The following is a 230,686-nucleotide window of genomic DNA, read 5'->3' on the forward strand; positions in this document are numbered from 1 at the left end:
AAAAAATAGTTCGTAGAAGTCGCCCATACGATAGAACAGCAGAACATCAGGGTTTTCTGCCTTGATCCTCAAGAACTGCTGCATCATGGGGGTGTGCTTTTCTAAACCTTTCACTGTCACGATATTGCCTGCTTATTGGTGCCGGAATTGAAAACGTACCGGGTAAATTTCTGGGAGCTAAGGATACGTGAATCAGCCTAGGGGAGCAAAGCGGCAATTGCTTTCTTGCCGAACTATTTCTTTGCTGAACAAGGCCAGAAGTACAGTTGCTGAAGCTTGGTTTGCAGAGTATGGTTGGGCTGGATGAATCAATGGGAGATAGGGATGGTAGTTATCCAGCAACTGGCACAGGAGCTTGGCGCAGCCTTGAGCAGGCAAGGATGGATGGCAACGACGGCTGAGTCTTGTACCGGCGGTGGCGTTTCAGCTGCAATCACGGATATAGCCGGTAGTTCCGGCTGGTTTGACCGGGCGTTTGTCACCTATAGCAATGACGCTAAACAGCAGATGCTCGGGGTGGAGGCAGTAACGCTAGACAGCTACGGCGCAGTGAGTGAGCACGTCGTTCGGGAAATGGCATCAGGCGCATTAAGCCACTCTGCTGCAACCATCAGTGTGGCGATCAGCGGTATTGCTGGCCCGGGAGGTGGAACAGCGGAAAAGCCGGTCGGGACAGTCTGTTTCGCCTGGGCGGACAACACTGGCTGGATACAGTGCGAAACCTGTTTTTTTGACGGCGATCGCAATGCCGTCAGACAGCAAGCCGTCGAAAAATCATTGTCTGGTATGTTGCAGCGCCTGCAGCAACTGGGCTGAGCGGATAAGAATGCTGGGCTGTGAGTAGCGGCAGGCAAAAAAAATTTCATACAGTGCTAGACACTGTATGAATAGACAGTATACTAATCATCATTATCAGTACTTATTTTAAGCATCCGTTGGAGAGTCGAATGGACGACAACAAACAGAAGGCTCTTGCCGCAGCGTTAGGCCAGATTGAAAAGCAGTTCGGTAAAGGTTCCATCATGAAGTTGGGCGATAACCGCACGATGGACATTGAAACTGTTTCGACTGGCTCCCTGTCGCTTGATATCGCACTTGGCGCAGGTGGTTTGCCAATGGGGCGTATCGTTGAGATCTATGGTCCAGAATCATCAGGTAAAACGACGCTTACGCTTGAAGTTATCGCCGCTGCCCAAAAGCAAGGCAAGACCTGTGCATTCATCGATGCCGAGCATGCTCTTGATCCTGTCTATGCACAAAAGTTGGGTGTTGATATCGACAACCTATTGGTTTCTCAGCCTGATACAGGTGAGCAGGCGCTCGAAATTGCGGATGCGCTAGCCCGCTCTGGTGCGGTTGATATTCTAGTGGTTGACTCCGTGGCAGCACTAACCCCTAAAGCTGAAATTGAAGGCGAAATGGGTGACAGCCACATGGGTCTGCAGGCGCGTATGCTGTCACAGGCGATGCGTAAGATCACCGGTAACCTGAAAGCATCAAACTGTATGTGTATCTTCATCAACCAGATCCGTATGAAGATCGGTGTGATGTTTGGTAATCCAGAAACCACTACGGGTGGTAATGCCCTGAAGTTCTATGCTTCTGTTCGCCTTGATATCCGCCGTACCGGTGCAATCAAAGATGGCGATGAAGTGGTGGGTAACGAAACTCGAATCAAGGTTGTGAAGAACAAAATTGCGGCACCATTTAAGCAAGCTGAGACACAAATCCTTTACGGTCAGGGCTTTAACCGTCTTGGTGAGTTGGTTGATCTTGGTGTAAAGAACAAGCTTGTTGATAAAGCAGGTGCTTGGTACAGCTACCAAGGCGATAAGATTGGTCAAGGTAAGGCCAATGTTTGTAAGTATCTTGGTGAACACTCAGAAATCGCTGAAGAGCTTGATAAGAAGCTGCGCGAGATGTTGCTAACACCGCCGGCAGCGCTGGATGAAGCTGAAGAAGAGCGTGCAGAGGAAGATAAGGCGTTCTAAGCCACTTTCCTGACATCGGACACCCCTATAACTATCTCGTTTCTGTATAGAGGCGTGATAAATAAGACGGGCCCTGTACTTCGGTACTCGGCCCGTTTTGTATATCGAGACAAGGTCAATGAAAAAGCAAGCACCTAAGCAAAGTGCCAAAGAAGTGGCTGTCGGTTATTTATCGCGCCGGGATCATGCTGAGGAAGAGCTGCGCCAGAAGCTAAAAACGCGTGGCTATAGCGAACAGGATATTATCGAGGCTATCGCCTATTGCCAGGACTATCACTGGCTTGATGATGCGCGCTACGTGGCAACGATGATGCAAAATGGTGTTGCCAAGGGCTGGGGGGTACTTCGGATCAAGCAAGAAATGAAAATGAAAGGGGTGCACGATACCATTGTCAGTCAGGTGTTCGAGGAAAGTGATATCGACTGGTATAAGCAAGCCCGTGATGTGGCCCAGCGCAAGTTTGGTGATAGTGAAATTGATACCCCCAAGGAAAAAGCCCGCCGTTTCCGTTTTATGCAGTACCGGGGGTTTGATTTTGAGCAGATCAAGTACGCTCTAGAAGTTGACGACGAGTATTAACAGTTATTGCCCCCTATTTCTTCTTGCTGCCAATTCGCCCGGTTTGGCAGCATCGCTTTTCTTTGCTGCCCATTCCGCTGCGGCGAAAATGTATTAATTGCGCTAATTCTTAACATAACATTTCCCGTAGCACCTGCCGTTGTTTTACAATAGCCGCCAAAGAATTTATCTTAGTTCAATTAAAACCTGCTGACATAAGCTGCAAGCCGAGCTGGCTTGGGATCTTACGGAGATGGGTTACATCATCGCTTAAGTGCGATTTTTTCGGTTTTATAAAAGCATTTATTCAGGATTTGCCAATGTACATGAGCACTGATGAGATTCGCCGTGCGTTTCTTGCGTTTTTTGAGAGCAAAGGTCACCAGATCGTAGAAAGCTCTTCTCTTGTACCTGCTAACGACCCAACACTGTTGTTTACTAACGCAGGTATGAACCAATTTAAAGATACATTTTTAGGTCTGGAAAAGCGCAACTACACTCGAGCGACAACAGCTCAGCGCTGTGTACGAGCTGGTGGTAAGCACAACGATCTAGAAAATGTTGGCTTTACTGCGCGTCACCATACCTTCTTTGAAATGCTGGGTAACTTCAGCTTTGGTGACTACTTCAAGCAAGATGCGATTAAGTATGCGTGGGAGTTCCTGACTGTCACTCTTAAGCTACCTCAAGATCGCCTGTTGGTTACCATTTACGAGACAGATGACGAAGCATTCGAGATCTGGAACAAAGAAATGGGGATCCCTGCTGATCGCATCGTCCGTATTGGCGATAAGAAAGGCGGTAAACCTTATGAGTCAGATAACTTCTGGCAAATGGGCGATACCGGCCCTTGTGGCCCATGTACTGAGATCTTCTACGACCACGGTGAACATATTTGGGGTGGCCGCCCTGGTACGCCAGAAGAAGACGGTGACCGCTTCATTGAGATCTGGAACAACGTATTCATGCAGTTCAACCGTCAGGCCGACGGTACCATGGAGCCGCTACCAAAGCCGTCTGTTGATACCGGTATGGGTATCGAGCGTATCGCTGCGATCATGCAGGGCGTACATTCGAACTACGAGATTGATATTTTCCAGACCTTAATCAAAAAAGCAGCAGAAGTGATTGGTTACGATGACCTGTCAAACCAGTCACTACGTGTTGTTGCCGATCATATTCGTTCATGTGCGTATTTGATCGTTGATGGTGTGATGCCGTCGAATGAAGGTCGTGGCTATGTATTGCGCCGTATTATCCGCCGTGCAGTCCGTCATGGTAACAAGCTCGGTGCTCAAGGCGCCTTCTTCTACAAGCTTGTAGGCCCTCTGGCAGAAATCATGGGTACGGCTGGCGCAGAGCTGAAGAAGCAGCAGGCAATGGTAGAGAAAGTACTGAAGATCGAAGAAGAGAACTTCGGCCGTACTCTTGACCGTGGTATGACAATTTTGAACGACGCGCTCGATAGCCTAGACGGCAAGGTGCTGGACGGCGAGACAGTATTCAAGCTGTATGATACCTACGGCTTCCCAGCTGATTTGACTAACGATGTTGCTCGTGAGCGCGGCTTTTCTATTGATGAAGAAGGCTTCAACAATGCCATGGAAGCCCAGCGCCAGCGTGCGCGTGAGGCGGGCCAGTTCGGTGTTGACTATAACGAAGCTATCAAAGTAGAAGCGAGCACTGAGTTCTGCGGTTACGCAGCTACTGACGGTGACGGCGAAGTGGTTGCCCTGTACCGCGGTGGTGAAGCTGTCGATAGCATCAGTGCTGGCGAAGAAGCTTTAGTGGTACTGAACAACACGCCATTCTATGCAGAATCAGGTGGTCAGTGTGGTGATACGGGTGTAATGGCATCGGCTGGTATTCAGTTTGATGTTGCCGATACCCAGAAGTTCGGTGATGCGATCGGCCACAAAGGTACGCTGGCAGAAGGTACGCTGAAAGTTGGCGATAAGCTAACAGCAACGGTGGATGCCGCGCGCCGCGCAGCAATCAGCCTGAACCACTCAGCGACGCACTTGCTGCATGCGGCACTGCGTAATCTGCTGGGTGAGCACGTTGCACAGAAAGGCTCGTTGGTTAAGCCAGAGGCTCTGCGTTTCGACTTCTCGAATTTAGAAGCGGTGAAGCCAGAGCAGCTCCGTGAAATCGAGCGAGTTGTGAACGAGCAGATCCGCCTGAACCATTCAGTTGATACCAACATCATGGATATCGAGGCGGCGAAAGAAAAAGGTGCCATGGCACTGTTCGGCGAAAAGTATGATGATGAAGTCCGTGTTCTGAGCATGGGCGAATTCTCAACCGAGCTGTGTGGTGGTATCCACGCCAAGAACACCGGTGATATCGGCCTGTTCAAAATTACCTCTGAAGGGGGGATTGCAGCAGGTATCCGCCGTATTGAAGCGGTAACTGGTGAAGCGGCCATTGAAGCTCTTCATGCACAAGAAGCGCTGTTGTCAGAAACGGCAGGCCTGGTGAAGTCTGACGCTGCATCGGTCGCGACGAAAGTAGGCGCGCTAGTTGCTCATAGCAAGCAGCTTGAAAAAGAAATTCAGCAGCTGAAAGATAAGCTGGCAGCGCAAGAAAGTGCCGGCCTTATCAATCAGGCGCAAGAGATCAACGGCGTGAAAGTGCTGATCTCTAAACTAGACGGCGCTGATAACAAGGCACTGCGTGGCATGGTTGATGAGTTGAAGAATCAGCTAGGCAGCGGTGTGGTGGTATTGGGCAACGTCAGTGGCGACAAAGTAGGCTTAATCGCAGGTGTAACCAAAGATCTAATCGGTAAAGTGAAGGCCGGTGAACTTGTCAATATGGTTGCCCAGCAAGTAGGTGGTAAAGGTGGCGGTCGCCCGGACATGGCACAGGCAGGTGGTACGGATGCAAGTGCACTCCCTGCTGCGCTAGAGTCGGCTCAGGCATGGATCGCTGAGCGCCTATAAGGCGCTCTTTATCAAGACGTAAGGTAACGGGGTATTAGCCCCAGGAAGGTGAAGTAAAGTGACGCAGACTGCGCGTAAATCGCTAATAGTGCAAAAGTTTGGTGGTACATCCGTTGGATCGATCGAACGTATCCAGGCGGTAGCCAAACGAGTCATTAAAGCCAAAGAAGAAGGCAAACAACCGGTGGTGGTTGTTTCTGCCATGTCTGGCGAGACTAACCGTCTCCTAGGCCTTGCACAGCAAATAGATGCTGTGCCTGCAGCGCGAGAGCTTGATGTTCTCTTGTCAGCGGGGGAACAAGTCTCTATGGCTTTGCTCGCAATGATGTTGAATAGGATGGGACATGCAGCGGTATCGTTGACCGGTTGGCAGGCGGGGATCAAAACCAGCGGCCAGCACAATGATGCAGCAATTACCCATATTGACCCTAGTCATATCCAACAGTTGCTCGAGCAAGACCAGATAGTGATAGTTGCTGGCTTTCAAGGCATTAGTGATGAAAGGGATATCACAACCCTTGGCCGTGGGGGCTCAGATACCACGGCCGTTGCACTGGCTGGCGCTTTACACGCCGATGAGTGTCAGATCTTTACCGATGTGGATGGCGTATATACCTGCGATCCACGTTTAGTACCGCAAGCACGCCGATTGGATGTCGTGCATTTCGATGATATGACATCCATGGCGCGAAACGGTGCGAAAGTGCTACAATTACAGTCAGTTGAATATGCACGACAGCATAGGGTCCCATTGAGGGTCCTTTCTTCATTCGAAGAGGGGAAGGGGACACTGGTTAGTTTTGATACCTCTGCCGCATCAAATGTTGTGGGGATCGCACTAAAGAATCAGCAAACACTGCTTGATGTCGATATGCCCGTTTCAGCATTACAGGAGCAGCTTAACCTGTTCGGTATGCAGTGCTGGTGTAAGGCAGTTGCTGCAGGTTCAACACAAATCGTTACAGCGAATGAAGATTTGGCACGGTTAAAACTCGTGCTGGATAAAAAGATGCACCAGGTAGCCGCAGTTTCAACCCTATCAGTGATAGGCGATGATGTAGAGAATCTAGCAGACAGTGTCTGTGCGGTACTCGCAGAAGTTGGTATACGGGTGCGTCAGAATAAACGGTCGGCTCATTGTCTTTCTTTGTTGATAAATGAGGATGATCATCAAGCAGCTGTAGATGTAATCCACAAAAGGTTTGTGGTTGAGCCAGAAAGTCTGGATAATCGACCACTTCTCGCTGTTTCTTGAGCAGTGACCATTTACGCATTCGTTAATGGATGCGTAAATATTGTTGGATAATAAACGTTAAACTCTTATAAGACTGAGATTACTCAAGGGGCACACGAATGCTAATTTTGACACGTCGCGTAGGTGAGACACTAATGATTGGTGACGAAGTAACTGTTACCGTACTTGGTGTTAAAGGTAATCAGGTCCGCATTGGTGTTAATGCACCAAAAGAAGTATCTGTTCACCGTGAAGAAATCTATATGCGAATTCAAGCGGAAAAAGAAACCGGTTCTCAAGGTTCTGGTAACTACTAATTCGAAGAAGGTCGGCCATTTGCTGACCTTTTTTGTGCCTGTGATTTACCTGGGCAACAATCGCTCATTGCGCCATTTTATTGAAAATAAGTAAGATACTGTGGAGTTTACGCCGGATTAATTGTCTTGTTGGCTATTAAGTGTGCACCCGTGCAGTGAATGTCGTTTTTTGACGATAAAGTGTTTGACTTATTTTCGGCTGGCAGTAATATGAGCCCCCGCAAGACGGTGAGGTGGCCGAGAGGCTGAAGGCGCTCCCCTGCTAAGGGAGTATACGGTTTATCCCGTATCGAGGGTTCGAATCCCTCCTTCACCGCCATTTCCTTTTTTGGATTTTGCGAATTAGATACATTGCGCGCTCGTAGCTCAGCTGGATAGAGTACCTGGCTACGAACCAGGCGGTCGGAGGTTCGAATCCTCCCGAGCGCGCCATACATCTAAACATGGCTAAATGAAGCTACTTGTTACAAGTGACGTTAGTTAGCGGTGTTGATTAAAAAATATTAGTGTGCGCTCGTAGCTCAGCTGGATAGAGTACCTGGCTACGAACCAGGCGGTCGGAGGTTCGAATCCTCCCGAGCGCGCCATTAATTTGTGTGGTGAGGTGGCCGAGAGGCTGAAGGCGCTCCCCTGCTAAGGGAGTATACGGTTTATCCCGTATCGAGGGTTCGAATCCCTCCTTCACCGCCATTCTTTTGTTGTCTCTGAAATATGCTTTCCAGCGATTATTTTAGATTCTGACAAATTTCTTTCTTCGGAAAGAAGCCTGCGCGTCCGTAGCTCAGCTGGATAGAGTACCTGGCTACGAACCAGGCGGTCGGAGGTTCGAATCCTCCCGGACGCGCCATTATTGATAGGCATGGTATCGTTGAACGATACGGTGCAGTAAAACCGAATTAAGTGTGCGCTCGTAGCTCAGCTGGATAGAGTACCTGGCTACGAACCAGGCGGTCGGAGGTTCGAATCCTCCCGAGCGCGCCATTAATTTGTGTGGTGAGGTGGCCGAGAGGCTGAAGGCGCTCCCCTGCTAAGGGAGTATACGGTTTATCCCGTATCGAGGGTTCGAATCCCTCCTTCACCGCCATTCTTTTGTTGTCTCTGAAATATGCTTTCCAGCGATTATTTCAGATTCTGACAAATTTCTTTCTTCGGAAAGAAGCCTGCGCGTCCGTAGCTCAGCTGGATAGAGTACCTGGCTACGAACCAGGCGGTCGGAGGTTCGAATCCTCCCGGACGCGCCATATTATTCAAGGTATAGCTTCAGGCAATGGCTTGGCTTTGCCTTACAACAAGATTCTGCGCGCTCGTAGCTCAGCTGGATAGAGTACCTGGCTACGAACCAGGCGGTCGGAGGTTCGAATCCTCCCGAGCGCGCCATTCTTCAAAATCTTTAATTGTATCAAGCAATTAAAGTGTATTCTTTCTTTTGAAAGAAGCCTGCGCGTCCGTAGCTCAGCTGGATAGAGTACCTGGCTACGAACCAGGCGGTCGGAGGTTCGAATCCTCCCGGACGCGCCATCATTTCAAAGCAGAAAGCTAAGTACCAACGGATTGATACTTATATGACCAATGATCAGGTTAATTGAACATTGGCGTATAAGCTTTTGCTTTTTTTGGAAAATAAATTCTGCGCGCTCGTAGCTCAGCTGGATAGAGTACCTGGCTACGAACCAGGCGGTCGGAGGTTCGAATCCTCCCGAGCGCGCCATTATTTAAAGTGTTTGATTAAACGACTATCAAGTTTGGTCAGAGACGATTCTTTCTTTATGAAAGAAGCCTGCGCGTCCGTAGCTCAGCTGGATAGAGTACCTGGCTACGAACCAGGCGGTCGGAGGTTCGAATCCTCCCGGACGCGCCATTATTGAAAAGCAGTGAGTGTTCACTGTGTTATAAAAGAAACATCTGCGCGCTCGTAGCTCAGCTGGATAGAGTACCTGGCTACGAACCAGGCGGTCGGAGGTTCGAATCCTCCCGAGCGCGCCATTATTGCTTTGCAGTGAGTGTTCACTGTGTTACAAAAGAAACATCTGCGCGCTCGTAGCTCAGCTGGATAGAGTACCTGGCTACGAACCAGGCGGTCGGAGGTTCGAATCCTCCCGAGCGCGCCATTCTTCAAAATCTTTAATTGTCTAAAGCATTTAAAGTATATTCTTTCTTTTGAAAGAAGCCTGCGCGTCCGTAGCTCAGCTGGATAGAGTACCTGGCTACGAACCAGGCGGTCGGAGGTTCGAATCCTCCCGGACGCGCCATTATTCAAAAGCTCAGCTTCGGCTGGGCTTTTTTTGTTTTGGTCCTTTCTCCTCCCTCTATCCATGGTATTGATCGTGCTCACGTGCGCCTGATTGCGATTTAGAGCGTATATTATCGCTGCTGAGCAGGTTGCCCACTTGCTTAATTTACTCAGCGTCATGAGCACGCTTTCGTCAATTGTAATCGGAACAGCTGTTGTCAACTGCGTCTATTTATAAGACATAACCATAAAATTAGTGAATAAAATTTAATCAATTAATATAATCTATTAACTAACTGATCTGTCATTATTTTTATCTGAAAATAGTCAGCTTGCGGAATATACTTTACGTTGACGTAAGCGTCACCGGTTTGATTGGAAGGCCGTTAAAATCAGTATCCTAGGGCTTAAGTTGGGGCTTGGCTAGGGTATTTAGCTGTTTGTATTTCAGTCATTTGTGATAAATTACCGCGTTAGTTAACATTTCTGTGCCAAAATGGGCAAATAAAAAACTAAAAGCCTGTATTTTGGACTTGCTTGTTAATCAATTTGACATATTTTGGTTTGTCGTGATAATTCTTACCTGCCAATCACAATATGAATGAAAGGAAGCAATAATGGCAGATTTAGGAAGTTTGCTGGGGGAAGCTGCAACGATCATGGCCACGGGCATGGTAGTCGTATTTATGTTTCTCAGCACCCTGATCTATTTAGTCCAACTGTTGGCGAAAATGGCTCCGAAGGATGAAATCCCGGCGTTTAAGCCACAGCCTGCATCAACAGTTGCTTCAAATCACAATGGTGTTCAGCCCGATGTCGTGGCTGCCATTACCGCTGCGGTACGTCAGTATCGTCAGCGTAGTGTTTAACATTGTGGTTTCCAGGACGATTTTTTTTACAAGGAGTTTGTGAGCATGTCCAAGTCTTTAGCGATCACTGACGTTGTGTTACGTGATGCCCATCAGTCTCTTTTTGCTACCCGTTTGCGTATTGAAGATATGCTGCCAATTGCCGAGCAGTTGGATAACGTCGGCTACTGGTCTCTTGAAACCTGGGGTGGCGCGACTTTTGATTCATGTATCCGTTATTTGGGTGAAGATCCATGGGAGCGTTTGCGCGCACTGAAACAGGCAATGCCAAAAACGCCGATGCAGATGTTGTTGCGTGGCCAGAACTTACTAGGCTACCGCCATTATGCCGATGATGTGGTAGAGAAGTTTGTCGAGCGTGCCCATGCCAATGGGATGGACGTTTTCCGTATTTTTGATGCGATGAATGATGTCCGTAACTTTGAGAAAGCGGTAAAAGCAACGGTTGATGTGGGTGCCCATGCACAGGGTACGATTTCCTATACCACCAGCCCGGTACATAACCTAGATACATGGACTGATCTTGCCAAGCGCCTTGAAGATCTGGGCTGCCACTCTATCTGTATCAAAGATATGTCTGGCCTGCTCAAGCCTTATGAAGCCGAGGAGCTGGTTAAACGAATTAAAGCGTCCTGTGATGTGCCATTAGCATTGCACTGTCATGCGACGACTGGCCTGTCAACGGCTACTGCAGTGAAAGCGGTTGAAGCAGGTTTGGATATTTTAGATACCGCGATTTCATCAATGAGCCAGACTTATGGCCACACGCCTACCGAAACCGTGATTGCGATGCTGGAAGGTACTGAGCGCGATACCAATCTGGATTTGCAGCAGTTAGAACCTATTGCAGGTTACTTCCGTAATGTCCGTAAGAAATACGCTAAGTTCGAAGGTAGCCTGAAGGGCGTGGACGCCCGTATTCTTTTGGCTCAGGTCCCGGGCGGTATGCTGACCAATATGGAAAGCCAGCTCAAAGAGCAGGGCGCAGCGGATCGTTTTGATGAAGTACTGGAAGAAATCCCTCGCGTGCGTGAAGACTTAGGTTTTATTCCGCTGGTTACGCCGACCTCGCAGATTGTCGGTACCCAGGCGGTTCTGAACGTATTGACGGGTGAGCGCTATAAGAGCATCAGTAAAGAAACGGCGGGTGTGCTTAAGGGCGAGTATGGTTCAGCCCCGGCTCCGGTGAATGCTGAGCTGCAGGCGCGGGTGCTGGAGGGGGCCGAACCGGTCACTTGCCGTCCAGCTGATCTGCTTGAGGATGAACTGGCAGTCTTGACTGACGATTTGCTGGCTAAAGCTAAAGCCGATGGCATCTCGCTGGCAGATGAGCAAGTTGATGATGTCCTCACTTATGCCCTTTTCCCTCAGGTTGGTTTGAACTTCCTGAAAAACAGAAATAACCCTGATGCCTTTGAGCCGGTACCGGGAGCCGAGGAGGCGCCAGCCCCAGCAGCGGCGGCACCGGTTGTCTCTACTGGTGGTATTGAAGCCTATAGCGTGAAGGTGAACGGCCAGGTCTATAACGTGGAAGTAGGACCTGCAGGCGAAGTGTCATCGGTAGCTCCAGCGGCGGCTTCGGCGCCTGCACCAGCTGCAGTGGCAAACAATGCTGAAGCAGTTCCAGCCCCACTGGCCGGTAACATTTTCAAAATCAATGTACAGCCGGGTAACACTGTTGCTGAAGGTGATGTGTTGGTTGTGCTTGAAGCTATGAAGATGGAAACCGAAATCCGGGCAGCTCGTAGCGGCGTAGTGCAAGACTTGCACGTCAAGGAAGGCGATTCAGTTACTGTGGGATCTCCGATCCTGAGTCTGGCGTAAGAGGGTACCATGGACGGTTTATTGAAACTTTGGCTTGAGACCGGGATTGCGAACTTCGAGTTCGGCCAGCTTGTCATGATCTTGGTAGGCTCAGGCCTCCTGTTTCTGGCGATCCGCAAGGGCTTTGAGCCCTTGCTACTGCTGCCGATGGGTTTTGGCGCGATTCTGGCTAATATCCCCAATGCCGGCTTTACCGAGCCGGGCGGGTTGCTCTATTACATCTACTATGTCGGGATTGAAACAGGGGTATTCCCACTCTTGATCTTCATGGGGGTCGGGGCGATGACGGACTTTGGTGCGTTGATCGCTAACCCGAAAACCCTGTTGCTCGGGGCTGCTGCCCAGTTTGGTATCTTCTTTACCTTGTTCGGGGCGATATTGCTCAACATGGTTCCTGGTATGGAATTTACCCTGGCTGATGCCTCGTCAATCGCCATCATCGGTGGTGCCGATGGACCGACGGCAATTTTCCTCGCGAGCCGGTTGTCACCGGATCTGCTGGGTGCCATTGCCGTGGCGGCCTACAGCTATATGGCACTGGTGCCGATTATCCAGCCGCCAATTATGAAGGCACTGACAACACCGGAAGAACGCGTTATTCAGATGGAGCAGCTCCGCCATGTGAGCAAGGCCGAGAAGGTTTTGTTCCCGCTTGCTGTACTGCTGATGACGATCTTGTTCCTGCCTTCGGCAACCCCGCTGGTCGGGATGTTCTGCCTGGGTAACCTGATGCGTGAATCCGGGGTGGTGGATCGTCTGTCCAACACGGTACAGAATGAGCTGATTAACATTGTGACTATCATGCTGGGCCTTGGTGTTGGTTCGAAGCTGGAGGCCGATAAGTTCCTGCAGTTTGAAACCTTGGGTATTCTGGTTCTGGGTGCCGTGGCATTCAGTGTTGGTACTGGTGGTGGTGTCCTGATGGCGAAACTGCTTAACCGCTACAGCAAAGAAGATATTAACCCATTGATTGGTGCCGCGGGTGTCTCTGCCGTACCGATGGCAGCACGGGTAGTTAACAAGGTTGGCCTAGAGGCAAACCCACATAACTTCCTGCTAATGCATGCGATGGGCCCGAATGTAGCGGGTGTACTTGGTTCGGCGGTTGCAGCTGGTATTTTGTTGGCCCTCGTCGGGTAAATTGTTAGGTAACTAGCTGGTCAGATCATCGGCTAGATCCCTAGCGAACATCGCTGAATTGAAACACATTGAAACGGGTAGCAATATGCTGCCCGTTTTTTTATGGCTACAGTCAGGTAGTATGAAGCTCTTAACGTTAGACTGAACCCGATAGAAAAGGAAAAGGGAATGAAAGCTTGTCAGCAACTTGCAATAACCCAGTTTGGTCAGCCATCGGTATTGGCGATGCAAACAGCTGAAATACCAACCCCAACGGATAACCAGGTGCTCGTCAAAGTCGCCTATGCCGGGGTAAACCCGATAGATGCCAAAACCCGCGCAGGTCTGGGCTGGGCGGCACAGCAAAACAAAGATAACTTGCCTTGGGTGCCGGGCTATGACATTGCCGGTGAAGTCGTGGAAAGCGGTGCCAGCGTGCAGGCGCTAAAAGTTGGGGATAGTGTATCAGGCTTTGTCGGCTTTCCGCTGCAAGGCGGTGGCTACAGTGAATATGTGGTTGTCGAAGCCGATATGCTGAGCCATGTCGCGAAGACCATTCCTTTGATTGAAGCGGCAGCACTGCCCCTCGCTGGACAAACAGCTTGGCAGGCCCTGGATAAGGTGAAAGTTTCGGCGGGCGATCAGGTATTGATTCTGGCAGGTGCTGGCGGTGTCGGCCATATCGCAATCCAGCTGGCGGTAGCTCGTGGTGCTCAGGTGACAGCCAGTTGTTCGGCTGCCAGCATGGCGTTTGTTACCAAGCTGGGTGCAACGGCGGTGGATTACCGTCATGCTCCTTTAGCGGAGCAGGTTGCAAAGGTTGATGTGCTGATTGATTTAATGGGCGGGGAAACGGGCGTTGCCGCCCTGGACTGTGTGAAAGCCGGTGGCCGGGTAGTCACTATCCCGACCATTACGGCAGAAGCGGTTTGTGAGCAAGCTAAACACCGTGGGTTACAGGCTGAAGGAATGCTGGTGTCGCCGTCTGTCGAGCAAAACAATGCCATGATGACCATGCTGGAGGCCGGTTCGCTGCAGTTACATATTGCCGCACAATATCCGTTAGCTGAAGGAAAATTGGCTCACCAGAAAATCGAAACGGGGCATACCCGCGGCAAGGTTGTTCTGGCTGTAGGTGCCGTCGCGTAAAGTCGTTATCGCGCTGCTAAAAAAGTAGAATGCAATCTGCCTGATTATCAATAAGTTGTTTCAATGCTAGAGTTATTTAATGGTGAGTCGGCACTTTGGGTGTTGTTTACCACAGGCTTTTTGAGTGCCACGCTACTGCCGGGCGGCTCAGAAGCGAATCTTATCGCTACCCTCAAACTGGGAGATAACGCCGTATGGCTAGTCGTGTTAGTGGCTACTTTGGGCAATACCCTGGGCGGGATGACCAATTACTGGCTGGGAAGATTACTGCCAGATAAAACTTCTGATGAAAAACATGGTCATAAAGCTTTGCAATGGCTGAAAAAGTATGGCTATTGGTCGTTATTTTTCAGCTGGTTACCCGTTATCGGGGATCCCTTGTGTTTGGCGGCAGGCTGGCTGCGTATGCGTCATTGGCTGAGTTTTCTGATCATTATGATCGGCAAAGCCGTGCGATACGCCGTACTGGCTTCGATCGTACAAGGTTTATTATAAGGAATGCTTACGTGCAAAAGTGGATTCTAGGCGTTGCGCTGTTTTCTCTTGCTGGGTGCAGTGCCCAGCTAGCGCAGAGGGACACGGCTCCTGAGTTGCCTGAAGGGGTAACGTTTATCGAACAGGTGACAGGCGGGCAAGATGAGCCTGTTATTCCGTACACAAAATATACCCTGGCTAATGGCCTGACTGTGTTGTTGCATGAGGACAAGTCTGATCCTCTGGTTCATGTCGATATGACGTATCATGTGGGCTCGGCACGTGAGGAGTTGGGCAAATCGGGTTTTGCGCATTTCTTTGAACATATGATGTTCCAGGGCTCTGAAAATGTTGGTGACCAGGAACATTTCCGCTTGATCACGGAAGCGGGCGGAACCCTAAATGGAACCACCAACCGTGACCGGACAAATTATTTTCAAACCGTGCCATCCAACCAGCTGGAAAAAATGCTGTGGCTGGAATCGGATCGAATGGGCTTCTTGCTTGGTGCCGTTTCGCAGCGCAAGTTTGAAATTCAGCGCTCGACGGTGAAGAACGAACGTGCCCAGCGTTATGAAAACCGCCCATATGGTTTGGTCTATGAGCGAATGGGTGAAGCTCTCTACCCCCGAACCCACCCCTATTCATGGCAGACGATCGGCTACATTGAGGATCTGAACCGGGTTGATGTCAATGATCTAAAAGCGTTCTTCCTGCGCTGGTACGGGCCGAACAATGCGACGCTGACCATTGGTGGTGATCTTGATGTAGAGCAGACGTTGAGCTGGGTTAACCAATATTTTGGTTCGATCCCGCGAGGCCCTGAAGTTGAAAAGGTTGCGAAAAAACCTGTCACTATTGATGCCGACCGTTTTCTGACCTTGGAAGATAAAATTCAGCAACCTATGCTGCTGATGGCCTGGCCGACTTCTTACAATGGCGCCGAGGACGAGGCCTCGCTGGACATGCTGGCGCGGGTGATTGGCGGCGGAAAAAATAGCCTGATGTACCAGAGCCTGGTGAAAACGGGTGAAGTGGTTGATGCCGGCGCCTTCCATGACTGTGCAGAGCTTGCCTGTACCATGTATGTCTATGCGATGGCCCAGAGTGGTGATAAAGGTAGCTTGAAACAACTGCGCGACAAGGTCACGACAGTGCTTGATGGCCTGGAGCAGCGTGGCGTCAATACCAAAGAGCTCAATGAGCTGAAAGGAATGGTTGAGGCGAATGCGATTTTTGGGCTGCAGAGCGTACGCGGCAAAGTTTCCCAGTTGGCGGCCTACCAGACCTTCTTTGATAACCCCAACTACCTTGGTGTCGAGCTTGGCAACCTACGGGCAGTGACAACTGTCAGTATGGAGCAGGCCTATATGCGTTACATCAATGGTAACCCAAGTGTTACCTTGAGCGTCGTTCCTAAGGGCAACACGGCCATTGAGGCAGCAAAGCCTAACTATGCACCGCCTCCCCGGATCATTGCCGAGCATCAGAAAGTGGCTGACAATCAATTGCTGCTACGAGAAGCTGTTGATGATTTTGACCGCTCGGTAATGCCACAGCCGTCTTCTCCGGTGGAATCGGTGATGCCGGAGCTGTACCAGTTCAAACTGGCAAACGGGATCAAGGTGTTGGGAACCAAATACCGGGAAACGCCAACGGTTGAATTGCAGATGGTACTTCCGGCTGGACGGCGCTTTGAGCCTGCGGGAAAAACTGGCTTGGCAGAATTGACGGCCGCAATGATGGCTGAGGCCAGCGAAAAGTCATCAGCCGAAGAGCTATCATCACGTCTCGATATGCTGGGCAGTACAGTCAATTTTAGTGCCGGGTTGTATGGTACGGTGGTTTCCGTGACATCACTGGAAAAGAACCTGCCACAAACCTTGGCCATTATGGAGGAGCGTCTGTTTGCCCCGGCATTTGATCCGGTTGATTTCGAACGGATTAAACAGCAGGCCCAAGAAGGGATTGTCTATGAGCATCAGCGCCCTGCATGGCTAGCTGGCCAGGCGACACGTGAAGTATTGTTCCGTGGTACGAGTTTTAGCCTGCCGCCTGAAGGAACGAAAGCGTCATTGGAAGCTATTTCGCTAGAGGATGTCAAAGCCTTCTACCAGCGCTATTACACACCAAATGGGGCTGATATTGTCGTGGTTGGTGATGTTACTTCTGCGCAGCTGGTATCGCAGCTGGACTTCCTTGCTCAGTGGCAGGGGCTGCCCGAGCCGACATACACACCGCAAGTACTACCTAACCTATCACAGCAGACGTTGTGGATGGTTGATAAACCGGGGGCCCCCCAGACGGTGATTCGCCTGGCGCGCCAGGGGCTACCCTTTGATGCAACCGGTGAACTGTTTGAAACTCAGCTGGCTAATTTCAACCTTGCAGGTAACTTCAATAGCCGTATCAACCTCAATCTACGTGAGGACAAAGGCTACACTTATGGTGCTGGTGGTTATCAAAGTGGTGGCAAAGAGGTGGGTTTGTCGGTCTATTATGCCCAGGTTCGCGCTGATGCCAGTCTGGCTGCACTGAAAGAGTTTCTTGCTGAACTGGAGAAAATGAGCGCCGAAGGCGTCACTGATGAAGAGGTTGCCTTCATGCGCCTGGCTGTGGGGCAGAAAGATGCACTTAACTATGAAACCCCGGGTAAAAAAGCCCAACTGCTTGGGCAAATTCTGACTTACTCACTACCGGAGAACTTTGTTGAGACGCGTAATGATATTGTCGCAACGATCACCAAGGCGCGACTGAATCAGCTAGCGTCGACCTGGTTCAACCCGAAAGACTATCAGATCATTGTGGTCGGAGATGCGAAATCATTGACACCACAGTTTGAAACCCTCGGGATCCCGGTTAAAACATTACAGCCGCAGAAATAGCGATTGTTTCGTCATTTGTTCGGATAAGCCAGCCTGATATATGGCTGGCTTTTTCCCTTGTTTTTATAGGGATATGAATGGCCAGGCAAGGCATTATTGTTTCTGGTCTGTAAAACTGTTTCGCAGTAATAATCGTGGTAATCAGAAAAAATAATGATTACTCTAGCTCACTTATTTAGTTAATGATTGAGAATGGCCTTGATGGATTTTTCACAAAGGTTGCAGCAGATTTCAGCGAATCCTGATGCACTGACTCAGATAGGGCGTGGCCTGGAACGAGAAGCGCTACGTATTACACCGCAAGGAGGCTTGTCTGCACAGCCACATCCTACCGGATTGGGTTCGGCGTTAACCAACAAGTGGGTGACAACCGACTTTGCCGAGTCGCTGTTGGAGTTTATAACTCCGGTGTCGCATGATGTAGACCATTTGTTGACGCAACTAAGTGATATTCATCAGTTTACCTACAGTAAGCTGGGGCAGGAAAATCTTTGGCCAATGTCGATGCCGTGTTTTGTCGGTAGCGAAGACGATATCACCCTGGCTCAATATGGCAGCTCGAACAGTGGCCGTATGAAGACGCTTTACCGTGAAGGCCTAAAGCGCCGCTACGGTAGCGTGATGCAGGTGATCTCCGGCGTCCATTTCAACTTTTCGTTTCCGGATGCTTTCTGGCAACAGTTATTCGGCGATCAGGCAGAACAAGAGCGCCAAGATGCTGTGTCGGATGCGTATTTTGGGCTGATCCGTAACTATTACCGTTTCGGTTGGCTGATCCCGTACTTGTTCGGTGCCTCTCCGGCATTGTGTGGTTCGTTCCTCAATAAAAGTGCTTCCAAGCTCAACTTTGAACAGGTGGGCTGCGGAACTTACTATCTACCTAATGCAACGGCATTGCGCCTGAGCGATCTGGGGTACACTAACCATGAACAGAGCTCGCTGAAGATTGGTTTCAATAGCCTTGACCAGTATTTGGATGGATTGCAGAAAGCGATCCGTACCCCGTCTGATGAGTTTGCCTCTATCGGGGTTAAGGTTGACGGCGAATACCGTCAGCTAAATGCCAATGTACTGCAGATCGAAAACGAGTTATATGCACCTATCCGTCCTAAACGTGTTGCTGCTAGTGGCGAGAAGCCCTCGGAAGCCTTAGGCCGCGCTGGTGTTGAGTACATTGAAGTCCGTTCTTTGGATGTGAACCCGTTCAGCCCTATTGGTATCACTGAAGATCAGGTGCGTTTCCTCGATCTATTCCTGACCTGGGCAGTGCTGTCACCATCGGATCCGATGGATGAGGCTGAGTTAGAGTGCTGGCGTGATAACTGGAACCGTGTGGTGCTTGATGGCCGCAACCCAGAGTTGCTATTGAAGATTGGCTGCAACGGTGAGCGCCTGTCTGTACAAGACTGGGGCCTGCGTGTATTCGCCGAACTAGAGCAGGTCGCTCTGGCGATGGATGCGGCAGCGGGTAATGATCTCTATCAGCAGACAGTCACGCGCTTGAAAGCCTGGGTCATCAACCCGGAATTGACTCTTTCGGCCCAACTGCTTGCTCAGATCAAGCAACATGAAGGTATTGGCCGAGTGGGGATTGATCTGGCTGACTCTCATGCGCGTGCGCTGCAGGACCGCGACTTTATGTTCTATTCCCTGCAGGAGTTTGAGAAGGAGGCCGAGGTATCGCAGAGTCGACAACAGCATATTGAACAAAGTGATAGCCAGTCTTTTGATGAGTTTCTGGATGATTACTTTGCTGATCTGAAATAGTTGACAGGTCTAAATGCAAGATAAAAAAATGGGCAGCTACCTTGCTGCCCGATAAACAATTTCGCAGGGATGACGGCAGCACGGCTGCCAATCATATATTCTGACCGCCAATGCCCCGTTTGGTTCCACGTTTGGATGAAATAATGCGCTTTTCTACCCGATTGATGCTGTGTTCAGGTTTGACGATTATGCTAGTTGGCTGCGCGACGCCCCCTCCAAAAGATCAATCCAACTTATGTAATATCTTCCGTGAGAAGCCTGATTGGTATGACGATGGGATAGAGATGCAGGAGGAGTGGGGGACACCGCTCCATGTTGCAATGGCTTTTATCAAACAGGAAAGCAGCTTTCGTCATGACGCCCGCCCGCCGAAAGACTATATTCTGGGGTTTATTCCCTGGGGGAGGGTGAGCAGTGCCTATGGGTATGCTCAGGCCCAGGATCCGGCATGGGAGGACTATCAGAAAGCGACAGGAAAGGGGGGCTCGCGTACCGATTTTGCTGACGCTATGATGTTTGTGGGTTGGTATACCCATGAAACCCAGCGGCAGCTGGGGATATCTAAGTGGGACGCTTACAATCAGTACCTGGCCTACCATGAAGGGCGTGGCGGCTATAGTCGCGGTAGTTATAAATCCAAACCAACCTTAATGAAAGTGTCACGTAAGGTTGAGAAACAGGCAAAGGATTATGGTTGGCAGCTGAAACAGTGCCGACAGGAATTGGAAGATAATCGTAGCTGGTGGCCGTTCTAGCCAGGGCTTATGGTATAAGCTGCTAAGCTATGTGTAATCTTAGTGAGAGGACTTTGGCAAAGGAGAAGGAAGTAATGCCATTATTAGATAGTTTTACCGTTGATCACACCCGGATGCATGCACCTGCAGTACGTGTCGCGAAGACGATGCAGACCCCTAAAGGGGATACCATCACTGTTTTTGATTTACGTTTCTGCCGTCCGAATGTGGATATTCTGAGTGAGCGTGGTATCCATACCCTTGAGCACCTTTACGCGGGCTTCATGCGCAACCACCTGAACTCAGAGAGTGTTGAGATCATTGATATCTCACCAATGGGTTGCCGGACCGGCTTTTACATGAGCCTTATTGGTACGCCGAGTGAGCAACAGGTTGCATCAAGCTGGACAGCGGCGATGGAAGATGTATTGAAGGTGGAATCTCAAGAGAAGATCCCCGAGCTCAACGAATACCAGTGCGGTACTTTCAGTATGCACTCATTGGAAGAGGCCAAGCAGATCGCCAAAACGATCCTAGAGCAGGGTATTGATGTCAATAAAAATGACGATCTGGCGCTGCCGGATTCTATGCTGCAAGAGCTAAGTGTGAAATAGCACTATATAGTAGCGTTAATACACGAATAAAAAAGCCGGCATAGCGCCGGCTTTGTTGTATCTGGCTGTAGATCTAACCTGTTTTCTGTAATTGGGTCGGTAAGACCTTGACCAGTTTGATCATGTTTTCGGAGACTTCGATAATCTCCATTTGGTGCCCACCAACTTCGATACTGAGCTGGCTATCTGGAATATCTTCAAGGTGCTCCAGGATCAGGCCGTTTAGGGTACGGGGGCCATCGGTCGGCAAGTTCCAGCTAAGGCTCTTGTTCAGATCGCGAATATTGGCGCTGCCTTCAATCATCAGGCTACCATCGGCCTGCGGGGTAATTTCTTCCGCCAGTGTCGGGGTAATAGATGTTGTGAACTCACCAACAATTTCTTCCAGAATATCTTCCAGGGTAATTAGCCCTTGAATGTCACCGTATTCATCAACGATTAGGCCGATACGCTCTTTGTTACGCTGAAATTTTAGCAACTGGATATTAAGCGGTGTACCTTCCGGAATAAAATATACCTCATCGGCGGCACGGAGCAGGTTCGCCTTACTGAAGTCGTTCTTATCCATCATCAGGCGGTATGCCTCGCGTACCCGCAGCATACCAACGACCTCGTCGATATTATCCCGAAACAGGACAATCCGGCCGTGGGCAGAGTGGCTTAGCTGTCGGACAATCGACTTCCAGTCATCATTGACGTTAATGGCAGCGATATCGCTGCGCGGTACCATTAGATCTTCGACCGTGACATTTTCCAAATCGAGGATAGACAGCAGCATGTCCTGGTGACGACGCGGGATCAGTCCCCCGGCCTCGTTCACTACAGTTCGTAATTCATCTGAGCTAAGCTTGGAGTCGTTCATATTATCGACTTTCATACCGATCAGCATCAGGAAACCATTGGTGATCCCATTGACGAACCAGACCAATGGGTACAGCAACTTCATTAAAACCTTGAGAACAATACTGCTGGTGTAAGAGACGCGCTCTGGATAGAGGGCGGCAAGTGTTTTTGGGGTGACTTCGGCAAATACCAGTACCACCAGGGTCAAGGCTCCGGTGGCAATGGCGACCCCCATGTCACCATACAAACGCATCCCCAGGATAGTTGCAATGGCTGAAGCTAAAATATTGACGAGGTTATTGCCGATCAGGATCAGGCCGATCAGGCGATCGGGACGCGAAAGCAGTTTTTCAACCCGCTTGGCTCCACGGTGTCCCTGGTTTGCAAGATGCCTCAGCTTATAGCGATTGAGTGACATCATGCCAGTTTCAGAACCGGAGAAATACCCGGAAATGACGAGTAGTAATATCAGGAGGGAGAACAGGGCTCCCGTGGATATGTCGTCCAAAAAGTTATGTCCTTAACGTTTCTGTTACAAGTACTTTGTACCCTGAGTGGGTGGGTGTCAATGTTAACATTGCAAATAATAAGAGGGGCATCTTCTATGCCCCAATGATGATCTCTTTGACGAAGCGGCTGCCGAAATAGGCCAGGGTAAGCAAGAAGGCACCTACCATGCTGAACCAGACGACTCGGCGACCCCGCCAGCCTTGCTGATAATGTCCCCACAACAGTACGCTGTAAACGCCCCAGGCCAGCAGCGACAGTACGGCTTTGTGGAGCTTCCCTTCGGCCAGCATATCCTGAATAAAAATAAACCCAGTGATCAATGTCACGGTCAGTAGCGAGTTTCCGACCAAAATGATCTTGAAAAGCTGCCTTTCGACCATCATTAAAGGAGGGATATTAGGGTTAATCAGCAGGCTTTTCTTGTTTTTCAGCTTATGATCCAGCCATGCCAGTTGAATGGCGTACAGGGTGGCAATCATCAGGGTGGAATAAGAGAACAGTGCCAGAGAAATATGCAATAGCACTTGCGGGTGTGCTTCAAGGTGGGTAATGAAGGTACCGGGCAGCAAGGTTGCCGCCGTTAAATTAATGGCGGCGAAACTGTATACAACCGGTAACAGGAACCAGATCCTTATCCGTAGCATAGCCAGCGTGGTCAGCAAGGCAATAATCAGGCTGATCAAGGAGGCCACATTCAAAATGCTCAAATTCTGGCCTGGCCCGCCATGAATTAAGTCTTTTAATAGCAGGATATGTAAGGTAATCGCTGCCAGCGCAGCCAGGAATACCGGTTTGGTTTTGATACCATTACTGTTTGTTAGCCCTGGCACGACTAGCCCGAGGGCAAGGAAATATAAGCAAGCAGCCATTAAGGCTATCAACATATCCATAGTAAACTTAACTATTTAAGATGGTTAGAATCGGCAATTATACCCTGCTCAATGTCTCGCCGCCAATGTAATGCCTACCTGAATCTGTGGGGCATGACTCAGTTCGATATAGAACTGGCGTTAAAGTAGCAGCGATAGCATGAAAGCAGGCTAAGGAATGCGGTATACTAGCCAGATCACTCAGATTTTGTTGCGTAACGAGCGAGTAGCACATGTTCGAAAATTTATCGGAGCGTTTATCGCGAACGCTTAAGAATGTCAGCGGCCGTGGTCGCCTGACGGACGACAACATCAAAGATACGTTGCGTGAAGTACGTATGGCGTTACTCGAAGCCGATGTTGCGCTTCCTGTTGTCCGCGACTTTGTTAAGCGTGTTAAAGAACGCGCCGTCGGTACCGAAGTATCGAAAAGCCTGACCCCGGGCCAGGAGTTCATCAAGATTGTTCAGGCCGAGCTTGAAGCAGTGATGGGTGAGTCTAACGAAGACTTGAACCTAGCCTGCCAACCACCTGCTGTCATCTTGATGGCTGGCCTGCAGGGTGCCGGTAAAACCACCAGTGTGGGTAAGTTAGGTAAGTTTCTTAAAGAGCGCCAGAAGAAGAAAGTCTTGGTCGTCTCTGCCGATGTTTACCGCCCGGCGGCGATTAAACAGCTAGAAACCCTGGCGAGCGATATCGGGATCGATTTCTTCCCATCATCGGCAGATCAGAAGCCGGTTGATATCGCCAATGCAGCACTTGATCACGGCAAGCTGAAGTTTTACGACGTAGTGATTGTCGATACCGCAGGTCGCCTGCATGTCGATGAAGAAATGATGGGCGAGATCAAAGACGTTCATCAGGTGCTTAATCCGGTAGAAACCCTGTTTGTGGTTGATGCCATGACGGGTCAGGATGCTGCCAATACGGCGAAAGCGTTTGATGAAGCATTGCCGCTGACCGGTGTGATCCTGACCAAGGTTGATGGTGATGCCCGTGGTGGTGCGGCACTGTCTGTTCGCCACCTTACCGGCAAGCCAATTAAATTTTTGGGTATTGGTGAGAAAACGGATGCGCTAGAACCTTTCCATCCTGATCGTGTTGCCTCCCGTATCCTTGGTATGGGCGACGTGCTGTCTCTGATCGAAGATCTTGAGCGTAACGTTGACAAAGAACAAGCTGAACAACTGGCGAAGAAGTTCAAAGAGAAGAAAGGCTTTGATCTGGAAGATTTCCTCGGTCAGTTGAAGCAGATGAAAAACATGGGCGGCATGATGGGGATGATGGACAAGCTCCCTGGTATGTCTCAGCTACCTGATAATGTCAAAGATCAGGTGGATGACAAGATGTTCGTTCAGATGGAAGCTATTATTAACTCGATGACACCAGGTGAGCGTCAGCGGCCTGAAATCATCAAAGGTTCGCGTAAGAAACGTATCGCAATGGGTTCTGGTACCCAGGTACAGGATGTGAACCGTCTGCTCAAGCAGTTTACCCAAATGCAGAAGATGATGAAAAAAATGCAAAAGGGCGGGATGAAGAACATGATGCGCAACATGAAAGGCATGATGCCGGGTGGCGGCATGTTCCCTGGCCGCTAGGCTATTAATTGCTTGAGCCTCGAGGGTATTTTTCTTTTACTGGTGAAAAATTAGCTAAATTGGTTGCATTCATCAGCCCAAAGAGTAAAATTCCGAGGCTTCAAATTTTGGCACGGGCCCCGCTTTTTTTAGACGGGGCCAATTTATTTACAGTAATGCAAAACTAAAGAGGACGATATGGTTACCATTCGTTTGGCACGTCACGGCGCTAAGAAGCGTCCATTTTACCAAATCGTTGTTGCTGATTCACGTTGCGCACGCGACGGTCGTAACATCGAAAAAATCGGTTTCTTCAACCCGCTAGCTAAGGGTCAGGAAGAGCGTCTACGTCTAGACCTTGACCGTGTTAATCACTGGGTTGGTCTTGGCGCTACTGTGTCTGACCGCACAGCTAAGCTAATCAAAGACGCTGCTAAAGCAGCTGCTTAATTAGTAATATCAGGTAGAGATAGAGAACTATGAGCTCACAAAACCAAGACTTAGTTGTTGTCGGTAAACTGGGTGCCACCTACGGTATCAAGGGTTGGCTCAAGGTTTTTTCCTACACTGAACAGTCTGAAAGTATTTTCGCCTATCAGCCTTGGCTTATTAAAGTTAAGGGTGAATGGAAGCCAATCCAGATTGAATCCTGGAAGAAGCACGGTCAGGGCATGGTGGCTAAGTTAGAGGGTTTGGACATCCGTGAGGATGCACAGATTTTCACTAACGCTGAGGTCGCTGTACATGCAGAACAACTACCCGCACTGTCAGGAGAAGAATTCTACTGGCGTGAATTGTATGGCATGTCTGTTTTCACTACTGATGGTTACGACCTAGGTAAAGTCACAGATATCCTGGAAACAGGGTCAAACGATGTATTAGTTGTGAAAGCTAACCTGAAAGATGCTTTTGGACAGAAGGAACGCTTAATCCCGTTCCTCGATGAGCAGGTCATCAAGTCTATTGATCGCACTGCTCAGCGGATCGAAGTTGACTGGGATCCTGGATTTTAATCCCCGGTAATAGGTGTACAAATGAAGGTAGGCATAATCAGCCTTTTTCCTGATATGTTTAATGCCATTACCAATTTTGGGGTGACAGGCCAGGCGGTAAAAAAAGGCCTCTTGTCGGTAGAAACGTGGAACCCCCGCGATTTTACGCACGACAAACACCGTACGGTTGATGATCGACCTTATGGTGGCGGACCTGGCATGCTGATGATGGTACAGCCTTTGCGCGATGCTATCCATGCTGCCAAACAGTCCGTAGAAGGTCAGGCTAAAGTCATCTACCTTTCGCCTCAAGGTCGTAAGCTTGATCAAGCTGGCGTTGAGGAGCTGGCACAGAACGAGAACCTGGTTCTTATCTGTGGCCGTTATGAAGGGGTGGATGAGCGCATTATCCAACAAGAGGTAGACGAAGAATGGTCTATCGGGGATTTTGTGCTGACTGGGGGCGAATTGCCTGCCATGACGCTAGTTGATGCAGTTGTCCGGTTTGTGCCGGGCGTGCTGGGCGACTTTGCGTCTGCAGAAGAAGATTCTTTTGCAAATGGCTTGCTAGATTGTCCGCATTATACGCGTCCTGAAATGTTGGACGGACAGGAAGTACCAAAAGTCTTACTGTCTGGAAACCATAAGGACATTAGCCGCTGGCGATTGAAACAATCGTTGGGCCGAACCTGGCTGAGAAGACCAGAGCTCCTGGAAAACCTAGCTCTGACTGACGATCAGGAATTCTTGCTCGCGGAATTTATCCGTGAATATAGAGCAAGCAATTAATTAATTTAGTATCAGTTTATTCTAGGGTATACCAATGAGTAACATCATCAAGCAGCTCGAAGACGAGCAACTTAAACAAGACCTACCTACTTTTGCACCGGGCGACACTGTTGTTGTTCAGGTTAAAGTAAAAGAAGGTGACCGTGAGCGTCTACAGGCGTTCGAAGGCGTGGTTATCGCTAAGCGTAACCGTGGTCTACATTCTGCATTCACTGTTCGTAAGATCTCTAACGGTGAAGGCGTTGAGCGTGCGTTCCAAACTCACTCTCCAATCGTTGACAGCATTACTGTTAAGCGTCGTGGTCTAGTACGTCGTGCCAAACTGTACTACCTACGTGAGCGTTCTGGTAAAGCAGCACGTATCAAAGAGAAACTTGCTCGCAAGTAATCTTAAACGTATGACGTTTATTGAAAAAGCCCACCGAAAGGTGGGCTTTTTTTTTGCAAAAACAGAGGCGGGATCCTGGTTCCTGGATAATAGCGAGCGCTTATCGTTATTATTCTTGCCATCCATATACCAAACACTATAAGTAGCAGCTCATCCTTGCGGCTACAAAATCCTTACTATTGCGGTAGAGCTTTCATAGTTAGAATCACTAGAAAGACAGCAGTACCCATCTTCAACAATTAACCAGGTCGCTCTCAACAGTCCGGAAGTCGCCTGATTTGGCTAGGAGGTTGGCACTGCTCACTCACCTATGGACGGGATATAGGGTTGACAAGATGTACTTGATAGGCAACGAGCGGGACACCGTCAGCAGGAAAAAAGAAACCAGCCGGCTGGCTGGTTTCAGGTAGTAAGGGGAAGGGAGGAAACGTTATGCCGTTTCCAGTTTGCCTTTGGCCTCTTCTTCATCGGCAAGGTCAATTTCACCTTTGCCTTTAGAACGCTTGATAACATAGCCTGCGATGCTTAGGGCACCAAGCACACCAGCAATGGTAGATACGGTCATTGGAAGACCGAAGCCAAGCTGGCTGTTGTTCAGGATGAAGGTAATACATACCGTGGTCATGAATACTGCTGGAATCGTAGTTACCCAGTGCAGCTTGTTGTGGCGTAGCAGGTAGGCTGAAGCCGTCCACAGCATCATTACCGCAGTGCTCTGGTTGGCAAAGCCGAAGTAACGCCAGATAATACCGAAGTCAACCTGAGTCAGGATGCCACCGATAATGAACAGTGGAATGGCCATCAATAGGCGGTTACGTAGTGATTTCTGCTCCATGTTGAAGTATTCAGCCAGGATCAGGCGGCTTGAGCGGAATGCAGTATCACCTGAGGTGATTGGCAGGATAACCACGCCTAGGAAAGCGATGATACCACCGAATACGCCTAGTAGGCCGATAGAAGAGCTATATACCACGTTACCCGGGCCGCCGTTGGCAACAGCTTCTTGCAGCGCGTCAACAGAGCCGAAGAAAGACAGGGCCAATGCACACCAGATCAGCGCGATAACACCTTCACCAATCATTGCACCGTAGAAAATAAAGCGGCCGTTCTTTTCGTTCTCCATGCAGCGTGCCATCAGTGGTGACTGGGTGGCGTGGAAGCCTGAGATAGCACCACAAGCGATAGTGATGAACAGCGCAGGCCATAACGGCAGGTCATTCGGGTTCATGTTGGTGAACATCTGGCTCATCTCATAGTCGCCAAGCAGGGTATGCTCACTTGAGAAGGCAATCGCAGTGATCAGGCCGACAGACATGAAGATCAGCAGGGCGCCGAATAGCGGGTAGAAGCGACCGATGATTTTATCAACCGGTACAATCGTCGCGATGATGTAGTAGGCAAAGATGATCACAACCATGGTGGTCATTGACATCCCCATGCCGGTTTGCTCGTTGACCAGGTTAGTGATCATGCCCGCCGGTGCCGATACGAATACCACGCCAACCAGTAGCAGCAGTACGATGGCAAAAATATTCATAAAGTGTTTTGCACCGTTGCCCAGGTAGCGGCCTGTGATGGTCGGTACAGATGCACCACCGTTACGAATCGATAGCATACCCGAGAAATAGTCATGTACTGCACCGGCAAAGATACAGCCCAATACAATCCACAGCATCGCCGCAGGGCCGTACAGCGCACCCATGATCGGGCCGAAGATAGGGCCGACACCGGCAATATTCAGTAGCTGCACCAGGTAAACTTTCTTATTTGACATTGGCACGTAGTCAACGCCGTCTTGCTTGGTATAGGCAGGGGTTTGACGCTTTTCGTTTACGCCGAACACTTTTTCGATAAATGCACCGTAGATGAAGTAACCACCTACCAATGCTGCAACGCACATCAGGAACCAGGTCATACTCTTGTCTCTCTATTCTGATTAGACTTCCAGTTGTATTGCTTTGCGGCTATCGCGCCTTTACACCCTCGGCCAAACACTCGCAAAACTTCTTTTAATTGCTGTCATCTTAAGGGGCTGGTGAACAGATGCACGTGGTAAAGCAGTGAGTGGTTGTATGGCGAGATAAGCGGTCGATAAGTCGGCTGAGCGGTATTTCAGTCAGTAACCATTCAGCTTTAAGAACAGGTAAAACAACATAGGTTGTTATTAAGCTATTGATTTTTATTTAATTGAAGCGCTGGTGAAGTAAAAGAGAGAAGAAGCGGGAAATGAGAGCTAAGGTACAGAGCATACCTTAGCGGTCGAGATTGTGAGGTGAGTGGCTGTGCGGTTAGCTCAGGCCAAACCGATCTTTTAGCTCTTTCAGGTAACGCCGACTAACGGGAACCTGGTGGCCGAACTGGGTGGTGATTTCGGCTAATCCATTTTCAAGTAGTTTGATCTCTCGAATAGCCTGCGGATGGATCAGATACTGGCGATGGCAGCGGATCAGCGGCGTTTTTTCTTCCAGTACCTTTAAGGTCAGCTGGGTGGTGGCCTTGGTGTCTTTGGTGATGATATGGACGCCGGAAAGATCGGTATACGCCGTTTCGATATCGGCCGGGTCGAGCAGCAGGATCCGGTTATGGCCCGTACAAGGGATCAATTCCAGCATTTCTGCCACTAGTGGTGAGTAGTCCTGGCTTTGGCATTCCTTTATTAATCGCTTGATAGTTTTTTCTAAGCGGCAAGTTTCTACGGGCTTAAGGAGGTAGTCAAAGGCATTATCTTCAAAGGCTTTAAGGGCGTATTCATCATAGGCGGTGACGAAGACGACTTTCGGCATGGTATCCGGATCGAGCATGCTGAGCATCTCAATGCCAGTGATCTGCGGCATCTGAATATCAAGAAAGATGGCATCCGGCTTTAATGCATTGATCTTCTTTAGCCCTTCAATCGCATTGCTACATTCGCCGATGACATCAACCTCACCGCTTTCTTGCAATAAGTCGATGAGTTCTTCTCGAGCATAAAGTTCGTCGTCGATGACGAGTGCCTTGATCATGCGGCGGTTTCTCCATTAGTTCCGTTTGCGCTGGTATGCTGCTGTGCGTCTGCGGGTAGGGTGATCGTGGCTCGGGTCCATTCGTGGGGCTGGTAGGTCATTGTTAGCCCGAACTGTCGGCCGAACATGTTTTTCAGGCGCTTATCTACAATCTTCATCCCTAATCCACTTTCCTCGCCGACCGGTGTGTAGTTGCCAGCATTGTCTTCCACTTCAAGAATGATGCGTGTGCTGTCGCTGTATCCGTGGATCGTTATTTTACCATCATCCAGCAGCGAAGAGGTGCCGTGTTTTATCGCATTTTCAACCAACGGCTGAAGGGTAAACGTCGGCAGTTTGATATTAAGCAGCTCTGGTGCCACGTTGATGTCGACATTAAGTCGGTCCGAGAACCGGGCCAGTTCAATTTCCAGGTAAGCGTTGACATGCAGCAACTCTTCTTCGAGCGTAACGGTTTCGATATTTTGTTTTAGGTTACGGCGGAAAAACTGGGAGAGGTGCTGGATCAGCTGGCGGGCTTTATCCGGATCGCGCCGCACCACGGAGTTAATGGTATTTAGGGCATTAAATAAAAAGTGGGGGTTAACCTGAGCCTGCAACAGGCGCAGCTCTGCCTGGGTAAGCAGGGCCTGTTGCTGGGCATAGCGGCCAGTCAGGATCTGGTTGGACAGTAATTTGGCGATCCCTTCACCAAGAGTCAGGTTCACGGTAGAAAAAAGCTTTCGCTTTGGCTCATAGAGTTTGATCGTACCCAGCACTTCGTTGTTACCGCCAACGAGCGGGATCACCAGTGCCGAGCCCAGCTTGCATTTCTGGTGTAGCGAACAACAGTAAGGAATATCGTAGCCATCGGCATACACCAGTTCACACCCGTCGATGGCCCGGCGGGTATAGCCTGAAGATATAGGAGTGCCTGGCAGGTGATGATCGTCGCCGATGCCAATGAAAGCCAGAATTTTCTCGCGGTCAGTGATTGCCACGGCACCAACCCCGGTTTCTTCATAAACGATTTTGGCGATTTCCCTGGTGCTTTCTTCATTGAACCCTTGGCTTAGGATCCCAACTGAGCGCTGAGCAATTTTGAGTGCCCGGCTGGAAAATGCCGCAGAGTATTTTTCATAAATGGTTTTTCGATCCTGAATGATACTCATAAATAGCCCGGCGCCGACGGAGTTGGCAATGACCATCGGCAATGCAATAGCGCTCACCAGGTGCAGTGCTTTGTCAAAGGGCTCAGCCACCATCAGGATAATGAACATCTGCACGATCTCTGCTACCAGGGTAATGGTAAATACAGTAAACGGCTTAAATATCTGGTCGCTTTGCCCGCGGCGGACAAAGTAGCTATGCATCAGGCCGCCAATCAACCCTTCAACGGTGGTTGAGATAGCACAGGCAACGTCGGTAAAGCCTCCCATACTGTAGCGATGCATGCCGCCAGTGAGCCCGACAGCAAAGCCGACAACCGGTCCGCCGAGTAAACCACCCATGACAGCACCAATCGCACGGGTATTTGCAATGGCATCTTCTATGTGAAGTCCGAAGTAAGTGCCTAAAATACAAAAGAGGGTAAACAGAACGTAGCACGAAAAGCGTTGTGATAATCGTCCTGAGACAGTGGTGATCGGCATAAACAGCGGGGTTTTGCTTAGCAGGTAAGCAATAACCAAATATACACTGAGCTGCTGTAGAAGAGAAAATATAAGTTCCATTGCCATAAGGTTGTGCGAGTGGGCATTGCAATTATGGTAACTGGCTTTGATGCCGATAGCCAAAAACACTGTAGTGTAAATAATTATTTACGAGTGGTGTTTTTTCTTTACAGGCTATTGCCAAGGGAGGAAATCCCTTGTTATGGTGATGCCATGTAGCAGGGCAATCCTGTTTTAACCTCATTAAATTAGTTGATTATTGAATAATTACAGGGAAGCCAACATGCAAAAAGACCAGCTGAATAATGTCCATATCCAAGATGAATCCATCCTGATCACGCCAAAAGAACTACGGAGCAAGTTGCCAGTTAGCGACGAAGCCTTGAATTTTGTTCGCCAATCCCGCCAGACGATTGCCGACATCATTCATAAGCGCGACCATCGCTTGCTAGTGGTATGTGGCCCATGTTCGATCCATGATATTGAAGCAGCAAAAAGCTATGCGGTGAAGTTAAAGCAGTTGTCGGAAGAGCTGAGCGATCAGCTGTATATTGTGATGCGGGTGTATTTTGAAAAACCGCGTACAACCGTGGGATGGAAAGGTCTGATTAATGACCCGCATCTTGACGGTTCGTTCGAAGTTGAAGAAGGGCTTCATATTGCCCGTCAGCTATTGATTGATTTAGTTGAAATGGGGATCCCGTTGGCAACTGAAGCGCTGGATCCAATTAGCCCTCAGTACTTGGGGGATCTGTTCAGCTGGGCTGCGATTGGTGCGCGTACCACGGAGTCTCAAACCCACCGTGAAATGGCCAGTGGCCTGTCGATGCCTGTTGGCTTTAAAAATGGCACCGACGGTAGCCTGGGCACTGCGATTAACGCGATGCAAGCAGCGGCATCTGGCCACCGCTTCATGGGGATTAACCGTGAGGGTCAGGTTGCCTTACTCAACACCCAAGGCAACCCGGATGGTCATGTGATCCTACGCGGCGGTAAGCAGACCAATTATGATTCGGTTTCAGTGACCGAATGTGAAAACGAGATGGCAGCATCAGGCCTTTCTCCGTCCTTGATGATAGACTGTAGCCACGCTAACTCGAGAAAAGACTACCGTCGCCAGCCGTTGGTGGCTGAAGATGTGATTCACCAGATCCACGAAGGTAATCAATCGATTATTGGTATGATGTTGGAAAGCCATCTGTACGAAGGTAATCAAAGCGCTGACTTGCCGCGTGGAGAAATGGCTTATGGTGTATCGATTACCGATGCCTGTATCAGCTGGGAAGCAACGGAAACATTACTTCGCCATTCTCATAAAGAACTGAAACCGTTTCTGGCGGGGCGAAACTAACAACACGATTACAGTGTCATTAAGGGTAAGGTAGCTATTCATCAGCACTTTATTGACAAACCGGTACAGTGAGAGCTGTACCGGTTGCCTGTCTCTGGAACGTTGATGGAAATACTGTGGCGAAATAAGTGCAGAATTAATACGGATCGCAAAATCATGGTTGCTGAACTGAGTAAATTGAGAGATCAAATCGATGATGTTGATCAGCAGATGGTGGAGCTGCTTGCTCGCCGTCTGGCATTGGTAGAAGAAGTCGGTCATGTTAAAAGTCAACATGGCTTGCCGATCTATGCCCCAGATCGTGAAGCGGCTATGCTGGCTTCACGCCGTCATGAGGCAGAAAGCAAAGGGGTACCGCCGGATCTTATTGAAGATATCCTACGCCGTACCATGCGTGAATCTTATGCCAGTGAAAACGACTCTGGCTTTAAGTGCCTGAAGCCGGCACTACGCCCAATTGTGGTCGTCGGCGGTTACGGCCAGCTAGGTGGACTCTTCTGTCGCCTGTTTGAATTATCAGGTTATAAAGTCCGTAAACTGGGTAGCCAGGACTGGGAGCGTGCTGACGAGATGCTGGCTGATGCCGGTATGGTGGTCGTCTCGGTACCAATTAACCTGACTGAAGCGGTGATCGCTAAGCTGGGGAATTTGCCTGAGGATTGCATCTTGGCCGATTTAACCTCGGTGAAAAGTGGTCCGCTTCAGGCGATGCTAGAAGTTCACAGCGGGCCGGTGGTTGGCTTGCACCCGATGTTCGGCCCTGACATTGCCAGCCTGGCAAAACAGGTGGTTGCCTATTGTGATGGACGCAACCCGGAAAGCTACCAATGGTTATTGGAACAGCTGCAAATTTGGGGAGCCAGCCTGAACCGGATCAGTGCTATCGAACATGATCAGGGGATGACGTTGATCCAGGCATTGCGTCACTTTACATCGTTTGTGTACGGTGTCCATCTTGCGGAAGAAGATCCGAAGCTGGAACAGTTGCTGTCGCTAAGTTCACCGATATACCGCCTGGAGCTGGCAATGGTGGGCCGTCTGTTTGCTCAGGATGCCCAGTTATACGCTGACATTATTATGTCTTCACCGCAGAACCTGGATATGATCAAACGTTTCCATCAGCGGTTTGGTGAAGCGATTGAGATGCTAGATAGCCAAAACAAAGAAGCCTTCAAGCAGGCCTTTGGCCAGGTAGAGCATTGGTTTGGGGACTATGCGCAGCATTTTTTAATCGAGAGCCAGGGATTGCTTAGACAGGCGAACGATTCAACACACAGAAGCTAGAGGCTGCGCCTCGGAGGCGTATTTACACTGCGTGTAAGATGCGTTTGAGGCTTCGCCTTTGAAGCGAGTTACGCTTCGCTCCGAGAGGCGAGAATAAAGCGAGAGTTGCTGACTCTCGCTTTTTTGATCTTACTGTCAGCGCAAGATTACGCTTCATGCTTTCTCAATTTCGATCTTGATAGTGCGCCTATGTTAAACATGATATAGACGCATTTAAGCCAGTTAGAACTGCAGAAAATTAGTATTTTCCTTCGTTCGGATCGACTGGAATAACATCTTCACTCGGGTAACAACCCAGTACCTTGATAAAGCGTGTTAATCGGGTGAGCTCTTCGAGCGCTTCCTGCATGATGTCTGATTTCAGGTTTTCTTCGACATCCACATAGAACATTTCTTCCCATGGGTTGCCAATGACAGGGCGTGATTCCAACTTAGTCATATTGATATTGAGGTTACGTAGCACGACTAAGCACTCCACCAGTGAACCTGCTTTCTGGGCAGTGGACATGATCAGCGTGGTTTTGGCCGGGATCAGTGAGGTGACCTCCACAGGCTTGCGCGCGACGACAATAAAGCGGGTGAAATTTTCCTGCTGGTTGGCAATGTTGGTTTTCAATGGTGTCAGGCCGTACAGCTCCCCGCTTGAGGCATTGCCGATAGCGGCGATATTTGGCTGTTTCAGCTCTGAAACCATCTTCATGGCTTCGGCCGTACTAGAGCAGTATTCTTGGGTGATTTTTCCCATAGAGTGGAGGTATTCGCTGCACTGTTGGTGTGGCTGAGGGTGAGAGTAGAGGGTATCTATTTGATCAACTGTCGTATCGACAGCGGTTAGCAGACAGTGCTCGATCGGTTGGGTGATCTCTCCCACAATCGACAGGCTGGTGTGTTGCAGCAGATCATACACTTCATTAATGGAGCCAGAGCTGGTGTTCTCAATTGGCAAGACACCATAGTCGGCATTGCCGGTTTCAACCACACTCAATACATCCCGGAAGGTTGAACAGCTGATCTCAACCAGTTTGGTTTGTTTCTTGCTGAAGTAGTTACGGCTGGCCAGGTTGGAGTAGGAGCCTTTGGCGCCAAGAAAAGATACCCGGGCAACAGGCTGCAGGCTCTCTGGATTGGTTAGCTTTTGCAGGTAGGCCTGCTGGAACAAGACAGAATCTTCGATGATGGTATGGAAGATCTGAGTAACATACTGGGCATCGAGTTGTTCGCTCTTACCTGTTTCGATCAGTCGTAACAGCAGCTCTTGCTCTCGGGTTTGATCCCGGACGGGCTTGGCTGTCTGGATTTTGCTTTTCGCGACTTCCAGGCTGAGTTGGCGGCGCTCTGCCAGCAGTTTGATTATCTCATTGTCGATACGGCTGACATTTTTTCTGATGTCGTCCAGTGAATACTGTTGCTCTGTCATTGTTAATCCCTGTCTGTCTGCAACTAATACCCAAGCAACCTCAATATACAGGATTTCAGAGTGATGCCAGCCCCTTCAATTCAAGGAAAATGTGAGAAGGAATGACAGGTCCTTTCGAGCACATTTGACACCGAAGTGAAGGTGCTGGCTCACTCCCGAAGGGCGAGCATTGCTAGGCACGCATTCTACGTTATTGATTTTTGATGTAGAGCAACTATATCTTTAAATCAATGCCTTGCCTGAGTACCTAGGAACGCCCGCTGTAACATGTATCTTGAGGTTGCTTGGGTATAAAAAAGCCTCCCTGGAGAGGAGGCTGTCTGTTCGTCTTTAGCTTGTTTCTTGCGTAACGAATAGCCCCCATTAAGGTGACATAAAAAAGAAGCTAAAGAAAAACAGGTTAAGTAATCGCATTGCCAATAACTGTGTGTTTTGTGATGAATATGACTCAACATTATTCAGCCGCTAAGGCCTTGTCAAGCAGAATGTAAACAGCCCTGCAAGAGCAGGGCTGTCAAGGGGCTGTTTATCTTTCACCGCCTTTCCTGCTAGTGGTCATTTTTTCCGGAAACAAGGCGGAGGTATTCATTGATAGTAATCTATATTGATATACCGACAACGCAGTTAACGGGAAAAATGGCCCTAGCCCTTTGGGTAGAACCTAAAAAAACCTCATGCAGCGTTACTCAGAATTTATTTAGCTGGCTAAATATCATTCTTCGTGCCTTGCCTGAGGTTTCTTTAAGCTCTACAGGTGGGGCGCTGAAAGGTCAACAGCCCCTGTAATCCTCTTAAATAATTATGCTTCAGCTTCTTCTTCTGTTTCTTCAACCCCGGGTTTGCTGCTATGGCTGGCGCGACGTGCTGTTGGTTTATGAGCTTGTTTATTCAGTTGGCGATCCAGTTTCTGGTATACCTCAGTAATGGCACCGTACATATCATCATGCTCTGCTGAGGCGACGAGTTGACCTCCTGGAATGGCAGCAGATGCTTCAACTTTAAATTGCTTGCCTGGTTCTGTACTGATAGCGGCATATTTACTGATTAGTGGAACTTGGTATTTTTCTAACTTCTTGAATTTAAACTCAATACGTTCGCGGATAGCAGGGGTGATATCAAGGTTTTTACCGGTGATGTTTACTGTCATAATTATCTTTCCTCTTTTGCTACCCTTCGTTGGGTTAACTTCAGATTACTAAAATCAGGATTGAATAATGTGATGCAAATCACATTTGCATGCTTGCGACAATGTCCAGAAAAAATCTGTGATCGACCTTTGTTTGTTGCAAAAAAGTTTGACGAAAGTGCTTGTCGAGAGCGAATTAATTAGGGCAGTATGAAGGAATTAGGAACGCTGGTGGCTGGTGCTAACTAGGGAACTAATTCGAGCTATAACAAAGACTTGAGTGAATATTGCCCACTTTTCAATGAACTTACTGAGTGGCTTTTGCACCGAAAGCGTATGAGAAATTGATTTAGAATATAAAAAAACAGCAGCCCTTGGGCTGCTGTTTTACGTTAGGGCTATTACCACGGCTTATTGCGGGTTTAGGGCAATGAGCTGTTGAGTGTGTTCCAGTGGCTCTTGCAGGCCGAGCTTTTCGTAAGCAATAGCCATTAGCTCGAGTGACTGGCGGGCTGCATGGGTGTCCGGATACTGTCTCTGAATAAGCTGCGCACGGTTAATTGCGGCCACCCAGGCTTCTCGGCGTATATAAAAATCGGCGGTAGCCAGCTCATAGTCTGCAAGACGATTTTTTAGGGACGTCATTCGGGCTTTGGCATCAGCGGCATAGTGGCTGTTAGGGTAGCGCTCTAGCAGGCGCTTGAAGTCTCGGAATGCCTTGCGAGAAGGTTCAGGATCCCGATCGTGGCGGTCGATGTTGAACAAGTCGTGCATAAAGCTGCGATCCTGCGCCATGTTGGTCAGGCCGCGCATATACAATACCCAGTCTGCTTTCTCATGGGCCGGGTTCAGGCGGTTAAAGCGATCGATAGTCGCCTCACCGAGGGCTAAATCATCATTTTTGTAATAGGCATAAATCAGATCCAGCTGTACCTGCTCTGAGTAGGCGCCAAATGGGTAGCGTGAGTCCAGTGTTTCCAGTCGCTCGATTGCGGTTACCCAGCTTCCACTCTGTAGCGCTTGTTGAGCCGTCGTATACAGCTCTGATGGTGGAATGTCTGGCACAACTTCTTCAGTGCTTGAGCAGCCTGAAAGAATGGCAACGGCAAGAAAAGTCGTAATTGTCAGGCGTTTCATTGCGGTGTCTGTTTCCTTGATAAAAATTTATTTCTGTGGATCCATTACGGACAGAGCCGTTAACAGATACAATGACACTATTATGTTATTTTACGCAGCGTTTGACGTTTAGTCCCACGCTTTTTGAAAAAGTTCGCTATGGCACAGCAAATTGAGTTAACAAATACAGTAAATGAGAGCCAGTTAGGTCTACGACTTGATCAGGTTCTTGCTGAATTATATCCAGATTATTCGCGTTCGCGGATCAAAGAATGGATTTTGAATGGTATGGTTTCAGTTAACGGCGAAGTCGTTAACAAGCCCCGTGCCAAAATGATGGGTGGTGAAGAGCTATTCGTCCAGGCTGAAGTCGAAGATGAAGTTCGCTGGGAAGCCCAAGATATCCCGCTCGATATTGTTTATGAAGATGAACATATCCTGGTGATCAACAAGCCGCGAGACTTTGTTGTGCACCCAGGAGCGGGTACGCCCGATGGTACCGTATTGAATGCGCTGCTGCATCATTGTCCTGAGCTGGCAGAAGTGCCACGTGCAGGTATTGTCCACCGCCTGGATAAAGACACCACTGGCCTGATGGTAGTGGCTAAAACTATTCAAGCTCAGACTCGCCTGGTTCGTGCGCTGCAAAAGCGTAAAATCACCCGTGAGTATGAAGCGATTGCCATGGGTAAAATGACCGGTGGCGGTACGGTAGAGAAGCCGATTGGCCGTCATTCGACCAAGCGTATCTGCATGGCTGTACATGAACTGGGCAAGCCAGCGGTTACCCATTATCGTGTGGCAGAGCATTTCCGTGAGCACACGCGTATTGTACTTCGCCTTGAAACAGGCCGAACCCACCAGATCCGCGTTCATATGTCTTACCTGGCTCACCCGCTGGTAGGGGATGCGATATATGGTGGTCGTCCGCGCCCACCGCGCCATGCCTCTGATGAGCTGATCCAAGCGCTACGTGCTTTCGATCGCCAGGCTCTGCATGCACGTATGCTGCGCCTGGATCATCCGATTACAGGCGAGCTGATGGAATGGCATGCACCGCTTCCGATTGATATGGTTGCGATGATTAACATTCTGCGCAAAGACAAAGAAGAGCACCACGAGGACGATTACTGATATGTTCATTGTCCCTGACTGGCCAGTACCTGCAAATGTCAAAGCCGTCTCGACCACCCGTTTGGGAGGGGCGAGCCAACAGCCTTATCAGGGGCTGAACTTAGGTTTGCACGTCGGGGATAAGACAGAACATGTCCAACGTAATCGAACCCAGCTACAACAGAAATTGAGGCTGGTGGATTCGCCTGCATGGCTGAACCAAATCCACAGCAACCGGGTTCTTGATCTGAATGCTTCGCTGACGGTGGTTCCTGATGCTGACGGTAGCTATACCCAAGCCTCGGGTATCGCCTGTACCGTGATGACAGCAGATTGTTTGCCGCTATTGCTTTGTGATACTGCCGGTACCCAGGTTGCAGCAGTGCATGCAGGTTGGAGAGGCTTGGCGGATGGCATCATTGAAGTTGCCCTGGAAAAGTTTACTGTACCTGCCGATCAGATCCTGGTTTGGCTCGGGCCGGCTATTGGGCCTGATGCCTTTGAAGTAGGGAGTGAGGTACGGGAACAGTTTATTGCCGAGCAATTACAGGCTGAGCAGGCGTTTAAGCCATACGGTGAAAAATGGCTTGCCGATCTGTACTTGTTGGCGCGCCAACGACTGCAACGGTTCGGTGTTACAAATATCTACGGTGGTGAATACTGCACGTTCGGTGATCCGGAGCGTTTTTATTCATACCGGCGAGAAGGGGTGACAGGCAGACAAGCCTCATTGATTTGGATTGAAAGCTAAAAGCAAAAGCTTACTCCTGTTGTAAAGCCCTCGTAGTGATACGGGGGCTTTTTGTATCTAACAGGCTGCTTGGCTACGGAATCGATTGAGTAGCCGGCGTGGTATTACGGCGGTTATCGATAGGGGCGATAACCGTTATGCAAATTGCTCTTTTACCCTGTGACTTATGCTATTCGAACACTGAGCTATTATGCGGCGTGGAAAGAATGTGATTAAAGATTGGTTGAAAAGTACTTCTTGTACCACCATATCTATCGAGAGAAATGATGAGATATGGAGGACTTATGCGTCTTGACCGATTTACCAGCAAGTTTCAAATGGCGATATCTGATGCACAGTCGCTGGCGTTAGGGCGAGACCATCAGTATATCGAACCGACCCACCTGATGGTGGCGTTGCTCAATCAGGATGGCAGCACGATTCGCCCGTTGTTAACGATGCTGAATGTCGATATTTCCCAATTACGTTCCGGCTTATCTGAGTTATTGGATCGCCTGCCCAAAGTCAGTGGCATTGGTGGTGATGTGCAGTTGTCCCATGGTATGGGCATGATCCTGAATGTGTGCGATAAGCTGGCACAAAAGCGAAAAGATAAATATATCTCTTCAGAACTCTTTATTCTGGCGGCGGTTGACGACAAAGGGCCTTTAGGCAAATTGTTGAAACAAAAAGGACTGACGGCGGATAAGGTCGAAAAAGCCATTGAACAAGTACGTGGTGGCCAGAAAGTCGATGATCCTAATGCGGAAGAAAACCGCCAGGCGCTGGAAAAATTCACCATTGATCTGACAGAGCGGGCAGAGCAGGGCAAGCTCGATCCCGTGATTGGTCGAGATGATGAAATTCGCCGTACTATTCAGGTGCTTCAGCGCCGAACCAAAAATAATCCCGTGATTATTGGTGAGCCTGGAGTGGGTAAAACCGCGATTGTTGAAGGGCTTGCGCAGCGCATTATTAATGGGGAAGTACCGGAAGGTCTTCGTCATAAACGCGTACTATCCCTTGATATGGGCGCGCTGATAGCCGGAGCGAAATACCGTGGCGAGTTCGAAGAACGTCTCAAGTCGGTGTTGAACGAGTTGTCGCAGGAAGAAGGCAGCATCATTTTATTTATTGATGAGCTTCATACCATGGTTGGTGCTGGTAAAGGCGAAGGCTCTATGGATGCCGGCAATATGCTTAAACCTGCACTGGCCCGTGGTGAGCTGCATTGTGTGGGGGCAACAACACTGGATGAGTATCGTAAGTACATTGAGAAAGATGCAGCGTTAGAGCGGCGTTTTCAGAAAGTGCTGGTGGATGAGCCAACTGTCGAAGACACCGTCGCTATCTTACGAGGTTTGAAAGAGCGTTATGAGCTCCACCACCATGTAGAAATTACCGATCCTGCCATTGTTGCTGCGGCCAGTTTATCCCATCGCTATATTTCTGACAGGCAGCTACCGGATAAGGCGATCGATCTGATTGATGAAGCGGCATCCAGTATTCGAATGCAGATTGATTCCAAACCAGAATCATTGGATCGTCTTGACCGCCGTATTATCCAACTCAAGATTGAACAGCAGGCGTTGGTAAAAGAGAGTGACGATGCGAGCCAGAAACGCTTAAAAGATCTGTGTGAAGAGCTAGATAGCAAAGAGCGTGAATACGCCGAACTGGAAGAAGTGTGGAACGCAGAAAAGGCGGCTCTATCTGGTACGCAGTATATTAAAACGGAACTGGAGCAGGCTCGAACCGACATGGAAATCGCCCGCCGTGCCGGTGATCTCAACCGGATGTCCGAGCTTCAGTACGGAAAGATCCCTGAATTAGAAAAGCAATTGGACCTGGCTGCCCAGGCTGAAATGCAGGAGATGAGCTTGTTGAAGAACAAGGTTACCGATGCAGAAATTGCCGAAGTGTTATCACGCCAGACCGGGATCCCAGTTGCCAAGATGCTCGAAGGTGAGCGTGACAAGCTACTGCGAATGGAGCAGGCGCTGCATAAGCGAGTTATCGGGCAGAATGAGGCTGTCGAAGCGGTTGCCAATGCTATCCGCCGAAGTCGTGCGGGGCTCTCTGATCCGAACCGTCCAATCGGTTCATTCTTATTCTTAGGCCCAACCGGGGTGGGTAAAACAGAACTGTGTAAGTCTCTGGCTCACTTTATGTTTGACAGTGAAGATGCCATGGTGCGGATCGATATGTCCGAATTTATGGAAAAACATTCTGTGGCGCGCTTGGTGGGGGCACCTCCAGGCTATGTTGGCTATGAAGAAGGTGGTTACCTGACAGAAGCTATTCGCCGTCGGCCTTATTCTGTGATTTTGCTCGATGAAGTCGAGAAAGCACATCCTGATGTCTTTAACATTTTGCTCCAGGTACTTGATGATGGCCGTTTGACTGATGGTCAGGGGAGAACTGTCGACTTCCGCAACAGTGTCATCATCATGACGTCCAACCTGGGCTCGGATCGTATTCAGGAGCACTTCGGTGAGCTCGATTATGAAGGTATCAAAAATACGGTGATGGAAGTGGTTGGCCATCATTTCCGCCCTGAGTTCATTAACCGTGTCGATGAAACAGTTGTTTTCCATCCTCTGGGCGAAGAGCACATTAAGAATATTGCTGATATTCAAATTGCTCGCCTTATTAAGCGATTGGCAGAGAAAGATTATCTGCTGGTGTTGAAAGACAGTGCATTAGAACTTATCGCTCAAGCCGGGTTTGATCCTGTTTATGGGGCAAGGCCTCTGAAGCGAGCAATCCAGCATTACATCGAGAACCCGCTGGCACAGGATATTTTGTCTGGTAAGTTTGTAACCGGAAAAGCCATTGATATCGTGGCTGAAGATGGGCAAATTGTAGCTCGGCAATAAGCATTTGCTCACATTGGCATCGCCTTTAAACTGATACTTATAACCCCTGTTTCAATTTGAAGCGGGGGTTTTTATATAACAGGGAGTTGTATCCCAGAACCTCATGTCCAGCTCGAAGTCATCTTTGCCTTTATATCGTTTTCCTTACGTTGTTTTACTTAGCTTTACCCAAGGTTCATATTCGATTCATTTTTGTTGGGTTAACCTGCCTATTCATTCAAACCATCGATTTTAATCTGCGCCTACTGAAGCCGATTCGTTGTTTCTATATAAGTTGTGAATGGCGGCTCAGGGAGGCTGGAAGTAAGGAGAGCCAATGAAAAGTCTTATGGATCAGTTATTGAGCCAAGCCAGTAAGTATACAGATACTTCTTCTTTGTCTTCCAATAAGACTGATCTATTGAAAGGGGTTGCCACTGGGGGATTAATGGGGGCAATACTCGGTAATAAGAAAAGCCGTAAGTTGGCAACTAAATACGGTAAGAAAGCTGCCGTTGTTGGAGGCACTGCGGTTGTTGGCACACTAGCTTACCAGGCATATAAAAACTGGAAACAAGATCAAACCAATGAACACGAACCCACCTCGCTTACTCAGCCGTACGATAATGCCGTGCAGCCAGCTTATAGCCAGACTTCCTCAACAGAGTCATTGTTGTTGGTAAAAGCCATGGTGTTTGCGGCCAAAGCAGATGGCCATATTGATAATAATGAAAGGCAAGCAATTGCTGACTGGCTTAATCAGCAAAATATTGGGCAAGATGTAGAGGTATTGATTAGTCGGTGGATCGATGAACCGCTCGAACCACAGGCGATTGCTGCTGAGATCAATAACCTTGAGCAAGCATCTGAAGTTTATCTCGTCTCTTTACTTGCAATCGATGTGGATCACTTTCTTGAAAAGGCGTATTTGGATCAATTAGCCAATGCACTTTCCTTGCCGAGAGAGTTAGCTTTGCGAATTGAAGAACAAGCCAACTTATAAAGCGAGGTTGAAGTGGTTGAATTTTGAACGGGATTGGCATGGTTGTTTAAATATTAATCGGTCGCACACTCTTTGGTGATTTATTTTAAAAATGCTATTGCCAGCAGAATCAAAGTCTCTATAATGCCGCCTCACTGACACGGAGAACGGCAACTTAAGCCGCTAACCAGTCAGTTTGTTCTTTAACAATTTGACCATGCAATCTGTGTGGGCACTCGTGAAAAAGTTAAGTCGAAAGATTTATCAATGAACTGAGTGACCAAAACGATAGAAATATCGGCACAGTCAATTCGAGCTTCTAGGAACTAGCTTCTAGTCACTAGGAACTCAATCAGTATTCATTGAGCCGGTCGAAAGACCAACAAAACTTTAATTGAAGAGTTTGATCATGGCTCAGATTGAACGCTGGCGGCAGGCCTAACACATGCAAGTCGAGCGGCAGCGACTTAACTGAACCTTCGGGGGATGTTAAGGGCGGCGAGCGGCGGACGGGTGAGTAATGCCTGGGAATATGCCTTAGTGTGGGGGATAACTATTGGAAACGATAGCTAATACCGCATAATGCCTACGGGCCAAAGAGGGGGACCTTCGGGCCTCTCGCGCTAAGATTAGCCCAGGTGGGATTAGCTTGTTGGTGGGGTAACGGCTCACCAAGGCAACGATCCCTAGCTGGTCTGAGAGGATGATCAGCCACACTGGAACTGAGACACGGTCCAGACTCCTACGGGAGGCAGCAGTGGGGAATATTGCACAATGGGGGAAACCCTGATGCAGCCATGCCGCGTGTATGAAGAAGGCCTTCGGGTTGTAAAGTACTTTCAGTCGTGAGGAAGGGTGTGTAGTTAATAGCTGCATGCCTTGACGTTAGCGACAGAAGAAGCACCGGCTAACTCCGTGCCAGCAGCCGCGGTAATACGGAGGGTGCGAGCGTTAATCGGAATTACTGGGCGTAAAGCGCATGCAGGCGGTCTGTTAAGCAAGATGTGAAAGCCCGGGGCTCAACCTCGGAACAGCATTTTGAACTGGCAGACTAGAGTCTTGTAGAGGGGGGTAGAATTTCAGGTGTAGCGGTGAAATGCGTAGAGATCTGAAGGAATACCGGTGGCGAAGGCGGCCCCCTGGACAAAGACTGACGCTCAGATGCGAAAGCGTGGGGAGCAAACAGGATTAGATACCCTGGTAGTCCACGCCGTAAACGATGTCTACTTGGAGGTTGTGGCCTTGAGCCGTGGCTTTCGGAGCTAACGCGTTAAGTAGACCGCCTGGGGAGTACGGTCGCAAGATTAAAACTCAAATGAATTGACGGGGGCCCGCACAAGCGGTGGAGCATGTGGTTTAATTCGATGCAACGCGAAGAACCTTACCTACTCTTGACATCCAGAGAAGTTACCAGAGATGGTTTCGTGCCTTCGGGAACTCTGAGACAGGTGCTGCATGGCTGTCGTCAGCTCGTGTTGTGAAATGTTGGGTTAAGTCCCGCAACGAGCGCAACCCCTATCCTTGTTTGCCAGCGCGTAATGGCGGGAACTCCAGGGAGACTGCCGGTGATAAACCGGAGGAAGGTGGGGACGACGTCAAGTCATCATGGCCCTTACGAGTAGGGCTACACACGTGCTACAATGGCGTATACAGAGGGCTGCCAACCAGCGATGGTGAGCGAATCCCACAAAGTACGTCGTAGTCCGGATTGGAGTCTGCAACTCGACTCCATGAAGTCGGAATCGCTAGTAATCGTAGATCAGAATGCTACGGTGAATACGTTCCCGGGCCTTGTACACACCGCCCGTCACACCATGGGAGTGGGCTGCACCAGAAGTAGATAGCTTAACCTTCGGGAGGGCGTTTACCACGGTGTGGTTCATGACTGGGGTGAAGTCGTAACAAGGTAGCCCTAGGGGAACCTGGGGCTGGATCACCTCCTTACCTAAAGACTTGCTGTTTTATGCAGTGTCCACACAGATTGCTTGGTCGAAATGTAAAAGAGCGCTAGCGTTGCCCAGCAACGTTAGCCAGAAATACTTAGTCCCGTTCGTCTAGAGGCCTAGGACACCGCCCTTTCACGGCGGTAACAGGGGTTCGACTCCCCTACGGGACGCCACTTTCTAAACACATTCTGAGAATGTTGTTAGAAAGTGGTTCAATCTCTTCGGAGATCACGAAACACATGCTCTTTAACAATCTGGAAAGCTGACTAGTAAATTCAATTTTTACAATTGAATTAAAATGTTTCATCGAGAGATGAAACGAGTTCTCAAGCAAACACATTCAAGTGTCTTGTGTAGAGTCCGGCGAAAAACCAATGTCTCCCTGCTCTTTCATGTAGAGAAGGAGAGACACAAACCTTGGTTGTTTGAACATACAGACCTCTTGGGGTTGTATGGTTAAGTGACTAAGCGTACACGGTGGATGCCTTGGCAGTCAGAGGCGATGAAGGACGTATTAACTTGCGATAAGCCCAGTTTAGGCAGTAAAAGCCACTTGAGACTGGGATTTCCGAATGGGGAAACCCACTGGCATAAGCCAGTATCGCTACGTGAATACATAGCGTAGCGAGGCGAACCGGGGGAACTGAAACATCTAAGTACCCCGAGGAATAGAAATCAACCGAGATTCCGGCAGTAGCGGCGAGCGAAACCGGATTAGCCCTTAAGCTAGTTGCATGTTAGGCGAATGTGCTGGAAAGCACAGCAGTAAAGGGTGATAGCCCCGTAGCCGACAGCGCGCTTTTAGTGAAATCGAGTAGGACGGGACACGTGATATCCTGTCTGAACATGGGGGGACCATCCTCCAAGGCTAAATACTCCTGACTGACCGATAGTGAACCAGTACCGTGAGGGAAAGGCGAAAAGAACCCCTGTGAGGGGAGTGAAATAGAACCTGAAACCGTGTACGTACAAGCAGTAGGAGCACCTTCGTGGTGTGACTGCGTACCTTTTGTATAATGGGTCAGCGACTTAATTTTAGTAGCAAGGTTAACCGTATAGGGGAGCCGTAGGGAAACCGAGTCTTAACTGGGCGCATAAGTTGCTAGGATTAGACCCGAAACCAGGTGATCTAGCCATGGGCAGGTTGAAGGTGAGGTAACACTTACTGGAGGACCGAACCGACTAATGTTGAAAAATTAGCGGATGACTTGTGGCTAGGGGTGAAAGGCCAATCAAACCTGGAGATAGCTGGTTCTCCCCGAAAGCTATTTAGGTAGCGCCTCGGACGAATACTACTGGGGGTAGAGCACTGTTAAGGCTAGGGGGTCATCCCGACTTACCAACCCTTTGCAAACTCCGAATACCAGTAAGTACTATCCGGGAGACACACGGCGGGTGCTAACGTCCGTCGTGGAGAGGGAAACAACCCAGACCGCCAGCTAAGGTCCCAAAGTTATAGCTAAGTGGGAAACGATGTGGGAAGGCTCAGACAGCCAGGATGTTGGCTTAGAAGCAGCCATCATTTAAAGAAAGCGTAATAGCTCACTGGTCGAGTCGGCCTGCGCGGAAGATTTAACGGGGCTAAGCTATACACCGAAGCTGCGGCAATGCAGTTTACTGCATTGGGTAGGGGAGCGTTCTGTAAGCCGTTGAAGGTGAATCGTAAGGTTTGCTGGAGGTATCAGAAGTGCGAATGCTGACATGAGTAACGATAAAGGGAGTGAAAAACTCCCTCGCCGGAAGATCAAGGGTTCCTGTCCAACGTTAATCGGGGCAGGGTAAGTCGACCCCTAAGGCGAGGCCGAAAGGCGTAGTCGATGGGAAACAGGTTAATATTCCTGTACTGCTTATAACTGCGATGGGGGGACGGAGAAGGCTAGGTGGGCCAGGCGACGGTTGTCCTGGTTCAAGGGTGTAGGCTGTATTCTTAGGTAAATCCGGGAATACTTAAGGCTGAGACCCGATGTCGAGCCGCTACGGCGGTGAAGTCATTGATGCCATGCTTCCGGGAAAAGCCTCTAAGCGATAGGTTGTAAGCAATCGTACCCCAAACCGACACAGGTGATCAGGTAGAGAATACCAAGGCGCTTGAGAGAACTCGGGTGAAGGAACTAGGCAAAATGGTACCGTAACTTCGGGAGAAGGTACGCTCCTGGCGGTGAAGTCCCTTGCGGATGGAGCTACTGGGAGTCGCAGATACCAGGTGGCTGCAACTGTTTATTAAAAACACAGCACTGTGCAAAATCGAAAGATGACGTATACGGTGTGACGCCTGCCCGGTGCCGGAAGGTTAATTGATGGGGTTAGACTTCGGTCGAAGCTCTTGATCGAAGCCCCGGTAAACGGCGGCCGTAACTATAACGGTCCTAAGGTAGCGAAATTCCTTGTCGGGTAAGTTCCGACCTGCACGAATGGCGTAATGATGGCCACGCTGTCTCCACCCGAGACTCAGTGAAATTGAAATCGCAGTGAAGATGCTGTGTACCCGCGGCTAGACGGAAAGACCCCGTGAACCTTTACTACAGCTTGGCACTGAACATTGACCCTACATGTGTAGGATAGGTGGGAGGCTTTGAAACCATGTCGCTAGATATGGTGGAGCCGTCCTTGAAATACCACCCTTGTAGTGTTGATGTTCTAACGTCGCCCCCTTATCGGGGGTGCGGACAGTGCCTGGTGGGTAGTTTGACTGGGGCGGTCTCCTCCCAAAGAGTAACGGAGGAGCACGAAGGTGGGCTAATCACGGTCGGACATCGTGAGGTTAGTGCAATGGCATAAGCCCGCTTGACTGCGAGAATGACAATTCGAGCAGGTGCGAAAGCAGGTCATAGTGATCCGGTGGTTCTGAATGGAAGGGCCATCGCTCAACGGATAAAAGGTACTCCGGGGATAACAGGCTGATACCGCCCAAGAGTTCATATCGACGGCGGTGTTTGGCACCTCGATGTCGGCTCATCACATCCTGGGGCTGAAGTCGGTCCCAAGGGTATGGCTGTTCGCCATTTAAAGTGGTACGCGAGCTGGGTTTAGAACGTCGTGAGACAGTTCGGTCCCTATCTGCCGTGGGCGTTGGATGATTGAAGGGGGCTGCTCCTAGTACGAGAGGACCGGAGTGGACGAACCTCTGGTGTTCGGGTTGTTACGCCAGTAGCATTGCCCGGTAGCTAAGTTCGGAATCGATAAGCGCTGAAAGCATCTAAGCGCGAAGCGAGCCCTGAGATGAGTCATCCCTGATACTATAAGTATCCTAAAGGGTTGTTGGAGACTACGACGTAGATAGGCAGGGTGTGTAAGTGCTGCGAGGCATTGAGCTAACCTGTACTAATTGCCCGTGAGGCTTAACCATACAACACCCAAGGGGTTTTTTGGACTCCACGAACGCTTGAATGTAAGCGCGAGAACACTAGTTAACTTTCCCAGATTATGAAGATATTCCGCCTACCTAAGGTAGCGCCGGGATAAAGTTCGATAGCAAGACAAGTTGTGAGTCGAGCGAAGGAGTTTAGCCTGCTAAATGACTGAGCGAGAGAGCAACTTAACACAGCTAACGGGCTTTATAGCCAGCGGAATGTATTCAAAAGAATTTGCTTGGCGACCATAGCATTATGGACCCACCTGATCCCATGCCGAACTCAGTAGTGAAACGTAATAGCGCCGATGGTAGTGTGGGGTCTCCCCATGTGAGAGTAGGACATCGCCAGGCTTTAACATAGGTTTTCATCTTTTTAAGAAAAAGATGAAAGCAAAAACAAATAAAGCAGCGACCATAAGACTTTATTTGTTGCTCAGAATTGAGTGGAGCGGTAGTTCAGTTGGTTAGAATACCGGCCTGTCACGCCGGGGGTCGCGGGTTCGAGTCCCGTCCGCTCCGCCACTTATACTAAGCCCAAGTCGAAAGACTTGGGCTTTTTTACATCTGTAGGTTTAAGTTTGCCCTTCGGTCGAATGAGTCCCGGTCGTGTGCGATCTCGGACTGGGCGTCACCGCCGAAAGGCGAGGCTTTTTTGCAATTAACGTTCCCGAAGAGCCCTTCGGCCGCTGCCTTTCATCTTGTCATGAATACATTTTCACTTCTATTCGTTGTGCCTCATTGTTGCTTAGTATGTCAATAATGCCCATTTGCTCTAGTTCTTGATATATAAGTTGAAGAATGGCAATAATAAAGCACTAAAATGCTACTTTTTTGTTCATAAGCTATTGTTTTAATAGTAATTGTGATAGTTTCTCGTGCATTTATTTTTATGTGCGCTATTGCACATTTGTATTTATCTTTAGAGCAAGAATAACTATGCATAAAACTAAAAAACAGTGGTTAGGTAGTGCTGTACTTAGCTTACTTCTTATCGGTTGTGGCGAAGGAAGCGATACAACCGATAAAGGCTTGGAGGTTGACAATCAGGTTGTCGTAAATACGGAGTTTGCGGCAACGTATTTGCAGAGTATCGGCACGGAGACTGCTCAAGCTCCTGCCCCTGTGGCCTATTCACAAGTACCTGTCGTTAAAAGTGCCAATACTGATCTTCGTTATAACGGTCAGATGAAAGTGACTAATATCCTAAATGGCGAAGAGCAACAGTTTGACTGGCCTGTGACTCAAAAAGCAGATGGTATTGTTGTTTCTCATCGGGCGTTGACACTGAAGCCGGGTGATTATGACTTTATCCTAATTTTGAGCCGGAATGAGCGTCAGTATGTCGCTAAGGCGTTAGGACAAGAAATTGTAGATGGTGAAACTCCCGAAATTGATTTTGTATTGGAGCCGAACCTGGGTAAAACCATTATTGATTTCGATGAGGTTCAGTATGTATCTACGTTGAAATTTGAGTTGTTACCCGAAGAGATTGCGGGGCTGTCTCAGCCGCAGTTTGGCTTATCAATCAATGGTAAGGCTGAGCAAGTCTTCAGTATTAATAAAGAAACCGGTGTCGCTCAAATTCTGTTAAATGTCGACCCGGGAGAATACCAATTATCAATGCGCCTTTATGACGGTGACTTGATGGTAGGTAAGAACGACGATCACGACACGACCGTCAACTTAGTTGAGGGTGAAGATGCGAAAATGGATCTTATTCCACTTCAGGCAGATGTGAACCTCAACCTGACGCCGCTGAAAGACCAGGGAACATTTACCTTTACGGTTCCTGCCGAAGTTGTACAAGAAGTAGGATCAGCTCAGGAGTTGGCACTGATTGTTCGTCTGGCTGGTGATAATGTCCCAGCACAGGAAAAGGTACTGACAGTACGTGATGAAAACGGTGTCTACAAAGCGAGTGAGCTGTTTGAAACGGGTGGTCAGGACAAGGTTACTGCTTATTTGGCGTTCCATAAAGTGAGCGAGGCATCCGAGCAATTTAACTCGACACCATTCGCCAGCTGTAATACCTCGATTAACGTTGAACTAAACCAGACACTGGGCTGTAAGCTTGAGCTGAAACGCGAAAGTATGGTTACAGGCCGTGTGTTGGGTACTCTGATGCTAAACGTATTTGATCAGAACCTTCAGCCTGCCATTGGTGTGAAGGTGTATGTGGACGACAAACTTATTGGCCTGACAGGCGAGCAATATAATACCGGTTCGATTAAAGCCCACTTAGTTGCAGGTGAATATGATATTAAGGCTGAACACGGGGCATTAACTGAAAACACATCATTGGCGATAGAGGCTCTTTCTATTGTAAATAAAGTGATTTATTTAGAAGAAAGTGATGTCCCTGAAATGGGAAATTACCAAAAAAATCAATTCATCGAAGCATCCGCAGAGGATCATAATTCACTGGCTCTAATTGATATGGACAATGATGGAGATCTGGACGTCGTTTATCCAGGGCCCAGTGCAAATATTTATTACCTTGAAAATGATGGGACAGGTCAACTTTCAAAGCCATCTTTACTGATTGAGTGGGGCGAGGCATGGAAGGTTATTGCGGCTGATATCGATGGTGATGGCGATAATGATTTACTCATTATGGATGGTGCTGATTCAAATAGCTCAGAACCACATTTCCACCAAGTCTATTTCAATAATAATGGCCACTTTTCTCCTGGCCAAAAGTTCAATGTTCCTTACTTACAAGAAGCTGATGCGAAGTTCAGTGATATAGACGGTGACGGTGACTTGGATCTCGTAACGTCTTTAAGCTTTATGAACGCAGACCTTCGTATTTTTACCAATAATGGCAAAGGGGTATTTGAACAAGGTCAGCAAAGACTTACAGCGCAACAATCTAATGCGTTTACAGTTGCTGATGTAAATGGTGACAAGGCACCCGATATTATTACTGGTGGAGCATATCATGCCGCTGGAGAAGTTCTGATCAATAATGGTAAAGGTGATTTTGATAAATTAGTTCAGTCGGTTTCAATTAATGTTGGCCTCAAAGGTAATGCAAATGGCTCACGCCATTTAGACCCTAAAGTTAACCTTTTAGCTGCTGATTTTGATAATGATGGGGATATTGATCTGTTTGCTACCCAAATTCAGTTTGAGTCTGGTGATGGCTCGAAACTTTCGAATCAGCTATATGTCAATGATGGAGAAGGCCACTTTCAAATTGGTCAATCTGTTGGTATTAATGGCTTAACGGGTGTCACTGCAGACTTTAATAACGATGGTTTTCAGGATATTTTAGTCATGCAACCATTGACTGATGTCGGAAGTGAAGAGGTTTATCATACCTATACCAATCAAGGGAATGAGATGTTCTTTGAGCAAACTGTTTTCAGTGATACTCCTTTAAGTGGGAGAAGCCAACAGTTTATGGGAGACTTTAATGGGGATGGCCATATGGATGTTGTCATGATGGGAGATGATGGTTTTGTTACGTACTTGAATACACCAGTTCAATAACAAAGCAGAACCAATGGCAGCTCCGGCTGCCATTTTCATTTCAACACCTTAGCCCAACCTGACACACCCATTTACAACTCTTTGAACTAACCCATTGCGCTCTACTTGTCATCAAGTGGCCAGTTATGAGAGGGTTAGCCACATTAGTTCGATACGATGAGAGTTAACCATGACATTTTTCTTTGAGCGCACGGAGTCTGCCGAGAAGGTGACCATTGTCCTGAAGCCGCATTCCTTATACACCATGTTAGTAATGCTGGCGCTTTGGCTAGTGAATGACTTGGTCGTGCAGTCCGCCCCGATCACCCAAATCATCATGCCGGTGTTTATTGTCTTTATGGTTGTCCGTTTCTTTTCGCTCATTCGAGTTCAGAAGGAAGTACTTGTTGCGATGAAGCAGGGGCGGGTCAGCACCTGCGGTAGTAAGTTTTCTTTCTCTAATCCGTTTACTTATACCATCAATAAGTAATCCCCGTTTTTGCCCTATCGATAGTTAGCTACTCAGGTGATCACTGAGTAGCTATTATACCAATCAGCATAAGTATCTGATCATTCTTGCTGATTTTGCCTGCGCAATTATCTGAACACTTACTTATCCCGATTGGTATTACTATTTCCCCATGGGAAATAATCCCTTAATTCCACGCTGCTTATCGTTTTCAACATAACGTGCATAATAGAAATAGCCCCTGAAAAGTTATTCAGGGGCACGGCGTGGTTTATAAGAGGAGAAGTATGAGTCAATTTAACTGGAAGCCGCTGTTGCTGGCATGTCTGATTGTTAGTATTGGTCAACTTAGCTTAGGGTTGATTTTTCCTTCCCTGCCATGGATCGCACAAGATCTGGGGATCAGTTCAGAGCAGGCACAGTTATTGGTTTCTGGTTATTTGCTTGGTTTTGGCCCTTCCCAGCTTATTTACGGCCCGATGTCTGATGTGTTTGGCCGTCGTCCTGTCTTACTTTCTGGTTTACTTATTGCCTTGTTCGGACTGACACTAGCAGTCACGCATGCGGACTCGTTCGATTGGTTGCTGGCCGGGCGGTTTGTCCAGGGGCTCGGAGCCGGAAGTGTTGCAGTGCTTGCCAGAGCAACGATCCGGGATAGCTACCTAAGTAATCACTTAGTCAAGGCGATGACCTGGGTCGCAATTGTTGCTGCCTTTACGCCAATTGTGGCGCCTGTTATTGGTGGTATCGTGAACCACTATTCGGGGTGGTTAGCGGTCTTTATCCTGCTGTTGGCTTATATCACCTTGATATGGCTGGTATTGCTACTGACATTCAAAGAAACACTCAATACATCATCAAAACCCCAGTCTGTTGGTAAGTTGGTAAGCTCCTATTTTTCTCTGATGCAGGAAAGGCATTTCCTCACCTTTGCTGGCCTCGGTTGGGTCAATTTTTCGCTGGTGGTTATTTCGATCTCCTTGATGCCGTTTATCATGCAGGTGCAGATTGGAATGTCTTCTGATGAGTACGCACTGTGGGCGACGATCCCTGCATTTGGTTTATTGAGTGGTGGCCTGGTGTGTCAGCGCCTGCGGCCTGCCTTGGGGACGCAAAAAATATTGCAGCTCGCACCTGTGCTTCACTTTCTGGCTGGCATTGTATTGATCCTGGCACCGATAGAGCCTGTCTGGATGAGTACTGGTCATTTCTTGCTGGCGATGGCCAATGGGATGGCCTTTCCTTGCGCGCAGTCACTGCTGCTGGTGCCTTATGGCGATAAGGCGGGGACGGTGTCTGCATTGTCAGGAGCCTGCCAGATGGTTTTTGCCTCGCTGATCAGCAGTGCCTTACTCAAGTTAGGAATAAGCCAGGCATGGCACCTGGGTGGGGTGATGCTAATGGCTGCCGGTGTTGGATTGGTATTGGTATATTATGGATCGCGTAGTGAAAGTGGTCGGGAAGCAGTAGCAGCGTTAAATTAAGCCCGATAGTAGTGCCTGAAATTTAGGCCATACTTAAGGCAGCTAATTTAGGGTGGACTACATTATGCCGAAGTTAATTTTTCTGGCTGCCGCTATCGTTTTGGCTGCCTGTACAAGCCAGTATGAAGCCCAGTTGTCACAACAGAAAGAATGGGGACAGCTAGGGACCTATCATGGTGAGCAAGGTTATCGAGAGTGGGATCAAAAGCGCTTGAATAAGCAAGGCGCTATGACTGAAACCGAATATGAAAAATACCGGGCAGGATACCTGCAAGGGCGGTTTGAGTACTGCTCGGGCAAGAAAAATGTCGGAACTGTTATCAATCCCGAGTATCCGGATGAGTGTAACAGCAATCAAGGTAGCTATGGACTGATTGATAGGGGCTACTAGTTTGGGTATAAGGCTGCCAGGAGGCAGCCTTTTTTATGCGGTGCAGTGATGCAAGCTTAGTTGTTGCTGTGTAGCTCGCTGTTTAGTTCTACCGCGGTTTTGTTGGTCAGGCATTCAATCTGGCCCGTTACCGAGTTGCGGCGGAATAGTAGATCAGGTTTACCGGCAAGATCGCGGGCTTTAACCACTTCAACTTCTTTGCCTTCAGAATCTAGCATACGCACTTTAGAGCCTGCAGTAACGTATAGGCCTGACTCAATCGTACAGCGGTCACCAAGAGGGAAACCAAGACCAGCGTTCGCACCCAGCAGGCTGTTTTCGCCGATAGAGACAACCACTTTACCGCCGCCGCTTAGGGTACCCATGATAGAGGCGCCGCCACCAATGTCAGAACCTTCGCCGACCATTACGCCAGCAGAGATGCGGCCTTCAACCATGCTTACACCTGCAGTACCTGCGTTGAAGTTGATGAAGCCTTCGTGCATAACGGTTGTACCTTCACCCACGTGCGCGCCAAGACGGACACGGGAGGTATCAGCAATACGTACACCGGCAGGAACCACGTAGTCGACCATTTTCGGGAACTTGTCTACACAATCTACTGTCAGCACTTCGCCGTTCAGGCGCGCTTCGATTTGGCGATCGGCTAACTCTGGCAGATCAATTGGTCCTTGGCTTGTCCAGGCGATGTTGTGCAGCAGGCCGAAGATACCGTCTAAAACAATACCGTGAGGTTTGACTAGGCGGTTAGAGATCAGTTGCAGCTTTAGGAAGCCTTCAGCAACGGAGGTTGGTGCTTCATCAGTAGCCAGAACCACGATGACCAATGGTTGTGTCGACTGGGTAGCCTTGGTGGCAAACTGGGCACTTTTTTCATCACCTGCAGCGGTGAATGCCGCCGCCAGATCAGCACACTGAGCCGGAGTGACTTCAATGGCCTGGTTGCCTTCTTTGTAGTCAACAACAGTGGCTACCGCTGCGATCAGCTCATCTGATGGAGCCAGAGCAGGTGTTGGGAAGAAAGCTTCAATGATTTTACCGTCACGGTTTTTAGTCGCTGTACCTAGGGCAAGTGAAAAGCTGGCCATTAGTGATCGTTCTCCATGTCAAAATTGTTGAGCTCTGCGCCGCAATGCAGGCAGATTGTATACGATTGAAACTATCATAATGACAGTTGGCATGATATTGAAGGGGGGAGTAGATAATCAGTGAAAAATGACGAAATTATTGCCAAAGCAAGGCGGTTAACAATTAGCTTGTATAGTTTCATGCATAAAAAAACCTCCAGCATGGAGGTTTATTCATGTAGAAGTTGTCGACAGCAAAGATTACGCCGCATCTTCCTGCGGCTGCTCAGCAACAGCTTCAGGTTTCGCCGCTTTCTTTTTTGGTGCCGCTTTCTTTTTGGCACCCAGTGCGATCAGTACTTCTTCACGTTTTTGCGCCAAGAACAGCGATAGCTCTTCTTGCTTGGCTTCATCTTCGAACAGTTCACTTTCGCCTAGCAAAGTAAACATCTCGTCAGCCATATCCAGCATCTTGTCGTATGCGTCGGCTTCGGACTTAGAGGTGAAAGTCATCTTTTCTTCTCCGTTGCGCTCAACCACATATTTGACGATAACAGCCATGGTCACCCTCTCCCGAAATTGATTTACTGGCTGTTTATACAGTAGCATAAAGGGCTATGTCCAGTGATAAGCGTGTTAATGTGATGGTGCAAGAAAAATTTACCCATATTTATGCCCGAGCAGCCGAAAGAAAAGGTGGAGACGCCGAGTTGGAAAGCCTGTTGGCGACTCCTTTAAGCGCTCAGGAAATAAAGGAAATTCCTGATGACCGTTGGCTGGCTGCGTTTACCCAGAAGGTCTTCCAGTCGGGGATGAGCTGGAAAGTTGTCCGTAATAAATGGCCAAACTTCGAAGAGGTTTTTTTCGGTTTTAATATCGAGAAAATGCTGCTGATGCCAACGGAAATGTGGGAACGCAAAGCGACCGATCCGGCGATCATTCGCCATTTAGGCAAGGTGATGACAATTCCTGAAAATGCCCACATGATCCATGATGCAGCATTGGAGCATGGTTCATTTGCGGCGATGGTGGCCGACTGGCCGGCAGACGATATTACCGGCTTATGGCGCTACCTGAAAAAACACGGAAAGCGCCTCGGTGGTAATACCGGGCCGTATACATTGAGGATTATGGGTAAAGATACCTTTATTCTGAGCCACGATGTTGAAGCTTATCTGCGTAATACGGGAGTGATTGATGGCGGCCGTGATACCCAGAAATCTTTGCAGGCCACCCAGCAGGCGTTTAGCGACTGGCAACAGGAAACAGGCCGCCCGCTGTGCCAGATCAGCCAGATCATTGCTTTTAGTCTCGGCGACAATCGTCTTTAGGCAATTGCTAGCTCGATCGGCTTAGCTCAGTGTCCACTGCTGGCAAAAATCCAGAAACAGCTTGAGCAGCGGGCTCTGATACTTTTCCTTGTGGTAGAGCAGCCAGTATTGGCGGTGCATATCCAACGGCAAGTTGAGGATCACCAGTCGATGATCCTTCACGGCATGCTCAACCGCCAGGCGCGACAGGCAGGTGATCCCCAGCCCTGCCGTTGCACAATTGATGATGGCCTCGGTGGTATTGAGCTCAAAGGCTTGTTGCCACTCCTCCAACCTTGGTGCTATTCGGTTGAGGAAAAACTCCCGGGTGCCTGATCCCGGCTCCCGCAAAATCCATTGTGAATGTTCCAGATCCGACAAACTTAGATTGCCTACCTTGGTTAAGGGGTGATCGGGATGGCATGCTACTACCATTTCATCGTTCAGCCAGGGCTGCACAACCAGATCAGGTTGCTGCACTTTACCTTCGACCAAGCCGACATCGAGCTCAAATTCACTTAATTTATGGCAGATCTGGGCGGTATTGGAAATGAACAGGCATTGGTCAACATGCTTGCTGGCGTGGCGAAAGTCACGAAGCAAAAAAGGAGTGACTTGGTTGCCGACGGTATCGCTGGAGCCGATTTTCAGCTTGCCGGTAATCGGGCCCGCCTGATCAAACAGTTGCTCAATGTCATTGCTGCGTGCCAGCAGTTCATCGGCCAAGGGAAGCAAGCGTTTTCCTTGCTCGTTGATGATCAGGCGGTTGTTGTTGCGATCAAACAGCTTGTGTTCTAGATGCTTTTCCAGCTCGGACAGTGCCATGCTGACCGCTGGTTTGGAGAGAAAGAGCTTCTCGGCGGCCGCTGTGATTGTCCGCTCCTGGGCAACGGTAACAAAGACTCTGAGCTGTTTGAGTGCAATATTCATGTCTTTCCTTTGTTCAGTATTATTTAAACTGAATTTAAAAATATTCAAATATTATAAACGATCATGGTTCTATACACTCACCGGGTGTTCAGAAAAAAGTGTTTTTGCCAGCTATCAGGCAGCAGAAAACGGAGTGGATTAGATGATTAAGGCAACTAAGAACAAAATCGCAGGCGCACCGACCCCAATGGCGGGTTTGGCGCTAGGGATCGCCAGCCTTGGCTGGAGTTGGGAAAACGGTGCCGAGCTGAACGGTTACGGTCAACTGACAGGGGCGGCGATTGCCTCGGTTTTGTTATTTGTGTTGCTGCTCAAGTTTCTTTGTCATCCTAAACTGCTGTGGAATGATCTGATGCATCCTGTGGCGGGCAGTGTCGTTCCCACCTTTGCCATGGGGATTATGGTGGTGTCGAAAGCGGTGGGCCAGTTTGCCCCCTATATGGGGCAGGCGATTTGGTTGTTTGCGGTGATCCTGCACCTGATTTTCCTGGTGTTGTTTGCTTACCACCGAGCGATTGATTTTAAGATCCACCACATGGTGCCAAGTTGGTTTGTTCCACCTATCGGTATCATTGTGGCCGATGTCGCTTTCCCTGGTGGCGTCCTGCGTCCATTGGCGGAAGGATTGTTGTATTTTGGCATGGCGGTTTATGCTGTGATGCTGCCTGTGATGATCTATCGCTTGATCTTTAGCCATGAGATTCCTGATGCGGCCAAACCGACGATTGCCATTATGGCGGCACCGGCCAGCCTGTCACTGACCGGTTACCTGACTGTAGTGCAAGAGCCTTCACCGGTTGTGATTGGCCTATTGGCAGGGGTAGCGGTGCTGATGACCTTTGTGATTTATGTGGCTTTTTATCGCCTGCTTCGCTTGCCATTTAGCCCCGGGTACGCGGCTTTTACCTTCCCGATGGTGATCAGCGTGACGGCTTTGTTCAAAGTGGCGACATGGATGGGGGATTTTGGTTTCGCCGCGCATTATGTCGATCAAGTCCATATGCTTGCCACTATTGAGTTGTACATGGCAACAGCGGTGGTGAGCTATGTCGCTTTGCGCTATCTCGCTCATTATCGTCCAATAACCCAATTACTTAACCTACAGCTACAGGGGATGTAAATAGCATTTCTACGCTTTTTGATGTGAGTATCTTGCCCGGAATTTTCGCCCTGTAAAATGACGGATCGCCGGGCCTTTTTGTTTGCAGCAAGTAGCCTATTGGTAGACAATCGTTGTAATTTTCTCTGTTCGTGAGATATCTGCGTGTTTACTGTCTATCACTCAAACCAACTGGATCTGCTGAAGTCCCTTCTGGTTGAACTTATCCGCCTCGATCCGCTGGACAACCCGTTTGAGCAGGAGCAAATCCTGGTTCAAAGCCCGGGTATGTCGCAGTGGTTGAAACTGGAGCTGGCCAAGTCCCTTGGTATTGCCGCCAACCTTGAATTTCCGCTACCGGCGACCTTTATCTGGAATATGTTTACTGAGGTGCTCAGCGATGTACCGCAACGCAGTGCCTTCAATAAAGAAGCCATGACCTGGAAGCTGATGCAGGTATTACCGAAGCAGCTTGATAAACCAGAATTTGAACCACTGGCGCGCTACCTGAGTGATGACGACCAACAGGTGAAAAGCTACCAGCTGGCAGAAAAGATTGCAGATATTTTCGACCAGTATTTGGTATATCGCCCGGAGTGGATCCAAGCTTGGGAATCTGATCAGGTTGACCCGGAATTGACGGCTGACCATCCGTGGCAACCACTGCTATGGCAGGCGCTCTATGATCATACCCTGGGGCTTGATCAGTCGCCGTACCATCGTGCCAACCTGTATGACAACTTTATTGAGACGCTTGAAGGCTATTTGCAAAGTGGCGCACCGCTGCCCGAGGGGCTGCCGAAACGATTGTTTGTCTTTGGTATTTCAGCACTGCCACCACGTTACCTGGATGCGTTGGCGGCCCTGGGCAAGCATATCGATGTCCACCTGATGTTTACTAACCCTTGCCGTCACTACTGGGGGGAAGTACGGGATCGAAAATATCTGGCTCGGCTGGCCGCTAAGCAGCGCCAACAGCTGCAATGGTGTATTGATCACAGTGAGCGTGGCGAAGTTATTTCCCCGCTCAAAGGTGACATCGAAGATAATCTGGTAGATGACACTCATGAAGGTGCGGTCGGTAATACCCTGCTGGCTTCATTGGGTAAGCTGGGGCGCGATAACCTGTATTTATTGTCAGAGATGGAAGCCTATGATGTCGAAGCATTTGTCGATATTGAGCCAGATTCTCTGCTGCACTCAATCCAGGCCGATATCCTTAACCTTGAAGATCGGATCAATGATGAGCTGACTGAATCCAGTCACCATAAGCTGGCAGTATCGGCGCAGGATAAGTCGCTGGCGATCCATGCCTGCCATTCACCGATGCGTGAAGTTGAAGTGCTGCATGACAACTTATTGGCGATGCTCGCAGACAACCCTGAATTGTCACCACGCGATATTGTGGTGATGGTAGCCGACATCAACTGCTATAGCCCATACATTCAGGCCGTGTTCGGCAATGCGCCGGGCGAGCGTTACATCCCATTCTCGATTTCAGACCGTAGTGCGGATCAGGAAAACCCGGTGCTGCTGGCCTTCCTGCGACTGCTGAGCCTGCCGGAAAGCCGTTGCCAGGCGTCTGAATTGCTGGAGCTGCTGGAAGTGCCGGCCGTCATGTTGAAGTTTGGCTTCGATAGCGAGCGCTTTGAGTGCATTAAGCACTGGATTGAAGAAGTCGGGATCCGCTGGGGGCTCGACGGGGAAACCGCGAGCGAATTCCAGCTGCCTGAGCAGCAACAGAATACCTGGCTATTTGGCCTGCAGCGAATGTTGCTCGGCTATGCTATGCCGCAGGGCTCCGGCTTGTACCAGGGCGTATTGGCCTACGATGAAGTGCAGGGAATGGATGCCGAGCTGGCTGGCCAGCTTGGGTTATTCATCGAAATGTTGATGCATTACCGTCAGCAGCTGGCCCGGCCACAGCCAGTGGAGGCGTGGATTGGAGTATTGAATCAGCTGCTGGATGATTTCTTTGCGGTTGATACCGACGGTGAGATGGTGCTGCGGATGATCCGTGATAAGTTGCAGCAGCTGGAGCAGCAGTTGGATGATGCCGGTTATGCTGTTGATATTAGTCCGGCGGTGCTGAGAGGTTACCTCAATGATAAGTTGTCCGGAGAGCGGGTCAGCCAGCGTTTCCTGGCCGGCCAGGTGAACTTCTGTACTCTGATGCCGATGCGATCGATCCCGTTCAAGGTCGTGTGCCTGCTGGGGATGAATGATGGGGTGTATCCGCGATCTATTCCCCCTGAAGGCTTTGACCTGATGGCCGGGCGGGGGAAATACGGTGACCGTTCTCGCCGTGATGATGATCGCTACCTGTTCCTTGAGGCGATACAGTCAGCGCAGGAAACCTTGTACATCAGCTATGTTGGCCGCTCGATCCAGGATAACAGTGAAAAAATGCCGTCGGTCTTGGTTAGCGAGCTGCTGGAATATTGCCAGCAAGGTTACATGCTAGAGGGCGATGAAGCGTTAACCGTCGATCACTCTGCTACACGCCTTGAGCAGTCGCTGATCCATAGTCATCCGCTGGTACCGTTTAGCCCGCAGGCATTTCAGGGGGCGGCGCCGAGTTTCGCTGCTGAGTGGTTGCCGGCGGCAAACCGCGAGCAGGTCTGTGCAGAAGTATTCCAGGATCAGCCGTTAGATGCCGAGCCTGTTGAAGCCGGAATGGAACCGGTACTTGAACTGGCCGAGCTAACCCGTTTTTGGCGCTTGCCGGTACAGTATTTCTTCAACCGCCGCCTTAAAGTCTTTTTTGAATCGGCCAAAGGGGCAATGGAAGATGACGAGCCGTTTGTGCTTGATGGCCTGAGCCGTTTCCAGCTTCGCAGTGATCTATTGGCGACCTTCCTTGATAGTTATAACTGTGGTGACACCAGCAAAGAGGCGGTGTTCGAGCGCTTTGCTGAGTACCAGCAGGCGTCAGGCGGGTTGCCGCTGGCCGAGTTTGGTGAACTGGAGCTGGTGGAAGAGCGGGTTCAGATTGAAAAACTGGCAGACAAAATCGCCGGGTTGATGGAGAAACCGCTGCCGGATACCGAAGTTGATCAATCCTTGCAGGTTGCCGGGTCCCAGATCCAGCTTCAGGGCTGGCTAAAGCACTATTTTCATAGTGGCCTGGTGCGTTACCGTCCGGGTAAAGTCCGGGCGCAGGATATTCTGCAGGGCTGGATTGATCACCTTTGCCAGGCCTTGGTCGTACCATCGAGTCAGACTCATCTGGTTGGTGTCGATGCCCACTACACATTGGATCCCGTTAGCCCAGAGTATGCCCGCACTCAGCTGACTGCGCTGGTGGAGGCGTATTATCAGGGGTTGACCCAGCCACTGCCTTATTTCCCGCGCACCGTACTCGCTGGCCTTCAGGCCTGCCAGGATAAGAAGGGCAACTGGTATGACGATGAGAAAACCCTAGACAAAGCCAAAGCAAAAATGGCCGAAGCCTTTAATGGTGGCTATATGTTCGAAGGCGAAGGAACCAACGCCTACATCAACCGGGTTTGGCCTGAATGGAACGATGTTTTAGCTTCCGATCTCCAGTTATGGGCAGGGCAATTGCTAAAACCTGCGTTGCTGCATTTAAGGGCTGTGGAAGAAGACGGCTAATATCAGGAGAGATGTAGCGTGGCCGCCAGCAAATCATTTTTATTTGTAGGGTGTTCGCTGTACGGCCACAGGTCCAGAGGTAGACCAGATTTCGTGACGCGGATAGTAACGAATGGCTCTGGGGGAAACCGTGAAATATCTCTCATATCAATAGATAAAATAGTCAGTTAATTCGATATATTCATTTGAATTAGTGCCTGATCACAAAAAATTATTTTGTTCGGACAGTGTTTCGATCAACAACAGGAATTCGCGCATCCTATGACCCAACAACAAAAATCGCCTGAGCAGGCCGATACCGGCCACACCATCATGCTGGCGGAGCCTCAGGATCTGCAGCCAATGACGTTCCCCCTTCATGGCAACCGCCTGATAGAGGCATCGGCCGGTACCGGAAAAACCTTTACTATAGCCAGCCTATATCTGCGTCTGCTGCTTGGCCACGGCGATAGTGGCAATTGCTTTCCGCGGGAGCTGACCGTTGATCAGATCCTGGTCGTAACCTTCACCGAAGCGGCGACGGCTGAGCTGCGTGACCGTATTCGGCGCCGTATCCACGATGCACGACTGGCTTTTAGCCGTGGTTTCAGTGAAGATCCGGTGATCAAACCTTTGCTGGATGATCTGCTCGATCACAAAGCGGCGGCAGCGATCCTGCTGCAGGCTGAGCGGCAAATGGACGAGGCGGCCATCTTTACCATTCATGGTTTCTGCCAGCGGATGCTTACCCAGAATGCCTTTGAGTCCGGTAGCCTGTTTGACAATGAGTTTGTCACCGAAGAGAGCCACCTGAGAGCACAGGTGGTTGCCGACTATTGGCGCCGTAACTTTTATCCGCTGCCGCGTACGCTGGCAGGCGAAGTACGTAGTATCTGGTCATCGCCGGGCACGTTGCTAAGGGAGATCAATATTTTTCTCTCTGGTGCCGAAGTGGTAATTCGCGCGCCGGAGCTGAAAGGATCGCTGCAGCAGGTCCATGATGACAATATTGAGCGCATTGAGCATGTAAAGCGGCTATGGCGGGCTGATGCCGCCGATTTTCAGGATTTGATTGCCAGCTCCGGGGTCAACAAACGCAGCTATACCAAAACCAGCCTGCCAAAAGCGCTGGCGGAAGTCGGTGCATGGGCAGAGCAGGAGACCACGGGGTACAAGCTGCCAAAGGCACTGGAGAAGTTTGACCAGCAAGTACTGCTGGATAAGACCAGTAAAGGCGCTCCACCTGAGCATCCGGTGTTTGCTGCTATTGGAACCTTGTTGGCCAATAAGCCCAATGTCAAAGATCCCCTGCTGGCACATGCGATAAAAGAATGCCGTCAGCTGCTGGCCGAGGCGAAGCGGCGCAAAGGTTGGCTGTCGTTCGATGATCTGCTAACCCAGCTGGCCGCGGCATTGGCCAATGACACTGAAGGTAGCCTGGCAGCTCGGATCCGCAGCCAGTTTCCGGTCGCAATGATTGATGAGTTCCAGGATACCGATCCGCTGCAATACAGCATTTTTAATACCGTATATGGTGAAGTTCAGCATACAGAAGGTGGCGCTGAGGCATTGTCGGCAGAGTCCGCCTGCGGCCTGTTTATGATCGGGGATCCGAAGCAGGCGATTTACGCCTTCCGCGGTGCAGATATCTTTACTTACATCCAGGCCCGTCGCCAAGTGAAGGCCCATTACACCCTAGGGACCAACTGGCGTTCGACGGCTGAAATGGTGGAAGCGGTGAACTGTATTTTCCAGCAGCCGCAACGACCGTTTATTTATGATCAGGACATCACCTTCCTGCCGGTCAAACATAGCCCGAAAGCGGCCAGCCGTAGCTGGCAACTGGCCGGGACAAAACAGCCTGCCTTGAGTTTCTGGCGTCAGGATGCCGACGAGCCGGTGAAAAAAGGCGATTACAATCAGGTGATGGCGGCCGCGACGGCGGCGGAGATCCAAAAAATCCTGACGTTGTCACAGCAAGGGGAAGCGCTGCTGGTGGATGGCGAGAAAACCAAGCCGATACAGGCTGGCGATGTCTCGGTGCTGGTTCGAACCGGAACAGAAGGGGCGATGATCCGCCAGGCATTGGCAGATCAGGGGATCGCCAGTGTCTATCTGTCGAACCGTGACAGTGTTTTTGCCTGTACCGAAGCGAGCGACATCCAGCGCCTGCTCGTCGCGGTATTGGTGCCGGAGGACGAAAGAGGCCTAAGGGCTGCACTGGCTTCTGGATTGTTTGCGCTCAGTGCCCGTCAGCTAGATGAGCTCAATGTCGATGAAGACAAGTGGGAACAGCATGTTGCGGAATTTCGTGAATACCGCAAGCTGTGGCAAAGCCGGGGTGTGCTGCCGATGTTGCGCCATGTGCTGGCAAGCCGCCGGGTAGCAGAGCGGCTGCTGACTGAAAATGGTGGGGAACGTCGTCTGACCGATATCCTGCATATCGGTGAGCTGCTGCAACAGGCCAGCCAGACGTTAGATAGCGATCATGGCCTGATCCGCTGGCTGGCTGAGCATATTGAAGAGCCAAACGGCAATGCTGACGATCAGCAGTTACGGCTGGAGTCGGATCGTAACCTGGTTCAGATAGTCACTATCCATAAATCCAAAGGGCTAGAATATGACATCGTATTCCTGCCGTTTGTCTGTGGTTACCGTACTGCAGGGATAGCTCTGTTCCATGACGATCAAACTCAGCAGGCCGTGCTGGATGTTACCGAGCAAGAAGAAAGTATGGAGCTGGCCGAGAAAGAGCGCCTGGCTGAAGATCTGCGTCTGATTTATGTGGCCCTAACCCGTGCGGTGTATGGCTGTTATATCGGGATGGCACCACTGCGTAATGGCTTGAGCCGTAAAGAGCCGACAGGATTGCATAATGCCGCGATTGGCTGGCTGGTTCAGGACGGCCAGGAAGGCGGCGTAGCAGATTTGGACACCGCTTTGTCTCGACTCACATCCGTGTCATCGGCGATGGCTATTATACCGCCGCCGGCGTTGCCTGATTCGCCATGGCTCCCCGTGGAAGGTGAACAGCCTGAGCTGGCGGCGTCTGAATTTACGGCCAAGATAGAACGTAGTTGGTGGATCACCAGTTATTCCGGTTTAGTGAAGCAGGGGCACCACAATCATGATGCCTCGTTTGAGCTTCCGGGGTTTGATACCGATTCTTCATCCGACAGCGATAGTGAAGAGGGGGAGCTGATAGAGCCGGAGCGTTCAATTTATACTTTTCCGCGCGGCGCTAGGCCGGGAACCTTCCTGCATACCTTGTTTGAAGAAATTGAATTCACCGAGCCTGTCGAGAGTGAAGCGACCCGAGATAAAATCTTGGAACTGCTGCGGTTGGAAAATTATGACGAAGAATGGCTGCCGGTACTGCAAACCATGATCCGTGATGTGCTGAGCTGCCCACTCGATAGTGATGCTTTGCTGCTGGGTAATATTCCAGCCGTGCAGCGCCTGACCGAGATGGAGTTCATGCTGCCGATCAACGTGCTGTCGGCACCGCTGCTGAACAAGGTCATTGCCCGCCATGATCCACTCTCGGCCCGTGCCGGGGAGCTGGGCTTTGCCACGGTCAGCGGCATGCTAAAGGGCTTTATTGACCTGGTATTTGAGCACCAGGGGCGCTATTACGTATTGGATTGGAAGTCGAACCATCTGGGGGATGATCCTGATGTTTACCGTGGGGAGAAGCTTGAGCAGGCAATGGGCGAGCACCGGTACGATCTGCAGTATCAGCTTTATGCACTGGCCTTGCATCGCTTCCTCAAAAGCCGTAAGGCCAATTACGACTACGAGCAGCACTTTGGCGGGGTCTATTACCTGTTCCTGCGTGGCGTAAGATCGGACAGCAACAGCGGTATTTTCAATGCACGTCCGAGCCTGGAACTACTGACTGAACTGGAAACCCTGATTGACGGAGAACACCTTGATGCTTAAACGGCTTGAATTATTGACTCGGCAGGGTGTACTCCGTCCGTTGGATTATCAGTTTGCCAAGTTTATCTCAACCACGGTGGCAGCTTCAGATGGTGCAAACCTCTGTCAGCTGGTGACAATGGCGGCGGCGTTGGCCAGCGCCGAGCTGGGGCGCGGGCATGTCTGCCTGCCTTTAGCACAGCTCGATACCGGGCACTTGTTTGGCTTAAATGCCGAGCATAGCCAGCAGCTGATGGAAGGCTTGCCAGAGCTGGCGCAATGGGATGCTTTGCTGTCGTCTTCGGTTGCCGTGTCCAATGGTAGTGAGGCGACCCCTTTAGTGCTTGCACACGGCCGTTTGTACCTCAACCGTTATTGGCAATTTGAGCAGACCGTCGCTTCGAGACTGGAGCTGGCCTCATTGGCCGACCAACAAGTATCTGCTATCCAGCCGGAGCAGATGGCTGCCAAGCTCGATGAGTTGTTTGCCCGTAGCTACACCTATCTTTATCAGGCATTGCAGCAATTGAGAAAAGGCGAAAAATCGCAGCCGGATGCCCCTGAGGTGCGCCGCCAGGAAGTCTGTGACAAGCTGGATGTCGTTGCCCCTGAGCAGCTAGATTGGGTTGCTATTGATCAGGTGCTGACGGTGGCTACCCGTGCTGGCGATCTGGCACCGTTGAATACCTTGGTGCCAAATTCAGCTTGCCTGAATTGGCAGAAAGTGGCGGCAGCGGTTGCGCTGACCCGCCAGTTTGCGGTGATCTCGGGAGGCCCGGGAACCGGTAAAACGACCACTGTGGCGAAGTTGCTGGCGGCTTTGGTGACCCAGGCGCTGCAGGCCAGCGGCGAAGGTGAGCTTGAGGTCCCGACGATTAAGCTGGTGGCGCCTACCGGCAAGGCGGCGGCACGCCTGACCGAGTCGATTGGTGCCGCGGTGCAATCTCTGGCGGTTGAGAAAATAGTCAAAGATCATATTCCTACCCAGTCCAGTACGATTCACCGTCTGCTGGGGTCGATTCCGAACCGGGTCGAGTTTCGTCACCATCGCGATAACCCGCTGCACTTGGATGTGTTGGTGGTTGATGAAGCCTCGATGGTGGATTTGCCAATGATGGCACGTTTGCTTGATGCGATGCCGCCTCATGCCAAGCTGATTTTATTGGGCGATCGTGATCAGCTGGCCTCGGTGGAAGCGGGGGCGGTACTCGGTGATATCTGCTCTTTTGCCGAGCAGGGCTATAGCCAGTCGCAGGGCCAGTTGCTGAGCAAGCTGACCGGCTACCAACTTGCGGCAGGGCAGGGCGAAACCGCCGCTGCCGTGGCCGATAGCTTATGTATGCTGCGCAAGAGCTACCGCTTTCATGCTCAATCCGGGATCGGCCAACTGGCAAAGGCGATTAATGCCGGCCAGCCTTACCAGGTTGAGAAAGTATGGCAGCAGGGCTATAAGGATATTAACCATTATCCGCTCAATACCGATAGCTACCAGAGCATGATCAATATGGCGGTGACGTTTTATCGTGATTATCTTGATGCGATTGACAGCAAGCAATCCCCTGCCGAGATACTAAAAGCCTTTGCCAGTGTTCGTTTGTTATGTGCAGTGCGAGAAGGGGATTTTGGTGTCGTTGGACTGAACCAGCGAATTGAACGTGCACTGGCACGGCTCGGTAAAATTAATCCGGGTGATGAGACTTGGTATATTGGTCGACCGGTGATGATCACCCGCAATGATCATGGCCTCGGTTTGTACAATGGTGATATCGGAATTGCGATGTTGGATCCCGAGCCGGATCCCCAAACCGGGCAGCACCGCCTGCGAGTTTATTTTGATATGCCGGATGGCTCTATTCGAGGGGTACTGCCAAGCCGGATCCCCGAACATGAAACGGTTTATGCCATGACCATCCATAAATCGCAGGGATCCGAGTTTGCCGATACCCTGATGGTACTGCCAGCTGAGTTTAGCCCGATACTGACCCGGGAATTAATCTATACCGGGGTAACCCGGGCGAAAGAGAAACTTTATTTGTTTGCGCCGCAAGATGTGGTTAACCGATCCGTTCGATTACGAACGGAACGAGCCAGTGGTTTAGCCAAATTGCTCGGATAAAACATTCGCCAGGCTAAAGGCAGGTGTTATTCCAACGATGAAAAGAGTCAGCAGGTGCTGACTCTTTTTGTTGGAGCGGGGGTTATAAATCGAGAACTAAGATCTTCGAGCGACGCTGGAAGTTATACAGGGCTTTCTTTGCCATCGGCAGTTGCTCAACGCTGGACTCGTAGAATCCTTGTTCACGGAACCAGTGCAGGCTGCGGGTTGTCAGAACGAAGATATGTTTCAGCCCTTGTTCTTTGGCCTGCTGGCGTAGCCTGCTCAGTAGCAGGGCACCACGGTCACCATCGCGATAGTCAGGATGTACTGCGACACAGGCCATTTCGGCTATCTTTTCTTCTGCAAATGGGTATAAGGCCGCACAGCCGATGATCAGGCTGTCACGTTCAATTATGGTGAACTGCTCAATTTCTTGCTCTAGCTGCTCGCGAGAACGACGCACCAGAATGCCATCTTGCTCCAGCGGGCGGATTAACTCCAGGATCCCGCCGATGTCATCAATGCCGGCTCTGCGGACTTTTTCTGCACTGGCCATGACGATCTGCGTACCGATACCGTCAAAAGAGAACAGCTCCTGGATCAGGGCGCCGTCTTCTTTGTAACTGATCAAGTGGCTGCGCGGCACACCTGCGCGGCAGGCACTAATGGCGCCACGGAGAAAACGGCCGGTACCGCAGTCATCGGCGTTGCGATCGATCAGCTGCTGCAGGGCATGCTCTGCTTCGTTGGGCAGCATCTCGGAGGCAGCAGTGCCATCTTCCTCAAGAACCCCTTGCTCGGAGCAAAAGCCTATCAGCTTATCGGCTTTCAATTTTACCGCTAGCTGGGTGGCGACCTCTTCCGAGGTGAGGTTGAAGCATTCCCCGGTGACCGAGCTGGCAACCGGGCCTAATAATACAATGGCATGTTGATCAAGCTGACGGTGGATCCCTTCGATATCAATACGGCGGATCCGGCCACTGTGGTAATAGTCGATCCCGTCATCAATACCCAGCGGCTGGGCGATAATAAAATTGCCGCTGACAACGTTGATCTGTGAACCTGCCATCGGAGTGTTGTTGAGGCCCATGGAAAAACGGGCGGTGATATCGAGTTGCAGCTGGCCGGCTGCCTGTTTCGCCAGCTCAAGCGTACGTTCATCGGTTACGCGAACGCCCTTATGGTAAGGGCTTGAATAGCCCTGGGAGTTGAGTAGCTGGGAGATCTGCGGACGGGCACCATAGACCACGACGATACGCAGGCCGAGGCTATTCAACAAGGCGATATCATTGACGATATGGGAAAAATTGCTGTGGGCAATAGCTTCGCCACCCAGCATGATAATAATGGTTTTGCCACTGTGGGCATTCATATAAGGTGCGGATTGGCGAAATCCTTTGACCAGATCAGTACTTCTCAGCTTCACTGTGATACATCCATGTTTATTATTCGGTTATTTGTCGGCTTGCTAACCACCATCTATCAATGACCGGATTAAAGCAATAATTATGCAAATATAGTGGCTAAATATTTCTCGGTATTCAAGAAATACAGTATCAACACTGTATCGCGTTTTTGGATTCAAGATCCCGTTATTGTATTTCTTGCTCAGCTTTATGCCTTTGTACGGCCTGTGATGAGGTATATTTATTTTTAATTATAATGATTTAACAGCAAAATGAAGAAAGTTCAGTATAAATCTATACAGTTCGCCTTTGTCGTGGCGAGTATCATTGCCGGGCTTATCTTTTCCGCGTTGCTGGCTGTCGGTGCCATTGGCCGTGAGGTGCTTGGGGCAGAGCATGTGATCAGTATTAATGGTATTTGGGTTGAGCGTGATGTAGCCCCCTATGTGGCAGACCGCTTTGAACTTCGCCCGGAAGGCGTCTTTGTTGATGGCCGCCTGGTCAACACCCAGTATGAATGGGACGGTAGTACGCTGACATACCGCCAGGGCGAAGATATCTACATTTATACCTATCTATCTGATCAGCTGGTCCGTCAGCAGCCTGCCCACTATGTTTCATCGTTTTCCCGTGAAGGCTCCCGAGAAGCTTTACGTGAAGGCGTGCATGAATAATTGCCTCTTTTCCTTCCATTTGTCATAAAAAACAAAGCGCTGACATAGCTACCTACATATTTTGTAAAATATCCCTACTTTATTGCACCAATCGCTTTAGGCATACTTGGCGATATTGCTCCACATAATTTCAATAGGTCTTTACCGTGTTTCGTAACGCTACAATTGCAATGTTAATTTTTGGCTTGGCAGGGTGTGCCAAGCCGACTGACCGAGGTCAGCAGTATCTGGATGGCAGCTTTGATCAGGTGCTTAATCAGGTATCGACGGTAGAGTCTGATAAACCCAGGGACTACAGCCAGTTCAGCCGGCAGATGGCGCTGGTGACCGAGCGATCCCCGGCAATGGCTGGCCAATACCAGGCTTTGTATCGCCAGGTTGAAAACTGGGCCGAGCAAAGCGGTGATCCGGCACAGTTGGGGAACTTTGGTATTCAGGTAGCGCAAATGGGCGGGGGAGACAGCAATGGGAACGTCATGTTTACCGGTTATTTTTCACCGGTGATTGAACTGCGTCATGAGCAGGATGAGATATTCCGTTATCCGGTCTACGCCATGCCTGCCTGTGAGGAAGAATGTCCAACTCGGGCGGAAATTTATTCTGGTGCCTTGCAAGGACAAGGGCTTGAACTGGGATACAGTGCGTCGATGCTGGATGTGTTCATGATGGAGGTCCAGGGTAGCGGTTTTGTCCACTTTGACGATAATGATCAGCTGCAGTATTTCGCCTACAACGGTAAGAATGGCCACCGTTATGTCAGTATTGGCAAGGTGCTGATTGAACAAGGAGAAGTGCCTCGTGAGAAAATGTCGCTGAAAGCTATCGAGGACTGGGTGAAATTACAGGATGAAGCGACCGTGCGGGAACTGCTGGAGCAGAACCCGTCTTATGTGTTCTTCAAGCCGCAAGAGAGCCTTGATGTCATGGGGACGGCCGGGATCCCGCTGCAGGCCCATGCCTCTGTCGCAGCCGACCGCAAATACCTGCCGATGGGCAGTGTACTGCTGGCAGAAGTGCCACAGCTCGATAGTGAAGGCAACTGGAACGGGCAGCATGTGCTTAAATTATTAATGGCGCTTGATACCGGCGGCGCGGTGAAGAAAAACCACCTCGACCTGTACCATGGGATGGGGACGCAGGCTGGTATTGACGCTGGCCACTACAAGCACTTCGGCCGGGTCTGGAAGTTGGGTCTGCAGGGGAGTGTCACCGAACAACTCTGGTTAACAGCAGAACAGTAGCCTTACACGTCCTATGAGCCTACCTGTTGGCCTATCTCATAGGCTGGACAATTGTCATCAGAGCGCGTATAAAACGCGCTCATTCTTTATCTGAACGACCCTAGGGCCTGTTTATCTTTCAGCACCACACCTGTAGAGACTAAAAAGGTCTTCAGGCCAGGCACGAAGAATGAAGTTTAGTCGCCTAAATGAGTTCTGAGTAACGCAGAGTGAAGTCTTTTTAGCTTCTACCCAAAGGGCTGGGGCTATTTTTCCCGCTAACTGCGTTGTCGGAATGTCAATATAGATGGCTATGATTGAATCCCTTCGCCTTGTTATCAGGAAAAATCGCCTCCAGCAGGAAAGGCGATGAAAGATAAACAGGCCCTAGCTAGCAGTGAAAAACTTATGCGCGAATTAGAAGCTCCAGCATCAGACAACTACAACCAGCGTTTCGGTGGCACCCGCCGTTTATATGGCAATAGCGAAGTAGAAATACTGCGTGCTGCCCATGTGTGTGTAATTGGTATCGGTGGCGTGGGGTCTTGGGCCGCAGAAGCACTGGCGCGCTCAGGTGTCGGCGAGCTGACGCTGATTGATATGGATGATGTCTGTGTCACCAATATCAACCGTCAGATCCATGCGATGACAGGGACGGTTGGCCAGAGCAAAATTGAAGTAATGGCGGAGCGCATCAAGCTGATCAATCCGGAATGTAAGGTTAACCTGATTGATGACTTTATTACCCCGGAAAATATCCCGGAGTATATTGATAGTCGCTACGATTACATACTCGATGCGATTGACAGCATGAAACCCAAGGCGGCATTGCTGGCTTATTGTAAGAGTAATAAGTTCAAGGTGATCACCACAGGTGGTGCGGGTGGCCAGACGGATCCAACGCAAATTCAAATTACGGATCTGACCAAAACCATTCAAGATCCATTAGCGAAGAAGTTACGTGATACCTTGCGCCGCCATCATAACTTCCCTAAAAACCCAAAGCGTAAATTTGGTATCGATTGTGTGTTCTCGACCGAGCAGCTGAAGTATCCGCAGGCGGATGGTTCGGTATGCAATATCAAAGCAACGGCAGAAGGCCCTAAACGAATGGACTGTGCCAGTGGCTTTGGTGCGGCCACTATGGTGACAGCAACCTTCGGTTTTGTTGCCGTGTCACGGATCCTGCAGAAGCTGATCGCAAAGCATTCTAAGTAGAGCGGTTAACTATAGGTCCTAGGAAAAGCAGGCCCTAGGTTCTAGGCAGAGCAAGAGCTTAGCTTAAGTACGCAGGTTTCTGAAACCTGCAGGACCCAGGACAATAGGACCCGTAATTAAAAACAAAAAAACGAGAGTTCATCCAGACTCTCGCTTTTTTCATTCCCGCTTCCCGGAGCGAAGCGTAACCCGCTATCTCGCTTCCAAGGCGCAGCCGTTAGTTTCCGGCTAGCGTTTTAATCTGCTCGACAATCGCCTTTAGGCCATTGCCGCGCGATGGGCTGAGGTGGGCGATTAGTCCTAGGTTGTCGAAGTAACTGTCGATATCAAACTCACGGATTTCAGCCGCGGTTTTCCCCTCATAAGCAGCTAATACCAAGGTGATCAAGCCGCGCACGATACGGGCATCAGAATCAGCCGCAAAATGGAAGATCTCCCCATCCTGCTGATGGGTCAGCCAGACCTGACTTTCACAGCCGCTCACTTTTAACTGCTCTTGCTTGAGCGTTTCCGGCAGCGCAGGTAGCTTCTTGCCGAGCTGGATGACGTTACGGTATCTGTCTTCCCAGCCATTGGCGGCCTGCATTTGGGCCACGATGGTATCGGTAGTAATTTCCGTGCCGAAAGGGTGGGTGGGTAGTGTCATCGGTCTCTCCAAGGGCCTGTTGATCTTTCAGCGCCACACCTGTAGAGACTAAAAAGGTCTTCAGGCAAGGCACGAAGAATGCGGTTTAGTTCGCTAAATAAGTTCTGAGTAACGCAGAATGAAGCCATTTTAGCCTCTACCCGAAGGGCTGGGGCTATCTTTCCCGCTAGCTGCGTTGTCGGAATATCAATATAGATGGCTATGACTGAATACCTCCGCCTTGTTATCGTGAAAAATTGCCTCCAGCAGGACAAGGCGACGAAAGGTCAACAGGCCCTAGAGCATGCTGCATGCCTTGTGCAGCGCAGCAATAAAGCGTTCAACGTCTTGCTCGGTATTATACAGTGCCAGTGATACCCGTAAGGTGCCGGTTAAACCCAGAGCGTCCAGCATCGGGTGGGCACAGTGATGTCCGGCACGCAACGCAATACCTTGTTGGTCGAGCAAGGTGGCGATATCCTGGTGGTGGACCCCGTCAACGACAAAGGAAAACAGGCTAGCATCGGGCTGAAGGCCGACAATACGCAGATCGTCGATATCTTTAATCCCATCCAGTGCCTGCTGGCGGAGCATGTGGATATGATGCTCGGCAGCCTGGTGATCCAGGTCAGTTAGCCAATTGATGGCTGCAGCCAGTGCCAGGCTACCGGCGACATTGGGTGTCCCGGCCTCAAATTTGCCCGGCAGGGCCGAGAAAGTCGTGCCCTCAAATGACACCTTCTCTACCATCTTGCCGCCACCGTGCCACGGTGGCATGGCTTCCAGTAGTTCATATTTACCGTAAAGGACGCCGATACCTGCCGGGGCAAAGATCTTATGGCCGGAAAAGACATAGAAGTCGGCATCGAGGGCCTGGACATCCACTTTTTCATGGGCCACGGCCTGGGCGCCGTCGATCACGGTTACCGCTCCTTGCTGGTGGGCGGCAGCAATGATCTCTTCGACTGGGTTACGGGTACCGGTGACATTGGTGATATGGGCGACGGCAACAATTTTTGTCTGGCTGCCGAGGCGCTGGCGGAAAGCGTCCATATCGAGGGTACAGTCTGTGCTCATCGGAATTTTGACCACCTTGGCACCGGTCTGCTCGGCGACGATTTGCCACGGCACGATGTTGGCGTGGTGTTCTAGCTCGCTGACCAGGATCTCATCGCCCGGTTTCAGGTTCTGGCGGGCATAGGTCTGGGCAATCAGGTTCAGGGCTTCGGTGGCACCGCGGGTCCAGATAATTTCTTTATGTTGCTTGGCGTTAATGAACTGCTGCACGATGGTTCGTGCCTGTTCGAACTGCGCCGTTGCGGCCGCGGTAAGGGTATGGCTGCCGCGGTGGACATTGGCGTTGTGACCACTGTAATACTGCTGGATCGTCTCGATAACAATTTTAGGCTTTTGTGTGGTTGCCGCACTGTCGAGGTAGACGAGGGGCTGACCATTGCAGTCTTGGGCGAGTGCCGGAAACTGTTGGCGAATTTGGTTGATATCAAATTGAGCAGTCATGGTGAGTCACATTGCAAAATAGAAGGTGGCGATCATGCCATTATTTGCCGTAAGAGCAAGGGCTAAGGTTAATTATAATGGTACTGGGAAGGGGTGCGTGGTATCGCCAGGAAAGCGAGATAAAAAAAAAGCACTGCGTTGGGGCGCAGTGCCAACAATAAACTTTGACAGACAGGTCAAAAATACAGGAAGTAAAATTGGTAGATTGACTACCTGTCCGGCACAACCCGGACAATATGCAAACACAACATCGCAACTATGAGCGAGAGTTAATCGCCTGAGAGCAGAAAACTGAACCTCCCTCACCATTGCGAAGCAAATCATAGGGTTTATGTAGCACTTGAACAATGGACAATTTATAATGTTTAGCATAAAAAAAACTAATGCAGGAAGACTATGTCGAGACGTTTACCTCCACTAAACTCACTGAAAGTGTTCGAAGCTGCGGCAAGACACTTGAGTTTTACCCGTGCAGCCGAAGAGTTATTTGTCACACAAGCTGCTGTAAGCCACCAAATTAAAGCCCTTGAAGAATTTTTGGGGCTCAAATTATTTCGCCGGAGAAACCGCTCATTACTGATGACTGAGGAGGGGCAAAGCTACTTTCTCGACATCAAAGACATCTTTTCTGCAATCTCAGATGCCACGGATAAGGTCTTGGAACGCGGCGCGAAAGGAGCGTTAACCATTAGTTTACCTCCTAGTTTTGCGATCCAATGGCTGGTGCCGCGACTGGCCGATTTTAATGGGCAGCATCCGGATATCGATGTCCGGATCAAAGCCGTTGATCTTGATGAAGGATCCCTGACTGATGATGTCGATGTCGCTATTTATTATGGCCGCGGTAACTGGCAGGGGCTGCGTGCCGACAAGCTCTACCAGGAATTTCTGCTACCCGTCTGTTCGCCAATGTTACTGGCGGGATCTAAACCGCTGCGCACGCTGACGGATCTGAAACATCATACCTTGCTCCATGATACGTCGCGTAAAGAATGGAAAAACTTTGTCCGCCACCATGAAATTGTCGGTACCAATGTCAACCAGGGGCCAATTTTCAGCCACTCGACCATGGTGCTGCAGGCTGCCGTGCATGGCCAGGGCATTGCGCTTGGCAATAATGTGCTGGCCCAGCCCGAACTGGAAGCAGGACGCCTGGTGTGCCCGTTTGACGAGGTGCTGATGAGCAAGAATGCCTTCTACCTAGTGTGCCAGGAGAAGCAGGCTGAAACCGGCCGTATCCAGATCTTCCGCGATTGGGTACTGGCTAAAGCTGCCCGTGAACAAGAGGATATGCCGGATGTCTGATATGCAAACATTGCCTGAATACTTAATTGATGGGCCGGAGGGCGACGGTGCCGTCGCCACGTTCTTGTTTGCCCATGGTGCCGGGGCAGGGATGGATCATGAGTTCATGACAGCTATTGCACACGGTTTGGCCAAGCAGGGGATCCGGGTGGTGCGCTTTGATTTCCCGTATATGGTGAAACGCCGGGAAGACGGCAAAAAACGCCCACCGGATCGCCAGCCCAAATTGTTGCTTGATTTCCAGCACCATATTGATGCTTTTGCCGATGGTAAACTGGTGATTGGCGGTAAGTCGATGGGCGGGCGCATGGCCAGTATTATGGTTAGCGATGTTGCAGCAGAGTCACCCGATGTTGAAAACTGCACGGCGAAAGTGCAGGGCGTCGCGTGTCTGGGCTTTCCTTTTCACCCGCCGGGCAAACCGGAAAACTTTCGCGGCGAGCACCTGAAAGTAGCAACCTTGCCGACACTCATTTTGCAGGGAGAACGCGATACGTTTGGTACCCGACCTGAAGTGGAAGGTTGGGAATATGCAGATTCTGTTGCGGTGAAATTTCTACCCGACGGTGATCATAGCTTTAAACCAAGAAAAGCATCGGGCTATACCGAGCAGCAGAACCGGGACCGAACGGTTGAGTTACTGGCCGCCTTTATCAAGGAGTGTGTTGATGCTGCCTAACACTCAGATGCCAAGAATCATCTTACTTTTCGCAACCTTAAGTGGCGCAATCACGGTCGCACTGGGCGCGTTTGCTGCCCATGGCTTAAAGGCCCAGCTGGCGCCATATTTGCTGGATGTATTTAAAACCGGTGTCCAGTATCAGGCTTGGCATAGCCTGGCCTTATTGGGATGTGGAATCTGGGCACGCATTATGCCGACAAAAGCGGTATTATACGCAGCCCTGTTTTTTACAGTGGGTATTTTATTCTTCAGTGGCAGCCTGTATGCGTTGGCGCTGACGGAGATAAAATGGTTCGGCCCCATCACACCATTAGGGGGCATGTGTTTTATTATTGGCTGGGTGGCGCTTGCAGTGGCTGCCTGGCGCTCAGCTTGAGGGTTCAAAGTGAATCACGTTATATTGTACTGTCGTCCAGGCTTTGAAAAAGAATGTGCCGGTGAAGTTCAGGACAAAGCAAACAAACTGGAGTTGTATGGTTTTCCTCGGGCGAAAAGCAATACCGGTTATGTTGTATTTGAGTTTTATCAGCAGGGTGATGCCGAGAAATTCATTAAGCTACAGCCATTTTCTTCGTTGATTTTTGCTCGCCAGATGTTTGCGGCGGCGCCATTATTGACGGATTTACCGCAGGATGATCGTATCTCACCGATCCTTGAAGCGGTTGAAGGCTTCCCGCGTTGTGGTGAGCTTCGGGTTGAAACCCCGGATACTAATGAAGCAAAGGAACTATTGAAGTTCTGCCGTAAGTTTACGGTACCGCTGCGTCAGGTAATGCGTAAAAAAGACATCCTGTATGCGAAAGATAACGCATGGAAGCCTGTGCTCCATATTTGCTTTATCGCCCCGGGCTGTTGCTATGTTGGTTATTCGCTATCGAACAACAACTCACAGTTCTTTATGGGTATTCCGCGCCTGAAATTCCCTTCTGATGCGCCAAGCCGATCAACGCTAAAGCTGGAAGAAGCTTTCCATGTCTTCATTCCGCGCGAGGAGTGGGACGAGCGACTGGCTTCGGGGATGTGGGGTGTCGATCTGGGTGCTTGCCCGGGCGGTTGGACTTATCAGCTGGTGAAGCGTTCGATGTTTGTCCATTCGATTGATAACGGTCAGATGGCGCAGAGCCTGATGGATACCGGCCAGGTGAAGCACCATGAAGTCGATGGCTTTAAATTTGAACCTGCACGCAAGAACGTCACCTGGATTGTCTGTGACATGATTGAGAAGCCGGCTCGCGTGGCACATCTGATGGGTGACTGGATGATCAAGGCGTGGGCGAAAGAGGCTATTTTCAACCTCAAGCTGCCAATGAAAGGCCGTTATGACGAAGTGCTGCAGGATATCGAAAACCTGAAAGAGTACATGACGCAGAATGGCGTGAAGTTCAAGCTACAGGCCAAACACCTGTATCACGATCGCGAAGAAATTACGGTACACATCCAACGCCTGGATAACCGCTCGCCACATTAATAGAGAACTGTGTTCTAGCTGCAAGCGATAATAAAACGCCATCATTGTTGATGGCGTTTTTGGTCTTAGTGTTTAGCCTGGCTGCTGATAGCGAATATCTTGCAGGTTAAAACCCAGCTGGAGATCGGTTTTCAGCGAGGCGACCTGCTTGCTAGCGGTAGCCATGTCATGGTGTTCACCAACTTTTTTCTGCCATTTGGCCGGTAAATCATCGGCGGCGATAATCGCTTCAAGGTTGGGGTACAACGAGAGTAGCTCAACGGCTGCTTTCGGACCGATACCCGGGATGCCGGGGATTTTGCTGGAGCTGATCCCGGCCAGTCCCCAATAGTCCGGTAACTGCTCGGGCTTAACCCCGTACTCTTTTTCGATAAATGGGCTGTCGAGCCAGCGTTGCTGAAAGTAATCCCGGATACGCAGCGTTGGCCGTAGCAGCTGGCAATACCCTTTGTCGGTTGAAACAATCGTGACTTGCTGGCCGCGATCGGCCACTTTCAGTGCCAGGGTTGCGACTAAATCATCGGCCTCATCGCCATCAGACAGCAATGAGTCGATCCCGATAGCCATAAAGGCATCCTGGATTTCATCCATCCCTGCAAGCAACTCCGGCGGCATTGGCTTGCGGCCTTCTTTGTAATGCGGTAGCAGATCAGCGCGCCAGCCCCGGTCTTCACCGTGGTGATCAAATACGGCCACAATATGGGTTGGGTTACTACTGTTGATGATTTTGCCCAGTGCCTGGCAGCATACGCGAGCAGTATTTTGTACATCGGGCTCCCCTGGCTGGGCAGCATGGACGCGTCGAATAAGGTTTAGGGCATCAATAACAACAAGATGGATAGACATAATGGCGATTAACGTTGATCAAAAAAGGGCCGGTATAGGCCCTTTATTGTACGCATTGCGCTGTCAGAGTGTAACCGTTGGTAGCATTATTCCCGAGACAATTTCTTTCCAGCTATTTGCCGTTGCCCGGGTTGGTGATGATTTCATAGCATGGTTCGTACTTTGAACCGGGCAGCTTCATACGCTGTTGCTCAACAAAGCTTTTCAGTAGCTTATCCATCCGTTTCATGAGCGCAATATCGCCATTGATCTGGAATGGTCCCTTACGTTCTATTTCTCTAATCCCTTCTTCTTTGACATTGCCGGCGACGATCCCTGAGAACGCCCGGCGTAAATTGGCGGCCAGGTGTTCGGGGCGCTGATTCATATGCAGGTCGAGGCTGGACATTGAGTCATGGGTTGGCTCAAACGGCAGCTGGAACTCCGGTGGAATTTTCAGCGACCAGTTATAGCTGTAGGCATCGCCGGTAGCCAGCCGCTGCTCTTTGATCAGTGGCATCGCTGCTTTCATCACCCGGGCCACTTTGGCGGGATCATCAATGATGATCTCATAGTGCTTGGTTGCCGCTTCGCCCAGAGTGTCCTGGATAAAGCTGTCGAGAGTACGGAAATATGGTTCGCTCTCTTTAGGTCCGGTCAATACTAGAGGAAATGGTTGGTGGTTGTTTTCCGGGTGCATCAGAATGCCAAGGATATACAGTAGCTCCTCGGCCGTGCCCGCGCCCCCCGGAAAAATGACAATACCATGGCCGGCACGGACAAAGGCTTCGAGGCGCTTTTCGATATCCGGTAGGATCACCAGTTCATTGACAATCGGGTTAGGTGGCTCGGCGGCAATGATAGATGGCTCGGTCAGGCCAATAAAGCGGCTTTTTGCATAGCGTTGCTTGGCATGGCCGATGGCAGCCCCTTTCATAGGCCCCTCCATTGCTCCTGGCCCACAGCCGGTACAGATATTAAGTTCGCGAAGCCCCAGTTCATGGCCGACTTCACGGGTATATTGAAATTCTATCGGGTTGATGGAGTGGCCACCCCAGCAAACAACAATATTGGGATCTTCGCCAGAACGCACTGTTTGGGCGTTGCGCAGTACACTAAATACAAAGTTGGTGATATGCGGTGCGCTGGTCAGGTTGATATCATTGCGCTGCTTGACATGCATATTGACGTAGACGATATCCCGCAGTACCGCGAACATATGTTCCTGGATACCGCGGATGATCCTACCATCGACAAAGGCATGCTCTGGAGGATTCATGAGCTCGAGCTTGATCCCGCGTTCCCTGCGCATAACGTTGACATCAAAGCTCTTATATTTCTCCAGTAGCTCTTTGGAGTTGTCGGTATGGCTACCTGAGTTAAGTACTGCCAACGAACAGTTACGATACAAGCGGTATAAATTACTGGATGCCGTTGCCTTTAGGCGGTCTACTTCTAATTGTGAAAGTAGATCCATGGCACCGACAGGACTGATGTGAGTAATCATGGTTACCTCCCTGGTCACGATGAAACGGCTTTACTCACGGTGTTCGTATTATTTTAATAAGAGTAAGCAAGCAGAGCCGGAGAGAGAAAAATCTCAGAGGTGTTTTTAAGTAATGTGCGTTATTGCATATGTTTCTTAAAAATCAGTCTGTTATTTCACAATACACAGGGAATCGTAATTTGACCAGAAATTGATGTGCCAGATGATGGCTCAGGAAGAATTATGCAGAAAAGAAGGGGTTAGGAAATCCACAGCATGCGATTACTGCCAGTACTCTTGGCACTGAACAGCGCTTTGTCGGTACGCTCAACAACATCACTTGGGGTGTCATTACCGTCAAACAGGGTCGCGCCAATGGATACACTGATAGAAACGTTCTGCTCACGGAAGCGGAAAGGCAGCTGGGTAATAGTTTCTCGGATTTTTCCGAGGCACTTATTACGCTCCTCCTCGTTGATATCCGGGAGAATAATCATAAACTCGTCATCCCCGAAGCGGGCAATAAAATCAGTTTCACCTAAGGTTTGGCGAATCGTTCGGGCGATGATTTTTAGTACCTTGTCACCTGCAAGGTGACCATAGCTGTCGTTTATCTCTTTAAACTGGTCAATATCGATCATCGCGACGCATACCGGGTGCTGGTAGCGTAGCCAGCGGCGATATTCATGTTCTAGGCGATCATTAAGGGCTGCACGGTTGTATACCCGGGTCAGGTTATCGAGGAACATTTTCCGTTCTTGGTCATTAAGCCGACGGCGGTAGTCCTGGGTTTGTTCAAATAGGCTATGGATTTTTGTTTCGTTATAGCCCAGTTGCTCGACCAATGCTTTCTCGCGTTTCTCGAGAGCCCGGTTACGCTCGGCGAGTACCAGCAGCTCCTTGGTGAGCTCGGTGAGTGTCGGGCGCCAGTGTTCAAGGTTTTTCTGATCGCTCAACCCTTGCCGGATGGTACTGGCCAAGCTGGCAAGCTCGGAGGTCATTTCGCTGCGATGTTCGTACAGTGCTTCGCTTTGGCCGACACTTTGGTTGGTGGTTTTCTGTAGCGTGGCCAAATCACTATTCACGCCGTCGAGAAACTGCTGTGACGAGCGGCGTTCTTGGCGGGTACCATCGAGTACCAGGCGCAGTACTTCTAGGGAAAGTTCAATCAGGGTTTGTGGCGTCACGCCGATCAGAAGGCGGTTGCGAATTGTCAGTAGCTTGTCACCAGGCTCCCCTTCAAAGTCGAGCTCGGTGATTAGCTGCTGCAGTTCACTGGTCAGCTGAAGCTGCAGGTCGTGATCCAGGGTATCTTTCATTACCATGGCATCACTGGAAACGGACATCAGCTTCAGGGCGCGCTCGTATAATTCTAAGATCCGGATGGCCTGCTGGTGAGTCTGGGCCAGAGTATCAGAGGGTTGCCCCAGTAAATTACGCAGTTCTCGTTTAAGCTGTGCCGGCAAACCAGGAACCCGCTTCAGGGTTTCGCCACTTTGATTAACCTGCTGTTTTAGCTGGTTGTTTTCTTTTTCGGTGAAGTTTCCTTGGCGGGTGACAAGGCGCTCAATGATGGCTAAACGCGGAATTAGTTTGCTGATATCCTTTTGCTGTTCAAGCTCGATACGAAGTTCGCTCAGTTTTTTGTCGAGCTCACTGTCCAACCCGCGGCAGGCAACGGATAAACGGCTGATCAAACGCTTGAGTATCACAATCTCACGACGGGACTTCAGCGAAGCGTCGCGATAGGATAATTGAGCTTGGTCTAAACGTAGCCTCAATTTACTCACTTCAGAAGCTACGGCGTTTATATCAGTCACGTTGTTATAAAATTACCTTACCAGTGTGGACCCTTTCTTATCAGCAGTTTAGTCTCTGAGCGACGAAACATGCTAGCAAAATTGGTAGAACAATTCATTGTTATCGGCGATTTGCCTGACAACTGCAGCACTCTAAATGACATTTTTGTCAGAATCGTGATCATTATTCCAGATGATCTCACTGGCCGATGAACTCTGTACTTTGACAAGCCCATTATCAATACCTTGGATGCAGGCCTTGCGGATATTATCACTGGCGAAACTGGCGGCAGGCGCGGCATCAATCGCACTGAGATGTACCCATTGGCTGCCGATTTCTTTTTTACTGATGAGGCGCGCAGCATTGGCGGCCATCAGCAGGATATCCAGTAGCTCATGGTCATTGATAGCAGTATAGGCCCTTGGTAGGAAAGGGTATTCGGCCATACCGATGCGTACCCGGTTATCAATCTGACGCTTGTCCAGGAAGTTATCGACGAGGCGTTGAATCGAATCGGCCAGCTGGTGCGGAGCAGTATCTAACCTCGAGTTTGGTTCAATATACAGGAACATAGCATCTGAAAAGTGATATAAGCGAGCAGGTTTGCAAACCTGCTCTTTAAGGTATTCACCAAACTGACGTTCGATTTCCAGTCCTTTTTGGTAGCCATGCTCTAGATAAATATGTTTGAGGAAAGGTACCTCAAACAAGGCGAAACGCAACCGATCACTGAGTGGTTCATTGATGATTTCACCCAAATGCCATTGCTCAAAATTAGCGCTGCTTTGCTGCAGGGAGTTTGGCAGACGGGCGGTGAGCATGCGCAGGTTCCGCAATCCGCTTCTTGGGTGGGTATAAAACTCTGTACGCAAACGCAGCAAACGGGTTTGCAGCTGCTTAGCGACACGGTGACGGCGCAGTAAAACAATCAGGATGATGAGTATAAAACAGAGCAAGAAAATGGTGACATTCTTCTGTTTATACAAGGCTTTTTCGTTTTCAAACTGCTGGCGTTCCATTTCCTCCAGCTGCAGTGAGCGCTCCAGCATGCGTTGCTGCTGCTTAAAGACTTCCACATTGCTCTTTATCTGCTCTTCTTGCTTGCTTGAAAACAATTGCTCATAACGGCGCTGGCTGAGCAGGGCATTGTAATAGTCGTTCTGTTGTTCGAATGCATTGGATAGCTCGGACTCGCCGATTAACTGCAAATCCAAATCATCGATGCGGCTTGCTGCGATTAGTCCCGCCTGCAGGGTTGAGACGGCTTTTTCTATCTGTCCTTCTGCCAGCTCTAGTTTTCCTTGCAGGATTTGGGCTTCAGCCTGAATCGCCTCATTGCCGCTCTGTTTCGCTAGCTGGCGAGTATGGTGAAGATACTGTTCAGTTTTGGGGTAGTTATAAAGCTGTAAGTATACCCGGGCGATATTGAGGCGCAGCCGGGCTGAGCGGATATCATGTCTGAGCTGATTTTCTTGGTCCAATGCATTGAAATAATGGACAAGAGCCAGATTAAAACGTCCCTGCTGCTCGTAAATTGATGCAATCAAAGCTAGCGTTTTAGCCAGGGGCAGGGTTTGGTTGAAGTGCTCGAAAAACTCGCCTGCCTGGGTTGCATGCTCGAGTGCTTTATCAAACACCTTGCGTTGCTCGAACAGGTTGGCCAGTTCGAAATTAGCCAGAGCGACTTTTGCATTGTTTTCCTGCTCGACGGCTAACCAGTAGCCTCCGAGCAGCCGGTCTAGCGCCAGGTCAAAATGGCGGTGTAGTAGGTAATGATGACCAATGGTCAACTGGTAGTTGATAACTTCGTTGTCATCATCGAGGTTCATCAGGTAGCGTTTGGCACGGGTAAAGAGCTTCTCGGCCTTATTCTCGTTATTAAGGTGGGATTCGATAATTGCCCGCTGCAATAGCGACTGGTATTGAAGTACCTTAATTTGTTTGGTGAGCTGAAGCGCCTCAGATTGCTCTATTTCTTTATCGACCTGATCCAGCATGTTCAGCGCCGTGGCACTGTTTTTCAGGTTTTCCCAATAAATGCTGGCATGGATCAGGCGGGTCTCAAGGGTGGTAAAGGAAAGCTCATTGTCGATTGCCAGCCGCTCTGCATCCTTGACCGTGTTAATCGCCTCATCTGGCAGGCTGAGGAGCGAGTAGGCTCGGGCTTTGATTTGCAAGGCATTGATGGTGTTCAGCGGCGTACGAATGGTGTGGTCGGTTTCGTCATTGACATGCACTCTGGACAGCTCTTTGGGGCTACTCAAGTGACGTTGTTCTAAGTAGCGGGTGGTGATCTCCAGGGATTTGTCAGGGCTGGTTTGGAGCAGCTCATTGGCATCGGCCAAAATTGGCGTGGTATAGATTTTTGCATTTGCACTAAAAGAAGTTGCTAGGATAACCAGCACACTTACCAGCCAACGGCTCAGACACATACTTATTCTTAAACCCAAAAAAACAGTTGGTCTAATATTACTGGCTTGGGGAATCAAGTCCAGCAAAGTACACGTTTTTGCTGGACTTATTCTACCAGGATAGGGTTACTGGCGAGCGAGGCGGAAGTTATCGCTCGGCGTTTTGCCCTGGTTGGTACGGTATGGATTGATATCCAGGCCACCGCGGCGGGTATAGCGGGCGTAGACGGTAAGAAGCTCTGGCTGGCAGTACTTCATCAAATCCGTAAAGATACGCTCGACACACTGCTCGTGAAACTCGTTGTGGTTTCTAAAAGAGATCAGGTAACGGAGTAGTTTTTCACGGTTGATTTTTTTACCTTTATACGAAATTTTAACACTGCCCCAATCAGGCTGGCTGGTGATCAGGCAGTTGGATTTGAGCAGGTGGCTGTTTAGCTCTTCGGCAATGACTTCGCCCTCAGCAGCACCTTCAAGGTAGGCCGGGTTGAACTCATAATCAGAAATTTCGATATCCTGGTTATCGATACAGTCGCCAGTGAAGTTAACAATCGGCTGATTATCGAAATCTTCCAGTGGTTGTACTGTAACATCGACGTCTGCACCGGCGCAGGTGGATAAATCCTTCTGCAGGGTGTCAGCAATGTCTTGCCAGCTGGCAAATTGAGTTTGGTTGAAGCTGTTGAGGTAAAGTTTGAACGATTTGGACTCAATCAGGTTTGGGCTGGATGCTGGCAGGCGTACTTCGCCGATGGCCACTTGCGGCAAGCCTTTGCTATTGAGCCATGACAGCTCATACAGTGTCCAGATGTCATAACCGGTAAATGGCAGGCTATCGCCCAATGCTAAATCATCTCGGTTAAGGCTACGCGGTACCGGCTGAAGTAGCGATGGGTCATACTGATCTTTATATTCGGTGCTCTGACCGAGAGTTAAACCTGCTAATTCTTTAGCGTCTTTATATTTGCTCATACTGTCCTGGACACACTTGGATTAGAATATGCGAAGTGTACTTAATCTTTAATGAGGTTGCGAATGAATCATCCTGTTGCGGTCGCTTTATCTGACTTTTCGTCCCGTTTTTTGCAGGCCTGGTGTGACGCCGGTCAAGGTTTTCCTAGGAGCGAAGACTTAGTTGGCCTGGAGTCGCCATGTGTTGAAACAGATTCTGGTTATGAAGTGACTTGGAAACCGGTTGAGCGCGAGCCGATGGGCGATCTTTCTGGGGTGGAAAAAGGCATAGAATTATGCCTGCATGAAGATATCAAGATCTTTTACGGCGCGCAGTTCAGTGGTGACATGGCTGCTAGGTTCCGTGAGCTGGAATTTGATTTACTACAGGTGTTCAGTGAAAACGACAGCCTGCGCTTGCAGGAAAATATTCTTGGCCACTTGGTGATGCAGCGTCGGCTGAAACTAAAACCAACCGTCTTTATTGGTGTATTGGATGCCGAAGATCAGGTGATTTCCATCTGTAATCTGACAGGGCAGGTAATTTTAGAAACGTTGGGCAAAGATATTCGTGATGTATTAGCGGCGGATATTGAAACCTTCCTGCAACAACTTGAACCGGTAGTAAGAGAGTACTGATCTATGTACGTTGTTGAATTGCAGTTCGAGTGTTTTGATAACACGACCGTATCAGCCGTTGATATGGCGGTAAATGGCTTGCTGGATGCGCTGCGTTATAATGGCCAGGTCTTGGGGCGTGAGTTTCCGATTGTGATGGATGATGGAGTGTTTCGGGTGCGGGTTGTGTGCCCGGAGCAAGATAGCCTGCATCCTCAGTTTCATAGCGATCATGTCAATGCATGTATTAAACGTCTGAACCAGGCGAGCTTGCTCGCACCTAAAATCAAAGTGTTGGGACGAGATATTAATTCTGAAGCCGCGGCTGAAGATTTCTCCCCTTCCTGGCAGGTTATTTATACCACCTATGTCCACACCTGCTCGCCGCTGAGGTGTGGTGAAACCTTGATGCCCATCCCGTTGTACCGGGTTGCACCAACACTCAATGGCGATCATAAAGCTGTGGTGAAGTGGCAGACCGAGTGGCAGGCCTGTGATGAAATTCAGATGGCTGGTGGTTGTCAGGCTGAACATGCGGCGCTGCATGAGATCCGCGATGTTGACAGCGATTTATTCCGGCGCGGATGGGACTTGCGTGGCCGTATTGAATATATCACCAAGATCCCGACCTATTATTATCAGTACCAGGTGGGAGGACAGAGCCTGGAAGCCGAGACAGCCCGTCCGTGCCCTAAATGTGGCGGGGAATGGCATGTGGATGAGCCCCTGCATGGTATTTTTCATTTTAAATGCGATGAATGCCGAATTGTTTCCAACCTCTCCTGGGACTTTCAGTAATCCGGCGTATCTGTAAAAAGAACCATTCAGGGTGCCCTGAATGGTTCTGTAATTGCTGATTTCTACGCTGTAGGTGATAAATCAGATTATTGCTGTTCCAACTGCTCTAATCTTGCCGTCAGTGCCGCCACCTGTGCTTCAAGTTGTTTGATACGCTCTTCTTGGCTTAATGGCTGTTCGCTTTTTTCAATTTTCGGTACCTTGGCATTTTTCTTCCATGCCTGCAGCGCCTTGATAATGAGTGGCATTGGCAGCGGCTCGGCTAGGCGAGATTTGATAAGGGCCACTGATGGCTCTTTTCCTTCCGCAATCAGCGATGTGATCGCTTGTTCCAGGGCCTGGGTAATTTCTGACGACATAACGCTTCCTGACGTTGTTAGAGATGAGTCGCTATTTTCGTAGCAAAGCATCGAGTTGATCAATCACTTCACACCAGTCTGCATCCTGATCTTGTGATTCTTTGATAAAACGTTTCTGGGAGGGCTGCCAAAAGGTGGCTTCTGACAGTTGCTCGTGTTGATCCAGGTGGTGCTCGTTCAAAAAAGATTCAATAAACTCTTTGGAACTATTCATGCCTAGCTGGCTAAACAGGCTAGACAGGTTGTGATTAAAGGTTTCCATCGCTCACTCCATCGCAAATTATTGTTATTACCAGTTCACTTCCACTTACTTGAGATAAGTATAGAGAATAATTTCACCCTCATATCTGCAGCGCTTGTGCGAGATCTCTTACAAAGGCGTAGGAAATACTTGAGATGTCACTAGGGCAATACTGAACCAATCATGATTAAATTATTGTTTTTATTTGATTATTTGTTTTTCCAGGTAATTATCGCAGTGCGAAAGGCTGAAAATTTCTGTTTTACTGCGTTGTTCTGCTACGGGGAAAGCGTAATATTAACCCTGTCGGAAGGAACTGACGGAACGGAACAGGAAAAAGCCAGGGAACTTGGCAGTCTCAGGATGAGACCGGTGTATCAGGATGATATATCGAACATGGACTGTGAAGGGACAGCCGAAGGATTCGGTTAACAGCAGGCAGGACGTTTGCTGGTCAGGATGACACAAGGACCACTTCAGGACGAAGTCAGGGACACCTCCAGGATGGATGAAGAGAGTCGGGATAGGAAGTACTGACGGGTCAGGAGACCGAAGGACATCTTCAGGACGAAGAATACAAGGAATATGCTGACGGATTACAGCAATTCAATGGAATGATGCAGGGAGCACCATAGTAGCGGGAATGCTGCATGTAAGACCTAAGGGCGCGGCGCAAGTCGCGCCCGTTCTTTTTTATACGCGCTTTGCGCGTGAAGCGTATTTACACTTCGTGTAAGAGGCGAGGGCGTTTCGCTCCGTGAAGCGAGAAAAAGCGAGAGTTTTTGTGGACTCTCGCTTTTTTGATTTTAGGATCTTCCCGCATCCCGCATCCCGCATCCCGCATCCCGCATCCCGCATCCCGCATCCCGCATCCCGCTGCCTCTTACTCTTACTCTTACTCTTACTCTTACTCTTACTCTTACTCTTACTGTTTGTCGTTGCTCCTGACTCGCAGGCCTTTCGCAATACTTCTTGAGCTGGTTTGTTATCGTTGGTGTATTCACTGTGTGAATCTTATGTTGTCAGATGATTAACCTGCCGATTGATAATTATGCGATTTTTTATCTAATGAAAACGATTACTGGATATGACCTATCAAGCTTGTGAGAGATCTCTTACATCGGTGTGGGAGAAGGTGATTTGTCATAATCTCACATAACTGTTCACAACTTATAAAACCCTTTAAATTCAGTTGTTTAACTGCTTAATGCGTGTCGGTGATTATTTTTTGTGGCTAAGAATGTGTTTTTCACCTTATTGTTTGGAAAGATAAACCGCGTAATATCTTCCTTGTCGCAGGGAGATGACACAACGGATTAGAAGAAGTTGCAGGATGTGACTTACCTCAGGATGAGGAGAGCCAGCGAGGATAGCTAGCTCACCAGGACGGTATTGGATACGAAAAGGATATCGACAGTAGACGGGATGTCTGCTGGTCAGGATGACAAAGGATCACTTCAGGACGAAGTTAAAGGACACCTCCAGGATGTGAGGCATAAAGAACCACTTCAGGACGAAGTTAAAGGACACCTCCAGGATGTGAGGCATAAAGGACCACTTCAGGACGAAGTTAAAGGACACCTCCAGGATGCGAGGCATAAAGGATCACTTCAGGACGAAGTTAAAGGACACCTCCAGGATGTGAGGCATAAAGGATCACTTCAGGACGAAGTTAAAGGACACCTCCAGGATGCGAGGCATAAAGGATCACTTCAGGACGAAGTTAAAGGACACCTCCAGGATGCGAGGCATAAAGGATCACTTCAGGACGAAGTTAAAGGACACCTCCAGGATGTGAGGCATAAAGGATCACTTCAGGACGAAGTCAAGGACGCCTCCAGGATGTGAGGCATAAAGGATCGCTTCAGGACGAAGTAAAGGGACACCTCCAGGTAAGGAAGAGAGAGTCGGAACAGGATGCTTCGACGGGTCAAGGAACCACCGAAGGACAACTCTGGGATAGAGATTAGGGATTGCCGTTAAAGGATATAGCATTTCATGGATGGATGCAGGGAGCACCTCAGTAGCTGGATTGCTGCATGTAAGACCTAAGGGCGTGACGAAAGTCACGCCCGTTCTTTTATGCGCGCTTCCCGCATTTAGCCTATTACCTCTATTCCCCCACTTCCGTGTGCGAGATCTCTTACAAAGCTGTGGGATAAAAGGGGGAATATCCTTAATAGATATCTCTCAAATAGAATCAAGTTATTGATTATTAAGTGTAATGTCTTATTGGCTTGTGTTTGGGTGTTTTCTTTCTAATTAAATTATTTTCTACTGTGGTTCATTTTTTACCGGGTTAGCGTAATCTTAATGGTGTCGGAAGGAACTGACGGAACGGAACAGGAAAAAGCCAGGGAACTTGGCAGTCTCAGGATGAGACCGGTGTATCAGGATGATATATCGAACATGGACTGTGAAGGGACAGCCGAAGGATTCGGTTAACAGCAGGCAGGACGTTTGCTGGTCAGGATGACATAAGGACCACTTCAGGACGAAGTCAGGGACACCTCCAGGATGGATGAAGAGAGTCGGGACAGGAAGTACTGACGGGTCAGGAGACCGATGGACATCTTCAGGACGAAGAATACAAGGAATATGCTGACGGATTACAGCAATTCAATGGAATGATGCAGGGAGCACCATAGTAGCGGGAATGCTGCATGTAAGACCTAAGGGCGCGACGCAAGTCGCGCCCGTTCTTTTTTATACGCGCTTTGCGCGTGAAGCGTATTTACACTTCGTGTAAGAGGCGAGGGCGCTGCGCTTCGTGAAGCGAGAGTTGTTGTGGACTCTCGCTTTTTGGATCTTAGGATTTGTCCCGCTTCCCGCTTCCCGCTTTTACTCCGGCATATGATGCGGAGGGACATGGAAATGCATCGCACGAAAGCCTTTCATTACCACATACCCCTGATACGAATCATGCCCGCTGGCCGAGAACTCAAATAGGTAGACGGTGTGCCAGTTCCAGTGTCCTTTTTGATCTTTCAGCTTGTGTGAGCCCCTGGCGATAGTCAGTAACTGCAGGCCAAGATTCTCGCAGCGCTGTTCGACAAAACGCTGGGCAAACTCTGTCTGGCGGCGTTGCTGCCAGAACAGATAGCCAAAAAAAGCGAGGGCTAAAATGCCTAGTAAGTTATCCATTTCCTACTTTCTACCTTCCTATATCTTTGATTACGCTTGACCACGGGCGTGTTGCTGCAGCCTGGCAATGGCCTCAACCAAAGCTGGGTTGGCCTGGCTATGTAGAACCTGAAGCATAATGCCACGTAAAATTGGCAGCATCACCAAATCTGCGAACAATTGATTAAACAAAGTCTGATCTTCAGTTTCTGCCAGGCGCAATAGGAACTGGCTGGCAACCTCGACATTGGCCAAGCCATTCCAGCAGCGACCAGCGATGGCAACGAGAATTTCAGGGTGGCATAGTGCCGGAACTGCGAGCAGCCGCGTTAGCTGCTGGCTAAGCAGGTTGCTATCACTACCGGATAGTGCGCGGATCAGTGCTGAAATCAGAAAGAGATCAGGCTCAGGCTGGTTGATTTCGCTTTCAAGGCGCTCGACGATACGTTGACTGAGGGGATCTGGCAGTTCGCAGTGCTCCAGGCAACCCAGTAGGGCGTAAAGTGGTGTCATTGGCAGGTTGGTCAGAGCCTTACGCAGCAAGGTACTGTTGTTTTCCTGCTTCATGCGCGCGCAGACATCCGCTAGACCTTGGAGGCCAACGCCTTGCCATTGCTCCCAGCCAACATTGCCACTCAGATAATGTTGGGCATGTTCATAATAGTGGCTGGCTGGCAATGAAAGCTGCTCGCCCAAAATAGCATGGAAAATCGCCATTTTGTCGTCTTTGGGTTTGAATGTATACGGGTTGGCCGCCAGCTTTTCCTGCTCTTCTTCCGTTGGAACACTGTTAAGTGTTGCGCCCATCGCTTCAATGACATACTTGATAAAATCTCCCACGGCAGCTTGTTTTAACAAACCACGTTCATCAAGTGGCAAGCGAAGGAACCAAATCCACGGCGGGTTGCCCTGCTGCCAGAAAGAGATAGACAGGTGAGCATGCTGCTGCAGTGGCCATGGATAGGGTTGGCGGTTTTCTTCTACGGCCTTGAACTGGTTGGTATCGATTTCGCTGACGCGGCGGCCAAGATCATAGATTTTATACTGGCAACCAGCGTTATCCAGCAGTTGGGTCAGGGTATGAAATTTATCCATGGGCATTATGCTTACTCCTAAATGGTGTCCTGATTATATGGACTCCGCGGTTAAGATGGTATCCTTGCGCGCTTTATTGCTAGTAGTTATTAGTTTCTCTAGGGAGAATGACGATGGATAGATACCATCAGACTCAACTATTGCTGGATCGGCTTGAAACCGTAATGCGGGAAGCTGATATCTGGGAAAGCAAGTCACCAGACGCGGCGGCATTGGCTAGTTCCGAGCCCTTTGCGATTGATACTTTGACCTGCAGCCAATGGTTGCAGTGGATTTTTATTCCGCGAATGAAGCAGCTGGTGACGCTAAAGGCGACGTTGCCGACACAGTTTGAAATATCCCCTTATGTGGAAGAGGCCATGAAAGCACAGCCAGGCTGCAGTGCTGTCTTGGCTGTGACCCGTGAGTTTGACCAGTTGTTTAGAGTGAAATAGACGATGGAATTAGAGATCCTTTATCAAGATCAGTATCTGGTCGCCGTAAATAAACCTGCGGGAATGCTGGTACACCGTTCCTGGTTAGATAGCCATGAAACGGTTTTTGTAATGCAAACACTGCGTGATCAGTTGGGTCAGCATGTTTTTCCGCTACACCGACTAGATCGCCCAACATCGGGAGTTCTGTTGTTCGGCTTGTCCAGTGAAATTGCCGCGTTAATGATGCCAAAATTTGCTGGCCGAGATATCCATAAAACGTATCATGCCGTGGTGCGCGGCTGGATCAAAGAAGCCGCAGTCCTGGATTATCCTTTAAAGAAAGAGCTGGATAAGATCGCGGATAAAAATGCGGTTGAAGAACAAGAAGCCCAAGAGGCTGTGACGGCATACCAACCGTTAGCCACCGTCGAAACGGATATCCCTGTCGGTCGCTATGCGACTAGCCGTTATTGTTTAGTGGAAATGAAACCTGAAACGGGCCGCAAGCATCAATTGCGTCGCCATATGCACCATCTGAGCCATCACATTATCGGAGATGTGAACCATGGTGACGGGCGTCATAACCGGATGTTCCGGGATAATTATGAGTGTCGCCGATTGATGTTGCATGCTTCTCGCTTGCAGCTTGAGCACCCGGTTACCGGTGAAGCCCTGGATATCCAAGCTAGCACTGATGAGGCCTGGAACCGAGTGATGGCAGCATTCGAATGGCCTGCGACATTGATGGAGCCAAAAGCCTAGCTCCATGTATTTAATGGGCTAAGTCCCGTAATTGGTTCGTTTTATTTGCATCCGACAGGACAACCAGCCACAGTAATTGAAAGTGTGCAATGGAGAGCGAGGCTGGAAATGATGGCTAAGGTGGGTGTTTTTGTAGGTTCTGTTTATGGCGGGGCAGAGGAAGTCGCCCAGGAAGTCGTTGAGCAGTTGGTTGCCAAAGGGCATGTTGCACAGTTGTATTTCGAGCCACAGCTTGATGACTTTCTTGAATATCAAAATGATGCTGCGCTGGTGATCACATCGACCACCGGCCAGGGCGAGATCCCGGATAATTTATTGCCCCTTTACCTCTCGTTAAACGAGCAGTTTCCATTAATGCCTGGACTGAAATACGGGGTAATTTCGATGGGGGACTCGAGTTATGGCGAGGAGCGGTATTGCGGAGCAGGACGCCAGTTTGATGAACTGCTGTCGCAGCTTCAGGCTAAGCCTGTGACTGAGCGTCTGGATATTGATGCCTGCGTCAATTTTGATGCGTTAGAAGTGGCTATTCCCTGGCTAGTACGTTTTATCAAACAGGTGGCTTGAGCGGATACCATTTTGTAGTCGGGCACTCCTGAAACCATAACCAGGAGTGCATATCAGGATTATTTCAATTTTTCCAGATCGGCTTCGATCTCGGCAATCTTATGGGTGACGACCTGTTCTAGGTGTCGTAAATCTTTCAGTATTTTCTTCTTAATATCAACATCCGTATGCTTGCTTTTGGTGAGCTGATCGAGCTCATCAATTACAAAGGTCAGGTTACGGTTGATTTCGGTGATTTCTTTATATTCGCGACTGCCGCTGTTAACGACAACTGATTTTCGTTGGCGCGGAAACTTGAACTTGACACTTTTGGCAAAGAGTTCGCCTTTCTGCTTGGCGAAGTACACTTTCAGGATATCGTTGGTGGCTTCTTGGCGTAGGCTGTAACGCTCGATGGTTTCAGGGTTTTCAATACCGATACTGGTGAGGTTTGGGTACATAAGGGCCTCATTATTATTAACTGCTTTGGTAAAAGTACCAATCGGTATAAATGTAGCAATTACAGAGGGCAGAGTCCTGATGTGGCACTTAATATGTGGGCGAGATCGAGGTTCCCCGAGCCGCTTGGCTATTGGCTCGGGGATTGGTTGGGTTTCGCTCTGTTGGCGACGGATGTGATGCTTTATTTCGCTGCGTCTAGCCGGGCGATCAGGGCATCTCTGAGTTGTTGCTGCTGTTCTTCGCTAAGCTGGGCGCTGTCTTCGTTGACCAATATAAAGAAGTCTTCGGCTCTTTCGCCAATCGTGGTGATCTTAGCTGCCTGCAGGCTCACTTTTTGCCGGGCAAAGACTGAACCAACGCGGGCGAGCAGCCCCGGCATGTCGAGGGCAACCAATTCCATCATGGTTTTCTTGCCGGTTTTGGTCGGCAGGAAGTTGACCTGGGTTTTGACATTGAAGTGGAGCAGCTTGCGCGGTGCACGTTTTTTCTTGCGCTCTGACTTCATATGGGTCAAGGCACTCACTAGCGCCCGGCGTACAGTGTTATGGCGGTTTTCGCTCAGGGCCTTGCCGGTCGGATCGAGCACCATGAAGGTATCTAGGGCATAGCCATCTTTGCTGTTCATGATCTGGGCGTCATGGACGCTGAGGTTCTTCTTGTCCAGTTCTGAGACCACAATCGCAAACAGCTTGGCTTTGTCCTTGCTGTAGACAAAGACTTCTGTGCCCCCGCGAGTGGCTTTCTTGCTCAGCAAAATTAAGGGCTTGTCATGATCTTCATGGGTCAGAATAGCTTCGGCATGCCAGGCAATTTGTTTGTGGGTATGGCGCAGGAAATAATCAGCCTTGAAGCGCTGCCATAAGACTTCAATTTCTCGTGGAGTAAACCCATGGCTGCGCAGGAGCGCTGACGCCATTTGCTGATTATGGCGGATCCGCTCTCGGACATCCGGCGGGTTTTCCAGCCCGCGGCGCAGGGCTTTTTGGGTCGAGTAGTAGAGCTCAGACAGCAGGGTACGCTTCCAGCTGTTCCACAGCTCCTGGTTGGTTGCACAGATATCGGCGACGGTGAGGCAGATCAGGTAATCGAGTCGCTCTTCATCCCTGACTTGCATTGCGAAGTCGGTAACGACTTCCGGATCGTAAATATCACGGCGCTGGGCGGTCACCGACATCAGCAGATGTTTGTTGACCAGCCATTTGACTAAATTGGCCTCAGGACGGGAGAGGCCGTGCTGGATACAGAAGTCATAGGCATCCACGCCACCTAGCTCGGAGTGATCGCCTCCGCGGCCCTTGGCGATATCATGGAAGATAGCGGCTAGGATCAGGATCTCTTTTTTGACGATGCGCGGATACACCTCACAGCAGATCGGGTGGCGCTGACGGTTGTCGGGATCGGAAAACTTATTGAGGTTTTTGAGCAGCCGGACACTGTGTTCGTCAACAGTGTAGACGTGGAACAGATCGAACTGCATCTGGCCGACGATTTGGCTCCACTGGGGAAGGTAAGCCGATAATACCCCATGCCGATGCATTAGGCGGAACGCTCTCTGCAGGGCGTTGGGCTCGCGGACCAGCTCCATGAACTTTTCCCGGGCTTCGGGAATATCAACCAAAAAGCGATTTAGGCGGCGCCGGGCCGTGCGCAGCTGGCGCAGGGTCGGGGCAGCGATCCCTTCAATATCGGAGTTGCGAGCCACATGCAGGCACATATCAAGAATGGTTTCAGGGCGAGCCTGGAACAAAGCGGGCTTGGTCGCTTCGATCAAGTGGCCTCGGAGCTGAAAATCATCATCTAAAGTGACGGCCTCTGTGATCTGGCCTTTATTGATAATAGCCTGGTCGAACAGCTGCAATAACATTTTATTGAGTTCTAGTACCCGGCGCAGGGTACGATAGAACTCCTTCATCATCATTTCGACTGGACGGTTGCCCTCACCGGTGTAGCCCAGCTGGCTAGCGACAGAGGCCTGGTGTTCGAAAGTCAGGCGGTTGTCGTAGCGGCGGAGTTCGCTGTGCAGAGCAAAGCGGATACGCCACAGGGAATCCTGGCATTCGACCAGCTCACGGTATTCGGCATCAGTCAGAAAGCCAAACCGGCTCATTTCCAGCAGGCTGGTGGCACCGAAGTGACGTCGGGCAACCCAGCTCAATGTATGGATGTCTCGCAGCCCGCCGGGGCTGGATTTAATATCGGGCTCAAGGTTGTAGGTGGTATCGTGATAACGGGCGTGGCGGATTTTCTGCTCTTCCAGTTTTGCCTGATAAAACTGCTCACTGGGCCAGAACTTGCCGGAGTTGATTTTCTCCTCCAGGCACTGGAAAGTTTCCGGGTTGCCGCACAGCAGGCGTGACTCCTGCAGATTAGTTGCCACTGTCAAATCTTCAAGGCCAATTTCAATACAGTCATCAATGGTACGGACACTGTGGCCAACCTCTAGCTTCAGATCCCACAGAAAGGTGAGAAACTCACTGACAGTTTTGCCTGTCGGCTCATCCAGTTGATGCTCGCTGAGCAGCAAAATATCGACATCGGAAAGTGGATGGAGCTCGCCACGGCCATAACCCCCCACCGCAATCAGTGCCAACTCGCTGTGCGCATCAAGGCCATAGTGCTGCCATAACCGCTGCAGCAGGCTATCAATAAAACCAGCGCGGGCTTCCACCAGTTCGGTGACTGGGGTGTGGTTAGCAAACAGCTGCTTCTGCTGTGCGGTAAATTGCTCCAGCTCACTGCGCAGGGCTTCTTGTGAGAAGGGTTTCGGGGAGAGCTGTTCAGAGGCGGAGAAAATATCTGTCATCGCAGTCCGTGCCATGTTGTGAGTCAGTATTGGTATTACTATAACTGCACAGGAATAAATAGGAAGGTATATACCCAAACAACTTCAAGATGCTCGTTTCAGCGAGAATCACTTGGCTGGTAGGCAAGGCGCGGCTTTGAAGACATAGTGGCTCTACGTTAAAAAGCAGCAACACAGGATACCGGCCAAGTAAACTCGCCCTTCGGGAGTGATTCAGCAAGCCCATTTCTGTGTTAAATGACGTTGAAAGGGGGCCACCATTCCTACCGTCATTTTCCTTGAACTGAACTTGCTGAAATCACTCTGAATCCGGCATCTTGAAGTGGTTTGGGTATAAGAAGCCGACCTGGCGGTCGGCTATCTGGATTAGTTGTGCATCTGGCGTGGGATGCTTTCTTCTTTGCGCAGGGTCAGCACTTCACAGCCAGTGTCGGTGACCAGCAGGGTGTGCTCCCACTGTGCCGACTTCTTGCCGTCGACCGTATAGACCGTCCAGCCATCGTTGTCATCGACATCACAGCCAAACTTGCCGGCGTTGATCATTGGCTCGATAGTGAAGCACATACCGGCCTTCAGTACGGTACGGTCGTTGTTCTTGTAGTGAACAACCTGCGGTTCTTCGTGGAATTCATTGCCGATCCCATGGCCGCAGAAGTCTTTCACAATCGAGAAGCGGCTGCTGCCGCTTTTGATGAATTTCTGGATAGCAGTACCGATTTCACCCAGTTTCGCTCCAGGTTTTACTTTTTTCATCGCCAGGTACAGGCTTTCCTGGGCAACGCGGCATAGGCGTTTGTCTTCCAGTGACACTTCGCCGACTTCAAACATCTTGGAAGTATCACCGTGGTAGCCGTCTTTGATGACAGTGATATCAATGTTGATGATATCGCCGTCTTTCAATATTGCAGGTTTGTTGTACTTGCTGTTAACCGTTTCGTCCTGCTCGGCAGGGATACCGTGGCAAATAACATGATTAATCGATGTACAGATTGATTTTGGGAAACCATGGTAGTTAAGCGGTGCAGGAATGGCACCTTGCTCGTTGGTAATGTACTCATGGCAGATACGATCCAGCTCTTCGGTAGTCACACCTGCTTTAACGTGCGGTTCGATCATTTCCAGCACATCTGCAGCCAAACGGCCTGCAACGCGCATTTTCTCAATTTCATCAGCCGTTTTGATCTTGATGCTCATCCAATCTTCTCTACGTTGACTGTTTTCTATTGGTTATATGGTAACAGTGAGGGCGCTGGTTGGAAACCAAGTTTGGTGGCTTCAACTATAATTAGGCTAGATTTTGGTTAGCAAAATATGGTATAAAGCGCGCCGTAATTAGCTAACTTGTGTTTCGACCCTGTTGGTTAAATTACACATACTTTTATTAATCACTCACACATATCGGCACATTCTCCGGGGTGCTCATCAGTCTTTCGCGAGGCTGCAGGTTTGCAGTAATGCAGATCATGGGTCGGTAGAATGGGATATGTGGACGCCTAACCCCATAGAGGAATATTCAATGGCAACTGTATCAATGCGCGACATGCTTAAGGCTGGTGTTCACTTCGGTCACCAAACTCGTTACTGGAACCCAAAAATGAAGCCATTCATCTTTGGTGCTCGTAACAAGGTACATATCATCAACCTTGAGAAAACTGTACCAATGTTCAACGACGCTCTTGCTGAAATCAACAAGATTTCTGCTCGCAAGGGTAAAGTTCTTTTTGTTGGTACTAAGCGTGCAGCCAGCGAATCAATCAAAGAAGCAGCGATTAGCTGTGACCAGTTTTACGTAAACAACCGTTGGTTAGGCGGCATGCTAACTAACTGGAAAACTGTTCGCCAGTCAATCAAGCGTCTAAAAGACCTAGAAGTTCAGTCTACTGACGGTACTTTCGACAAGCTAACCAAGAAAGAAGCGCTAATGCGTACTCGTGAAATGGAGAAGCTTGAGAAGTCTCTTGGCGGTATCAAGAACATGGGCGGCCTACCAGACGCTATGTTCGTAATCGATGCTGATCACGAACACATTGCAATTAAAGAAGCTAACAACCTGGGTATCCCAGTATTTGCTGTTGTAGATACTAACTCTAACCCAGACGGCGTTGATTTCATCGTTCCTGGTAACGATGATGCAATCCGTTCTATTCAGCTTTACACTGGTGCTGTAGCACAAACTGTAACTGAAGCACGTAACCAAGACATCGTTGTTCAAGCTGAGCAAGATGGTTTCGTAGCTGAAGCTGAATAATAGCCTGCTCTTTTGAGCTTCTTAAGTTACCTTGTGTAAACTAAGAATGGTTACCAGGGGCCTATTATCGGCCCCTGATTTTTATACCCAAGTATTTAAACTGAGGATATGACAATGGCAACAGTTACAGCTGCCCTAGTTAAAGAACTGCGTGAACGTACTGGCGCAGGCATGATGGAATGTAAAAAAGCGCTTGTTGAAGCGAACGCTGACATTGAACTAGCGATCGAAAACATGCGTAAGAGCGGTGCTGCTAAGGCTGCTAAAAAAGCAGGTAACGTTGCTGCTGAAGGCACGATCCTAATCAAAGATGCAGACGGTGTTGCTGCTCTTCTTGAAGTTAACTGCCAAACTGACTTCGTAGCAAAAGATGCTGGCTTCCTGGCATTTGCTAACGAAGTTCTTGACGCTGCACTGGCTGAGCGTCTAGATATCGCAGCACTTCAAGCTAAGTTTGAAGAAACGCGTATCGCACTAGTTGCTAAAATCGGTGAGAACATCAGCATCCGTCGTGTTGAGTTCATCGAAGGCGCTAAAGTGGGTTCTTACCGTCACGGCGACCGTATCGGTGTTGTTGTTGCTGGTGATGCTGACGAAGAAACTATCAAGCATGTTGCAATGCACATCGCAGCGTCTAAGCCTGAGTTTGTTAACCCAGAAGACGTACCTGCTGACGTAGTTGAGAAAGAAAAAGCAATCCAAGTAGCTATCGCTGTTGAATCTGGCAAGCCACAAGAGATCGCAGAGAAAATGGTTGTTGGCCGCATGAAGAAGTTCACTGGCGAAGTTTCTCTAACTGGTCAGGCGTTCATCATGGACCCTTCTCAAACTGTTGGCGCAATGCTTAAAGCTAAAGGCGCAACAGTAACTAACTTCATCCGCCTAGAAGTTGGTGAAGGTATCGAGAAAGCTCAAGAAATGAGCTTCGCTGAAGAAGTTGCAGCTGTTCAGAAGGGTTAATCCTTCTTGAAACGAACTCCAAAGACCGTAGCCAAGGCTGCGGTCTTTTTACAACTCCATATCTCTATTTGTAAGCCTGGAAGGTAAACCTAATGACCACAAATCCTAAACCGACTTATCAACGAATTTTGCTGAAACTCAGTGGTGAAGCACTGCAGGGCTCAGAAGGTTTTGGTATTGACGCACAAGTTCTTGACCGAATGGCTCAGGAAATCAAAGAACTGATTGAGCTAGGCGTACAAGTTGGCCTTGTTATCGGTGGTGGTAACCTATTCCGTGGTGCTGGCCTTGCAGAAGCAGGTATGAACCGAGTTGTGGGCGATCACATGGGTATGCTAGCAACAGTGATGAATGGCCTGGCGATGCGTGATGCGTTGCACCGTGCCTATGTGAACGCTCGGGTGATGTCTGCAATTCCGTTGAACGGCGTGTGTGACAACTACAACTGGGCTGATGCTATTAGCCAGCTGCGCCAGGGCCGCGTGGTGATCTTCTCTGCCGGTACGGGTAACCCGTTCTTTACCACAGATTCTGCAGCATGTTTGCGCGGCATCGAAATCGAAGCTGATGTGGTACTGAAAGCAACAAAAGTTGACGGTGTATTCACAGATGACCCAGTTAAAAACCCAGATGCTGTTCTTTGTGATAAGCTAGGCTATCAAGATGTTCTTGAAAAAGAACTTAAAGTGATGGACTTAGCTGCATTTACTCTTGCACGTGACCACAGCATGCCGATTCGTGTTTTCAACATGAATAAGCCTGGTTCGCTTCGCCGCGTGGTAATGGGTGAGCAAGAAGGCACCTTGATCTCGAACGACTAAGCTTTTAGCAAGATAAGTTCTGACGACTAATTCAGGCAGGGAGCGTAAGCGCTCCTGCTATTACCGAATCATTAAGGGTATTAATCGTGATTGATGCAATTAAACAAGATGCGCAAGAGCGCATGGGCAAAAGCGTTGAAGCGCTGAAAAACCAACTGGCGAAAGTACGTACGGGTCGTGCTCACCCAAGCCTGCTAGATACTATCTACGTAGAATATTACGGAGCTAACACGCCGCTTAAGCAGCTGGCAAACGTTGTTGCTGAAGATTCTCGTACACTGGCGATCACTGTTTTCGATAAAGAGCTGACGCAGAAAGTTGAAAAAGCGATCATGATGTCTGATCTAGGCCTGAACCCAATGTCTGCGGGCACGGTTATCCGTGTGCCATTACCGCCGCTGACAGAAGAGCGTCGTCGCGATCTGGTTAAGATCGTACGTGCAGAAGCTGAGCAGGGCCGTGTTGCTATTCGTAATATCCGTCGTGATGCAAATGCAGATGTTAAAGCGCTGCTGAAAGAGAAAGAAATTTCTGAAGATGATGATCGCCGTGCACAAGACGAGATTCAAAAGCTGACAGATGCCGCGGTTAAAAATATTGACGCTGTTCTTGAAGTGAAAGAAAAAGAGCTAATGGAAGTATAAGACGTAGGTGTCTTTATTAGCTTGATGAGGTTTGAGGCGCTGTGCGTGCAGCACGGCGCTTTTTTTTTGAGGGAGATGTATGGCAGAGCATACAATCGATACTGCACTTTCTGCTGATAGTTTGCCGAAGCATGTTGCCGTGATTATGGATGGCAATGGTCGCTGGGCAAAAGCAAAGGGCAAAGCTCGAGTGTTTGGCCATAAGGCTGGCGTTGAAGCCGTACGTAAAACAGTCTCGACTGCAAACCGCCTCGGTATCCAGGCGGTGACACTCTTCGCTTTTAGTAGCGAGAACTGGCGTCGTCCGGAAGATGAGGTGTCACTGTTGATGGAGCTCTTCATGACGGTGTTAAGTCGTGAAGTGAAACGCCTGCACAAGAACAACATACAGTTACGGATCATTGGTGATACCGCCCGCTTTAGCCAGCGGTTGCAGAAAAAAATTGCTGATGCTGAGTCGCTGACTGCAAACAATACCGGTATGGTACTGAATGTCGCGGCTAACTATGGCGGTCAGTGGGATATCCTGCAGGCGACCAAACGTCTGGCACAGCAAGTTGCCGAGCAAGGGCTGACGGCGGAAGATATTACCGAAGATATGCTGGCACAAGGCCTGTCGACCTCGGGACTGCCAGATGTCGACCTACTGATCCGTACCAGTGGTGAATGCCGCATTAGTAATTTCATGTTGTGGCAGATGGCCTACGCCGAGCTGTACTTTACTGAGCAGCACTGGCCTGATTTTGACGAGCAAAGCCTGGTGGATGCCGTGGCATGGTATGTGAACCGCGAGCGCCGCTTTGGCTGCACTGGCGAGCAGATACAGGCTTTATTACAAAAATAGTAACTATTCGGTTTATGGCTATTCTTGGTAGCTACCATTGAGGCATCTTGGATATTACCTGATGCCTTTTTAGTGGCTTGTATATGTAGCAATAAACAGACAGCAACACAGAAATGCTGAGTTGTTACTAACCAATAATGAAAAACGAGAGGACGCAGCTTGCTAAAGCAACGTATTATTACCGCTCTAATCCTCGCACCGTTAGTAATAGCAGGGATCTTTCTTTTACCTTTCCCTGCTTTTGTTTTCGCTTTAGCGGCGGTTACCATGGTCGGTTTTTGGGAATGGACACAATTTGTTGATGCGAAATCGCGCTGGGGCGCAATGCTAGTGCCTGTTATTGCACTGGGCGCATCGCTCGCAGTAATGCCGATGGATGTGGCAACCTTGTCTGCCTTGGCTCAGTCACATCAGTATATGTTGCTGTTGGGTGGGCTCTGGTGGCTGGTGGCTTCCACGTTAGCAGTGACTTACCCTTCTAGTTCATCCCTTTGGTCTAAAGCCTCTGCTCTGAAATACCTTTTTGGTTTATTGACCCTTATCCCTTTCTTCTGGAGCGTGTTAATGCTCCGCGCTGTCAATTATGCCGAATCGCCGTATCATGGTGCCAAGCTGGTGTTGCTGGTTTGTTTCTTGGTATGGTCGGCCGATACGGGCGCCTACTTTTCAGGCAAACGCTTCGGTAAGCACAAGATGGCACCCGCAGTTAGCCCGAACAAGACGCTTGAAGGCCTTGCCGGTGGCGCTGTGCTGGCTGTACTCGTGACTTGGGGCGGTGCGGCATTGATGGATATTCCTTTTGTTAGCCTAGGTAGCCTGCTGGTGATTGCCGTTATTACGGTGATCGCTTCTGTACTGGGAGACTTGGTCGAGAGCATGTTCAAGCGCGCCTCGGGTATCAAAGACAGCGGCAGTATCCTTCCAGGACACGGCGGGATCCTCGATCGTATCGATAGCCTGACGGCTGCCCTTCCTGTTTTTGCTTTGCTCTACCTTTGGCTAGTATGATGTAGCCAGTTTTCGCTGTGTAATGTCAGCCATAATTAAAGAGTGCTTACTCACTGTATAAGCACTTTGATAGTGGCTAGCAAGGCAGCGATCTTGTCCAGCAGGGCAATATGAGCTTAGCTGATCCCTGTTTTACTGAGCAGCCTGCTAGGGCTGCTTTTCACGGCTGAATTAAGTGATTTTATGCGTAAGTTAACGATTCTTGGCGCTACTGGCTCTATCGGAAGTAGTACGTTGGCGGTAGCGGCACAAAACCCGCATTTGTTTGACGTGGTTGCGCTGGCTGCAGGCACCAATAGCCAGAAAATGTTTGAGCTATGCCAGCAATGGAAACCGAAATATGCCGCAATGGCCTCTGAATCTGCGGCTGCGGAGCTGAGAGCAATACTGAATCAGCATAATATCCCAACTGAAGTTCTTGCTGGTGCGGCGGGAATGTGCCAGGTAGCGGCACTGGACGAAGTGGATACCGTCATGGCAGCCATTGTCGGGGCGGCTGGCCTGCTGCCGACAATGGCTGCGGTAAAAGCGGGTAAACGCATCCTGCTGGCGAACAAGGAAGCCCTGGTGATGTCTGGGCAGATGTTTATCGATGCCTGTCAGCAATATGGTGCCGAACTGCTGCCGGTAGACAGTGAACATAATGCTATTTTCCAGAGTCTGCCTGCTGAGATCCAGCGCGCGATGGGACGCTGCGATCTTGAAAAGCATGGGATCAGTAAGATTTTGCTTACAGGCTCGGGCGGCCCGTTTCGTTATACCGATGTGGCTGAGCTGGCAGCCGTGACACCTGAAATGGCCATTGCCCACCCCAATTGGTCTATGGGACCAAAGATTTCCGTCGATTCAGCGACGATGATGAATAAAGGGCTGGAATATATCGAGGCGCGTTGGCTATTTAATGCGGCCCGGGAGCAAATGGATGTCATTATTCATCCCCAGTCAGTCATTCACTCCATGGTGCAGTACAAAGATGGCTCGGTGCTGGCGCAAATGGGATTGCCTGATATGAGAACGCCCATCGCCTGTGCAATGTCCTATCCTGAAAGAGTAGATGCGGGGGTGGCGCCACTGGATTTCAGTAAAGTCGGGGAGTTCACTTTCCTACAGCCTGATTTTAATCGCTACCCTTGCCTGAAATTGGCGATGGATGCCTGCTATGCGGGCCAGGCAGCAACAACAGCCCTAAATGCTGCCAATGAAGAAGCGGTGGCGGCATTTTTGAATAATCAGCTAAGGTTTACCGATATCGCTCAAGTGAATAGTCAGGTTCTAGAGCTGGCGCAAATGGCGGAGCCGACTGACTTGGAAAGCGTCATTGAGCTGGATAAAATAGCTCGAATTTTAGCGCAAGAAGTGATTAGTAAGGTATCAGTATGATGGGAATATTGTGGAATCTTGGGGCTTTTTTGCTGGCCCTGGGAATATTAATTGCCGTCCATGAATATGGTCACTTCTGGGTTGCCCGTCGCTGTGGCGTATTTGTCGAACGTTTCTCGATTGGTTTTGGTAAATCCCTGTGGCGGAAAGTGGGTAAAGACGGCACAGAATATACGTTGGCAATGATCCCGCTGGGCGGTTACGTCAAGATGCTCGATGAGCGGGTGGATGATGTACCGGAAGAGCGAAAGCACCAAGCCTTCAATAATAAGGCATTATGGCAGCGCAGTGCGATTGTCGCAGCCGGCCCGCTGGCAAATTTCATTTTTGCTATCTTTGCCTATTGGGTGGTTTATTTGATCGGAGTACCGGCAGTTCGCCCGGTGATTGGTGAAATTGCTCCGCAATCTATTGCTGCTGAAGCAGGAATTAGCAATGGAATGGAACTAAAATCCATTTCAGGAATCAAAACCGCTGATTGGGAATCCGTTAATATGGCGATGATTTCCCATATCGGTGATAAAGAGATGGTTGTTACTGTCTCCGAACCTGACAACGAGTATGAAGTGCAGCGTACCCTTGATCTGACCACCTGGTCGTTTGATCCGGACAGTGAGCGGGTACTGACATCCTTGGGGATCACGCCATACTCGCCTGATATTACGCTGGTCATCTCACAACTGGTTGATGATGGCGCAGCCATTGAGGCAGGTTTAAAGTTAAATGACGAAATAGTAGCGATTAATGCTACCCCGGTAACGAAGTGGCAGCAGGTGGTTGATGCTGTGCGTTCCCATCCGTCTCAGGCTCTTGTCATGGAAGTGCTGCGTGAGGGAGAGAGGGTATCGCTGACAATAACACCTAATGCGAAAACACAGCGTGATGGGGAGGTTATTGGCTACGCAGGCTTTGCGCCGAAAGTTGAGCCTTGGCCGGAGTCTTACCGAATTAATTTACAATATGGCCCTTTTGAAGCAGTCGGCAAGGCTGCGGAAAAAACATGGCGGTTGGTGACTTTAACCTTTGATATGGTGACCAAGCTGGTCACGGGCGATGTTGCAATTAAAAACTTGAGTGGCCCGATCTCCATTGCCAAAGGAGCGGGAATGACCGCCGACTACGGTGTGGTCTATTTCCTTGGATTTTTGGCATTGATCAGTGTGAACTTAGGTATTGTTAACTTGTTACCGCTGCCAGTGTTAGATGGCGGACATTTGATGTTCTTCGCCATTGAAGCGGTAACACGTCGTCCTGTTTCTGAACGTGTTCAGGATATAGGCTACAGAGTGGGATCAGCCATTTTGGTTGCGTTAATGGCCGTTGCGCTATTCAATGATTTTACCCGCCTTTAATAAGTGCGAATAAGTGCGTTTTTAGCAAGGAATAATCAGAACACTAATGGCGATGAAAAAACTGTTGGTCGCATCACTTTTACTCGGTAGCAGTGTTGCGCAGAGCGCGGAACAATTTGTAGTTGATGATATTCGTTTCGAAGGCTTGCAGCGCGTTACGCTGGGTGCGGCATTATTGAAAATGCCGGTCCGTGTTGGTGACGATGTTGATGAGCGTGATGTCTCGGAAATGATTCAGGCGCTTTTTGCTTCTGGCAATTTTGAAGATATTAAAGTCTACCGTGATGGCAATACACTGTTAATTAAAGTCCTTGAGCGTCCGACGATTGCTAATATCACCTTCTCTGGCAACAAAGCGATTAAAGAAGAACAGCTGAAAGAGAACCTCGATGCTTCGCGTATTACCATAGGTGAAGCGCTGGACCGGACGACATTAAGCAAGATTGAAAAAGGCCTTGAAGATTTCTACTACAGTGTCGGGAAATATAATGCGACGGTAAAAGCGGTTGTCACTCCGTTGCCGCGTAACCGGGCCGATCTGAAATTTGTCTTTACCGAAGGTGTCTCGGCCAAGATCCAGCAAATCAACTTTGTCGGCAATGACGTTTTCTCTGACGAAGAGCTTCAGGGAAAATTCAATCTGCAGGCAGAAGTACCGTGGTGGAACTTCCTCGCAGATAAGAAGTATCAAAAGCAGGTACTTGCGGGCGATTTGGAAACGCTGAGATCCATGTACCTGAACAATGGTTACCTCAAGTACAAGCTTGATGCGACCCAGGTTGCGATCTCACCGGATAAGAAAGGGGTGTATATCACCCTGAAAGTCAATGAAGGTGAGCAATACAGCGTTAAGGATGTGACCTTCCGTGGGGAGCTTCTTGGCAAGGCGAGTGAGCTGGAGAGCTTGGTAACCATTGGTGCCGGCGACATCTATAACGGTGCGAAAGTCACCGCCCTTGAAGAAGCCGTGAAGCGTAAGCTGGGAGAGCTTGGCTATGCGTACCCGCAAGTAACCACCATCCCTGACTTCGATGATGAAAATAAGCAGGTATCACTGATTGTCAACGTGGAGCCGGGTAAGCGTATCTACGTGCGCAATATTTCATTCTCGGGCAATACCTCGACCAAAGATGAAGTGCTGCGCCGCGAAATGCGCCAGATGGAAGGCAGCTGGTTGAACTCGAAGTCAATCGAGCGTGGTAAAGAGCGTCTTAGCCGTACCGGTTTCTTTGAAAACGTGGATGTCCAGACCGTACGTGTACCGGGCAGTGACGATCAGGTCGATATCAAGTACAACGTCAAAGAGGCCAATGCCGGTAATATCAACTTCGGTGTGGGTTATGGTACTGAATCCGGCGTGAGCTTCCAAGCGGGAATTCAGCAGGATAACTTCCTGGGTACCGGTAATCGCTTTGGTATCAATGCGATGATGAACGATTACCAGAAGAATGTCAGCCTGGAGTACCGTGATCCGTACTTTACCCTCGATGGGATCAGCCTTGGTGGCAAGGTGTACTACAACGAGTTCGAGGCATCCGATGCCAACATCTCTGACTATACCAACCAGAGCTATGGTACCAGCCTGACCTGGGGTTTCCCGTTTGATGAGCTGAACTTCTTCGAGTTTGGTCTCGGTTATGATCATAACAAGATCTCAAACACCCAAGAGTACTACCAAATCGAGAAGTTCAAGACGATCCACGGCTTCAACCGTGGCGACAACGTGATTGAACTGGATGACTTTGATTGGTCGGTTTCCTGGACCCGGAACAACCTCAATCGGGGTTACTTCCCAACAGCAGGTAATCACCAGCGCGCCTCGTATCAGATGACTATTCCGGGCTCTGATGCCCAGTACTTCAAGGTTCAGTATGACGTTCGTCAGTACTTCCCGCTCAATGAAGACCATGATTTCAGCCTGTTGCTGCGTGGTAAGCTGGGCTACGGTAACGGCTACGGCACAACGGATAACGGCAGTGATCACCTGCTGCCTTTCTATGAAAACTTCTATGCTGGTGGTTTCTCTACTCTGCGTGGTTTCCGCTCCAATACTGTTGGTCCGAAAGCAGTTTACGTAGGTGGCTGTGAATCTGGTGGGGTTAGTGGTGGTGGCAACAATAACTGTGCTACAGGTACCGATGATGCGGCCGGCGGTAACGCCGTTGCGTTGGCCAGTGTTGAATTGATTGTTCCGACCCCGTTTGCTTCAGAAGAAGTCCGCAACCAAATCCGAACCAGTGTGTTTGTCGATGCCGGTACGGTTTGGGATACGGAGTATGATTTAACCGATGACGACGGAAAGTTTTTACATGATTATTCCGATCCGTCATTGATCCGTGCGTCATATGGTGCCGCTTTGCAGTGGATGTCACCAATGGGGCCGCTCGTATTCTCGATTGCTCGTCCGATCAAGAAATACGATGGTGATGATGAAGAGTTCTTTACCTTCACTATTGGACGAACATTCTAAAATTTTGAGGAGATACCCTTTGAAACAGTGGATTAAAGCGGCAAGTCTTAGCCTGGTAATTCTGTCTTCGTCTATGTATGCACAGGCAGCGGAAGCTGCTCAAAAAGTTGGCTATGTTGCAACTGGTCAGGCTATGGCTCAGCTGGCAAAAAGGTATAATGTGGCTGAAAAACTGCGTGGTGAATTTAAAGATCGTATTGACGAACTACGTGGTCTCGAAAGTCGCATGAAAACCAAAGTAGACAAGATGAAGCGTGACGGTGAGCTGATGAGCTCAAGCGACCGCACTAAGCTTCAACGTGAAATGGCCTCACTAGAGTCCAATTACAAGCTGAAAGCAAAAGCACTGCAGGAAGATCAACGCCGCCGTGGTGCAGAAGAAGAGCAGAAGCTGGTGCAGAAAATTCGTAAGGCTATCCAGGATGTGGCCAAGCGTGAAGGCTATAACATTGTCCTAGATGCGAATGCTGTCCTTCATGCAAGCCCGAAAGATGACTTGTCTGCCAAGGTGATCTCTGCAGTTAAATAAACGGTAATTTTTCAGCTTGCTGGCAATTATTCAAGCCGAGTCGAAAGTGTGTGATTGAGTTTGTTACAATCTGCACTTTCGCTTTGCTTTATAAGAACAGCACTAAAAGCTGAACAACTACAAAAGAATAAGGTAAATAATGGCTGGAATTACTCTTGCTGAAATAGCAGCTAAACTGGGTGCAGAGCTACGTGGAGATGGCACTGTCGTCATTGAATCTATTGCTGGTATGGCAACCGCTGGTGAAGGGCAGATCACGTTCCTGTCGAGCAGTAAATACCGTAAGCACCTAGCGGAGTGTCAGGCTTCGGCTATCATGCTAAAAGAAGGTGATGCTGACTATTTTGCAGGTAATGCCCTTATTATGGCAGACCCATACCTTGGCTATGCATTGGTTGCACAGCTGCTAGATACTACGCCAGTGTCAGCATCTGACATTGCGCCAACAGCGTATATTGCTGATGATGCCGTTATCGGTGAAGGTGTGGCGATTGGCCATAACGCTGTGATTGAGTCAGGTGCTCAGATCGGTGACAACGTGCAGATTGGTGCTGGTTGTTTCATTGGTAAAAATGCCCAAATTGGTGCTGGAACCAAGCTGTGGGCTAATGTCACCATTTACCACAGTGTTGTGCTGGGCAAGCAGTGCCTGGTTCAATCCAGTACAGTTATTGGTGCTGATGGCTTCGGATATGCGAACGACAAAGGTGAGTGGGTGAAGATCCCTCAGCTTGGTACTGTCCGTATCGGTAACCGCGTTGAGATCGGTGCGTGTACAACGATTGACCGTGGTGCACTGGATGACACCATTATTGAAGATAATGTGATCCTCGATAACCAACTGCAAATCGCCCATAATGTGCAAATCGGATATGGTACAGCCATGGCGGGTGGTACTATTGTCGCAGGCAGCACAAAAATTGGTAAGTACTGTATTATCGGCGGCGCGTCTGTACTCAATGGCCACATTGAAATTGCAGACGGTGTAACGATTACCGGTATGGGGATGGTGATGCGCAGTATCGAAGAGAAAGGTATGTTTTCTTCCGGTATCCCATTGCAGCCAAACCGCGAGTGGCGAAAAACCGCTGCTCGGGTAATGAAAATAGACGAGATGAACAAGCGTCTTAAATCAGTTGAGAAGAAATTGGAAGAAAACAACTAATTGTTGCCAATTTCACCGCTGAAACAGGCCTACACTCCGTGTAGGCCGTTTTGCGTTAAAATTATGCAGTATTTTACACTTTATTAAGACAGGAATTCAGTTTTGACCACCGATAACAAAACGTTAAATATCACAGAAATTAAAGAGCTTCTTCCGCATCGTTATCCATTTCTGATGATTGACCGCGTCACAAACTATGAAGAGGGTAAAACCCTGACGGCAGTTAAAAACGTGTCAGTGAATGAGCCTCAGTTTACCGGTCACTTCCCAAAGATGCCGATATTTCCTGGTGTGATGATCCTTGAAGCAATGGCTCAGGCGACAGGCCTGCTGGCATTTAAAACCTTCGGTGCGCCAGCTGAAAATGAACTGTATTATTTCGCCAGTATCGATAATGCGAAATTCCGCAAGCCGGTAGTCCCAGGTGATCAGATGATCATTGAAGTGGAATTTCTAAAAGAGCGTCGTGGTATTGCTATGTTCAATGGCGTAGCAAAAGTTGACGGCGGTGTGGTTTGCTCTGCTGAGCTAAAATGCGCAAGACGAGAGTTCTAATGATCCACGAAACAGCACAAATTCATCCTTCTGCGATCATCGAGGAAGGGGTAAAAATTGGCGCGAATGTAAAAGTCGGCCCATTTAGTTATATCGGCGCAGATGTTGAAATCGGTGACGGTACCGAAATTATGTCTCACGTCGTGGTCAAAGGCCCGACCAAGATTGGCCGCGAGAACCGTATTTTTCAGTTCGCGTCCATCGGTGAAGAGTGCCAGGACCTGAAATACGCCGGCGAGCCGACCCGCCTGGAAATCGGTGACCGCAACACTATCCGCGAAAGCGTGCAGATGCACCGTGGTACCGTTCAGGATAACGGCATCACCAAAGTGGGTAGTGACAACCTGTTTATGGTCAATGTCCATGTTGCCCATGACTGTGTGATTGGCGACCGTTGTATTTTTGCCAATAACGCGACCCTGGCTGGCCACGTCACCATCGGTGATCATGCGATCATTGGTGGTATTACCGCCATTCACCAGTTCTGTACTATCGGTGCACACTGTATGCTAGGTGGCGGTTCTATCGTGGTTCAGGATGTGCCTCCGTATGTGATGGCGCAGGGCAACCACTGCGCACCGTTTGGTATCAATGTTGAAGGCCTGAAGCGCCGCGGTTTCGAGAAAGCCGAGATCCGTGCTATCCGTGCGGTGTACAAAGAGTTGTACCGCTCAGGTAAAACATTGGCTGAAGTGAAGCCGGTAATTGAAGAAATGGCCAAAGAGCATAAAGCGGTTGGGCTGTTTACCGAATTCTTCGACAACTCGACACGCGGTATTATTCGCTAATTATGACGAAGCCACTTCGAATAGGAATTGTCGCCGGGGAAATCTCCGGCGATATTTTAGGTGCCGGCTTTATCCAGGCCGTCAGACAGCAGTACCCGGATGCCGAATTTGTCGGTATTGCCGGCCCGCGTATGCAGGCACAAGGCTGTGAAACGCTGTTTGATATGGAAGAGCTAGCAGTGATGGGGATTGTTGAAGTATTGGGCCGCCTGCCTCGCCTGTTTAAGGTAAAGGCTGAGCTGGTGAAATATTTCAGCGACAACCCGCCGGATGTTTTTGTCGGTATTGATGCGCCGGATTTTAACCTGCGCCTTGAGCTGGACTTAAAGCAACGGGGCATCAAGACGGTGCATTATGTCAGCCCGTCAGTATGGGCATGGCGTCAGAAACGTATTTTCAAAATTGAAGCTGCGACCAACTTGGTCTTGGCCTTCCTGCCGTTTGAAAAAGCGTTTTACGACAAGTTCAAGGTGCCTTGCGAGTTTGTCGGCCATACTATGGCGGACGCGATCCCGCTGCAAACCGACCAACAGGCTGCTAGGGAGCTGCTTAACCTCGATAACAGCAAGCGTTGGCTTGCAGTGTTGCCGGGTAGCCGGGGCAGTGAGATGGGGATGCTTGCTGCACCTTTCATCGAGACTTGTAAGCTGCTCAAGCAAAAGCATCCAGATTTAGGCTTTGTGGTGGCGCTGGTGAACCAGAAACGACGCGAGCAGTTTGAGCAGGCGTGGCGGGAAACCGCACCGGAACTCGATTTCGTGCTGGTTGATGATACCGCCCGCAATGTGATGACTGCCGCTGATGCGGTATTGCTGGCCTCCGGTACGGTCGCGCTTGAGTGTATGCTGGTCAAGCGCCCGATGGTGGTGGGCTATAAAGTCAAACCGCTCACGGCATGGCTGGCGAAGCGGATGCTGAAAACCAAGTATGTCTCGCTGGCCAATATTTTGGCCGATCGCGAGTTAGTACCTGAACTGCTCCAGGACGACTGTGTACCCGAAAAATTATGTGCAGAAGTGGATCGTTTCCTGAGCGCAGATAACAGCGAGCTGATGGCTGAATTCTCCCGTTTGCATCAGCTGATCAAGTGTGATGCGGACAAACAGGCAGCAGCGGCTGTCCTGAATTTGATAGATAGATAAATGGCAATAATTTTAGAACCTTTTGAGTACCCGCAGGCAAACTGTATTGCTGGTGTAGATGAAGTCGGCCGTGGCCCGTTGGTAGGCGCTGTGGTGACGGCTGCGGTGATCCTTGACCCGAATAACCCGATTGACGGGCTGACGGACTCAAAAAAGCTGAGTGAGAAAAAGCGAAACGCCCTGTTTGATGAGATCAAAGAGAAGGCGCTGGCGTGGTCTTTGGGCCGTTGTGAGCCAGAAGAAATTGATCAGCTGAACATCCTGCAGGCGACCATGGTTGCGATGCAGCGTGCGGTGGCTGGCCTTGCCGTACAGCCTGACTATGTGCTGGTTGACGGCAACAAGATCCCTCAATTACCGATGGCAGCCCAGGCGGTAGTGAAAGGGGATTTGAGGGTGGCTGAAATCAGCGCCGCCTCAATTTTGGCCAAGGTTACCCGGGATCGGGAAATGGAAGAGCTGGACGCCCAGTATCCGGGATACGGTTTTGCCAAGCACAAAGGCTACCCGACCAAGGCACACTTTGAAGCGCTGGAAAAACTGGGAGCGATTGAACAGCATCGCAAAAGCTTTAAACCCGTGAAACGCATTCTTGGCATCGACTGATTTTCTCTCAGAGTGCCGTTTTGTTGCTGGCTTAATGGTCACTGAAGTGATCATTAGGTCACATTCGGTGATGATTGTAGCCCTTTGGGCTATAATCCTCGCTTAATTATCAAGAACACATCAATCTGGTTAGTCATGGCTGAACCTCGCTTTATTCATCTACGTGTCCACAGTGATTTCTCAATGGTGGACGGTCTGTCCAAAGTCCCGCCGCTGGTAAAAAAAGTAGCGGCTATGGGGATGCCAGCAATGGCACTGACCGATTTCACCAACCTCTGTGGTTTGGTGAAGTTCTATTTTGCAGCCCACGGTGCCGGGGTGAAGCCGATCATCGGTGCTGACTTCAAGGTCCAGTCGGAAGAAATGGGCGAGGAGCTGACGGATCTGACGATACTGGCAGCAGATAATGATGGCTACCAGAATCTGACCATGCTGATTTCAAAAGCCTACCAGCGTGGCCATGTTCAGCATATGCCTGTGATGGACAAAGAGTGGCTGGTCGAGCACAAAAAAGGGCTGATCCTGCTCTCTGGGGGGAAAAGCGGTGATGTTGGCAAGGCACTGCTGAAAGGCAACCAAGCGATGGTTGAGCGCTGCGTGGCGTTTTACCAGGCCCATTTCCCGGATAGCTATTACCTTGAGCTGGTCCGCACCGGACGGGCTGACGAAGATGCTTACCTTCATTTTGCTGTCGAATTAGCCGAGCAAGCAGAGTTGCCGGTGGTGGCCACCAATGACGTGAGGTTGATCTCTCCGGATCAGTTCGATGCCCATGAAATCCGGGTTGCGATCCATGACGGTTACACCATGGTGGATCCTAACCGTCCTAAATTGTATAGCGAACAACAGTATTTGCGCAGCGAAGAGGAAATGTGTGAGTTGTTCTCAGACATTCCCGAAGCACTGGAAAACAGTGTCGAAATCGCCAAGCGCTGTAATGTCACTGTACGCCTGGGCGAGTATTTCCTGCCGAACTTCCCGACGGGTGATATGACTATCGAAGACTTCTTGGTTAAGGAGTCTGAAAAAGGCCTAGAGCGCCGATTGGCATTCCTTTTTCCCGATGAAGAAGAACGTGCCAAATGTCGTCCTGAGTATGATGAACGTCTAAAAATCGAACTCGACGTTATTAACCAGATGGGATTTCCTGGTTACTTCCTGATCGTTATGGAATTTATCCAGTGGTCGAAAGACAATGATGTGCCAGTAGGCCCGGGACGAGGCTCTGGTGCGGGTTCCTTGGTGGCCTATGCGCTGGATATCACTGATTTGGATCCGCTCGAATTTGACTTGCTGTTCGAACGATTCTTGAACCCAGAACGTGTTTCCATGCCCGATTTCGATATCGATTTCTGTATGGACAAACGGGATCAGGTTATCGATCACGTTGCGGAAATGTATGGCCGGGATGCGGTATCGCAGATCATCACCTTCGGTACAATGGCGGCGAAAGCGGTTATCCGTGATGTGGGCCGGGTGCTTGGCCACCCGTATGGTTTCGTTGACCGTATCTCCAAACTGGTTCCTGCCGAGCCGGGCATGACGTTGGCTAAAGCATTTGATGCCGAACCTCAGCTAGGCCAGGTCTACGAGGCGGATGAGGAAGTTAAAGCGCTGATCGACATGTGCCGGATCCTGGAAGGGGTGACGCGAAATGCCGGTAAGCACGCCGGTGGTGTGGTTATTTCGCCAACCACCATTACCGATTTTGCCCCGCTGTATTGCGATGCAGAAGGGGGCAACCCGGTAACCCAGTTCGATAAGAATGATGTTGAAACCGCGGGTTTGGTTAAGTTTGACTTCCTTGGCCTTCGTACCCTGACGATTATCGACTGGGCATTAGGCATGGTGAACCCGCGCTTGGTAGCCAAAGGTGAAGAGCCGGTGAATATCGCGGCGATCCCTATGGATGATGCTAAGTCGTTCGCGATGCTGCAACGTTCAGAGTCCACCGCGGTATTCCAGCTTGAATCCCGCGGGATGAAAGATCTGATCAAACGGCTTCAGCCAGACTGCTTCGAAGATATGATCGCACTGGTAGCCCTGTTCCGTCCTGGTCCGCTACAGTCGGGCATGGTAGATAACTTTATCGACCGTAAGCATGGCCGTGAAGCGGTCTCTTATCCGGATGAGAAGTGGCAGCACGAGTCATTGAAAGAGATCCTCGAGCCAACCTACGGCATCATCTTGTACCAGGAACAGGTGATGCAGATTGCCCAGGTTCTATCTGGCTATACCTTGGGTGGGGCAGATATGCTTCGTCGTGCGATGGGTAAGAAAAAGCCGGAAGAGATGGCCAAGCAGCGTGCCACCTTTGAAGACGGGGCCGTGAAGAACGGCGTCGACGGCGAGCTGGCGATGAAGATCTTTGACCTGGTAGAAAAGTTTGCCGGGTATGGCTTCAACAAATCCCACTCCGCAGCCTATGCATTGGTGTCGTACCAGACATTGTGGCTCAAGGCGCACTATCCGGCAGAGTTCATGGCGGCGGTAATGACCGCCGATATGGATAATACCGATAAAATCGTCGGCCTGGTGGATGAATGCCACCGTATGAAAATAAAGTTGCTGCCGCCTGACGTGAACAAGGGCCTCTATCGGTTTAATGTCGATGAAAACGGGGCGATCGTCTACGGTATCGGGGCGGTGAAAGGGGTGGGTGAAGGCCCGATTGAAAACATCATTGAAGCGCGGGAAAAAGACGGCCACTTTAAGGACCTCTTTGATTTCTGTGCCCGTATTGACACTAAAAAAGTCAATAAACGTGTGTTGGAGAAGCTGATCAAATCTGGCGCGATGGACCGACTAGGACCAAACCGTGCAGCAATGATGGCGACACTTGACGATGCTATCAAAGCGGCCAGCCAGCACCACCAGGCAGAAGCTTTCGGCCAGACGGATATGTTTGGGGTATTGACTGCGGCACCGGAAGAAGTCGAGCATGCGTATGCCAATATTCCAGAGTGGCCGGAAAAAGTGTGGCTTGAAGGGGAGCGGGATACCTTAGGCCTGTACCTGACGGGTCACCCTATCAATACCTATGTACCTGAGCTGAAGCATTATACAACCTGGCGCCTGAAAGATGCCCACCCGACCGGGCGTGATAAAGTGGTGACTGTGGCGGGCTTGGTGATTGCCGCCCGGGTGATGACCACCAAGCGAGGTACCCGGATCGGCTTGATGACGCTCGATGATCGCAGCGGGCGGATGGAAGTGATGTTGTTCTCAGAGCCCCTGGAACGGTATATTGATTTGCTTGAAAAAGATAGAATCGTCGTGGTTTCCGGACAGGTCAGCTTTGATGATTTTAACGGTGGCCTTAAAATGTCGGCCAGAGAAGTGCTGGATATCTCAGAAGCCAGAGAAAAGCACTTGAGAGGACTTGCTATCTCAGTGACTGAGAGGCAAATTGATGAGCAGTTTTTTGAACGCTTCAGCCAAGTGCTGGAGCCACACCGTGCAGGTACTGTACCGGTGAATGTGTACTATCAGCGCTCGAATGCACGCGCCAAGTTGACCCTCGGGACTGAGTGGCGTGTTACCCCGGCAGATCAATTAATTACCGATCTCAAAGTATTGCTGGGTGAAAAGCAAGTAGAGCTTGAGTTTAATTAAATTAGCCCATAGTTATTACAAAGACCAAATAATTGTGAGCAAAAGGATTGAAGTGGTATGAGCCTGAACTTCCTTGAGTTTGAACAGCCGATTGCTGAACTCGAAGCAAAAATTGAAGCACTACGTGACGTATCGCGTCGTGATGAGTCAGCTTCGGTTGATTTAGATAAAGAAATTGAACAGCTGGAAAATAAAAGCCTGGAGCTAACCAAGAAAATTTTTGGTGATCTTGGTGCATGGCAGGTTGCCCAACTAGCCCGTCATCCACAGCGTCCGTATACCTTTGACTACGCTGAACATATGTTCACGGAGTTCGATGAGTTGGCAGGCGACCGTGCCTTTGCTGATGATAAAGCTTTGGTAGGCGGTATTGCGCGTCTTGACGGCCGCCCAGTGATGATCATTGGCCACCAGAAAGGACGTGAGACTAAAGAAAAAGTATTGCGTAACTTTGGTATGCCAAAACCAGAAGGTTACCGTAAAGCTCTGCGTTTGATGAAAATGGCAGAGCGTTTCAAGATGCCGATCATCACATTTATTGATACCGCGGGTGCCTACCCAGGTGTTGGTGCCGAAGAGCGTGGCCAGTCTGAAGCAATTGCGACTAACCTAAAAGAAATGGCTGGTTTGACAGTACCTGTGATCTGCAACGTTGTCGGTGAGGGTGGTTCTGGTGGTGCACTGGCTATCGGTGTGGGTGACTGTGTCAACATGCTACAGTACTCGACCTACTCGGTTATCTCACCGGAAGGCTGTGCCTCAATCCTATGGCGTGATTCTGATAAGGCCCCACAGGCTGCAGAAGCGATGGGTATGACGGCTGAGCGCCTGAAAGAGCTAGAGCTTATCGACAATATCATTGAAGAGCCACTGGGTGGCGCTCATCGTGATGTTGTGGCGATGTCAGAAAAGCTAAAAGCACAATTGCTGGCAAGCCTGGATGAGCTAGAAGCACTTGATACTGAAGCGCTGCTGGAACGCCGTTACCAGCGCCTGATGAGCTACGGTTACTGCTAAGCTTTACGCAACAATAGATTTAGAGCGGGTCAACCTTGGTTGGCCCGCTTTTTTATGGCTACTCGTCAATCATCCAGTGACAGCATTTGGTATAATGCCAACCCGTTCATCGACTTCCGACAAGAGATCCTCTTTGATGCTTTACTCCCGGCTAGCCACCAGCCTGCAGTCTTATTGTGATGCCCCTCGGCACTTTGTATTGGCCCTTAGTGGTGGGCTGGACTCACGGGTATTACTGCACTTGATGGGGCAGTACCTGCGCCTCAACCCGCAACATCAATGCCTGGCCGTGCATGTTCATCATGGCCTTAGCCAGAATGCTGATGAGTGGAGTACGCTTTGCATAGGCTGGGCTCAACAGGAGGGAATTGAGTGCCAGGTAGAGCGGGTTACCTTGGCGCTCGGGAGCCGGATAAGTGTTGAGCAGCAAGCCCGGGAACAACGTTATCAGGCGTTGCGAAAGCATGTTCGTCCGGGGGATATTTTACTGACTGCCCAGCATGCCGATGATCAGCTTGAAACGGTACTGCTGGCACTCAAGCGCGGCAGTGGCCCTGCGGGCCTGGCGGCAATGGCACAAAGTACCCCTTCTGCTGGTGGTACGCATTTGCGTCCTTTGCTGACATCGACCCGTGTTGAAATCGAGCACTATGGCCAGCAGCACCAGTTGGAGTGGGTTGAAGACGAGAGCAATCAGGATACCCGCTATGACCGAAATTTTTTGCGCCACAAGGTTACGCCACAATTGATCCAGCGTTGGCCCGGCATTCGTAAGGCTGTTGCCCGTAGTGCAGAACTCTGCGGGGAGCAGGATGCTCTGTTGCAAGAGCTACTGCACGACAAGCTGGAGCAGGCGGTGCGTGCTGATCAGAGCTTGTCGATAGCTGAGTTGGGGTCGGAGCGGATTGGCAAGCAATTGATCCGGCAGTGGCTTGGCCGGTTTGAGGTTTTGATGCCTTCAAAGGCTCAGCTGGAGCAAATTTGGCACGCCGTCGTGCTGGCCAAACCGGATGCTAACCCGCAGTTGTGCTGGAATAATGTGCAACTGCGGCGTTATCAGCAGCGCCTGTATTTGGTACAGCAATGGCCGGATATCAGCGATTGGCATCAGGCTTGTCAGCTTAATGAACCTTGCCTATTGCCGCAAAACCTTGGCTCGGTGATATTGCATAACGCAGAGCATGGTCAGTTGCGCCTGCCAAAACCAGGGGAGGCCGTATCCGTTTGCTTTGATCCCGAAGCGATCGTGGTTAAGCCGGTTGGAAGGGGTGGCAAGCGTAAGCTGAAAAAGCTCTTTCAGGAGTATGGGATCCCAAGTTGGAATCGGCGTCGTATACCACTTATTTTCTATGGTGATCAGCTTGCTGCTGTTGCTGGGTTATTTGTTGTTGAGGCGTTTAGTGGCCAGGACTGTGACCTGGAGTGGCACAATGATGCATCTGATGTGCAATTTTAGGGGAAACAGTGCACAATTATTGAATGCCTCTCCCTCACCTTAAGTAGTAATGCTTAAAGAGTGCGCGGGGTATTTGGATAAGATTAGTATTATAAGAGGACACAATGAAGAAAGTTCTTGCAATTGCAGTGTTAGCGACAGTGATGTCTGCCCCTTCAATGGCTGCTGGTGATGCGGCAGCTGGTAAAGCAAAAGCAGCAGTATGTGCTGCATGTCATGGTGCTGATGGTGTCGCAATGATACCGAGCTACCCGAACCTAAAAGGCCAGAATGAGCAATACTTGGTTGGTGCTCTAAAGGCTTATAAAAACAAACAACGCACCGGTGGCATGGCGATGGTTATGCAGCCGCAGGCATCCATGCTTAGCGATGATGATATTGCCAATGTTGCTGCTTATTATGCCCAATTGAAGTAAATCATGTGATTCTGTTTTGAATTACATGATTTGCACTCAATGTCACTGGGTGCACAGAAGAGCCGCTCTCTGCTTAGTCAGGTAGCGGCTTTTTTTATTGATGGGGGAATCGCTCCCTTTCGCTGTAACGCAATATTTCCATCTGGCTGTATATTCTTTACCCAGTTGGTTTATCTGTGCTTGATAAAAAAATCGGTAGGTATTATTGTACTAGCACGCTGATACATCAACGTTGTCTAGGAGTCATTATGAGTAAACCATCCACACTTGGGGGGGCGTGTATTATCGCCAGTGTTTGTGTTGGGGCAGGCATGCTTGGATTGCCAAGTGCAGGTGCGGGTGCGTGGACGTTATGGAGTGTGATCGCCATTTCTTTCACTATGATCATGATGACGCTTTCCGGCTGGTTATTGTTAGAAGCACTTAAGCATTATGAGTTTAAAGCGTCGTTTAATACTGTTACCAAAGATGTATTAAGTAACAAGATTAATCTTATCAATAACTTATCTTTGTATTTTGTGGGTGGAATTCTACTTTATGCGTATATTTCAACATCCGGCATGATTTTCAGTGAAATGCTAGGTGTCACGCGTGAATTGGCTTCCGTCCTGTTTGTTGCATTTTGCTCGGCCTTTGTCTTGCACTCTACCCGTGCAGTGGATCGTATTTCCATTGTGTTGATTCTCTTTATGATCATTAGTTTTGTGCTGGGTGTTTCAGGGCTGGCTTCGCATATCAGTGCGCCAGTCTTGTTTGCACAAGTCCAAGGTGAAACCCCTTACTCGGCCTATGCGTTAGCCCTATTGCCGGTCGCGTTAACGTCATTTGGTTACCATCATTCGGTGAGCACGATGCGTGATTACTACCAAGATGAGCGCCGTGCCAAAAAAGCGATTCTTTGCGGCACTCTAATTGCCCTCACGTTTTATCTGGGATGGGTGATCTGTATTTTTGGCAATTTACCACGTGAGGCGTTTGGCCCAGTTGTGACTGCTGGTGGCGGCGTGGATGTCTTGATGTCTGCACTGACAGCTGCCATCGATTCAAATAGCATTAAACAAGCCCTGCATATCTTTTCCATTGCCGCGATTGTCTCATCTTTCATTGGTGTTGGATTGGGTGTGTTCGATTACTTGGCTGACTTCTTTGGCTTTGCCGATACCAAGCAAGGACGACTAAAAACCTGGGGTGTGACGTTTATTCCGCCATTGGTGTTCTCGTTAGTGGCACCGTTTGGTTTTGTCGCCGCAATTGGTTTAGCCGGTGCTGCTGCCACGATTTGGACCTGTATTATCCCGGCGATGTTGGCAAAAACATTACGTCAAAGAGTACCGGTACAAGAAGGCTTTGTGGTACCAGGGGGAAATGTGACGATTTATGTGGTGATCGCATTCGGTGTATTGACAGCCGCCTTCCATTTACTGGCGATGGCGGATCTGCTGCCTGTCTTTAAAGGCTAGATTGACGGTGAAATAAGTGCTGAACCCTGTATCAGCGCATAAAAAACGGAAGCCTGGCTTCCGTTTTTTGTTGGGATAGGTTGGGTCGGTTTAGCGGAATTGCTTGGCATCCGGTAAGTAGTCGAAGCCTGCCTTTGCCAGCCTGGCGACCAGTTGTTCTTTGTCGATGCCGTAGTACTTAACCAAGTTATCCAGGTTACCGAACTCATCACGGAGCTTCATGTTGACAATGCTCATCAGCATGACGGGATCCATCGTCTCAAAGCTTTTCACGTCCATTATTTGTCCTCGTGATCACTCATCAGTAAATTAGCCGCGGCAAATGCTGCCCGCTCCCTGACTTCCTGCGGCACATCTTCATTAGAGGCGACGTAATCCAAGGTTTTGATTGCACAGTGAATAGCATTAGGGATATAGCCCAGTTCGCCACCACCAATTTGGGCATAGGTCATTCGGATCAGCTCGCAGCATTCATAGACTTTCATGCTCTTTCCTTCTTAATTCGTTAACTCCCTATAGGCACTGCGTGAGAACCTATAGGGAGTGAACGCCTATAGCATTACTATACCAGAGGTGTCGGTAATGAATATGGCAAAGCAAGCTTGTAGATGGAAGTGGTTATTTATTCCGCTTGTGCTGGTATAACTGACGGTCTGCACGATCGATTAAGGTGGTGGTTGTATCTCCTTTTTGATATTCGGAAAAGCCACATGAAGAGCCGATTTTTAATGTCCTCAACGTGGGATCATCGTGCATTAGCTGTTGAACGCGCTTGGCGACATGTAACGCTGATTTATCGGTTGCCGGCTGGAGAATAACGGTAAATTCATCCCCTCCAATACGGTAGCAGCGATCGGATGCCCGGACTGCTTGTTTAAGGGTAGTCGCAAAACGGCGGATGACCTTGTCACCATCGAGGTGGCCAAAACGGTCATTCACTTGTTTGAAGTTATCCAGGTCAAACATCAGCAGCACCAGGCCGACGCTTCTGCGCTCACTCATTGCGATGGCGTGCAGAATATCTTGCTCAAAACAACTACGGTTGCCAAGGCCGGACAGGTAATCACGTAGCGCCATATTTTTGACTCGCCGATATTCAATCGCATTCATCAATGGACCAGCAAATAGGCGGTGGTAGGTATGGAGCAGGTTGATTTCGTCTTTGTCCAGTGGGTAGGGCGTACTGTATTGCAGCTTGCCTAGTTCATTCTCACCAAAGCGCAGGATAAAGGCTTGTCGGTATTGGCTTGCCTTGCCACGGCGGATCAGGGTTGAGGTTTCGTCTAAATCCCAGACAAGACGGCTGATATCGATTTGTTTTTCGACTTCACGGGTAAATATTTCGAAAAGTAAGCCGAGGTCGAGTTTCCCCTGGAGCTTTTGCAGGATCAGCAAGCGCTGGTCAGCACCAAGGGGTTTTGCCCTTGGTTTACTATTTTCAGCAAAAATATTGTTCCAGAGAGTCGGATCCATATTAGCGTCAAAAAAAAAGAGAAGTTGTTTACTATAGGCAATTATTAAGCCATTTCAACACCTCGGACCTTTTTTTATTAATAAAATACTGATTTTATTTTAGAAAGTTGCGCAGGGGCGTTTCTTGCTCGAGTGCATCGTGATAACCGAGCTCGATTAAAGCGTTAATGTATGCCGGTTCAAATAAAATATAGCTGGTGATTGCGGCATCATCTCGAGGACTCAGTCCGGTAAGACGCATCAATGCCCGGGTCATTGGCGGCATATGGCAGTAATATTTTTGCGCCAGGGGCTCAAAAGATTGGCTAGGAAAAAGGTAGAGAGGTTCGACGGTTTTCATCTCTAGCTTTTGCTGTTCAGAGGAGGGTAGTGCCTGTATCAGTTCATTAGTCCGTGACAGATGTTCGAGATCGGCGGTGAGGGTGTCGCTGAAAATGGTATCCATCAGGTGGCCGCCAAGGGCGGCTAAACCGGGCGCTTTAGTATGATCCCTTTCATTGAGCTTTTGGTTGATTAAATCGATGATCAGTATTTTATCGGCCCCCATTTTTAGCGAGGGACGGAGTGGAGCCAGCTGGTGGATCGAACCGTCACCATAATAAGCCTGCCCGATGCGGGTGGCCGGAAAAACCAGCGGGATAGCTGCCGATGCCAGCAAGTGCTCGGTGGTGATCAGTGCCCGGCGTCCTTTTGACTTTGCCCGATCCCACTCCGTTAACTCCTTTTGCCCCTGAAAGAAACTGACGGACTGACCGCTTTTGTAGCTGGAAACGGTGATCGAGATCCCGTGCAGGTTTCCTGCGAGGATTTGTTTTTCCAACCGTTCGTAGTTATTGACCTGATTCAATAGCTGGCGAAGCGGACGGTTATTTAGCAGGCCGAACGGTGGGCGTTCATGGTGATCGGCTTGCAGGCGAGCAAGCCATTGGTTGGCAAGGTAGCTTGTCATTCCATATGAGCTGGCACTGAACACTCGGCGACTATGAAGGTGGGCCCAAATCCACTCCAATTTTTTGACACCTAGCCGAAAACAGGACGCATAACTGGCGATAGAGGTAACATTGATAGCGCCGGCAGAAGTACCGGAATAGATACTGAACGGGCTGTGGTGTACGCGCGGGTACCACTCGGCAATGGCTTTCAACACCCCCACCTGATAGGCAGCACGCGCTCCGCCGCCAGATAATAATAAGCTGATTTTTGGCTTATCCTTTGCCATTCAAGCACTTCTCTATTTCCCTTATTACCCTAACTATATACCCAAACGACTCCAAGATGCAGGATTCAGAGTGACTTCAGCAAGTTCAGTTCAAGGAAAATGATGTTAGGAATGGTGGCCCATTTCAACATTATTTGACATAGAAATGAGCTTGCTGGGTCACTCCCAAAGGGCGAGCTGACTGGGCTGGAATACTGCGTTGCTGGTTCTTGACGTAGAGCAACTATGTCTTCAAACCCGCGCCTTGCCTACCAGCCCAGTCATTCTCGCTGGAACGAGCATCTTGGAGTGGTTTGGGTATTTACCTAAAGCTGTTGAAAATGCGCGCTTTGGGGCTTCTTCTGGAAATAAAAAAGCCTCCACGAGGGAGGCTTTTAATTGTGAGTTTCTGGTAGAAATTAAGCCAGTTTCTGCTTAATGAACTCAACCATGTCAGCAACAGCAACACTTTCTTTGGTGCCGGCGCGACGGTCTTTATATTCCATTTCGCCATTTTCCAGGCTGCGGTTACCGATAACGACTGTGTGCGGGATACCGATTAGCTCATGATCTGCAAACATCACACCCGGGCGCTCTTTACGGTCATCGAAGAGTACTTCGATACCAGCAGCACTCAGCTCAGCGTATAGCTTTTCAGCCGCTTCTTTAACTTCTGCCGATTTCGCCATGTTCATCGGTACAATAGAAACCTGGAACGGTGCGATAGCATCTGGCCAGATAATACCGTTGTCATCATTGTTCTGCTCAATGGCAGCGGCAACAACGCGGGTACAGCCAATACCGTAACAACCCATTTCCATGATGGTGTTTTTACCATCAGGGCCAAGAACTGTAGCGTTCATTGACTTAGAGTAGTTGTTACCTAGCTGGAAGATGTGGCCCACTTCGATACCGCGTTTAAGCAGTAGGGTACCTTGGCCGCATGGGCTTGGATCACCTTCAACCACGTTACGTAGATCTTCCACCTGGCCGAGTTCAACGTCACGACCCCAGTTGATACCGAAGTAGTGTTTGTCGTCGATGTTGGCACCGGCGCCGAAGTCACTCATTACCGCCACAGAGCGGTCAACAATGAATGGTACTGGTAGGTTTACCGGGCCAAGAGAACCTGGACCTGCGTCAACAAGTGCACGAATTTCTTCTTCGGTTGCGAACTCAAGTGGCGCTGCAACACAAGATAGGTTCTCAGCCTTGATTTCGTTCAGCTCGTGATCACCACGGATGATCAGTGCAACCAGATCTGCTTCAACCTCGTCAGAGGCTTTAACAAACAGTGTCTTGACTGTTTTCTCGATAGCGATACCGTGCTGTTCAACTAGCTCTGCGATAGTTTTTGCATTCGGCGTATCAACCAGCGTCATCTCTGCAGTTGGTGCAGTCAGCTCAGTAGCTGGCGCTAGGGCTTCTGCTTTCTCAATGTTTGCCGCGTAGTCAGAGTCAGTCGAGAAGGCAATTAAGTCTTCGCCGCTTTCTGCCAGGACGTGGAATTCGTGAGAGCCGCTGCCACCGATAGAACCTGTGTCAGCCAGTACTGGACGGAAATCCAGGCCCATGCGGCTGAAGACGTTGCAGTAGGCCTGGTGCATGGTTTCGTACGTTTCTACCAGGCTTTCTTTGTCCAGGTGGAATGAGTATGCATCTTTCATGATGAACTCACGTGAACGCATTACACCAAAGCGTGGGCGAACTTCGTCTCGGAATTTAGTCTGGATCTGGTACAGGTTCAGAGGAAGCTGCTTGTAAGATTTCACTTCATTGCGAACCATGTCCGTGATCACTTCTTCGTGAGTCGGACCTAGTACAAACGGTCGGTCGTGACGGTCAGCGATACGTAGTAGCTCGGGGCCAAATTTGTCCCAGCGACCTGTTTCTTCCCAAAGTTCAGAGGGCTGAACTACGGGCATTAACGTTTCGACTGCACCGGCATTGTTCATTTCTTCACGAACAATGTTTTCGACCTTACGCAGAACACGCAGACCTGTAGGTAGCCAGGTATAAAGACCTGAAGCCAGCTTACGGATCATACCTGCACGTAGCATCAGCTGGTGGCTGATAACTTCTGCGTCGTTTGGAGTCTCCTTCAGCGTTGAAAGAAGATATTTACTGGTACGCATTGATGGTATCCGTTGGTTGATATGAATTAGATAAGTGATGGGGACATCCCCAGCCGCTCAAAGAGGCGGTAACCGTATATACTACCAGCCATTTGGCTGTTCGCCAAAAGGAACAGGCAGACGCGTAATTTTTTATTTTGCCACCGGCTTGTCCAAAGCGGTGACGGTCACTTTCTGGTTATCGACGGTGAACTTTACATTGTAGTCGAATAAGTGGACAGCGTACTCCTTGCTGTCGGGCTTGCCTTTTTTATAGGCTGGCCGGGGATCTTGTGCCAATACCTCTTCAATCACGGCCCGTTGCCTTGCTAACTGGCGGCCTGTCAGCTGTGACTCTGCCTTGTCGGTGAAGAACACCTTTAAGGTATTGGGCTCCTCGTTTGCAAACCCTCCCGAGGCCAGTGGCAGGCTGTCGGAGTAAGGGATATAGGGTTTGATATCGACAATCGGGGTGCCGTCGACCAGATCAACTCCGCCTAGCTCGATAATCACATCGCTGCCTTCCTGGCGGAGCCCTTTGAATTCAACCGCCGACATACCAATACCATTGGGACGGAATGTGGCCCGGCTGGCAAACACCCCAATCCGCTCATTGCCACCTAAGCGTGGAGGGCGGACAGTAGGGCGCCATCCGGCTTCAAGGTTTTGGTCAAATAAAAATAACAGCCAGAGGTGGCTGAACTGCTCAAGGCCCCGTACGGCTTCGAGGGCATTGGCTTCTCCCTGCAAGATGATTTCCGAGCGTGCGCTGGGGACCAAGCCTGGCTGGCGCGGCACGGCAAATTTCTCTTTATAGGGGGATCGAATAATGCCCACGGGCTCAATTTGATAGGTCATCGGAAATAGTGCCTCTGTTGGTTTGACGCAGAAAATACCATAAAAATGCAAACGAAAACTTGATGAGAATGATTATCAAGTGTTATGTTATAACATAGCCTTTAAGGTGATTTGTTGAGGTTCAGAAAATGAAACCAGGTATCCATCCTGAATACCGTACCGTGGTGTTCCATGACACCAGTGTTGATAAATATTTCCTGGTAGGTTCGACGTTGAAAACCGATCGGACTATTACCTGGGAGGATGGCAAGGAATACCCTTATTTCACCCTGGATGTCTCGTCTGCGTCACATCCGTTTTATACCGGCAAGCAGCGGGTGGTTAGCGCTGAGGGACAGATGGCTAATTTCAGCCGTCGTTTTGGTCAGTTTGGCAGAAAGAAAGGAAAGTAAGATGAAAGTACTGAGCTCGCTGAAAAGCGCCAAGAGCCGTCACCGTGACTGCCAGGTAGTGAAACGCCGCGGACGCGTGTATGTGATTTGCAAGTCAACCCCCCGCTTCAAGGCGGTACAGGGCCGGGTAAAAAAGAAATAATAGTTTTACGGTAAACAAAAGCCCCTCAACGGAGGGGCTTGCTGCTTAATAAGGGAGCTGAAGGTTTGGTGATTACCAGCCTTTAACCACGCCACCTTGGAAGATATCTTGCGCTGCTGTGTACACAGCATCAGATTGGTAGGCCTTAACAAACGTTTGTACGTTTTCAGCATTCACGTTGTCTTCACGGGCAACAATTAAGTTAACGTACGGTGATTCTTTGTCTTCAACAAACACACCGTCACGCTCAGGCGTCAGATTGATGCTGCTGGCGTAAGTTGTGTTGATGATCGCAAGCTGAACATCGTCAAGGGAGCGTGGTAGCTGTGCAGCTTCCAGTTCAACAATTTTCAGGTTCTTAGGGCTGTCAACAATATCCAGTACGGTTGCTGTTAGGCCTGCGCCTTCTTTTAGCTTCAGCAAACCTTGTTGCTCTAGCAGTAGCAGTGAACGGCCAAGGTTGGTTGGATCGTTTGGCACTGCAATCTGGTCGCCATCTTTCAGCTCGTCGATTGATTTGATTTTACTTGAGTAAGCGGCAATCGGATAGACAAAGGTGTTTCCGGCAACGGCAAACTTGTAACCACGGTCAGTAACTTGCTGATCGAGGTAGGGCTTGTGCTGGAAGGCATTAATATCAATAGAGCCTTCTTCCAGTGCCGCATTGGGTGAGACATAGTCGGTGAAGGTGATTAGCTCAACATCGAGACCATACTTATCCTTGGCTTCCTTGGCGGCAACTTCTGCCACCTGGGCTTCTGCACCCGCCATAACCCCAATTTTAATCTTGCTGTTATCGACCGCGGTTTCTTTTTCACCACAACCAGTTAAAACAAGTGCTGATGCCAGGCCTGCAACGGCAAAAATATTCTTAAGATTAAACGCCATGTAACTTCTCCTTAAAGCGGGGGTTTTCCGTAATACTAGATGGTAATTATTAGTTAATGTTTTTTTCTGCTTAGCGGTGATCGGCTCGTTTGACCAAATGGTCACCGACCGATTGAATGATTTGGACCAGGACGACCAGCATGACCACGGTGATCATCATGACGGTGCCGTCGAAGCGTTGGTAGCCATAGCGGATACCGACATCACCCAGGCCGCCACCGCCAACTGTGCCGGCCATCGCCGAGTAGCTGACCAGGGTCACCAAGGTAATTGTGACCGCATTGATGATGCCCGGCAGTGCTTCGGGAAGTAGTACCTTGTTGATGATCTGGCGTGGGGTAGCCCCCATAGCCTGGGCCGCTTCAACCAAGCCGGTCGGTACTTCCAGCAGGGCTCCTTCAACCAGGCGGGCAATAAAAGGAATTGCGCCGACAGTGAGCGGGACGATTGCCGCAGCCGTGCCGATAGAGCTGCCAACGACAAAACGGGTAAACGGGATGATGGCAACCAGTAAGATAATGAACGGGATGGAACGGCCGATATTGGTGACGGTACCCAGTACTTTATTCAGCGCCTTGTTTTCCAGCAAACCATTATCTTTGGTGAGGTGAAGGGCAACCCCGGCAGGAATACCGATGGCAAAGCCAATCAGGCCAGAGGCAAATACCATCACCAGCGTTTCACCAAGTGCATCAATCAGCAAGTAGGTCAGGCGTTCGTTGGTCAGCCACCAGTTAGCAATAGACTCAAGCAACATAACCCAATACCTCTACATTAACTTTGTGATCACGAAGGAAGGCAACGGCCTGTTCTGCTGCTTGTTCGGTACCAAAGAACTCGGCCAGCATCAGGCCGAATTTCACACCACCGGCATAGTCCATATCGGAGCTTAGGATGCTGATATCAATGTTGAATTCTCGGGCTACCTGGCTGATCAGCGGGGCATCAACCGATGCGCCGGTGAACTCAAGGCGTACCAACGGATAACTGTTATCAACGCGCTGCTCGACAAGCCGCGCTTTATAATCTTCAGGAATGGATAAATCCATTGTCGAACGGATGAAATCACGTGCCAGCTCGGTTTTTGGATGGGCGAAAATTTCACCTACCGGCCCTTTTTCTACCAGCTCGCCATCACCGATGATTGCGACTTCCGCACAGATGCTTTTCACCACGTCCATTTCGTGGGTGATCAACAAGATAGTCAGGTTCAGCTTGCGGTTGATCTTTTTTAGTAGCTCAAGGATTGATTGGGTGGTGGCCGGATCCAAGGCACTGGTCGCTTCATCGCACAGCAGAACTTTAGGTTCAGAAGCCAGTGCTCGGGCAATAGCCACACGCTGCTTTTGGCCGCCACTGAGGTTTGACGGGTAGGACTCGCTTTTATCGGCCAGTCCAACTAACTGTAATAGCTCATTGACCTTGGTCTTGATATCAGACTTCGTTGTGCCCGCGAGTTCAAGTGGCAGGGCAATGTTGTCGAACACGGTACGGGACGACAGCAGGTTGAAGTGCTGGAAGATCATGCCAATCTTGCGGCGGGCAAGCGTCAGCTCCTGGTTGGAAAGCTGGGTTAGGTCGATGCCATCAACGATAACGTGACCATTGGTTGGTTTTTCCAGCAGATTGACGCAACGGATCAGGGTACTTTTCCCCGCACCGGAAGAGCCAATTACGCCGAAGATGGTGCCTTGCTCAATGGACAGATTGATATCACGCAGCGCGTTGATTTCCTTCTCCCCCTGATAGAACACTTTATTTACTCTATTTATTTCTATCATCGAACTTCCTGAACCGTATACCTGCTGCCAAGGCAAATTTTACAAGGGTAAAAGCTTGTAAATACTGGTATATCGTAATGCTATTTGTTGTATTTACATTGTCATTGTTTTGTGCGAAAAGTGTTTATTAATCGCATCTGTTGTTGATGCTAGGGTGTCTAGACGTCTAAGTCAATAGATATTTTTACGTCTAGACGTCCAAATGGCTTTGTGGCCATTTGCGAATAGTCATGACTGGGCAACGGCGGATTGTGATAAACAGATGAATCCCTGCTGAAGCCATGCCATAATTTGCCTTAATATATATAGACAGAGGGCTGACTTTTGGCCAAACCAGCAGTTTTTATCGATCGTGATGGCGTGATCAACGTCGATCATGGTTATGTTCATACCGTCGATGACTTTGAATACGTAGAAGGCGTCTTTGAAGCGTGCAAAAAATTCAAGGAAATGGGGTATCTGCTTGTTCTGGTAACCAACCAGGCGGGGATTGCCCGAGGTATGTACACAGAAGATGAATTCCTGACCCTGACAGAATGGATGGACTGGAATTTTGTCGATAATGGTGTTGAGTTTGACGGCATCTATTATTGCCCGCATCATCCTAAAGAAGGCAAGGGTGATTATCTGCAAGATTGTGAATGCCGCAAGCCAAAGCCAGGGATGTTCATCTCTGCCCGTGATTTTTTGAAAATCGATATGGCCAATTCGGTGATGATTGGTGATAAGACCGATGACATGAAAGCGGCCGGTGCTGCTGAAGTGGGTACCAAAGTATTGGTGCGCACCGGTAAGCCTGTGACTGAAGAAGGCGAAGCCCTGGCGAGTGTGGTACTTGACAGTGTCGCCGATGTTCCGGGTTGGTTGGCATCTCGCTAATTTTATACTTCGAACCACTCCCAAACGGTTCCTGAACGGTTCCCGAACAGTTCCCGAACAATAAAGGTCGCATAGCGGCCTTTTTTAATACCTGTATTTCCCCGGGCAGAGCATAGTTTGCCCAGTTCACTGCCTTGATTAAAAAGCTGAAATCTTTTCTTGCTGCTATCTTTTAATTACTTGGAATATTTATTGATAGGAAGCCAGACAGGGAGTTAGTCGATACATGCTGTCGTACTTTTTGCATCGCATGGCCTTGGTTATACCGACTTTTCTTGGCATTACCGTGCTGATTTTTGCGATTACCCGCTTGGTCCCCGGGGGGCCTGTCGAGCGAATGCTGGCGAATATGCAGTTCCAGGGCGAGGGGGCTGCTGCGATGACAGCGGCGGGCGGCAGCTCTGCACTATCCGACGATCAGCTCGCCCAGCTGAATGCATTTTATGGCCTGGACAAACCGGTTCATCAAGCTTATTGGGAATGGCTGAGCAAGCTGATCCGCCTTGATCTCGGTGAATCGACACGCTACTACGAGCCGGTGACAGAGATGATTGCGGAACGGCTTCCCGTCTCGCTGTTTTACGGTGGAATGACTTTTTTCATTAGCTATTTCATCTCAATCCCATTGGGGTATTACAAGGCGGTTAAGCACGGCTCGGCCTTTGATTCTGGCTCTTCCATTCTTATTTTTGTTGGCTATGCCTTGCCCGGTTATGTGGTCGGCGTACTGCTTATTACATTATTCAGCTATCACCTGGAATGGTTTCCAATGGGGGGCTTTGTTGGTGAGGATTTTGAAGATTATGAAACCTTCTCTGAAAAAATCACGGATCTTTTCTGGCACGCTGTACTCCCCCTGATCTGCTATTTGATTGGTGATTTCGCTACCCTGACAATGACGATGAAGAACAACCTGATGGAAAACCTGTCGTCAGACTACATTCGAACGGCCATTGCAAAGGGGCTGCCTTTTCGCTCTGCAGTTCGTCGGCATGCGCTTCGCAACAGCTTGATCCCGATAGCGAGTCATTTCGGCAACTCATTGCTGTTCTTTATGACGGGCTCTTTTCTGATTGAGGTTATCTTTAATATCGACGGGATTGGCTTGCTGGGGTACGAGTCGATCATGCAGCGTGATTATCCCGTTGTGATGGGGATTGTTGCCATTAATGCGGCGATGTTGATGATCGGGAATATCTTATCGGATATCTGTGTGGCGTTGGTTGATCCCCGGGTGCGGTTTGGAGTGTGAACGGATGACACTGAATCCCTTAACCATCAAAAAAATAAAGCGCTTCAAAGCGATCAGGCGTGGATACTGGTCCTTTGTCATGTTGTCTTTGCTGCTGGTGTTATCTCTGTTTGCCGAACTGCTGATAAACAGTAAAGCGCTGGTGGTTAAGTACAATGGAAGCTATAGCTTTCCTGTTTTCAGTAATGTGAAGGCAGGTACTGACTTTGGCTTTAGCTACAGCAATGAACCCGACTATCAAGCGATGAGCCAGCTGTTTTCAGCGCAAGGGAAGGGTAATTTCGTCATTATGCCGATAGTGCCATGGGATCCGTTCGAACAGGATTTTAGTGGCGACTACCCACCGACAGCGCCAAGCGTTGAAGATAAGCATTATCTGGGCACCGATGTGATAGGCCGCGATATCCTTGCCCGCCTAGTTTACGGTTTTAGAACGGCGATGGGGTTTGCTCTGCTCACGATGGTGATTTCCTATGCCATAGGAACCGCTGTTGGCTGTGCGATGGGTTTCTTTGGTGGCAAATTCGACTTATTGGTGCAGCGTTTCATTGAAGTGTGGTCAATGGTGCCGTTTTTGTACGTCATTATGATCCTAGTCTCTATTACCCAGCCGACTTTCACGCTGTTTGTTGCTATTAATGTACTGTTTGGCTGGATGGGGATGACCTGGTACATGCGCACGATGACCTATAAAGAGTCAGCCCGTGAGTATGTCATGGCAGCCAAAGCCCTTGGCGCATCAACATCCAGGATCATTTTTCATCATATTCTTCCCAATACCATGGTGATGATCGTGACGCTGGCCCCGTTTACTATTGCCGCCAATATTACCGCACTAACGGCGCTGGATTACCTGGGGCTCGGATTAATGCCGCCGACTCCAAGTTGGGGAGAGCTGTTGCAGCAGGGGAAATCTAATTTAGATTCCCCCTGGATCGTTACCTCTGTGGTAACGGCTATCGTACTAGTCTTAATCATGGTGACATTTATTGGCGAAGCTATTCGGGCGGCTTTCGATCCGAAGAAGTTCACTCGCTACATTTAATTTCTGCTAACACAGGATGTGAAAATGGATAAGAGTCTAAAGCTTGCCGTATTGTCAGTGATCTTGGGGTTAAGCGGTATCGCCAATGCGAGTACGTTGCCTAAAGGGCTGGAGTGGGTTTCTAATATGAATGAACCCTTATTTGCATCCGAACAGGCTAAACGAGGCGGTACGTTCCGCTCTTTTATGGCGAGCTTCCCGCAAACATTGCGAAGTGTCGGCCCAGACGCCAATTCAGGCCTGCGACATTATTTTATGGATGGTACGCCTAAGTTGGCAGCAAGGCACCCCAACACCGGCAAATGGATTCCCCAGCTCGCTGAGGCCTGGGCATTTGGAGATGACTTTAAAACGGTCTATTTCAAATTAAATGCCAACGCAAAGTGGTCTGATGGTGAGCCTATTACAGCTGATGACTACTTGTTTATGCTGAAATACTACCGCTCGAAAGACATCATTGATCCTTGGTATAACGACTTTTTCACCAATTCTATCGATACGGTGATTAAGTATGATGAGCATACGATTGCCATTGTTGCCAAAACAGCTAAAAGTAATGATGAGCTAATGGTGATGGTTAATTTACCCAGTAACGGCCTGCAACCCCGCCCTGAACATTTCTTTAAGCCAAGTACGGATAATAATAAGGATGGCATCGATGATAATTTCGTTCGCAAATATAATTTTAAGAGTGAGCCGACGGCGGGGGCCTATTTCCTTGATAGTGTAAAAAAAGGGAAAAGCGTTACCTTTAAACACGTAGGTGAGGACTGGTGGGGCTATGAAAACCGCTATTATCAGAATCGTTACAACGTAGATAAAATTCGGCTTCGGGTGATCCGTGACAATGATATTGCTCGCAAGCATTTTGAAAAAGGGGATTTAGATACGTTTGCCTTAGTGTTGCCGCAGCTCTGGCATGACAAATCCAATAGCCAACCTTACCAGAAAGGGTACATTCATAAATTCTGGGGCTACAACCAAGTTACTCAAGGGGCTGGTGGAGTGTGGATTAATACGGCCAAACCTTTGCTGGATAACCTCGACATCCGAAAAGGGCTGACTTATGCGACTGATTTTGACGGTATGATTAAAAATGTCCTGCGGGGGGATTATGTCCGCAAGCCACACGGGCTGGGCTTTGGGCATGGTGATTATGACCGCGCGGATAACAAGGCACCAGAGTTCAATCCTGAATTGGCCGCGCAATATTTTGCCAAAGCGGGTTTCGATACCATTGGTGCCGATGGTATTCGTGTTAATAAACAGGGGCAGAGGCTAAGTTTTGCTGTCACTTACGGCTACCAAGTTTGGTCACCGCGTATTGCCTATCTTAAAGAGCAAGCAAAGCAGGCAGGTCTGGATCTGACGTTAAACCTCGTTGATGGCTCTGCTGCCTTTAAATATATTCTGGAGAAAAAACACGACCTCGCCTTTTTGAATATGGGAGGTGGGGAGATCCCCGCCTACTGGGAGTATTTACATTCAAAGAATGTGAAACCTCAAACTAACAACCACACCAATTACAGCTCGCCGGCACTGGATATCCAAATTGAAGCATTCAAAGCCGAGTTTGATGTGACCAAGCGGTATCAGATATCTCATACGATCCAGAAGATGGTCACGGATGCCCATATTATTGTGCCAGGCTATATGGTTCCCTATACCCGAGAAGCCCATTGGCGATGGGTTAAATACCCCACTCCAGGGATGACAAAGAAAACAGAGTCAATCTTCTACCCGGTGGAACTGGGTACTTTTTGGATTGATGTAAACATCAAGAAAGAAACTAAAGCTGCAATGAAGAAAGGCCGGGCTTTCGAGCCTGTCACGATCATCGATGACACTTATAAGCTGTAATGCAGCAAGGGGAAGTATATGTCTTCTGATGTGGTTTTAAGTGTCCTTGATCTTGAAACGGAATTCATGACTGATGATGGTGTTGTGAAGATCCTTCACGGCGTGAGTTTTGATGTGAGAAAGGGGCGAACCCTTGGTCTTGTTGGTGAGTCTGGTTGTGGAAAAAGCGTCACTGCGCTGTCCATACTGGGGCTACTACCCAAGCCCTATGGTTATATTACCCGAGGACAAGTCTTATACCGGGGAACTGATCTGGTAAGGCTTCCGGCGACAGAAATGTATGCCATGCGGGGAAATTGTATCTCCATTATTTTTCAGGATCCGATGACCGCGTTAAATCCGGTACATTCTGTCGGCAGGCAACTAAACGAAGTACTGGAGCTTCACCGTCCCGAGTTGAGTAAAAAAGAAAGGTTAGCCTATTCATTAGAGATGCTGACCAAGGTCCGTATTCCGATGCCGGCTAAAAGGCTGAAAGAGTACCCGCACAATTTATCGGGTGGGATGAGACAGCGTGTCATGATAGCGATGGCGTTGGCCTGCAAGCCTGACATACTCATTTGTGACGAGCCAACCACAGCACTGGATGTCACCGTACAAGCCCAGATCCTTGATCTTATGATTGAATTACAAGAAGAGACCGGAATGGCAATGCTCTTCATTACTCACGATTTAGGGGTGGTGGCTGAGATTTGTGATGATGTTGCAGTGATGTACGGCGGGAAGGTAGTGGAATATGCAGATGTTTATGACTTGTTTGACCATCCACAGCATCCATATACCGAGCGGCTGATGGGATTGATGCCCAGCTTGGATAATGAGCCAAAGCAGCCAATAGAAATTAAACCTCTTAATACGGCATTGTTTCCGGAATTCAAAGGATAGTCTTCGCCAGAGCGCAGGGGATAGCTGCTCGGTAAATCAAGGATACAGTTATGGACGAAATTCTTCGTATAGAGCATCTCAAGCAATACTTTGTCTCCGGGAAAGGCATTTTTAAAAAGGGCTATGCTATCAAAGCCGTTGACGGTGTTTCGTTTTCGGTAGCAAGAGGGGAAACCTTGGGTTTGGTTGGAGAGTCTGGCTGCGGAAAAAGTACGCTAGGCCGAACGATCCTCAAGTTATATGAGCCTACAGACGGCAAGATCTACTTTGAGGGTAAAGACATCACGGAGCTTTCGCCTAAAAAAATGCGGGCACTGCGTAAAGAAATGCAGATTGTATTCCAAGATCCCATGGAGTCACTCAATCAACGTCATACCGTTGGTATGATTTTGGAAGAGCCTTTCATCATCCATAAAATAGGCACGCCTGAAGAGCGTAAAGAGTGGGTAAAGGAGTTGCTATTTAAGGTAGAGCTACCTGAGGACGCAATCCTCCGTTACCCCCATGAATTTTCTGGAGGGCAGCGCCAGCGTATTGGTATTGCCCGTGCGATTGCGTTAAAGCCCAAATTACTCATCTGTGATGAGTCTGTTTCGGCGTTGGATGTGTCAGTACAGGCGCAGATATTGAATTTATTGCTTCAGCTACAAAAAGAAATGGATTTAGCGATGATCTTTATCTCCCATGATTTGTCAGTGGTGAAGCACATCTCGGATCGAGTGGCAGTAATGTATTTTGGTAAAATCGTTGAACTCGGCTTGGTTAAGGACATCTATGAATCGCCACAAGCCGATTACACCAAAACGCTGCTAGCCGCGATACCGGTTACCCACCCAAGGGATCGTTTAAGAAAAAAGCCCAGGTCGATGACTGAATATGTTGCCTGCTGATAAAGAAGCACGAATGCGGTGCTTCTTCTGCTTTCAAAATGGGCTATTTCCCCTCTCCTGGCTAAAGTTTGTTCGGTTGATCTGTTGTGTGACGTTTTTTTTAAAATCGGCCTTGCCAATGCGATCGAACTCTCTATAATGCGACCTCACTGACACGGAGCACGGCAACTTAGCCGGTGACGAATCAGTTTGTTCTTTAACAATTTGACCATGCAATCTGTGTGGGCACTCGTGAAATGATTAGTCAAAAGATTTATCAATGAACTGAGTGACCAAAACGATAGAAATATCGGCACAGTCAATTCGAATATCACAACTAGCTTCTAGTTGTTGATGTTCAATCAGTATTCATTGAGCCGGTCGAAAGACCAACAAAACTTTAATTGAAGAGTTTGATCATGGCTCAGATTGAACGCTGGCGGCAGGCCTAACACATGCAAGTCGAGCGGCAGCGACTTAACTGAACCTTCGGGGGATGTTAAGGGCGGCGAGCGGCGGACGGGTGAGTAATGCCTGGGAATATGCCTTAGTGTGGGGGATAACTATTGGAAACGATAGCTAATACCGCATAATGCCTACGGGCCAAAGAGGGGGACCTTCGGGCCTCTCGCGCTAAGATTAGCCCAGGTGGGATTAGCTAGTTGGTGGGGTAACGGCTCACCAAGGCAACGATCCCTAGCTGGTCTGAGAGGATGATCAGCCACACTGGAACTGAGACACGGTCCAGACTCCTACGGGAGGCAGCAGTGGGGAATATTGCACAATGGGGGAAACCCTGATGCAGCCATGCCGCGTGTATGAAGAAGGCCTTCGGGTTGTAAAGTACTTTCAGTCGTGAGGAAGGGTGTGTAGTTAATAGCTGCATGCCTTGACGTTAGCGACAGAAGAAGCACCGGCTAACTCCGTGCCAGCAGCCGCGGTAATACGGAGGGTGCGAGCGTTAATCGGAATTACTGGGCGTAAAGCGCATGCAGGCGGTCTGTTAAGCAAGATGTGAAAGCCCGGGGCTCAACCTCGGAACAGCATTTTGAACTGGCAGACTAGAGTCTTGTAGAGGGGGGTAGAATTTCAGGTGTAGCGGTGAAATGCGTAGAGATCTGAAGGAATACCGGTGGCGAAGGCGGCCCCCTGGACAAAGACTGACGCTCAGATGCGAAAGCGTGGGGAGCAAACAGGATTAGATACCCTGGTAGTCCACGCCGTAAACGATGTCTACTTGGAGGTTGTGGCCTTGAGCCGTGGCTTTCGGAGCTAACGCGTTAAGTAGACCGCCTGGGGAGTACGGTCGCAAGATTAAAACTCAAATGAATTGACGGGGGCCCGCACAAGCGGTGGAGCATGTGGTTTAATTCGATGCAACGCGAAGAACCTTACCTACTCTTGACATCCAGAGAAGTTACCAGAGATGGTTTCGTGCCTTCGGGAACTCTGAGACAGGTGCTGCATGGCTGTCGTCAGCTCGTGTTGTGAAATGTTGGGTTAAGTCCCGCAACGAGCGCAACCCCTATCCTTGTTTGCCAGCGCGTAATGGCGGGAACTCCAGGGAGACTGCCGGTGATAAACCGGAGGAAGGTGGGGACGACGTCAAGTCATCATGGCCCTTACGAGTAGGGCTACACACGTGCTACAATGGCGTATACAGAGGGCTGCCAACCAGCGATGGTGAGCGAATCCCACAAAGTACGTCGTAGTCCGGATTGGAGTCTGCAACTCGACTCCATGAAGTCGGAATCGCTAGTAATCGTAGATCAGAATGCTACGGTGAATACGTTCCCGGGCCTTGTACACACCGCCCGTCACACCATGGGAGTGGGCTGCACCAGAAGTAGATAGCTTAACCTTCGGGAGGGCGTTTACCACGGTGTGGTTCATGACTGGGGTGAAGTCGTAACAAGGTAGCCCTAGGGGAACCTGGGGCTGGATCACCTCCTTACCTAAAGACTTGCTGTTTTATGCAGTGTCCACACAGATTGCCTGGTTAAAATGTAAAAGAACGTGAAAAGACTTGGGTCTGTAGCTCAGGTGGTTAGAGCGCACCCCTGATAAGGGTGAGGTCGGTGGTTCAAGTCCACTCAGACCCACCACTTTCTTCCCAAAGAAAGTGTGTGACAGTCTTTTTAATACGTTGGGGCTATAGCTCAGCTGGGAGAGCGCCTGCCTTGCACGCAGGAGGTCTGCGGTTCGATCCCGCATAGCTCCACCACTCTTTAAACGTACTTCTCTTGAAAGACAGAGATATATAGTACTTTTAAAAAGTGGACACCTTTTCGAAGGTCAACACATGTTCTTTAACAATCTGGAAAGCTGACTAGTAAATTCAATTTTTACAATTGAATTAAAATGTTCTTCTTTATGAAGAACGAGTTCTCAAGCAAACACATTCAAGTGTCTTGTGTAGAGTCCGGCGAAAAACCAATGTCTCCCTGCTCTTTCATGTAGAGAAGGAGAGACACAAACCTTGGTTGTTGACCATACGCTTTTGTCTTCACTTTTTTGAAAAGTGAAAATAAAAAACTCCTTGGGGTTGTATGGTTAAGTGACTAAGCGTACAAGGTGGATGCCTTGGCAGTCAGAGGCGATGAAGGACGTATTAACTTGCGATAAGCCCAGTTTAGGCAGTAAAAGCCACTTGAGACTGGGATTTCCGAATGGGGAAACCCACTGGCATAAGCCAGTATCGCTACGTGAATACATAGCGTAGCGAGGCGAACCGGGGGAACTGAAACATCTAAGTACCCCGAGGAACAGAAATCAACCGAGATTCCGGCAGTAGCGGCGAGCGAAACCGGATTAGCCCTTAAGCTAGTTGCATGTTAGGCGAATGTGCTGGAAAGCACAGCAGTAAAGGGTGATAGCCCCGTAGCCGACAGCGCGCTCTTAGTGAAATCGAGTAGGACGGGACACGTGATATCCTGTCTGAACATGGGGGGACCATCCTCCAAGGCTAAATACTCCTGACTGACCGATAGTGAACCAGTACCGTGAGGGAAAGGCGAAAAGAACCCCTGTGAGGGGAGTGAAATAGAACCTGAAACCGTGTACGTACAAGCAGTAGGAGCACCTTCGTGGTGTGACTGCGTACCTTTTGTATAATGGGTCAGCGACTTAATTTTAGTAGCAAGGTTAACCGTATAGGGGAGCCGTAGGGAAACCGAGTCTTAACTGGGCGTACAGTTGCTAGGATTAGACCCGAAACCAGGTGATCTAGCCATGGGCAGGTTGAAGGTGAGGTAACACTTACTGGAGGACCGAACCGACTAATGTTGAAAAATTAGCGGATGACTTGTGGCTAGGGGTGAAAGGCCAATCAAACCTGGAGATAGCTGGTTCTCCCCGAAAGCTATTTAGGTAGCGCCTCGGACGAATACTACTGGGGGTAGAGCACTGTTAAGGCTAGGGGGTCATCCCGACTTACCAACCCTTTGCAAACTCCGAATACCAGTAAGTACTATCCGGGAGACACACGGCGGGTGCTAACGTCCGTCGTGGAGAGGGAAACAACCCAGACCGCCAGCTAAGGTCCCAAAGTTATAGCTAAGTGGGAAACGATGTGGGAAGGCTCAGACAGCCAGGATGTTGGCTTAGAAGCAGCCATCATTTAAAGAAAGCGTAATAGCTCACTGGTCGAGTCGGCCTGCGCGGAAGATTTAACGGGGCTAAGCTATACACCGAAGCTGCGGCAATGCAGTTTACTGCATTGGGTAGGGGAGCGTTCTGTAAGCCGTTGAAGGTGAATCGTAAGGTTTGCTGGAGGTATCAGAAGTGCGAATGCTGACATGAGTAACGATAAAGGGAGTGAAAAACTCCCTCGCCGGAAGATCAAGGGTTCCTGTCCAACGTTAATCGGGGCAGGGTAAGTCGACCCCTAAGGCGAGGCCGAAAGGCGTAGTCGATGGGAAACAGGTTAATATTCCTGTACTGCTTATAACTGCGATGGGGGGACGGAGAAGGCTAGGTGGGCCAGGCGACGGTTGTCCTGGTTCAAGGGTGTAGGCTGATGGTTTAGGTAAATCCGGACCATCTTAAGGCTGAGACCCGATGTCGAGTCACTACGGTGATGAAGTCATTGATGCCATGCTTCCGGGAAAAGCCTCTAAGCGATAGGTTGTAAGCAATCGTACCCCAAACCGACACAGGTGATCAGGTAGAGAATACCAAGGCGCTTGAGAGAACTCGGGTGAAGGAACTAGGCAAAATGGTACCGTAACTTCGGGAGAAGGTACGCTCCTGGCGGTGAAGTCCCTTGCGGATGGAGCTACTGGGAGTCGCAGATACCAGGTGGCTGCAACTGTTTATTAAAAACACAGCACTGTGCAAAATCGAAAGATGACGTATACGGTGTGACGCCTGCCCGGTGCCGGAAGGTTAATTGATGGGGTTAGACTTCGGTCGAAGCTCTTGATCGAAGCCCCGGTAAACGGCGGCCGTAACTATAACGGTCCTAAGGTAGCGAAATTCCTTGTCGGGTAAGTTCCGACCTGCACGAATGGCGTAATGATGGCCACGCTGTCTCCACCCGAGACTCAGTGAAATTGAAATCGCAGTGAAGATGCTGTGTACCCGCGGCTAGACGGAAAGACCCCGTGAACCTTTACTACAGCTTGGCACTGAACATTGACCCTACATGTGTAGGATAGGTGGGAGGCTTTGAAACCATGTCGCTAGATATGGTGGAGCCGTCCTTGAAATACCACCCTTGTAGTGTTGATGTTCTAACGTCGCCCCCTTATCGGGGGTGCGGACAGTGCCTGGTGGGTAGTTTGACTGGGGCGGTCTCCTCCCAAAGAGTAACGGAGGAGCACGAAGGTGGGCTAATCACGGTCGGACATCGTGAGGTTAGTGCAATGGCATAAGCCCGCTTGACTGCGAGAATGACAATTCGAGCAGGTGCGAAAGCAGGTCATAGTGATCCGGTGGTTCTGAATGGAAGGGCCATCGCTCAACGGATAAAAGGTACTCCGGGGATAACAGGCTGATACCGCCCAAGAGTTCATATCGACGGCGGTGTTTGGCACCTCGATGTCGGCTCATCACATCCTGGGGCTGAAGTCGGTCCCAAGGGTATGGCTGTTCGCCATTTAAAGTGGTACGCGAGCTGGGTTTAGAACGTCGTGAGACAGTTCGGTCCCTATCTGCCGTGGGCGTTGGATGATTGAAGGGGGCTGCTCCTAGTACGAGAGGACCGGAGTGGACGAACCTCTGGTGTTCGGGTTGTTACGCCAGTAGCATTGCCCGGTAGCTAAGTTCGGAATCGATAAGCGCTGAAAGCATCTAAGCGCGAAGCGAGCCCTGAGATGAGTCATCCCTGATACTTTAAGTATCCTAAAGGGTTGTTGGAGACTACGACGTAGATAGGCAGGGTGTGTAAGTGCTGCGAGGCATTGAGCTAACCTGTACTAATTGCCCGTGAGGCTTAACCATACAACACCCAAGGGGTTTTTTGGACTCCACGAACGCTTGAATGTAAGCGCGAGAACACTAGTTAACTTTCCCAGATTATGAAGATATTCCGCCTACCTAAGGTAGCGCCGGGATAAAGTTCGATAGCAAGACAAGTTGTGAGTCGAGCGAAGGAGTTTAGCCTGCTAAATGACTGAGCGAGAGAGCAACTTAACACAGCTAGCGGGCTTTATAGCCAGCGGAATGTATTCAAAAGAATTTGCTTGGCGACCATAGCATTATGGACCCACCTGATCCCATGCCGAACTCAGTAGTGAAACGTAATAGCGCCGATGGTAGTGTGGGGTCTCCCCATGTGAGAGTAGGACATCGCCAGGCTTTAACATAGGTTTTCATCTTTTTAAAAAAAGATGAAAGCAAAAACAAATAAAGCAGCGACCATAAGACTTTATTTGTTGCTCAGAATTGAGTGGAGCGGTAGTTCAGTTGGTTAGAATACCGGCCTGTCACGCCGGGGGTCGCGGGTTCGAGTCCCGTCCGCTCCGCCACTTATTTGAAGGGTTCGCCCTTCGGTCGAATGAGTCCCGCTTGTACGCAAGCCCGGCCGTTCCGCCACTTATTCAGACAGAGTTAAGTCTTTAAAATAACTACAGGGGTATAGCTCCAATTGGCAGAGCAGCGGATTCCAAATCCGCGTGTTGGGAGTTCGAATCTCTCTACCCCTGCCACATTCAAGGCTCTAGCAGAAATGCTGGAGCCTTTTTCATTTGTCGCTTCTGCGAAGCGATGTGGGAGCTGGATCACCAGCCCGGTCGAATCTCTCTACCCCTGCCACCTTCAAGGCTCTAGACTGCGCGTCCCGGAAGAAATGCTGGAGCCTTTCGTTTGTAGCTCCAATTGGCAGAGCAGCGGATTCCCCTAATACCAAAACAGCGCGTGTTGGGGCGAAGCTTTCGAATCTCTGGAATGCCAGCCCGGTCCACCCCTGCCACATTCGAAAGCCTCGGCTCCTCAATACTTATGGCACTGTACGCTTTCAGGACGGCAGAACATCTCCTCTTGAGCATCGGAACATGCATCTACAGCTTTAGCGACGGCACTGCCCCGGCTTGCTGATCGTCCGGTATATTGTTCGCCGAAGACACGTAGTTTGCATTGATACATATGATTGCCACCTTCACTGAAATCGCTGTCTTGAGCGATTTGCTTTTCCAGTCGCTTGACCTGTTTGGTGAGCAAGCGAACCTGTTGTTCGAGTGTGGTGATCCTTGCCTCGTGATTATCCTGACTGAAAGCCCAGCTCGGCATCGATAAGACTAGGGCTGTAATGATGATAGTTTTCTTCATAATCAATAATTGAATGGTGTTTTATTTGTGGTGGAGAGTATCAAAAAGAAAGCTGAACGCCAACATTATCTGGCTAAAAACTAGGCTTAATTGAGCGCAAGATGTGGATTAAATTTGAAAGCCTGACTTGGTGGTATTTGTTTAATGGGGGAGAGAGGCGTGATAAAAGGCGATAAAGGACTCGAAATACTGTTTAAATGATAAATTTGTGATCTCGGTTCAGAAGCATGATTCTTTTTTATCTTCAACTCATTAGCTTTTGAGCTGCTAGAATTAACACTTATCTATCCAAATAAAATGCCAGCAAGAGCACAGAAATAGATGCGAAATACATGACATCAGTGGTATCTTGTTGGCTTTTAGTAGCGAGCGATTTGGGAGTTAACATGCCGCATCTTCGTTTCCGTGATGTAGAGTTTGATACTGTAAAGTCACTTTCAACAGCATTAGTGGATGGTCTTCAGCCTCTGATGGCCTGTCCTCGCGAAGATTTCACTTTAGAGCATATTTCCACAACCTTTATTTTCGATGGCGAGGTTTCCTTTGCGTATCCTTTTGTTGAGGTACTTTGGTTTGACCGCGGTCAAGAAGTACAAGATAAGGTAGCGCAACATATCACTGATGCTGTCCGCAATGCTCTGGAAGAGCCAGAGCAAGATGTTGCCGTAATTTTTACTGCTCTGACACCAACCGCTTATTACGATAACGGCGAACATTACTAATTCGCTAAATTTCTTCTCTGATTTTATGGCAGCCCTGTTGCCAGGGGCTTTCTTGTTTTAAAAAGGTGATGTTAATGACGCGCTATGCAAAAGTAGCAGCAGGATTGGGAGTCGTAGCTGGAGTGTTAGGAGTCAGTGCATTTAACTGGTCGTTTGATGTCGCTGATGCGCCTGAGGTAAGTGCGAATGTTCTGGCACCACAGTTCTCTTATCGCTGTATCGAAAGCGCGATTGCACACCCTTTAGATACCGATGGTCAATTTACGGTTTCGGTATGGAATATCTATAAGCAGCAAAGAGAAAACTGGCGAACAGCGCTGGAGTCATTTTCCCAAGAGAGTGAATTGGTATTGCTGCAAGAAGCGAGCTTGAATGCTGATTTACGGGATTATCTAGACGACTCTTCATGGAAGGTCCGCATGGCTAATGCCTTTAAGTTCATGAATACGCCTGCTGGGGTGATGAATTTATCGAGTGTGAATGCCAAAAAGACTTGTGCCTATCTGGCAATGGAGCCTTGGCTGCGTTTGCCTAAGTCTGCCCTGTTGTCTGAATTTGCACTATCGGATGGTAATACGCTGATTGTGGTCAACCTGCACGGTGTGAACTTTGCTGTAGGCTTGGAAGAGTACCAGGAGCAGTTAGACAGCTTGCGAGCCGTTTTGGATACCCATTCTGGTCCTATTATTTTGGCGGGTGACTTTAACACCTGGCGTCAGGCTCGCATTGATGTGGTAAAGAACTTTGCCACGAGCTTAGGTCTTCGTGATGTTAACTTAAGAAAAGATCAGCGTATCAAAGTATTTGGCAAGCCTTTAGATCATTTGTACTACCGCGACCTTCAATTGATGGGGGCAGAGGCACCGAAAACCGATGCCTCAGATCATAACCCGATTATTGCCAGCTTTAGGCTGCAATGATCATGATAGGCCAAACAATCAGAGCAAGTAGCCAAGGCAGGCTGGCAACAATGATTGATTTAGCCCGGTCGAAGTCTGTCCATGCGCCAACGGCAGCATAAGTCAGCGCGATATACCACGGTGCCAGCAATGGGATTGTGGTAGCGAAAGGTGACCATGGGCTATTCAACGGTAGCTTCAGCAGGCCGTTCAAGCTGTTCAAGTCGGCAGCATTTGGCAGGATATTGCTGCTGTTGAACATGATATTGATATAGCTGGCGAAGTCGCCCACCATTGCAGGCAGCATGATGAAGCTAGATGCTGCCAGCCACTTACCGAAACTATGCTTATATTGATTGCTCTTGGTCGCTAGGTTTAGCCATAGCGCCAGCACAAAAATACAAATAGTACGGCCGGTAATGTCACTGAACACTTCACCAGCTAGCAGTACTTCCTTGGTTAACCAAGACTCCTGAACTTGCTGATCAACATTTGAGAACTGAACCGTCAATTCCTGCTGAAGCCAGACCATATCGACATTGTTAAAGTAAGCTCCCCAAAGGAAGAAAGGCCCTAAAATAATGATTAGATAGGGCAAAATCGCCCATTTTGGACGTTCATAGACTGCTGCAAAGCAGTCTATCGGAGAGCGAAAAGTATCGAGTACCGCAAAGAACGGGTTTTTTGAAGGCGTCATACACTTACCTTAGTGACATCAACATAGAGTTTCAGTTTTTGGCCTGGTTTGAGGTATTTCTGGCCGTTGATTTGGTTCCATTTCACCACATCGGATACCTTGACTTTGTAACGCTGGGCAATAGCACTCAGGTTATCGCCAGAGCGTACTTCGTAGTAGACCGTACGGATCACGCCACCTGTTTGGCTGTTTTTCCATAAAGTCAGTTTTTGCCCGACACGCAGCGGTTTGTTTTTGCTGATGCCGTTCCATTTGGTGATCTGATCAATCGAGACTTTCTGGCTGCGGGCAATCGTCCACAAGCTGTCGCCTGACTTCACCTGGTAGGTTGTACGGTAGCCACTGCCATGGCTCTTTTGGGTTTTTGCAGCCAGTTGGGCAGAGATGGTCTCGCCATCTTTCATCGCTACAGGGATCAGAATATGGCGGCCAACGCGAATGCTGGTGCCAGACATATTGTTTGCGCGCTGGATTTGTTTGGTCGTCGTTTGGTGCTTGTGGGCCAATACGCTTAACGTATCGCCAGACTTCACCTTGTAACGCACCACTTTCATCCCCTGACGACCATTACTCGTAAACTGACTATTGAAGCGGTCTACTTTATCGACTGGCAATAATAGGTGGTTCGGGCCATCTGGTGAGGTAGCCCAATGGTTGTAAGCAGGGTTCAAGCTTTGCAGATCTTTGAGCTTTATACCGGCATAGTTGGCCGCCATCGCCAGATCCATTTGGGTACCCGGTTTGACAAGTTCGACCGCTGGCTTGTTGGTAATCGATGGAATGGCAATTCCGTATTTCTTCTGGTGTTTAATGACGTCAGCGACAGCAAGTAGCTTCGGCACATAGCCACTGGTTTCTTTTGGCAGATCCAGTGACCAGAAATCAGTCGGTTTTCCGGCTGCTTTGTTTTTACGGATCGCGCGGAATACACGCCCTTCACCGGTATTGTATGCGGCTAGAGCGTGAAGCCAGTCACCATCAAACTTTCGGTTTAGGTACTCAAGCAAGTCCAGGGCTGCCTGGGTGGACTCGACAACATCACGGCGACCGTCATACCACCAGTTCTGTTCCAGTCCAAAGCGGCGGCCGGTATCAGGAATAATTTGCCATAGGCCGGCCGCCCGGCCGTGCGAATAGGCAAATTGGTCAAAGGAGCTTTCTACAATTGGAAGCAGGGCAAGTTCCAGCGGGAGATCGCGCTTCTCAATTTCTTCAGTGATGTAGTAAAGGAAAGGCTCGGCTCGCTTGGCGACGGTTTTCAGGTGCCCAGGATAGCGAAGATACCAGTTACGGTAGTATTGTACCCGCTTGTTTTCAGGAATATCTGCGGCTAGCTGCATGGTGATGCGCTGCCAGACATCTTCTTGCTCCTGGGGAGTCGGTACTTTTACTTGTTCAATGACGACAGGCTCAGCCGTATCCTTTGGTGCTGCAACGGCAGGCACCTGTACGGGAGTTTCTTCTTTGTTGTTATTTGTGTTTGCTTGTTCTTCTACTGTATTCGTCGTATTAGTAATTTGGCAACCAGCCAGTAATAGCGCACTCGCTAAAAAGAATCGGGATTTCATGGAACCTGCCTAAAGCCAAAATAGTTGGTGATGATACTTGTCCAACCACCTTGGAGACAAGTGACGCAGGTCAAAATTCGTCTTTCCAACGACGCAGTGCAGCGAAGGTCTCCAGATCACTGTCGTCAAATGCCTTATCTGCAACAGATTTTTTGATACTGGCTTGATCACAGCGTAAAAAAGGATTAATCAATTTTTCTTGTCGTAATGTGGATGGGATCGTACTGATGCCCTGGGCGCGAAGTCGGCTTACATCTTCCCGGTAGCGCTGTAGGTGTGGGTTGTCCTGTTCGGCAACTAACGCAAATGCAATATTGCTGCTAGTGTACTCATGGGCGCAGTAGACTTTGGTTTCATCTGGCAATGCAGCGATTTTTTGCAGGGAGTTAAACATTTGTGCCGGTGTGCCTTCAAACAAGCGGCCACAACCCCCAGAGAACAGGGTATCACCACAAAATAGTTTTTCGTCTCCGACATAGGCGACATGGCCCGCGGTATGGCCTGGAACACCAAGCACCATAAAGCGCTCACCAAATATTTCCACCTGGTCACCGTCCTCAACTGATTGGGAGACGCCGGGGATCGGCTCTGCTGAAGGGGCGACAATATTGACATGCGGGAAGGCGCGCTTAAGTTCACTGATCCCGCCAATGTGGTCATGGTGGTGATGAGTGACTAAGATGGCATCAAGGGTGAGTTGTTGTTCTTCTAACACCTTGATTACTGGGGTAGCATCACCGGGATCAACGACGACACAATGTTTATCCGGACTGTGAATCAGCCAGATGTAATTGTCATTAAATGCAGGTATGCTTTTAACTGTAAGCATGTAATTTGTCTCCAGCCTTTGAGGTGTTGAGCAATAACTTATGAAGCCAGCCCGCACAGTAAAAAATATAGAACCACCACACTCCTGGTCACAAGTCGTCAATGGTGAATGGGCGTCCGAGTTGCTACAGGCCCAGCTTGATGAATGGTGGCCCAAGTTATTTGGCTATCATATGTTAAAGCTGGGTGGGTTAAGTTGTGAGCTCGCCAGTGGCCATTGTAACATCCAGCATCAGATTTGCATTGATAAGTTCAATCCACTGCATAATGTGATAGCGGATCATTTTGCCCTGCCGTTTGTGGAAAAGTCTTTTGACGCTTGCGTGATCACTCATCAACTTGATTATTGCTCAGACCCCCACCGTTTGCTGCGGGAAATTGACCGCGTGATGGTGGATGATGGTTATATATTGCTAAGCGGCTATAACCCTGTGAGTATTCTCGGTATGCGTGGGTTGCTGCCCTGGAACCGTAAGCGTTACCCGTGGAAAGGGCGAATGTTTATGCCGATGCGGGTGAAAGACTGGTTGGGGCTACTGAATTACGAGGTAGTATTTCACGAGAATTTTGCCGTATTGCCGGCAACAAGGCACCTGGCTTGTTCAACCTGGGCGGAAAGTATCTTGTCAGAGACCTGTTCGTCGATTGGCAGTATGTACCTCATTGTTGCGCGTAAGCGAACGGTTCCCCTAAAACCTATCAAGCCGACCTGGAAGCTACGGCGCCAGCTAGCGCCGCTCGGGCTCAATTGCCGAACCAAGGCAAGCCAAAAAGTGAAAGGGTCGTAGTGGAACCTTGGCTGTTAGTTAGGGAGGGTTCACACCTTGTAGCCTGTGTCATCTTGACTTGGTGACTCTGCAGCGGTACGCGCCAGATCGTCACAGCGCTCATTTTCCGGGTGGCCGGCATGGCCTTTTACCCAGTGCCAGGAGACTTGATGGCGTTGGGTTTCTTCATCAAGGCGTTGCCAGAGATCGGCATTTTTCACTGGCTTCTTCTCAGCGGTCTTCCAGCCTCGCTTCTTCCAGTTATGGATCCACTGCGTGATCCCCTGGCGAACATATTGGCTATCGGTGGTAAGATCAACTTGGCAGGATTCTTTGAGGCTTGATAAGCCGACAATGGCAGCCAGCAGTTCCATTCTGTTATTTGTGGTCATGTAAAAGCCGTCGCTGAGCTCTTTTTCATGCTGTTTGTACCGCATGACGGTACCATAACCACCAGGTCCTGGGTTACCCAGGCAAGAACCGTCGGTGAAAATTTCTACCTGCTTAGTCATATTTGGTAGTATTCGCTGTAGGAAAAACTTTAGTCTGACACAATCGCAACTATGAAAGCTACTAACGAACGAATTATCGTATTCGATACCGAAACAACCGGTATGAATATGACCGGGCCTCACTACGAAGGCCACTGTATTATCGAAATCGGTGCGGTTGAGATCATCGACCGCAAGCTGACGGGTAATAGCTTCCACGTTTACATCAAGCCCGATCGGGAGATCGATGCGGAAGCGGTTGATGTTCACGGTATTACCGATGAATTTTTGCTTGATAAGCCAACCTATAAAGATGTCCATGAAGAGTTCATGGCATTTATTCGAGGGGCTGAGCTGGTTGCTCACAACGCGCCCTTCGATACCGGTTTTATGGATTACGAGTTCAGGAAGCTGGATCCGTCAATAGGTAAGACCGAAGACTTTTGTAAGGTGACCGATACCCTGGAGATGGCCAAGCGGCTTTTCCCGGGGAAAAGAAACAACCTTGATGTGCTGTGCTCGCGATACGGAATAGATAACTCGCACCGTACCCTGCACGGGGCATTGCTCGATGCCGAGATCCTGGCTGACGTATACCTGCTTATGACAGGTGGCCAAACATCGTTGGCGCTCAGTGCCGGTAGTGAAGAAAGTGATACCGGTACCGAAAATGCTATCCGTCGGCTGGCTTCGGGAAGAAAATCATTAAAGATCATTAGGGCATCGGCCGATGAAATACAAGCGCATGAATCGCGCTTGGATATTATTGAGAAAAAAGGTGACGTCTCGCTGTGGCGTCAGTAGAGGTGCTATGCGGCGGTTATTATTCCTAGTGATGTTGATACCGGTACTGTCTTGGGCAAAAGACAGTACGGCTATGTCGTGGTTGGATAACCGTTTTCGTGTCGATCCTACCGTTGAGCAGGTCTCGTTTGTGGTCAAGCGGGAGGAGAATAGCCGGGCTATCGTCCTGGTTCGCCCTGACGGAAAGAAATACTATTCAGGGCGCCACCCGCGGAATGTCTCTTGGTATGATGAGCCCGGGATAGATATCATTTCGATTGAGAATCCCATGCCTGGCCCATGGCAGGCGGTTGGCAGGGTTACCCCGAAGAACCAGGTCACGGTATTATCGAACCTTAAGCTGGAGGTAGAAAACCTACCTTCAAGACTTTACCAGTCTGAAACCCTTAAGTTTACAGCCCGCCTTACCCAAAGTGGGAACTTACTGACAATGCGCGACTTCCTTGATCGAGTAAAGCTGTCAGTCGTTTTTTATGAATATATTGAAGATATCGAAAACCTGCCCAAAGATGCCTGGCCAAGCCCTATTGTGTTGGGGGAATTTTCCGACGATGGGCTGGCCTTTGATGAAAAGCCGGGTGATGGGGTGTTTACTGTCGCTTTGCCGGTAAAAATCCAGCCAGGAAAATACCGCGTCAGGATCAGTTCTGGTAACGGTATTTTTCTCCGCACGGTAGAGCAACAGGTATTAGTGTACCCACCGCCGATGAAGGCAAGTTTTATCCAGGGACGTGGACGGAGCGAGCCGCACCAGGTCGTGGTTGAAACAGAGGAAGGGGCATTGCTGCCGGGATCACTGGCGGCCCATATTGTTCAGGTGAACCCTGATGGGGATGAGACCATTAGCCAGCAACATGCACTTTCGGATGAAGACGGGCTGAAAGTGCGGCTACCCAATGGTAAGGCCCCTGGGCGCTATGGTTGGTCTGGCTGGTTATATGCAACGGATAATTTTAATAACCGGGAGCTTATATTTAGGCTGGCGGAAAACCATTTTGCCGTGATGGCCGAGCTACAACTGGATCGCAATCTGGAAGACTTCAGGGCCCAGCAGGAGGCGAAGGCGCAGCGAGAAGAGATGTTAAGGCTGGAAGCCGAAAAACAGGCAGCGCGCTCAAAGGCATTGAAAGTTATCTTAGGGGCGAACGTGCTGGTGGTGTTGCTGGTTGTGGTGATTGCATTCTTGTGGCGTAAGCGGCAAATGAAGAAAGCGTTGGAAAAAGATTCGCTAGTTGTACCAGCATCATGATTATGCGGTAAGTGATTAGCGTAGAGTACCGAGAAGTGACAAAGAGAAGGGAAGCCATTGGCTTCCCTTCTCTTTGTTGCTGGTGAATCGATTTAGGTTATCTAGGCGGCAATATCTTTTTCTTCCGGTTGGTAAGGTTTTGCTGCCAGCTCTTCAGGTTCAAAGTCATCTACATTGATCGTACGCAGGCGACCTTCTTCTGCTCGGCGCAGTAGTTTGGCCTCTTCTTCGTTGATGGCATTAAGCTCTAGGCCTACTGCTGCAACATTGTCCAACTGCATAAATGGGAACTTTTTGCCAGCAGCCTGACAGATGCGATCATAAATTGGTTCGGCGGCCAAGATATCTTTCAGGGCTAGTTCAATCATACCTACCGGATTATTTTCGCATGCTTCCAGGAACTGGCCACGACCGATGCGGCTACGGGTATCACAAGGCGTTTGAATAATACGGGCAATCTTATGATCTAGCTTGTCCGATGGCTTAACACGGCCCAGTCCAAGCGGGAAGATCAGTGGACGTAGCAACGCAGCGATTGGACGATTCGGGAAGTTACGCAGGAACTCATCCAGCGCTTCCTGAGTCTGGTACAGCGAATCCTGCAGCCCCCAGTGAACCAGCGGTAAGTCATCTTGCTTACAACCATCATCGGCGTAGCGCTTGAGGGTGGCTGATGACAGATAAAGCTGGCTTAGCACATCACCCAAACGAGCAGATAAGCGCTCTTTTCGTTTCAGAGAGCCACCTAATACCGCCATTGAAATATCAGCAAGCAGTGCCAGGTTGGCACTATAGCGGTTCAGCTGCTGGTAGTAGCGAGCCGTTGCATCTTTACGCGGTGACGAAGAGCCCCTGCCGTCAGTCAGGCCAAACCAGAATGAACGCACCATATTGCTGATCACAAAGCCGATGTGGCCGAATAGGGCATTATCAAAACCGTTCAGTGCTTTGTCGGCATCGTCGTTGTAAGCCGCATCCATCTCTTCTAGTACATAGGGATGACAGCGTATTGCCCCTTGGCCAAATATGATCATTGAGCGGGTTAGGATGTTTGCCCCTTCCACGGTAATCGCAATCGGTGCACCCTGATAGCCACGCGCCAGGAAGTTGCTTGGCCCCATGGAGATCCCTTTGCCACCAACAACGTCCATGGCATCAATGACACTACGTTGGCTTCGGTGAGTACAATGGTATTTGACGATAGCTGAAATAACCGAAGGTTTCTCGCCTAAATCGATGCCGGAAACTGTCAAGTCGCTGGCAGAATCCAATACATAGGCATTACCTGCAATGCGTGCCAATGGCTCTTCAATACCTTCCATTTTACCGATTGGCAACTTGAACTGGCGACGAATACGGGCATAGGCACCGGTTGCCATCGCCGCCGTTTTCAGGCCACCTGTTGAGTTAGATGGCAGGGTGATACCCCGACCAACAGACAAGCATTCAACCAGCATGCGCCAGCCCTGACCTGCCATTTCTTGGCCACCAATGATGAAACTGATAGGTACGAAGACTTTGTCACCTCGGGTTGGACCATTTTGGAATGGCACATTGAGCGGGAAGTGGCGACGGCCAATTTCAACACCATCGGTATCGGCTGGGATCAATGCACAGGTGATACCGAGATCTTCTTCGTCACTCAGTAGATGATCGGGATCGAACAGTTTAAAAGCCATACCTAGCACAGTTGCGATAGGGGCAAGAGTGATGTAGCGCTTGTTCCAGGTCAATTCCATGCCGAGCACTTCTTCGCCTTGCCACATCCCTTTTTTGACGATGCCGAAATCGGGGATTGAGCCGGCATCAGAACCAGCTTCCGGGCTTGTGAGCGCGAAACAAGGAATTTCTTTGCCTTCGGCCAAGCGGGGTAGATAGTGATCTTTCTGCGCTTTGGTACCGTAATGTTGTAGCAGTTCACCTGGGCCGAGCGAGTTTGGAACACCGACCGTTGAAGAGAGTACGGCAGACACACCGGTTAGCTTTTGTAACACCAGTGATTGGGCATAGGCTGAAAACTCCAGACCGCCGTATTCTTTTTTGATGATCATGGCGAAGAATTTATGATCTTTGAGGTACTGCCAGACTTCAGGCGGTAGATCGGCCAGTTCATGGGTAACTTGGAAATCATTGACCATTCGGCAGACTTCATTGACCGGGCCATCGAGAAAGGCTTTTTCCTCGGCACTTAGGCGTGGAGCCGGAATATCATGAAGCTTGTTCCAGTCCGGCGCGCCACGAAACAGATCAGCTTCCCACCAGACCGTACCAGCATCAATGGCTTCTTTTTCGGTACGGGACATTTCAGGCATAACACCCTTAAACGCTTTCAGAGCGGGTTTACTTAACAGGTTCTTGCGTAATGAAATTACGTTTAACGGTACTGCGATAAGCAGGAAAGCGAGCCAGCTGTACTGGCCGACAATATCAAGTGCCGAGCCCAGCGCCAGTGTAGCCACGAAAGCGGCGGTAAACGTTCTGAGGTTGGCACGGTGATAGGCGAGCACGCCGGTTATACCAATTAGCCCTAGTAGGTACACAAGTGTAACCATGATGATTCTCCTTATCGTGGGCGTTGATTTATTATTTTATGGGTACGGTTTATGCAAGGTAAGAGGTCTTACCACTTGTGATAAGTGTAAGGGCTTTTTTAATAAAATGTAAAATAATTTTCTGTTCTGAAAGGGGCGAGTTACGTAAAGATGTCCTGTTATCCCTTGTTACAAAAGGGATTGATCAAGATCAGCGAGTTGAAAAAATGTGCTTGCGAAAATAAGTCATACAATTAATATGGTCATTATTGTGATGCCGTTCACGCTATTTATGAGTTTGACATTAGTGTCAAACAGGGGTGTGGATGACTCATTGAGTCATTTGTTGCCTTTCCCGAACTCCGACTGACACATGCCCGCCGGATCCCTCTATCGGGATGACAGCTTTTCCTATTTCTTCTTTTGTACGCAAGTGCAGGGGTTTGTCGTGTTGTTATTTCATGCTTTAAAGCAAGCGTGGCGAGAAGGCTATTCGTTTTCTGCGCTGCGTGCCGATATTGTTGCTGGTGTTACTGTTGGTGTTGTTGCTATCCCGTTGGGGATGGCCCTGGCTATTGCTGTTGGGGTGCCGCCGCAGCATGGTTTGTATACGGTTATTGTTGCGGGCCTGCTTGCAGCCCTGTTTGGCGGTTCGCGGTTTAATATCAGCGGGCCGACGGCAGCATTTGTGGTGATCTTGCTGCCGATCACCCAGCAGTACGGTTTATCCGGCTTGATGCTGGCAACCTTGATGTCAGGTGTGATTTTACTTTTGATGGGACTACTACGGCTTGGCCAGCTGGTGGCCTATGTCCCGTACCCTGTTACAACGGGATTTACTGCGGGCATTGGCCTGGTCATCGCTTTTCTCCAGCTCAAAGATCTGCTCGGGCTGGCTGTTGAGGGAAGCCCGGTTCATTTCCCTGAGAAAGTGCTGGCTTATGCCAATGCCCTGCCAACCATCAATTACGTCGATGCAATGGTGGGATTTGCAACTGTTGTGGTGTTCATTTTATGGGCGAAGCTGAAAAACCGCATTCCTGCCCATGTGGTTGCTCTGGTGGCAGGAACGCTACTGGCATGGGTGATGAACCAATGGGGTTCGTCGCATGTGGGGCTGCTTGGTGAAAAGTTCCACTACCAAATTGGTGACTTGGTTGGCCAGGGGATCCCACAGGTGTTACCGCAACTGGTGATGCCATGGCAACATGCGCAATTTAGCTGGGGACTGGTGGTTGAATTGCTTCCTGCCGCTTTTACCATTGCCATGCTGGGTTGTATAGAGTCTTTACTGTGTGCGGTAGTTGCCGACGGTATGACAGGGACCAAGCATAACCCGAATGCCGAGCTGGTCGGGCAGGGGCTAGCCAATATGGTGGTACCATTTTTTGGTGGGATCCCGGCTACGGCTGCGATTGCCCGTACAGCCACGAATATCCGTGCCGGGGCATTTTCTCCGGTATCAGCGATTACCCATGCTTTGTTTGTGCTGGCGGCGATGATTGTGCTGGCTCCAATGCTTTCTTATATTCCGATGAGTGCCTTGGCTGGACTTCTTATCATGGTGGCCTGGAATATGTCGGAAGCCCCGCACTTTGTTCATACCTTAAAGGTGGCTCCCCGCCGTGATGTCGCCGTGTTGCTGACATGTTTTACATTGACCGTGGTGTTTGACATGGTGATTGCTGTGGTGGTGGGGCTGTTGTTGGCAGGTATATTGTTTATTCAGCGCATTGCTACCTTGACCAGTGTAACGGTTGTTGATCGGGAGCATCAGCACCAGGATTTCGGTGATGATGTGGTGGTATATGACATTAATGGTCCTCTATTTTTTGCCGCCAGCGAGAAAGCCTTCAATGTGATTGATCACTCGTCGGCGAATACGCGTGCGGTGGTACTTGATTTCAGTGATGTGTCAACGATAGATATTACTGCGATCCACGCGTTTGAATGTGCGCTGGAGAGAATTCGTCAGTACCCGGTTTACCTTCTGGGCGTAGCGGCACATGTCGAGAAAAAGTTGGCGACAGCCGGGGTACTGGCGGTTGATAACATAGCGCTTTATTCATCACCACAGTCATTACGTGAGCATTTGGCAATAAACCGTCACAATGTGCAGCCTCAGGAGTCGACACCTTCGACTGTTTCTTTGTACACTGCAAGCTAAGGCGCATAAGTGTTTAGCCGGGGCGTGCCCGGCTAGGCGATAATATTGTATGAATAACCCGAGATTAGCCTATGTACCAAGATTTGATCCGTGCAGAACTAAATGAAGCTGCTGAAGTATTGGACCGTTTTTTAAGTGACAAAAAAAACATTGCAGATATTGAAGCTGCTGCCAAAGTACTGGCAGAGTCGTTTAAGCAGGGCGGTAAGGTACTGTCATGCGGTAACGGCGGCTCACATTGTGATGCGATGCATTTTGCCGAGGAGCTGACTGGGCGCTATCGAGAAAACCGTCCGGGTTATCCTGGTATTGCTATTTCAGATCCGAGCCATCTTTCTTGCGTGAGCAATGACTTCGGTTATGATTATGTATTCTCGCGTTACCTGGAAGCGGTCGGAGCAAAAGGTGATGTTCTGTTTGGTCTGTCGACCTCGGGCAATTCAGGGAACATTTTAAAAGCAATTGAAGCGGCAAAAGCCAAGGGGATGAAATCCATTGCCCTGACAGGGAAAGACGGCGGCAAAATGGCTGGTCTGGCCGATGTCGAAATCCGCGTACCGCATTTTGGTTTTGCTGACCGTATCCAGGAAGTACATATTAAAATTATCCACATTTTAATTATGCTGGTTGAGAAAGAGATGGCCTCGAGCTAACCGCTATTATTGTTAGTAAGTACTTCAATACCGTAAGAGAGGGCATAAAGGACTATGTGTGAATTGCTTGGCATGAGTGCCAATGTGCCAACCGATATTTGTTTCAGCTTTACCGGCCTGATGCAACGGGGCGGAAAGACTGGCCCACATCGTGATGGCTGGGGGATCACCTTCTATGAAGGGCGGGGTTTTCGTACTTTTAAAGACCCAAACCCAAGCTGCCGCTCACGGATTGCAGAGCTGGTACAGGAATATCCGATCAAAAGTTGTGCGGTAGTCAGCCATATTCGGCAGGCTAACCGTGGTGGGGTCAGCCTTGAAAATACCCACCCATTTACCCGGGAGTTATGGGGGCGTTACTGGACCTTTGCCCATAATGGCCAGCTAACGGGCTATGAGACGCTAGATACAGGCCGCTTCAGGCCTGTCGGTGATACGGACAGTGAGATAGCCTTTTGCTGGTTGCTCAACCAGCTTGAGGCGAAGTTTCCTGAACTACCTGACGATATGGCGTCGGTATATGAATATGTCGCTGTTTGCTGTGATCGATTAAGACAGCTTGGCGTGTACAACATGCTGCTGAGCAATGGTGAGTGTGTGCTGACATACTGTACCAATAACTTGCACTGGATCACCCGTCGGGCACCGTTTGGACAGGCCTCTTTGATTGATGAGGATGTGACGATTGACTTCCAGAAGGAAACCACGGCAAACGATGTCGTCACTGTGATTGCAACTCAGCCTCTGACCAATGATGAGAACTGGCATAAGATGCAGCAAGGTGAGTTCAGCGTGTTCCATTTCGGTGAGCTAATTCATAACCGAACGCTATAGAGGCGGTATCTATTGGCGCTTTTTCTGCGTTGTAAACGATAAAAAAACGCGACCTTATGGTCGCGTTTTTTTATCTGTATTTCCGATTACTCTTCAGCGGCATAGCCTTGTGGAGGCAGTCTATTACCATCAAAGACAGCACTTTCTGCTATCATGCTCACGCGATCTTGCAAGAACCAGTTGGCGACTAGCGGATAGATGCGGTGTTCCTGTTGCTGTACTCGGGCTGTGACGTCTTCAACCGTATCGTTGTCGAAGATAGGCACTTTAGCCTGCAGGATCACAGGGCCGCCATCTAACTCTTCCGTGACAAAGTGAACACTGGTTCCGTGCTCTTTGTCACCGGCTTCAATGGCACGCTGATGGGTATGTAATCCTGTGTACTTCGGCAGCAATGACGGATGAACATTAAGCATGCGCCCCTGGTAGTGGCGGACAAACTCGCTGCTCAAGATACGCATGAAACCAGCCAGAATGATCAGATCCGGTTGGAAGGCATCAATTTGCTCTGCCATTGCACGGTCGTAGCTATCACGATCACTGTACTCGCTGGCTGCCAGGTGCACGGTGTTGATGCCAGCCTGACGGGCGCGCTCTAAACCATAGGCATCAGCTTTGTTTGACAGTACTGCGGCAATTTTAGCATTGCGGATCGTACCGTCCTGGCAGGCATCAATCATGGCTTGAAGGTTCGAGCCGCTGCCAGAAATCAGGACTACGATATTTTTCATCGGCTTACTTAATCTCCACCTGCTCTTCGCCAGCGTCGGCGTCAGCAATTTCGCCTAACAGCCAAGCGTTTTCGCCTTCTGCGTTTAGGATCTCGATTGCTTGTGCTGCTTGATCCTGCGGTAGAGCAATAACCAGGCCGACACCACAGTTGAAGGTGCGGTACATTTCGTAGGTATCAACATTGCCGGCTTCCTGTAGCCAGTTGAAGACAGCAGGCCATTCCCAGCTGTTACCGTCAACCACCGCTTTTGCACCTTCCGGCAGTACGCGAGGGATATTTTCCCAGAAACCACCCCCAGTGATGTGGGAAATGGCGTGGACATCACAGCTTTCCATCATCTTCAGGGTTGATTTGACATAAATTTTGGTTGGTTCAAGTAGGTGATCGGCCAGTGGCTTGCCTTCAAGTTCTTGGCTTAAATCGGCTTGAGAGACTTCGATGATCTTACGGATCAGAGAGAAACCGTTAGAGTGTGGGCCACTCGAACCAACAGCGATAAGTGCGTCACCCGCTTTTACTTTACTGCCGTCGATGATATCCGCTTTTTCGACAACACCTACGCAGAAGCCTGCAACGTCATAGTCTTCGCCGTGGTACATTCCTGGCATTTCTGCCGTTTCACCACCAATTAGCGCACAGCCAGATTGGATACAGCCTTCGCCAATACCCGCAACAACAGCAGCAGCAGTGTCAACTTCCAGCTTGCCTGTCGCGTAGTAGTCAAGGAAGAATAATGGCTCTCCTCCTTGAACAATCAAATCGTTGACGCACATCGCGACCAGGTCAATACCAATCGTGTCGTGCTTGTTTAGATCCATCGCTAAGCGAAGTTTTGTGCCCACGCCGTCTGTACCAGAAACTAATACCGGCTCTTTATACTTGGTTGGTAGCGAGCAAAGCGCCCCGAAACCACCGATGCCGCCCATCACTTCTGGACGGTGGGTGCGTTTAACCACCCCTTTAATACGATCAACTAATGCATTTCCCGCATCAATATCTACACCAGCATCTTTGTAACTAAGAGAAGAGTTATTGCCGTTCACAAGAGATCCCTCACCGCATTAAAGTAAAAAAGCGGGGGTATGATAACAGCAGTCAGGGCGGAAAGGGAAACGTTTGCGTCAATAAATCTTGCTGGATGTTTCCTGAGCAAACGATATCTATCCCTCTATCAGAGCGCTTATGGTCTAGTGTATAATAGCTCGATTTTTTTTAAATTTTGTTTGCTTAGGAGTCAGAAATGAAAGTCGTTGAGGTTAAACACCCACTGGTTAAACATAAGATTGGTCTTATGCGCGAAGGCGACATCAGCACTAAGCGTTTCCGTGAGCTAGCGACGGAAGTTGGTAGTTTGCTAACGTATGAAGCGACTTCAGACTTCGAAACAGAAAAAGTTACCATTGAAGGTTGGAACGGTCCAGTTGAAATCGATCAGCTTAAAGGTAAGAAGGTAACGGTTGTGCCAATTCTGCGTGCTGGTCTTGGTATGATGGACGGTGTTCTTGAGCACATGCCAAGCGCACGTATCAGCGTTGTCGGTATCTACCGTGATGAAGAAACCCTAGAGCCGGTTCCATACTTCAACAAGCTTGCATCAAACATCGACGAGCGTATTGCTTTGGTTGTTGATCCAATGCTAGCGACTGGCGGTTCAATGATTGCAACACTGGATCTGCTAAAAGAGCAAGGCTGTAAGCTGTTTAAAGTACTGGTACTGGTTGCGGCGCCTGAAGGGATTGAAGCTCTTGAAAAAGCACACCCAGACGTTGAGCTGTACACTGCAGCTATCGATGAAAAGCTAAATGACAAAGGCTACATCGTTCCAGGTTTGGGCGATGCGGGTGATAAGATCTTCGGTACGAAGTAATTTATTCGTCTGAAAGTAAATAGCCGGGCAGATGCCCGGCTTTTTTGTGTCAGTACTCGATGTTAAGCATCTTCTATTTGGGCATTATCGACGACATGGTTCTCACCCAGATCGTCTGGCAGGATCAGGTTCAGCAAGATGGCAACAATACCGCATAGGCTAACACCCTGTAGGCTGAACTCACCGATGCCGAATGCCATGCCACCAATACCGAATACTAGCGTGACTGCAACGATCACCAGGTTGCGGGCCTTATGCAGATCAACGTTGTTTTTGATCAGAGTATTGAGGCCGACGGTGGCGATTGAGCCGAACAGCAGGATCATAATACCGCCCATGACAGGAACCGGAATGGTTTGCAGCGATGCCCCAAGCTTGCCAACGAATGCCAAGACTAATGCAGTCACAGCCGCCCAGGTCATGATGACTGGGTTAAAGGCTTTGGTCAGCATGACGGCACCGGTCACTTCGGAGTATGTTGTATTTGGTGGTGCACCGAACATTGAAGCGGCAATGGTGGCTACCCCGTCACCGGCCATGGTGCGATGCAGGCCTGGCTTCTTCAGGTAGTCTTTACCGGTCACATTCGAGATTGCCAGCATATCACCGACATGTTCGACTGCCGGAGCAATCGCCACTGGGATCATAAATAGCATGGCGTTAATGTTGAATTCAGGGAATGTGAAGCTTGGCATTGCCAACCAGCTTGCTTGCGCTACTGGCGTGAAGTCCACAACACCAAAAGCCAGGCTCACGCAGTAACCCGCAACAATCCCCCCCATGATCGGAACTAACTTCAGGAAGCCTTTCGCAAAGACACTTAGAGCGATAGTCACAATCAGAGAGATACTTGAAATCCACAGCGCGGCATTGCCTTCAATCAGCTGAACGGCGCCATCGCCGGTTTTGCCCAGTGCCATGTTGACGGCAACAGGGGCTAGGCCCAGGCCAATCACCATGATGACCGGTCCGACGACAACAGGTGGCAGCAATTTATGAATGATACCCACACCGCGAACTTTGATGACTGCCCCCATGATGACATACATCACACCCGCCATCATTAGGCCACCCATAGTGCTGGCTACGCCCCAGGCTTGTACTCCATACATGATAGGAGCGATGAAAGCGAAAGAAGAAGCGAGGAAGATAGGAACGGAACGTTTTGTGATGACTTGAAAGAGGAGGGTACCCATACCAGCGCCAAAGAGCGCAACACTAGGATCTAGCCCAGTAAGTAACGGAACCAGAACCAACGCACCGAATGCGACGAACAGCATCTGTGCACCTTGCAGTACCTGCATCATTGTAGTCTTCCACCCTGTCTGAAAAAAAAATCGCGCAATGCTATCACGGATGTAATCGTTTGCCTATCTGGTATTTGTTGAAAATATGATTTGCAATGCCAGGTTGTTGCTTTTGTGGTGTTAATCACTTTTTTTTGAAACAATTACATTTTTCTGACGCAGATAGAGTGAAAGCCATAAATACTTATTTTTAGTTGGCGATACCTTCGCCGAAATACACAGAAAAGATCTCTGTTGATGGGGATGAAATGGATAGTTAATCTAAGAGATATCAGATAGTCTGGGATTTTGTGGCAGTTGCAGTTGCCGATACTGCCTCGTTCATTTTATGATCGGGCATTAACTAAGTGATGAATGAGTTTTCTATGTTGCGTTTTGCTCTATTAATGTTTGCTTTATTGGCATTGCCGCTTAAAGCTGCAACCGTAACCAATTTGTATCAGGCGCAGGTTGTATTACCAGACACGGATAAGCAGTCTGAACAAAAAGCCCGTGAGGAAGCGCTGGAGCAGGTACTGATCAAAGTGTCAGGCCAGAGCGCAATTATTCAAAATGAAGTGATTCACAAGGCGGTGGCCAATAGCAGTCCGTATGTTAGCCAGTTTGGCTACGGTAGCCTGGCTGGACAGCAGACATTGGAACTTACTTTCGACCGAGCCCGGATCCGTAACCTGCTGACCCAGGCCAATGCGACGTTATGGAGTGAACAACGCCCAAGCGTGCTGGTTTGGATGGTCAAAGATGCCAACCGAAGCCGTGATATTGTCTGGGATCAATCAGGTAATACCGCTGAGGTACAGCTAAAAAGCGCAGCGGACATGCGTGGTGTACCCGTTCTGATGCCGATTGGTGATTTTGAAGATGTTACGGCAATTAATATTCCTGATATCTGGGGCGGCTTTGTTCAGCCGATTGCTAATGCCAGTACACGCTATCAGCCTGATGCCGTTCTGGTGGTACGAGTTCGCCAACAGGCAGACGAGAGTGTGCAGTTGGGCTGGCAGCTATTTGCCGATAAGCCAGAAGATCTTGCTTCATCCCAAACCGCTCCGGCAGAAGGCCGTGCGGCAGGCACATCGGCAGATGCACTTACCGAGATGATGAACCAGGTTGCTGATCAGCTTGCAGCGAAATATGCCGTGCAGTTGGGCGGTGCAAGTGACGGTGAGTTTGCGATTCAGGTCGCCAATATCCAGTCGACAGAGGATTTTTTCACCCTTGAGCGGATGCTGACCAACCTGACCTCGGTGGCTTCGGTCAACGCGAGCAAGCTGAAGGGAGACTCCGTCACTTTCGGGATGAACCTGTTGAGCTCAGAGGCGGCATTTAAGCGTGAATTGGGCCAGGATCGCCGTTTGACACCGTTAGAGACTGATCCCGGTTATACCATTGTGGCTACTGCTGACGAAGAAGCGGTAGTGATCGATGAGCTGCAAGATGGTCGCGTAGAAGCGCTGACTTATAACGCTGAGCCTGAAGCTGAACCCCAGGATCCGCAGGCACTTGATGTGACAGCAACCATGGCCCCAGCACTTAGCCAAGCTAACCAATATTACTGGAACCCTAAACCTAGCTTGTAGCTTGATGTACTCGGTTGGTGATAAGAATTTGATAAAATGCGGTGGTACCCCCACCGCATTTTTGATCGTGTCAGGGATTATTTCCCATTCCTTTCGTGTGTTTCCTTTTCTTCCTTTTCGACCTGCGACAGCTTCTTTAGCTTGATGCCCAGCTCCCTGCCTCTGTGGCGGGCAAAGAGAATATTGGCAATAAATGCACAGGTTGTCAGCCCCAGCTCCACGAAGGCCAGCAGGCGCTCGCCGCCATCGACCCAGAGGATAGTCAGGGCATGCAGGAAGTAGAACATCAGGATGAAATTAGCCCACGCATGGGTATAGGGCCTGCCCTCCAGGATCCCTTTCAGTGGAAATAGCATGGGCAAAACCCACATACCGGCAACCACCAAGTTATTCAGGTGAGGGTGAGGGGAAAGGGTACTTTGCCATAAGCCAACCCATAAAATTAAAGACAGGTTGGCAATTAAGGCGGAGTAGCGCAAATTCTGAGTCGATTTGCTCATTGCTATCATACGGTTGTCCTTAACTTATTCATGAAGCTTTTTCGCCGTTTCGGCCAGGCGCTTTCCTAGTGCCTGCGCAAGGGCAGATTCATCGCTGTCCAGTACTTTCTGCTGGCCGTGGCTAAGGTGTGAAGCGCCATAAGGGGTGCCCCCCGAGCGAGTTGTATGCAGTTGTGGCTCGGAATAAGGCAGGCCGACAATAAGCATTCCGTGATGCAGCAGGGGCAACATCATTGACTGCAGTGTGGTTTCCTGGCCTCCGTGCATTGATGACGAGGAGGTAAACACACAGCCTGGTTTGCCTATCAGGGTGCCGGAAAGCCAGTGGGCACTGGTACTATCGATAAAGTGTTTCAGCGGGGCTGCCATATTACCAAAGCGAACCGGACTTCCCATTGCCAGCCCTGAGCAGGCCTTCAGATCATCCTGGGTTACACAGGGATCGCCATTGGCTGGCGCCCCCTCGAGTTTCCCCTGGCTGTCAATATCTGCCACCGTCCGGAGTATGGCTTCACAACCGTCAACCTGTTCGATCCCGCGGGCAATCTGCCTTGCTAGCTGCCGGGTACTGCCGTGACGGCTGTAATAGAGCACCAGGAGTCTGTGCATTATAGAATATCCAGCACTTGCTCTGGCGGACGTCCCATCGCCGCTTTGTCACCCTTCACGACGATTGGGCGCTCGATCAGTTTCGGGTTTTCGGCCATTGCTTCAAATAGCTGTTGTTCGGTCACGCTCTCTTCACCTAGCGCCAGTTCTTTATAGAGCGTTTCTTTGGTACGCATCATTTCACGGGCAGAGCTATAGCCTAGCTGGCTGAGCAGGGTTTTAAGCTGGCCCACATCCGGTGTCTGCTCGAGGTATTTGACCACGTCTGGGCTGATGCCTTTTTCTTCAAGCAGTGCCAGGGTCTGGCGGCTCTTAGAGCAGCGAGGATTGTGATAGATAGTTACTGACATGGTTTCTCCCAATTAATATTGTGCCATTTGCTATTGCCTGAGTGAGCGGCCAGGTTAGCAGAATGGGGAATAAATGTTGCAGTCCTATTGTAGAGGAACTGCAACACGGAAGAAAAGCAAAGTCAGTAACGGGATCAGAGATTTGAGACGCGGGAGCGGGCCAGGCGCAGCTGATCTATCCGGGCGTCATAGCGTGCCTGATCCAGAGAATCAACCTCAACCAGCTGGCTAGCCTGAATATAATGCTGAATGGCTTTATCCCACTGGCCTCGAAGTGCCATCAGCTCGGCACGCGCTGCCAGTTCGGCATCACGGCGGCCGCTTTCGGCATAGGCTTGGGCCAACAAGTGCCAGCCATTAGTATCGTCAGTGTTGTCATAGGTGTAACGCGTCAGGATCGAGATGCTTTCTGTATTACGGCCAGCCTCCTGGAGGGCATGGGCGAGGTTGAGGCGCAGTACCTTATGGTTTGGGTTGGCTTTTAATGCCTTTTCAAGGCGCGCTATTGCCTGATCGTATTTCTTCTCGTAGAGTTCGAGATCGGTAGCAGAGTCGATATAGAACCGGTTATTAGGCTCAGCAGCCAATAGGGGATCCAGCAGTTCATGGGCTTGCTGGTATTTACCTGAATCAATATAGATCAGTGCTTTGCCGTAATTAAGGGCATTTTTTTGTTGGCCGTTGGCTTTTTTCAGCTGGCGGTTGAACCAGTCCAGAGCGGCTTCGCTGTCGATGCCGGCATAACGGGCCACAATGCGTGCCCGTGCGAGCTGATAGCGCTCCGACGTGTCGACGCGTTTAGCCGGAAATTGGTTGGCTCGGCTGCGAGTATCTGAAATTCGCGACTCAGGCAGTGGGTGAGTCAGTAGCATGGCTGGCGGCGTGCTGGCGTAACGGTATTGATCCGCCAGGCGCCCAAAGAAGCGCGGCATAGCCTGAACTTCGAAGCCTGATTTTGCTAGGGTAGCGATACCAATGCGGTCGGCTTCTTTTTCATTACTGCGGGTATAGTTGATCTGGCCTTGTGCCGATGCGGCGGTCGTGGCATGAATTGCCGCTATTCCAGCTTCAGGCGAGGCAATCGCCAGCATCAGGGAGCCAATCAGTGCCGCCATGGTGGCAGGGGATTTCTTGGCCTGATCTTCCATACTGCGCGCAAGGTGGCGCTGGGTGATGTGGGCTATTTCGTGGGCGACAACCGAGGCGAGCTCACTTTCTGTTTTGGCGTGGAGAAACAGTCCGCTATGGATTGCAACATGGCCGCCAAAGAACGCAAAGGCGTTTATTTCACGATTCTGGATCATGAAAAAGTTAAATGGTGTTCGTACGTCATCGGCATTGGCAACCAGGCGGTGGCCTAGATCTTGAACATATTCCGAGAGTAGCGGGTCGCTGATCACTGGCATGCTGGCACGCAGCATTCGCATGTAAGCGTCACCGTATTCCATTTCCTTTTCAATCGTCAGCGTCGATGCTGCTGTCGTCCCTATTTCTGGCAGAGCGTTGAAGCTATCTGCCTGAGCCGTCAAGCCCGAACCGAGTAAGGCACTAATTAAGAGATAGGTTGGAGCTTTGGCAAATCGAAACATGGTAATAATACAACCGCCTTTCTGATAATCGTTCCAATTCTGCCTGAGTGATAACTAATATCTATTGAATTCGCTAAATCATTCACAAGCAGGTATAACTTACAGAGAATAAGACAACGAAACCTACCACAGGTTTCTTTTTTGTCGCACCGATGTCATTTACAATACTCCAATGGATAATAACTGTCAGCATACCGGAATGGAAATCCCTACGCTCAATTTGATTTCAGAACGTTGCCCGATGGCACTTTTACTGGCCAAACGAGCGACCAAAGAGCTCAGTTTCGGTCAGAGTTTGAAGATGCATATCTCTGACGCTGGTGCCAGACAAGATATTCCCCGTTACCTGTTAAACCATGGGTTTAACATTGAAGAGCAGGCTGCCTGTCAGCAAGAGCTCGTAATTATCGTGACCAAAAGGCAGTAAAGATTTTATGCTGGACATGCTCAATCGCTGGTATAAGCGAAGATTTTCAGATCCCCATGCAGTAAGCCTCGTTACCATCCTGTTGGTTGGCTTCCTGACCATTTATTTCTTCGGTAACTTGATTGCGCCTTTGCTGGTGGCGATTGTACTGGCATACCTGCTGGAATGGCCGGTTATGCGACTGACCCGGCTGGGGCTGCCGAGGTCGATATCGGTAATGCTGGTCTTGCTTGTTTTTGTTGGCCTGATGGTGATGGCTGTGTTTGGCCTGGTGCCGACGATCTGGCACCAGGTCGGCAATCTGATAGCCGATGTCCCGAATATGTTCAATGGGCTGCAGGAGTATGTCTCTAGCCTGCCGGAGCGATATCCTGACATAGTCCAGCCACACCAGGTGGGTACCTTCATGACCACCTTGCGGGAAAAAGTGCTGGGAATGGGTGAAACCATGGTCAAAGGTTCGCTGGCATCGCTGGTGAGCCTGGCGACACTGGCTGTTTACCTCATATTGGTTCCTTTGCTGGTGTTTTTCTTGCTTAAAGACAAAGAAGAAATGCTGAGAACGCTGAGTGGTCTACTACCTAAGAACCGCCGCCTGGCCAGCAAAGTTGGTGTCGAGATGAACCAACAAATCTCAAATTATATTCGCGGCAAGGTTACCGAGATCTTTATCGTAGGTATTGTCAGCTACATCACCTTTGCGGTGATGGATCTGCGCTACGCTGTTCTATTGGGTGTGTTGGTTGGCTTTTCGGTACTGATCCCGTATATCGGGGCTGCGGCCGTTACCCTGCCGGTTGCTATGGTTGGCTTATTCCAGTGGGGGATCAGCCCGGACTTCTGGTGGCTGCTGGTGGCATACGGCATCATCCAGGCTCTGGATGGTAATGTGCTGGTGCCTATTTTGTTCTCTGAAGCGGTAAACCTTCACCCGGTTGCGATTATTGTCGCTGTGCTGGTCTTTGGTGGCTTGTGGGGATTCTGGGGGGTATTTTTTGCTATTCCGCTGGCAACGCTGGTGAAAGCGGTTTGGAACGCGCTGCCATCAAATGAAGCCCATGATGAGACGCTGAAGGAAAGCGAGTAACATCGCAATGCCAGAGCTTGAATTAAAAAAGGCCGCAACCGCGGCCTTTTTTATATCGCTCTAGAAAGTAATCAGAGCTAGCTAGCGACGGTGAGTTTTACTCACCGTCGTTAAGGTAATTCAATACGACTTCGTGGTGAGTTTTGGTCTTGAACTTATTGAAGACATGCTCAATCACACCTTCTTCATTGATCAGGAAGCTGATACGGTGCAAGCCGTCATAGACTTTGCCCATGAATTTTTTCTCCCCCCATACGCCAAACTGATCAGCGACAGCATGATCCTCGTCAGACAGCAAGGTGAAGTTTAAGCTGTCGCGTTCGATAAATTTAGGCAAGCGTTTTACCGCATCAATGCTGATACCCAGAACTTCAACATTCAGCGCGTCCAGCTCTGCCTTGCTATCACGCAAACCACATGCTTGTACGGTACAGCCCGGGGTCATGGCTTTCGGATAAAAGTAAGCAAGCACTTTTTTTCCTTTAAAATCAGCGAGGCTGACAGGCTGATTATCTTGGTTGAGCAGAGTGAAGGCTGGCGCAGGCGTACCGGCGGTCAAAGTCTTCATAGTGATTTTCCTTATTGATTATGGCCGATGAATGTCACGTTGCCAGAGACCAGTAAGTCTTGGCAGAGTGCTTCATATTCTTCTTGTAAAGTCATTAAGTTACAGCCTTCAGGCAAATTGGTGCTGATCTGCAGCTGAAAACGGTTTGGGCTGTCTTGTTCGTCGGCTTCATGGGTGTGGGCACTTAATGAAGCGATATCGATTTTCCGGGTGGCAAAAAAATGGGTGAACTGTTCAATGAGCCCTGGCGTGTCCTCTGCTTCGATATGGAAGTCAGCGGTATAGGGAAAGAAGCGGTACTCATGTTTGGAGGTGCGTTTCATTACCGTCAGCAGATCATGTTCCTGTGCCTTGAGGGGTAATGTTGATTCCACCCGGGAAATGGCATTGCCATTGCCAGAAAGTAGCATGATGAGGGTAAACTCACTGCCAAAGAGGGCGAGCCGGCTGTCTACGATATTGCAGCCGCAATGGCTGATCAGTCCGGTGATTTCATCTGAGATGCCCGGGCGATCCGTACCGACGGCCGTGATTACTAGGTAATGTTCCATATTTTCACACATCGTATTTTGATTATCATATGCATGGTAGCACAGTCATTGTAAATCAAGCTATGTATAGGCCGCGGGCATTAGCATCAAAATAGCGCTTACGATATTTACTAGGAGTATATTCTGGGAATTGGGGGAAAGTAGCACATATTAGATCTTTCTGGTTGATGGGTTTTACTTCACTGATTTACATACTCCTGTCTTGAGTTTACTGTAACTGAAAAGTACCATGGATATACCAAGCAGCATCCTTATCAGCGAAGATAATGATGCTGCTTGGTATTCATTATTAAGGGGAGATGGACATGTTTTCAGGAAGCATGGTAGCGCTAGTTACACCATTAGATGAAGCCGGCGAAATTGATTACTCAAGCCTGGCTTCATTAGTGGAATACCACATTGCAGCAGGGACAGATGCAATTGTGGCAGTCGGAACCACGGGTGAGTCAGCAACGTTAACGGTTGATGAGCATGTGAAGGTGGTTCTGAAAACCTTAGAATTTGCAAATGGCCGCATTCCGGTCATTGCCGGAACCGGCGCAAATGCAACCCATGAAGCCATCACCTTCAGTAAACTATTTTCGGGCACTGGCGTTGCTGGCTGCCTGTCTGTTACACCTTATTATAATAAGCCGACCCAGGAAGGCTTATACCAACATTATAAAGCGATTGCCGAAGCGACTGATTTGCCTCAAATCCTTTATAATGTACCAGGACGTACCGCGGTTGATTTGTTACCGGAAACGGTGGCTCGTCTAGCGAAGCTGGACAATATTGTTGGTATTAAAGATGCGACCGCTGATTTATCACGAGTACAAAAAACTCGGGAACTTTGTGGCGAAGACTTCATCCAACTAAGCGGCGATGATGCCAGCGGATTAGATTTTGTTGCCGCAGGTGGTCATGGGGTGATTTCGGTCACGGCGAATGTGGCGGCCTCAGAAATGGCAACCATGTTCAAGCTGGCACTTTCTGGTCAGTTTGATGCTGCCAGAGAGATTAACGAGCGCTTGATGCCATTGCATAAAAAGCTGTTTGTTGAATCTAACCCAATTCCAGTTAAATGGGCAGCCCATCAACTTGGTTTGATTAAGTACGGACAGTTGCGTTTGCCATTGACTGAGCTGAGTGAATCAGCACAGCCTGTTGTGACTGAGGCGCTTAAGGAAGCCAATGTGCTGCTGTAATTTGCTAGAGCGTAGGAGCGCAGAAGCTTAATGAATTATAAATACAGGCTGGTGGTAACTGCTGTAATGGTTGCCACATTGGCGGGTTGTTCTGGTGGGGCGGAACGCCGCCGTCAGGCAAATCAAGATTTTACCTATCTTGAGACAAAGCCATTGGAATCGTGGAGCTTGCCAAGCGGGGCACAGGCATCCCAGGTGAGTGATTATGCGATTCCGGGCCAAGCCTTTCCGGGAGAGCTAGGTTCTGCTGTTGATATCCGCCCACCTCAGCAAGTGCTGGCGTTGATCCCTGGTGCTCGTACCGTCAAAGACGCGGATGGCGTGACATTGCTTCTCGCAAAGCCTGAAGAGCTGACGAAGGTATGGACACTGACGCAACGTTTGATCGCCGAGCAAAATATTCAGCTGCGAAATCAGTCTGCTAATGTGATGGAAACCGACTGGGTTAACTGGATAAATGATGACGAGGAAAATGCGATAGGTAGTCGTTACCGAATTGAAAAGTCCTCTGACTCAAGTCGCAATAGCTATCAGATAACTCTGATTGACTGGCGTGAAGGTGCTGTCGAAAAGCCTGTTTCAGCGATTAATAAAGAGCGCTACAGCATTCTGATGACCAACCTGATCACTGCGCGATATGATCAGCAAGAGCGTGAGCAAGCGAGATTGCGAGCACAGGAGCTGGTTAAGCAGATCCCGATTTCGATGGGCCAGGATCGCAGTGGCCTGCCGGTAATTATTGCCCGTGCGCCGTATAATGTGTTCTGGGAACGCCTACCGGATGTACTTGGGCAGCTTGGTTTCTCTGTTGAAGGACGCAACCGCTCCCAGGGGATTGTGGAAGTGAAGTTCCGCTCGCCGGATGATGCATTCTGGACTGAGCTAGGCACCAAACCTATCCAGCTTGATGATCGTACCTACAACCTACAGCTGGGTGATTTGGGTAACCGAACTTCCGTGAATGTCACAGATACCGATGGTAAGCCTGTTACCGAGGAAGCGCTGAAGAGCCTGGCACCGGTATTTGCCGCGGCCATTGAGCGAGCCAACAATAGCTAATTCGAGCTAATGCCGTTCGGTAACCGTTTGGTATTAGTGCAGTGATAAAAAAACCGCTCCGGCCAAGCCGTAGCGGTTTTTTCTATTTCAGCTTTGCAAAAACGAGAATTCAAGGATGTTTTCTTGTTTCTCGCGTTAGCGAATAGCTTATTTCACTTCTTCACCTTGTGCCTGCATATCGGCATGGTAAGAAGAGCGGACGAACGGGCCACAGGCAGCGTGGGTAAAGCCCAGCTCCAATGCGATCTCTTTCAGCTCATCAAACTCAGACGGCGGCACATAACGCTCAACCGGCAGGTGATGGCGGCTTGGTGCCAGGTACTGGCCCAGAGTTAGCATGGTGACACCATGGGCACGTAGATCTTTCAGTACTTCGACGATTTCTTCTTTGGTTTCACCCAGGCCCATCATCAGGCCAGATTTCGTCGGTACCTCAGGGTGGATTTCCTTGAATTTCTTCAGCAGGTCGAGCGACCACTGGTAGTTGGCACCCGGGCGAGCCTTACGGTACAGGCGAGGAGCCGTTTCAAGGTTATGGTTGAATACATCTGGCGGGCTATCGCGCAGGATATCCAGCGCACGATCCATACGGCCTCGGAAGTCTGGCACCAGGGTTTCAATCTTGATTTCCGGGCTCTTGGCGCGGATTTCACGGGTACAGTCAGCAAAGTGCTGGGCACCACCGTCACGTAGATCGTCACGGTCAACCGAGGTGACAACCACATAGCGCAGCTTCATATCAGCGATAGTTTGTGCCAGCTGGGTCGGCTCTTCTGCATTTGGCGGCAGCGGACGGCCGTGGGCAACGTCGCAGAATGGGCAACGACGGGTACAGATAGCACCCAGAATCATGAAGGTTGCAGTACCGTGGTTAAAACATTCTGCCAGGTTTGGACAAGAGGCCTCTTCACATACAGAGTGAAGGTTGTTCTTACGCATCGCTGACTTGATGTCCTGAATACGCTGGCTGTCAGACGGAAGTTTGATTTTCATCCATTCTGGCTTACGCAGCATTTCTTTTGGTGCTTTCTCTTCTGTCACGCTACGGACAGGGATCAGCGCCATTTTGTCGGCATCACGGTATTTGACACCTTGTTCGATTTTAATTGGTTTGCTCATATGAATTGCTTTCCGTTTTCCACTCAACGCTCTGATAATCGAGCAGTTTGACTAGCTCTTCTATAAGTACAGGCTGAACTTCTGCCAGTTCAGATGGGCCATTCATAGATGCTAACTGGGTCATTTCCATCCCCTGATAGCCGCATGGGTTAATGCGTAAAAATGGCGCCAGGTCCATGTTAATATTGAGTGCCAGACCATGAAAAGAGCAACCACGCCTGATGCGTAAACCGAGTGAGCATATCTTCTTATCGTTGACATACACACCTGGTGCATCCGGGCGGGCATTGGACTCAACCCCAAAATGGGACAGAGTGTTTATTACCGTATTCTCAATGTGAGTGACCAGTTCGCGCACACCAAGTTTAATACGTCGCAGATCAATCAGAATATAAGCGACTTGTTGGCCCGGACCATGATAGGTTACCTGGCCGCCACGGTCGCTTTGTACCACTGGAATATCGCCTGTGTTGAGCAAGTGCTCGGCTTTACCTGCCTGGCCCTGGGTGAATACTGGATTGTGTTCAACCAGCCAGACTTCGTCCGTGGTTTCTGAACCGCGTTGATCTGTGAATTCGTGCATGGCCTGCCAAGTTGCTTCGTAGTCTCGGCGGCCAAGGTTCCGAATGATAATATTCTTTTGCAATTTAACACCCATATTGTCGCCAGGTTAAATCTGGGTAAAGACACCACATATGGGTGCATTATAAAACTTGGCAGATGATTATTCAGCCACCAAGTTGTAGGGACTTTCTGGTGGTATTAAAGAACCACACGAACAATATCAATCTCGCCCAGCTCTTTATAAAGCGTTTCGACCTGCTCGATCGATGTTGCTGTGATCGAGACAGAAACAGCGCTGTAAGTGCCTTTGCCGCTTGGTTTTACCGTCGGGGTATAATCGCCTGGGGCATGGCGCTGAATAACTTCAACAACCAGATCCGGTAGTTCAGGCTTATTGTAACCCATCACCTTGTAGGCAAATTTACAAGGAAACTCTAGTAGGTCTTTTAGTTTTGGCTGTTCTTGCTGCTGCATGCTGAACTCCAGGGTTTTGCATTCGGTATTACTGTGTTTTAGCAGAGCATATTAATGGCTCATTCGCTATAAAACAAGCATCTGACTGTGGTGGTGATAGGGGGCAGATACAAAAAGAGGCAACATAGGTTGCCTCTTTTTATTGGTTTTCAGTAAGCTGGATTAGCTCAACCAGCCTTTAAACAGCAACATAATATAATCAATTAAGCGACTGAACAGACCACCTTCGTTAACATCATTCAATGCCAGAAGAGGGTACTCGGCAATGTCTTCTTCACCAACGCGGTAGTAAAGCTTACCCACTACATCGCCTTTGGCGATCGGGGCTTTTAGCTCTTTTTCCAGGACAAAGCTGGCTTTCAAATCTTTGGTTTGGCCACGAGGTAGCGTGACGAAGGTATCTTCGCTGACACCCAGTGATACTTCATCAGCATCACCCATCCAGACTTTTTCGGTCACGAATGTTTCGTTAGCTTTGTGTGGTGACACGGTTTCAAAGAAGCGGAAGCCGTAGTTAAGCATTTTCTTGCTTTCTGCTTTACGGGCATTCGGGCTCTTGGTGCCCATTACCACCGAAATTAGGCGCATTTTGCCTTCGGTTGCCGTGCTGACCAGGCTATAACCGGCATTGTTGGTATGACCTGTTTTCAGGCCGTCAACATTCAGGCTTTTATCCCACAGCAGGCTGTTGCGGTTGTATTGGGTGATACCGTTGTAAGTGAACGATTTTTCTTTATAAATCGCAAACTCGTCCGGAACGTCACGGATCAGGCCCTGTGCCAGTAGCGCCATATCGTAAGGCGTTGTCAGCAGTTTCGGGTTATCCAGGCCGTGAACATTGGCAAAGTTGGTGGAGTCCATACCCAGCGTTTTGGCCCAGGCATTCATTAAATCGACAAAAGACTCTTCCGAACCGGCAACGTGTTCGGCCATTGCCACACAGGCATCATTACCTGACTGGATAACGATACCACGGTTGAGGTCGGCAACTTTTACTTCGCTACCCACTTCAATGAACATTTTTGATGAGCCTGGGAAGTTCTTGGCCCATGCATTTTTACTGATCACCACGGTGTCATCCATCGAGATGTTGCCTCGATTGATTTCCTGGCCAATGACATAGCTAGTCATCATTTTTGTCAGGCTGGCTGGCGGGATCTGGTCATATTCTTTGTTTCCGGCAAGAATTTTACCGGAGTGGTAGTCCATTAGGACATAGCCCTTAGCAGCAATCTGAGGGGCTTCAGGTACTACAGCTGGTGCAGCTGCGACAGAAGCTGAAGCTAGCATAGTCGCTGATACAGCTACAGAACGAATAAGTGCAGCAGATTTCTTCATGATAGTTGTAACTTAATTTGTCGATTGCAAAAAACTTTACACACTATATCAGATTGAAAACTTAGAACCAGTTTTGCCGCCGATGAAGGCGGCATGTTTGGGATTCTTGATATTCTTTGACATAAATATGTGTAAGCCCGTTATAGATAGAGTCAAGATTGTTACTTTTGTTCCAGTTCGCGCTGCGAGGTGATGATAAAAGCTTCCGGGTAGCGGTTGGTTTTGGCCTTGTCCCGCAGGGAAATTGCCTCATCACGATCCAGGTAAGGACCAAGGCGCAGGCGATACACTTCTGCCGATTCGGCTTTTTTCAGATCGACTTGCGTGGCAAAGTCTTGCTCCAGTTGCTTCGCAATCTGTTTGGCTTTGGCCTCATTGGTCACAGCGGCCAGCTGAACGAAATAGTAGTGCGGATTGGCACTTTGCCACTCGTCGAAGGATGCTGGCTTGGGAACTTGGATCAGCTCGATTTTTACCGGGGCGGTACCGTGCTTGACGACATCCAGCTTCGCTGCTGCCGCCATGCTTAGATCAATGATCCGGCCTTCATGGAATGGCCCGCGGTCGTTGACCCGAACAATGGCTGTTTTGCCATTGTTCGTATTGGTGACTTTGACATAGCTTGGCAGTGGTAGGGTTTTGTGTGCTGCTGTCATCGAGTACATGTCATAAATCTCACCGTTAGAGGTTTTATGACCGTGGAACTTTTGTCCGTACCAGGAGGCATAGCCTTCTTCGCTGAATGCCGCATTAGCATCAACAATTTTATAGTCCTGGCCACGCAGTGTGTAATTTTTGTTGCCGGCTAAACTTTTGGATTCATAGCGAGGCTGGGCGTCTTCAATATGATCCAGGGTCGGCGACGATTCAGGGGCGACATCATCGGCAATATTGTAGCGCTCATTGTTCGGTGCCGAGCTACAGCCCGCCAGTAATAATAAAAGTAAAATAGGGTATGCGCGCATTTAGGTCGCCTTAGACAACATTTTTCTATGGGTGTGAATAGACATCAGGATCCCGAAGCCCGCCATTAAGGTCACCATGGAAGTACCGCCGTAGCTGACCAGAGGCAGTGGAACCCCTACCACCGGCAACAGGCCACTTACCATGCCGATGTTAACAAAGATATAAACGAAAAAGCTCAGCACGATACTGCCAGCCATCATACGTCCGAACGCGGTCTGGGCCCGGCTAGCGAGCATTAGCCCTCGGCCGATAATGAACAGGTAAATCGTAAGTAGGCAGATCACTCCGATCAGCCCCCATTCCTCGGCGATCACGGCGAAGATAAAGTCGGTATGGCGCTCAGGTAGAAACTCAAGCTGTGACTGGGTGCCCTGCATCCATCCTTTACCCATCATGCCGCCAGAGCCGATGGCAATTTTTGACTGGATAATATGGTAGCCTGCCCCCAGAGGATCAGATTCCGGATTGAACAGGGTCAGTACCCGGGTGCGCTGGTAGTCACGCATCAGGAACAGCCACAAAATAGGGATAAAGCCTCCGAGCAAAACACCTGCCGCACCGATGATCCGCCAGCTGATCCCGGATAGAAACAAAACGAACACACCGGAAGCTGCAATCAGGATTGAGGTTCCCAGATCTGGCTGTTTAGCGATCAGAATTGTCGGGACAAAGATCATTACCAGTGCAATCACAATGTTGCGAAAGCTCGGGGGCAGTGGCTGGTTGCCGATAAAGCGGGCAACCATTAGAGGTACCGCCAGTTTGATCAACTCAGAGGGCTGGAAACGGACAAAGCCGAAATTCAGCCAGCGCTGTGCCCCTTTTGACGCTTCGCCGAAGAACAGGACTCCGAGCAGCAGCAACAGCCCGACCCCGAACAAATAGGGTGCCCAGGCCTCGTAGTGGCGCGGGGCAATTTGGGCCAGAATAAACATCACGCCCAGCGACAGGCACATGCGTACGGCCTGGCGCTCCATCATGGGCAGGCTTTGGCCGCTGGCGCTGTACATCACCATCAGGGCAAATGCCATCAGGGCTAATATACCTAGCAGTAGCGGCATATCGAGATGCAGGCGATCACTGAGGGTTCTTTTCTTTCCTGTCGCGGCCATGACACTCATCGGCTTACCTCGGCTAACTTGGCATCAGCCACAGTTTGGGATTGGTCTGGCTGCTTGGGTTTGAGCAGCACATGGTCAAAGATTTTCCGTGCCACGGGGCCACCGTTAGAAGAACCACCGCCGGCATTTTCCAGTACCATAGAGACCACTACTTGGGGTTTTTCATACGGCGCAAAGGCGGTAAACAAAGCGTGGTCGCGTAGGTGTTCCTCTAGCTCTTCAGCGTTATATTCCTGATCTTCGGCAAGGCCGAAGACCTGTGCCGAGCCTGATTTCCCCCCGGCTTTATATTCGGCGCCATAGAAGGCACGCCGTGCTGTGCCACGGGTACCGAACAGTACTCGGTACATGCCGTTTTTGGCGATATCCCAGTATTTCTGGTCGACATTGGTGATTGGCGGGTACTCGTCAAACCTGGCCGGAACAGTACTGTCGTTATCAATGATGTCCTTGAGCAGGTGTGGTGCACGAACAACCCCGTTATTGACCAGTACTGTTGTCGCCTTGGCGATCTGCAACGGGGTGGCTGTCCAGTATCCCTGACCAATCCCAACCGGAATGGTATCACCCTGATACCAAGGCTGACGAAATCGTGCCTGTTTCCATTCACGGGTTGGCATGTTGGCCTTGCTCTCTTCATGGATATCGATACCGGTATAGTCACCGTAGCCAAAACGGCTCATCCAGTCAGAGATACGGTCGATACCCAGATCGTAGGCGACTTGGTAGAAGAAGGTGTCGACGGACTCCTCGATGGCTTTGTGGATATTCACCTTGCCATGTCCCCAGCGTAGCCAGTCACGGAACGGGCGGCTATTGGAGTTCGGGATCTTCCAGTAGCCAGGATCGTTACGGATAGTACGTGTTGTGATCACGCCTTCGCTCAATGCCGCAACGGCCATCATTGGCTTCACGGTGGAGGCCGGGGGGTAAATCCCCAGCGTTACACGGTTAACCAGCGGGCGGTTTTTGTCGTTTAGGAGTTCGCGGTACTTCTTACCTGAAATACCGTGGACAAATAGGTTCGGATCGTAGCTTGGGCTCGATACCATAGCCAGTACCGAAGAGTCACGCGGGTCGAGTACCACGACCGAACCACGTTTGTGTTTGATGATTTCCTCGCCGGTGTCCGGATCCAGGTTGCGTTCGGTCAGCAACTCTTTCACATACAACTGCAGCTCGATATCGAGGTTAAGGCGAATATCTTTGCCCGGCACGGGAGGGACATACTTCAGGGTACGGATGACTCGTCCGCGGCTGTTTACTTCGACTTCCTGGTAGCCGGACGTACCGTGTAGCAAGTCTTGGTAGTACCTCTCGATACCCAGCTTGCCGATATCCCGGGTAGCTTTATAGTTATTGAGCTTTTCTTCGCGTTCAAGGCGCTGGAGGTCGCGGTCATTGATTTTGGCCACGTAGCCTAGGACATGTGTCAGTGCTTCACCGTAAGGGTAGTGGCGCTTGAGGTAGGCTTTGACCTCTACGCCCGGAAAGTTATGCTGGTTAACCGAAAATAGTGCAACCTGCTGTTCAGACAGCTGGTTAAGAATAGGAACAGACTTGAATCGGCGGGTACGTCGGCGTTCTTTGCGGAACCGGACGATATTTTCATCGGTGATCCCCATCAGTCCTTTCAGTCGAGCAAAGGTATCTTCCAGATTGGCCACTTTTTCCGTCGTGATCTCCAGTGAATAGACCGGACGGTTTTCGGCCAGAAGGATACCGTTGCGGTCGTAGATCAGGCCGCGGTTAGGTGCAACCGGGACAATTTTTATCCGGTTATCGTTGGAGCGGGTCTGGTAGTCTTCATGCTGGCTGACCTGAATGTGGTACAGGTTCGTGAGCAGCAGACCGACTAGCACAAGGATGCCGACAAATGAGACAAGAGCCCGGCGGAAAAAGAGCGCCGACTCAGCCCGATGGTCGCGGATCTGGGTTCGCTTTTGTCTCATTGGCAATTATTCTCTGTGGTAGGGGTGGTTAGCGGTAATACTCCACGCCCGGTAAAGGCTCTCAGCCATCACCACCCGGACCAGAGGGTGGGGAAGTGTCAGGGGAGATAACGACCAGCTTTGATCTGCTGCGGCTTTGCATGCGGGTGCCAGACCTTCCGGCCCGCCGATCAGGATCGACACATCACGCCCGTCCAGCTTCCAGCTCTCCAGCTGTCCGGCCAGCTGCTCGGTATCCCAACGCTTGCCCGGAATATCCAGGGTCACAATCCGGTTACCTTTAGCTACGGCTGCCAGCATCGCCTCGCCTTCTTTTTGCAGAATGCGTGCAATATCGGCATTTTTGCCCCGTTTGCCTGCCGGGATCTCAATCAGTTCCAGCGGCATGTCCTTTGGGAAGCGGCGGCTATATTCTTTATAGCCTTCCTCGACCCATTTGGGCATCTTGTTGCCCACAGCAATCAGTTGAAGCTTCATCGTTAATTAGCCCCAAAGCTTCTCCAGTTGGTACAGGTTGCGTGCATCTTCCTGCATGATATGCAGCATTACACTACCCATATCAACAATAACCCACTCGCCATCGTCTTCACCGCTGATACCAAATGGAGGAAAATCGATCAGCTTTGACTCTTTATTTACGTGATCCGCAATCGAGGCTACATGGCGATTAGATGTACCTGTACACACTACCATGAACTCTGTGATGCTCGACTTTCCGCGTACGTCTAGTGTCACAATGTCCTGGGCTTTAATATCGTCAACTTTATCAACAATAAAATCGTGTAGTTCTTGAACCTGCAAAGGAATCCCCTCATTTGAGTGATTGGTGTAATTTTGTTGGCCTCAGACCGATCTGAGTCACAATTTAGCGGCGCAGTATACCATGCACAACCCTGTTCGATACAAGTTGGCAGTAACTTTACATTAATACCAAGCTAAATAATGAACAGCCTTTCAGCTGGGGGCTGTTCAGCTTGGTATTACGATTAAAATTGCTGCGCCATGGTGTGTGTCTGTACGCCACATATTTCTGCACACAGGGCAGAAAGAGCTGGCCAGGGCTGGTAATCAAAGTTCGTTTTGACCTGGACCTCGAGTATGGCCAGCTGCTGCAGCAGCTTGACCAGAGTCTTGAGCGGCAGGCGGTGCAGTGCGCCGATATAGACTTCGCGGCGGCTCTGCCATACTCGGAATTGCTCGAAAATAATGTTCAGCGGGGTGCCCTTGCTACCCATTTCCTGCATCTTATACAGTTGGGTCAGCTCTCGCTGCAGGGTACGTAGCAGAATTACCGCTTCGATCCCTTCGCCTTCTAGCTGGCGGAGAACCCGCTGGCTGCGCTTGCTCTGGCCGGCCAGCACGGCATCGACAAGCTGAAATGGGGTGTAGTGGTTATGACGGCTCAGTGCTTCTTCGAGGCGGACTACCGTCAGTATGCCGTCAGGGTAGAGCAAGGTGAGTTTTTGCAGGCTTTGTGCCAGCGCCAGCAAATTACCCTCATGCCACTGAGCCAGCATCAGAACTGACTCATGGTCGGGCTGGAGCCCTAGCTGCTGACATCGGCCTTGGATGAAACGCGGTAGATGACGGGCATCGGGAGTATTGCACGGCACATACAGGCCAAGTTCGGCAACGGCCTTGAACCATTTGGCACTTTCTTGTTTCTTGTTTAGGCGCGGGCCATGCATCAGTAACAAAATATCACTGTGCAGGGTGGCAATTACTTCTTGCAGGGATTTGGCCTGGTTTGCATTGAGGCCGGACTCAGGCACTTCCAGCTCGATGATCTGGCGAGAGGAGAACAGGCTCATGGCCTGGGTGCAGTCAAGTACCTGGTTCCAGTCTAGTTGGGCATCAATGGTAAAAGCGTGGCGTTCGTCAAACCCGGCTTGCTGGGCGGCTTGCTGGATTTGAGTGCTGCATTCTTGTTTGAGCAGCGGTTCATTACCAAATAGGAGGTAGGTTTGACGCAGCCCTTTGGTGAGCTGCTGCGTCAGTTGTTCCGGGTAGATTCTCATTCTGCAGTGTTGCTCGGTGTTGTCTCGTCGGCAAACAGGGCATTGCCCGCTTGCGTGTCTTCTACGGCTTCAGTCGTCACTGTCGTGTCAGACGGCATGTTCGCATTTTCTTCGAACATGGCCTCCAGCTCTTCTTCTTCCATTTTATTGAAAACGGCGGTCAGGCGGGCTAGCTGGCGCATGATCTGGCGCGAGGCCTGCTGGCGCATTTCATCTTCAATCATATCGCGCTCGACTGACTTGGCCAGTGCAGTTAGCGGGTTGTCGAGGAAAGTACGGTTGACCCTAGTGCTGTAGGTCTGGCTGCCTTTTTCGGGGACGACAATGTTATAGCTAACAACGTAAGTCAGTTCGTATTCGGCGGCACGGCTATTTTGGTACAGCGACAGGGTACGCTCGCCGGTTGACTCACTGATCAGGTGTAAGTTTGGCACCTTGGCTGATGGCGGTACGGATTCAATTCCGTGCAGCTTGAACTGGGATTTTACCTGTCGGGTCAGCTGGCCGTATTGGTCAAAGCTGGTCAGGGATAGTTTGGCAATGTCATCGGGTAACATGTAGTTACCGCGGAGGTGGAAACCACAAGAAGCAGTGGCCAGGGCCATGACTGCAACAAAGAGGGTTCGGATTGTGCTTTTTAAGGAAAAGAAAGCTTTCACCGAGTCTGCTCCATGAAAAATTAAGTGGAAACTGACCGGTTAACATTGTTAAACCGGCAAAGAGAGTGGGTGGACCGGTTGGGGACCATCCAGGGCCCCCAACTTGCAGGGGCCACTGGTTTGGCACTAATAAACTGCTTTAGTTCGCAACCTTTTTAGTTCGCGACAATATTCAGCAATTTACCAGGAACGTAGATCACTTTACGAATGGTCTTATCGTCAGTGAACTTGGTTACGTTCTCATCGTTTAGTGCTATATCTTCGACCTGTTCTTTGGTCGAGTCAGCAGCAACTGTCAGCTTGGCACGTAGCTTGCCGTTTACCTGTACGATGATCAGTTTTTCGTCTTCAACTAATGCTTTTGCATCGGCTTCAGGCCAAATTGCTTGGTCGATATTGCTTTCACCTAATGCTTCCCACATTTCGAAACTGATGTGTGGTGTCATTGGGTACAGCATACGAACGATAGCTTTTAGTGCTTCATCAAGCAGTGCACGGTCTTGTGCTGATTCTTGAGAGGCTTTCGCTAGTTTGTTCATCAACTCCATGATTGCAGCAATCGCTGTATTGAACGTCTGACGACGGCCAATATCATCGCTCACTTTAGCAATGGTCTTGTGAACATCACGGCGAAGAGCTTTCTGATCTGAAGACAGCGCTGCAACGTCAACAGCTTCTGCTGTGCCTTTCGTTGCATGCTCGTTAACCAGTTTCCAAACACGTTTTAGGAAGCGGTTAGCCCCTTCAACACCAGACTCCTGCCATTCAAGCGTCATATCTGCAGGTGATGCAAACATCATGAATAGACGAACCGTATCCGCACCGAACTTATCAATCATCTCTTGCGGATCGATACCGTTGTTCTTCGACTTGGACATTTTCGTCATGCCGGTGTGAACAACGTCATTGCCCTCGTTATCTGTTGCTTTAACGATACGGCCTTTCTCGTCGCGCTCGATAGTGACATCGTTCGGTGAAACCCAAACTTTGGCGCCTTTGTCGTTGGTGTAGTAGAAAGCGTCAGCTAGCACCATACCTTGACAAAGAAGCTGCTTGAACGGCTCGTCAGACTTTACGTAGCCTGCGTCACGGAGCAGTTTGTGGAAGAAGCGCGAGTACAGAAGGTGCATACAAGCGTGTTCGATACCACCAATGTACTGGTCTACTGGTAGCCAGTAGTTGGCTTTTTCTGGATCCAGAATATCGTCAGCTTGTGGCGAACAGTAGCGTGCGTAGTACCAAGATGATTCCATGAAGGTATCGAAGGTATCTGTTTCGCGCAGTGCTGGCTGACCATTGATCGCTGTTTCTGCCCATGCTTTGTCAGCTTTGATTGGGCTAGTCACACCGTCCATTACCACGTCTTCAGGAAGAACGACTGGAAGCTGGTCTGCAGGTACCGGATGAACTTCACCGTCTTCAGTGGTTACCATCGGGATTGGCGCACCCCAGTAACGCTGACGAGAAACACCCCAGTCACGTAGACGGAAGTTAACTGTTTTCTTACCCTTATCTTCAGCTTCTAGTTTCGCTGCAATGGCATCGAAAGCTGCTTGGAAGTCCAGGCCGTCAAATTCGCCAGAATCGAACAGAACGCCTTTTTCGGTGTAAGCCGCTTCAGATACGTCTAGCTCGCTACCGTCTTCTGGTTTGATAACCGGAATGATATCTAGGCCGTATTTGGTTGCGAATTCGTAGTCACGTTGATCGTGCGCTGGTACTGCCATTACAGCACCTGTACCGTAATTCATCAGTACGAAGTTAGCGACGAATACAGGAACGCGACGACCGTTTAGCGGGTGAATTGCGTAAAGGCCTGTTGCCATGCCTTTTTTCTCCATCGTTGCAAGCTCAGCTTCTGCAACTTTGGTGTTTCTGCATTCATCAACGAATGCCGCAAGTTCAGGGTTTGATTTCGCTGCAAGCTCAGCCAGAGGGTGACCTGCTGCGATACCCACATACGTTACACCCATTAGGGTATCAGGACGTGTAGTGTATACGTCTAGTGGTGAATCTTGACCTTCAACATTGAAAGACAATTCAACACCTTCAGAGCGACCAATCCAGTTGCGCTGCATGGTTTTCACCATTTCAGGCCAACCATCTAGGTTGTCTAGATCGTCAAGTAGCTCTTGTGCGTATTCAGTGATTTTAATGAACCACTGTGGAATTTCTTTTTGTTCTACTGGGGTATCACAACGCCAGCAGCAACCGTCTTCTACTTGCTCGTTAGCCAGTACCGTTTGGTCGTTTGGACACCAGTTCACAGAAGAGGTTTTTTTGTAAACCAAGCCCTTGCTGTACAGCTTGGTGAAAAACTCTTGTTCCCAACGGTAGTACTCAGGCGTACAGGTTGCGAACTCACGGCTCCAGTCGTAACCCAAGCCTAGTGATTTAAGTTGGTTCTTCATGTACTCAATGTTTTCATAAGTCCATGGCGCTGGTGCGGTGTTATTCTTTACTGCCGCATTTTCTGCTGGTAGGCCAAATGCATCCCAACCAATGGGCTGCATCACATTTTTGCCTTGCAGACGCTGGTAACGAGAAACAACATCACCGATGGTGTAGTTACGAACGTGACCCATGTGCAGTCGACCGCTTGGGTACGGGAACATGGAGAGACAGTAGAATTTTTCTTTATTTGGGTCTTCACTTACAACAAAGGTCTTGTTGTTGTCCCAGTGTTCTTGAACTTTCTGTTCAATGTCCTGTGGGCGATATTGTTCTTGCATCGATGACATCCAGGATTTTGTGAGTTGAGTACAAACACATTCAATATAATCGACATAGAATAACTAAAGGTAGAGGTGTCAACAATAGCTGAGGCCAATTCGGAGAGTAATTGTTAGTTCTGGTCTCGATTGTTGGAGTAAACAGCCTCAACAAGCCGAATTGCGCACAGAAATGGGAGGTGACCTATGGCTAAGCAAAAAAAGGAATATGAAGCGCTATTAGAGCAGGTAACAGAAACCCTGAAACATAGTCCTGATGAGCTTAAGCAGTGGGCCGAAACCACTGCAAAATACCGTCAGGCTGCCAGTGATATGACCAAGGACGAATGGGCATTGATTTCAGCCTATTTGAAACGGGATCTCAAAGAGTTCGGTAAAAACGTAGAGGAAAGCCCTGAGCCGTTTTCGGAAAGCCCGTTCTACCGGGTGGTGTCAGAAACAATCTGGGAAGGGTTGGCCGAAATTACCGACAAGACCCAGATAGAATGGCATGAAGTGATGGATGATCTTCACCATCAGGGAGTCTACCAGGCAGGGGAGATCATCGGTCTGGGTAATCTAGTATGCGAAAAATGCGGACATCATGAGCTGATCACCCATGTGAAGAAGATTGAGCCTTGCCTGAAATGCGGGCATACCCAGTTTACCCGACGGCCACTGTCACCATAATGCGTTGGTGATCCTGCGGGCAGGGGCGGCTCGCTGAATCTTTTACCATATATCGCTGCAGGTTATGCTGGCTACTTCAATGTTTCTACCACAACAGCTACAGGTTCCCTGGCTGGTTCTGTACCTTGTTGGGCTGGCGCTGGGGAGATAGTGGATGCCAGAGGTTCGTAACTGAACGTCTGTCCGGCCAGAGATGCTTCAATCATCATTCCGCCCTTGGCATAGGTGAATATCGCCATACCGTTGGTATAGCTGGCATCGATAAACTGCTGCCCCGAGCTGGCACTGAGGCCGGCGGTTCCCGCTTTTGCCTGGGCACCCTCTGTCAGGGCCACCGCGGAAGCCTGGGCATCGAGTTCAAAGCTGCCACTGATAAAGCGCTCGTAGGCACGTTTATCCTGGAAAAAAATAATTTCACTGTATGACTGGCCGCCAAACTGTAGGCCAAAGGAAACCTGGTAGAGTTTAGCCGAACCGGTTACCTCCCTGCCTTTATAGACCGTACCGCTGCCGTAAGCCCCGCCGATCCAGAAGCCACCTTTACCCACCGAGGGGAAAACAGCATAACCATACGCTGAATCAAAAAAGGGCTGGGTTTGCGTTGCTTGTTGAAAGTGGCTCAAGGTGGCTTGGGTATCAATGTCTTCTTTGGCGACAGAGCCGGAGGCGATACAGAGCAGGGCGAGTGAGCTCAACATGGCGAACAGTCGGTTGACGGTTTTCATTTGCGCTTCCTTGTTGTTACAGGACGGTATTCATATTGCATTTTATATTAGCAATATAAAGAAAAAGGCGAAGAGTTAACCTTCGCCTTTTCAGTTCCTATTCAGCTTTTTGTACGCTATTCAATTTCATGTGGACGGTGATCGCGAAAATGCCCCGCCCGGCGTTTGATGAGGAGCATCGACAGGGTCAGGGACCACAGGATATAGAGATACAGCGGCCAACTTCCCAAGGTGGTGTAAGGTGTTAGCCCTTCGGTCGGTACCACAGTTGTTCTCAGTACCGCGGTTTCAAACTGCGGGACTTGCTCAATGATCTGGCCATTATGATCAACCACTCCCGTTACGCCGTTGTTGGTGGCCCGCAGTAGGGGTTTCCCCAGTTCAAGCGAGCGCATCTGGGCGATTTCCATATGCTGGAATGGGCCGATAGAGGTGCCGAACCAAGCATCGTTCGAGAGTGTCAGTAGTAGCTCGGTATCAATATTGACGTTCTGGCGAACCTGCTCACTAAAGGCGATTTCATAGCACAGGGCCGGTGCAAGCGAGTAACCACTGGCTTCGAGGTTGGGCTGGATAAAATCACCGCGGCTGAATGAAGACATTGGTAGGTTGAAAATCGGCGCAATAGGGCGAAGCAAATCGCCAAATGGTACAAATTCGCCAAACGGCAGCAGGTGGTGCTTGCTGTAGCGGTTGGCACTTTCATACTGGTAAGGGCCGTCTGCATTCATACCCAGAGTCAGGATATTATTGAAATACTCACCGTTTTCCTTTTGATCCAGTACCCCGGTGATGACGGTACTACCGTTGTTGCGGGCGGCACTGTCGAGGTTTTGCAGAAAGGTTGGTACCTGTGTTTCCAGCGCCGGGATCGCAGCTTCAGGCCAGATGATCAGATCGGCGTCCCAGTTTTCCCGGGTAAGATCGGTGTACTTCATCAGGGTTGGCCAGCGCTGGCTTGGCAGCCATTTTAGCTCCTGGGGAACATTACCCTGAATTAGGGCTACTTCTACACTGTTTTCTGGTGCTGGCGTTACCCACTGGATGCTGTTGGCCAAGCCGCTGAACCCGAGGATCAGCAGCGGAACCAGCAACGGTTTCCAGTTACGGTCACACCATGCGGCTACCAAGGAGCCGCTGATCAGTACCAGGGCGAGGGTGATCCCTTCGACCCCAAGAATTGGGGCAATGCCTGCCAGCGGGCTGTTGATCTGGCTATAGCCCATCCATAACCACGGAAAGCCGGTCATGAACCAGCCGCGGAACCAGTCCAGTAGTAGCCAGATCACCGGGCCACTCAGTAGCAGCTGGTGGAACGGGCGGCCACGGTTGAAGCGGTTGAACAGGGCGCCAAATGCTGCCGGGAAGAGCGCCAAGTAGCTGATCAGCATAGTCATCAGGAACAGGCTGGCAATTTTTGGCATTCCACCAAAGGTATCGATGCTGACGTGCACCCAGCTAATGCCGCTACCAAACAGGCCAAGCCCCCACAGGAAGCCGATCAGGGCCGAGCGTTTGATACTCTGGTGCTGGAGTAAGTAGAAAAAAGCGAAAAGGGAAACCGGTGCAAGATACCAGTAGTTATAAGGGGCAAACGCGAGGGTGGCGAGTGCACCCGCCGGGACAGCGATTGCTAGCTGTCCCAACGTAATTAATGAATTTTTTTTCATTCTCTATGATGTGGTTGTCGGTTGATGTGCTTCGTGAGGCACGGTCACTTGCAACTGAATAACCCGGCGGCTGTCGGCTGACGCTACTTTGAATGTGTAGCCATCTAGCTCAACGACTTCACCACGGTTTGGCAGGTGACCGAAACTGGTCATCACCAGGCCGCCAACGGTGTCGACTTCCTCATCGCTGAAGCGAGTCTGGAACATGTCGTTAAAGTCTTCAATGGTTGTCAGTGCCTTTACCGAAAAAGTATGCTTACTTAACTGACGGATATCTTGTTCTTCTTCATCGTCGAATTCATCTTCGATTTCACCGACGATTTGCTCCAGGATGTCCTCGATAGTGATAACACCTGATACCCCACCAAACTCATCAACCACAATTGCCATGTGATAGCGCTCCTCTCGGAACTCTTTCAGCAGGCGGTCAACGCGCTTGCTTTCCGGCACGACAACGGCCGGGCGCAGCACTTTGTCCATATCGAACGGCTCGCTGTTCGGCAGCAGGTAACGCAATAGATCTTTCGCTAGCAATATGCCTTCGACATGATCTTTGTCATCACTGATCACTGGGTAGCGGGAGTGTTGGGCATCAACAATTAAATCAATCAGGTCTTCTAGCTTCTGAGAACGCTCGATAGTGACCATCTGAGAACGCGGGATCATGATGTCACGAACACGCATTTCTGAGATTTCCATAACACCTTCGAGCATGTCGCGGGTGTCGTGGTCGATCAAATCGTTTTCTTCCGAGTCACGGAAAACTTCGACCAGCTCTTCACGGTTTTGTGGTTCACCTTGAAATAGTTGGCCAAGACGTTCAAAGAAGGACTTTCTACTCGGACCTTCAGAATTTTGTGAGTTATCTTCGTTCATTGCTTTAAGAAAAATTCTCTCTCAGTTAAGTGGCTGTGCCACGGGATGTTATCGAGTACCCCATCAAAATTATGCGATGAGGTACTGCTACGACAACGACTTTCCGATAATGTTACCGTTTTTCTTCAGCGTACGGATCGGCAAAGCCCATGTTTTCCATAATTTCCGTTTCCAAAGATTCCATTTCTTCGGCTTCATCATCATCAATATGATCATAACCTAGCAGATGGAGACTGCCGTGTACAACCATATGTGCCCAGTGGGCATTCAGCGGTTTATCCTGTTCTTTGGCTTCTTTTTCCACGACTTGGCGACAGATAATTAAATCACCCAGCAGATCGAGCTCTACGCCAGGGGGCGCTTCAAACGGGAATGACAATACGTTGGTCGGCTTGTCCTTACCGCGGTACTCGTGGTTCAGCGCATGGCTTTCCTCTTCGTCGACAAGACGAACAGTGACTTCGGCGTCAGCCTGGAATGGGGTGACAGCCGCATTCAGCCATTGCTGGAAGTCAGCTTCGGCTGGCATGCCTTCCTGACTTTCAGTGGCATATTGTAGATCGAGATAAATTGCCATTAGTTACTTTTTTCCGGTTCGGCAAGGGGAGCCGCAATGTGTTGTTGTAGTGCCTGTTGTTCTTCTCGGCGGCGCTGCTCGGTGAGCTTGCGTTGTTTTTGGTCTTCGCTTTCCCACACTTCATAGGCCTGAACGATACGCGCCACCACAGGGTGACGAACCACATCATCGGCCTGGAAGAAGTTAAAGCTGATTTCGTCAACGTCTGACAGGACTTCAATGGCGTGGCGCAGGCCAGAGCGAGCACCGCGAGGCAAGTCGATCTGGGTGACATCACCGGTGATCACGGCACGCGAGTTGAAACCGATACGGGTCAGGAACATTTTCATCTGCTCGACCGTGGTGTTCTGGCTTTCATCCAGAATGATGAATGCATCATTTAAGGTTCGCCCCCGCATGTAAGCCAGCGGAGCTACTTCAATCACGTTACGCTCAATCAGCTTCTCGACACGCTCGAAGCCCAGCATTTCAAACAGGGCGTCGTAGAGCGGACGCAGGTAAGGGTCGACTTTCTGGCTTAGATCACCTGGTAGGAAGCCAAGCTTTTCCCCGGCCTCAACGGCAGGGCGGGTCAGCAATATACGACGAATTTCCTGGCGCTCAAGAGCGTCAACGGCCGCGGCCACCGCAAGATAGGTTTTACCGGTACCGGCAGGGCCGACACCAAAGGTAATATCATGGGTAACCATGTTGGTGATGTACTGGGCCTGGTTTGGCGTGCGCGGCTTGATCACCCCTTTTTTGGTCTTGATAGTGGCTTCTTTGCCGTAAGGGATGGTGCTTTCTGTGGTTTGCTCGAGTACGCCACACTCTTTAATTGCCAGGTGAATTTGCTCTGGCTCAATGTCGGGAATGGAGTTGCGAACCGGTGCCGTATCGACATACAGGGTCTTGATGATGTGGGCGGTAGCTTGGGCGGTGTGAGGTTGGCCGACAACGCTGAAGCTGTTGCCTCGATGGTTAATTTCTACACCCAAACGGCGTTCAAGTTGTTTGATATTATCGTCGAAAGGGCCGCAAAGGCTGGAAAGGCGCGGGTTATTAGCGGGTTCCAGATTGAATTCTACAGTGATAATTTTGCTCAAGATTTGCCTCTCATTGCGGTCGCCCGAGATACCGGGCGACCATTAGTTCAGGGCGCGTCCTACTGGTTTTCAGACAGGCGTCTTACTATGGAGTATATACGCCTACACCCAATTCATCTTCTTTACGTGTTTTTTCCATTACTTCAGTCGGTGACATCGCAATACGAAGATCCATTTCGGCTTCGGTGCGAACCAGTTCACCGCGCAGTGAGTTGCTGAATACGTCAGTGATCTTCACATCAACGAACTGGCCGATAAGCTCAGCGGAGCCTTCGAAGTTTACAACGCGGCTGTTTTCAGTACGGCCACGAAGCTCCATGATGTTTTTCTTCGATGGGCCTTCAACCAGAATTCGCTGCTCAGTATCTAGCATCTGGCGAGAATAACGCATTGCCTGAGTATTGATCTGCTGCTGCAGTTCGTACAAGCGTTGCTTTTTCACTTCTTCTGGTAGATCACAAGGATAGTCTGCAGCCGGTGTCCCCGGGCGTGCCGAGAAGATAAAGCTGAAGCTCATGTCAAAGTCGATGTCGCGGATCAGCTTCATGGTGTCCTGGAAGTCCTGATCGCTCTCGCCAGGGAAGGCCACGATAAAATCTGAGCTGATCGTGATATCCGGGCGCGCCTTGCGCAGCTTGCGGATTTTCGACTTGTATTCAATTGCCGTATGCGGACGCTTCATCATCGACAAGATACGATCCGAACCGCTTTGTACCGGCAGGTGCAGGAAGCTAACTACCTCAGGGGTATCTTTGTACACTTCGATAATATCGTCAGTGAATTCGATTGGGTGGCTGGTGGTGTAGCGGATACGGTCGATACCGTCGATTGCTGCGACCAGGCGTAGCAGCTCGGCGAACGAAGCAATCTGGTCGTCGTGAGTGGCGCCACGGTAAGCATTGACGTTTTGGCCTAGCAGGTTGACTTCACGCACACCTTGCTCGGCTAGCTGAGCCACCTCGAACAGCACATCATCAAGCGGACGGCTGACTTCTTCACCTCGGGTGTAAGGAACAACGCAGTAAGTACAGTACTTTGAACAACCTTCCATAATAGAAACGAATGCAGTCGCACCTTCGGCACGAGGCTCTGGCAGGTTGTCGAATTTTTCGATTTCAGGGAAAGAGATGTCCATTACCGGCGCATCATCAGACTGCGACCTCTTGATCATCTCAGGCAGGCGGTGCAGGGTCTGCGGGCCAAAGATAACATCAACGTAAGGAGCACGCTGACGAATAGAATCGCCTTCTTGGGTTGCTACACAACCACCAACGCCAATCACCAGGTTCGGCTTTTTATCTTTCAGTGTCTTCCAGCGACCTAGCTGGTGGAACACTTTTTCTTGCGCCTTTTCACGGATTGAACAGGTGTTCAGCAGCAGAACGTCTGCTTCTTCTGGTTCTTCCGTTAACTCGAAGCCATTGGCTGCATTAAGAAGATCGGCCATTTTTGATGAATCGTATTCGTTCATCTGGCAGCCCCAGGTTTTAATAAGCAGTTTCTTAGCCATGTCTAACTCTTCACTCGTAGTGTTTATTCATTGCATTCAACATTGCTTCATTCGGCTAACAGTACGTTAAACGAGCTGTTAGCTGTAGCAAGCCGCGTATTGTACTGCTTTAAACCCTGCCTGACCAGAACATCACCACCCCGAATAAATTATGGTTTTTGGCGGCAAGAACTAGTTGTTGTATTTATTGTTGTTTGAGGAATTGAAAATTGGTTGCTTCCAGCTTAGAGCTGGCTAAGTGTCCCCTTGCCGAGCTGCCGCATCTGCCGGGTGATCCACTGGCTACGCTGGCGGACATAGGTGCTCATTGGGCTTGCCTTGATCTTATAAGGGTTTGGCAATACAGCAGCGAGTTGGGCGGCTTGCTGGGCCGATAGCCTGCGAGATGGAATTGCAAAGTAATTTTGGCTAGCCGCTTCAATACCATACAGCCCTGGGCCAAATTCAATGATGTTGAGATATACTTCTAGGATCCGCCGCTTATCCCACAATAGCTCCATCAGCTGGGTAAAGTACAGCTCAACGCCTTTGCGAAAAAAGGAACGGGCGGGGAAGAGAAATAAGTTCTTTGCTGTTTGCTGGGTGATAGTGCTGCCGCCCCGGCGAGGGCCGTCTGCACCGGTTTGCTTGAGTATGCCAAGCACGGCGTTGATGTCGATGCCATGGTGGCTGGTAAAAAGTTGATCTTCTGAAGCAATCACGGCGAGCTGGGCATTGGGTGAAATGCTTTGGAGATCAGTCCAAAGGTGGGTTGTCTGGCTTGGGTAGCCAGTAGGCGGAAATAGGCTGCGGTGTATTTTCCATCCCCAGACGGGGGGATCGATGTATTTGAATACCATCACCAGCACGACGGGTAAGCCGAGTGCTAGCAGCATGATCCGGAGCAACCAGCGTTTAACTAGGGCTATCACCGATGACATCACTTTTTGATTGGGTTCTACGTCCTATCATAATAAAGAAATAGACCAAGGGGCAGAGTTCGAGGGAATTTCCGAAGGATTACCGCTGATGGCCGGGGGGGAATCAGGTAACATGGGGTATTGTCTGACCCTATTACGGAATGTCAGATACAGAGAGTTAATCTGTTTACACCGTTTGGTATAGCACTGAGATGAGACCAGATATGGAACAATTTGATGTAGTGGTGGCGGGTGGTGGCATGGTCGGTGCCGCGACGGCATTGGGGCTTGCGCAGCAAGGGCTGGAGGTTGCCGTTATCGAGGGTAAGGCACCACAGCCATTTCACCCGGAGCAACCGATGGATTTGCGGGTTTCCGCAATATCCCCTAATTCTGTTGCTCTTCTGATGCGTTTAGGCGCTTGGGACAGCATTTTACAGATGCGGATCTGTCCGTTCAAACGCCTTGAAACCTGGGAGCACCCTGAATGCCGCACCCGGTTTAGTGCTGATGAAATGAACTTGGATCGTTTAGGCTATATCGCAGAGAACCGCATCATCCAGCTTGGCCTGTGGCAGCAGTTTGACGATTATCCCAACCTGTCGCTGCTTTGCCCTGCCCGGATGGCAAAGGCAACAGCAGCTGAAGGCGGGTATCAAGTCGAACTTGATGATGGCCGCCAGCTACATGCCAAGCTACTAGTGGGAGCGGATGGTGCAAATTCACAGGTGCGGCAGCAGGTTGGTATTGGGATCACGGCCTGGGACTATCGCCAGCACTGTATGCTGGTCAATGTCGAAACGGCTTTCCCGCAACAAGATATTACCTGGCAGATGTTTACCCCTCGTGGTCCGCGTTCGTTCCTCCCTTTGCCTGGCCACCAGGGCTCATTGGTATGGTATGACAGTCCGAAACGGATCAAGCAGCTTAGTGCAATGAACGACGAGCAGCTCCATGAACAGATTAAGAACCATTTCCCGGAAGAGCTGGGTGAGTTCAAGGTGCTAAACCACGGTAGTTTCCCGCTTACCCGCCGTCATGCACAGGATTATTACCGATCGGGTGTTGTATTGCTTGGCGATGCGGCCCATACCATTAACCCACTGGCCGGTCAGGGGGTTAACCTCGGGTTTAAAGATGTAGATGTGCTTTTGCATGAAGTTGAAAAGGCCGGGAAAGAGTGGGCAAAGCCTGCGGTGCTCAAAGCGTATGAGCGCCGTCGCCGGCCGGATAACCTGCTAATGCAAAGCGGAATGGATTTTTTCTATACCACATTCAGTAACTCATTATTGCCGGTGAAGCTGCTACGCAATGCTGGCCTGAAGCTGGCTGAGCATACCGGCCCGATGAAAAAACAAGTGCTGAAGTACGCCATGGGCATGTAATACCAATCAGCATAAGTAATTGATCATTCTTGCTGGTTAAAATCACCTATTACTGCGTTAGAATTTTTGTAATTAGAACCACTAGTTACGGCAAATTCTTCCTTGTCCTAGGTGATTTTTCCTGCGCAATTTTCTGAACACTGACTTATCCCGATTGGTATAAATCGTACGAACGTAGTGTACAGATAAGAAAAAAGCCGAATATTATCAATAATATTCGGCTTAACAACCAGAGAGATACGATCATTTTGTAGGTTGTAAAATTGCTATTATCCAACAGTGTATTTTACTGCAGATATAAGAAAACCCACCAAAAGGTGGGTTTCTCAATATGGTGCGGAAGGAGAGACTTGAACTCTCACACCTTGCGGCGCCAGAACCTAAATCTGGTGCGTCTACCAATTCCGCCACTTCCGCAATACTTTTCGTTCTATCTTGATAATAGCATCAAGCAATAAAACGCTAAGTAAAATGTGGCAGGGCTACCTGGATTCGAACCAGGGAATGGCGGCATCAAAAGCCGCTGCCTTACCGCTTGGCGATAGCCCTACAATGTTTATAAGAACAAAGCGCTCATTACAAACAGGTGTCTTTCTTCAAGACTGCCTCTTAGCGAGAGGAAACAAGTTACAGAGAGAATGGTGCGGAAGGAGAGACTTGAACTCTCACACCTTGCGGCGCCAGAACCTAAATCTGGTGCGTCTACCAATTCCGCCACTTCCGCATTTTATCTCGTAGGAATAACCCAACGAGTTTTTCTCTGTTGCTCATTTACACAGATTAAAGAATCGGTAAATTCAATCTGCATATTGTGTTAGCTATGATTGCTCATCATTGACGTATAAATGGTGCGGAGGGAGGGACTTGAACCCTCACGTCCTTGCGGACACTAGCACCTGAAGCTAGCGCGTCTACCAATTCCGCCACCACCGCATTTATACGGCTTGCTCATATGAGCATTTTCTTCCCGTTAAACTAAATAGTCAACGTAAAGATAAATCGTGGCAGGGCTACCTGGATTCGAACCAGGGAATGGCGGCATCAAAAGCCGCTGCCTTACCGCTTGGCGATAGCCCTACAAGTGTCTTTCTTAGAGACTGCCTCAAAAGAGGTTTTAGAGAGAATGGTGCGGAAGGAGAGACTTGAACTCTCACACCTTTCGGCGCCAGAACCTAAATCTGGTGCGTCTACCAATTCCGCCACTTCCGCATATTGTCATCAAAGAGTGAACTCTTTAAGACGGCATCTCTAAACAAATTGTACAGATCAGATGATTGGTAAATCTAATCTGCTGCGTCATGAAACCATGACAAACAGTAAATGGTGCGGAAGGAGAGACTTGAACTCTCACACCTTGCGGCGCCAGAACCTAAATCTGGTGCGTCTACCAATTCCGCCACTTCCGCATTTTACTGTTCATTTTCACTTGGCGAAGTGAAAATGGTGGCTACGACGGGATTCGAACCTGTGACCCCATCATTATGAGTGATGTGCTCTAACCAACTGAGCTACGTAGCCATTTTGCTTTTATTCAAAGCAATATTTAATCATGCCGCTTAAATCTTATCGATCAAGCCACATAATAAAATGTGGCAGGGCTACCTGGATTCGAACCAGGGAATGGCGGCATCAAAAGCCGCTGCCTTACCGCTTGGCGATAGCCCTACAGTGTCTTTCTTAAAGACTGCCTCAAAAGAGGTTTTAGAGAGAATGGTGCGGAAGGAGAGACTTGAACTCTCACACCTTGCGGCGCCAGAACCTAAATCTGGTGCGTCTACCAATTCCGCCACTTCCGCATATTGTCATCAAAGAGTGAACTCTTTAAGACGGTATCTCTAAACAAATTGTACAGATCAGATGATTGGTGAATCTAATCTGCTGTGTCATGAAACCATGACGAACAGTAAATGGTGCGGAAGGAGAGACTTGAACTCTCACACCTTGCGGCGCCAGAACCTAAATCTGGTGCGTCTACCAATTCCGCCACTTCCGCATTTTACTGGTTGCTCATATGAGCATTTACTTCCGTCAAACAAAACACTTAACGCGAAGGTAAATTATGGCAGGGCTACCTGGATTCGAACCAGGGAATGGCGGCATCAAAAGCCGCTGCCTTACCGCTTGGCGATAGCCCTACAGTGTTCAATCAAGAACGGGTGTCTTTCTTCAAGACCGCCTCTTAGCGAGAGGAAACAAGTTACAGAGAGAATGGTGCGGAAGGAGAGACTTGAACTCTCACACCTTGCGGCGCCAGAACCTAAATCTGGTGCGTCTACCAATTCCGCCACTTCCGCATTTTATCTCATAGGGAAACCCAACGAGTTTTCTCTGTTGCTCATTTATACAGATTAAGGAATCGGTAAAATTCAATCTGTATATTATGTTAATTATGATTGCTCATAATCAACGGTATAAATGGTGCGGAAGGAGAGACTTGAACTCTCACACCTTGCGGCGCCAGAACCTAAATCTGGTGCGTCTACCAATTCCGCCACTTCCGCATTTATACGTTATCTTACCGTTAAACTCAATCAGTCAACGTTAAGTTAAATTGTGGCAGGGCTACCTGGATTCGAACCAGGGAATGGCGGCATCAAAAGCCGCTGCCTTACCGCTTGGCGATAGCCCTACAAGTGTCTTTCTTAGAGACTGCCTCAAAAGAGGTTTTAGAGAGAATGGTGCGGAAGGAGAGACTTGAACTCTCACACCTTGCGGCGCCAGAACCTAAATCTGGTGCGTCTACCAATTCCGCCACTTCCGCATATTGTCATCAAAGAGTGAACTCTTTAAGACGGTATCTCTAAACAAATTGTACAGATCAGATGATTGGTAAATCTAATCTGCTGCGTCATGAAACCATGACAAACAGTAAATGGTGCGGAAGGAGAGACTTGAACTCTCACACCTTGCGGCGCCAGAACCTAAATCTGGTGCGTCTACCAATTCCGCCACTTCCGCATTTTACTGTTCATTTTCACTTGGCGAAGTGAAAATGGTGGCTACGACGGGATTCGAACCTGTGACCCCATCATTATGAGTGATGTGCTCTAACCAACTGAGCTACGTAGCCATTTTGCTTTTATTCAAAGCAATATTTAATCATGCCGCTTAAATCTTATCGATCAAGCCACATAATAAAATGTGGCAGGGCTACCTGGATTCGAACCAGGGAATGGCGGCATCAAAAGCCGCTGCCTTACCGCTTGGCGATAGCCCTACTTTTGTTGTTATAAACAACGTGCTTTTCTTCAAAGCTGCTCTCAGTCTCTATCGAGAGGAGAGAATGGTGCGGAAGGAGAGACTTGAACTCTCACACCTTGCGGCGCCAGAACCTAAATCTGGTGCGTCTACCAATTCCGCCACTTCCGCATCTTACTGTTTTACATCCTTTCTGCAAGAGAAATGATGGTGGCTACGACGGGATTCGAACCTGTGACCCCATCATTATGAGTGATGTGCTCTAACCAACTGAGCTACGTAGCCATTTTGCTTTTATTTAAAGCAGTATTTAATCATGCCGCTTAAATCTTATCGATCAAGCCACATAATAAAATGTGGCAGGGCTACCTGGATTCGAACCAGGGAATGGCGGCATCAAAAGCCGCTGCCTTACCGCTTGGCGATAGCCCTACTTTTGTTGTTATAAACAACGTGCTTTTCTTCAAAGCTGCTCTCAGTCTCTATCGAGAGGAGAGAATGGTGCGGAAGGAGAGACTTGAACTCTCACACCTTGCGGCGCCAGAACCTAAATCTGGTGCGTCTACCAATTCCGCCACTTCCGCATCTTACTGTTTTACATCCTTTCCGCAAGAGAAAAGATGGTGGCTACGACGGGATTCGAACCTGTGACCCCATCATTATGAGTGATGTGCTCTAACCAACTGAGCTACGTAGCCATTTTGCTTTTGTTCAAAGCAATATTTAATCATGCCGCTTAAATCTTATCGATTAAGCCACATAATAAAATGTGGCAGGGCTACCTGGATTCGAACCAGGGAATGGCGGCATCAAAAGCCGCTGCCTTACCGCTTGGCGATAGCCCTACTTTGTTGTTATAAACAACGTGCTTTTCTTCAAAGCTGCTCTCAGTCTCTATCGAGAGGAGAGAATGGTGCGGAAGGAGAGACTTGAACTCTCACACCTTGCGGCGCCAGAACCTAAATCTGGTGCGTCTACCAATTCCGCCACTTCCGCATCTTACTGTTTTACATCCTTTCCGCAAGAGAAAAGATGGTGGCTACGACGGGATTCGAACCTGTGACCCCATCATTATGAGTGATGTGCTCTAACCAACTGAGCTACGTAGCCATTTTTCAGTCCCTTGACTGGCCTATTTAACTAACCACTGTCTTGGGAACGGGGCGCATTATGCTCATACCAGCAAAAACCGTCAACAGTTTTTTTTAATATCTTCCGAAAATCCGTTTGTTCGATTGATATTTGGACGAAATGCATGAATGCCACACTGAAAAGCCATTTTTCAACATCAAAATCGAGAAAATGAGAGCCATGGTAGCTTTTGGCTAAATAGTCAGATAGATAAAGAATAAGCCAGCAAGAATGCTGGCTTATTCAATATTATGCTTGAAGTAAACGTAATGCTACGAGAGCGTTATACGTTAAAGCGGAAGTGAACCACATCGCCATCTTTAACGATGTAATCTTTACCTTCTAGGCGCCACTTACCTGCTTCTTTAGCACCGCTTTCACCACTGAATTCGATGAAGTGGTCGTAGCCCACAACTTCAGCTCGGATGAAGCCTTTTTCAAAATCAGTGTGGATCTTACCTGCAGCTTGCGGCGCAGTGGCACCAACAGGGATTGTCCATGCACGTACTTCCTTCACACCCGCGGTGAAGTAAGTTTGAAGTGTCAGTAGCTCATAACCAGAACGGATCACACGGTTCAGGCCAGGTTCTTCGATACCCATATCGGCCAGGAACTCTTCACGGTCTGCATCATCAAGTTCAGCAATTTCTGATTCGATAGCGGCACATACTGCAACAACAACAGCGTTTTCTTTTGCAGCATATTCACGAACCATATCTAGGTATTCGTTATCTTCGAAACCATCTTCGCTTACATTTGCGATATACATTGTTGGTTTCACAGTAAGGAAGTGCAGGTAATCAATTGCTGCCAGCTCTTCTTTACTTAGATCGATTGAACGAACCATGCCGCCTTCAGTTAGAGTCGGAAGTAGCTTCTCAAGTACTGCGGTTTCGAATTTAGCGTCGCTATCGCCACCTTTGGCTTTTTTCGCTTGGCGGAAGATGGCACGCTCACAAGTATCAAGATCAGCCAGTGCTAGCTCAAGATTGATAACTTCAATATCTTCCAGCGGGTGGATTTTGCCTGAAACGTGAACAATATTGTCATCTTCGAAACAACGAACAACGTGACCAATCGCGTCTGTTTCACGGATATTCGCCAGGAATTTATTACCCAGGCCTTCACCTTTAGAGGCTCCGGCAACCAGGCCTGCGATATCAACGAATTCCATCGTTGTAGGCAGGATGCGTTGAGGATTAACAATCTCCGCCAGTGCATCCAAACGAAGATCTGGCACAGGTACAACGCCGGTGTTTGGCTCGATAGTACAGAACGGGAAGTTTGCCGCTTCGATACCCGCTTTTGTTAAGGCGTTGAATAGTGTGGACTTACCTACGTTTGGCAGACCGACGATTCCGCATTTAAAACCCATGGTTGGAAACCCTTTTGGTGATGATTCGGTGAAACAACTCTGCATAGTCAATGGCTGCCCATTGCAAAGCGCAGAGTAATACTAAATTAGAGTGACAACAATCATTCTGCTTTGAATGAATGGAGTCGATTTTGCGCTTTATTCAGGCCGTCTTTTAGCAGGACATCCATACAGCGTACAGCTTCGTCAACCGCCGCATCGATATTGCCTTGCTCTTTGGCCGGCGCTTTGCCCAGTACAAAACCGGACACTTTGTTTTTGTCTCCCGGGTGGCCGATGCCAACACGCAGGCGATAGAAATCTTTGTTATTGCCCATTTTGCTGATGATATCGCGTAGGCCGTTGTGGCCACCGTGGCCTCCGCCTTTTTTTAACTTGGCGACACCGGGTGGTAAGTCCAGCTCATCATGTGCAACTAAGATCTCTTCTGGCTTGATCTGATAGAAGTTAGCCAGCGCAGCCACGGATTTACCGGATAGGTTCATAAACGTGGAAGGGATCAACAAGCGAAGATCATGACCATTGGCCTGGATCCGGCCAGTCTGGCCAAAGTACTTTGATTCTTCTCGTAGGCTAATATTGTGGGCACGGGCCAGCTCTTCTACTACCCATGCACCCGCGTTGTGGCGGGTTTTAGCATACTCGGCACCAGGGTTTGCCAGGCCAACTAATAGACGAATATTGTTACTCACGCTAGTCTCTCAAGTCTTAGGGGCTTAAAACGCGCGCTATGTTATACCAAACAGACCAAGATTGATATGTTCGGACGAAAAACGCCCCGCATGAGGCGGGGCGTTTGGATTCTGTCGCTATTCCGAACCGGTCGGAATCAAAGCGCGATTAGTGCTCAAACATTGCTGAGATAGACTCTTCGTTGCTGATGCGACGAATTGCTTCAGCCAACATGCCTGAAAGTGTCAGAACAGAGACACGACCTGTATCAACCATTTCCTGAGATAGTGGGATAGAGTCAGTCACGATCACTTCATCGATCACGGATTCTCTGATGTTCTGAGGTGCGTTACCTGAGAAGACAGGGTGAGTTGCGTAAGCAAATACTCGCTTCGCGCCACGCTCTTTTAGCGCTTCAGCGGCTTTACACAGCGTACCACCGGTGTCGATCATGTCATCAACAATGACACAGTCACGACCTTCAACGTCACCGATCAGGTGCATTACCTGAGAAACGTTGGCACGTGGACGACGCTTGTCGATGATTGCGATGTCAGTGTCATCAAGCAGTTTTGCGATAGCACGTGCACGCACAACGCCACCGATGTCTGGTGAAACAACAACTGGATCTTCCAAATTCTTCGCCAGGATGTCTTCAAGCAGTACTGGGCTACCGAATACGTTATCTACTGGAACATCGAAGAAGCCTTGGATTTGCTCTGCGTGTAGATCGACAGTCAGAACGCGGTCAACGCCGACGTTTGAAAGGAAATCAGCCACGACTTTAGCCGTAATTGGTACACGGGAAGAACGGACGCGGCGGTCTTGGCGAGCATAACCGAAGTAAGGGATAACTGCGGTAATACGGCCTGCAGAAGCACGGCGTAGTGCATCGATCATAACAACCAGTTCCATTAGGTTGTCATTGGTTGGCGCACAAGTAGATTGAATGATAAATACGTCGCTACCACGAACGTTCTCATTAATCTGAACACAGACTTCACCGTCGGAAAAACGGTTAACTGTTGCGTCTCCTAAAGAGATGTAAAGACGGTCAGCAATGCGTTGGGCTAGTTCTGGTGTTGCGTTACCAGCAAACAGCTTCATATCAGGCACGGTGGAAACCTCAGGTTGCGTCCAAGTTGTAGTTACTGACAATCCGTAGAATGTGCGTTCAAGGTTGTCAAAAGGGGAGATGTGTTGACACCTTTTGCGACAAATCCTTGGAGCCAGTCAGGTAATATATTCAGTGTTGCAAGGGCCTCTTGTTGAGTGCTAAATTCAGCAAACACACAAGCGCCAGTGCCGGTCAGTCTTGACGGCGCGTATTCTAACAGCCACGAAAGCGCCTTATCAACCTCGGGGTGCAGTCTTCTGACAATTTTTTCGCAATCGTTTTCGTAACCCCCCGCCAATAGGGCATCTAAGGACCGCTTTTCTGTATCACGGATTAGTTGCGGATGGGTGAAAATATCAACAGTTGCGATGCTGACATTCGGTTTGGCCACCAAATACCACTTTTCCTGTGGCTCGGCAGGCTGGAGTTTTTCCCCGACCCCTTCGGCAAAAGCACTCAATCCGCGAACAAAAACTGGGACATCAGCACCGAGCTTCAAGCCGATCTCAGCTAGCTCATCAATGCTGAGCTGGGTTTGCCACAGGTAATTCAGTGCAACCAGTGCAGTGGCAGCATCGGATGATCCGCCGCCGAGGCCGCCGCCCATCGGCAGGATTTTATCGAGCTGGATGTCAGCCCCAGCGTTGCTCCCCGCCGTGCGGCGCAAGGCATCGGCTGCACGGTAGATGAGGTTATCTTCAGTGGCTACGCCCTCAATGGCGGGGGAGAGGCTGATAATACCGGAGTCGTTGGCTGTGATAGTCAGGGTGTCGCTGTGATCCAGAAACTGAAACAGGGTTTGCAGCTCGTGGTAGCCATCAGGGCGACGGCCGGTGATATAGAGAAATAAGTTCAGTTTGGCCGGTGCCGGCCAGCGAGTGGTGCGGGTGATCATAGTGTGGCTCATGGTTATTTACGGTTGTCTATCGGTGATTAGCCACTCATTAATAATGAGGGTAATACGTACATCCCCTTGGGACAGTACCATTCGATTAGGCAGTGCCGGGGTTACAGAGTTGTCATAATCGTTATAGTCCAGCTGCCAAAGTTGGTCACCAATTTGTTTTGCTAAGTAGGCAACCCGGTTTTCGCTGTTGAGCTGGTAGGTATCGGCAGCGGTTGGCAGGCCGATTAGCCAGTCACGCATTTGCTCTACCGGCAAGTTAATATCGGTAAGCTGCTGAATAAGTAGTGAGGCATTGGTTCCCTGGTGTGTTTTGCCTTCATGGGATATCAAGGTTGCACGAACGGGAGTGGCATCGAGTTTAAGCAGGGTTTTACCGAGGAAGTTGGTGAGCAGCAGGTGATCGGCCTGTGGCACGGTGCGCCATAGCAAGTTGGCACCAAATCGTTGTGTGCCTTTATAGCCTAGCTTGCCTTTGGCCTGGTAATGGCTCAGTTGCTGGAGTGAAGCCTGGTGTGTTTCCCAGCTCACTTGGGAGGAAATGGGAGGTTGGCTGGCACAACCGGCAAGTACAGAAAGCAACAATGATAAACCGAACAGGCGCCGTATCGACGATGAATACAATCGTAACGATGAAATCGATGGCATAATTTATGATTAACTTATGGGTTTAGGCAAACAATAGCGATAATTGGGCCATAATACCAACGGCAACAATGAATTGCTTAGTGTGCTTGAGCAATAAATGGTATTTAAATCTCAACATTTGATCAGGAATGCCAGATTGATTGCGTTAGTTTTCTTTAATTACGTTGGGGCATCAAGTAAAATCCCGCCCTGGATCTTTTTCACCGGCGAAGTTGGTACACCGTCTCCATGACATTGCTTGCATTAGGTATAAATCATAAAACGGCATCTGTGGATTTACGCGAACGTGTTGCGTTTTCACCAGAAAAGCTGACACAGGCACTGCAGCAGTTAGAAGCTCACCCGGAAGTGACAAGTGGAGTCATCGTCTCGACTTGTAACCGGACGGAGCTGTATTGTGATGTGACCCAGACTGGGCCGGGTATCCTGATTGACTGGTTGACCAAATTTCATCAAATCAGCGCTGAAGAGCTAATGCCAAGCTTATACTTTCATGAGGAGCAAGCGGCTGTCCGGCACCTGATGCGCGTATCTTGCGGTCTTGACTCTCTGGTACTCGGTGAACCTCAGATTTTAGGGCAGGTTAAGCAATCCTATTCTGATTCCCGCGACTATGCGGCTGTTCACGGTATGCTGGAAAAGCTATTCCATAAGTCGTTCACGGTGGCTAAACGGGTTCGTACCGAGACTGATATTGGTGGCAATGCCGTGTCAGTGGCGTTTGCAGCCTGTACCCTTGCCAAGCAAATCTTTGAGTCGCTGTCGGATGCCACGGTATTGCTGGTAGGTGCCGGCGAAACCATTGAGCTGGTGGCTCGGCATCTGGTAGAGCAGGGGTGTAATAAACTGATTGTGGCTAACCGAACCAAAGAGCGAGCCGCCAACCTGACTGAGGAGTTCGGTGCCGAGGTGATCGGCCTGCCGGACATTCCGGAGTACCTGCCCCGTGCCGATATTGTGATTAGTTCAACGGCAAGCCCATTACCGATAGTTGGTAAGGGGATGGTAGAGAAAGCCATTAAGGCTCGCCGTCATCAACCAATGTTGTTGGTGGATATTGCTGTTCCACGAGACATCGAACAGGAAGTCGGTGAGCTGAACGATGCCTATTTATACACGGTCGATGATCTGCACAGCATTGTGGAAAAGAACCGTGAGCAACGCAAGGTCGCGGCGATTCAGGCCGAAGCGATTGTCAGCGAAGAAAGTGCGGCTTTCATGAGCTGGCTGCGTTCACTGGAAGCGGTCGATAGCATTCGCCAGTATCGCTGCCATGCCGAGGACATCAAAGCTGAGCTGCTTAACCGCAGCCTGCAGGCGATTGCCAATGGCAGTGAGCCAGAAAAAGTGCTGGCAGAGTTAAGTAACAAACTGACTAATAAACTCATTCATGCGCCAACCCGGGCGATGCAGCAGGCGGCTCACAATGGTGAGCCGGAAAAACTGTCTGTTATTCGCGAAACTCTGGGCTTGGACTCGATTAAAGATTAATTTAAAGATCCTATGAAACCATCAATTTTAGTTAAATTAGAAACCCTGGTTGAGCGTTACGAAGAAATTCAACATTTGCTGGGTGATCCTGGCATTATCGGCGATCAAAACAAGTTCCGTGCGTTGTCTAGAGAGTATTCTCAGCTAGAAGAAATTACGCAGTGTTTCCAAGCTTACACACAAGCACAAGACGACCTTGAAGCCGCTGAGGAAATGGCGAACGAAGATGATCCTGAAATGCGCGAAATGGCACTAGAAGAAGTGAAAGACGCAAAAGCGAATATCCTTCGTCTTGAAGATGAGCTTCAGGTTCTGCTTATCCCGAAAGATCCGAACGATGAGCGTAACTGCTTTGTTGAAATCCGTGCCGGTGCGGGTGGTGATGAAGCGGGTATCTTTGCTGGCGATTTATTCCGTATGTACAGTAAGTACGCGGAGAGTCGTGGTTGGCGCATAGAAGTGATCAATGCGAACAACTCTGAGCAAGGTGGTTATAAAGAAATGATCGCCAAAGTGACGGGCGACGGTGCATATGGTGTGCTGAAGTTTGAATCTGGTGGTCACCGTGTTCAGCGTGTACCTGCGACAGAATCACAAGGCCGCGTACACACGTCCGCTTGTACTGTGGCGGTACTACCAGAAATTCCAGAAGCTGAAATTCCTGAAATTAATTCAGGTGATCTGAAAATTGATACTTTCCGTGCTTCAGGCGCGGGTGGTCAGCACGTTAACACCACCGACTCTGCAATCCGTATTACTCACCTTCCAACGGGTATTGTGGTTGAGTGTCAGGATGAGCGTTCGCAGCATAAGAACAAAGCCAAAGCGATGTCAGTACTGGCGGCGCGTATTATTAAAGCTGAAGAAGAAAAGCGTCATGCTGAGGAAGCAAGCACGCGTCGTAACCTGTTAGGCTCAGGTGACCGCTCTGACCGTATCCGTACATACAACTACCCACAGGGTCGTGTCTCTGATCATCGTATTACCCTAACACTTTACCGTTTGAATGAAGTGATGGAAGGTGATTTGGATAGCTTGATTCAGCCGGTACTGCAAGAACACCAAGCAGATCAGCTGGCGGCGATGGCTGATCAACACTAATGCCTTTATGCATCGACGCTTTGTTAAAGCAAGCAACGTTGCAGTTAATTAACGCGGGCTCTGATAGCCCGCAGTTAGATGCTGCAGTATTGTTATGTCACATACTGGATAAGCCTCGTAGCTATTTGCTGACCTGGCCGGAAAAAACACTCGACAGCGAGCAGTCTGCCGCTTTTGAGGCTGTTTTGCGTCGCCGCCTGGCGGGTGAGCCCGTGGCATATATTGTTGGTGAGCGGGAGTTCTGGTCACTGCCACTGAAAGTGGCACCGCATACTCTGATCCCGCGCCCTGATACTGAGCGCTTGGTCGAGCTGGCATTAGAGAAAGTGCCTGCAGAGCCGTGCTCCGTGCTGGATTTGGGAACGGGAACGGGTGCGATTGCCCTGGCGATTGCCTCGGAGCGCTCCGATCTTAACGTAACCGGTATCGACTTGCGCCCGGAAGCGGCTCAGCTGGCGTCAGAAAACAGCCAAAATTTGCAAATTACTAATACCCGCTTTTTGTCTGGAAGCTGGTACCGTCCACTGACAGCTGATGAGCGCTTTTCGGTTATCGTCAGCAACCCCCCTTATATTGATAAAACCGACCCTCACCTCGATCAGGGCGATGTGCGTTTTGAGCCCAAGAGTGCCTTGGTTGCGGAAGATAACGGCCTGGCTGATATTCGTATTATCAGTGATCAGGGCCGCCAGTTTTTGCAACCGGGTGGTTGGCTGCTGATGGAGCACGGCTTTGAGCAAGGTGAAGCGGTACGGGCTATTTTACTGGAACTGGGATATAGCCAGGTCTCAACAGCACAGGATTATGCCGGCCTAGACCGGGTAACCATGGGCTGCTGGCAAGGATAGAGAGAGAAAATTATATGTACGCTGCGTTTAAACACCTTCACATGGTGACAATTGTTCTGAGTGTTTTGCTGTTTGTGGTGCGTTATTGCCTGATGATGGCCAATTCAACGTTAATTGAGAAAAAATTCCTCAAGATCACACCACATGTTGTGGATACCTTCCTGCTACTGACAGGTGTTGTACTGATTTTTATCACTGGCTTTATGCCGTTCACTGAAGAAGCAAGTTGGTTAACACAGAAGCTGAGCTGTGTACTGGCCTATATCGCTTTGGGTGTTTTCACGCTGAAATACGGTAAAAACAAGGTATTCAAGACCTTTGCGTTTTTCGGTTCGCTAGGCTGGGTGATGGCGGCTGCAAACATTGCAGTGACTAAATCATCATTTCTGGGGTAATCATGTTACGTTTTACTGATGAAGAATTAGAGCAGATGACGCTGGTGGAAGGCGCGCTGGAAATGACGGCTGCGATTGATCCTGCTTTTCCTGCTGGATGGGTTCGGTTACAGCTGAAAAAATTGGCCCAGGAGGCGGAGCATGCCTTGATGGATGAGCTAAACCCGCACTTGCGTCTGGAAGGCTTGATCCGTCTGTTCTACCGGGAATGGGGATTCCGCGGCGACCATCAGCAGTACTTTTCCTCAGAGAATGTATTCCTGGATAAAGTACTGGAACGTAAAAAAGGCATTCCAGTCAGCCTGGGGGCGATCTTTTTGTACCTTGCCCGCCACCTTGAGCTGCCAGTCAGCAGTGTAGGTTTCCCGACCCAGTTTATCCTCAAGGTTGATTGGTATGACGGTGAGCAGCAGTATATTAACCCGTTTGATGGCGAGTACCTGAGCAAGCGGACGATGGGCGCTTGGCTTAAAGGCCATCGCGGCCCGTTTACCGAGCTGCGCCAGGAGCATTTGGACGAAACGGAAAATACCGATATTCTGACCCGCTGGCTGACAGTAATGAAAAGTGCCCTGCTACGTGAAGAGCACTTCGCCGATGCCCTGCGCTGTAGCGATATGGCATTGGAATTTAGCCCGGGTGATCCGCATGAAATCCGTGATCGCGGCTATATTTACCAGCAGCTGGAATGCAGCCACGTTGCGGCGATGGATTATAAGTATTTCATCGAGCAATGCCCTGAAGACCCAGCTGCCGAGCTGTTGAAGCTGCAGGTACAGGCTTTGGATGAAGAGCCGCTGACCCTGCACTGATTGCTGGTAATAAATTCAGAGGTAATAGTCCAGGCTTAGCGGCCTTGTTATTACATCAACATACAGAATGAGAAGAGAAAATATGATGGAACAAAAAGTTGTTCGTGTTGGTGATATTGATGTTGCCAACGACAAGCCGTTTGTCTTGTTTGGCGGTATGAACGTACTTGAATCTCGCGATATGGCCATGCAGATCTGTGAGAAGTACGTAGAAGTGACGGACAAGCTCGGTATCCCTTACGTATTTAAAGCGTCTTTCGATAAAGCAAACCGCTCTTCCGTTCATTCTTACCGTGGTCCGGGTATGGAAGAAGGGCTGAAGATTTTCCAGGAGCTGAAAGATACGTTCGGCGTGAAGATCATCACCGATATCCACGAGCAGTATCAGGCTCAGCCTGTTGCAGACGTTGTCGATGTCATCCAGCTACCTGCATTCCTTGCCCGCCAGACTGATCTGGTTGAAGTTATGGCGAAAACCGGTGCCGTGATCAACGTGAAGAAGCCTCAGTTCATGAGCCCTGGCCAAGTTGGTAACATCGTAGAGAAGTTTGCCGAATGTGGTAACGAGAATATTATTCTGTGTGAGCGCGGCGTACTGCATGGCTACGACAACCTGGTTGTGGATATGCTGGGCTTCGACGTGATGAAAAAGGCGTCAAAAGGCAGTCCGATTATTTTTGATGTGACTCATGCGCTGCAGTGCCGTGATCCGCAGGGTGCGGCATCTGGTGGCCGCCGTGAACAAACGGTTGATCTTGCCCGTTCAGGTATTGCTACAGGGATCGGTGGTCTGTTTATGGAAGCCCACCCAACGCCGGATCAGGCTCGTTGTGACGGCCCGTCGGCTTTCCCGCTGGATAAACTTGAGCCGTTCCTGGCGCAAATCAAGCAGCTAGATGATCTGATCAAAAGCTTTGAGCCGATCGAAATTAACTAACTGATATTGATTCGGATAGTAGACGGCCCAGCAGGGAAACCTGCTGGGCCGTTGTTTTATTGTACGATTTTTGGGTAAATCAAAAAATCGAAATTCGTAAAAATTTAGTGAATTTATCTACTCATGGCGCCATGTGTGGTGATATTGGTTATTCATTCTGTCAATACTGGGCTATATACCTGCCTTTACTGTTGATACAAAGCGAGAAGTTTTACGGTTGCTTTGTGAGAATTAAATTCTGCATCTGTATACTCCGGCCCGAGTAAAATTTCGTAGATGTAGGATGTTGCGTGTCATTATCTCAAGATATACCTCTGAGTCATACAGGGGCGACGGTTTCTAGCTGGAGTAAACATGATACTAGCTGGATGCTGAGTTTGTTTGGTACCGCTGTGGGTGCCGGTATTTTATTTTTGCCGATCAATATTGGCGTCGGCGGTTTCTGGTCATTGGTGATCATGGCCCTGTTGGCTGGCCCTATGACCTTTTGGGCCCATCGCGGACTGGCCCGGTTTGTGCTGTCTTCGTCCAAGCCGAATGCCGATTTTACTGATGTGGTGGAAGAGCATTTTGGTGTCAGTGCGGGGCGCCTTATTTCCCTGCTGTATTTCTTGTCTATTTTTCCGATCCTGCTGATATATGGCGTTGGGCTGACTAACACGGTTGATAGCTTTATCGTTAACCAGCTTGGTATGGTTGCACCTTCGCGGGTTGCCCTGTCGGGTGCACTGGTCTTCGGCATGATTGCTGTCATGATGGCGGGTGAAAAAGTCATGCTGAGAGCCTTCGAGGTGATTGTCTATCCGCTTGCAGCCATTCTGGCCGGTTTGTCACTCTACCTGATACCGAACTGGCAGATGCCGGACCTTTCTACCTTACCCGAGTGGGGCAGCTTCTCTGTCACGCTATGGCTTGCTGTGCCAGTGGCAGTGTTTGCATTTAGCCATGCGGCGGCTATTTCCAGCTTTGCCAATGCCCAGCGTCGCCAATACCGTGAAGGCGCTGAGCAGAAGTCTGAGCAGATTCTGAAGCGCACCTCGGTGATGCTGATTTCATTCGTGCTGTTCTTTGTTTTTTCATGCGTGTTGAGCCTGAGCCCTGAACAATTACTGGAAGCCAAGGCACAAAACGTCTCGGTGCTGTCTTATTTGGCTAATGTCCACAACAGCCCGTTTATTGTGGCCCTCGGCCCATTGATTGCCTTTATTGCTATTTCATCTTCGTTCCTTGGCCACTTCATGGGAGCCCGCGAAAGTTTGAACGGCATGTTGCAAAAACAGACCAGCCTGGCTCCGGCGAAACTGGACAAGCTTGGTATCGTGTTCATGTTCTTCGCTATCTGGTTCGCGGCTGTGATGAACCCGAGTATCTTGGGAATGATGGAAGCTTTGTCCGGTCCGGTGATTGCGATGATCCTATTCATCATGCCGATGCTGGCGGTGTACAAGGTGGATGCCCTGAAAGCCTATCGGGGTAAATTGAGCACCTATTTTATACTGGTTATGGGGCTGCTAGCTGTCTCGGCGATTGTGTTCAGCTTTTTCTAGTGCGCTGATCATTACATAAAGATGAAAAGGCTTGCCACTGGCAAGCCTTTTTCGTAAGAGTCGTTCAAGGTTATGTTTATTAAGATCATAAAGATAACTGACTTTGTCGGCCCGGGTTATTTGTGCCGCGGCGAAGCTGGTAGTTCATCTATTGTTAGCGTGCCGCTGCCGTCTTTGTCTAATGTATCGAAGTCTCTCGCCAGCGGACTTTGTACTTCATCTGGCGATAGCTCTCCGTCAGCATCGGTATCCATTTCTTCGAAAGACGGTGGTTTTCGGTTTGGTGGCTCTGGAAGCTCATCGGCTGACAGGGTTCCGCTACCATCGATATCAAACCTCTCAAAATCCCAGGCTAAAGGACCTTTCACTTCATCTTGCGATAACTGGCCATCGCTGTTTGTATCCATTTCTTCGAAGGAATGGGGCTTTTGGGGCATGCTTGCATAAAGATTACCGCTAATAGCAGAAAGAAGGGCCGCTATTACAAAAAGGTGTGTTTTCATATCTTGCTCCTGGTAGGTAATCGCGATGCAATAGTGCAGCGTGACATTCGCGGAGGGTAGATATTGTCCTTCTCACTTTGTCAGCTGGCTGTGTCGATAGGAACTAATATAGGTAGGAATTTTGCAGCAAGTATGAACGAAATAGGGAGAAAATAAGGAGATTTGCCTTAGTGGATGATGGCCATCTCCGCGATAGCGGAAATGGCCACCTTATTTAGTTGTTGTCAACGAAACAACGATTGAGCGCTTCAGGCCTTAGAGCTTAGAGCTTAGAGCTTAAAGCTTAAAGCTTAAAGCTTAAAGCGACTGATTTCCTGCTGCAGCTCGTGCGATAGGTGAGACAGCTCGGCTGCCTGCTTCGCAGCTTCCTCAGCTTCTACCGCCAACTCGTTGGAGACATCGCGGACTCCCTCGGTGTTACGGGTGATCTCGGACGTCACCGACGACTGCTCTTCAGCGGCGGAAGCAATCTGGGTTGCCATATCGCTGATATTCGTCACCGCGCTGTTGATTTGCGATAGGCTGGCAGAGGCGGCATTGGCATCGTCGACACTGGTTTCAGCCAGGCGGCGGCTGTCTTCCATAATGCCAACGGCACGGCCTGTGGTCTGCTGCAGGGTTTCGATCATCTGCTGGATTTCTTGTGTTGAGGCATGGGTACGCTGGCTTAGGACGCGAACCTCATCGGCTACAACAGCAAAACCGCGGCCTTGCTCGCCAGCGCGGGCGGCTTCGATGGCTGCGTTCAGGGCTAGCAGGTTGGTTTGTTCTGCAATGCCCTGAATAGTGGAAAGAATCGTGTTGATGCTCTGGGCATGGGTATTAAGCTCACCAATCACGCTAGTGGCGGTGTCGACTTCACCGGCAAGGCCTGTAATCGACTGTTGGCTTTGGCTGACCTGAACCGCGCCGTGCTCTGATACTTCGACGGTTTCACTGGATGTGCGGGCCGTATTATTCGCATTGCCAGCAATTTCCTGGGTCGCCGCTGCCATCTCGTTGATCGCTGTCGCCACCATATTGATTTCATCTTGCTGGTGCTGGATACGGGTACTGCGCTCTTCAGCCTGCGAGGCCGTGATGTGGGCCTGTTGGGTAAGCGAACTCGACACTTCTTGCAGGCGAGAGACCATACCGTGCATATTGCCGACAAAACGGTTGAAGTTGTGGGCCAGTTGGCCAACTTCATCATCGCTGCGTGGTTCAAGGCGTTGGGTCAGGTCGCCTTCACCAGTGGCAATCTCCGCTAGGGCGTGGGAAACACGGCCCAAGTCGCGGAAGAGGAAACCGACTAACCATGCTACTGCGCTGACTACAACCAGGGTAATGATGATAGAAGTGATGATCAGCTGACGCAATAAGCTGCTGTGGCTGGCTTCCTCTGTCGTACGATCCATTTCCAGACCCAGGATCCAGTCTGTGCCCGGAACATGGGCAAAATGAAGTAGTTTCTCTTCACCTTTGACGGTTGTCGCTTCAATCTGGTTTGCCTGAATGGCTGCTTCAATGCTCGCCATATTGATATCGTTGCTGTAGCGGTTAATTGGTTGGAGCAGCAGGGATTCGTCCGGGTGGGCCAGGAACGTATTATCCTGCTTGTTGATCAGCATGGCATAGGCATTCTTGCCGACGTCGAGGTTAATTACGTCATTGATCAGCTGGTCGATCAGTACATCGGCACCTACCACACCGACCATAGTGCCGTTTTTCATCACCGGCTCGGCAATCGTTACAAGTAGCGCATTGGTTATTGCATCTTTATAGGCGGTAGTGATGATTTGTTTACCGGCATTCTGGGCATCGCGGTACCAAGGGCGGGTGCGTGGGTCGTAATCGGCACGGTTACGTTCAGGGTGCGAGCGGTACATGCCACCGGCTGGGGTGCCAAGGAAAATATCATCGAAGCCGCCGGCTTTACGGGCTTGTTGTAAAAATGGAACGACATCGGCTTCGGTACTGTAGTCATTGAAGGCGCTGGCAATGTCACTGCGGATTGAAATCCAGTCTGCAATGCCTTCGGTAGCGGCTGCTGACAGGCTGTCAACCCGCGAGTAGATACTGCTGCGGGTTTGCTCAAAAAGCTGGTCAGCGGCTAGCCAGGTTAGGGCTGTCGCCATGACAACAACCGCAGATAAGCTAGCTCCTATGAGTTTTTGTTTTAATGACAATTTCATTGTTATTTGGTCTCAAAGGCAAGAAGGGGGGGGAGGTATTGGTTCGAGCGGATTCTATAGATATTTTGAGCGACATGCACGAAAAAGTGACGCGTATCATATAGTGGGTAGTCAATTTGTGTGGAATGTGGCTTTTTTGACGCTTTATGTGTTGCGTGGTCAATAAAGTGTCGTTATTGCGAATGGCAATAACGACATGGTTTGGAAATAATTTTGATAAAGCCTGAAACATTCATCAAATTTGTAACGTAATGATATTTATTGCTTTTATCTATAATGGAAGAGGAGATGTATTGTGGGGTATAGTAAAGCCCTTTAGATGTTTAGACGTCTAGAAGTTGACACTGCTAGGGGGAAGCTCTAGTCTAGGGAAAATTTTAAAATAGATGTCCTGTAGTCATCATGTCGAACACAACACAACTTAATTCAACCAATGCTCCGTCAGCATTGGCACTATTGCCGCTGGGTATTTTTCTTGCGCTATTTATTGGGGTCGGTAGCTATCTAACATTGCAAGGCGTGGATTTCGCTTTCTACCAGCTTCCAGCTCCTGTTGCAGCCCTGCCTGCTGTCATCGCCGCTTTGCTGCTGAGCAAAGAAAAGCTAAACAAGGCTATCGAACAATTTCTGCGTGGTGTCGGCCATAGCGATATCATAGCGATGTGCATGATTTACCTGTTGGCAGGTGCCTTTGCATCCGTTGCTAAAGCAACGGGAGGCGTTGATGCCACGGTTAACCTTGGTTTGTCGATGCTGCCTGCCAGTATGATCCTGCCGGGTATTTTTGTGATTTCAGCATTTATTGCCACCGCAATGGGGACCTCGATGGGCACCATTGCTGCTGTTGCACCGGTTGCTCTTGGTATTGCCCAGGCTGCAGGCATGGATGTTGCCCTAACGGCAGGTGTGGTACTGAGCGGTGCTATGTTTGGCGATAACCTGTCTATTATTTCGGATACCACCATCGCTTCAACCCGTTCTCAGGGCTGCCAGATGAAAGACAAGTTCCGTGAGAATATTCGTATTGCGCTTCCGGCGGCCATTATTGCCGTTGTGCTGTTCATGTTCAGCAGCACACCGACAGAGGTGCCTGCGGCAGCAGACGTTGAATGGCTGAAGGTGCTTCCGTACATCACTATTTTGGTTTTGGCGGTATCGGGCCTTAACGTTTTTGTCGTTCTGAGTATTGGTATTTTGCTGGCGGGTGGGGTGGGGCTGTTTGCTTCACCGGAGTATAGCCTGTCTTCATATGGCCAGGATATCTATGCCGGTTTTGGCAATATGCAGGAAATCTTCCTGCTATCGATGCTGATTGGCGGTATTAGTGAGCTGATGCGCCAGCAGGGCGGGCTTGCCTACCTGACGCAGCTGATCAGCCGAATTATTCGTGTCTTTAGCAAAGATCATACTCAAGGTCAGAACCTACGAGCCAGTGAACTGGGGATTGCTGGTTTGGTAAGCCTGACTAACTGCTGCACCGCGAATAATACCGTGGCCATTATTGTTTCGGGTGGGGTAGCGAAAGAGCTAGCGGTCGAAAATGGTGTAACCCCGCGTCGCTCTGCCAGCCTGCTGGATATCTTCTCTTGTGTTGTCCAGGGCGTATTGCCTTACGGTGCACAGGCACTATTGCTTGGCTCGGTGTTTGGCCTATCGCCTATTGAGGTCGTTAGTCACTCTTACTACTGTTTCTTCCTTGCTATTGCGGCCATTGTTGCGGTGTTTGTTAAGCACCCGGCTCGCCAGCTGGCCACTGCCTGAACAGTAAACCAACCGAGAGGGTCGGTTGGTTAAAAGATCCCAAAAGGGTATCAAATGCCTCGCAACTGCGAGGCATTTTTTTGCGTGTTATCAGGTGTTGGTGAAAATTTCTTGGCTGTAAGGTGATCTAGTCAACAGATTAATGAAATCAACAGAAAAGGAAACATTGTTTAATTTAAACTTGATCCGATTGAACAAATAGAAACAGCTACTTATGCATTTCCAAGGATGAGTGGTAGTGAGTGGTTATACCAAGTGAAAGAGTTAATGAGGCCTTTTGAATTTGTCTTGAAAGGTAAGCTCCCGCATCGCTTGGTAAAAAACAATATAAACGGTTAAGGGGATCCCCATGAAGCAACGCTTATTTGCCAAAACAGCATTAACAGCTGCGGTACTTGCCACACTGTCTGGTTGTGCGAGCCAGGCTGACAGTACTGCACCGTCTTGGCAGGCTGATGAAACATATAAACTGACAATCCTTCACACCAATGACCACCATGGTCGATTCTGGCAGAACAAGTACGGTGAATACGGCATGGCTGCTCGTAAGACACTGCTTGACCAGATCCGTACCGAAGTGGCGGCTCAAGGTGGTACAACGTTGCTTCTGTCAGGTGGTGATATCAACACGGGTGTGCCAGAGTCTGATTTACAAGATGCTGAGCCTGATTTCAAAGGCATGAACATGCTGGGTTACGATGCAATGGCATTGGGTAACCATGAATTTGATAACCCGCTAGAAGTACTGCGCAAGCAGGAAGAGTGGGCTGAATTCCCGATGCTGTCGGCTAATATCTATGACAAAAATACCGGCGAGCGCTTGTTCCAGGCATACCAGATCTTTGAGCAGCAAGGCATCAAGATTGCAGTTATCGGCCTGACAACGGAAGATACGGCTAAAATCGGTAACCCTGAATTTATCGGCGGCGTTGATTTCCGCGATCCGAAGGCCGAAGCGAAGAAACTGATCGCTGAACTGGAAGAGACTGAAAAACCTGATGTGATCATCGCAGCGACTCATATGGGCCACTATGAAAATGGTAACCGTGGTGTAAATGCGCCGGGTGATGTTGCGTTGGCTCGTTATGTTGATGAAGGCGATCTGGACATGATTGTAGGCGGCCACTCGCAAGAGCCGGTCTGCATGGAAGGTCCGAACATGTACAACAAGAACTTCAAGCCAGGTGACGAATGTAAGCCGGATCAGCAGAACGGCACCTGGATTGTTCAGGCTCACGAGTGGGGTAAATACGTTGGCCGTGCTGACTTTGAATTCAAAAACGGCGAACTACAGATGGTCAGCTATGATCTGATCCCGGTGAACCTGAAGAAGAAAGTGAAGCTGGCTGATGGTAGCAAGAAGCGTGTCTTCATTGAAAATGAGATCGCCCAGAACGAAGACGTGAAGACATTCCTTCAGCCGTATCAGGAGCGTGGTCAAGAGCAGCTGAATATCAAGATTGCCCAGTCTAACGGTAAGCTGGAAGGTGACCGTAATGTCGTGCGCTTCAAGCAGACCAACCTAGGTCGTCTGATTGCGGCTTCTCACATGCAGCGTGCGAAAGCTGATTTTGCGGTGATGAACTCAGGTGGTGTCCGTGATTCGGTTGCTGCAGGAGAGATTACATACAAAGACGTTCTGACCGTACAGCCATTTGGCAACATCGTAACTTACACAGATATGAGCGGTGCCGAAGTGATGGATTACCTGAATGTGGTTGCGACTAAACCTATCGATTCAGGTGCTTATGCTCAGTTCTACGGCATCTCAATGACCGTTCAAAACGGTAAGGTTAGCAATGTGAAGGTTGGTGGCAAGCCACTGAGCCCAACTGAGACTTACCGTTTCACTATCCCAAGCTTCAATGCCGCTGGTGGTGACGGCTATCCTAAGGTGACAGGCCACCCAGGCCACGTAAATACCGGTTTTGTTGATGCTGAAGTACTGAAAGAGTTCCTTCAGGCTAACAGCCCAATTGATGTGAACAAGTTCGCGCCTAAAGGTGAGATGGTTTACAAATAACCCTCTAGGCTGACTTGCATGAAAGTGCACGTTGGTATGAGTCTGAGCCTCGGCATCGTGCCGGGGCTTTTTTATTGCAGGTAGGTTGGATATATTGACTCCATGTTGAGTAAATCAGCCTGAGTAAGCGATGACCCCTGCAATCAATTTAGCGAAAAAACAAAAAATCGATTATACCGTTCACCAGTATGAACATGATCCGGCAAATACTAATTTTGGCCTCGAAGCAGCAGAGGTACTGGGCCAAGACCCTAACCAGGTATTCAAGACGTTGCTATTTTCGTTAAATGGCGATGCAAAGAATCTGGCTGTCGCGATTGTCCCGGTCGCTGGTATGTTAGATTTGAAGGCGGCAGCCAAGGCTGCAGGCGGCAAGAAAGCGGATATGGCAGATCCTAAAATTGCCGAAAAGATAACGGGCTATATTGTTGGTGGTATCAGCCCGTTAGGGCAGAAGAAGCGCTTGCCAACATTTCTTGATGTGTCAGCCGAACAGTTCGGCACTATTTGTGTGAGTGCTGGTCGCCGCGGCCTGGAAATCGAACTGGCACCCCAAGATCTGCTGTCACTGACGCGGGGAAGCTTTGCGCCCATCGCTAAAAGTACCAACGGTTAATGTTGTTTGTCTGCCAGGCTTACAAGGAGGAACACCCATTGAAGCTATGTTGTTTGAGTCTATTCTTTATCCTTTTTTCTGCTCAGCTGCAAGCTTCTGTGCTGGCCCAGTGTAGCCAGCAAAGTGAAGGCCACCAGGCCCTGACACGGTGTTTGGAGCAAGCGTACCAACAGGCGGAGCAGCAACTGCAAAGCGTTGAAAATCAGGTTCAGAACAATATGGCTGAGCTAGATGCGATCAGCTCAGCAGATATTGGCGCCGAGGCGTTTTTTCTGCAATCCCAAGCCGCATTCAGGCAGTGGCGAGAGCAGCAGTGTTTATTTATCAGAGCTAGTTACGGTTCGGGGAACGGAGCTGAACAGGGCTATTTAGATTGTTTGCAGACCCTGACGGTCGAACAAAAGGAACGGCTGCATGGTTATTCGAAGTAGGGATTTATGATCAAGCATATTAATTTAAACCTGCTTCGTACGCTTCAGGTATTGCTGGATGAGTGCCATGTTAGCCGGACGGCAGAGCGGCTCTGTATCACCCAGTCGGCGGTTAGCCGCCAGCTCAACCAGCTTCGCGAATTGTTCAACGATCCCTTGCTGGTAAGAGATGGTAATCGACTATTGCCGACACCGAAGGCCGAGCAGCTCAAGACGAAGCTGGATGGCGTTTTGGCAGAATGCCAGGAACTGTTTGCCAGTGATGAGTTTGATCCGATGGCCTGGCAGGGAAAAGTTGTCTTGTCATCGTCTGATTATGTAGCGCAGTATATTCTGCCAGATATCGTGGAGCGGCTTCAGCAGCAGGCGCCCCAGCTTAGTCTTGCCTACCAGCTATGGTCGCCCGATCAGTTTGACCAACTGGCCGATAAGGATATTCAGCTGGTGTCCACCATGCTACCTCAGATCCCGTCGGGGCTGTGTGGTTGTTCTATCGGGGCTGACTACCCGGTGTGTGTGATGCGTAATGACCATCCGCTGGCAAACAAAGCATCGCTGACTGTCGATGAGTTTGTACAATATAATCATCTGAAAGTCTCGGGTGGTGGAGATAAAGACAGCTTTGTCGATCATAGCCTTGCCGAGTTGGGCTTAGCACGCAATATCCAGTTTTCTGTGCCTTTTTTTGGTTCTGCTTTTCATACTGTGTGCCGAACCGATATGCTGATGGTGATCCCCGAACATATTGGGTTCAATATGAAGCGTATGTTTCCTATTACTTACATGTCGTTACCGATCCCGGCTCCTGAGCATAAATATTGGCTGTTGTGGCATCCAAGGTTTGATAATGATCCTGCCCATCGTTGGCTAAGGGAGCAGGTTCTGGCAGTGATGCGAGGTTCGATGTATTCCATCACTATGACTTAAAATCATAGTAGTAATGATTTCTTTTGATTTCAGCTAATGACTTCTGGCTGTTACCTTGGGCTCCAGCTTAAGGAGTAGATGATGACATTCAGTATTTGGCTTTCGTTATTAATGATTTGTATGCTCGGGGCAATGTCGCCGGGTCCGAGCTTGGCGGTAGTGGCCAAGCATAGTTTGGCTGGAGGAAGACTGCATGGGGTGGTCACGTCCTGGGCACATGCTTGTGGTGTCGGAGTCTACGCACTGCTGACATTGCTTGGCCTTGCTGTCGTACTTAAGCAGTCCCCGACGTTGTTTTCGGTGATCACTTACGCTGGGGCTGCATACCTTGCTTATCTTGGTGTGAATGCACTGCTTTCCAAAGGTGGTGTTGCCGCAAAGCTAGCTGCAGGAAAGCAGGTCAGTCTAGGAGCCGCGGCGCGTGATGGTTTGATGATTTCACTGCTAAACCCGAAGCTAGCCTTGTTTTTTCTGGCCTTGTTCAGCCAGTTTGTCGCGGTCGGAACAGAAATGACCAGTCGGGCAGTGATAGTTGCAACGCCACTGTTGGTCGACGGGCTATGGTATACCTTGATTGCCTTTGTACTCTCCAACCCAAAAGTATTGGACAAATTACGGCTTAAAGCTCAGTTGATTGACCGATTATCCGGTGTCGTTCTGATTTTGCTGGCATTGCGGGTTGTGGTGATGGCGTAGCGGTTCGGATGTAAGAAGAGGAGCCTTGGCTCCTTTTTTGATCGCGGCGATATTGCGTCAGCTCTGGCGCTTCTGGTGCCGTTCACGGTTATCCAGCTTGCGCTCCGGGCTTTTCTTTAGCATGACGTACAAGGCGCCATTACCACCGTGTTGACGCAGTGCCGAATGAAAGCACATGACATCGGCAATTTGTTCCAGCCAAGTGGCAACATAACTTTTCATCAGGGCTGGGGGATCCGATCGCTCGCCCTTGCCATGGACGATAATCACAGTACGTATATCCATACGTTGGCACTGTTTGAGAAAGTGCAGCACTTCATCGCGGGCTTGCTTTAGTGTTTTGCGGTGTAAATCTAGCCGAGCTTGAATTTCATATTTACCAAGGCGAAGTTTACGAAACACACCATCCTGAACGCCGTCTCGTTTAAACTCAACCATATCATCCGGTTTGAGCATCATCGCATGATCGAGCGAAAGATATTCGGGATCGCTGTCTGACAGGGTTTGTGCGGCAAGTCGGCGTGCGAGATGAGCTTCAGTAACCTGATGTTTATGAACGGTTTCAACCTGGTCTTGTTTGAGTGGCGAGACATCGGCCATCATCTCTCGAAAGAGATCAAGTTCATCGGAATTTGACATGGTGGTATGAAATTTAACTATGGTAAGGCGATTATACCAATTTCATTCCGGCACAAAAAGAAATCCAGGGTCAAGACCGACACTTTGACCCTGGCAAGCAAATTATTTTGCTTAATGGCTCTAGTGAGGAGAGGGTGCTGACAGCACTTTGTAAACAAAGAAGCCGCCGAAAAATAGCATCAATCCCAGGGCTCCAAAGATCACTATCATTGAAGACAGTCCAACGGCATTGCCAAATAGAAGATCTAGCCAAAAATCCATGTTAAGTCCTTTAAGTCGTGGGATAGTGGCTACAAGATACCCAATGAAACGAAAATGTTACGATGATCTGGATCAATGGTAGGCGCATTGTTTAATAACTGTTCTGAGTGATGAGCCTGAGATCACTTAACTGCTAGTTTTTTCATGGTTTTGCTGCTTAGATGAACAAACGAATTCAGATTCAAAAAAAATACGGCTTAATACTTGCGTTAATTTAATGGGTGAGTATTATAGCGGCCTCAGCAGCAAGACTGCTGATGATTTGTCGGTGAATAGCGCAGCTTGGTAGGGCATCCTGATTTTGGGAATAGCGGACCAGAGGGCGACCCTCAACAGGGTATACTGAAAATCAAATAGTCGGTGAATAGCGCAGCTTGGTAGCGCATCTGGTTTGGGACCAGAGGGTCGGGGGTTCGAATCCCTCTTCACCGACCACTCTTCAATCTGTTGGGTGTTAACCGGGCAGAGTCATCTGGTAAGATGTAAAACATATAACGTCGGTGAATAGCGCAGCTTGGTAGCGCATCTGGTTTGGGACCAGAGGGTCGGGGGTTCGAATCCCTCTTCACCGACCACTCTTCAATCTGTTGGGTGTTAACCGGACAGAGTCATCTGGTAAGATGTAAAACATATAATGTCGGTGAATAGCGCAGCTTGGTAGCGCATCTGGTTTGGGACCAGAGGGTCGGGGGTTCGAATCCCTCTTCACCGACCACTATTTAATCTGTTGGGTGTAAACCGGGCAGAGTCATCTGGTAAGATGTAAAACATATGATGTCGGTGAATAGCGCAGCTTGGTAGCGCATCTGGTTTGGGACCAGAGGGTCGGGGGTTCGAATCCCTCTTCACCGACCACTTTTCGAAAGCCTCGTCTTAGGACGAGGCTTTTTTTGTTTCTGAGGATTAGTTGATGAGTTTTATCAACTCACTCTTAGTTGTTGTATTGTCGGTGAATAGCGCAGCTTGGTGACGCATCTCATGCTCTTGTATAAGGCGGACCAGAGGGTCGGGGGTTCCCTGAGACCTTGAATTGGCTCTTCACCGACCACTTTTCGAAAGCCTCAACTGCGCGTCCCGGACTTAGGACGAGGCTTTTTTTGTTTCAGGGAAAAACTGGCCCTAGGAAGAACAGGACCTAGACTCTATTTGAAGCTCGTAGAGCCTGAACGGTAGGATCCAGGACCTCGCCCCCACTGTTATCTATTCACACTGAGTTTTCTTGCCTTCTGTCATACGCTTAAGCGTAAATCCCTGCTTTTCTAACAATGCTGGTAGGCCCTGCTTGCCTAGTAGGTGCATTGCACCGACCACAACAAGATAGGTGCCCTGCTGGTAACTCGCCTTATTGGTCAGTTGATTCGCCCAGTTATGGTTGCGATCGAAAAGTAGTTTATCTTCGGTGATTTCTGAATACTGACTACTTTCCAGTAGTGAAAGCAGATGTTGAAGATCGCCTGCCTTCCAGGCCGCAATTAGGCAAGATAGTTCCGACTGCATTTCATTCCAGTCATGAATTGTGCTTAGTAGAAGATCTTCGCCATAATCCGGTAGGCTCTCCATCAATGCCAGTTGCTGGCTGACACTCTCAAGTTCCAAAATTGGCAGCTGTTGCTCTTGAGCCCGCTGAAGCAAAACGATATCAATACCTTGTTCTGGGTTTAAGCCTGCCTGTGAGGCCATGGCCATCTGTAAGTTCATGGCTGCTAGCCAGGGGGGGCTATGGATGAGTGATTGGTAGGGAATCTTTGCCTGTTTGGCGATACCAACCAGGGCTTCTTTGTCATGTTTGTTGAGCAGGGTATCACTGGTTGGGACACTCCGATCTATTGCCACATTGGCAGGTTGGAGGATATTGGCCTCGACAACCAGCCCGTTGGCCTGAGGCCAATAATCTCGAAACACTTGCGGTAGCGGGTAGAAATTATGATCGCCTGCATGGATTGATCCTAGTAGGACGAACTGGCGCTGGGAGTCCTTGGCCAGCCAGACGATAGGTTCGGCAAATGCCTGGGCTGTGACGAAAGGCAGCAAAAGTAGCGCTTTAGATAACAAAGATTTAAACATGATCACCGTGGCTTAATAAGACAGATAACTGACAGGGTTATATCAGTTATCTGTAATTATGGCTAACGGTGGAGAAAGTGAACGCGAACCGTATTTAAAAAATCATAGCGGTTAGCCTTTGGTGGCGGGATGTAGCCAAAACCACCAGATAATAAAAGCGATAGCTGCCAAGCCTATAAGTGCAATCATATTATTTCTCCTGGTATCCGGGTTTGAACAACCGCAGGCGGTTGGCATTGCTGACGACAGTGATTGAGGACAGGGCCATCGCAGCTCCGGCGATCACCGGGCTGAGCAGGGCACCTGTGAGCGGGAATAGAATACCTGCGGCAATGGGGATGCCAAGGGTGTTATAGACAAACGCCCCAAATAGGTTTTGCTTCATATTTTTCAAGGTGGCGGCAGATAACTGCAACGCATCGGCAACGCCATGTAAGGAGTGACGGATCAACGTTAGCTGGGCACTTTCAATGGCCACATCGCTACCGCTTCCCATCGCAATACCCACTTCGGCCTGAGCCAATGCCGGTGCGTCATTGATCCCGTCACCGACCATGGCCACGCGCTTTCCTTGTTGCTGTAGCTCGGCAATTTTCGCGGCCTTGCCATCAGGCAGTACCCCGGCAATCACAGTATCAATACCTGCCTGTCGAGCGATGGCTTTTGCGGTTGTTTCGGTATCACCCGTTAGCATGACGACATCAAGGTTCATCTTTTTCAGGCGGTTGATTGCTGCGACAGAATCACTCCTAAGCGGATCGCTCACTCCTAGCAGGCCGGCAAGTTGATTGTCGATAGCCACATAGATAGGGGTGGCCCCTTGGCGGGCGATAGCGTTGACATCGCTCTCAGCCAGGGAAATGTCGATGTTGTGCTGTGCCATTAGTTTCCAGTTGCCAAGAAGAAGCTGGTGGTCGTTGACGGAGCCTGATACCCCAAAGCCAGGCATTGCCTTGAACTTTGACTGTGCAGATAGTGTTAGAGAGCGAGCCTTGGCTGCATTGACGATGGACCTGGCCAGAGGATGCTCGGAACCTTGTTCCAGGCTGGCTGATAGTGCAAGCAGGTTATCACTGTCGGCACCATTGTAACTACGGCTATCAACGACCTGAGGCTTACCTTCAGTCAGGGTGCCGGTTTTGTCCAGTACAACGGTATCGACCCCCGCCGCTATTTGCATGGCTTCGGCATTGCGGATCAGGACGCCGTACTCTGCAGCCCGGCCAACCCCGACAGTGACAGACATAGGTGTAGCCAGTCCCAGTGCGCAGGGGCAGGCGATGATCAGTACTGTGGTTGCCGTGACCAGCATATAGACGGAAGACGGCTCAGGGCCGAAGTAGTACCAGATCATCGCTGTAATGATGGCAATGATCATCACCGCAGGAACGAAAATTGCCGAGATGGTATCGGCGAGGCGGGCGAGGGCCGGTTTACTGCTTTGCGCCTGGCGAACCAGGCTGATAATACGTGCCAGCATGGTGTCGTTACCGATTTGCTCGGCACGAAACAGCAGGCTGCCATTTTGGTTGATAGTACCGGCGTGAAGCTTGTCACCCTGCTGTTTGTTGGCCGGGAGTGGCTCACCAGTCAGCATTGATTCGTCAAGGTAGCTTTGTCCTTCTTCAATCGTACCATCTACAGGCACTTTGGCACCCGGATGAAGCCGCAGCAGAGATCCGGTTTTCACCTCGGCCAATGGTACCTCCCGCTCACCTTCCCGGGTGACGATAATGGCCGTTTGCGGTTGCAAATCAATGAGCTGCTCAAGTGCTTTCGAGGTGCGGCTTCGGGCCCTGGCTTCAAGAGCATGCCCCAGGGTAATGAGGCCTAGGATCATCGCTGAGGCCTCAAAATACACATGCCGGGCCTGCATAGGGAAAATATCGGGGGTTATGACAACCAGCATGGAATACAGCCAGGCAGAGCCAGTACCCAGCGCCACCAGGGTATCCATGGTGGCGCGGTGGTGTTTAAAGGCTTTCCAGCCATTAATATAGAAATGGCGACCGGTAGTATATAGCAGGATAAATGTCAGGAGCCCGATAAAGCCCCAGCTTAACTGGCTGGCCGCTGAGTCAATCATCATGCTACCACCAAAGATCCCCCATGCCATCATCGGGATCCCGGCTCCCAGGGCAATAAAGGCATTGCGTAGGTGCTGGCGGAAGGTTTGTTCGTTTTGTTGCTGCTGCCGTTGGCGGCGGCTTTGTTCATCTTCGCTCTGCTCGGCGCCATAACCGGCTTCGGTAATAGCAGAAATTACTGTTTCTACCGGGGCACTGCCAGCAATGAGTGCTGTTCTTTCGGCCAGGTTGACATTGGCACTGGTGATACCGGGGACGCTGAGAATAGCCTTTTCGACAGAGGATACACAGCTGGCACAGGTCATGCCGGAGAGTAGAAGTTGGGTGGTTTCGCGGCTGGCAGCTTCTAGTCGCGGAGCTTCAGCTGCTGGCGAGTTGGCTTTGGCAGGCTCTACAGCAGGAATCTCGGTAGCCAGCGGCTGCTGGGCGGTGAAACCTAATTCGTTAATGACTGCAATAAGCGTTTCGGCATCGATGAATGTTGTGACGTCCGCTTGTGTCTTGCTGATTTTAAAATCGGTGACATGTGGATGTGCTTCGAGTGCCTTTTCGACCTTGGCTACACATTTTCCGCAGCTTAGGCCTGAGAGGGCCAGTTTGACAACTTGTGCGGTCGGCACTTGATAGCCCGTTTCTTCAATGAGCGTGATCACCGCTTCTTTCGATAATGAGCCCGTTACCTCAGCGTGGCTTTTGCTGACTGAAAAGCTGTCAATCTCAGGGCTGGCAGAAAATGCAGCTTCGAGCTTGGCGACGCACTTGCCGCAAGACAGGCCGCTGAGCGGCAGGCTATGCTGTTGATGGGGAATGACTTGGTAGCCGAGCTTTTCAATGACTGCCGTTAATGCTTGTTCGGTGATCGTACCGCTAACCGATGCTAGGGATTTGCTAACGGTGAAATCAACGATTTGTGGGTTGGCGGCAAGTTCGGACTCGACTTTCTTTACGCATTTGCCACACGAAAGGCCGGCCAATGGTAGCGAATGTGTATAGCCTGCTTCATAGCCGAGCTCGGTAATGGCTTTGATAAGGGGAAGGAGCTCGGTATCGCCGCGCACAACGGCCCGCTGGGTATTAACATCAGCAAATTCAATACCGGGCAATGCAGTTAACGATGCCTTGATTTTTCCCGCACAGCCCATACAGCGAACTTTGCCTAGCGGAAGGGTAAACTCAGCCATGTGTCTTTCCTTAGCTATGATCAGACAGCAACAAAATGACTGCTCTTTCAGCCACTATTTCAATAATGCCTTGAGAATAAACCTTCCAGCAAGTGGAATGTCAAACTTATCTGGGTGAGGCTAGTCACTATTTGCCTGCTGATGCTTTGAGGCTTGCTTTTTCCGGAATTTTTGCAGAATAATACAAGTACAACCTTCCAGGAACTGTAAGGATGAGAAGTGAATATCAGTGATGTTGCCAAGCAAACAGGCCTGACTGCAAAAACAATCCGATTCTATGAAGACAAGGGGATCATTACTGTACCGTCTCGGGCCAGCAATGGTTATCGTCGTTATAGCCAGAACAATATCAATGAACTCCAGCTGATCCGTCGTTCGCGTTTGGTTGGTTTTACCCTGGACGAATGCCGGGAATTGCTGGCTTTTTCACGCGATCCCTTGCGCCGTAGTGCGGACGTGAAAGCCAAGGCGGAGCAAAAACTAACAGAGATTGATGACAAGATTGCAGAATTGATAGAGATGAAAGCCACCCTTGAGGCACTCACCAAGCAGTGTCCGGGAAATGATAGTGCCCAATGCCCGATCATCGAGGGGTTATGTAACCATTCAGACTAGTGGGTGTCGAATGACACTAGGAGATACTGGTAGAAAAGCCGCGAAGGATGCGCGGCTTTTTGCTGTAGGAAGAAAGCTGAAACTCGATCAGTACAGTAGTGAATATAGCTGGCGGCGGTATTGGCTGGCTATTGCATTACCCTGGCCGAGTGCTGACAGAATATCCATCATGGTTTTCTTGGCATTGCCATCGGCAAAGTTCATGTCTTTACGCAGGATTTTGATCAGTAGCTCTAGTGCCTCTTGCGCTCGCTCTACCTGACTGTACTGGACAGCAAGCTCATACGCCACCTGGGTATCGGCAGGGTTGTTTGCTAGCTGCTCTTCGAGGTGACGGATTTCCGGGGAGTCGCTGGCTTGTTTGTGCAGTTCGAGTTTGGCAATCAGGCCTTTATACTTGGCGTCCTGATCCTGCATTGGGATCGTTTCTAGCAGCGTTTCTGCTTCATCGAACTGGGAAGTTTCAACCAGGCACTCGGCAATGGCCAAGGTAATAATACTGTTTTGACCAAAATGCGCTGATAGCTCGCGCAGGACCGGCAGGGCCTGGCTGTATTCCTGGCTGTCGACTAATGCCAGAGCTTGTTTAAGCTGAAGTTCTTCCTGGCTTGGCAGGTGCTTGCCTAGCATGGTGCGCAGGCTTTCTTCTGTCTGTGGCCCTGCGGCGCCATCTGCAGGCTGGCCATTTTTAAATAGTGCAACGGTTGGCAAACCGCGAACACCGAACTGAGCTGCAACCATCTGTTGGCTTTCGCAGTCCAAGGTAGCCAGTACTAGCTGCCCCTGATATTGCGCTGCGATTTTTTCTAAGATGTTGTTAACGTCTGCTGTTTCAGGCATCGAAGGCGCCCAAAAGCTGATCACCACCGGGGTTTGCATCGAAGTTTCAATAACTTGTTGCAGGTTCTGCTCGTTAAGTTCGATCGCTAGTTTTTCATACATGCTGCTGCTCTTTATTTTAGTGGCCTTTGTAGTTATTTATGGGGTTAATTGCTGAAAAATCAAGAGGTATTCTTCTGAACACGTTATTTGGCTTGTTATTGGTGTCAAATAAGATGCACATCGGTGGTATTGGTGTTGTTCAGTAGTTGTCGGAAGACGTCGTCGTGAGGGTGGGTTAAGGTCGCTCGGGCATGACTTGTGGCGTTGAATCGTAGTACCGGAAAACAGGCAATAAAAAGGAGAGCCGGGCTCTCCTTTTTACGCTTGCAATGTTAACAGTAAGGCGAGTGTCACACAGACACAAAGAATATTAATTTGGCGCAACGTCATGACGACACCTGGTTATCTTTTTCACGATTTGAACGGCGACAGAAATGGGACCAGTAGGGCCCCCTTTCAGCTTACCTGGATAAGTTAACGTTTTAATATGACACTAATATTACGTTTCTTATCTTTTTTGGCTAAATTCTTTGATTTGGGGTGCTAAGCGATATTTCTGGCATTTGAAAACTCTGAACCGAGGCTTTTTTGATCAGAGATAATTGTTTTTTTTAGTAAGAGCGATGCAACGATACCAGCAAATACCGGCAAATTAGCTCTGTTTCATTAACGTTGCCGGTATCTTAGACGTGTTGGTTCAGTCACTCTTGCTTAGCATCTGATCCAGCCAACGGACTGGCAGTACCCGGCGAAGGAAACCAAAGACATGGGTTGGCTGGGTAACGTAATAGCGGGGTTTTGGTTGCTCGCTGTGAATAATAGCCTGCAATGGTTTTAATACAGCGTCAGGAGACAGGGTGAATTTATTTGAAGGCGATGATTTACCTAGCCGATCTAAGGTCTTTTGGTAGCTGGCATGATGGCGTGATCCTGCCATGTCGATGTGCTGTTCAAACTTTTGTTTGGCATTTTCCCTGAAATGGCTCTCGATAGGGCCCGGTTCAATCAGGCTGACGTGGAGTGGAGTATCCCTGAGTTCAAGGCGCAAGGTATCGGTATAGCCTTCCAGGGCAAATTTGCTGGCATTGTATGCCCCGCGATACTTCATTGCCACTAGTCCCAGTACCGAGCTGTTTTGGATCAGTTTTCCATTGCCTTGCTTGAGCATAACCGGAATAACGGCCCGAGTGAGCTCATGCCAGCCAAACAGGTTGGTTTCAAATTGTTGCCGCAGTGCATGGGTGGGTAGGTCTTCGAGTGCCCCGGGCTGGCCGTAGGCCGCATTGTTGAATAACACGTCAATACGGCCATCGGTGAGTGCCAGGCAGGCTTCAATGCCCTCATGAATTGAGGCGGTATCGTCTAAATCTAGCTGGATACAATGTAGCCCTTGCTGTTGGAGCTCTGCAACATCCTCAGGCTTGCGGCAGCTGGCAACCACTGTGTAACCCGCCTTATGTAGCTGTTCGGCACAATACCGGCCAATACCGCTACTGCATCCGGTGATCAGAATCGCTTCTTTCATTCTTGTTCCTTAAGTGTTTTTTTTGATTGTAACGCCCAGAAAAAATAGTGAAACACAAAAAAAGAACAGCTAGTGCCTGGTATCTAGCTGTTCTTGTTTAACCGGATTGCTGATATATAGATCGGGTTCGATATTGAATCGCTTCAGTACCTCAATGATGAACCGTTAATATCAATAACATTGCAATTTTCCCCACCCAATTTTATGCAGGTTTCGATGGCTAGCTTCTGGGCTTCCTGAGGGTCGCGTGCTCCCCATGCTGCCCCTGCAATCTTATTTGTGCCTATTGCGTAAGCTTTGTTATTGGATTGCAAACGATAATCCTTATATAACGTATATGTGCCCTGTTCGGCGTTCTGGCAACCACTTATGCCGAGAACAATAGCCACTAAACCTAGAATTAATACATTTTCCCTTAACATATCCACCCACTCACTATCTGGTTAGTTAACAGATAGAAGCTTAGTCAAAAAAATCAGGTAGCAATAAGGTGCCGGGATCATTTATTAAAGATACGGGGTTAGCTCAGACACCATAAACTGGGCAATCCAGGGCTGGGCATCGGGTTTGGGGTGCAGGCCGTCATCCATCATCCATTCTTGCTTTAAAATGATTTTTTCCAGGAAAAAAGGCAGCAGCGGCGCATCATATTGTTCGCTTAGCTGGGGGTAAATACTACTGAATACCTCGCTGTAGCGTTTGCCGTAGTTTGGCGGTACCTGGATCTGCACTAACAGTGCTTTTGCACCTTCTGCATGGATCTGGGTGATCATCTGGCTGAGGTTATTGCGTATAGTAGAAGGAGAGAATCCACGCAGACCATCATTCGCGCCTAGCTCGATAATGACGTAGTCTGGATTATGTTGCTGTAATAATTTGGGTAACCGAGCCAGGCCATTACCTGTGGTATCACCTGAAATACTGGCATTTACGACTGTTATCGAGTGCCCTTGCTGTGCCAGAACCGGCTCCATCAGGACTGGCCAGCTTTGTTCTTCGGCCATTTGGTAACCGGCGCTTAAGCTGTCGCCGACAACCAGCAGTGTGCTGCCGTAGGCTTTTAGCGAGAAAAAAACGATCAATAAAACTGAAAGGAATCGCATCATGTCAACTTCCGTGATTAAGGCTCTATCTGTATCCAAACAGGTGATGACCGCGTCATCATCGCTCACCATTTTGCAGGATGTTTCCCTTGAGGTCGAGCAGGGAGAAGCAATTGCATTAGTGGGCGTTTCCGGTGCGGGCAAATCCACTCTGATGACTTTGTTGGCAGGCCTGGATATTCCCACCAGTGGTGAGATTGAGTTACTGGGCCAGGCGCTGTCCCGGCTTGATGATGAAGCCAGGGCGGCATTGCGCAGTAGCGCGATAGGGTTTGTATTCCAGAGCTTTTTGCTGATCCCATCGCTCAGTGCATTGGAAAATGTAATGTTGCCAGCCATTATCAAAGGCGAAGACGGTGATGAGCAGCGGGCGGCAGAGTTATTGCAACAAGTCGGCCTTGAAGGGCGGGAAAGCCATTTGCCTTCTCAGCTATCAGGAGGGGAGCAACAGCGGGTAGCCTTGGCCCGGGCATTTATGACCCGGCCCCAAGTGTTGTTTGCCGATGAGCCGACAGGCAACCTTGATCAGCATACCGCTGCAACTGTGATTGATTTGTTATTTGCCCTTAACCGGGATCACGGGACGACACTGGTGCTGGTGACACATGATCCGCAGCTGGCGCAGCGCTGTGATCGGACGTTACGGATCCAGGGCGGAAGTGTGGAGGCAGCATGACGGAAATGAGTGAAACTAATCAGCTGGTGAAACCCCTTAAACAGCCATTGCTGCTGAGGTGGAGCTGGCGGGAACTGTGGCATGGCCAGCTGTGGCCGGTTGCGGTGGCGTTGACGTTGATTATTGCCTGTGTGTTTGCTTTGTCGGCACTAGTGGTGAGGGTTGAGAAAATCATGGTTGATCAGGGGCGATCCATGATAGCCGCTGATCTGGTATTTCGTTCGGCTAACCCGCTCGAGGGAT

The 230,686-nt window shown here is 49.6% G+C and carries 195 protein-coding genes, 52 tRNA genes, 6 rRNA genes and 1 other annotated feature (2 of these 254 running past the window's edge); of the genes, 141 read left to right on the forward strand and 112 right to left on the reverse strand.

From position 1 onward, the window contains the following. Window positions 1–87 carry the beginning of a DNA mismatch repair protein MutS gene (gene mutS, locus AC51G0_RS02820; protein ID WP_496301854.1) on the reverse strand. The gene continues 2,451 nt to the left of window position 1, outside the view, so only the first 87 of its 2,538 coding nucleotides appear in the window; its start codon is at window positions 85–87; its stop codon lies off the left edge, out of view. Window positions 88–324: 237 nt separating this feature from the next. Here mutS and AC51G0_RS02825 point away from each other — a divergent pair, with 237 nt between their 5' ends. The 30 genes from AC51G0_RS02825 (at window position 325) to luxS (ending at window position 20,711) form a co-directional block, all read left to right on the forward strand. After that, window positions 325–816, forward strand: coding sequence for a CinA family protein (locus tag AC51G0_RS02825; protein ID WP_496300598.1), 492 nt, complete (start codon window positions 325–327; stop codon window positions 814–816). Window positions 817–947: 131 nt separating this feature from the next. After that, window positions 948–1,991 carry a recombinase RecA gene (recA, locus tag AC51G0_RS02830; RefSeq protein ID WP_496300599.1) on the forward strand — a complete coding sequence of 348 codons (1,044 nt, stop codon included), beginning with the start codon at window positions 948–950 and terminating at the stop codon, window positions 1,989–1,991. Window positions 1,992–2,109: 118 nt separating this feature from the next. Further along, complete coding sequence (gene recX, locus AC51G0_RS02835) at window positions 2,110–2,571, forward strand: recombination regulator RecX (RefSeq protein WP_496300600.1); 462 nt, start codon at window positions 2,110–2,112, stop codon at window positions 2,569–2,571. 299 nt (window positions 2,572–2,870) lie between these two features. Then, the gene (gene alaS / locus AC51G0_RS02840; protein WP_496300601.1) at window positions 2,871–5,495 is read left to right on the forward strand and encodes an alanine--tRNA ligase; all 2,625 of its coding nucleotides are present in this window, start codon (window positions 2,871–2,873) and stop codon (window positions 5,493–5,495) included. 58 nt (window positions 5,496–5,553) lie between these two features. Beyond that, a complete protein-coding gene (locus AC51G0_RS02845; RefSeq protein WP_496300602.1) occupies window positions 5,554–6,750 on the forward strand; it encodes an aspartate kinase in 1,197 nt (398 codons plus the stop codon). Window positions 6,751–6,848: 98 nt separating this feature from the next. Continuing rightward, entirely contained in the window at window positions 6,849–7,046 is a 198-nt protein-coding gene (csrA, locus tag AC51G0_RS02850) for a carbon storage regulator CsrA (RefSeq protein ID WP_036818084.1), read from the forward strand. A gap of 227 nt (window positions 7,047–7,273) precedes the next feature. Then, a tRNA-Ser gene (locus AC51G0_RS02855) sits at window positions 7,274–7,365 on the forward strand. A gap of 36 nt (window positions 7,366–7,401) precedes the next feature. Further along, window positions 7,402–7,478: transfer RNA gene (locus tag AC51G0_RS02860), tRNA-Arg, on the forward strand. 78 nt (window positions 7,479–7,556) lie between these two features. Beyond that, window positions 7,557–7,633, forward strand: a tRNA-Arg gene (locus AC51G0_RS02865). 11 nt (window positions 7,634–7,644) lie between these two features. Further along, window positions 7,645–7,736, forward strand: a tRNA-Ser gene (locus AC51G0_RS02870). Window positions 7,737–7,816: 80 nt separating this feature from the next. After that, window positions 7,817–7,893 (forward strand) — tRNA-Arg (locus AC51G0_RS02875). Between the two features lie 57 nt (window positions 7,894–7,950). Next, a tRNA-Arg gene (locus tag AC51G0_RS02880) sits at window positions 7,951–8,027 on the forward strand. An 11-nt stretch (window positions 8,028–8,038) separates the two neighbouring features. Further along, window positions 8,039–8,130: transfer RNA gene (locus AC51G0_RS02885), tRNA-Ser, on the forward strand. Window positions 8,131–8,210: 80 nt separating this feature from the next. Beyond that, window positions 8,211–8,287: transfer RNA gene (locus tag AC51G0_RS02890), tRNA-Arg, on the forward strand. Window positions 8,288–8,346: 59 nt separating this feature from the next. Further along, window positions 8,347–8,423 (forward strand) — tRNA-Arg (locus AC51G0_RS02895). 64 nt (window positions 8,424–8,487) lie between these two features. Further along, window positions 8,488–8,564: transfer RNA gene (locus tag AC51G0_RS02900), tRNA-Arg, on the forward strand. Between the two features lie 113 nt (window positions 8,565–8,677). Next, window positions 8,678–8,754 (forward strand) — tRNA-Arg (locus tag AC51G0_RS02905). 73 nt (window positions 8,755–8,827) lie between these two features. Further along, window positions 8,828–8,904, forward strand: a tRNA-Arg gene (locus tag AC51G0_RS02910). Between the two features lie 48 nt (window positions 8,905–8,952). Continuing rightward, window positions 8,953–9,029: transfer RNA gene (locus AC51G0_RS02915), tRNA-Arg, on the forward strand. A 48-nt stretch (window positions 9,030–9,077) separates the two neighbouring features. Further along, a tRNA-Arg gene (locus tag AC51G0_RS02920) sits at window positions 9,078–9,154 on the forward strand. A 64-nt stretch (window positions 9,155–9,218) separates the two neighbouring features. Beyond that, a tRNA-Arg gene (locus AC51G0_RS02925) sits at window positions 9,219–9,295 on the forward strand. A gap of 598 nt (window positions 9,296–9,893) precedes the next feature. Beyond that, entirely contained in the window at window positions 9,894–10,145 is a 252-nt protein-coding gene (locus AC51G0_RS02930) for an oxaloacetate decarboxylase subunit gamma (protein WP_496300604.1), read from the forward strand. Between the two features lie 45 nt (window positions 10,146–10,190). Then, window positions 10,191–11,969, forward strand: a complete 1,779-nt coding sequence (gene oadA, locus AC51G0_RS02935; RefSeq protein WP_496300605.1) for a sodium-extruding oxaloacetate decarboxylase subunit alpha — start codon at window positions 10,191–10,193, stop codon at window positions 11,967–11,969. A gap of 9 nt (window positions 11,970–11,978) precedes the next feature. After that, complete coding sequence (locus tag AC51G0_RS02940) at window positions 11,979–13,109, forward strand: sodium ion-translocating decarboxylase subunit beta (protein WP_496300606.1); 1,131 nt, start codon at window positions 11,979–11,981, stop codon at window positions 13,107–13,109. 168 nt (window positions 13,110–13,277) lie between these two features. Continuing rightward, complete coding sequence (locus AC51G0_RS02945; protein ID WP_496300607.1) at window positions 13,278–14,237, forward strand: NADP-dependent oxidoreductase; 960 nt, start codon at window positions 13,278–13,280, stop codon at window positions 14,235–14,237. A gap of 63 nt (window positions 14,238–14,300) precedes the next feature. After that, entirely contained in the window at window positions 14,301–14,732 is a 432-nt protein-coding gene (locus AC51G0_RS02950) for a YqaA family protein (protein WP_496300608.1), read from the forward strand. 11 nt (window positions 14,733–14,743) lie between these two features. Then, entirely contained in the window at window positions 14,744–17,596 is a 2,853-nt protein-coding gene (locus tag AC51G0_RS02955) for a M16 family metallopeptidase (RefSeq protein ID WP_496300609.1), read from the forward strand. A gap of 198 nt (window positions 17,597–17,794) precedes the next feature. Then, a complete protein-coding gene (gene gshA, locus AC51G0_RS02960) occupies window positions 17,795–19,363 on the forward strand; it encodes a glutamate--cysteine ligase (RefSeq protein ID WP_496301855.1) in 1,569 nt (522 codons plus the stop codon). A 143-nt stretch (window positions 19,364–19,506) separates the two neighbouring features. Continuing rightward, a complete protein-coding gene (locus AC51G0_RS02965; protein WP_496300610.1) occupies window positions 19,507–20,118 on the forward strand; it encodes a transglycosylase SLT domain-containing protein in 612 nt (203 codons plus the stop codon). 74 nt (window positions 20,119–20,192) lie between these two features. Beyond that, window positions 20,193–20,711 (forward strand): S-ribosylhomocysteine lyase, encoded by a 519-nt coding sequence (gene luxS, locus AC51G0_RS02970; protein WP_496300611.1) that lies wholly within the window; start codon window positions 20,193–20,195, stop codon window positions 20,709–20,711. 73 nt (window positions 20,712–20,784) lie between these two features. Here the strand turns inward: luxS and AC51G0_RS02975 are convergent, their stop codons facing one another. Further along, window positions 20,785–22,062, reverse strand: coding sequence for an HlyC/CorC family transporter (locus AC51G0_RS02975; RefSeq protein ID WP_496300612.1), 1,278 nt, complete (start codon window positions 22,060–22,062; stop codon window positions 20,785–20,787). A 94-nt stretch (window positions 22,063–22,156) separates the two neighbouring features. Continuing rightward, complete coding sequence (locus AC51G0_RS02980; protein WP_496300613.1) at window positions 22,157–22,954, reverse strand: cytochrome C assembly family protein; 798 nt, start codon at window positions 22,952–22,954, stop codon at window positions 22,157–22,159. Between the two features lie 212 nt (window positions 22,955–23,166). Here AC51G0_RS02980 and ffh point away from each other — a divergent pair, with 212 nt between their 5' ends. From ffh to rplS, 5 genes are all read left to right on the forward strand, one after another. Then, a complete protein-coding gene (gene ffh, locus AC51G0_RS02985; protein ID WP_496300614.1) occupies window positions 23,167–24,534 on the forward strand; it encodes a signal recognition particle protein in 1,368 nt (455 codons plus the stop codon). A 177-nt stretch (window positions 24,535–24,711) separates the two neighbouring features. Further along, window positions 24,712–24,963, forward strand: coding sequence for a 30S ribosomal protein S16 (rpsP, locus tag AC51G0_RS02990; protein WP_006232610.1), 252 nt, complete (start codon window positions 24,712–24,714; stop codon window positions 24,961–24,963). A 29-nt stretch (window positions 24,964–24,992) separates the two neighbouring features. After that, window positions 24,993–25,526: a ribosome maturation factor RimM gene (gene rimM, locus AC51G0_RS02995; RefSeq protein WP_496300615.1), complete on the forward strand. Its 534-nt coding sequence runs from the start codon at window positions 24,993–24,995 to the stop codon at window positions 25,524–25,526. A 21-nt stretch (window positions 25,527–25,547) separates the two neighbouring features. Then, a complete protein-coding gene (trmD, locus tag AC51G0_RS03000) occupies window positions 25,548–26,294 on the forward strand; it encodes a tRNA (guanosine(37)-N1)-methyltransferase TrmD (RefSeq protein ID WP_496300616.1) in 747 nt (248 codons plus the stop codon). A gap of 34 nt (window positions 26,295–26,328) precedes the next feature. Next, a complete protein-coding gene (rplS, locus tag AC51G0_RS03005) occupies window positions 26,329–26,682 on the forward strand; it encodes a 50S ribosomal protein L19 (protein ID WP_062688029.1) in 354 nt (117 codons plus the stop codon). A 430-nt stretch (window positions 26,683–27,112) separates the two neighbouring features. Here rplS and AC51G0_RS03010 read toward each other — a convergent pair whose 3' ends face one another. The 3 genes from AC51G0_RS03010 to AC51G0_RS03020 form a co-directional block, all read right to left on the reverse strand. Continuing rightward, complete coding sequence (locus AC51G0_RS03010) at window positions 27,113–28,597, reverse strand: carbon starvation CstA family protein (protein WP_496300617.1); 1,485 nt, start codon at window positions 28,595–28,597, stop codon at window positions 27,113–27,115. A gap of 373 nt (window positions 28,598–28,970) precedes the next feature. Then, window positions 28,971–29,684 (reverse strand): two-component system response regulator BtsR, encoded by a 714-nt coding sequence (gene btsR / locus AC51G0_RS03015; RefSeq protein ID WP_496300618.1) that lies wholly within the window; start codon window positions 29,682–29,684, stop codon window positions 28,971–28,973. After that, complete coding sequence (locus AC51G0_RS03020) at window positions 29,681–31,396, reverse strand: LytS/YhcK type 5TM receptor domain-containing protein (RefSeq protein WP_496301856.1); 1,716 nt, start codon at window positions 31,394–31,396, stop codon at window positions 29,681–29,683. The genes btsR and AC51G0_RS03020 overlap by 4 nt, the downstream gene beginning before the upstream one ends. Before the next feature lie 223 nt (window positions 31,397–31,619). Here AC51G0_RS03020 and AC51G0_RS03025 point away from each other — a divergent pair, with 223 nt between their 5' ends. Both AC51G0_RS03025 and tyrA read left to right on the forward strand, forming a co-directional pair. After that, window positions 31,620–32,687, forward strand: coding sequence for a 3-deoxy-7-phosphoheptulonate synthase (locus tag AC51G0_RS03025; RefSeq protein ID WP_496300619.1), 1,068 nt, complete (start codon window positions 31,620–31,622; stop codon window positions 32,685–32,687). 156 nt (window positions 32,688–32,843) lie between these two features. Then, window positions 32,844–33,971: a bifunctional chorismate mutase/prephenate dehydrogenase gene (gene tyrA / locus AC51G0_RS03030; RefSeq protein WP_496301857.1), complete on the forward strand. Its 1,128-nt coding sequence runs from the start codon at window positions 32,844–32,846 to the stop codon at window positions 33,969–33,971. A gap of 238 nt (window positions 33,972–34,209) precedes the next feature. Here the strand turns inward: tyrA and pheA are convergent, their stop codons facing one another. The 3 genes from pheA to bamD all read right to left on the reverse strand — a co-directional run bounded on the left by pheA (window position 34,210) and on the right by bamD (window position 37,651). Then, on the reverse strand, window positions 34,210–35,388 hold the full coding sequence (gene pheA / locus AC51G0_RS03035; protein WP_496300620.1) for a prephenate dehydratase: 1,179 nt from the start codon (window positions 35,386–35,388) through the stop codon (window positions 34,210–34,212). A gap of 290 nt (window positions 35,389–35,678) precedes the next feature. Continuing rightward, window positions 35,679–35,800, reverse strand: a sequence feature (Phe leader region). A gap of 387 nt (window positions 35,801–36,187) precedes the next feature. Then, window positions 36,188–36,535, reverse strand: coding sequence for a ribosome hibernation-promoting factor, HPF/YfiA family (gene hpf / locus AC51G0_RS03040; protein ID WP_496300621.1), 348 nt, complete (start codon window positions 36,533–36,535; stop codon window positions 36,188–36,190). A 390-nt stretch (window positions 36,536–36,925) separates the two neighbouring features. Next, window positions 36,926–37,651 carry an outer membrane protein assembly factor BamD gene (bamD, locus tag AC51G0_RS03045; protein WP_496300622.1) on the reverse strand — a complete coding sequence of 242 codons (726 nt, stop codon included), beginning with the start codon at window positions 37,649–37,651 and terminating at the stop codon, window positions 36,926–36,928. A gap of 138 nt (window positions 37,652–37,789) precedes the next feature. Here bamD and rluD point away from each other — a divergent pair, with 138 nt between their 5' ends. The 13 genes from rluD to AC51G0_RS03110 all read left to right on the forward strand — a co-directional run bounded on the left by rluD (window position 37,790) and on the right by AC51G0_RS03110 (window position 54,429). Next, on the forward strand, window positions 37,790–38,764 hold the full coding sequence (rluD, locus tag AC51G0_RS03050; RefSeq protein ID WP_496300623.1) for a 23S rRNA pseudouridine(1911/1915/1917) synthase RluD: 975 nt from the start codon (window positions 37,790–37,792) through the stop codon (window positions 38,762–38,764). A gap of 1 nt (window position 38,765) precedes the next feature. Beyond that, entirely contained in the window at window positions 38,766–39,494 is a 729-nt protein-coding gene (gene pgeF / locus AC51G0_RS03055; protein ID WP_496300624.1) for a peptidoglycan editing factor PgeF, read from the forward strand. 284 nt (window positions 39,495–39,778) lie between these two features. Beyond that, window positions 39,779–42,352: an ATP-dependent chaperone ClpB gene (gene clpB / locus AC51G0_RS03060; protein WP_496300625.1), complete on the forward strand. Its 2,574-nt coding sequence runs from the start codon at window positions 39,779–39,781 to the stop codon at window positions 42,350–42,352. Window positions 42,353–42,668: 316 nt separating this feature from the next. Beyond that, window positions 42,669–43,334 (forward strand): tellurite resistance TerB family protein, encoded by a 666-nt coding sequence (locus AC51G0_RS03065; protein WP_496300626.1) that lies wholly within the window; start codon window positions 42,669–42,671, stop codon window positions 43,332–43,334. A 370-nt stretch (window positions 43,335–43,704) separates the two neighbouring features. After that, window positions 43,705–45,257, forward strand: a 16S ribosomal RNA gene (locus tag AC51G0_RS03070). 99 nt (window positions 45,258–45,356) lie between these two features. Beyond that, a tRNA-Glu gene (locus tag AC51G0_RS03075) sits at window positions 45,357–45,432 on the forward strand. Window positions 45,433–45,713: 281 nt separating this feature from the next. Continuing rightward, a 23S ribosomal RNA gene (locus AC51G0_RS03080) occupies window positions 45,714–48,605 on the forward strand. Between the two features lie 241 nt (window positions 48,606–48,846). Next, a 5S ribosomal RNA gene (gene rrf, locus AC51G0_RS03085) occupies window positions 48,847–48,962 on the forward strand. The 16S, 23S and 5S rRNA genes sit together here with 2 tRNA genes alongside, the layout of an rRNA operon. 94 nt (window positions 48,963–49,056) lie before the next feature. Then, window positions 49,057–49,133 (forward strand) — tRNA-Asp (locus AC51G0_RS03090). A 414-nt stretch (window positions 49,134–49,547) separates the two neighbouring features. Continuing rightward, window positions 49,548–52,106 carry an FG-GAP repeat domain-containing protein gene (locus tag AC51G0_RS03095; RefSeq protein WP_496300628.1) on the forward strand — a complete coding sequence of 853 codons (2,559 nt, stop codon included), beginning with the start codon at window positions 49,548–49,550 and terminating at the stop codon, window positions 52,104–52,106. Window positions 52,107–52,275: 169 nt separating this feature from the next. Beyond that, window positions 52,276–52,575: a hypothetical protein gene (locus AC51G0_RS03100; protein ID WP_496300629.1), complete on the forward strand. Its 300-nt coding sequence runs from the start codon at window positions 52,276–52,278 to the stop codon at window positions 52,573–52,575. 266 nt (window positions 52,576–52,841) lie between these two features. Further along, a complete protein-coding gene (locus AC51G0_RS03105; protein WP_496300630.1) occupies window positions 52,842–54,038 on the forward strand; it encodes a multidrug effflux MFS transporter in 1,197 nt (398 codons plus the stop codon). A 64-nt stretch (window positions 54,039–54,102) separates the two neighbouring features. After that, entirely contained in the window at window positions 54,103–54,429 is a 327-nt protein-coding gene (locus AC51G0_RS03110; RefSeq protein WP_496300631.1) for a DUF2799 domain-containing protein, read from the forward strand. A gap of 56 nt (window positions 54,430–54,485) precedes the next feature. On the opposite strand, the gene dapD is transcribed toward AC51G0_RS03110, so the two are convergent. After that, window positions 54,486–55,517: a 2,3,4,5-tetrahydropyridine-2,6-dicarboxylate N-succinyltransferase gene (gene dapD, locus AC51G0_RS03115; protein WP_496300632.1), complete on the reverse strand. Its 1,032-nt coding sequence runs from the start codon at window positions 55,515–55,517 to the stop codon at window positions 54,486–54,488. 240 nt (window positions 55,518–55,757) lie between these two features. After that, window positions 55,758–56,057, reverse strand: coding sequence for a YebG family protein (locus AC51G0_RS03120; RefSeq protein WP_496300633.1), 300 nt, complete (start codon window positions 56,055–56,057; stop codon window positions 55,758–55,760). 83 nt (window positions 56,058–56,140) lie between these two features. Here AC51G0_RS03120 and AC51G0_RS03125 point away from each other — a divergent pair, with 83 nt between their 5' ends. Further along, entirely contained in the window at window positions 56,141–56,827 is a 687-nt protein-coding gene (locus tag AC51G0_RS03125; protein ID WP_496301858.1) for a DNA-3-methyladenine glycosylase I, read from the forward strand. A gap of 21 nt (window positions 56,828–56,848) precedes the next feature. Here the strand turns inward: AC51G0_RS03125 and AC51G0_RS03130 are convergent, their stop codons facing one another. Further along, window positions 56,849–57,736, reverse strand: coding sequence for a LysR substrate-binding domain-containing protein (locus tag AC51G0_RS03130; protein ID WP_496300634.1), 888 nt, complete (start codon window positions 57,734–57,736; stop codon window positions 56,849–56,851). 142 nt (window positions 57,737–57,878) lie between these two features. On the opposite strand from AC51G0_RS03130, the gene AC51G0_RS03135 reads away from it, so the two are divergent. The 4 genes from AC51G0_RS03135 (at window position 57,879) to recD (ending at window position 68,466) form a co-directional block, all read left to right on the forward strand. Further along, complete coding sequence (locus AC51G0_RS03135; RefSeq protein WP_496300635.1) at window positions 57,879–58,856, forward strand: TDT family transporter; 978 nt, start codon at window positions 57,879–57,881, stop codon at window positions 58,854–58,856. A gap of 144 nt (window positions 58,857–59,000) precedes the next feature. Beyond that, window positions 59,001–62,450 carry an exodeoxyribonuclease V subunit gamma gene (gene recC / locus AC51G0_RS03140; protein ID WP_496300636.1) on the forward strand — a complete coding sequence of 1,150 codons (3,450 nt, stop codon included), beginning with the start codon at window positions 59,001–59,003 and terminating at the stop codon, window positions 62,448–62,450. A gap of 312 nt (window positions 62,451–62,762) precedes the next feature. Then, entirely contained in the window at window positions 62,763–66,371 is a 3,609-nt protein-coding gene (gene recB / locus AC51G0_RS03145) for an exodeoxyribonuclease V subunit beta (protein ID WP_496301859.1), read from the forward strand. Continuing rightward, the gene (gene recD / locus AC51G0_RS03150; protein ID WP_496300637.1) at window positions 66,364–68,466 is read left to right on the forward strand and encodes an exodeoxyribonuclease V subunit alpha; all 2,103 of its coding nucleotides are present in this window, start codon (window positions 66,364–66,366) and stop codon (window positions 68,464–68,466) included. Before recB ends, recD begins: the two co-directional genes overlap by 8 nt. 82 nt (window positions 68,467–68,548) lie before the next feature. Here recD and argA read toward each other — a convergent pair whose 3' ends face one another. Continuing rightward, entirely contained in the window at window positions 68,549–69,874 is a 1,326-nt protein-coding gene (argA, locus tag AC51G0_RS03155) for an amino-acid N-acetyltransferase (protein WP_496300638.1), read from the reverse strand. Between the two features lie 252 nt (window positions 69,875–70,126). Between argA and AC51G0_RS03160 the strand changes: the two genes are divergently transcribed. From AC51G0_RS03160 to tcdA, 3 genes are all read left to right on the forward strand, one after another. Continuing rightward, on the forward strand, window positions 70,127–70,528 hold the full coding sequence (locus AC51G0_RS03160; RefSeq protein ID WP_496300639.1) for a DUF2850 domain-containing protein: 402 nt from the start codon (window positions 70,127–70,129) through the stop codon (window positions 70,526–70,528). A 146-nt stretch (window positions 70,529–70,674) separates the two neighbouring features. Beyond that, the gene (gene mltA, locus AC51G0_RS03165) at window positions 70,675–71,769 is read left to right on the forward strand and encodes a murein transglycosylase A (RefSeq protein WP_496300640.1); all 1,095 of its coding nucleotides are present in this window, start codon (window positions 70,675–70,677) and stop codon (window positions 71,767–71,769) included. A 387-nt stretch (window positions 71,770–72,156) separates the two neighbouring features. After that, on the forward strand, window positions 72,157–72,966 hold the full coding sequence (gene tcdA / locus AC51G0_RS03170; protein WP_496301860.1) for a tRNA cyclic N6-threonylcarbamoyladenosine(37) synthase TcdA: 810 nt from the start codon (window positions 72,157–72,159) through the stop codon (window positions 72,964–72,966). Window positions 72,967–73,183: 217 nt separating this feature from the next. Here tcdA and csdE read toward each other — a convergent pair whose 3' ends face one another. Further along, window positions 73,184–73,612: a cysteine desulfurase sulfur acceptor subunit CsdE gene (gene csdE, locus AC51G0_RS03175; RefSeq protein WP_496300641.1), complete on the reverse strand. Its 429-nt coding sequence runs from the start codon at window positions 73,610–73,612 to the stop codon at window positions 73,184–73,186. Window positions 73,613–73,888: 276 nt separating this feature from the next. Next, window positions 73,889–75,109 (reverse strand): cysteine desulfurase CsdA, encoded by a 1,221-nt coding sequence (gene csdA / locus AC51G0_RS03180; protein ID WP_496300642.1) that lies wholly within the window; start codon window positions 75,107–75,109, stop codon window positions 73,889–73,891. A gap of 34 nt (window positions 75,110–75,143) precedes the next feature. Here csdA and AC51G0_RS03185 point away from each other — a divergent pair, with 34 nt between their 5' ends. From AC51G0_RS03185 to rlmM, 5 genes are all read left to right on the forward strand, one after another. Then, window positions 75,144–75,371 carry a hypothetical protein gene (locus AC51G0_RS03185; RefSeq protein ID WP_496300643.1) on the forward strand — a complete coding sequence of 76 codons (228 nt, stop codon included), beginning with the start codon at window positions 75,144–75,146 and terminating at the stop codon, window positions 75,369–75,371. 134 nt (window positions 75,372–75,505) lie between these two features. Then, window positions 75,506–76,414 (forward strand): transcriptional regulator GcvA, encoded by a 909-nt coding sequence (locus AC51G0_RS03190; RefSeq protein ID WP_496300644.1) that lies wholly within the window; start codon window positions 75,506–75,508, stop codon window positions 76,412–76,414. After that, complete coding sequence (locus AC51G0_RS03195; RefSeq protein WP_496300645.1) at window positions 76,407–77,093, forward strand: alpha/beta family hydrolase; 687 nt, start codon at window positions 76,407–76,409, stop codon at window positions 77,091–77,093. The genes AC51G0_RS03190 and AC51G0_RS03195 overlap by 8 nt, the downstream gene beginning before the upstream one ends. Further along, on the forward strand, window positions 77,083–77,472 hold the full coding sequence (locus AC51G0_RS03200; RefSeq protein WP_496300646.1) for a DUF423 domain-containing protein: 390 nt from the start codon (window positions 77,083–77,085) through the stop codon (window positions 77,470–77,472). The genes AC51G0_RS03195 and AC51G0_RS03200 overlap by 11 nt, the downstream gene beginning before the upstream one ends. Window positions 77,473–77,481: 9 nt before the next feature. Next, window positions 77,482–78,564, forward strand: coding sequence for a 23S rRNA (cytidine(2498)-2'-O)-methyltransferase RlmM (rlmM, locus tag AC51G0_RS03205; protein ID WP_496300647.1), 1,083 nt, complete (start codon window positions 77,482–77,484; stop codon window positions 78,562–78,564). Window positions 78,565–78,636: 72 nt separating this feature from the next. On the opposite strand, the gene xni is transcribed toward rlmM, so the two are convergent. The 5 genes from xni to queF form a co-directional block, all read right to left on the reverse strand. Further along, complete coding sequence (gene xni / locus AC51G0_RS03210) at window positions 78,637–79,410, reverse strand: flap endonuclease Xni (protein WP_496300648.1); 774 nt, start codon at window positions 79,408–79,410, stop codon at window positions 78,637–78,639. A gap of 112 nt (window positions 79,411–79,522) precedes the next feature. Beyond that, window positions 79,523–80,896 (reverse strand): nucleotide 5'-monophosphate nucleosidase PpnN, encoded by a 1,374-nt coding sequence (gene ppnN, locus AC51G0_RS03215; RefSeq protein ID WP_496300649.1) that lies wholly within the window; start codon window positions 80,894–80,896, stop codon window positions 79,523–79,525. 239 nt (window positions 80,897–81,135) lie between these two features. Beyond that, a complete protein-coding gene (locus AC51G0_RS03220; protein WP_496300650.1) occupies window positions 81,136–82,695 on the reverse strand; it encodes a GGDEF domain-containing protein in 1,560 nt (519 codons plus the stop codon). Between the two features lie 132 nt (window positions 82,696–82,827). Next, window positions 82,828–85,107 carry a tetratricopeptide repeat-containing diguanylate cyclase gene (locus AC51G0_RS03225; protein WP_496300651.1) on the reverse strand — a complete coding sequence of 760 codons (2,280 nt, stop codon included), beginning with the start codon at window positions 85,105–85,107 and terminating at the stop codon, window positions 82,828–82,830. A 105-nt stretch (window positions 85,108–85,212) separates the two neighbouring features. Continuing rightward, a complete protein-coding gene (gene queF / locus AC51G0_RS03230) occupies window positions 85,213–86,058 on the reverse strand; it encodes an NADPH-dependent 7-cyano-7-deazaguanine reductase QueF (RefSeq protein ID WP_496300652.1) in 846 nt (281 codons plus the stop codon). 63 nt (window positions 86,059–86,121) lie between these two features. Between queF and syd the strand changes: the two genes are divergently transcribed. After that, window positions 86,122–86,676 (forward strand): SecY-interacting protein, encoded by a 555-nt coding sequence (syd, locus tag AC51G0_RS03235; RefSeq protein WP_496300653.1) that lies wholly within the window; start codon window positions 86,122–86,124, stop codon window positions 86,674–86,676. Between the two features lie 3 nt (window positions 86,677–86,679). After that, entirely contained in the window at window positions 86,680–87,453 is a 774-nt protein-coding gene (locus tag AC51G0_RS03240; protein WP_496300654.1) for a Zn-ribbon-containing protein, read from the forward strand. A gap of 86 nt (window positions 87,454–87,539) precedes the next feature. Here AC51G0_RS03240 and AC51G0_RS03245 read toward each other — a convergent pair whose 3' ends face one another. Continuing rightward, window positions 87,540–87,812 carry a hypothetical protein gene (locus AC51G0_RS03245; protein ID WP_496300655.1) on the reverse strand — a complete coding sequence of 91 codons (273 nt, stop codon included), beginning with the start codon at window positions 87,810–87,812 and terminating at the stop codon, window positions 87,540–87,542. Window positions 87,813–87,843: 31 nt separating this feature from the next. Then, a complete protein-coding gene (locus tag AC51G0_RS03250; RefSeq protein WP_496300656.1) occupies window positions 87,844–88,074 on the reverse strand; it encodes a DUF2789 domain-containing protein in 231 nt (76 codons plus the stop codon). Window positions 88,075–88,236: 162 nt separating this feature from the next. On the opposite strand from AC51G0_RS03250, the gene AC51G0_RS03255 reads away from it, so the two are divergent. After that, window positions 88,237–88,485 carry a hypothetical protein gene (locus AC51G0_RS03255; RefSeq protein WP_496300657.1) on the forward strand — a complete coding sequence of 83 codons (249 nt, stop codon included), beginning with the start codon at window positions 88,237–88,239 and terminating at the stop codon, window positions 88,483–88,485. Between the two features lie 960 nt (window positions 88,486–89,445). Continuing rightward, complete coding sequence (locus AC51G0_RS03260; RefSeq protein WP_496300658.1) at window positions 89,446–89,901, forward strand: hypothetical protein; 456 nt, start codon at window positions 89,446–89,448, stop codon at window positions 89,899–89,901. A gap of 993 nt (window positions 89,902–90,894) precedes the next feature. Here AC51G0_RS03260 and AC51G0_RS03265 read toward each other — a convergent pair. Further along, on the reverse strand, window positions 90,895–91,197 hold the full coding sequence (locus tag AC51G0_RS03265) for a DUF3301 domain-containing protein (RefSeq protein WP_496300659.1): 303 nt from the start codon (window positions 91,195–91,197) through the stop codon (window positions 90,895–90,897). A 30-nt stretch (window positions 91,198–91,227) separates the two neighbouring features. Then, complete coding sequence (locus AC51G0_RS03270) at window positions 91,228–92,277, reverse strand: DUF3549 family protein (protein ID WP_496300660.1); 1,050 nt, start codon at window positions 92,275–92,277, stop codon at window positions 91,228–91,230. Window positions 92,278–92,384: 107 nt separating this feature from the next. Between AC51G0_RS03270 and AC51G0_RS03275 the strand changes: the two genes are divergently transcribed. From AC51G0_RS03275 to AC51G0_RS03285, 3 genes are all read left to right on the forward strand, one after another. Next, window positions 92,385–92,705, forward strand: coding sequence for a YqcC family protein (locus AC51G0_RS03275; RefSeq protein ID WP_496300661.1), 321 nt, complete (start codon window positions 92,385–92,387; stop codon window positions 92,703–92,705). Between the two features lie 3 nt (window positions 92,706–92,708). After that, window positions 92,709–93,449 (forward strand): tRNA pseudouridine(65) synthase TruC, encoded by a 741-nt coding sequence (truC, locus tag AC51G0_RS03280; protein ID WP_496300662.1) that lies wholly within the window; start codon window positions 92,709–92,711, stop codon window positions 93,447–93,449. 108 nt (window positions 93,450–93,557) lie between these two features. Next, the gene (locus AC51G0_RS03285) at window positions 93,558–94,016 is read left to right on the forward strand and encodes a flavodoxin (RefSeq protein ID WP_496300663.1); all 459 of its coding nucleotides are present in this window, start codon (window positions 93,558–93,560) and stop codon (window positions 94,014–94,016) included. 59 nt (window positions 94,017–94,075) lie between these two features. Here AC51G0_RS03285 and AC51G0_RS03290 read toward each other — a convergent pair whose 3' ends face one another. The 3 genes from AC51G0_RS03290 to map all read right to left on the reverse strand — a co-directional run bounded on the left by AC51G0_RS03290 (window position 94,076) and on the right by map (window position 98,454). Then, a complete protein-coding gene (locus AC51G0_RS03290) occupies window positions 94,076–94,456 on the reverse strand; it encodes a DUF3461 family protein (protein WP_496300664.1) in 381 nt (126 codons plus the stop codon). A gap of 182 nt (window positions 94,457–94,638) precedes the next feature. Further along, a complete protein-coding gene (glnD, locus tag AC51G0_RS03295; RefSeq protein ID WP_496301861.1) occupies window positions 94,639–97,260 on the reverse strand; it encodes a bifunctional uridylyltransferase/uridylyl-removing protein GlnD in 2,622 nt (873 codons plus the stop codon). 366 nt (window positions 97,261–97,626) lie between these two features. After that, window positions 97,627–98,454 (reverse strand): type I methionyl aminopeptidase, encoded by an 828-nt coding sequence (gene map, locus AC51G0_RS03300; RefSeq protein WP_496300666.1) that lies wholly within the window; start codon window positions 98,452–98,454, stop codon window positions 97,627–97,629. A gap of 322 nt (window positions 98,455–98,776) precedes the next feature. Here map and rpsB point away from each other — a divergent pair, with 322 nt between their 5' ends. The 20 genes from rpsB (at window position 98,777) to AC51G0_RS03400 (ending at window position 121,736) form a co-directional block, all read left to right on the forward strand. Then, window positions 98,777–99,508, forward strand: a complete 732-nt coding sequence (rpsB, locus tag AC51G0_RS03305; RefSeq protein ID WP_496300667.1) for a 30S ribosomal protein S2 — start codon at window positions 98,777–98,779, stop codon at window positions 99,506–99,508. Window positions 99,509–99,622: 114 nt separating this feature from the next. Further along, window positions 99,623–100,468, forward strand: coding sequence for a translation elongation factor Ts (gene tsf, locus AC51G0_RS03310; protein ID WP_496300668.1), 846 nt, complete (start codon window positions 99,623–99,625; stop codon window positions 100,466–100,468). A 92-nt stretch (window positions 100,469–100,560) separates the two neighbouring features. Further along, window positions 100,561–101,289, forward strand: a complete 729-nt coding sequence (gene pyrH / locus AC51G0_RS03315) for a UMP kinase (RefSeq protein ID WP_496300669.1) — start codon at window positions 100,561–100,563, stop codon at window positions 101,287–101,289. 86 nt (window positions 101,290–101,375) lie between these two features. After that, window positions 101,376–101,933 (forward strand): ribosome recycling factor, encoded by a 558-nt coding sequence (frr, locus tag AC51G0_RS03320; RefSeq protein ID WP_128786068.1) that lies wholly within the window; start codon window positions 101,376–101,378, stop codon window positions 101,931–101,933. A 79-nt stretch (window positions 101,934–102,012) separates the two neighbouring features. Next, the gene (gene uppS / locus AC51G0_RS03325; RefSeq protein ID WP_496300670.1) at window positions 102,013–102,777 is read left to right on the forward strand and encodes an undecaprenyl pyrophosphate synthase; all 765 of its coding nucleotides are present in this window, start codon (window positions 102,013–102,015) and stop codon (window positions 102,775–102,777) included. 159 nt (window positions 102,778–102,936) lie between these two features. Beyond that, window positions 102,937–103,785: a phosphatidate cytidylyltransferase gene (locus AC51G0_RS03330; RefSeq protein WP_496300671.1), complete on the forward strand. Its 849-nt coding sequence runs from the start codon at window positions 102,937–102,939 to the stop codon at window positions 103,783–103,785. A 183-nt stretch (window positions 103,786–103,968) separates the two neighbouring features. Beyond that, complete coding sequence (ispC, locus tag AC51G0_RS03335) at window positions 103,969–105,165, forward strand: 1-deoxy-D-xylulose-5-phosphate reductoisomerase (RefSeq protein WP_496300672.1); 1,197 nt, start codon at window positions 103,969–103,971, stop codon at window positions 105,163–105,165. After that, entirely contained in the window at window positions 105,162–106,517 is a 1,356-nt protein-coding gene (gene rseP / locus AC51G0_RS03340) for a sigma E protease regulator RseP (protein ID WP_496300673.1), read from the forward strand. The genes ispC and rseP overlap by 4 nt, the downstream gene beginning before the upstream one ends. Before the next feature lie 46 nt (window positions 106,518–106,563). Then, complete coding sequence (gene bamA, locus AC51G0_RS03345; protein WP_496300674.1) at window positions 106,564–108,987, forward strand: outer membrane protein assembly factor BamA; 2,424 nt, start codon at window positions 106,564–106,566, stop codon at window positions 108,985–108,987. 19 nt (window positions 108,988–109,006) lie between these two features. Then, window positions 109,007–109,516 carry an OmpH family outer membrane protein gene (locus tag AC51G0_RS03350; protein ID WP_496300675.1) on the forward strand — a complete coding sequence of 170 codons (510 nt, stop codon included), beginning with the start codon at window positions 109,007–109,009 and terminating at the stop codon, window positions 109,514–109,516. A gap of 139 nt (window positions 109,517–109,655) precedes the next feature. Then, window positions 109,656–110,681: a UDP-3-O-(3-hydroxymyristoyl)glucosamine N-acyltransferase gene (gene lpxD, locus AC51G0_RS03355; protein ID WP_496300676.1), complete on the forward strand. Its 1,026-nt coding sequence runs from the start codon at window positions 109,656–109,658 to the stop codon at window positions 110,679–110,681. Between the two features lie 102 nt (window positions 110,682–110,783). Then, window positions 110,784–111,236, forward strand: coding sequence for a 3-hydroxyacyl-ACP dehydratase FabZ (fabZ, locus tag AC51G0_RS03360; RefSeq protein ID WP_496300677.1), 453 nt, complete (start codon window positions 110,784–110,786; stop codon window positions 111,234–111,236). Then, the gene (lpxA, locus tag AC51G0_RS03365; protein WP_496300678.1) at window positions 111,236–112,024 is read left to right on the forward strand and encodes an acyl-ACP--UDP-N-acetylglucosamine O-acyltransferase; all 789 of its coding nucleotides are present in this window, start codon (window positions 111,236–111,238) and stop codon (window positions 112,022–112,024) included. Before fabZ ends, lpxA begins: the two co-directional genes overlap by 1 nt. 2 nt (window positions 112,025–112,026) lie before the next feature. Continuing rightward, window positions 112,027–113,166, forward strand: a complete 1,140-nt coding sequence (gene lpxB / locus AC51G0_RS03370) for a lipid-A-disaccharide synthase (RefSeq protein ID WP_496300679.1) — start codon at window positions 112,027–112,029, stop codon at window positions 113,164–113,166. Further along, window positions 113,167–113,772, forward strand: coding sequence for a ribonuclease HII (rnhB, locus tag AC51G0_RS03375; protein WP_496300680.1), 606 nt, complete (start codon window positions 113,167–113,169; stop codon window positions 113,770–113,772). Window positions 113,773–113,907: 135 nt separating this feature from the next. After that, a complete protein-coding gene (dnaE, locus tag AC51G0_RS03380) occupies window positions 113,908–117,387 on the forward strand; it encodes a DNA polymerase III subunit alpha (protein WP_496300681.1) in 3,480 nt (1,159 codons plus the stop codon). A 57-nt stretch (window positions 117,388–117,444) separates the two neighbouring features. After that, window positions 117,445–118,404, forward strand: a complete 960-nt coding sequence (gene accA / locus AC51G0_RS03385) for an acetyl-CoA carboxylase carboxyl transferase subunit alpha (RefSeq protein WP_496300682.1) — start codon at window positions 117,445–117,447, stop codon at window positions 118,402–118,404. 136 nt (window positions 118,405–118,540) lie between these two features. Next, on the forward strand, window positions 118,541–119,860 hold the full coding sequence (gene tilS / locus AC51G0_RS03390; RefSeq protein WP_496301862.1) for a tRNA lysidine(34) synthetase TilS: 1,320 nt from the start codon (window positions 118,541–118,543) through the stop codon (window positions 119,858–119,860). 104 nt (window positions 119,861–119,964) lie between these two features. Beyond that, on the forward strand, window positions 119,965–120,276 hold the full coding sequence (locus AC51G0_RS03395; RefSeq protein ID WP_496300683.1) for a c-type cytochrome: 312 nt from the start codon (window positions 119,965–119,967) through the stop codon (window positions 120,274–120,276). Window positions 120,277–120,524: 248 nt separating this feature from the next. Then, window positions 120,525–121,736 (forward strand): aromatic amino acid transporter, encoded by a 1,212-nt coding sequence (locus tag AC51G0_RS03400; RefSeq protein WP_496300684.1) that lies wholly within the window; start codon window positions 120,525–120,527, stop codon window positions 121,734–121,736. A 90-nt stretch (window positions 121,737–121,826) separates the two neighbouring features. On the opposite strand, the gene AC51G0_RS03405 is transcribed toward AC51G0_RS03400, so the two are convergent. The 6 genes from AC51G0_RS03405 to tsaA all read right to left on the reverse strand — a co-directional run bounded on the left by AC51G0_RS03405 (window position 121,827) and on the right by tsaA (window position 127,379). After that, a complete protein-coding gene (locus tag AC51G0_RS03405) occupies window positions 121,827–122,015 on the reverse strand; it encodes a DUF4250 domain-containing protein (protein WP_496300685.1) in 189 nt (62 codons plus the stop codon). After that, window positions 122,015–122,221 carry a YaeP family protein gene (locus AC51G0_RS03410; RefSeq protein WP_496300686.1) on the reverse strand — a complete coding sequence of 69 codons (207 nt, stop codon included), beginning with the start codon at window positions 122,219–122,221 and terminating at the stop codon, window positions 122,015–122,017. The genes AC51G0_RS03405 and AC51G0_RS03410 overlap by 1 nt, the downstream gene beginning before the upstream one ends. 133 nt (window positions 122,222–122,354) lie before the next feature. After that, entirely contained in the window at window positions 122,355–123,209 is an 855-nt protein-coding gene (locus tag AC51G0_RS03415) for a GGDEF domain-containing protein (RefSeq protein ID WP_496300687.1), read from the reverse strand. 94 nt (window positions 123,210–123,303) lie between these two features. Further along, complete coding sequence (locus tag AC51G0_RS03420) at window positions 123,304–124,428, reverse strand: patatin-like phospholipase family protein (RefSeq protein ID WP_496300688.1); 1,125 nt, start codon at window positions 124,426–124,428, stop codon at window positions 123,304–123,306. Window positions 124,429–124,826: 398 nt separating this feature from the next. Further along, a complete protein-coding gene (locus AC51G0_RS03425; RefSeq protein WP_496300689.1) occupies window positions 124,827–126,542 on the reverse strand; it encodes a proline--tRNA ligase in 1,716 nt (571 codons plus the stop codon). Window positions 126,543–126,674: 132 nt separating this feature from the next. Next, entirely contained in the window at window positions 126,675–127,379 is a 705-nt protein-coding gene (tsaA, locus tag AC51G0_RS03430) for a tRNA (N6-threonylcarbamoyladenosine(37)-N6)-methyltransferase TrmO (RefSeq protein ID WP_496300690.1), read from the reverse strand. A gap of 128 nt (window positions 127,380–127,507) precedes the next feature. Between tsaA and AC51G0_RS03435 the strand changes: the two genes are divergently transcribed. Then, window positions 127,508–127,771 carry a type B 50S ribosomal protein L31 gene (locus AC51G0_RS03435; protein WP_496300691.1) on the forward strand — a complete coding sequence of 88 codons (264 nt, stop codon included), beginning with the start codon at window positions 127,508–127,510 and terminating at the stop codon, window positions 127,769–127,771. A gap of 1 nt (window position 127,772) precedes the next feature. After that, complete coding sequence (gene ykgO / locus AC51G0_RS03440) at window positions 127,773–127,913, forward strand: type B 50S ribosomal protein L36 (RefSeq protein WP_496300692.1); 141 nt, start codon at window positions 127,773–127,775, stop codon at window positions 127,911–127,913. A 72-nt stretch (window positions 127,914–127,985) separates the two neighbouring features. On the opposite strand, the gene AC51G0_RS03445 is transcribed toward ykgO, so the two are convergent. The 3 genes from AC51G0_RS03445 to metN form a co-directional block, all read right to left on the reverse strand. Continuing rightward, complete coding sequence (locus AC51G0_RS03445) at window positions 127,986–128,801, reverse strand: MetQ/NlpA family lipoprotein (protein ID WP_496300693.1); 816 nt, start codon at window positions 128,799–128,801, stop codon at window positions 127,986–127,988. A 70-nt stretch (window positions 128,802–128,871) separates the two neighbouring features. After that, window positions 128,872–129,558, reverse strand: coding sequence for a methionine ABC transporter permease (locus AC51G0_RS03450; RefSeq protein ID WP_496300694.1), 687 nt, complete (start codon window positions 129,556–129,558; stop codon window positions 128,872–128,874). Next, window positions 129,548–130,582 (reverse strand): methionine ABC transporter ATP-binding protein MetN, encoded by a 1,035-nt coding sequence (metN, locus tag AC51G0_RS03455; RefSeq protein WP_496300695.1) that lies wholly within the window; start codon window positions 130,580–130,582, stop codon window positions 129,548–129,550. Before metN ends, AC51G0_RS03450 begins: the two co-directional genes overlap by 11 nt. Before the next feature lie 324 nt (window positions 130,583–130,906). Between metN and gmhB the strand changes: the two genes are divergently transcribed. From gmhB to AC51G0_RS03520, 13 genes are all read left to right on the forward strand, one after another. Continuing rightward, the gene (gene gmhB / locus AC51G0_RS03460; RefSeq protein ID WP_496300696.1) at window positions 130,907–131,461 is read left to right on the forward strand and encodes a D-glycero-beta-D-manno-heptose 1,7-bisphosphate 7-phosphatase; all 555 of its coding nucleotides are present in this window, start codon (window positions 130,907–130,909) and stop codon (window positions 131,459–131,461) included. A 226-nt stretch (window positions 131,462–131,687) separates the two neighbouring features. Beyond that, the gene (locus tag AC51G0_RS03465) at window positions 131,688–132,713 is read left to right on the forward strand and encodes an ABC transporter permease subunit (RefSeq protein WP_496300697.1); all 1,026 of its coding nucleotides are present in this window, start codon (window positions 131,688–131,690) and stop codon (window positions 132,711–132,713) included. Window positions 132,714–132,717: 4 nt separating this feature from the next. Then, window positions 132,718–133,758, forward strand: coding sequence for an ABC transporter permease (locus AC51G0_RS03470; protein ID WP_496300698.1), 1,041 nt, complete (start codon window positions 132,718–132,720; stop codon window positions 133,756–133,758). A gap of 24 nt (window positions 133,759–133,782) precedes the next feature. After that, a complete protein-coding gene (locus AC51G0_RS03475) occupies window positions 133,783–135,618 on the forward strand; it encodes an extracellular solute-binding protein (RefSeq protein WP_496300699.1) in 1,836 nt (611 codons plus the stop codon). A gap of 18 nt (window positions 135,619–135,636) precedes the next feature. Further along, window positions 135,637–136,503: an ABC transporter ATP-binding protein gene (locus tag AC51G0_RS03480; protein WP_496300700.1), complete on the forward strand. Its 867-nt coding sequence runs from the start codon at window positions 135,637–135,639 to the stop codon at window positions 136,501–136,503. A 50-nt stretch (window positions 136,504–136,553) separates the two neighbouring features. Next, window positions 136,554–137,393: an ABC transporter ATP-binding protein gene (locus tag AC51G0_RS03485; RefSeq protein ID WP_496300701.1), complete on the forward strand. Its 840-nt coding sequence runs from the start codon at window positions 136,554–136,556 to the stop codon at window positions 137,391–137,393. Between the two features lie 380 nt (window positions 137,394–137,773). Next, a 16S ribosomal RNA gene (locus AC51G0_RS03490) occupies window positions 137,774–139,326 on the forward strand. 74 nt (window positions 139,327–139,400) lie between these two features. Next, window positions 139,401–139,477 (forward strand) — tRNA-Ile (locus AC51G0_RS03495). Window positions 139,478–139,520: 43 nt separating this feature from the next. Continuing rightward, window positions 139,521–139,596, forward strand: a tRNA-Ala gene (locus tag AC51G0_RS03500). 327 nt (window positions 139,597–139,923) lie between these two features. Further along, window positions 139,924–142,814: ribosomal RNA gene (locus AC51G0_RS03505) — 23S ribosomal RNA — on the forward strand. A gap of 241 nt (window positions 142,815–143,055) precedes the next feature. Then, window positions 143,056–143,171, forward strand: a 5S ribosomal RNA gene (gene rrf / locus AC51G0_RS03510). Window positions 143,172–143,264: 93 nt separating this feature from the next. Next, window positions 143,265–143,341: transfer RNA gene (locus AC51G0_RS03515), tRNA-Asp, on the forward strand. Between the two features lie 103 nt (window positions 143,342–143,444). Beyond that, a tRNA-Trp gene (locus tag AC51G0_RS03520) sits at window positions 143,445–143,521 on the forward strand. 283 nt (window positions 143,522–143,804) lie between these two features. Here AC51G0_RS03520 and AC51G0_RS03525 read toward each other — a convergent pair. Continuing rightward, window positions 143,805–144,140, reverse strand: a complete 336-nt coding sequence (locus tag AC51G0_RS03525) for a hypothetical protein (protein WP_496300702.1) — start codon at window positions 144,138–144,140, stop codon at window positions 143,805–143,807. Window positions 144,141–144,526: 386 nt separating this feature from the next. On the opposite strand from AC51G0_RS03525, the gene AC51G0_RS03530 reads away from it, so the two are divergent. Further along, a complete protein-coding gene (locus AC51G0_RS03530) occupies window positions 144,527–144,862 on the forward strand; it encodes a DUF1904 domain-containing protein (RefSeq protein WP_496300703.1) in 336 nt (111 codons plus the stop codon). A gap of 74 nt (window positions 144,863–144,936) precedes the next feature. Then, window positions 144,937–145,782, forward strand: coding sequence for an endonuclease/exonuclease/phosphatase family protein (locus AC51G0_RS03535; RefSeq protein WP_496300704.1), 846 nt, complete (start codon window positions 144,937–144,939; stop codon window positions 145,780–145,782). On the opposite strand, the gene AC51G0_RS03540 is transcribed toward AC51G0_RS03535, so the two are convergent. From AC51G0_RS03540 to gloB, 3 genes are all read right to left on the reverse strand, one after another. Beyond that, window positions 145,769–146,458 (reverse strand): Yip1 family protein, encoded by a 690-nt coding sequence (locus AC51G0_RS03540; RefSeq protein ID WP_496300706.1) that lies wholly within the window; start codon window positions 146,456–146,458, stop codon window positions 145,769–145,771. The genes AC51G0_RS03535 and AC51G0_RS03540 overlap by 14 nt on opposite strands. After that, complete coding sequence (locus AC51G0_RS03545; RefSeq protein ID WP_496300707.1) at window positions 146,455–148,026, reverse strand: lytic transglycosylase; 1,572 nt, start codon at window positions 148,024–148,026, stop codon at window positions 146,455–146,457. The genes AC51G0_RS03540 and AC51G0_RS03545 overlap by 4 nt, the downstream gene beginning before the upstream one ends. Before the next feature lie 70 nt (window positions 148,027–148,096). Further along, window positions 148,097–148,855 carry a hydroxyacylglutathione hydrolase gene (gene gloB, locus AC51G0_RS03550; RefSeq protein WP_496300709.1) on the reverse strand — a complete coding sequence of 253 codons (759 nt, stop codon included), beginning with the start codon at window positions 148,853–148,855 and terminating at the stop codon, window positions 148,097–148,099. A gap of 40 nt (window positions 148,856–148,895) precedes the next feature. On the opposite strand from gloB, the gene AC51G0_RS03555 reads away from it, so the two are divergent. Continuing rightward, on the forward strand, window positions 148,896–149,642 hold the full coding sequence (locus AC51G0_RS03555) for a methyltransferase domain-containing protein (protein WP_496300710.1): 747 nt from the start codon (window positions 148,896–148,898) through the stop codon (window positions 149,640–149,642). A 29-nt stretch (window positions 149,643–149,671) separates the two neighbouring features. Here the strand turns inward: AC51G0_RS03555 and rnhA are convergent, their stop codons facing one another. Continuing rightward, window positions 149,672–150,133 carry a ribonuclease HI gene (gene rnhA, locus AC51G0_RS03560; RefSeq protein WP_496300711.1) on the reverse strand — a complete coding sequence of 154 codons (462 nt, stop codon included), beginning with the start codon at window positions 150,131–150,133 and terminating at the stop codon, window positions 149,672–149,674. A gap of 51 nt (window positions 150,134–150,184) precedes the next feature. Between rnhA and dnaQ the strand changes: the two genes are divergently transcribed. Continuing rightward, on the forward strand, window positions 150,185–150,916 hold the full coding sequence (gene dnaQ / locus AC51G0_RS03565; RefSeq protein ID WP_496300712.1) for a DNA polymerase III subunit epsilon: 732 nt from the start codon (window positions 150,185–150,187) through the stop codon (window positions 150,914–150,916). A 7-nt stretch (window positions 150,917–150,923) separates the two neighbouring features. Next, a complete protein-coding gene (locus tag AC51G0_RS03570) occupies window positions 150,924–152,165 on the forward strand; it encodes a TIGR03503 family protein (protein WP_496300713.1) in 1,242 nt (413 codons plus the stop codon). Window positions 152,166–152,266: 101 nt separating this feature from the next. On the opposite strand, the gene fadE is transcribed toward AC51G0_RS03570, so the two are convergent. Beyond that, window positions 152,267–154,717, reverse strand: a complete 2,451-nt coding sequence (fadE, locus tag AC51G0_RS03575) for an acyl-CoA dehydrogenase FadE (protein ID WP_496300715.1) — start codon at window positions 154,715–154,717, stop codon at window positions 152,267–152,269. Between the two features lie 427 nt (window positions 154,718–155,144). Between fadE and dauA the strand changes: the two genes are divergently transcribed. From dauA to AC51G0_RS03590, 3 genes are all read left to right on the forward strand, one after another. Beyond that, window positions 155,145–156,863, forward strand: coding sequence for a C4-dicarboxylic acid transporter DauA (gene dauA / locus AC51G0_RS03580; protein ID WP_496300716.1), 1,719 nt, complete (start codon window positions 155,145–155,147; stop codon window positions 156,861–156,863). Between the two features lie 71 nt (window positions 156,864–156,934). Continuing rightward, entirely contained in the window at window positions 156,935–157,516 is a 582-nt protein-coding gene (gene lpcA / locus AC51G0_RS03585; protein WP_496300717.1) for a D-sedoheptulose 7-phosphate isomerase, read from the forward strand. A 54-nt stretch (window positions 157,517–157,570) separates the two neighbouring features. Beyond that, a complete protein-coding gene (locus AC51G0_RS03590) occupies window positions 157,571–158,350 on the forward strand; it encodes a class II glutamine amidotransferase (protein ID WP_496300718.1) in 780 nt (259 codons plus the stop codon). An 86-nt stretch (window positions 158,351–158,436) separates the two neighbouring features. Here the strand turns inward: AC51G0_RS03590 and purN are convergent, their stop codons facing one another. Both purN and purM read right to left on the reverse strand, forming a co-directional pair. Further along, entirely contained in the window at window positions 158,437–159,081 is a 645-nt protein-coding gene (gene purN, locus AC51G0_RS03595; protein ID WP_496300719.1) for a phosphoribosylglycinamide formyltransferase, read from the reverse strand. Between the two features lie 4 nt (window positions 159,082–159,085). Beyond that, window positions 159,086–160,126, reverse strand: a complete 1,041-nt coding sequence (purM, locus tag AC51G0_RS03600) for a phosphoribosylformylglycinamidine cyclo-ligase (protein WP_496300720.1) — start codon at window positions 160,124–160,126, stop codon at window positions 159,086–159,088. Window positions 160,127–160,323: 197 nt separating this feature from the next. On the opposite strand from purM, the gene upp reads away from it, so the two are divergent. After that, complete coding sequence (upp, locus tag AC51G0_RS03605; protein ID WP_496300721.1) at window positions 160,324–160,950, forward strand: uracil phosphoribosyltransferase; 627 nt, start codon at window positions 160,324–160,326, stop codon at window positions 160,948–160,950. Between the two features lie 62 nt (window positions 160,951–161,012). On the opposite strand, the gene AC51G0_RS03610 is transcribed toward upp, so the two are convergent. Continuing rightward, complete coding sequence (locus AC51G0_RS03610) at window positions 161,013–162,257, reverse strand: uracil-xanthine permease family protein (protein WP_496300722.1); 1,245 nt, start codon at window positions 162,255–162,257, stop codon at window positions 161,013–161,015. A gap of 365 nt (window positions 162,258–162,622) precedes the next feature. Here AC51G0_RS03610 and AC51G0_RS03615 point away from each other — a divergent pair, with 365 nt between their 5' ends. Further along, the gene (locus tag AC51G0_RS03615; RefSeq protein ID WP_496300723.1) at window positions 162,623–163,837 is read left to right on the forward strand and encodes a DUF2066 domain-containing protein; all 1,215 of its coding nucleotides are present in this window, start codon (window positions 162,623–162,625) and stop codon (window positions 163,835–163,837) included. Between the two features lie 77 nt (window positions 163,838–163,914). Here the strand turns inward: AC51G0_RS03615 and AC51G0_RS03620 are convergent, their stop codons facing one another. The 4 genes from AC51G0_RS03620 to bepA form a co-directional block, all read right to left on the reverse strand. Continuing rightward, window positions 163,915–164,346, reverse strand: a complete 432-nt coding sequence (locus AC51G0_RS03620; protein ID WP_496300725.1) for a DUF2069 domain-containing protein — start codon at window positions 164,344–164,346, stop codon at window positions 163,915–163,917. A 15-nt stretch (window positions 164,347–164,361) separates the two neighbouring features. Next, complete coding sequence (gene wrbA, locus AC51G0_RS03625) at window positions 164,362–164,946, reverse strand: NAD(P)H:quinone oxidoreductase (protein WP_496300726.1); 585 nt, start codon at window positions 164,944–164,946, stop codon at window positions 164,362–164,364. Beyond that, the gene (arsC, locus tag AC51G0_RS03630) at window positions 164,946–165,296 is read right to left on the reverse strand and encodes an arsenate reductase (glutaredoxin) (protein ID WP_496300727.1); all 351 of its coding nucleotides are present in this window, start codon (window positions 165,294–165,296) and stop codon (window positions 164,946–164,948) included. The genes wrbA and arsC overlap by 1 nt, the downstream gene beginning before the upstream one ends. A 134-nt stretch (window positions 165,297–165,430) precedes the next feature. Further along, window positions 165,431–166,885 (reverse strand): beta-barrel assembly-enhancing protease, encoded by a 1,455-nt coding sequence (gene bepA, locus AC51G0_RS03635; protein WP_496300728.1) that lies wholly within the window; start codon window positions 166,883–166,885, stop codon window positions 165,431–165,433. A 199-nt stretch (window positions 166,886–167,084) separates the two neighbouring features. On the opposite strand from bepA, the gene AC51G0_RS03640 reads away from it, so the two are divergent. Together AC51G0_RS03640 and AC51G0_RS03645 are read left to right on the forward strand one after the other, a co-directional pair. Beyond that, window positions 167,085–167,312, forward strand: coding sequence for a sulfurtransferase TusA family protein (locus AC51G0_RS03640; RefSeq protein ID WP_496300729.1), 228 nt, complete (start codon window positions 167,085–167,087; stop codon window positions 167,310–167,312). A gap of 7 nt (window positions 167,313–167,319) precedes the next feature. Next, window positions 167,320–168,399 (forward strand): AI-2E family transporter, encoded by a 1,080-nt coding sequence (locus tag AC51G0_RS03645; RefSeq protein WP_496300730.1) that lies wholly within the window; start codon window positions 167,320–167,322, stop codon window positions 168,397–168,399. Between the two features lie 97 nt (window positions 168,400–168,496). Here AC51G0_RS03645 and bcp read toward each other — a convergent pair whose 3' ends face one another. Further along, window positions 168,497–168,967, reverse strand: a complete 471-nt coding sequence (gene bcp, locus AC51G0_RS03650; protein WP_496300731.1) for a thioredoxin-dependent thiol peroxidase — start codon at window positions 168,965–168,967, stop codon at window positions 168,497–168,499. 11 nt (window positions 168,968–168,978) lie between these two features. Continuing rightward, window positions 168,979–169,518, reverse strand: coding sequence for an ACT domain-containing protein (locus AC51G0_RS03655; protein WP_496300732.1), 540 nt, complete (start codon window positions 169,516–169,518; stop codon window positions 168,979–168,981). Window positions 169,519–169,823: 305 nt separating this feature from the next. Here AC51G0_RS03655 and dapA point away from each other — a divergent pair, with 305 nt between their 5' ends. Both dapA and bamC read left to right on the forward strand, forming a co-directional pair. After that, window positions 169,824–170,705 (forward strand): 4-hydroxy-tetrahydrodipicolinate synthase, encoded by an 882-nt coding sequence (gene dapA / locus AC51G0_RS03660; protein ID WP_496300733.1) that lies wholly within the window; start codon window positions 169,824–169,826, stop codon window positions 170,703–170,705. Between the two features lie 30 nt (window positions 170,706–170,735). Beyond that, window positions 170,736–171,764 carry an outer membrane protein assembly factor BamC gene (bamC, locus tag AC51G0_RS03665; RefSeq protein ID WP_496300734.1) on the forward strand — a complete coding sequence of 343 codons (1,029 nt, stop codon included), beginning with the start codon at window positions 170,736–170,738 and terminating at the stop codon, window positions 171,762–171,764. Window positions 171,765–171,911: 147 nt separating this feature from the next. Here the strand turns inward: bamC and lipA are convergent, their stop codons facing one another. From lipA to leuS, 12 genes are all read right to left on the reverse strand, one after another. Next, on the reverse strand, window positions 171,912–172,883 hold the full coding sequence (gene lipA, locus AC51G0_RS03670; protein WP_496300735.1) for a lipoyl synthase: 972 nt from the start codon (window positions 172,881–172,883) through the stop codon (window positions 171,912–171,914). Then, window positions 172,867–173,541: a lipoyl(octanoyl) transferase LipB gene (gene lipB / locus AC51G0_RS03675; protein WP_496300736.1), complete on the reverse strand. Its 675-nt coding sequence runs from the start codon at window positions 173,539–173,541 to the stop codon at window positions 172,867–172,869. The genes lipA and lipB overlap by 17 nt, the downstream gene beginning before the upstream one ends. A gap of 104 nt (window positions 173,542–173,645) precedes the next feature. Further along, a complete protein-coding gene (gene ybeD, locus AC51G0_RS03680; RefSeq protein ID WP_128786360.1) occupies window positions 173,646–173,921 on the reverse strand; it encodes a DUF493 family protein YbeD in 276 nt (91 codons plus the stop codon). A 162-nt stretch (window positions 173,922–174,083) separates the two neighbouring features. Continuing rightward, window positions 174,084–175,259: a serine hydrolase gene (locus AC51G0_RS03685; RefSeq protein ID WP_496300737.1), complete on the reverse strand. Its 1,176-nt coding sequence runs from the start codon at window positions 175,257–175,259 to the stop codon at window positions 174,084–174,086. Between the two features lie 161 nt (window positions 175,260–175,420). Then, complete coding sequence (locus AC51G0_RS03690) at window positions 175,421–176,224, reverse strand: septal ring lytic transglycosylase RlpA family protein (RefSeq protein WP_496300738.1); 804 nt, start codon at window positions 176,222–176,224, stop codon at window positions 175,421–175,423. Beyond that, complete coding sequence (gene rodA / locus AC51G0_RS03695; protein WP_496300739.1) at window positions 176,225–177,346, reverse strand: rod shape-determining protein RodA; 1,122 nt, start codon at window positions 177,344–177,346, stop codon at window positions 176,225–176,227. Next, window positions 177,343–179,298 carry a penicillin-binding protein 2 gene (gene mrdA / locus AC51G0_RS03700; RefSeq protein ID WP_496300740.1) on the reverse strand — a complete coding sequence of 652 codons (1,956 nt, stop codon included), beginning with the start codon at window positions 179,296–179,298 and terminating at the stop codon, window positions 177,343–177,345. The genes rodA and mrdA overlap by 4 nt, the downstream gene beginning before the upstream one ends. 6 nt (window positions 179,299–179,304) lie before the next feature. After that, the gene (gene rlmH, locus AC51G0_RS03705) at window positions 179,305–179,775 is read right to left on the reverse strand and encodes a 23S rRNA (pseudouridine(1915)-N(3))-methyltransferase RlmH (protein ID WP_496300741.1); all 471 of its coding nucleotides are present in this window, start codon (window positions 179,773–179,775) and stop codon (window positions 179,305–179,307) included. Window positions 179,776–179,781: 6 nt separating this feature from the next. After that, window positions 179,782–180,099: a ribosome silencing factor gene (gene rsfS, locus AC51G0_RS03710; protein WP_496300742.1), complete on the reverse strand. Its 318-nt coding sequence runs from the start codon at window positions 180,097–180,099 to the stop codon at window positions 179,782–179,784. A gap of 185 nt (window positions 180,100–180,284) precedes the next feature. After that, window positions 180,285–181,316 carry a DNA polymerase III subunit delta gene (gene holA, locus AC51G0_RS03715; RefSeq protein ID WP_496300744.1) on the reverse strand — a complete coding sequence of 344 codons (1,032 nt, stop codon included), beginning with the start codon at window positions 181,314–181,316 and terminating at the stop codon, window positions 180,285–180,287. Next, window positions 181,313–181,975 (reverse strand): LPS-assembly lipoprotein LptE, encoded by a 663-nt coding sequence (locus AC51G0_RS03720; protein ID WP_496300745.1) that lies wholly within the window; start codon window positions 181,973–181,975, stop codon window positions 181,313–181,315. Before AC51G0_RS03720 ends, holA begins: the two co-directional genes overlap by 4 nt. Window positions 181,976–182,130: 155 nt before the next feature. Next, the gene (gene leuS / locus AC51G0_RS03725; RefSeq protein WP_496300746.1) at window positions 182,131–184,707 is read right to left on the reverse strand and encodes a leucine--tRNA ligase; all 2,577 of its coding nucleotides are present in this window, start codon (window positions 184,705–184,707) and stop codon (window positions 182,131–182,133) included. A 186-nt stretch (window positions 184,708–184,893) separates the two neighbouring features. Between leuS and AC51G0_RS03730 the strand changes: the two genes are divergently transcribed. Beyond that, on the forward strand, window positions 184,894–185,376 hold the full coding sequence (locus AC51G0_RS03730; RefSeq protein ID WP_496300747.1) for a zinc ribbon-containing protein: 483 nt from the start codon (window positions 184,894–184,896) through the stop codon (window positions 185,374–185,376). A gap of 71 nt (window positions 185,377–185,447) precedes the next feature. Here the strand turns inward: AC51G0_RS03730 and AC51G0_RS03735 are convergent, their stop codons facing one another. The 7 genes from AC51G0_RS03735 to mtgA all read right to left on the reverse strand — a co-directional run bounded on the left by AC51G0_RS03735 (window position 185,448) and on the right by mtgA (window position 192,739). Next, the gene (locus AC51G0_RS03735) at window positions 185,448–186,101 is read right to left on the reverse strand and encodes a lipid-binding SYLF domain-containing protein (protein ID WP_496300748.1); all 654 of its coding nucleotides are present in this window, start codon (window positions 186,099–186,101) and stop codon (window positions 185,448–185,450) included. Window positions 186,102–186,217: 116 nt separating this feature from the next. After that, window positions 186,218–187,771 carry an apolipoprotein N-acyltransferase gene (gene lnt / locus AC51G0_RS03740; protein WP_496300749.1) on the reverse strand — a complete coding sequence of 518 codons (1,554 nt, stop codon included), beginning with the start codon at window positions 187,769–187,771 and terminating at the stop codon, window positions 186,218–186,220. Window positions 187,772–187,774: 3 nt separating this feature from the next. Then, window positions 187,775–188,647 (reverse strand): CNNM family magnesium/cobalt transport protein CorC, encoded by an 873-nt coding sequence (gene corC, locus AC51G0_RS03745; RefSeq protein WP_496300750.1) that lies wholly within the window; start codon window positions 188,645–188,647, stop codon window positions 187,775–187,777. Window positions 188,648–188,759: 112 nt separating this feature from the next. Next, a complete protein-coding gene (gene ybeY, locus AC51G0_RS03750; protein ID WP_496300751.1) occupies window positions 188,760–189,224 on the reverse strand; it encodes an rRNA maturation RNase YbeY in 465 nt (154 codons plus the stop codon). Further along, window positions 189,224–190,312, reverse strand: coding sequence for a PhoH family protein (locus AC51G0_RS03755; RefSeq protein WP_496301863.1), 1,089 nt, complete (start codon window positions 190,310–190,312; stop codon window positions 189,224–189,226). Before AC51G0_RS03755 ends, ybeY begins: the two co-directional genes overlap by 1 nt. Before the next feature lie 82 nt (window positions 190,313–190,394). Beyond that, window positions 190,395–191,819 carry a tRNA (N6-isopentenyl adenosine(37)-C2)-methylthiotransferase MiaB gene (gene miaB, locus AC51G0_RS03760; RefSeq protein WP_496300752.1) on the reverse strand — a complete coding sequence of 475 codons (1,425 nt, stop codon included), beginning with the start codon at window positions 191,817–191,819 and terminating at the stop codon, window positions 190,395–190,397. Between the two features lie 224 nt (window positions 191,820–192,043). Next, complete coding sequence (mtgA, locus tag AC51G0_RS03765; RefSeq protein WP_496300753.1) at window positions 192,044–192,739, reverse strand: monofunctional biosynthetic peptidoglycan transglycosylase; 696 nt, start codon at window positions 192,737–192,739, stop codon at window positions 192,044–192,046. A gap of 203 nt (window positions 192,740–192,942) precedes the next feature. On the opposite strand from mtgA, the gene AC51G0_RS03770 reads away from it, so the two are divergent. After that, window positions 192,943–194,103, forward strand: coding sequence for a 2-octaprenyl-3-methyl-6-methoxy-1,4-benzoquinol hydroxylase (locus tag AC51G0_RS03770; RefSeq protein WP_496300755.1), 1,161 nt, complete (start codon window positions 192,943–192,945; stop codon window positions 194,101–194,103). 332 nt (window positions 194,104–194,435) lie between these two features. Here the strand turns inward: AC51G0_RS03770 and AC51G0_RS03775 are convergent. The 32 genes from AC51G0_RS03775 to lolB all read right to left on the reverse strand — a co-directional run bounded on the left by AC51G0_RS03775 (window position 194,436) and on the right by lolB (window position 203,148). Next, a tRNA-Leu gene (locus AC51G0_RS03775) sits at window positions 194,436–194,520 on the reverse strand. 57 nt (window positions 194,521–194,577) lie between these two features. Continuing rightward, window positions 194,578–194,652: transfer RNA gene (locus AC51G0_RS03780), tRNA-Gln, on the reverse strand. A 90-nt stretch (window positions 194,653–194,742) separates the two neighbouring features. Beyond that, a tRNA-Leu gene (locus AC51G0_RS03785) sits at window positions 194,743–194,827 on the reverse strand. Window positions 194,828–194,949: 122 nt separating this feature from the next. Beyond that, a tRNA-Leu gene (locus AC51G0_RS03790) sits at window positions 194,950–195,036 on the reverse strand. A gap of 69 nt (window positions 195,037–195,105) precedes the next feature. Continuing rightward, a tRNA-Gln gene (locus AC51G0_RS03795) sits at window positions 195,106–195,180 on the reverse strand. A 47-nt stretch (window positions 195,181–195,227) separates the two neighbouring features. After that, window positions 195,228–195,312 (reverse strand) — tRNA-Leu (locus AC51G0_RS03800). A 112-nt stretch (window positions 195,313–195,424) separates the two neighbouring features. Next, window positions 195,425–195,509: transfer RNA gene (locus AC51G0_RS03805), tRNA-Leu, on the reverse strand. 35 nt (window positions 195,510–195,544) lie between these two features. Further along, window positions 195,545–195,621: transfer RNA gene (locus AC51G0_RS03810), tRNA-Met, on the reverse strand. A 72-nt stretch (window positions 195,622–195,693) separates the two neighbouring features. Further along, a tRNA-Gln gene (locus AC51G0_RS03815) sits at window positions 195,694–195,768 on the reverse strand. 46 nt (window positions 195,769–195,814) lie between these two features. Further along, window positions 195,815–195,899: transfer RNA gene (locus AC51G0_RS03820), tRNA-Leu, on the reverse strand. 112 nt (window positions 195,900–196,011) lie between these two features. Beyond that, window positions 196,012–196,096, reverse strand: a tRNA-Leu gene (locus AC51G0_RS03825). 67 nt (window positions 196,097–196,163) lie between these two features. Beyond that, window positions 196,164–196,238 (reverse strand) — tRNA-Gln (locus AC51G0_RS03830). A gap of 74 nt (window positions 196,239–196,312) precedes the next feature. Beyond that, window positions 196,313–196,397: transfer RNA gene (locus tag AC51G0_RS03835), tRNA-Leu, on the reverse strand. Window positions 196,398–196,519: 122 nt separating this feature from the next. Next, window positions 196,520–196,604: transfer RNA gene (locus AC51G0_RS03840), tRNA-Leu, on the reverse strand. A 53-nt stretch (window positions 196,605–196,657) separates the two neighbouring features. Continuing rightward, window positions 196,658–196,732: transfer RNA gene (locus AC51G0_RS03845), tRNA-Gln, on the reverse strand. Window positions 196,733–196,779: 47 nt separating this feature from the next. Next, window positions 196,780–196,864: transfer RNA gene (locus tag AC51G0_RS03850), tRNA-Leu, on the reverse strand. A gap of 112 nt (window positions 196,865–196,976) precedes the next feature. Next, a tRNA-Leu gene (locus AC51G0_RS03855) sits at window positions 196,977–197,061 on the reverse strand. 35 nt (window positions 197,062–197,096) lie between these two features. Continuing rightward, window positions 197,097–197,173, reverse strand: a tRNA-Met gene (locus AC51G0_RS03860). A gap of 72 nt (window positions 197,174–197,245) precedes the next feature. Beyond that, window positions 197,246–197,320, reverse strand: a tRNA-Gln gene (locus tag AC51G0_RS03865). A gap of 67 nt (window positions 197,321–197,387) precedes the next feature. Continuing rightward, window positions 197,388–197,472, reverse strand: a tRNA-Leu gene (locus AC51G0_RS03870). Window positions 197,473–197,509: 37 nt separating this feature from the next. Then, window positions 197,510–197,586: transfer RNA gene (locus tag AC51G0_RS03875), tRNA-Met, on the reverse strand. A 72-nt stretch (window positions 197,587–197,658) separates the two neighbouring features. Continuing rightward, window positions 197,659–197,733 (reverse strand) — tRNA-Gln (locus AC51G0_RS03880). 67 nt (window positions 197,734–197,800) lie between these two features. Beyond that, window positions 197,801–197,885 (reverse strand) — tRNA-Leu (locus AC51G0_RS03885). 37 nt (window positions 197,886–197,922) lie between these two features. Then, window positions 197,923–197,999: transfer RNA gene (locus AC51G0_RS03890), tRNA-Met, on the reverse strand. A 72-nt stretch (window positions 198,000–198,071) separates the two neighbouring features. After that, window positions 198,072–198,146 (reverse strand) — tRNA-Gln (locus tag AC51G0_RS03895). A 66-nt stretch (window positions 198,147–198,212) separates the two neighbouring features. Beyond that, window positions 198,213–198,297: transfer RNA gene (locus tag AC51G0_RS03900), tRNA-Leu, on the reverse strand. A 37-nt stretch (window positions 198,298–198,334) separates the two neighbouring features. Continuing rightward, window positions 198,335–198,411 (reverse strand) — tRNA-Met (locus tag AC51G0_RS03905). 304 nt (window positions 198,412–198,715) lie between these two features. Beyond that, window positions 198,716–199,807: a redox-regulated ATPase YchF gene (ychF, locus tag AC51G0_RS03910; RefSeq protein WP_496300756.1), complete on the reverse strand. Its 1,092-nt coding sequence runs from the start codon at window positions 199,805–199,807 to the stop codon at window positions 198,716–198,718. 101 nt (window positions 199,808–199,908) lie between these two features. Then, on the reverse strand, window positions 199,909–200,499 hold the full coding sequence (pth, locus tag AC51G0_RS03915) for an aminoacyl-tRNA hydrolase (protein WP_496300757.1): 591 nt from the start codon (window positions 200,497–200,499) through the stop codon (window positions 199,909–199,911). A 148-nt stretch (window positions 200,500–200,647) separates the two neighbouring features. Continuing rightward, complete coding sequence (locus tag AC51G0_RS03920; RefSeq protein ID WP_496300758.1) at window positions 200,648–201,595, reverse strand: ribose-phosphate pyrophosphokinase; 948 nt, start codon at window positions 201,593–201,595, stop codon at window positions 200,648–200,650. Between the two features lie 32 nt (window positions 201,596–201,627). After that, the gene (ispE, locus tag AC51G0_RS03925; RefSeq protein ID WP_496300759.1) at window positions 201,628–202,491 is read right to left on the reverse strand and encodes a 4-(cytidine 5'-diphospho)-2-C-methyl-D-erythritol kinase; all 864 of its coding nucleotides are present in this window, start codon (window positions 202,489–202,491) and stop codon (window positions 201,628–201,630) included. Window positions 202,492–202,509: 18 nt separating this feature from the next. Beyond that, a complete protein-coding gene (lolB, locus tag AC51G0_RS03930; protein ID WP_496300760.1) occupies window positions 202,510–203,148 on the reverse strand; it encodes a lipoprotein insertase outer membrane protein LolB in 639 nt (212 codons plus the stop codon). Between the two features lie 228 nt (window positions 203,149–203,376). On the opposite strand from lolB, the gene hemA reads away from it, so the two are divergent. The 7 genes from hemA to AC51G0_RS03965 all read left to right on the forward strand — a co-directional run bounded on the left by hemA (window position 203,377) and on the right by AC51G0_RS03965 (window position 210,279). Further along, complete coding sequence (gene hemA, locus AC51G0_RS03935) at window positions 203,377–204,639, forward strand: glutamyl-tRNA reductase (RefSeq protein ID WP_496300761.1); 1,263 nt, start codon at window positions 203,377–203,379, stop codon at window positions 204,637–204,639. A 12-nt stretch (window positions 204,640–204,651) separates the two neighbouring features. Further along, window positions 204,652–205,740 carry a peptide chain release factor 1 gene (gene prfA / locus AC51G0_RS03940; RefSeq protein WP_496300762.1) on the forward strand — a complete coding sequence of 363 codons (1,089 nt, stop codon included), beginning with the start codon at window positions 204,652–204,654 and terminating at the stop codon, window positions 205,738–205,740. Continuing rightward, window positions 205,740–206,588 carry a peptide chain release factor N(5)-glutamine methyltransferase gene (gene prmC, locus AC51G0_RS03945; protein WP_496300763.1) on the forward strand — a complete coding sequence of 283 codons (849 nt, stop codon included), beginning with the start codon at window positions 205,740–205,742 and terminating at the stop codon, window positions 206,586–206,588. The genes prfA and prmC overlap by 1 nt, the downstream gene beginning before the upstream one ends. A gap of 14 nt (window positions 206,589–206,602) precedes the next feature. Then, the gene (locus tag AC51G0_RS03950) at window positions 206,603–206,983 is read left to right on the forward strand and encodes a SirB2 family protein (protein ID WP_496300764.1); all 381 of its coding nucleotides are present in this window, start codon (window positions 206,603–206,605) and stop codon (window positions 206,981–206,983) included. A gap of 2 nt (window positions 206,984–206,985) precedes the next feature. Then, a complete protein-coding gene (locus AC51G0_RS03955; protein WP_496300765.1) occupies window positions 206,986–207,795 on the forward strand; it encodes a SirB1 family protein in 810 nt (269 codons plus the stop codon). 82 nt (window positions 207,796–207,877) lie between these two features. Then, a complete protein-coding gene (kdsA, locus tag AC51G0_RS03960; protein WP_496300766.1) occupies window positions 207,878–208,732 on the forward strand; it encodes a 3-deoxy-8-phosphooctulonate synthase in 855 nt (284 codons plus the stop codon). A gap of 290 nt (window positions 208,733–209,022) precedes the next feature. Beyond that, entirely contained in the window at window positions 209,023–210,279 is a 1,257-nt protein-coding gene (locus AC51G0_RS03965) for an aromatic amino acid transport family protein (RefSeq protein ID WP_496300767.1), read from the forward strand. A 116-nt stretch (window positions 210,280–210,395) separates the two neighbouring features. On the opposite strand, the gene AC51G0_RS03970 is transcribed toward AC51G0_RS03965, so the two are convergent. Both AC51G0_RS03970 and AC51G0_RS03975 read right to left on the reverse strand, forming a co-directional pair. Continuing rightward, window positions 210,396–210,782: a hypothetical protein gene (locus tag AC51G0_RS03970; RefSeq protein WP_496300768.1), complete on the reverse strand. Its 387-nt coding sequence runs from the start codon at window positions 210,780–210,782 to the stop codon at window positions 210,396–210,398. Window positions 210,783–211,072: 290 nt separating this feature from the next. Next, a complete protein-coding gene (locus AC51G0_RS03975) occupies window positions 211,073–212,956 on the reverse strand; it encodes a methyl-accepting chemotaxis protein (RefSeq protein WP_496300769.1) in 1,884 nt (627 codons plus the stop codon). A gap of 402 nt (window positions 212,957–213,358) precedes the next feature. On the opposite strand from AC51G0_RS03975, the gene AC51G0_RS03980 reads away from it, so the two are divergent. The 6 genes from AC51G0_RS03980 to AC51G0_RS04005 all read left to right on the forward strand — a co-directional run bounded on the left by AC51G0_RS03980 (window position 213,359) and on the right by AC51G0_RS04005 (window position 219,410). Beyond that, the gene (locus AC51G0_RS03980; RefSeq protein WP_496300770.1) at window positions 213,359–214,717 is read left to right on the forward strand and encodes a Na+/H+ antiporter NhaC family protein; all 1,359 of its coding nucleotides are present in this window, start codon (window positions 213,359–213,361) and stop codon (window positions 214,715–214,717) included. A gap of 349 nt (window positions 214,718–215,066) precedes the next feature. Next, complete coding sequence (ushA, locus tag AC51G0_RS03985; RefSeq protein ID WP_496300771.1) at window positions 215,067–216,740, forward strand: bifunctional UDP-sugar hydrolase/5'-nucleotidase UshA; 1,674 nt, start codon at window positions 215,067–215,069, stop codon at window positions 216,738–216,740. A gap of 130 nt (window positions 216,741–216,870) precedes the next feature. Continuing rightward, window positions 216,871–217,356, forward strand: coding sequence for a Cys-tRNA(Pro) deacylase (ybaK, locus tag AC51G0_RS03990; protein WP_496300772.1), 486 nt, complete (start codon window positions 216,871–216,873; stop codon window positions 217,354–217,356). A gap of 53 nt (window positions 217,357–217,409) precedes the next feature. Continuing rightward, window positions 217,410–217,787, forward strand: coding sequence for a lysozyme inhibitor LprI family protein (locus tag AC51G0_RS03995; protein ID WP_496300773.1), 378 nt, complete (start codon window positions 217,410–217,412; stop codon window positions 217,785–217,787). Between the two features lie 6 nt (window positions 217,788–217,793). Further along, a complete protein-coding gene (locus tag AC51G0_RS04000) occupies window positions 217,794–218,714 on the forward strand; it encodes a LysR family transcriptional regulator (protein WP_496300774.1) in 921 nt (306 codons plus the stop codon). Window positions 218,715–218,795: 81 nt separating this feature from the next. Next, window positions 218,796–219,410 (forward strand): LysE family translocator, encoded by a 615-nt coding sequence (locus AC51G0_RS04005; RefSeq protein ID WP_496301864.1) that lies wholly within the window; start codon window positions 218,796–218,798, stop codon window positions 219,408–219,410. 57 nt (window positions 219,411–219,467) lie between these two features. Here AC51G0_RS04005 and smrA read toward each other — a convergent pair whose 3' ends face one another. Together smrA and AC51G0_RS04015 are read right to left on the reverse strand one after the other, a co-directional pair. Continuing rightward, window positions 219,468–220,049 carry a DNA endonuclease SmrA gene (gene smrA, locus AC51G0_RS04010; protein WP_496300775.1) on the reverse strand — a complete coding sequence of 194 codons (582 nt, stop codon included), beginning with the start codon at window positions 220,047–220,049 and terminating at the stop codon, window positions 219,468–219,470. 120 nt (window positions 220,050–220,169) lie between these two features. Then, window positions 220,170–220,310, reverse strand: a complete 141-nt coding sequence (locus tag AC51G0_RS04015; protein ID WP_428477798.1) for a DUF3149 domain-containing protein — start codon at window positions 220,308–220,310, stop codon at window positions 220,170–220,172. Window positions 220,311–220,668: 358 nt separating this feature from the next. On the opposite strand from AC51G0_RS04015, the gene AC51G0_RS04020 reads away from it, so the two are divergent. The 4 genes from AC51G0_RS04020 (at window position 220,669) to AC51G0_RS04035 (ending at window position 221,165) form a co-directional block, all read left to right on the forward strand. Next, a tRNA-Pro gene (locus AC51G0_RS04020) sits at window positions 220,669–220,745 on the forward strand. 63 nt (window positions 220,746–220,808) lie between these two features. Next, window positions 220,809–220,885 (forward strand) — tRNA-Pro (locus AC51G0_RS04025). A 63-nt stretch (window positions 220,886–220,948) separates the two neighbouring features. Beyond that, window positions 220,949–221,025 (forward strand) — tRNA-Pro (locus AC51G0_RS04030). A 63-nt stretch (window positions 221,026–221,088) separates the two neighbouring features. Then, a tRNA-Pro gene (locus AC51G0_RS04035) sits at window positions 221,089–221,165 on the forward strand. A gap of 345 nt (window positions 221,166–221,510) precedes the next feature. Here AC51G0_RS04035 and AC51G0_RS04040 read toward each other — a convergent pair. Together AC51G0_RS04040 and AC51G0_RS04045 are read right to left on the reverse strand one after the other, a co-directional pair. After that, the gene (locus AC51G0_RS04040; RefSeq protein ID WP_496300776.1) at window positions 221,511–222,374 is read right to left on the reverse strand and encodes a TraB/GumN family protein; all 864 of its coding nucleotides are present in this window, start codon (window positions 222,372–222,374) and stop codon (window positions 221,511–221,513) included. 190 nt (window positions 222,375–222,564) lie between these two features. Then, on the reverse strand, window positions 222,565–225,642 hold the full coding sequence (locus tag AC51G0_RS04045; RefSeq protein WP_496300777.1) for a cation transporter: 3,078 nt from the start codon (window positions 225,640–225,642) through the stop codon (window positions 222,565–222,567). A 219-nt stretch (window positions 225,643–225,861) separates the two neighbouring features. On the opposite strand from AC51G0_RS04045, the gene cueR reads away from it, so the two are divergent. Next, a complete protein-coding gene (gene cueR, locus AC51G0_RS04050; protein WP_496300778.1) occupies window positions 225,862–226,257 on the forward strand; it encodes a Cu(I)-responsive transcriptional regulator in 396 nt (131 codons plus the stop codon). 87 nt (window positions 226,258–226,344) lie between these two features. Here cueR and AC51G0_RS04055 read toward each other — a convergent pair whose 3' ends face one another. The 4 genes from AC51G0_RS04055 to tesA form a co-directional block, all read right to left on the reverse strand. Continuing rightward, the gene (locus AC51G0_RS04055; protein ID WP_496300779.1) at window positions 226,345–227,199 is read right to left on the reverse strand and encodes a co-chaperone YbbN; all 855 of its coding nucleotides are present in this window, start codon (window positions 227,197–227,199) and stop codon (window positions 226,345–226,347) included. A gap of 637 nt (window positions 227,200–227,836) precedes the next feature. Next, window positions 227,837–228,664, reverse strand: a complete 828-nt coding sequence (locus AC51G0_RS04060; RefSeq protein ID WP_496300780.1) for an SDR family oxidoreductase — start codon at window positions 228,662–228,664, stop codon at window positions 227,837–227,839. A 143-nt stretch (window positions 228,665–228,807) separates the two neighbouring features. Further along, window positions 228,808–229,086: a hypothetical protein gene (locus AC51G0_RS04065; protein WP_496300781.1), complete on the reverse strand. Its 279-nt coding sequence runs from the start codon at window positions 229,084–229,086 to the stop codon at window positions 228,808–228,810. 84 nt (window positions 229,087–229,170) lie between these two features. After that, window positions 229,171–229,770 carry a multifunctional acyl-CoA thioesterase I/protease I/lysophospholipase L1 gene (gene tesA / locus AC51G0_RS04070; protein WP_496300782.1) on the reverse strand — a complete coding sequence of 200 codons (600 nt, stop codon included), beginning with the start codon at window positions 229,768–229,770 and terminating at the stop codon, window positions 229,171–229,173. Between tesA and AC51G0_RS04075 the strand changes: the two genes are divergently transcribed. After that, on the forward strand, window positions 229,769–230,443 hold the full coding sequence (locus AC51G0_RS04075) for an ABC transporter ATP-binding protein (protein WP_496300783.1): 675 nt from the start codon (window positions 229,769–229,771) through the stop codon (window positions 230,441–230,443). The two genes, tesA and AC51G0_RS04075, sit on opposite strands and share 2 nt — an antisense overlap. Further along, window positions 230,440–230,686: the 5' portion of an ABC transporter permease gene (locus AC51G0_RS04080; RefSeq protein WP_496300784.1), read on the forward strand. 2,204 nt of this gene lie beyond the right edge of the window; the window shows 247 of its 2,451 coding nt (coding positions 1–247); the start codon lies at window positions 230,440–230,442; its stop codon lies off the right edge, out of view. Before AC51G0_RS04075 ends, AC51G0_RS04080 begins: the two co-directional genes overlap by 4 nt.

The sequence above is a fragment of the Photobacterium sp. HL06 genome (assembly GCF_059552575.1).

What these genes read in the sequence shown, in the direction of transcription:
- rodA (WP_496300739.1), bottom strand. Translation starts at nt 177,346, where the DNA reads ATGAGTGTCATGGCCGCGACAGGAAAGAAAAGAACCCTCAGTGATCGC.
- AC51G0_RS03445 (WP_496300693.1), bottom strand. Translation starts at nt 128,801, where the DNA reads ATGGCGTTTAATCTTAAGAATATTTTTGCCGTTGCAGGCCTGGCATCA.
- AC51G0_RS03540 (WP_496300706.1), bottom strand. Translation starts at nt 146,458, where the DNA reads ATGACGCCTTCAAAAAACCCGTTCTTTGCGGTACTCGATACTTTTCGC.
- AC51G0_RS03190 (WP_496300644.1), top strand. Translation starts at nt 75,506, where the DNA reads ATGTCGAGACGTTTACCTCCACTAAACTCACTGAAAGTGTTCGAAGCT.
- AC51G0_RS04005 (WP_496301864.1), top strand. Translation starts at nt 218,796, where the DNA reads ATGACATTCAGTATTTGGCTTTCGTTATTAATGATTTGTATGCTCGGG.
- rnhB (WP_496300680.1), top strand. Translation starts at nt 113,167, where the DNA reads ATGGCAATAATTTTAGAACCTTTTGAGTACCCGCAGGCAAACTGTATT.
- accA (WP_496300682.1), top strand. Translation starts at nt 117,445, where the DNA reads ATGAGCCTGAACTTCCTTGAGTTTGAACAGCCGATTGCTGAACTCGAA.
- AC51G0_RS03270 (WP_496300660.1), bottom strand. Translation starts at nt 92,277, where the DNA reads ATGCCCATGGATAAATTTCATACCCTGACCCAACTGCTGGATAACGCT.
- lolB (WP_496300760.1), bottom strand. Translation starts at nt 203,148, where the DNA reads ATGCCATCGATTTCATCGTTACGATTGTATTCATCGTCGATACGGCGC.
- lpcA (WP_496300717.1), top strand. Translation starts at nt 156,935, where the DNA reads ATGTACCAAGATTTGATCCGTGCAGAACTAAATGAAGCTGCTGAAGTA.
- upp (WP_496300721.1), top strand. Translation starts at nt 160,324, where the DNA reads ATGAAAGTCGTTGAGGTTAAACACCCACTGGTTAAACATAAGATTGGT.
- ychF (WP_496300756.1), bottom strand. Translation starts at nt 199,807, where the DNA reads ATGGGTTTTAAATGCGGAATCGTCGGTCTGCCAAACGTAGGTAAGTCC.
- dapA (WP_496300733.1), top strand. Translation starts at nt 169,824, where the DNA reads ATGTTTTCAGGAAGCATGGTAGCGCTAGTTACACCATTAGATGAAGCC.
- AC51G0_RS03285 (WP_496300663.1), top strand. Translation starts at nt 93,558, where the DNA reads ATGATGGCTAAGGTGGGTGTTTTTGTAGGTTCTGTTTATGGCGGGGCA.
- AC51G0_RS02950 (WP_496300608.1), top strand. Translation starts at nt 14,301, where the DNA reads ATGCTAGAGTTATTTAATGGTGAGTCGGCACTTTGGGTGTTGTTTACC.
- clpB (WP_496300625.1), top strand. Translation starts at nt 39,779, where the DNA reads ATGCGTCTTGACCGATTTACCAGCAAGTTTCAAATGGCGATATCTGAT.
- map (WP_496300666.1), bottom strand. Translation starts at nt 98,454, where the DNA reads ATGAGCATCAAGATCAAAACGGCTGATGAAATTGAGAAAATGCGCGTT.
- AC51G0_RS04015 (WP_428477798.1), bottom strand. Translation starts at nt 220,310, where the DNA reads ATGGATTTTTGGCTAGATCTTCTATTTGGCAATGCCGTTGGACTGTCT.
- syd (WP_496300653.1), top strand. Translation starts at nt 86,122, where the DNA reads ATGAATCATCCTGTTGCGGTCGCTTTATCTGACTTTTCGTCCCGTTTT.
- AC51G0_RS03735 (WP_496300748.1), bottom strand. Translation starts at nt 186,101, where the DNA reads ATGAAAACCGTCAACCGACTGTTCGCCATGTTGAGCTCACTCGCCCTG.
- AC51G0_RS03465 (WP_496300697.1), top strand. Translation starts at nt 131,688, where the DNA reads ATGCTGTCGTACTTTTTGCATCGCATGGCCTTGGTTATACCGACTTTT.
- AC51G0_RS03095 (WP_496300628.1), top strand. Translation starts at nt 49,548, where the DNA reads ATGCATAAAACTAAAAAACAGTGGTTAGGTAGTGCTGTACTTAGCTTA.
- AC51G0_RS03105 (WP_496300630.1), top strand. Translation starts at nt 52,842, where the DNA reads ATGAGTCAATTTAACTGGAAGCCGCTGTTGCTGGCATGTCTGATTGTT.
- rnhA (WP_496300711.1), bottom strand. Translation starts at nt 150,133, where the DNA reads ATGACTAAGCAGGTAGAAATTTTCACCGACGGTTCTTGCCTGGGTAAC.
- tyrA (WP_496301857.1), top strand. Translation starts at nt 32,844, where the DNA reads ATGGTTGCTGAACTGAGTAAATTGAGAGATCAAATCGATGATGTTGAT.
- metN (WP_496300695.1), bottom strand. Translation starts at nt 130,582, where the DNA reads ATGATAGAAATAAATAGAGTAAATAAAGTGTTCTATCAGGGGGAGAAG.
- lipA (WP_496300735.1), bottom strand. Translation starts at nt 172,883, where the DNA reads ATGAGCAAACCAATTAAAATCGAACAAGGTGTCAAATACCGTGATGCC.
- luxS (WP_496300611.1), top strand. Translation starts at nt 20,193, where the DNA reads ATGCCATTATTAGATAGTTTTACCGTTGATCACACCCGGATGCATGCA.
- ybeY (WP_496300751.1), bottom strand. Translation starts at nt 189,224, where the DNA reads ATGGCAATTTATCTCGATCTACAATATGCCACTGAAAGTCAGGAAGGC.
- AC51G0_RS03450 (WP_496300694.1), bottom strand. Translation starts at nt 129,558, where the DNA reads ATGTTGCTTGAGTCTATTGCTAACTGGTGGCTGACCAACGAACGCCTG.
- AC51G0_RS02945 (WP_496300607.1), top strand. Translation starts at nt 13,278, where the DNA reads ATGAAAGCTTGTCAGCAACTTGCAATAACCCAGTTTGGTCAGCCATCG.
- kdsA (WP_496300766.1), top strand. Translation starts at nt 207,878, where the DNA reads ATGATGGAACAAAAAGTTGTTCGTGTTGGTGATATTGATGTTGCCAAC.
- rluD (WP_496300623.1), top strand. Translation starts at nt 37,790, where the DNA reads ATGGCACAGCAAATTGAGTTAACAAATACAGTAAATGAGAGCCAGTTA.
- AC51G0_RS03120 (WP_496300633.1), bottom strand. Translation starts at nt 56,057, where the DNA reads ATGGCTGTTATCGTCAAATATGTGGTTGAGCGCAACGGAGAAGAAAAG.
- AC51G0_RS04065 (WP_496300781.1), bottom strand. Translation starts at nt 229,086, where the DNA reads ATGTTAAGGGAAAATGTATTAATTCTAGGTTTAGTGGCTATTGTTCTC.
- wrbA (WP_496300726.1), bottom strand. Translation starts at nt 164,946, where the DNA reads ATGCACAGACTCCTGGTGCTCTATTACAGCCGTCACGGCAGTACCCGG.
- AC51G0_RS03395 (WP_496300683.1), top strand. Translation starts at nt 119,965, where the DNA reads ATGAAGAAAGTTCTTGCAATTGCAGTGTTAGCGACAGTGATGTCTGCC.
- AC51G0_RS04055 (WP_496300779.1), bottom strand. Translation starts at nt 227,199, where the DNA reads ATGTATGAAAAACTAGCGATCGAACTTAACGAGCAGAACCTGCAACAA.
- AC51G0_RS03545 (WP_496300707.1), bottom strand. Translation starts at nt 148,026, where the DNA reads ATGAAATCCCGATTCTTTTTAGCGAGTGCGCTATTACTGGCTGGTTGC.
- ispC (WP_496300672.1), top strand. Translation starts at nt 103,969, where the DNA reads ATGCGTAAGTTAACGATTCTTGGCGCTACTGGCTCTATCGGAAGTAGT.
- AC51G0_RS03415 (WP_496300687.1), bottom strand. Translation starts at nt 123,209, where the DNA reads ATGGATCCGACTCTCTGGAACAATATTTTTGCTGAAAATAGTAAACCA.
- AC51G0_RS03200 (WP_496300646.1), top strand. Translation starts at nt 77,083, where the DNA reads ATGCTGCCTAACACTCAGATGCCAAGAATCATCTTACTTTTCGCAACC.
- rseP (WP_496300673.1), top strand. Translation starts at nt 105,162, where the DNA reads ATGATGGGAATATTGTGGAATCTTGGGGCTTTTTTGCTGGCCCTGGGA.
- AC51G0_RS03620 (WP_496300725.1), bottom strand. Translation starts at nt 164,346, where the DNA reads ATGATAGCAATGAGCAAATCGACTCAGAATTTGCGCTACTCCGCCTTA.
- recX (WP_496300600.1), top strand. Translation starts at nt 2,110, where the DNA reads ATGAAAAAGCAAGCACCTAAGCAAAGTGCCAAAGAAGTGGCTGTCGGT.
- AC51G0_RS03640 (WP_496300729.1), top strand. Translation starts at nt 167,085, where the DNA reads ATGGAAATCCCTACGCTCAATTTGATTTCAGAACGTTGCCCGATGGCA.
- recB (WP_496301859.1), top strand. Translation starts at nt 62,763, where the DNA reads ATGCTGGCGGAGCCTCAGGATCTGCAGCCAATGACGTTCCCCCTTCAT.
- AC51G0_RS03195 (WP_496300645.1), top strand. Translation starts at nt 76,407, where the DNA reads ATGTCTGATATGCAAACATTGCCTGAATACTTAATTGATGGGCCGGAG.
- pheA (WP_496300620.1), bottom strand. Translation starts at nt 35,388, where the DNA reads ATGACAGAGCAACAGTATTCACTGGACGACATCAGAAAAAATGTCAGC.
- AC51G0_RS03025 (WP_496300619.1), top strand. Translation starts at nt 31,620, where the DNA reads ATGCAAAAAGACCAGCTGAATAATGTCCATATCCAAGATGAATCCATC.
- AC51G0_RS03160 (WP_496300639.1), top strand. Translation starts at nt 70,127, where the DNA reads ATGAAGAAAGTTCAGTATAAATCTATACAGTTCGCCTTTGTCGTGGCG.
- AC51G0_RS03225 (WP_496300651.1), bottom strand. Translation starts at nt 85,107, where the DNA reads ATGTGTCTGAGCCGTTGGCTGGTAAGTGTGCTGGTTATCCTAGCAACT.
- AC51G0_RS03655 (WP_496300732.1), bottom strand. Translation starts at nt 169,518, where the DNA reads ATGGAACATTACCTAGTAATCACGGCCGTCGGTACGGATCGCCCGGGC.
- lipB (WP_496300736.1), bottom strand. Translation starts at nt 173,541, where the DNA reads ATGGGTGTTAAATTGCAAAAGAATATTATCATTCGGAACCTTGGCCGC.
- AC51G0_RS04045 (WP_496300777.1), bottom strand. Translation starts at nt 225,642, where the DNA reads ATGGCTGAGTTTACCCTTCCGCTAGGCAAAGTTCGCTGTATGGGCTGT.
- AC51G0_RS02930 (WP_496300604.1), top strand. Translation starts at nt 9,894, where the DNA reads ATGGCAGATTTAGGAAGTTTGCTGGGGGAAGCTGCAACGATCATGGCC.
- AC51G0_RS03480 (WP_496300700.1), top strand. Translation starts at nt 135,637, where the DNA reads ATGTCTTCTGATGTGGTTTTAAGTGTCCTTGATCTTGAAACGGAATTC.
- AC51G0_RS03255 (WP_496300657.1), top strand. Translation starts at nt 88,237, where the DNA reads ATGATTAAATTATTGTTTTTATTTGATTATTTGTTTTTCCAGGTAATT.
- dnaQ (WP_496300712.1), top strand. Translation starts at nt 150,185, where the DNA reads ATGAAAGCTACTAACGAACGAATTATCGTATTCGATACCGAAACAACC.
- fadE (WP_496300715.1), bottom strand. Translation starts at nt 154,717, where the DNA reads ATGGTTACACTTGTGTACCTACTAGGGCTAATTGGTATAACCGGCGTG.
- bamD (WP_496300622.1), bottom strand. Translation starts at nt 37,651, where the DNA reads ATGAAACGCCTGACAATTACGACTTTTCTTGCCGTTGCCATTCTTTCA.
- AC51G0_RS03530 (WP_496300703.1), top strand. Translation starts at nt 144,527, where the DNA reads ATGCCGCATCTTCGTTTCCGTGATGTAGAGTTTGATACTGTAAAGTCA.
- pgeF (WP_496300624.1), top strand. Translation starts at nt 38,766, where the DNA reads ATGTTCATTGTCCCTGACTGGCCAGTACCTGCAAATGTCAAAGCCGTC.
- hpf (WP_496300621.1), bottom strand. Translation starts at nt 36,535, where the DNA reads ATGACAGTAAACATCACCGGTAAAAACCTTGATATCACCCCTGCTATC.
- lpxB (WP_496300679.1), top strand. Translation starts at nt 112,027, where the DNA reads ATGACGAAGCCACTTCGAATAGGAATTGTCGCCGGGGAAATCTCCGGC.
- prmC (WP_496300763.1), top strand. Translation starts at nt 205,740, where the DNA reads ATGCCTTTATGCATCGACGCTTTGTTAAAGCAAGCAACGTTGCAGTTA.
- holA (WP_496300744.1), bottom strand. Translation starts at nt 181,316, where the DNA reads ATGAGAATCTACCCGGAACAACTGACGCAGCAGCTCACCAAAGGGCTG.
- tesA (WP_496300782.1), bottom strand. Translation starts at nt 229,770, where the DNA reads ATGATGCGATTCCTTTCAGTTTTATTGATCGTTTTTTTCTCGCTAAAA.
- AC51G0_RS03730 (WP_496300747.1), top strand. Translation starts at nt 184,894, where the DNA reads ATGGCTAAGCAAAAAAAGGAATATGAAGCGCTATTAGAGCAGGTAACA.
- rplS (WP_062688029.1), top strand. Translation starts at nt 26,329, where the DNA reads ATGAGTAACATCATCAAGCAGCTCGAAGACGAGCAACTTAAACAAGAC.
- AC51G0_RS03475 (WP_496300699.1), top strand. Translation starts at nt 133,783, where the DNA reads ATGGATAAGAGTCTAAAGCTTGCCGTATTGTCAGTGATCTTGGGGTTA.
- AC51G0_RS03535 (WP_496300704.1), top strand. Translation starts at nt 144,937, where the DNA reads ATGACGCGCTATGCAAAAGTAGCAGCAGGATTGGGAGTCGTAGCTGGA.
- AC51G0_RS03770 (WP_496300755.1), top strand. Translation starts at nt 192,943, where the DNA reads ATGGAACAATTTGATGTAGTGGTGGCGGGTGGTGGCATGGTCGGTGCC.
- bepA (WP_496300728.1), bottom strand. Translation starts at nt 166,885, where the DNA reads ATGTTTCGATTTGCCAAAGCTCCAACCTATCTCTTAATTAGTGCCTTA.
- AC51G0_RS03130 (WP_496300634.1), bottom strand. Translation starts at nt 57,736, where the DNA reads ATGAATATTGCACTCAAACAGCTCAGAGTCTTTGTTACCGTTGCCCAG.
- ykgO (WP_496300692.1), top strand. Translation starts at nt 127,773, where the DNA reads ATGAAAGTACTGAGCTCGCTGAAAAGCGCCAAGAGCCGTCACCGTGAC.
- csdE (WP_496300641.1), bottom strand. Translation starts at nt 73,612, where the DNA reads ATGACACTACCCACCCACCCTTTCGGCACGGAAATTACTACCGATACC.
- AC51G0_RS03470 (WP_496300698.1), top strand. Translation starts at nt 132,718, where the DNA reads ATGACACTGAATCCCTTAACCATCAAAAAAATAAAGCGCTTCAAAGCG.
- purN (WP_496300719.1), bottom strand. Translation starts at nt 159,081, where the DNA reads ATGAAAAATATCGTAGTCCTGATTTCTGGCAGCGGCTCGAACCTTCAA.
- AC51G0_RS03420 (WP_496300688.1), bottom strand. Translation starts at nt 124,428, where the DNA reads ATGGCAAAGGATAAGCCAAAAATCAGCTTATTATTATCTGGCGGCGGA.
- pyrH (WP_496300669.1), top strand. Translation starts at nt 100,561, where the DNA reads ATGACCACAAATCCTAAACCGACTTATCAACGAATTTTGCTGAAACTC.
- tsaA (WP_496300690.1), bottom strand. Translation starts at nt 127,379, where the DNA reads ATGACCTATCAAATTGAGCCCGTGGGCATTATTCGATCCCCCTATAAA.
- ppnN (WP_496300649.1), bottom strand. Translation starts at nt 80,896, where the DNA reads ATGATTACTCACATCAGTCCTGTCGGTGCCATGGATCTACTTTCACAA.
- hemA (WP_496300761.1), top strand. Translation starts at nt 203,377, where the DNA reads ATGACATTGCTTGCATTAGGTATAAATCATAAAACGGCATCTGTGGAT.
- AC51G0_RS03955 (WP_496300765.1), top strand. Translation starts at nt 206,986, where the DNA reads ATGTTACGTTTTACTGATGAAGAATTAGAGCAGATGACGCTGGTGGAA.
- AC51G0_RS03970 (WP_496300768.1), bottom strand. Translation starts at nt 210,782, where the DNA reads ATGAAAACACACCTTTTTGTAATAGCGGCCCTTCTTTCTGCTATTAGC.
- bcp (WP_496300731.1), bottom strand. Translation starts at nt 168,967, where the DNA reads ATGAAGACTTTGACCGCCGGTACGCCTGCGCCAGCCTTCACTCTGCTC.
- tilS (WP_496301862.1), top strand. Translation starts at nt 118,541, where the DNA reads ATGCTTTACTCCCGGCTAGCCACCAGCCTGCAGTCTTATTGTGATGCC.
- AC51G0_RS02965 (WP_496300610.1), top strand. Translation starts at nt 19,507, where the DNA reads ATGCGCTTTTCTACCCGATTGATGCTGTGTTCAGGTTTGACGATTATG.
- AC51G0_RS03185 (WP_496300643.1), top strand. Translation starts at nt 75,144, where the DNA reads ATGCCATTATTTGCCGTAAGAGCAAGGGCTAAGGTTAATTATAATGGT.
- tsf (WP_496300668.1), top strand. Translation starts at nt 99,623, where the DNA reads ATGGCAACAGTTACAGCTGCCCTAGTTAAAGAACTGCGTGAACGTACT.
- AC51G0_RS03065 (WP_496300626.1), top strand. Translation starts at nt 42,669, where the DNA reads ATGAAAAGTCTTATGGATCAGTTATTGAGCCAAGCCAGTAAGTATACA.
- ispE (WP_496300759.1), bottom strand. Translation starts at nt 202,491, where the DNA reads ATGATCACCCGCACCACTCGCTGGCCGGCACCGGCCAAACTGAACTTA.
- mrdA (WP_496300740.1), bottom strand. Translation starts at nt 179,298, where the DNA reads ATGAGACAAAAGCGAACCCAGATCCGCGACCATCGGGCTGAGTCGGCG.
- bamC (WP_496300734.1), top strand. Translation starts at nt 170,736, where the DNA reads ATGAATTATAAATACAGGCTGGTGGTAACTGCTGTAATGGTTGCCACA.
- AC51G0_RS03485 (WP_496300701.1), top strand. Translation starts at nt 136,554, where the DNA reads ATGGACGAAATTCTTCGTATAGAGCATCTCAAGCAATACTTTGTCTCC.
- AC51G0_RS03410 (WP_496300686.1), bottom strand. Translation starts at nt 122,221, where the DNA reads ATGAAAGTCTATGAATGCTGCGAGCTGATCCGAATGACCTATGCCCAA.
- ffh (WP_496300614.1), top strand. Translation starts at nt 23,167, where the DNA reads ATGTTCGAAAATTTATCGGAGCGTTTATCGCGAACGCTTAAGAATGTC.
- ushA (WP_496300771.1), top strand. Translation starts at nt 215,067, where the DNA reads ATGAAGCAACGCTTATTTGCCAAAACAGCATTAACAGCTGCGGTACTT.
- leuS (WP_496300746.1), bottom strand. Translation starts at nt 184,707, where the DNA reads ATGCAAGAACAATATCGCCCACAGGACATTGAACAGAAAGTTCAAGAA.
- btsR (WP_496300618.1), bottom strand. Translation starts at nt 29,684, where the DNA reads ATGATCAAGGCACTCGTCATCGACGACGAACTTTATGCTCGAGAAGAA.
- AC51G0_RS03645 (WP_496300730.1), top strand. Translation starts at nt 167,320, where the DNA reads ATGCTGGACATGCTCAATCGCTGGTATAAGCGAAGATTTTCAGATCCC.
- AC51G0_RS03685 (WP_496300737.1), bottom strand. Translation starts at nt 175,259, where the DNA reads ATGAAGAAATCTGCTGCACTTATTCGTTCTGTAGCTGTATCAGCGACT.
- mtgA (WP_496300753.1), bottom strand. Translation starts at nt 192,739, where the DNA reads ATGTCATCGGTGATAGCCCTAGTTAAACGCTGGTTGCTCCGGATCATG.
- AC51G0_RS03405 (WP_496300685.1), bottom strand. Translation starts at nt 122,015, where the DNA reads ATGGACGTGAAAAGCTTTGAGACGATGGATCCCGTCATGCTGATGAGC.
- recD (WP_496300637.1), top strand. Translation starts at nt 66,364, where the DNA reads ATGCTTAAACGGCTTGAATTATTGACTCGGCAGGGTGTACTCCGTCCG.
- dapD (WP_496300632.1), bottom strand. Translation starts at nt 55,517, where the DNA reads ATGGCCAGCTTTTCACTTGCCCTAGGTACAGCGACTAAAAACCGTGAC.
- AC51G0_RS04060 (WP_496300780.1), bottom strand. Translation starts at nt 228,664, where the DNA reads ATGAAAGAAGCGATTCTGATCACCGGATGCAGTAGCGGTATTGGCCGG.
- csdA (WP_496300642.1), bottom strand. Translation starts at nt 75,109, where the DNA reads ATGACTGCTCAATTTGATATCAACCAAATTCGCCAACAGTTTCCGGCA.
- AC51G0_RS03980 (WP_496300770.1), top strand. Translation starts at nt 213,359, where the DNA reads ATGTCGAACACAACACAACTTAATTCAACCAATGCTCCGTCAGCATTG.
- queF (WP_496300652.1), bottom strand. Translation starts at nt 86,058, where the DNA reads ATGAGCAAATATAAAGACGCTAAAGAATTAGCAGGTTTAACTCTCGGT.
- miaB (WP_496300752.1), bottom strand. Translation starts at nt 191,819, where the DNA reads ATGGCTAAGAAACTGCTTATTAAAACCTGGGGCTGCCAGATGAACGAA.
- lpxD (WP_496300676.1), top strand. Translation starts at nt 109,656, where the DNA reads ATGGCTGGAATTACTCTTGCTGAAATAGCAGCTAAACTGGGTGCAGAG.
- AC51G0_RS03950 (WP_496300764.1), top strand. Translation starts at nt 206,603, where the DNA reads ATGTACGCTGCGTTTAAACACCTTCACATGGTGACAATTGTTCTGAGT.
- lnt (WP_496300749.1), bottom strand. Translation starts at nt 187,771, where the DNA reads ATGAAAAAAAATTCATTAATTACGTTGGGACAGCTAGCAATCGCTGTC.
- ybaK (WP_496300772.1), top strand. Translation starts at nt 216,871, where the DNA reads ATGACCCCTGCAATCAATTTAGCGAAAAAACAAAAAATCGATTATACC.
- AC51G0_RS02825 (WP_496300598.1), top strand. Translation starts at nt 325, where the DNA reads ATGGTAGTTATCCAGCAACTGGCACAGGAGCTTGGCGCAGCCTTGAGC.
- truC (WP_496300662.1), top strand. Translation starts at nt 92,709, where the DNA reads ATGGAATTAGAGATCCTTTATCAAGATCAGTATCTGGTCGCCGTAAAT.
- recA (WP_496300599.1), top strand. Translation starts at nt 948, where the DNA reads ATGGACGACAACAAACAGAAGGCTCTTGCCGCAGCGTTAGGCCAGATT.
- rimM (WP_496300615.1), top strand. Translation starts at nt 24,993, where the DNA reads ATGAGCTCACAAAACCAAGACTTAGTTGTTGTCGGTAAACTGGGTGCC.
- AC51G0_RS03100 (WP_496300629.1), top strand. Translation starts at nt 52,276, where the DNA reads ATGACATTTTTCTTTGAGCGCACGGAGTCTGCCGAGAAGGTGACCATT.
- uppS (WP_496300670.1), top strand. Translation starts at nt 102,013, where the DNA reads ATGGCAGAGCATACAATCGATACTGCACTTTCTGCTGATAGTTTGCCG.
- AC51G0_RS04000 (WP_496300774.1), top strand. Translation starts at nt 217,794, where the DNA reads ATGATCAAGCATATTAATTTAAACCTGCTTCGTACGCTTCAGGTATTG.
- AC51G0_RS03125 (WP_496301858.1), top strand. Translation starts at nt 56,141, where the DNA reads ATGGTGCAAGAAAAATTTACCCATATTTATGCCCGAGCAGCCGAAAGA.
- rlmH (WP_496300741.1), bottom strand. Translation starts at nt 179,775, where the DNA reads ATGAAGCTTCAACTGATTGCTGTGGGCAACAAGATGCCCAAATGGGTC.
- AC51G0_RS04075 (WP_496300783.1), top strand. Translation starts at nt 229,769, where the DNA reads ATGTCAACTTCCGTGATTAAGGCTCTATCTGTATCCAAACAGGTGATG.
- csrA (WP_036818084.1), top strand. Translation starts at nt 6,849, where the DNA reads ATGCTAATTTTGACACGTCGCGTAGGTGAGACACTAATGATTGGTGAC.
- AC51G0_RS02940 (WP_496300606.1), top strand. Translation starts at nt 11,979, where the DNA reads ATGGACGGTTTATTGAAACTTTGGCTTGAGACCGGGATTGCGAACTTC.
- gloB (WP_496300709.1), bottom strand. Translation starts at nt 148,855, where the DNA reads ATGCTTACAGTTAAAAGCATACCTGCATTTAATGACAATTACATCTGG.
- AC51G0_RS02980 (WP_496300613.1), bottom strand. Translation starts at nt 22,954, where the DNA reads ATGGATATGTTGATAGCCTTAATGGCTGCTTGCTTATATTTCCTTGCC.
- prfA (WP_496300762.1), top strand. Translation starts at nt 204,652, where the DNA reads ATGAAACCATCAATTTTAGTTAAATTAGAAACCCTGGTTGAGCGTTAC.
- AC51G0_RS03010 (WP_496300617.1), bottom strand. Translation starts at nt 28,597, where the DNA reads ATGACCTGGTTCCTGATGTGCGTTGCAGCATTGGTAGGTGGTTACTTC.
- AC51G0_RS03275 (WP_496300661.1), top strand. Translation starts at nt 92,385, where the DNA reads ATGGATAGATACCATCAGACTCAACTATTGCTGGATCGGCTTGAAACC.
- xni (WP_496300648.1), bottom strand. Translation starts at nt 79,410, where the DNA reads ATGTCTATCCATCTTGTTGTTATTGATGCCCTAAACCTTATTCGACGC.
- alaS (WP_496300601.1), top strand. Translation starts at nt 2,871, where the DNA reads ATGTACATGAGCACTGATGAGATTCGCCGTGCGTTTCTTGCGTTTTTT.
- AC51G0_RS03245 (WP_496300655.1), bottom strand. Translation starts at nt 87,812, where the DNA reads ATGTCGTCAGAAATTACCCAGGCCCTGGAACAAGCGATCACATCGCTG.
- AC51G0_RS03400 (WP_496300684.1), top strand. Translation starts at nt 120,525, where the DNA reads ATGAGTAAACCATCCACACTTGGGGGGGCGTGTATTATCGCCAGTGTT.
- AC51G0_RS03610 (WP_496300722.1), bottom strand. Translation starts at nt 162,257, where the DNA reads ATGATGCAGGTACTGCAAGGTGCACAGATGCTGTTCGTCGCATTCGGT.
- dnaE (WP_496300681.1), top strand. Translation starts at nt 113,908, where the DNA reads ATGGCTGAACCTCGCTTTATTCATCTACGTGTCCACAGTGATTTCTCA.
- AC51G0_RS03020 (WP_496301856.1), bottom strand. Translation starts at nt 31,396, where the DNA reads ATGGAACTTATATTTTCTCTTCTACAGCAGCTCAGTGTATATTTGGTT.
- AC51G0_RS03590 (WP_496300718.1), top strand. Translation starts at nt 157,571, where the DNA reads ATGTGTGAATTGCTTGGCATGAGTGCCAATGTGCCAACCGATATTTGT.
- lpxA (WP_496300678.1), top strand. Translation starts at nt 111,236, where the DNA reads ATGATCCACGAAACAGCACAAATTCATCCTTCTGCGATCATCGAGGAA.
- rpsP (WP_006232610.1), top strand. Translation starts at nt 24,712, where the DNA reads ATGGTTACCATTCGTTTGGCACGTCACGGCGCTAAGAAGCGTCCATTT.
- AC51G0_RS03240 (WP_496300654.1), top strand. Translation starts at nt 86,680, where the DNA reads ATGTACGTTGTTGAATTGCAGTTCGAGTGTTTTGATAACACGACCGTA.
- glnD (WP_496301861.1), bottom strand. Translation starts at nt 97,260, where the DNA reads ATGACAGATATTTTCTCCGCCTCTGAACAGCTCTCCCCGAAACCCTTC.
- tcdA (WP_496301860.1), top strand. Translation starts at nt 72,157, where the DNA reads ATGCGCGAATTAGAAGCTCCAGCATCAGACAACTACAACCAGCGTTTC.
- oadA (WP_496300605.1), top strand. Translation starts at nt 10,191, where the DNA reads ATGTCCAAGTCTTTAGCGATCACTGACGTTGTGTTACGTGATGCCCAT.
- ybeD (WP_128786360.1), bottom strand. Translation starts at nt 173,921, where the DNA reads ATGCAGCAGCAAGAACAGCCAAAACTAAAAGACCTACTAGAGTTTCCT.
- AC51G0_RS03570 (WP_496300713.1), top strand. Translation starts at nt 150,924, where the DNA reads ATGCGGCGGTTATTATTCCTAGTGATGTTGATACCGGTACTGTCTTGG.
- AC51G0_RS03290 (WP_496300664.1), bottom strand. Translation starts at nt 94,456, where the DNA reads ATGTACCCAAACCTCACCAGTATCGGTATTGAAAACCCTGAAACCATC.
- rpsB (WP_496300667.1), top strand. Translation starts at nt 98,777, where the DNA reads ATGGCAACTGTATCAATGCGCGACATGCTTAAGGCTGGTGTTCACTTC.
- AC51G0_RS03435 (WP_496300691.1), top strand. Translation starts at nt 127,508, where the DNA reads ATGAAACCAGGTATCCATCCTGAATACCGTACCGTGGTGTTCCATGAC.
- AC51G0_RS03555 (WP_496300710.1), top strand. Translation starts at nt 148,896, where the DNA reads ATGAAGCCAGCCCGCACAGTAAAAAATATAGAACCACCACACTCCTGG.
- AC51G0_RS03135 (WP_496300635.1), top strand. Translation starts at nt 57,879, where the DNA reads ATGATTAAGGCAACTAAGAACAAAATCGCAGGCGCACCGACCCCAATG.
- smrA (WP_496300775.1), bottom strand. Translation starts at nt 220,049, where the DNA reads ATGTCAAATTCCGATGAACTTGATCTCTTTCGAGAGATGATGGCCGAT.
- AC51G0_RS03425 (WP_496300689.1), bottom strand. Translation starts at nt 126,542, where the DNA reads ATGCGTACCAGTAAATATCTTCTTTCAACGCTGAAGGAGACTCCAAAC.
- AC51G0_RS03110 (WP_496300631.1), top strand. Translation starts at nt 54,103, where the DNA reads ATGCCGAAGTTAATTTTTCTGGCTGCCGCTATCGTTTTGGCTGCCTGT.
- corC (WP_496300750.1), bottom strand. Translation starts at nt 188,647, where the DNA reads ATGAACGAAGATAACTCACAAAATTCTGAAGGTCCGAGTAGAAAGTCC.
- AC51G0_RS03250 (WP_496300656.1), bottom strand. Translation starts at nt 88,074, where the DNA reads ATGGAAACCTTTAATCACAACCTGTCTAGCCTGTTTAGCCAGCTAGGC.
- arsC (WP_496300727.1), bottom strand. Translation starts at nt 165,296, where the DNA reads ATGTCAGTAACTATCTATCACAATCCTCGCTGCTCTAAGAGCCGCCAG.
- trmD (WP_496300616.1), top strand. Translation starts at nt 25,548, where the DNA reads ATGAAGGTAGGCATAATCAGCCTTTTTCCTGATATGTTTAATGCCATT.
- AC51G0_RS03615 (WP_496300723.1), top strand. Translation starts at nt 162,623, where the DNA reads ATGTTGCGTTTTGCTCTATTAATGTTTGCTTTATTGGCATTGCCGCTT.
- AC51G0_RS03265 (WP_496300659.1), bottom strand. Translation starts at nt 91,197, where the DNA reads ATGGATAACTTACTAGGCATTTTAGCCCTCGCTTTTTTTGGCTATCTG.
- AC51G0_RS03690 (WP_496300738.1), bottom strand. Translation starts at nt 176,224, where the DNA reads ATGCGCGCATACCCTATTTTACTTTTATTATTACTGGCGGGCTGTAGC.
- AC51G0_RS03975 (WP_496300769.1), bottom strand. Translation starts at nt 212,956, where the DNA reads ATGAAATTGTCATTAAAACAAAAACTCATAGGAGCTAGCTTATCTGCG.
- AC51G0_RS04040 (WP_496300776.1), bottom strand. Translation starts at nt 222,374, where the DNA reads ATGTTTAAATCTTTGTTATCTAAAGCGCTACTTTTGCTGCCTTTCGTC.
- bamA (WP_496300674.1), top strand. Translation starts at nt 106,564, where the DNA reads ATGGCGATGAAAAAACTGTTGGTCGCATCACTTTTACTCGGTAGCAGT.
- AC51G0_RS03525 (WP_496300702.1), bottom strand. Translation starts at nt 144,140, where the DNA reads ATGAAGAAAACTATCATCATTACAGCCCTAGTCTTATCGATGCCGAGC.